The sequence below is a fragment of the Microbacterium sp. NPDC055455 genome (assembly GCF_053619935.1).
Window position 1 is genome coordinate 1,020,395 of sequence record NZ_JBSHLB010000001.1, and the last position, 230,686, is coordinate 1,251,080.

At 71.7% G+C, this 230,686-nt stretch carries 185 protein-coding genes (2 of these 185 cut by a window edge); 102 read left to right on the forward strand and 83 right to left on the reverse strand.

Going from position 1 to position 230,686, the window contains the following annotated elements; all coding sequences use genetic code 11:
• Together ACWGUG_RS04545 and ACWGUG_RS04550 are read left to right on the forward strand one after the other, a co-directional pair.
• Positions 1 to 849: the 3' portion of a 3-hydroxyacyl-CoA dehydrogenase family protein gene (locus ACWGUG_RS04545; protein WP_378879864.1), read on the forward strand. 120 nt of this gene lie to the left of the window's left edge; the window shows 849 of its 969 coding nt (coding positions 121–969); its start codon lies off the left edge, out of view; it ends in the stop codon at positions 847 to 849.
• Positions 846 to 2,117, forward strand: coding sequence for a D-arabinono-1,4-lactone oxidase (locus tag ACWGUG_RS04550; protein WP_452323957.1), 1,272 nt, complete (start codon positions 846 to 848; stop codon positions 2,115 to 2,117). Before ACWGUG_RS04545 ends, ACWGUG_RS04550 begins: the two co-directional genes overlap by 4 nt.
• 33 nt (positions 2,118 to 2,150) lie before the next feature.
• Here ACWGUG_RS04550 and ACWGUG_RS04555 read toward each other — a convergent pair whose 3' ends face one another.
• The 4 genes from ACWGUG_RS04555 to ACWGUG_RS04570 all read right to left on the reverse strand — a co-directional run bounded on the left by ACWGUG_RS04555 (position 2,151) and on the right by ACWGUG_RS04570 (position 7,323).
• Positions 2,151 to 3,665, reverse strand: coding sequence for an alanine/glycine:cation symporter family protein (locus tag ACWGUG_RS04555; protein ID WP_336393719.1), 1,515 nt, complete (start codon positions 3,663 to 3,665; stop codon positions 2,151 to 2,153).
• An 80-nt stretch (positions 3,666 to 3,745) separates the two neighbouring features.
• A complete protein-coding gene (locus ACWGUG_RS04560; RefSeq protein ID WP_452323958.1) occupies positions 3,746 to 4,447 on the reverse strand; it encodes a potassium channel family protein in 702 nt (233 codons plus the stop codon).
• Positions 4,440 to 5,807 carry a TrkH family potassium uptake protein gene (locus ACWGUG_RS04565; RefSeq protein WP_452324194.1) on the reverse strand — a complete coding sequence of 456 codons (1,368 nt, stop codon included), beginning with the start codon at positions 5,805 to 5,807 and terminating at the stop codon, positions 4,440 to 4,442. Before ACWGUG_RS04565 ends, ACWGUG_RS04560 begins: the two co-directional genes overlap by 8 nt.
• A gap of 133 nt (positions 5,808 to 5,940) precedes the next feature.
• The gene (locus ACWGUG_RS04570; RefSeq protein ID WP_378879875.1) at positions 5,941 to 7,323 is read right to left on the reverse strand and encodes a TrkH family potassium uptake protein; all 1,383 of its coding nucleotides are present in this window, start codon (positions 7,321 to 7,323) and stop codon (positions 5,941 to 5,943) included.
• A gap of 275 nt (positions 7,324 to 7,598) precedes the next feature.
• Between ACWGUG_RS04570 and ACWGUG_RS04575 the strand changes: the two genes are divergently transcribed.
• Genes ACWGUG_RS04575 through ACWGUG_RS04585 form a run of 3 tightly spaced genes read left to right on the forward strand, consistent with a single transcriptional unit; the run spans position 7,599 to position 10,383 of the window.
• Positions 7,599 to 8,741: a Gfo/Idh/MocA family protein gene (locus ACWGUG_RS04575; protein WP_452323959.1), complete on the forward strand. Its 1,143-nt coding sequence runs from the start codon at positions 7,599 to 7,601 to the stop codon at positions 8,739 to 8,741.
• Positions 8,738 to 9,634: a DUF6807 domain-containing protein gene (locus ACWGUG_RS04580; protein ID WP_452323960.1), complete on the forward strand. Its 897-nt coding sequence runs from the start codon at positions 8,738 to 8,740 to the stop codon at positions 9,632 to 9,634. Before ACWGUG_RS04575 ends, ACWGUG_RS04580 begins: the two co-directional genes overlap by 4 nt.
• Positions 9,634 to 10,383 carry a cupin domain-containing protein gene (locus ACWGUG_RS04585; RefSeq protein WP_452323961.1) on the forward strand — a complete coding sequence of 250 codons (750 nt, stop codon included), beginning with the start codon at positions 9,634 to 9,636 and terminating at the stop codon, positions 10,381 to 10,383. The genes ACWGUG_RS04580 and ACWGUG_RS04585 overlap by 1 nt, the downstream gene beginning before the upstream one ends.
• A gap of 37 nt (positions 10,384 to 10,420) precedes the next feature.
• Here the strand turns inward: ACWGUG_RS04585 and ACWGUG_RS04590 are convergent, their stop codons facing one another.
• Positions 10,421 to 11,461, reverse strand: a complete 1,041-nt coding sequence (locus ACWGUG_RS04590) for a TerC family protein (protein ID WP_452324195.1) — start codon at positions 11,459 to 11,461, stop codon at positions 10,421 to 10,423.
• 215 nt (positions 11,462 to 11,676) lie between these two features.
• On the reverse strand, positions 11,677 to 12,183 hold the full coding sequence (locus ACWGUG_RS04595) for a MarR family winged helix-turn-helix transcriptional regulator (RefSeq protein ID WP_452323962.1): 507 nt from the start codon (positions 12,181 to 12,183) through the stop codon (positions 11,677 to 11,679).
• 82 nt (positions 12,184 to 12,265) lie between these two features.
• Between ACWGUG_RS04595 and ACWGUG_RS04600 the strand changes: the two genes are divergently transcribed.
• The 5 genes from ACWGUG_RS04600 (at position 12,266) to ACWGUG_RS04620 (ending at position 17,658) form a co-directional block, all read left to right on the forward strand.
• A complete protein-coding gene (locus ACWGUG_RS04600; RefSeq protein ID WP_452323963.1) occupies positions 12,266 to 14,410 on the forward strand; it encodes an MMPL family transporter in 2,145 nt (714 codons plus the stop codon).
• 152 nt (positions 14,411 to 14,562) lie between these two features.
• Entirely contained in the window at positions 14,563 to 15,252 is a 690-nt protein-coding gene (locus ACWGUG_RS04605) for an ABC transporter ATP-binding protein (protein ID WP_452323964.1), read from the forward strand.
• Positions 15,249 to 16,547, forward strand: coding sequence for an ABC transporter permease (locus ACWGUG_RS04610; protein WP_452323965.1), 1,299 nt, complete (start codon positions 15,249 to 15,251; stop codon positions 16,545 to 16,547). Before ACWGUG_RS04605 ends, ACWGUG_RS04610 begins: the two co-directional genes overlap by 4 nt.
• A gap of 17 nt (positions 16,548 to 16,564) precedes the next feature.
• Entirely contained in the window at positions 16,565 to 17,185 is a 621-nt protein-coding gene (locus ACWGUG_RS04615; RefSeq protein WP_336393709.1) for a TetR/AcrR family transcriptional regulator, read from the forward strand.
• 86 nt (positions 17,186 to 17,271) lie between these two features.
• Positions 17,272 to 17,658 carry a PPOX class F420-dependent oxidoreductase gene (locus ACWGUG_RS04620; protein WP_336393708.1) on the forward strand — a complete coding sequence of 129 codons (387 nt, stop codon included), beginning with the start codon at positions 17,272 to 17,274 and terminating at the stop codon, positions 17,656 to 17,658.
• 9 nt (positions 17,659 to 17,667) lie between these two features.
• On the opposite strand, the gene ACWGUG_RS04625 is transcribed toward ACWGUG_RS04620, so the two are convergent.
• From ACWGUG_RS04625 to ACWGUG_RS04650, 6 genes are all read right to left on the reverse strand, one after another.
• On the reverse strand, positions 17,668 to 18,900 hold the full coding sequence (locus ACWGUG_RS04625) for a histidine kinase dimerization/phospho-acceptor domain-containing protein (protein ID WP_452323966.1): 1,233 nt from the start codon (positions 18,898 to 18,900) through the stop codon (positions 17,668 to 17,670).
• Positions 18,893 to 19,606 carry a response regulator transcription factor gene (locus tag ACWGUG_RS04630; RefSeq protein WP_452323967.1) on the reverse strand — a complete coding sequence of 238 codons (714 nt, stop codon included), beginning with the start codon at positions 19,604 to 19,606 and terminating at the stop codon, positions 18,893 to 18,895. Before ACWGUG_RS04630 ends, ACWGUG_RS04625 begins: the two co-directional genes overlap by 8 nt.
• Positions 19,607 to 19,681: 75 nt before the next feature.
• A complete protein-coding gene (locus tag ACWGUG_RS04635) occupies positions 19,682 to 21,508 on the reverse strand; it encodes an Ig-like domain-containing protein (RefSeq protein WP_378879906.1) in 1,827 nt (608 codons plus the stop codon).
• Positions 21,509 to 21,596: 88 nt separating this feature from the next.
• Entirely contained in the window at positions 21,597 to 21,989 is a 393-nt protein-coding gene (locus ACWGUG_RS04640; RefSeq protein WP_452323968.1) for a hypothetical protein, read from the reverse strand.
• A gap of 92 nt (positions 21,990 to 22,081) precedes the next feature.
• Entirely contained in the window at positions 22,082 to 22,645 is a 564-nt protein-coding gene (locus ACWGUG_RS04645) for a signal peptidase I (protein WP_336393703.1), read from the reverse strand.
• Between the two features lie 28 nt (positions 22,646 to 22,673).
• Positions 22,674 to 23,249 (reverse strand): TasA family protein, encoded by a 576-nt coding sequence (locus ACWGUG_RS04650; protein WP_336393702.1) that lies wholly within the window; start codon positions 23,247 to 23,249, stop codon positions 22,674 to 22,676.
• A gap of 246 nt (positions 23,250 to 23,495) precedes the next feature.
• Between ACWGUG_RS04650 and ACWGUG_RS04655 the strand changes: the two genes are divergently transcribed.
• Together ACWGUG_RS04655 and ACWGUG_RS04660 are read left to right on the forward strand one after the other, a co-directional pair.
• On the forward strand, positions 23,496 to 25,208 hold the full coding sequence (locus ACWGUG_RS04655) for an IlvD/Edd family dehydratase (RefSeq protein ID WP_452323969.1): 1,713 nt from the start codon (positions 23,496 to 23,498) through the stop codon (positions 25,206 to 25,208).
• 33 nt (positions 25,209 to 25,241) lie between these two features.
• Positions 25,242 to 26,249 (forward strand): zinc-dependent alcohol dehydrogenase, encoded by a 1,008-nt coding sequence (locus ACWGUG_RS04660; protein ID WP_336393700.1) that lies wholly within the window; start codon positions 25,242 to 25,244, stop codon positions 26,247 to 26,249.
• 43 nt (positions 26,250 to 26,292) lie between these two features.
• Here the strand turns inward: ACWGUG_RS04660 and ACWGUG_RS04665 are convergent, their stop codons facing one another.
• Positions 26,293 to 27,192: a helix-turn-helix transcriptional regulator gene (locus ACWGUG_RS04665; protein WP_452323970.1), complete on the reverse strand. Its 900-nt coding sequence runs from the start codon at positions 27,190 to 27,192 to the stop codon at positions 26,293 to 26,295.
• Between the two features lie 100 nt (positions 27,193 to 27,292).
• Between ACWGUG_RS04665 and ACWGUG_RS04670 the strand changes: the two genes are divergently transcribed.
• From ACWGUG_RS04670 to ACWGUG_RS04690, 5 genes are all read left to right on the forward strand, one after another.
• Positions 27,293 to 28,540 carry a multidrug effflux MFS transporter gene (locus tag ACWGUG_RS04670; protein ID WP_452323971.1) on the forward strand — a complete coding sequence of 416 codons (1,248 nt, stop codon included), beginning with the start codon at positions 27,293 to 27,295 and terminating at the stop codon, positions 28,538 to 28,540.
• A 56-nt stretch (positions 28,541 to 28,596) separates the two neighbouring features.
• Positions 28,597 to 29,616, forward strand: coding sequence for a zinc-dependent alcohol dehydrogenase family protein (locus tag ACWGUG_RS04675; protein ID WP_452323972.1), 1,020 nt, complete (start codon positions 28,597 to 28,599; stop codon positions 29,614 to 29,616).
• A gap of 189 nt (positions 29,617 to 29,805) precedes the next feature.
• Positions 29,806 to 30,825 (forward strand): carbohydrate ABC transporter permease, encoded by a 1,020-nt coding sequence (locus ACWGUG_RS04680; protein ID WP_378879925.1) that lies wholly within the window; start codon positions 29,806 to 29,808, stop codon positions 30,823 to 30,825.
• Positions 30,825 to 31,775 (forward strand): carbohydrate ABC transporter permease, encoded by a 951-nt coding sequence (locus tag ACWGUG_RS04685; protein ID WP_336393695.1) that lies wholly within the window; start codon positions 30,825 to 30,827, stop codon positions 31,773 to 31,775. The genes ACWGUG_RS04680 and ACWGUG_RS04685 overlap by 1 nt, the downstream gene beginning before the upstream one ends.
• 65 nt (positions 31,776 to 31,840) lie before the next feature.
• Positions 31,841 to 33,211, forward strand: a complete 1,371-nt coding sequence (locus tag ACWGUG_RS04690; RefSeq protein ID WP_452323973.1) for an ABC transporter substrate-binding protein — start codon at positions 31,841 to 31,843, stop codon at positions 33,209 to 33,211.
• An 82-nt stretch (positions 33,212 to 33,293) separates the two neighbouring features.
• On the opposite strand, the gene corA is transcribed toward ACWGUG_RS04690, so the two are convergent.
• The gene (gene corA / locus ACWGUG_RS04695) at positions 33,294 to 34,292 is read right to left on the reverse strand and encodes a magnesium/cobalt transporter CorA (RefSeq protein ID WP_452323974.1); all 999 of its coding nucleotides are present in this window, start codon (positions 34,290 to 34,292) and stop codon (positions 33,294 to 33,296) included.
• Positions 34,293 to 34,394: 102 nt separating this feature from the next.
• Here corA and ACWGUG_RS04700 point away from each other — a divergent pair, with 102 nt between their 5' ends.
• Positions 34,395 to 35,363: a squalene cyclase gene (locus ACWGUG_RS04700; RefSeq protein ID WP_336393692.1), complete on the forward strand. Its 969-nt coding sequence runs from the start codon at positions 34,395 to 34,397 to the stop codon at positions 35,361 to 35,363.
• A gap of 25 nt (positions 35,364 to 35,388) precedes the next feature.
• Here ACWGUG_RS04700 and helR read toward each other — a convergent pair whose 3' ends face one another.
• Positions 35,389 to 37,527, reverse strand: coding sequence for an RNA polymerase recycling motor ATPase HelR (gene helR, locus ACWGUG_RS04705; protein ID WP_452323975.1), 2,139 nt, complete (start codon positions 37,525 to 37,527; stop codon positions 35,389 to 35,391).
• Positions 37,528 to 37,763: 236 nt separating this feature from the next.
• Between helR and ACWGUG_RS04710 the strand changes: the two genes are divergently transcribed.
• A complete protein-coding gene (locus ACWGUG_RS04710; RefSeq protein ID WP_452323976.1) occupies positions 37,764 to 40,007 on the forward strand; it encodes an AAA family ATPase in 2,244 nt (747 codons plus the stop codon).
• Positions 40,008 to 40,028: 21 nt separating this feature from the next.
• On the opposite strand, the gene ACWGUG_RS04715 is transcribed toward ACWGUG_RS04710, so the two are convergent.
• Positions 40,029 to 40,358, reverse strand: a complete 330-nt coding sequence (locus ACWGUG_RS04715) for a carboxymuconolactone decarboxylase family protein (RefSeq protein WP_452323977.1) — start codon at positions 40,356 to 40,358, stop codon at positions 40,029 to 40,031.
• Positions 40,359 to 40,594: 236 nt separating this feature from the next.
• Between ACWGUG_RS04715 and ACWGUG_RS04720 the strand changes: the two genes are divergently transcribed.
• The 5 genes from ACWGUG_RS04720 to ACWGUG_RS04740 all read left to right on the forward strand — a co-directional run bounded on the left by ACWGUG_RS04720 (position 40,595) and on the right by ACWGUG_RS04740 (position 47,210).
• On the forward strand, positions 40,595 to 42,946 hold the full coding sequence (locus ACWGUG_RS04720; RefSeq protein WP_452323978.1) for an arylsulfatase: 2,352 nt from the start codon (positions 40,595 to 40,597) through the stop codon (positions 42,944 to 42,946).
• An 86-nt stretch (positions 42,947 to 43,032) separates the two neighbouring features.
• Complete coding sequence (locus ACWGUG_RS04725) at positions 43,033 to 43,788, forward strand: DUF2520 domain-containing protein (RefSeq protein WP_452323979.1); 756 nt, start codon at positions 43,033 to 43,035, stop codon at positions 43,786 to 43,788.
• Positions 43,785 to 44,654, forward strand: coding sequence for a pantoate--beta-alanine ligase (gene panC, locus ACWGUG_RS04730; RefSeq protein ID WP_336393686.1), 870 nt, complete (start codon positions 43,785 to 43,787; stop codon positions 44,652 to 44,654). Before ACWGUG_RS04725 ends, panC begins: the two co-directional genes overlap by 4 nt.
• Complete coding sequence (panB, locus tag ACWGUG_RS04735; RefSeq protein ID WP_336393685.1) at positions 44,651 to 45,538, forward strand: 3-methyl-2-oxobutanoate hydroxymethyltransferase; 888 nt, start codon at positions 44,651 to 44,653, stop codon at positions 45,536 to 45,538. The genes panC and panB overlap by 4 nt, the downstream gene beginning before the upstream one ends.
• Positions 45,539 to 45,665: 127 nt before the next feature.
• Complete coding sequence (locus ACWGUG_RS04740) at positions 45,666 to 47,210, forward strand: M20/M25/M40 family metallo-hydrolase (protein WP_452323980.1); 1,545 nt, start codon at positions 45,666 to 45,668, stop codon at positions 47,208 to 47,210.
• Positions 47,211 to 47,267: 57 nt separating this feature from the next.
• Here the strand turns inward: ACWGUG_RS04740 and ACWGUG_RS04745 are convergent, their stop codons facing one another.
• A complete protein-coding gene (locus ACWGUG_RS04745; protein WP_336393683.1) occupies positions 47,268 to 48,026 on the reverse strand; it encodes a GntR family transcriptional regulator in 759 nt (252 codons plus the stop codon).
• Positions 48,027 to 48,194: 168 nt separating this feature from the next.
• Here ACWGUG_RS04745 and iolC point away from each other — a divergent pair, with 168 nt between their 5' ends.
• The 5 genes from iolC to iolD are packed head-to-tail and all read left to right on the forward strand — an operon-like array spanning position 48,195 to position 54,470.
• On the forward strand, positions 48,195 to 49,154 hold the full coding sequence (iolC, locus tag ACWGUG_RS04750) for a 5-dehydro-2-deoxygluconokinase (protein WP_452323981.1): 960 nt from the start codon (positions 48,195 to 48,197) through the stop codon (positions 49,152 to 49,154).
• A complete protein-coding gene (locus ACWGUG_RS04755) occupies positions 49,151 to 50,071 on the forward strand; it encodes a class I fructose-bisphosphate aldolase (protein ID WP_452323982.1) in 921 nt (306 codons plus the stop codon). Before iolC ends, ACWGUG_RS04755 begins: the two co-directional genes overlap by 4 nt.
• A complete protein-coding gene (locus ACWGUG_RS04760) occupies positions 50,068 to 51,621 on the forward strand; it encodes a CoA-acylating methylmalonate-semialdehyde dehydrogenase (protein WP_452323983.1) in 1,554 nt (517 codons plus the stop codon). Before ACWGUG_RS04755 ends, ACWGUG_RS04760 begins: the two co-directional genes overlap by 4 nt.
• Before the next feature lie 18 nt (positions 51,622 to 51,639).
• Complete coding sequence (gene iolB, locus ACWGUG_RS04765) at positions 51,640 to 52,557, forward strand: 5-deoxy-glucuronate isomerase (protein WP_378879955.1); 918 nt, start codon at positions 51,640 to 51,642, stop codon at positions 52,555 to 52,557.
• Entirely contained in the window at positions 52,557 to 54,470 is a 1,914-nt protein-coding gene (gene iolD, locus ACWGUG_RS04770; protein WP_452323984.1) for a 3D-(3,5/4)-trihydroxycyclohexane-1,2-dione acylhydrolase (decyclizing), read from the forward strand. Before iolB ends, iolD begins: the two co-directional genes overlap by 1 nt.
• Positions 54,471 to 54,559: 89 nt before the next feature.
• On the opposite strand, the gene ACWGUG_RS04775 is transcribed toward iolD, so the two are convergent.
• On the reverse strand, positions 54,560 to 55,687 hold the full coding sequence (locus ACWGUG_RS04775; protein WP_336393677.1) for a Gfo/Idh/MocA family protein: 1,128 nt from the start codon (positions 55,685 to 55,687) through the stop codon (positions 54,560 to 54,562).
• Positions 55,687 to 56,493, reverse strand: coding sequence for a sugar phosphate isomerase/epimerase family protein (locus ACWGUG_RS04780; RefSeq protein WP_336393676.1), 807 nt, complete (start codon positions 56,491 to 56,493; stop codon positions 55,687 to 55,689). The genes ACWGUG_RS04775 and ACWGUG_RS04780 overlap by 1 nt, the downstream gene beginning before the upstream one ends.
• A 129-nt stretch (positions 56,494 to 56,622) precedes the next feature.
• Between ACWGUG_RS04780 and ACWGUG_RS04785 the strand changes: the two genes are divergently transcribed.
• The 16 genes from ACWGUG_RS04785 (at position 56,623) to ACWGUG_RS04860 (ending at position 76,560) form a co-directional block, all read left to right on the forward strand.
• Entirely contained in the window at positions 56,623 to 57,231 is a 609-nt protein-coding gene (locus tag ACWGUG_RS04785; RefSeq protein ID WP_452323985.1) for a TetR/AcrR family transcriptional regulator, read from the forward strand.
• A 168-nt stretch (positions 57,232 to 57,399) separates the two neighbouring features.
• On the forward strand, positions 57,400 to 59,532 hold the full coding sequence (locus ACWGUG_RS04790) for a DEAD/DEAH box helicase (RefSeq protein ID WP_452323986.1): 2,133 nt from the start codon (positions 57,400 to 57,402) through the stop codon (positions 59,530 to 59,532).
• A gap of 191 nt (positions 59,533 to 59,723) precedes the next feature.
• Complete coding sequence (locus ACWGUG_RS04795) at positions 59,724 to 60,584, forward strand: sulfurtransferase (protein WP_452323987.1); 861 nt, start codon at positions 59,724 to 59,726, stop codon at positions 60,582 to 60,584.
• Positions 60,581 to 61,987 (forward strand): NtaA/DmoA family FMN-dependent monooxygenase, encoded by a 1,407-nt coding sequence (locus ACWGUG_RS04800; RefSeq protein ID WP_336393672.1) that lies wholly within the window; start codon positions 60,581 to 60,583, stop codon positions 61,985 to 61,987. The genes ACWGUG_RS04795 and ACWGUG_RS04800 overlap by 4 nt, the downstream gene beginning before the upstream one ends.
• 145 nt (positions 61,988 to 62,132) lie before the next feature.
• Positions 62,133 to 63,776, forward strand: a complete 1,644-nt coding sequence (locus ACWGUG_RS04805; RefSeq protein ID WP_452323988.1) for a TIGR04028 family ABC transporter substrate-binding protein — start codon at positions 62,133 to 62,135, stop codon at positions 63,774 to 63,776.
• 18 nt (positions 63,777 to 63,794) lie between these two features.
• Positions 63,795 to 64,772, forward strand: coding sequence for an ABC transporter permease (locus ACWGUG_RS04810; protein WP_336393670.1), 978 nt, complete (start codon positions 63,795 to 63,797; stop codon positions 64,770 to 64,772).
• A complete protein-coding gene (locus tag ACWGUG_RS04815; protein WP_452323989.1) occupies positions 64,769 to 65,725 on the forward strand; it encodes an ABC transporter permease in 957 nt (318 codons plus the stop codon). Before ACWGUG_RS04810 ends, ACWGUG_RS04815 begins: the two co-directional genes overlap by 4 nt.
• Positions 65,722 to 67,359 (forward strand): dipeptide ABC transporter ATP-binding protein, encoded by a 1,638-nt coding sequence (locus tag ACWGUG_RS04820; RefSeq protein WP_452323990.1) that lies wholly within the window; start codon positions 65,722 to 65,724, stop codon positions 67,357 to 67,359. Before ACWGUG_RS04815 ends, ACWGUG_RS04820 begins: the two co-directional genes overlap by 4 nt.
• On the forward strand, positions 67,356 to 68,423 hold the full coding sequence (locus ACWGUG_RS04825; protein ID WP_336393667.1) for a putative FMN-dependent luciferase-like monooxygenase: 1,068 nt from the start codon (positions 67,356 to 67,358) through the stop codon (positions 68,421 to 68,423). The genes ACWGUG_RS04820 and ACWGUG_RS04825 overlap by 4 nt, the downstream gene beginning before the upstream one ends.
• Positions 68,420 to 69,028 (forward strand): CMD domain protein, encoded by a 609-nt coding sequence (locus ACWGUG_RS04830; RefSeq protein ID WP_452323991.1) that lies wholly within the window; start codon positions 68,420 to 68,422, stop codon positions 69,026 to 69,028. Before ACWGUG_RS04825 ends, ACWGUG_RS04830 begins: the two co-directional genes overlap by 4 nt.
• The gene (locus tag ACWGUG_RS04835; protein WP_378879988.1) at positions 69,025 to 69,651 is read left to right on the forward strand and encodes an alkylhydroperoxidase domain protein; all 627 of its coding nucleotides are present in this window, start codon (positions 69,025 to 69,027) and stop codon (positions 69,649 to 69,651) included. Before ACWGUG_RS04830 ends, ACWGUG_RS04835 begins: the two co-directional genes overlap by 4 nt.
• Positions 69,648 to 70,331 (forward strand): FMN reductase, encoded by a 684-nt coding sequence (gene msuE, locus ACWGUG_RS04840; RefSeq protein WP_452323992.1) that lies wholly within the window; start codon positions 69,648 to 69,650, stop codon positions 70,329 to 70,331. The genes ACWGUG_RS04835 and msuE overlap by 4 nt, the downstream gene beginning before the upstream one ends.
• A 205-nt stretch (positions 70,332 to 70,536) precedes the next feature.
• Entirely contained in the window at positions 70,537 to 71,562 is a 1,026-nt protein-coding gene (locus tag ACWGUG_RS04845) for a pyridoxal-phosphate dependent enzyme (RefSeq protein WP_442928081.1), read from the forward strand.
• A complete protein-coding gene (locus ACWGUG_RS04850; RefSeq protein ID WP_452323993.1) occupies positions 71,559 to 72,719 on the forward strand; it encodes a cystathionine gamma-synthase in 1,161 nt (386 codons plus the stop codon). Before ACWGUG_RS04845 ends, ACWGUG_RS04850 begins: the two co-directional genes overlap by 4 nt.
• Positions 72,720 to 72,884: 165 nt before the next feature.
• Positions 72,885 to 74,951, forward strand: coding sequence for an oxidoreductase (locus ACWGUG_RS04855; protein WP_452323994.1), 2,067 nt, complete (start codon positions 72,885 to 72,887; stop codon positions 74,949 to 74,951).
• A 49-nt stretch (positions 74,952 to 75,000) separates the two neighbouring features.
• Complete coding sequence (locus ACWGUG_RS04860; RefSeq protein ID WP_452323995.1) at positions 75,001 to 76,560, forward strand: SLC13 family permease; 1,560 nt, start codon at positions 75,001 to 75,003, stop codon at positions 76,558 to 76,560.
• 47 nt (positions 76,561 to 76,607) lie between these two features.
• On the opposite strand, the gene ACWGUG_RS04865 is transcribed toward ACWGUG_RS04860, so the two are convergent.
• Positions 76,608 to 77,642: an SDR family NAD(P)-dependent oxidoreductase gene (locus tag ACWGUG_RS04865; RefSeq protein ID WP_452323996.1), complete on the reverse strand. Its 1,035-nt coding sequence runs from the start codon at positions 77,640 to 77,642 to the stop codon at positions 76,608 to 76,610.
• A gap of 102 nt (positions 77,643 to 77,744) precedes the next feature.
• Here ACWGUG_RS04865 and ACWGUG_RS04870 point away from each other — a divergent pair, with 102 nt between their 5' ends.
• Together ACWGUG_RS04870 and ACWGUG_RS04875 are read left to right on the forward strand one after the other, a co-directional pair.
• Positions 77,745 to 78,320: a TetR/AcrR family transcriptional regulator gene (locus tag ACWGUG_RS04870; RefSeq protein ID WP_336393660.1), complete on the forward strand. Its 576-nt coding sequence runs from the start codon at positions 77,745 to 77,747 to the stop codon at positions 78,318 to 78,320.
• A 20-nt stretch (positions 78,321 to 78,340) separates the two neighbouring features.
• Complete coding sequence (locus ACWGUG_RS04875) at positions 78,341 to 78,658, forward strand: DUF7882 family protein (protein ID WP_336393659.1); 318 nt, start codon at positions 78,341 to 78,343, stop codon at positions 78,656 to 78,658.
• A gap of 12 nt (positions 78,659 to 78,670) precedes the next feature.
• Here ACWGUG_RS04875 and ACWGUG_RS04880 read toward each other — a convergent pair whose 3' ends face one another.
• Together ACWGUG_RS04880 and ACWGUG_RS04885 are read right to left on the reverse strand one after the other, a co-directional pair.
• Positions 78,671 to 80,086 (reverse strand): aspartate aminotransferase family protein, encoded by a 1,416-nt coding sequence (locus ACWGUG_RS04880; RefSeq protein ID WP_336393658.1) that lies wholly within the window; start codon positions 80,084 to 80,086, stop codon positions 78,671 to 78,673.
• Between the two features lie 274 nt (positions 80,087 to 80,360).
• Complete coding sequence (locus ACWGUG_RS04885) at positions 80,361 to 81,359, reverse strand: LacI family DNA-binding transcriptional regulator (protein WP_452323997.1); 999 nt, start codon at positions 81,357 to 81,359, stop codon at positions 80,361 to 80,363.
• Positions 81,360 to 81,556: 197 nt separating this feature from the next.
• On the opposite strand from ACWGUG_RS04885, the gene ACWGUG_RS04890 reads away from it, so the two are divergent.
• From ACWGUG_RS04890 to ACWGUG_RS04905, 4 genes are read left to right on the forward strand one after another with little or no spacing between them, the layout of a single operon-like run.
• On the forward strand, positions 81,557 to 82,774 hold the full coding sequence (locus tag ACWGUG_RS04890; protein ID WP_452323998.1) for a Gfo/Idh/MocA family protein: 1,218 nt from the start codon (positions 81,557 to 81,559) through the stop codon (positions 82,772 to 82,774).
• Positions 82,771 to 83,463, forward strand: coding sequence for a ThuA domain-containing protein (locus ACWGUG_RS04895; protein WP_336393655.1), 693 nt, complete (start codon positions 82,771 to 82,773; stop codon positions 83,461 to 83,463). The genes ACWGUG_RS04890 and ACWGUG_RS04895 overlap by 4 nt, the downstream gene beginning before the upstream one ends.
• Positions 83,460 to 84,539, forward strand: coding sequence for a Gfo/Idh/MocA family protein (locus ACWGUG_RS04900; protein WP_452323999.1), 1,080 nt, complete (start codon positions 83,460 to 83,462; stop codon positions 84,537 to 84,539). The genes ACWGUG_RS04895 and ACWGUG_RS04900 overlap by 4 nt, the downstream gene beginning before the upstream one ends.
• On the forward strand, positions 84,536 to 86,041 hold the full coding sequence (locus ACWGUG_RS04905; protein WP_452324000.1) for an alpha-N-arabinofuranosidase: 1,506 nt from the start codon (positions 84,536 to 84,538) through the stop codon (positions 86,039 to 86,041). The genes ACWGUG_RS04900 and ACWGUG_RS04905 overlap by 4 nt, the downstream gene beginning before the upstream one ends.
• Positions 86,042 to 86,422: 381 nt before the next feature.
• Here the strand turns inward: ACWGUG_RS04905 and ACWGUG_RS04910 are convergent, their stop codons facing one another.
• Genes ACWGUG_RS04910 through ACWGUG_RS04925 form a run of 4 tightly spaced genes read right to left on the reverse strand, consistent with a single transcriptional unit; the run spans position 86,423 to position 91,921 of the window.
• Entirely contained in the window at positions 86,423 to 88,726 is a 2,304-nt protein-coding gene (locus ACWGUG_RS04910) for a beta-xylosidase/alpha-l-arabinosidase (protein ID WP_452324001.1), read from the reverse strand.
• Positions 88,723 to 89,601, reverse strand: coding sequence for a carbohydrate ABC transporter permease (locus tag ACWGUG_RS04915; RefSeq protein WP_452324196.1), 879 nt, complete (start codon positions 89,599 to 89,601; stop codon positions 88,723 to 88,725). The genes ACWGUG_RS04910 and ACWGUG_RS04915 overlap by 4 nt, the downstream gene beginning before the upstream one ends.
• Positions 89,602 to 89,615: 14 nt before the next feature.
• Positions 89,616 to 90,614: a carbohydrate ABC transporter permease gene (locus tag ACWGUG_RS04920; protein ID WP_378880023.1), complete on the reverse strand. Its 999-nt coding sequence runs from the start codon at positions 90,612 to 90,614 to the stop codon at positions 89,616 to 89,618.
• Between the two features lie 17 nt (positions 90,615 to 90,631).
• Positions 90,632 to 91,921 (reverse strand): ABC transporter substrate-binding protein, encoded by a 1,290-nt coding sequence (locus ACWGUG_RS04925; RefSeq protein ID WP_336393651.1) that lies wholly within the window; start codon positions 91,919 to 91,921, stop codon positions 90,632 to 90,634.
• A gap of 173 nt (positions 91,922 to 92,094) precedes the next feature.
• Here ACWGUG_RS04925 and ACWGUG_RS04930 point away from each other — a divergent pair, with 173 nt between their 5' ends.
• A complete protein-coding gene (locus tag ACWGUG_RS04930) occupies positions 92,095 to 93,090 on the forward strand; it encodes a LacI family DNA-binding transcriptional regulator (protein ID WP_336393650.1) in 996 nt (331 codons plus the stop codon).
• Between the two features lie 9 nt (positions 93,091 to 93,099).
• On the opposite strand, the gene ACWGUG_RS04935 is transcribed toward ACWGUG_RS04930, so the two are convergent.
• The 6 genes from ACWGUG_RS04935 to ACWGUG_RS04960 all read right to left on the reverse strand — a co-directional run bounded on the left by ACWGUG_RS04935 (position 93,100) and on the right by ACWGUG_RS04960 (position 99,555).
• On the reverse strand, positions 93,100 to 94,263 hold the full coding sequence (locus ACWGUG_RS04935) for an ROK family protein (RefSeq protein ID WP_452324002.1): 1,164 nt from the start codon (positions 94,261 to 94,263) through the stop codon (positions 93,100 to 93,102).
• A gap of 33 nt (positions 94,264 to 94,296) precedes the next feature.
• Positions 94,297 to 94,590, reverse strand: coding sequence for a hypothetical protein (locus tag ACWGUG_RS04940; RefSeq protein ID WP_452324003.1), 294 nt, complete (start codon positions 94,588 to 94,590; stop codon positions 94,297 to 94,299).
• Between the two features lie 254 nt (positions 94,591 to 94,844).
• A complete protein-coding gene (locus tag ACWGUG_RS04945; RefSeq protein WP_336393647.1) occupies positions 94,845 to 95,852 on the reverse strand; it encodes a LacI family DNA-binding transcriptional regulator in 1,008 nt (335 codons plus the stop codon).
• Positions 95,853 to 95,959: 107 nt separating this feature from the next.
• A complete protein-coding gene (manD, locus tag ACWGUG_RS04950) occupies positions 95,960 to 97,198 on the reverse strand; it encodes a D-mannonate dehydratase ManD (RefSeq protein ID WP_452324004.1) in 1,239 nt (412 codons plus the stop codon).
• Between the two features lie 30 nt (positions 97,199 to 97,228).
• Entirely contained in the window at positions 97,229 to 98,551 is a 1,323-nt protein-coding gene (locus ACWGUG_RS04955) for a mannitol dehydrogenase family protein (protein WP_452324005.1), read from the reverse strand.
• The gene (locus ACWGUG_RS04960; RefSeq protein WP_378880039.1) at positions 98,548 to 99,555 is read right to left on the reverse strand and encodes an acetylxylan esterase; all 1,008 of its coding nucleotides are present in this window, start codon (positions 99,553 to 99,555) and stop codon (positions 98,548 to 98,550) included. Before ACWGUG_RS04960 ends, ACWGUG_RS04955 begins: the two co-directional genes overlap by 4 nt.
• A gap of 286 nt (positions 99,556 to 99,841) precedes the next feature.
• On the opposite strand from ACWGUG_RS04960, the gene ACWGUG_RS04965 reads away from it, so the two are divergent.
• The 5 genes from ACWGUG_RS04965 (at position 99,842) to ACWGUG_RS04985 (ending at position 106,293) form a co-directional block, all read left to right on the forward strand.
• Entirely contained in the window at positions 99,842 to 100,756 is a 915-nt protein-coding gene (locus ACWGUG_RS04965; protein ID WP_452324197.1) for an ABC transporter permease, read from the forward strand.
• A 20-nt stretch (positions 100,757 to 100,776) separates the two neighbouring features.
• On the forward strand, positions 100,777 to 101,700 hold the full coding sequence (locus tag ACWGUG_RS04970) for a carbohydrate ABC transporter permease (RefSeq protein ID WP_378880243.1): 924 nt from the start codon (positions 100,777 to 100,779) through the stop codon (positions 101,698 to 101,700).
• 39 nt (positions 101,701 to 101,739) lie between these two features.
• A complete protein-coding gene (locus ACWGUG_RS04975; RefSeq protein ID WP_336393643.1) occupies positions 101,740 to 103,419 on the forward strand; it encodes an ABC transporter substrate-binding protein in 1,680 nt (559 codons plus the stop codon).
• Between the two features lie 133 nt (positions 103,420 to 103,552).
• Positions 103,553 to 105,565 (forward strand): beta-galactosidase, encoded by a 2,013-nt coding sequence (locus ACWGUG_RS04980; RefSeq protein ID WP_452324006.1) that lies wholly within the window; start codon positions 103,553 to 103,555, stop codon positions 105,563 to 105,565.
• 35 nt (positions 105,566 to 105,600) lie between these two features.
• Positions 105,601 to 106,293, forward strand: a complete 693-nt coding sequence (locus ACWGUG_RS04985) for a DUF624 domain-containing protein (RefSeq protein ID WP_452324007.1) — start codon at positions 105,601 to 105,603, stop codon at positions 106,291 to 106,293.
• A 12-nt stretch (positions 106,294 to 106,305) separates the two neighbouring features.
• On the opposite strand, the gene ACWGUG_RS04990 is transcribed toward ACWGUG_RS04985, so the two are convergent.
• Genes ACWGUG_RS04990 through uxaC form a run of 3 tightly spaced genes read right to left on the reverse strand, consistent with a single transcriptional unit; the run spans position 106,306 to position 111,124 of the window.
• Positions 106,306 to 108,297 (reverse strand): alpha-glucuronidase, encoded by a 1,992-nt coding sequence (locus ACWGUG_RS04990; RefSeq protein WP_336393640.1) that lies wholly within the window; start codon positions 108,295 to 108,297, stop codon positions 106,306 to 106,308.
• Positions 108,298 to 108,344: 47 nt separating this feature from the next.
• A complete protein-coding gene (gene manD / locus ACWGUG_RS04995; RefSeq protein WP_452324008.1) occupies positions 108,345 to 109,583 on the reverse strand; it encodes a D-mannonate dehydratase ManD in 1,239 nt (412 codons plus the stop codon).
• Positions 109,580 to 111,124 (reverse strand): glucuronate isomerase, encoded by a 1,545-nt coding sequence (uxaC, locus tag ACWGUG_RS05000; protein ID WP_336393638.1) that lies wholly within the window; start codon positions 111,122 to 111,124, stop codon positions 109,580 to 109,582. The genes manD (ACWGUG_RS04995) and uxaC overlap by 4 nt, the downstream gene beginning before the upstream one ends.
• A gap of 111 nt (positions 111,125 to 111,235) precedes the next feature.
• Between uxaC and ACWGUG_RS05005 the strand changes: the two genes are divergently transcribed.
• The gene (locus ACWGUG_RS05005) at positions 111,236 to 112,240 is read left to right on the forward strand and encodes a LacI family DNA-binding transcriptional regulator (RefSeq protein WP_378880057.1); all 1,005 of its coding nucleotides are present in this window, start codon (positions 111,236 to 111,238) and stop codon (positions 112,238 to 112,240) included.
• Here ACWGUG_RS05005 and ACWGUG_RS05010 read toward each other — a convergent pair.
• Together ACWGUG_RS05010 and ACWGUG_RS05015 are read right to left on the reverse strand one after the other, a co-directional pair.
• The gene (locus ACWGUG_RS05010) at positions 112,192 to 113,394 is read right to left on the reverse strand and encodes a COG1470 family protein (RefSeq protein ID WP_452324009.1); all 1,203 of its coding nucleotides are present in this window, start codon (positions 113,392 to 113,394) and stop codon (positions 112,192 to 112,194) included. The two genes, ACWGUG_RS05005 and ACWGUG_RS05010, sit on opposite strands and share 49 nt — an antisense overlap.
• Before the next feature lie 98 nt (positions 113,395 to 113,492).
• Positions 113,493 to 115,385, reverse strand: coding sequence for a glycoside hydrolase family 30 protein (locus ACWGUG_RS05015; RefSeq protein WP_336393635.1), 1,893 nt, complete (start codon positions 115,383 to 115,385; stop codon positions 113,493 to 113,495).
• A gap of 240 nt (positions 115,386 to 115,625) precedes the next feature.
• On the opposite strand from ACWGUG_RS05015, the gene ACWGUG_RS05020 reads away from it, so the two are divergent.
• The 10 genes from ACWGUG_RS05020 to ACWGUG_RS05065 all read left to right on the forward strand — a co-directional run bounded on the left by ACWGUG_RS05020 (position 115,626) and on the right by ACWGUG_RS05065 (position 128,074).
• Positions 115,626 to 118,028 carry a beta-xylosidase/alpha-l-arabinosidase gene (locus ACWGUG_RS05020; protein ID WP_452324010.1) on the forward strand — a complete coding sequence of 801 codons (2,403 nt, stop codon included), beginning with the start codon at positions 115,626 to 115,628 and terminating at the stop codon, positions 118,026 to 118,028.
• 68 nt (positions 118,029 to 118,096) lie between these two features.
• The gene (xylA, locus tag ACWGUG_RS05025; RefSeq protein WP_336393633.1) at positions 118,097 to 119,287 is read left to right on the forward strand and encodes a xylose isomerase; all 1,191 of its coding nucleotides are present in this window, start codon (positions 118,097 to 118,099) and stop codon (positions 119,285 to 119,287) included.
• Positions 119,288 to 119,427: 140 nt separating this feature from the next.
• On the forward strand, positions 119,428 to 120,732 hold the full coding sequence (xylB, locus tag ACWGUG_RS05030) for a xylulokinase (protein WP_452324011.1): 1,305 nt from the start codon (positions 119,428 to 119,430) through the stop codon (positions 120,730 to 120,732).
• Between the two features lie 52 nt (positions 120,733 to 120,784).
• Positions 120,785 to 122,410, forward strand: a complete 1,626-nt coding sequence (locus ACWGUG_RS05035) for a LuxR C-terminal-related transcriptional regulator (protein ID WP_452324012.1) — start codon at positions 120,785 to 120,787, stop codon at positions 122,408 to 122,410.
• Positions 122,411 to 122,590: 180 nt separating this feature from the next.
• Positions 122,591 to 123,679, forward strand: coding sequence for a class I SAM-dependent methyltransferase (locus ACWGUG_RS05040; protein WP_452324013.1), 1,089 nt, complete (start codon positions 122,591 to 122,593; stop codon positions 123,677 to 123,679).
• 76 nt (positions 123,680 to 123,755) lie between these two features.
• Positions 123,756 to 124,595 (forward strand): transposase, encoded by an 840-nt coding sequence (locus ACWGUG_RS05045; protein ID WP_336393629.1) that lies wholly within the window; start codon positions 123,756 to 123,758, stop codon positions 124,593 to 124,595.
• A gap of 58 nt (positions 124,596 to 124,653) precedes the next feature.
• Positions 124,654 to 125,454 (forward strand): GTP pyrophosphokinase, encoded by an 801-nt coding sequence (locus ACWGUG_RS05050; protein WP_452324014.1) that lies wholly within the window; start codon positions 124,654 to 124,656, stop codon positions 125,452 to 125,454.
• Between the two features lie 62 nt (positions 125,455 to 125,516).
• Positions 125,517 to 126,710 (forward strand): cation:proton antiporter, encoded by a 1,194-nt coding sequence (locus ACWGUG_RS05055; protein WP_452324015.1) that lies wholly within the window; start codon positions 125,517 to 125,519, stop codon positions 126,708 to 126,710.
• A complete protein-coding gene (locus tag ACWGUG_RS05060; RefSeq protein WP_452324016.1) occupies positions 126,707 to 127,192 on the forward strand; it encodes a glutaminase in 486 nt (161 codons plus the stop codon). Before ACWGUG_RS05055 ends, ACWGUG_RS05060 begins: the two co-directional genes overlap by 4 nt.
• Positions 127,193 to 127,273: 81 nt before the next feature.
• Positions 127,274 to 128,074, forward strand: coding sequence for a tryptophan-rich sensory protein (locus ACWGUG_RS05065; RefSeq protein WP_452324017.1), 801 nt, complete (start codon positions 127,274 to 127,276; stop codon positions 128,072 to 128,074).
• A 1-nt stretch (position 128,075) separates the two neighbouring features.
• Here the strand turns inward: ACWGUG_RS05065 and ACWGUG_RS05070 are convergent, their stop codons facing one another.
• The gene (locus ACWGUG_RS05070; RefSeq protein WP_452324018.1) at positions 128,076 to 128,819 is read right to left on the reverse strand and encodes a glutamine amidotransferase-related protein; all 744 of its coding nucleotides are present in this window, start codon (positions 128,817 to 128,819) and stop codon (positions 128,076 to 128,078) included.
• A gap of 126 nt (positions 128,820 to 128,945) precedes the next feature.
• Here ACWGUG_RS05070 and ACWGUG_RS05075 point away from each other — a divergent pair, with 126 nt between their 5' ends.
• The 4 genes from ACWGUG_RS05075 (at position 128,946) to ACWGUG_RS05090 (ending at position 134,431) form a co-directional block, all read left to right on the forward strand.
• Entirely contained in the window at positions 128,946 to 129,563 is a 618-nt protein-coding gene (locus tag ACWGUG_RS05075) for an RNA polymerase sigma factor (protein WP_336393623.1), read from the forward strand.
• On the forward strand, positions 129,553 to 130,020 hold the full coding sequence (locus ACWGUG_RS05080) for a hypothetical protein (protein WP_336393622.1): 468 nt from the start codon (positions 129,553 to 129,555) through the stop codon (positions 130,018 to 130,020). Before ACWGUG_RS05075 ends, ACWGUG_RS05080 begins: the two co-directional genes overlap by 11 nt.
• A 69-nt stretch (positions 130,021 to 130,089) precedes the next feature.
• On the forward strand, positions 130,090 to 131,871 hold the full coding sequence (locus ACWGUG_RS05085; RefSeq protein WP_452324019.1) for a S8 family peptidase: 1,782 nt from the start codon (positions 130,090 to 130,092) through the stop codon (positions 131,869 to 131,871).
• 58 nt (positions 131,872 to 131,929) lie between these two features.
• The gene (locus ACWGUG_RS05090) at positions 131,930 to 134,431 is read left to right on the forward strand and encodes a CHAT domain-containing protein (protein ID WP_452324020.1); all 2,502 of its coding nucleotides are present in this window, start codon (positions 131,930 to 131,932) and stop codon (positions 134,429 to 134,431) included.
• 192 nt (positions 134,432 to 134,623) lie between these two features.
• On the opposite strand, the gene ACWGUG_RS05095 is transcribed toward ACWGUG_RS05090, so the two are convergent.
• Positions 134,624 to 135,373 carry a LysR substrate-binding domain-containing protein gene (locus tag ACWGUG_RS05095; protein WP_336393619.1) on the reverse strand — a complete coding sequence of 250 codons (750 nt, stop codon included), beginning with the start codon at positions 135,371 to 135,373 and terminating at the stop codon, positions 134,624 to 134,626.
• Between the two features lie 35 nt (positions 135,374 to 135,408).
• On the opposite strand from ACWGUG_RS05095, the gene ACWGUG_RS05100 reads away from it, so the two are divergent.
• Complete coding sequence (locus ACWGUG_RS05100; protein ID WP_336393618.1) at positions 135,409 to 135,807, forward strand: DUF1304 domain-containing protein; 399 nt, start codon at positions 135,409 to 135,411, stop codon at positions 135,805 to 135,807.
• 15 nt (positions 135,808 to 135,822) lie between these two features.
• Here ACWGUG_RS05100 and ACWGUG_RS05105 read toward each other — a convergent pair whose 3' ends face one another.
• A complete protein-coding gene (locus ACWGUG_RS05105) occupies positions 135,823 to 136,404 on the reverse strand; it encodes a thermonuclease family protein (RefSeq protein ID WP_452324021.1) in 582 nt (193 codons plus the stop codon).
• A 38-nt stretch (positions 136,405 to 136,442) separates the two neighbouring features.
• Entirely contained in the window at positions 136,443 to 136,850 is a 408-nt protein-coding gene (locus tag ACWGUG_RS05110; RefSeq protein ID WP_336393616.1) for a transferase, read from the reverse strand.
• A 258-nt stretch (positions 136,851 to 137,108) separates the two neighbouring features.
• Here ACWGUG_RS05110 and ACWGUG_RS05115 point away from each other — a divergent pair, with 258 nt between their 5' ends.
• The 3 genes from ACWGUG_RS05115 (at position 137,109) to ACWGUG_RS05125 (ending at position 140,182) form a co-directional block, all read left to right on the forward strand.
• Complete coding sequence (locus ACWGUG_RS05115) at positions 137,109 to 138,770, forward strand: PucR family transcriptional regulator (protein ID WP_452324022.1); 1,662 nt, start codon at positions 137,109 to 137,111, stop codon at positions 138,768 to 138,770.
• A 90-nt stretch (positions 138,771 to 138,860) separates the two neighbouring features.
• Entirely contained in the window at positions 138,861 to 139,367 is a 507-nt protein-coding gene (locus ACWGUG_RS05120; protein WP_452324023.1) for a hypothetical protein, read from the forward strand.
• The gene (locus ACWGUG_RS05125) at positions 139,367 to 140,182 is read left to right on the forward strand and encodes an HNH endonuclease signature motif containing protein (protein WP_452324198.1); all 816 of its coding nucleotides are present in this window, start codon (positions 139,367 to 139,369) and stop codon (positions 140,180 to 140,182) included. Before ACWGUG_RS05120 ends, ACWGUG_RS05125 begins: the two co-directional genes overlap by 1 nt.
• 135 nt (positions 140,183 to 140,317) lie before the next feature.
• Here ACWGUG_RS05125 and ACWGUG_RS05130 read toward each other — a convergent pair whose 3' ends face one another.
• From ACWGUG_RS05130 to ACWGUG_RS05180, 11 genes are all read right to left on the reverse strand, one after another.
• A complete protein-coding gene (locus ACWGUG_RS05130; RefSeq protein ID WP_452324024.1) occupies positions 140,318 to 141,358 on the reverse strand; it encodes a zinc-dependent alcohol dehydrogenase family protein in 1,041 nt (346 codons plus the stop codon).
• A 41-nt stretch (positions 141,359 to 141,399) separates the two neighbouring features.
• Positions 141,400 to 141,750: a cupin domain-containing protein gene (locus tag ACWGUG_RS05135; protein ID WP_336393612.1), complete on the reverse strand. Its 351-nt coding sequence runs from the start codon at positions 141,748 to 141,750 to the stop codon at positions 141,400 to 141,402.
• Positions 141,747 to 143,177: an NAD(P)/FAD-dependent oxidoreductase gene (locus ACWGUG_RS05140; RefSeq protein ID WP_452324025.1), complete on the reverse strand. Its 1,431-nt coding sequence runs from the start codon at positions 143,175 to 143,177 to the stop codon at positions 141,747 to 141,749. The genes ACWGUG_RS05135 and ACWGUG_RS05140 overlap by 4 nt, the downstream gene beginning before the upstream one ends.
• A gap of 158 nt (positions 143,178 to 143,335) precedes the next feature.
• Complete coding sequence (locus ACWGUG_RS05145; protein ID WP_378880119.1) at positions 143,336 to 143,893, reverse strand: isochorismatase family protein; 558 nt, start codon at positions 143,891 to 143,893, stop codon at positions 143,336 to 143,338.
• A gap of 45 nt (positions 143,894 to 143,938) precedes the next feature.
• A complete protein-coding gene (locus ACWGUG_RS05150; RefSeq protein ID WP_452324026.1) occupies positions 143,939 to 145,594 on the reverse strand; it encodes an amidohydrolase in 1,656 nt (551 codons plus the stop codon).
• Between the two features lie 20 nt (positions 145,595 to 145,614).
• Complete coding sequence (locus tag ACWGUG_RS05155) at positions 145,615 to 146,544, reverse strand: ABC transporter permease (RefSeq protein WP_452324027.1); 930 nt, start codon at positions 146,542 to 146,544, stop codon at positions 145,615 to 145,617.
• The gene (locus tag ACWGUG_RS05160; protein ID WP_452324028.1) at positions 146,541 to 147,485 is read right to left on the reverse strand and encodes an ABC transporter permease; all 945 of its coding nucleotides are present in this window, start codon (positions 147,483 to 147,485) and stop codon (positions 146,541 to 146,543) included. The genes ACWGUG_RS05155 and ACWGUG_RS05160 overlap by 4 nt, the downstream gene beginning before the upstream one ends.
• Positions 147,478 to 148,662, reverse strand: a complete 1,185-nt coding sequence (locus tag ACWGUG_RS05165) for an extracellular solute-binding protein (RefSeq protein WP_336393606.1) — start codon at positions 148,660 to 148,662, stop codon at positions 147,478 to 147,480. The genes ACWGUG_RS05160 and ACWGUG_RS05165 overlap by 8 nt, the downstream gene beginning before the upstream one ends.
• A gap of 87 nt (positions 148,663 to 148,749) precedes the next feature.
• On the reverse strand, positions 148,750 to 149,952 hold the full coding sequence (locus tag ACWGUG_RS05170; protein WP_452324199.1) for an ABC transporter ATP-binding protein: 1,203 nt from the start codon (positions 149,950 to 149,952) through the stop codon (positions 148,750 to 148,752).
• A gap of 285 nt (positions 149,953 to 150,237) precedes the next feature.
• Positions 150,238 to 151,026: a DNA-formamidopyrimidine glycosylase family protein gene (locus ACWGUG_RS05175; RefSeq protein WP_378880129.1), complete on the reverse strand. Its 789-nt coding sequence runs from the start codon at positions 151,024 to 151,026 to the stop codon at positions 150,238 to 150,240.
• A 38-nt stretch (positions 151,027 to 151,064) separates the two neighbouring features.
• Positions 151,065 to 155,882: an ATP-dependent helicase gene (locus ACWGUG_RS05180; protein ID WP_452324029.1), complete on the reverse strand. Its 4,818-nt coding sequence runs from the start codon at positions 155,880 to 155,882 to the stop codon at positions 151,065 to 151,067.
• Between the two features lie 118 nt (positions 155,883 to 156,000).
• Between ACWGUG_RS05180 and ACWGUG_RS05185 the strand changes: the two genes are divergently transcribed.
• Positions 156,001 to 156,474 (forward strand): hypothetical protein, encoded by a 474-nt coding sequence (locus ACWGUG_RS05185; RefSeq protein WP_452324030.1) that lies wholly within the window; start codon positions 156,001 to 156,003, stop codon positions 156,472 to 156,474.
• 2 nt (positions 156,475 to 156,476) lie between these two features.
• Here the strand turns inward: ACWGUG_RS05185 and ACWGUG_RS05190 are convergent, their stop codons facing one another.
• From ACWGUG_RS05190 to ACWGUG_RS05205, 4 genes are all read right to left on the reverse strand, one after another.
• A complete protein-coding gene (locus ACWGUG_RS05190) occupies positions 156,477 to 156,659 on the reverse strand; it encodes a PspC domain-containing protein (protein ID WP_452324031.1) in 183 nt (60 codons plus the stop codon).
• 49 nt (positions 156,660 to 156,708) lie between these two features.
• On the reverse strand, positions 156,709 to 156,891 hold the full coding sequence (locus ACWGUG_RS05195) for a PspC domain-containing protein (protein ID WP_336393600.1): 183 nt from the start codon (positions 156,889 to 156,891) through the stop codon (positions 156,709 to 156,711).
• A gap of 114 nt (positions 156,892 to 157,005) precedes the next feature.
• Entirely contained in the window at positions 157,006 to 158,661 is a 1,656-nt protein-coding gene (locus ACWGUG_RS05200) for an ABC-F family ATP-binding cassette domain-containing protein (protein WP_452324032.1), read from the reverse strand.
• Positions 158,662 to 158,932: 271 nt separating this feature from the next.
• Positions 158,933 to 159,598: an alpha/beta hydrolase gene (locus ACWGUG_RS05205; RefSeq protein ID WP_452324033.1), complete on the reverse strand. Its 666-nt coding sequence runs from the start codon at positions 159,596 to 159,598 to the stop codon at positions 158,933 to 158,935.
• 78 nt (positions 159,599 to 159,676) lie between these two features.
• Between ACWGUG_RS05205 and ACWGUG_RS05210 the strand changes: the two genes are divergently transcribed.
• From ACWGUG_RS05210 to ACWGUG_RS05220, 3 genes are all read left to right on the forward strand, one after another.
• Positions 159,677 to 160,264 carry an NUDIX hydrolase family protein gene (locus ACWGUG_RS05210; protein ID WP_336393597.1) on the forward strand — a complete coding sequence of 196 codons (588 nt, stop codon included), beginning with the start codon at positions 159,677 to 159,679 and terminating at the stop codon, positions 160,262 to 160,264.
• Between the two features lie 61 nt (positions 160,265 to 160,325).
• Entirely contained in the window at positions 160,326 to 162,239 is a 1,914-nt protein-coding gene (locus ACWGUG_RS05215; protein ID WP_452324034.1) for a M3 family metallopeptidase, read from the forward strand.
• A 223-nt stretch (positions 162,240 to 162,462) separates the two neighbouring features.
• Entirely contained in the window at positions 162,463 to 164,133 is a 1,671-nt protein-coding gene (locus tag ACWGUG_RS05220) for a hypothetical protein (protein ID WP_452324035.1), read from the forward strand.
• A 54-nt stretch (positions 164,134 to 164,187) separates the two neighbouring features.
• Here the strand turns inward: ACWGUG_RS05220 and ACWGUG_RS05225 are convergent, their stop codons facing one another.
• The 3 genes from ACWGUG_RS05225 to ACWGUG_RS05235 all read right to left on the reverse strand — a co-directional run bounded on the left by ACWGUG_RS05225 (position 164,188) and on the right by ACWGUG_RS05235 (position 167,621).
• Complete coding sequence (locus ACWGUG_RS05225) at positions 164,188 to 165,258, reverse strand: threonine aldolase family protein (RefSeq protein ID WP_378880153.1); 1,071 nt, start codon at positions 165,256 to 165,258, stop codon at positions 164,188 to 164,190.
• 40 nt (positions 165,259 to 165,298) lie between these two features.
• On the reverse strand, positions 165,299 to 166,012 hold the full coding sequence (locus tag ACWGUG_RS05230; protein ID WP_452324036.1) for an SDR family NAD(P)-dependent oxidoreductase: 714 nt from the start codon (positions 166,010 to 166,012) through the stop codon (positions 165,299 to 165,301).
• A 160-nt stretch (positions 166,013 to 166,172) separates the two neighbouring features.
• Complete coding sequence (locus tag ACWGUG_RS05235; protein ID WP_452324037.1) at positions 166,173 to 167,621, reverse strand: DUF6421 family protein; 1,449 nt, start codon at positions 167,619 to 167,621, stop codon at positions 166,173 to 166,175.
• Positions 167,622 to 167,735: 114 nt separating this feature from the next.
• On the opposite strand from ACWGUG_RS05235, the gene ACWGUG_RS05240 reads away from it, so the two are divergent.
• Both ACWGUG_RS05240 and ACWGUG_RS05245 read left to right on the forward strand, forming a co-directional pair.
• Positions 167,736 to 168,182: an Lrp/AsnC family transcriptional regulator gene (locus ACWGUG_RS05240; protein ID WP_452324200.1), complete on the forward strand. Its 447-nt coding sequence runs from the start codon at positions 167,736 to 167,738 to the stop codon at positions 168,180 to 168,182.
• A 34-nt stretch (positions 168,183 to 168,216) separates the two neighbouring features.
• Positions 168,217 to 169,188 (forward strand): diacylglycerol/lipid kinase family protein, encoded by a 972-nt coding sequence (locus ACWGUG_RS05245; protein ID WP_336393591.1) that lies wholly within the window; start codon positions 168,217 to 168,219, stop codon positions 169,186 to 169,188.
• A gap of 19 nt (positions 169,189 to 169,207) precedes the next feature.
• Here the strand turns inward: ACWGUG_RS05245 and ACWGUG_RS05250 are convergent, their stop codons facing one another.
• From ACWGUG_RS05250 to ACWGUG_RS05290, 9 genes are all read right to left on the reverse strand, one after another.
• Positions 169,208 to 170,740, reverse strand: coding sequence for a CoA-acylating methylmalonate-semialdehyde dehydrogenase (locus tag ACWGUG_RS05250; RefSeq protein WP_378880161.1), 1,533 nt, complete (start codon positions 170,738 to 170,740; stop codon positions 169,208 to 169,210).
• A gap of 67 nt (positions 170,741 to 170,807) precedes the next feature.
• The gene (locus ACWGUG_RS05255) at positions 170,808 to 172,124 is read right to left on the reverse strand and encodes an aminotransferase class III-fold pyridoxal phosphate-dependent enzyme (protein WP_452324038.1); all 1,317 of its coding nucleotides are present in this window, start codon (positions 172,122 to 172,124) and stop codon (positions 170,808 to 170,810) included.
• 104 nt (positions 172,125 to 172,228) lie between these two features.
• Positions 172,229 to 173,407: an ABC transporter substrate-binding protein gene (locus ACWGUG_RS05260; RefSeq protein ID WP_452324039.1), complete on the reverse strand. Its 1,179-nt coding sequence runs from the start codon at positions 173,405 to 173,407 to the stop codon at positions 172,229 to 172,231.
• Positions 173,408 to 173,449: 42 nt separating this feature from the next.
• Positions 173,450 to 174,283, reverse strand: coding sequence for an ABC transporter permease (locus ACWGUG_RS05265; protein ID WP_452324040.1), 834 nt, complete (start codon positions 174,281 to 174,283; stop codon positions 173,450 to 173,452).
• Positions 174,280 to 175,071 (reverse strand): ABC transporter ATP-binding protein, encoded by a 792-nt coding sequence (locus ACWGUG_RS05270; protein WP_336393586.1) that lies wholly within the window; start codon positions 175,069 to 175,071, stop codon positions 174,280 to 174,282. Before ACWGUG_RS05270 ends, ACWGUG_RS05265 begins: the two co-directional genes overlap by 4 nt.
• The gene (locus tag ACWGUG_RS05275) at positions 175,068 to 175,997 is read right to left on the reverse strand and encodes an ABC transporter permease (RefSeq protein ID WP_336393585.1); all 930 of its coding nucleotides are present in this window, start codon (positions 175,995 to 175,997) and stop codon (positions 175,068 to 175,070) included. The genes ACWGUG_RS05270 and ACWGUG_RS05275 overlap by 4 nt, the downstream gene beginning before the upstream one ends.
• A gap of 13 nt (positions 175,998 to 176,010) precedes the next feature.
• Positions 176,011 to 177,027 carry a TIGR03842 family LLM class F420-dependent oxidoreductase gene (locus tag ACWGUG_RS05280; protein WP_452324041.1) on the reverse strand — a complete coding sequence of 339 codons (1,017 nt, stop codon included), beginning with the start codon at positions 177,025 to 177,027 and terminating at the stop codon, positions 176,011 to 176,013.
• A 32-nt stretch (positions 177,028 to 177,059) separates the two neighbouring features.
• The gene (gene hydA, locus ACWGUG_RS05285; protein WP_336393583.1) at positions 177,060 to 178,502 is read right to left on the reverse strand and encodes a dihydropyrimidinase; all 1,443 of its coding nucleotides are present in this window, start codon (positions 178,500 to 178,502) and stop codon (positions 177,060 to 177,062) included.
• A gap of 33 nt (positions 178,503 to 178,535) precedes the next feature.
• Positions 178,536 to 179,384 (reverse strand): nitrilase-related carbon-nitrogen hydrolase, encoded by an 849-nt coding sequence (locus ACWGUG_RS05290; RefSeq protein WP_336393582.1) that lies wholly within the window; start codon positions 179,382 to 179,384, stop codon positions 178,536 to 178,538.
• 294 nt (positions 179,385 to 179,678) lie between these two features.
• On the opposite strand from ACWGUG_RS05290, the gene ACWGUG_RS05295 reads away from it, so the two are divergent.
• The 4 genes from ACWGUG_RS05295 (at position 179,679) to ACWGUG_RS05310 (ending at position 183,889) form a co-directional block, all read left to right on the forward strand.
• Positions 179,679 to 180,860 (forward strand): sensor histidine kinase, encoded by a 1,182-nt coding sequence (locus tag ACWGUG_RS05295; RefSeq protein ID WP_452324042.1) that lies wholly within the window; start codon positions 179,679 to 179,681, stop codon positions 180,858 to 180,860.
• The gene (locus tag ACWGUG_RS05300) at positions 180,857 to 181,495 is read left to right on the forward strand and encodes a response regulator transcription factor (protein ID WP_336393580.1); all 639 of its coding nucleotides are present in this window, start codon (positions 180,857 to 180,859) and stop codon (positions 181,493 to 181,495) included. The genes ACWGUG_RS05295 and ACWGUG_RS05300 overlap by 4 nt, the downstream gene beginning before the upstream one ends.
• Positions 181,496 to 181,592: 97 nt before the next feature.
• The gene (locus tag ACWGUG_RS05305; protein ID WP_336393579.1) at positions 181,593 to 182,411 is read left to right on the forward strand and encodes an ABC transporter ATP-binding protein; all 819 of its coding nucleotides are present in this window, start codon (positions 181,593 to 181,595) and stop codon (positions 182,409 to 182,411) included.
• Positions 182,412 to 182,506: 95 nt separating this feature from the next.
• Entirely contained in the window at positions 182,507 to 183,889 is a 1,383-nt protein-coding gene (locus ACWGUG_RS05310) for an FtsX-like permease family protein (RefSeq protein ID WP_452324201.1), read from the forward strand.
• A 42-nt stretch (positions 183,890 to 183,931) separates the two neighbouring features.
• Here ACWGUG_RS05310 and ACWGUG_RS05315 read toward each other — a convergent pair whose 3' ends face one another.
• Both ACWGUG_RS05315 and ACWGUG_RS05320 read right to left on the reverse strand, forming a co-directional pair.
• A complete protein-coding gene (locus ACWGUG_RS05315; RefSeq protein ID WP_452324043.1) occupies positions 183,932 to 185,239 on the reverse strand; it encodes a hypothetical protein in 1,308 nt (435 codons plus the stop codon).
• Positions 185,236 to 186,975: a gluzincin family metallopeptidase gene (locus ACWGUG_RS05320; RefSeq protein ID WP_336393577.1), complete on the reverse strand. Its 1,740-nt coding sequence runs from the start codon at positions 186,973 to 186,975 to the stop codon at positions 185,236 to 185,238. Before ACWGUG_RS05320 ends, ACWGUG_RS05315 begins: the two co-directional genes overlap by 4 nt.
• A 169-nt stretch (positions 186,976 to 187,144) precedes the next feature.
• On the opposite strand from ACWGUG_RS05320, the gene ACWGUG_RS05325 reads away from it, so the two are divergent.
• Entirely contained in the window at positions 187,145 to 187,738 is a 594-nt protein-coding gene (locus ACWGUG_RS05325; RefSeq protein ID WP_452324044.1) for an NADPH-dependent FMN reductase, read from the forward strand.
• Here the strand turns inward: ACWGUG_RS05325 and ACWGUG_RS05330 are convergent.
• Positions 187,722 to 188,270 (reverse strand): hypothetical protein, encoded by a 549-nt coding sequence (locus ACWGUG_RS05330; protein WP_378885347.1) that lies wholly within the window; start codon positions 188,268 to 188,270, stop codon positions 187,722 to 187,724. The genes ACWGUG_RS05325 and ACWGUG_RS05330 overlap by 17 nt on opposite strands.
• A gap of 122 nt (positions 188,271 to 188,392) precedes the next feature.
• Between ACWGUG_RS05330 and ACWGUG_RS05335 the strand changes: the two genes are divergently transcribed.
• A complete protein-coding gene (locus ACWGUG_RS05335; protein WP_452324045.1) occupies positions 188,393 to 189,052 on the forward strand; it encodes a 2-phosphosulfolactate phosphatase in 660 nt (219 codons plus the stop codon).
• Here the strand turns inward: ACWGUG_RS05335 and ACWGUG_RS05340 are convergent.
• The 3 genes from ACWGUG_RS05340 to ACWGUG_RS05350 form a co-directional block, all read right to left on the reverse strand.
• Positions 189,046 to 189,540 (reverse strand): SprT-like domain-containing protein, encoded by a 495-nt coding sequence (locus ACWGUG_RS05340; protein WP_452324046.1) that lies wholly within the window; start codon positions 189,538 to 189,540, stop codon positions 189,046 to 189,048. The genes ACWGUG_RS05335 and ACWGUG_RS05340 overlap by 7 nt on opposite strands.
• Positions 189,541 to 189,584: 44 nt before the next feature.
• Positions 189,585 to 190,112, reverse strand: a complete 528-nt coding sequence (locus ACWGUG_RS05345; protein ID WP_336393572.1) for a hypothetical protein — start codon at positions 190,110 to 190,112, stop codon at positions 189,585 to 189,587.
• Positions 190,113 to 190,386: 274 nt separating this feature from the next.
• A complete protein-coding gene (locus tag ACWGUG_RS05350) occupies positions 190,387 to 191,250 on the reverse strand; it encodes a spermidine synthase (protein WP_452324047.1) in 864 nt (287 codons plus the stop codon).
• Between the two features lie 257 nt (positions 191,251 to 191,507).
• Here ACWGUG_RS05350 and ACWGUG_RS05355 point away from each other — a divergent pair, with 257 nt between their 5' ends.
• From ACWGUG_RS05355 to ACWGUG_RS05365, 3 genes are all read left to right on the forward strand, one after another.
• A complete protein-coding gene (locus tag ACWGUG_RS05355) occupies positions 191,508 to 193,178 on the forward strand; it encodes an ABC transporter substrate-binding protein (RefSeq protein WP_336393570.1) in 1,671 nt (556 codons plus the stop codon).
• Positions 193,179 to 193,283: 105 nt separating this feature from the next.
• A complete protein-coding gene (locus tag ACWGUG_RS05360; protein WP_336393569.1) occupies positions 193,284 to 194,288 on the forward strand; it encodes an ABC transporter permease in 1,005 nt (334 codons plus the stop codon).
• Positions 194,285 to 195,247, forward strand: a complete 963-nt coding sequence (locus ACWGUG_RS05365) for an ABC transporter permease (RefSeq protein WP_336393568.1) — start codon at positions 194,285 to 194,287, stop codon at positions 195,245 to 195,247. The genes ACWGUG_RS05360 and ACWGUG_RS05365 overlap by 4 nt, the downstream gene beginning before the upstream one ends.
• 32 nt (positions 195,248 to 195,279) lie before the next feature.
• Here ACWGUG_RS05365 and ACWGUG_RS05370 read toward each other — a convergent pair whose 3' ends face one another.
• Positions 195,280 to 197,160, reverse strand: coding sequence for a dipeptide ABC transporter ATP-binding protein (locus tag ACWGUG_RS05370; protein ID WP_452324048.1), 1,881 nt, complete (start codon positions 197,158 to 197,160; stop codon positions 195,280 to 195,282).
• A gap of 226 nt (positions 197,161 to 197,386) precedes the next feature.
• Between ACWGUG_RS05370 and ACWGUG_RS05375 the strand changes: the two genes are divergently transcribed.
• Together ACWGUG_RS05375 and ACWGUG_RS05380 are read left to right on the forward strand one after the other, a co-directional pair.
• Entirely contained in the window at positions 197,387 to 198,142 is a 756-nt protein-coding gene (locus tag ACWGUG_RS05375; protein WP_336393566.1) for a 5-oxoprolinase subunit PxpA, read from the forward strand.
• 49 nt (positions 198,143 to 198,191) lie between these two features.
• The gene (locus ACWGUG_RS05380) at positions 198,192 to 199,844 is read left to right on the forward strand and encodes a 5-oxoprolinase subunit B/C family protein (RefSeq protein WP_452324049.1); all 1,653 of its coding nucleotides are present in this window, start codon (positions 198,192 to 198,194) and stop codon (positions 199,842 to 199,844) included.
• Positions 199,845 to 199,989: 145 nt separating this feature from the next.
• Here ACWGUG_RS05380 and ACWGUG_RS05385 read toward each other — a convergent pair whose 3' ends face one another.
• From ACWGUG_RS05385 to ACWGUG_RS05400, 4 genes are all read right to left on the reverse strand, one after another.
• On the reverse strand, positions 199,990 to 202,197 hold the full coding sequence (locus ACWGUG_RS05385; RefSeq protein ID WP_452324050.1) for a caspase family protein: 2,208 nt from the start codon (positions 202,195 to 202,197) through the stop codon (positions 199,990 to 199,992).
• Between the two features lie 62 nt (positions 202,198 to 202,259).
• The gene (locus ACWGUG_RS05390) at positions 202,260 to 204,482 is read right to left on the reverse strand and encodes a CHAT domain-containing protein (RefSeq protein ID WP_452324051.1); all 2,223 of its coding nucleotides are present in this window, start codon (positions 204,480 to 204,482) and stop codon (positions 202,260 to 202,262) included.
• A gap of 177 nt (positions 204,483 to 204,659) precedes the next feature.
• Positions 204,660 to 207,296, reverse strand: a complete 2,637-nt coding sequence (locus ACWGUG_RS05395; protein WP_452324052.1) for a DUF4062 domain-containing protein — start codon at positions 207,294 to 207,296, stop codon at positions 204,660 to 204,662.
• Positions 207,290 to 209,908: an ATP-binding protein gene (locus tag ACWGUG_RS05400; protein WP_452324053.1), complete on the reverse strand. Its 2,619-nt coding sequence runs from the start codon at positions 209,906 to 209,908 to the stop codon at positions 207,290 to 207,292. Before ACWGUG_RS05400 ends, ACWGUG_RS05395 begins: the two co-directional genes overlap by 7 nt.
• Positions 209,909 to 210,112: 204 nt before the next feature.
• Between ACWGUG_RS05400 and ACWGUG_RS05405 the strand changes: the two genes are divergently transcribed.
• From ACWGUG_RS05405 to rpoC, 3 genes are all read left to right on the forward strand, one after another.
• A complete protein-coding gene (locus ACWGUG_RS05405; RefSeq protein WP_378883894.1) occupies positions 210,113 to 210,478 on the forward strand; it encodes a hypothetical protein in 366 nt (121 codons plus the stop codon).
• 294 nt (positions 210,479 to 210,772) lie between these two features.
• Positions 210,773 to 214,273, forward strand: coding sequence for a DNA-directed RNA polymerase subunit beta (gene rpoB, locus ACWGUG_RS05410; protein WP_452324054.1), 3,501 nt, complete (start codon positions 210,773 to 210,775; stop codon positions 214,271 to 214,273).
• Positions 214,274 to 214,314: 41 nt separating this feature from the next.
• The gene (gene rpoC / locus ACWGUG_RS05415) at positions 214,315 to 218,187 is read left to right on the forward strand and encodes a DNA-directed RNA polymerase subunit beta' (RefSeq protein ID WP_336393558.1); all 3,873 of its coding nucleotides are present in this window, start codon (positions 214,315 to 214,317) and stop codon (positions 218,185 to 218,187) included.
• Between the two features lie 164 nt (positions 218,188 to 218,351).
• Here rpoC and ACWGUG_RS05420 read toward each other — a convergent pair whose 3' ends face one another.
• Genes ACWGUG_RS05420 through ACWGUG_RS05430 form a run of 3 tightly spaced genes read right to left on the reverse strand, consistent with a single transcriptional unit; the run spans position 218,352 to position 220,197 of the window.
• Positions 218,352 to 218,996 (reverse strand): DUF3618 domain-containing protein, encoded by a 645-nt coding sequence (locus tag ACWGUG_RS05420; protein ID WP_452324055.1) that lies wholly within the window; start codon positions 218,994 to 218,996, stop codon positions 218,352 to 218,354.
• Entirely contained in the window at positions 218,996 to 219,415 is a 420-nt protein-coding gene (locus ACWGUG_RS05425; RefSeq protein WP_452324056.1) for a phage holin family protein, read from the reverse strand. The genes ACWGUG_RS05420 and ACWGUG_RS05425 overlap by 1 nt, the downstream gene beginning before the upstream one ends.
• Positions 219,412 to 220,197 carry a hypothetical protein gene (locus ACWGUG_RS05430; RefSeq protein ID WP_452324057.1) on the reverse strand — a complete coding sequence of 262 codons (786 nt, stop codon included), beginning with the start codon at positions 220,195 to 220,197 and terminating at the stop codon, positions 219,412 to 219,414. The genes ACWGUG_RS05425 and ACWGUG_RS05430 overlap by 4 nt, the downstream gene beginning before the upstream one ends.
• Before the next feature lie 294 nt (positions 220,198 to 220,491).
• Here ACWGUG_RS05430 and ACWGUG_RS05435 point away from each other — a divergent pair, with 294 nt between their 5' ends.
• Complete coding sequence (locus ACWGUG_RS05435) at positions 220,492 to 221,103, forward strand: hypothetical protein (RefSeq protein WP_452324058.1); 612 nt, start codon at positions 220,492 to 220,494, stop codon at positions 221,101 to 221,103.
• Between the two features lie 6 nt (positions 221,104 to 221,109).
• Here the strand turns inward: ACWGUG_RS05435 and ACWGUG_RS05440 are convergent, their stop codons facing one another.
• Entirely contained in the window at positions 221,110 to 221,562 is a 453-nt protein-coding gene (locus ACWGUG_RS05440) for a hypothetical protein (protein WP_452324059.1), read from the reverse strand.
• Between the two features lie 147 nt (positions 221,563 to 221,709).
• On the opposite strand from ACWGUG_RS05440, the gene ACWGUG_RS05445 reads away from it, so the two are divergent.
• The 5 genes from ACWGUG_RS05445 to ACWGUG_RS05465 form a co-directional block, all read left to right on the forward strand.
• Complete coding sequence (locus ACWGUG_RS05445) at positions 221,710 to 222,711, forward strand: ABC transporter (RefSeq protein ID WP_452324060.1); 1,002 nt, start codon at positions 221,710 to 221,712, stop codon at positions 222,709 to 222,711.
• 71 nt (positions 222,712 to 222,782) lie between these two features.
• Positions 222,783 to 223,283 (forward strand): hypothetical protein, encoded by a 501-nt coding sequence (locus tag ACWGUG_RS05450; RefSeq protein ID WP_378883912.1) that lies wholly within the window; start codon positions 222,783 to 222,785, stop codon positions 223,281 to 223,283.
• Between the two features lie 69 nt (positions 223,284 to 223,352).
• On the forward strand, positions 223,353 to 224,021 hold the full coding sequence (locus tag ACWGUG_RS05455) for a spermidine/putrescine ABC transporter substrate-binding protein (RefSeq protein ID WP_336393550.1): 669 nt from the start codon (positions 223,353 to 223,355) through the stop codon (positions 224,019 to 224,021).
• A gap of 157 nt (positions 224,022 to 224,178) precedes the next feature.
• The gene (locus ACWGUG_RS05460) at positions 224,179 to 225,318 is read left to right on the forward strand and encodes a serine/threonine-protein kinase (protein WP_452324061.1); all 1,140 of its coding nucleotides are present in this window, start codon (positions 224,179 to 224,181) and stop codon (positions 225,316 to 225,318) included.
• Positions 225,318 to 230,686: the 5' portion of an Ig-like domain-containing protein gene (locus tag ACWGUG_RS05465; protein WP_452324062.1), read on the forward strand. Its footprint extends 592 nt past the window's final position; 5,369 of the gene's 5,961 nt are visible here — the first part of the coding sequence; its start codon is at positions 225,318 to 225,320; the stop codon falls past the right edge of the window. Before ACWGUG_RS05460 ends, ACWGUG_RS05465 begins: the two co-directional genes overlap by 1 nt.

The window sequence follows — 230,686 nt, forward strand, 5'->3', positions numbered from 1 at the left end:
CTCGATCGGGTCCGCACCGAGGCCGCGCAGTTCGAGCAGCAGGGTCTCTTCCCGGCAGGAGCCGCCGAGCTGGTCGCGCGCCACATCTCGGCCGCGCAGAGCATCGAGGAGGCCGTCGTCGACGCCGAGTTCATCGAAGAGGCGGTGCCCGAGCGGATCGAGGTCAAGCACGAGACGCTCCGGCGCATCTCGCAGGCCAACGCGCAGGCCGTCATCGGCAGCAACACCTCCACCATCTCGATCACGAAGCTCGCCGAGGCGGTGGCGAACCCGGAGCGGTTCCTCGGCGTGCACTTCTCCAACCCCGCGCCGTTCGTGCCGGGTGTCGAGCTCATCCCTCACCCGTCCACCGCCGAGAGCGCGATCGTCGTCGCCGAAGAGCTGCTGTCGCAGTGCGGCAAGGTCGGCGCGCGCGTCAAGGATGCGACCGGCTTCGTGCTGAACCGGCTGCAGTACGCCCTGTTCCACGAGGCGACGCAGCTCGTCGACGAGGGCATCGCGACGCCGGAGGACATCGATGCCATCGTCCGGTCGACCTTCGGGTTCCGGCTGCCTTTCTTCGGTCCGTTCGCCATCGCCGACATGGCGGGTCTGGACGTCTACGCGTTCTGCTACGCCTCGCTGCAGGGTGACTTCCCCGAGCGGTTCGCCACGCCCCCGATCCTCGCCGAGCGGATCGAGCGCGGCGAGCTGGGCACCAAGTCCGGTGCCGGGTTCCGCGAGATCGACCCCGCGCGCATCCCCGAGCTGGTGGCCTACCGCAACCGCGCCTACGCGAAGATGAAGGACCTCCTCGACGAGCTCGGGCCCTCGCCCTTCGAGGCGCCGGCCGATGGGGTGGCGCGATGACGACCGCTCGGCCGGACCTGACCCGCAACTGGGCATCGAACGTGGTCTACGGGCCGTCGCGGATCGTCGCACCGCGGTCCGTCGACGAGCTCGCCGAGGTGGTGCGCTCGGCCGACCGCGTGAAGGCCCTCGGCAGTCGCCACTGCTTCAACACGATCGCCGACACCGACGGTGTGCACGTCTTCCTCGGCGACCTCCCCGCCGAGGTGAGCATCGACGCCGAGCGCGGTGTCGTGCGCGCCGCGGCCGGCCTGCGGTACGGCGACATCGCGCCGGCGCTTCACCGCGAGGGATGGGCGCTGGCCAACCTCGCGTCCCTGCCGCACATCTCGCTCGCCGGAGCCGTCGCGACGGGAACGCACGGCTCGGGCGACGCCGTCGCCTCCCTTGCGGCGGCCGTCGCGGGCGTCGAGCTCATGACCGCCGACGGCGAGCTGCGCACGTTCCGGCGGGGCGACGCCGACTTCGACGGCGTCGTCGTCTCACTGGGTGCGCTCGGCATCGTGACGGCGCTCGAGCTCGATCTGGTGCCGACGTTCGAGGTCGCGCAGACCGTCTACGAGCGCCTGCCGCTGGATGCCGTGCTCGAGGACCTGGACGCGATCACCGGCCTGGGCTACAGCGTGTCGATGTTCCACACGTGGCGCGATCCCGGCACCGTCGACCAGCTGTGGGTGAAGCGTCGGGCCGATCAGGCCGGCGCACTCCCCGACGAGATCCTGGGCGCCCCGAAGGCGCCGGGCAAGCGGCATCCGCTCCCCGGCGTATCGGCCGAGAGCTGCACCGAGCAGCTCGGCGCCCCGGGGGAGTGGTACGCCCGGCTGCCGCACTTCAAGCTCGAGTTCACGCCGTCCAACGGCGAGGAGCTGCAGTCCGAGTTCCTCGTGCCCCGGCGCAACGCCATCGCGGCGATCGCGGCGATGCGCGACCTCGCCGGCCAGGTCGCGCCGCTGCTGCAGGTGTGCGAGCTGCGCACCGTCGCGAGCGACGACCTGTGGCTGTCTCCCGCGTACGAGACCGACGTCCTCGGCATCCACTTCACCTGGCAGCCCGACCAGCCCGGCGTCGAGCGGCTGCTGCCCGTCATCGAGCGTGCCCTGGAGCCCCTGGATGCGCGCCCGCACTGGGGCAAGCTCTTCACGCTCGACGGGGCGGCCGAGCGGATGCCGCGCCTCTATCGCCGCTGGGACGACTTCGCGGCGCTGCGCCGCCGCCTCGACCCGCGAGGCGTGTTCGCCAACGACTTCCTCTCGCGGCTCGGTCTCTGAGGAGCGGGTCGGACGGGGAGGCGGCCGGCACCTTCAGCGCTGGTCGCTCGACTGGTCGTGGTGCAGGTGGTCGCGGTGCTTCTCGGCCTGCCGCGTCTTGGTGACGGTGTCGATCGGACCGGTGACGGTGAGCTCGTCCTCCCAGCACTCGATGCCGGTGACGCCGGGGAGCCTGTCGCGCGTGAAGACCGGGTCGCGGCCCGCGCGCCGCTGACCGGTGTAGTCCTTGAGCAGCTTGAACGCGAGCCCGGACAGCAGGCCGATGGCGATGAGGTTCGTCAGCGCCATGAGGCCCATCACGCCGTCGGCGAAGTTCCACACGAGGTCGGCCCCCACCACGGAACCTGCCAGCACGGCGGCCACCACGAGCACCCGGTAGACGGTGAGCAGGATCGGGTTGGTCGAGATGAACTCGATGTTGGACTCGCCGTAGTAGTAGTTGCCCAGGATCGACGAGAACGCCAGCAGGAAGATGATCACGGTCAGCGCGATGTTCGACCATTCGCCCAGCGTGCCGACGAGCGCCCCCTGCGTGAGCCCGATGCCCTTGGTGGCTCCGGCGAGATCCGGCACCGACACCAGGATGATGAAGGCGGTGATGGAGCACACCAGGAACGTGTCGAAGTAGACCCCGAGGGTCTGGACGAGCCCCTGCTTGACCGGGTGCGTCACCGCGGCGCTCGCGCCGGCGTTGGGGGCGGAGCCGAGCCCGGCCTCGTTGGAGAACATGCCGCGCTTGACGCCGGTGAGGACGATGTACCCGAACGCGGCGCCGACGACCTCGTTGAATCCCCAGGCCGAGGTGAAGATCTCGGCGAAGACCGGGCCGATCCGGTCGACATGCAGCGCGACCACGACGATGCCCAGCAGCAGGTAGGCGATCGCCATGATGGGCACCAGGAACTGGGTGACCGAGGCGATCCGGCGGACGCCTCCGAACACGACCAGCCCGGTGAGCACCGCGATCCCGAGGCCCACGCCCCACGGCAGCCAGGGGTTGTCGCCCCCGATGCTCGACGTGACCGTCGCCGAGATCGTGTTGGCCTGCAGGGAGCTGAAGGCGAACGGGAAGCAGACGATGAGGATGACCGCGAACCAGACGCCGAGCCAGCGCGCCTTCAGGCCGCGCTGCATGTAGTACGCCGGCCCGCCGCGGAAGCTGTCCTTGTCGCGCACCTTGAACAGCTGCGCGAGCGAGGACTCGATGAAGCTCGACGCCCCGCCGATGAACGCCATCACCCACATCCAGAACACGGCGCCGGGTCCACCGACGGCGATCGCGGTGCCGACCCCGGCGATGTTGCCGACGCCGACCCGTGATGCCGCCGAGATGGTGAAGGCCTGGAACGCCGAGACGGACTGCGGATCGCCGTCGGCGTTGCGGGGCGTCTTGTCGGTGAGGGTGCGGAACATCTCGGGGATGAGCCGGAACTGCACGACGCCGGAGCGGATCGTGAAATAGAGACCCAGGAGAACGACGACCGGGAGGACGACCCACGTCCAGAGGTTGTCACCCCATGTCAGCAACCACGCGTTGACGGCATCCATGCCCGTCAGTATGGCGAACTCCGCGCCTGCCGGGGGAGGCGACGCGCCCGTGCCGCGACCCCGCCGCCATGGCTTCCACGTCAGATGAGCTGAGCGAACGCCTCGGCGTCGCGCGTCTTGCCCACCACGAGGATGGTGTCGCCCGCGCGCAGGACGGTGCGGTTGTCGGCGTTGTCCCAGGGGCTGTCGCCGTGCTGGAACGCGGCGATCGTGACGCCGTGGCTGCGACGGAGCCCCGTCTCACCGAGCGGGACACCCTGGACCGACGAGGGCGCGGGCGCCTTGACCATGGCGTATCCGGGCGCGATCTCGATGAAGTCCAGCGCAGCGCCGCGCACCAGGTGCGCCACGCGGCGGCCCATGTCCTTCTCCGGGTAGATCACCTTGCCCACGCCCAGCTGTTCGAGGATCAGCCCGTGCTGGTCGTCGACGGCCTTCGCCCAGACCGCCGGGATGTTCATGGTGAGCAGGATCGAGCACGTCAGGATCGACGCCGAGATGTCGCCGCCGATCGCGACGACCACGCGATCGAACTCGTCGACGGCCAGCTGCTCCAGCGCCTCGCGCTTGGTCGAGTCGGCGCGCACGACCTGGGTGAGCTGCCCGTTGAGCGACTGCACGAGATCCTCGGAGAGGTCGATGCCCAGGACGTCCGTCCCGCCGGCCATGAGCTCGAGGGCGAGCGCGCTGCCGAACCTCCCCAAGCCGATCACGGCGACGGAGTGGGCTTCGGCGGCCCGGCGCGAACGCGCGGATCCCGAGAACGCGGGGAATCTAGCCAATGGCGGGCCTCTCCTTCGGGTATTCGTACAGGACGCGCCGCTCGCGCAGCGCGATCGCCGACCCGAGCGTGAGGGGCCCCAGCCGGCCGAGGAACATCATCACGATCAGCACGACCTGGGCAGGTTCCGACAGGGTCGGCGTGATGCCCGTCGACAGGCCCACGGTGGCGAACGCGGAGACGGTCTCGAACAGCGCCCGATCGAGGTTCTCGCCCGTCAGCAGCATGAGCGATCCGGTGCCCGCGACGACCGCGGCCACCGCGATCAGGACGACCGTGATCGCCTGCCGGTGCACCGCCCGCGACAGCCGCTTGCCGAAGATGTTCACGGCTCCTTCGCCGCGCAGCTCGGTGAGCATGATGAAGAAGAGCACCGCGAACGTCGTCACCTTGATGCCGCCCGCGGTGCCTGCAGGCCCGCCGCCGATGAACATCAGGATGTCCATGCCGAGCCACGTCTCGTCATGCATCGCGGCGATGTCGACCGAGTTGAAGCCGGCCGTGCGCGTCTGGACCGACTGGAAGAAGCCGGCCAGCACCCGCGCCCACGGATCGAGGCCTCCGAGGGTGCCGGGGTTGTCCCACTCGATCACTGTGATGTACACGGACCCTGCGGCGAGCAGGACCACCGTCGCCCACAGCACGAGCTTGGTGTTCATGGTCCAGTGCAGCGGATGCCGGAACTCCTTGCGCAGCTGCATGATGACCGGGAAGCCGAGCCCGCCGAGGATGATCGCCGCCGCGATGGGGAGGCAGATGAACGGGTCGCCCACGAAGGCCATCAGGCTGTCGCTGTACAGGGCGAAGCCCGCGTTGTTGAACGACGAGACGGCGTGGAACACGCCGTGCCACGCGGCATCGCCGAGGGAGTAGCCGTAGCCCAGCAGGAACCGCAGGAACAGGACGACGAAGAGGGCGGCCTCGGTCGTCAGCGAGATGCCGACGATTCCCCGCACCACGCCGCGCACGTCGTCGAGACCGAGGACCTTCGCCTCGGCGGCCGCATACAGCCGCGATCGCACGGAGATGCGCCGGGCGAGGACGAGCCCGATCAGCGACGCGAAGATCATGATCCCGAGGCCGCCCAGCTGGATCAGCACCAGGATCACCGCCTGGCCGAACGGCGTCCAGAACGTCGGGGTGTCGACGACGACCAGGCCCGTCACGCACACCGCGCTCGTGGCGGTGAAGAGCGCCTCGACGGGGGTCGCCGCGCCGGGGCCGGCCTTGGCGACCGGTGTCAGCAGCAGCGCCGTTCCCGCGAGGATCGTCGCGGCGAATCCGCTCGCCACGGCCTGCGCCGGGTGCAGGCGGAGCCGAGAGGCCAGCTCTCGATTGCGCACCCGGCCCGGCCGTCTCATCGCCACCCGCACACGGTACTCGCGCCGCGACCGCCCGCCGGGCCGCCCTCACGGAATCCTCACGACGGCATCCGGAACGCGTACGAACGCCGGGACGGATGCCGCGCGCGAACGTCTCGGCGTCCCCGCGGCGTCAGCCGACGATCGGCCGTTCGGTGGGGAAGGAGAAGAGCATCTTGCGCTGCCTGACGGCCAGCGCTGCGGCCAGGCCGATCGGCCCGATGCGGCCGGCGAGCATCAGGATGGAGAGCACGAGCTTCCCGAACGCGTCGAGCTCCGCTGAGAGCCCGACCGACAGTCCGCACGTGGCGAACCCGGAGATGACCTCGAACAGGATCCGGTCCAGCGGCGCATCGTTCGTGAGCGTGATGAGGGCCGTCGCCCCGAGCACCAGCGTGGCGCCGAGGAAGGTCACGCTGATGGCGACTCGGAGCAGCCCGTTCGGGATGGTGCGGTCCGCGACGCTCAGATCCCGCGTTCCGCGGGCCTCGGCCGCGATGGCCAGGAACAGCACGGCGAGAGTCGTCACCTTGATGCCGCCGGCCGTGGATGCCGAACCGCCGCCGACGAACATCAGCGCGTCGCTGAGCAGCAGCGTGGTCGACGTGGACTGCGCCGTGTCGACGATCGCGAACCCGCCCGAGCGCATCATCGTCGAGGCGAACAGGCCGTTGAGTACCTTCTCGCCGACGGTGTAGTCGGCGATCGTCGCCGGGTTGCTCCATTCCGTCGCCGTCCAGGCGGCGGCGCCGACCAGCAGCAGCAGCGACGTGGTGACGAGGGTGAGCTTGGTGTGCAGGCTCCACCGCTTGCGGTTCCATCGCGTGTTGATGAGGTTGAGGAAGATCGGGAATCCGAAGCTGCCGACGAAGACGCCGATCGCGATCGGCGTCAGCACCCAGCCGTCGTTCCGGAACGGGATCAGACCGCCCTCGTGGACGGAGAAGCCGGCGTTGTTGAAGGCGGAGATCGAATAGAACAGGCCGTGCCACAGGCCCCTGCCCCAGCCCTCGGCGACGATGAAGGCGGGGGCGAGCGCGACGAAGAGGGCCCCTTCGATCGACAGGGTCGTCAGCACGACGATCTGCAACAGGCGCCGCACCTCTCCGAGTTCGGGGGATCCGATGTTCTGCTGGGCGAACACTCTGCCGCCGAGCCCCAGCTGCCGGGTGACAGCACGCGCCAGCAGGAGCGCGAGGGTCACGATCCCCAGGCCGCCGATCTGGATCGCGACGAGGATCACGATCCACCCGAAGGGCGACCAGTAGGTCGCGGTGTCGACCGTCGTCAGGCCGGTGACGGTGATCGCCGACGTCGCGGTGAAGATCGCGTCCTGCCAGGGTGCCGCCCTGCCGGTCGCCGTCGCGATGGGAAGCCGGAGCAGCAGCGAGAAGACCGCAGCCGCGCTGATGAACACGAGCACGGACGCGCGGGCGGGCGACCGCCTGATGAACCCGCTGAGGACCCGCTGGGCTCGCCGGAGGGGTCTCCGCTCGGAGGCTGTGGTTGAGGTCATCGAGGGTCTCTTCCAGGGACGGCGACGGACTGCCTCGCCGACCCGACTTCCCGGCACACCGGCCAGCACCATACCGCACCGGTCTTTCCTGCCACGATAAGCACCGCGCAGGCGGGCGGCCTCACCTCACCGCCGGCGCCCCTCGCGCGCGGTGACGTGCGCGCCGGCTGAGCCGACCGCGGGTCGCGTTCTCGACGCCGGGTTTGACGGCGCGCGCGAGGCCGCATACGCTCGGAAGCAACTTAGTGAACGTTCACTGTATTGAGGGAGCAACGATGCCATCCGCCACCATGCCCGAGCGAGGCGCCGCCCCGCTGCGATCGGCCATCATCGGGACGGGCGGCATCGCGCACGCGCACGCCGGCGCCATCGCGGGTCTGGCCCCGCGCATCGAGGTCGTCGCGGTCGCGGACGTCGACCGCGACCGCGCCGAGGCCTTCGCGCTGCGGCACAGCCCGCAGGCCTCGGTGTACGCATCGGCCGACGAGCTGCTCGCCGCGGAGACGCTCGACCTGGTCCATGTGTGCACTCCGCCGCAGACGCACGTGCCGCTCGCCATCGCGGCGATGCGGGCCGGGGTCCCGGTGCTCGTCGAGAAGCCGACGGCGCTGAGCCTGGCCGAAGCCGATGAGCTGGCCGCGGTGTCCGCGGAGACGGGCGTGCCCGTTCTCACGGTGTACCAGCACCGCTTCGGCCCGGCGGCGCAGCGTCTGCTCCGTCTGTTCGCGGAGGGTGCCCTCGGTCGCGCGATGGTCGCGACCTGCGAGACGCAGTGGTACCGCGGCCCGGAGTACTTCGACCTGCCCTGGCGTGGGCGGTGGCACGTCGAGGGCGGCGGGCCCACCATGGGTCACGGCATCCACCAGTTCGATCTGCTGCTCGCGGTGCTGGGTCCCTGGTCCCGCGTGTCGGCGTTCGCCGCTCGGCAGAAGCTGCCGACCGACACGGAGGACGTCTCGGTCGCCGTCGCGGAGTTCGACAACGGCGCCCTCGCGACGATCGTCAACTCCATCGTCTCGCCGCGCGAGAGCTCGCGCCTGCGCTTCGACTTCGACTGCGCGACCGTCGAGGTCGAGCACCTCTACGGCTACGCCGACGGCGACTGGACCTTCACGCCGGCACGCGGGCACGAAGAGCTCGCGTCGCTGTGGCACGCGTCGGACAGCCCGGAGACGACCAGCCATCGCAGCCAGATCGAGGCGATCGTAACGGCACTCGAAGAGGGGCGGGACCCGGGCGTGGGCATCGCCGACGCCCGGCGCACGCTCGAGTTCGCCGCCGCGACGTACGCGTCGGCGTTCCGCGGAGTTCCGATCCGTGCGGGTCAGATCACGCCGGACGACCCGTTCGCGACGGCGATGGACGGCGGCGCGGTGCCCTGGGCGCCCGTCAAGGAGCCGATCGGGGCGGGCGCGTGAGCATCCGCATCGACGATGACGGCGTCGGCGCGTTGAGCATCCGGGACGGCGATGTCGAGCTCGTCCGGTATACGTACGTCCCCGACACCGTCCAGTTCGAGTCGCCGAAGCCGTACCTTCACCCGATCCGCACGCGGGCCGGGCGACTGGTCAGCCTGTTCCGCCCCTGGGATCACGTCTGGCACAAGGGCATCGCATGGTCGCTGCCCGTCGTCGGCGACGAGAACTTCTGGGGCGGCGTCACGTACGTCAACGGCCAGGGGTACGTGCAGCTGCCCAACAACGGGGCGCAGGTACACCAGGGCGGCGGAGCGTCGACGGACGGAACGAGTGCCTCGTACGCCCACGACCTGCAATGGATCGCCGAGGACGGCAGGCGGCTGTTCGCCGAGCAGCGGCAGCTCGGCGCTCATATCCTCGACGACACCGCCTGGGCGCTCACCTTCGACACCGCGCTGACGAACGTCTCGGACGAGGGCATCCCCATCGGGTCCCCGACCACGCGGGGCCGGGAGAACGCCGGATACGGCGGCCTGTTCTGGCGCGGCCCCCGCTCCTTCACCGACGGGCTGGTCGTCACCGAGGGCGCGCGCGGCACCGGAGACGACCTCCGCGGACAGCGTCACGCGTGGATGGGCTACGTCGGCCGCCACGACGACATCGACGAGCAGTCCCTCGTCGTCATGGTCGACGACGCCCGGAATCCGCAGCATCCGCCGCAGTGGTTCGTGCGATCCGAGCCGTTCGCGTGTCTGAACCCCGCACCGTTCTTCAGCGAGGAGCTGGTCGTGGCGCCGGGCGAGACCGTCCGGTTCCGCTACGCGGTGGCCATCGCGGATTCCGGAGCCGACGCCGCCCCGGCGCTCGCCGCAGCCGCGGGGACGGTGCTCTGATGGCAGGCTTCCCCGGCGGGGTCGCGCTCAGCGAGCTCGCCGTGTACGACTGGGAAGCGGCCGACGGGTGCGTGGGCGGGACCCCCCACCTGCACACGGCATCGAGCGAGGGCTACGTGGTCGTCGCGGGCGCAGGGGCGGTCCAGACGCTGTCGTCCGTGGGCCGCGAGGAGCACCCGCTCGCTCCGGGCGACATCGTCTCGTTCACCCCCGGCACCGTGCACCGGCTGATCAACGGCGGAGACCTGCGTCTGCTCGTCGTCATGTCGAACGCCGGGCTCCCCGAGGCCGGCGACGCCGTCATGACGTTCCCCGACGACGTCCTCGCCGACCCCGAGGCGTACGCGCGCGCCGCCGCGCTCCCTGCGGGCGGCTCGGACGACGACCGGGCCGCAGCGGCCCGCGCGCGCCGGGATCTCGCGCTCGAGGGGTACGCGTCGCTCTGCGCCGCGATCGACGACGAGGGGCCATCGGCGCTCGAGCGCTTCCACCGCCGGGCTGCGGCGCTCGTGCAACCCCGCGTCGCGCGGTGGCGCACCATCTGGCAGCAGACCGTCGCGGCCGAGACGGATGCCACGCGCGCTCAGTTGGACGCACTCGAAGCGGGGCGGCGCGGAGCGCTCGGCGAGGCCGCGGTGACCAGGGCCACGCCACGCGACGCCCGCGGCTTCGGGATGTGCGGGCGCCTCACCACGTGGCAGTGGCCCACGCAGGCGATCGAGGACGGCGGGGTCGAGCGGCGAGCGTGATGCCGCCCGCCGCCGGGCGTCGCTCAGTGCCGGCGGGTCACGAGGTCTCCTTGCTGCTGCGGGCGGCGGACGCCTTGTCCGCGGCCGGCGTGGTCAGAGGGCGTGCCGGCGCGTCGCGGTCGCCGCGGGTCTTGATGAGGCTCGCCGCCGTCGCCACCGCGATGGTGCCGGCGATGAACAGCAGCGAGAACCAGATGGGGATCTCGGGGGCCCACAGCATCGGCTCGCCGCCGTTGATGAACGGGAGCTCGTTGACGTGCATCGCATGCAGCACCAGCTTGACGCCGATGAAGGCGAGGATCACGGCGAGCCCCTGCGCGAGGTAGACGAGGCGCTCCAGCAGGCCGCCGATCAGGAAGTAGAGCTGGCGGAGCCCCATCAGCGCGAACGCGTTCGCGGTGAAGACGATGTAGGCCTCCTCTGTCAGCCCGTAGATCGCGGGGATCGAGTCGACGGCGAAGACGAGGTCGACGAAGCCGATTGCGATGATCACGAGGAGCATCGGGGTGACGAAGCGCCGACCGTCCTTGACGACGGTGAGCCGATCCGCGTTGTACTCGTCGCTGACCGGCAGGTGGCGGCGCACGAACGACATGAAGCGGCCCTGAGAGGGGTCCGCCTCGCCGTGCGCGAAGGCCTGACGGTAGGCGAGGAACAGCAGCAGCGCGCCGAACAGGTAGAAGATCCACGAGAAGTTCTCGATGAGCGCGGCACCGACCGCGATGAACACGCCCCGCAGGACGAGAGCGATGACGATCCCGATCATCAGCACCTTCTGCTGATAGATCTTCGGCACCGCGAAGCCCGTCATCACGATGAGGAAGACGAAGAGGTTGTCGACCGAGAGCGCCTTCTCGGTGAGGTAGCCGGCGAAGTACTCGCCGCCGTACGTCCAGCCCGACATGACGCCGATGCCGACGCCGAAGAGCAGCGCGAGTCCGATGTAGAACGCCGACCAGCGGGCCGACTCGCCGATCGACGGCTCGTGGGGTCTGCGGACGTGGGCGAAGAACTCGTAGACGAAGAACGCGATCGTGACCGCGATCGTGATGAACCAGACGAGCGGGGTGATGTTCACAGGGATCTCCAGACCTGGCGTGATGGATGACGCCAAGGTCTTCTCCATCCCCTGATCGAGGACCGGTGACCCGGGATGCACCCTGCATCCGTAGTGACGAGTCGACCGCGCCGGAGTACTCCCCTTGCAGTCGGCAGATTACTGGGCCACGCCGATGTCTTCCTGAGAACCGGCCGAGAGGCGGCGCCATCGTCGGCCGCGCGCGAGCGGCGCGCTCACGAGCGGGCCGGCTCGACGTGGGAGCGGTAGACCTCGACGACCCGGGAGAGGTACGCCGTGATGATCGCCTGCTCCTGGGCGCTGAAGTCGTCGAGCACGGCGTCGACGTCGAGGATCATCGGCATGAGCACCGAAAGGGCGCTCTTGCGCGAGGTCTCCGTCGGCACCACCAGCACCCCGCGGCGATCGCTGGGATGGGGCTCGCGGGTGACATGGCCGAGTCCTACGAGCCGGTCCACGAGTGCCGTCGTCGACGCCGTCGTGATGCCGAGCCGGCGCGCGAGTTCACTCGGCCCGAGCGGCCCTGAGGCGATCAGGTGCTCCATGGCCTCGAGGTCGGTGGGGTTCACCGTCAGGTGCGTCCGCAGCCGCCGCTCGAACAGGTCGCTCACGGTGATGAGGTCGCGCAGCAGGCCGGTCGCCGGGCGCACGGGCGGGCCGCCCGCGTCAGCCTCGCGGGGCCGGCGAGAGGCGTCCGTGTTGCCAGCGACGACGGCATCCATGCGTCGATGATAACCCGAACTTGCGCAGTCTGACTTATATCTAGATAATCTAGACATTAGTTCTGCTAGGGAAAGGGCGGCCATGAACGGCTTCCTCCGTTTCGTCACCTCCGCGAAGACGTCGTGGATCGTGCTGGTGCTCGCCGGCCTCATCGCGGGCGGGTTCTTCGCCCTCGGGAGTGGGGCGGAATCGGAGACGGCGCCCACCGTGGGGCTGCCCGACTCGGCGGAGTCCGTGCAGGTGGACGAGCTGCTCGAGGAGTTCCCGAGTGCGGACACCACGTCGGCGCTTCTGGTGTTCGCCGCCGACGACGGAGACCTGTCGTCCGACGACGTCGCGCTGATCGGCGAGAAGACCGCGGGCGAGCTCGCCGACTTCACGCCGGACGGCTTCGTCCCGCCCGCCCAGATCTCGGAAGACGGCACGGTCGCCCTTCTCGTCGTCCCGCTCGACCCCGAGTCCGACGTCGAGCGCCAGGCCGAGCGGGCTGCGGAGATCCGCGAAGCGGCCGCGGCCGATCTCGAGGACGTGCGTGTCTACCTGACCGGCCCCGAGGGCTTCGAGGTCGATGTGGCCGCAGTCTTCGCGGGAGCCGACTTCACCCTTCTCCTCACCACCGTCATCGTCGTCGCGGTGCTCCTCATCGTGACGTACCGGAGCCCCTGGCTCTGGATCGTGCCGCTCGTCGTCATCGGTCTCGCTGACGCGGTGGCGGGGATCGTCGCCAACCGGGTGGCCGCCGCCGCCGGAATCGCGCTGGACGCGTCGATCACCGGCATCCTGTCGGTCCTCGTCTTCGGTGCGGGCACCAACTACGCGCTCCTCCTGATCGCCCGATACCGCGACGAGCTGCGGCTCAGCCCCGATCGCCGTGAGGCGATGCGCCGCGCCATGCGCGGCGCCGGCCCCGCGATCATCGCGAGCGGCTCGACCGTCGCCCTCGCGCTGGCGACACTGCTCCTGGCGGAGATCGCCGGCAACCGGGCGTTGGGGCTCGCCTGCGCGGTGGGCATCCTCGTGGCCATGGCCTTCGCGCTCATCGTGCTGCCGGCAGCCCTCGTGCTGTTCGGCCGCGGCCTGTTCTGGCCCTACGTCCCCCGGTTCGGCTCGCGCGACGCCATCGCCCGCAGCCCGTGGGGGAAGCTCGGCCGTGCGGTGTCGCGGCGCCCGGTCGTCGTCGCGATGTCCGGCTTCGGCGTGCTGGCAGCGCTCGCGAGCGGGCTCTTCTTCGTCGAAGTCGGCCTGTCGCAGAGCGACCGGTTCCTCCGCGAGCCGGAGGCCGTGCAGGGACAGGAGGTGCTCGGCGATGCGTTCTCGGCCGGCACGAGCTCGCCGGCGGTCGTCGTCCTTCCGAGCGAGGATGCCGAGCAGGCCGTGGCGACGCTGTCCGACCTCGACGGCGTCGACGGTGCGACGGTGACCGAGGAGAGCGGCGATCTCGCCCGGATCGATGTCGTGCTGTCGGATGCCGCCGAGACGCCGGAATCCTTCGCGACGATCGAACGGATGCGCACCGCACTCGCCGACGCCGGTTCGAGCGACGCGCTGGTCGGTGGCCTGGACGCGAGATCTCTCGATGTCGCGCAGGCGCAGGCGCGTGACCAGGCGCTGCTCATCCCGCTCATCCTCGTGGTCGTGCTCGTCGTGCTCATCATCCTGCTGCGTGCGCTCGTGGCCCCGATCCTGCTGCTGCTCGCGGTGGTGGCGAGCTACTTCTCCGCCGTGGGGGCCAGCTGGTGGCTCTTCCAGTCGCCGCTCTTCGGGTTCCCGGCCATCGACACCAATGTGCTGCTGTTCAGCTTCCTGTTCCTCGTCGCGCTCGGCGTCGACTACAGCATCTTCCTGGTGACGCGTGCCCAGGAGGAGTCGCGCGTGCTGGGCACGACGCAGGGCATGATCCGGGCGCTCGCCGCCACCGGCGCCGTCATCACGAGCGCGGGCATCCTTCTCGCGGCGGTGTTCGCGGTCTTGGGCGTGCTGCCCCTGATCACCCTCACCCAGATCGGCGTCATCGTGTGCATCGGCGTCCTCATCGACACACTGCTCGTGCGCACCGTGATCGTGCCGGCCATGGCGTTCATCACCCGCGATCGGTTCTGGTGGCCGCGGCGTCCGGCCGTGTCCGACGCGGACGCGCGCGCGGCGGGCCTGGACGCTCTCGCAGAGCGTGCCGGCGAGCACGCCGGTGACGAGAGCGTCGAGGCCCCGGTGGCGGCTGTGCGCTGACTCCGCGGGCCGATCGGCCTCTCTCGGCCTACATGCAGTTACTGCGGTATAAAGTGCAGTCACTGTAAGTTTCTGAGAGAGGGACCATGATGACACCCCAAGCGGACGATGGGAGAGCCGCAAGCGGCTCGCCCGTTCTGGAGGCACGCGCTGTGACGCGCACCTATGGACGCGGTGAGAGCGCGTTTCACGCGCTGCGCGGCGTCGACCTCGCCGTGAAACGCGGCGAATCGCTGGCGATCGTCGGCAAGTCCGGGTCGGGCAAGTCGACCCTGATGCACCTGCTCGCGCTCCTCGACAGGCCCACCTCCGGCCAGGTGATCGTCGAGGGGACGGATGCCGCCACCCTCCGCGCTCGCGACCTCAACGCCCTCCGCAACTCCACCTTCGGCTTCGTCTTCCAGCAGTTCTTCCTCGCCGCCGGGCAGTCGGTGTTCGAAAACGTCAGCCTCCCCCTAGTGATCGCCGGAACTCCGGCCAAGGAGCGGCGGCGGCGGACCATGGCCGCGCTCGACGCTCTGGGAATCGCCGACAAGGCCGCCAACCGTGCGACGGACCTCTCCGGGGGGCAGAAGCAGCGCGTGGTGATCGCCCGCGCCCTCGTGGGCGAGCCGTCGGTGATCTTCGCCGATGAGCCGACCGGAAACCTCGACTCCGCAACGGGCGCACAGGTCGAGGAGATCCTCTTCGGGCTGCAGCGCGAACGCGGGATCACCCTCGTCGTCGTCACCCACGACCGCGAACTCGCCGATCGCTGCGGGAGGGCGGTCGCCATCGCCGACGGGCTGATCTCGACGGATGCCGCGACCGCGGCCGCAGCGCTGACGGAGGTGTCGCGATGAGGACGAGCGATCTGGTGCGCACGGCGGCCCGCAACGCTTTCCGCAGCCGGCTGCGCACCACCCTCACGGTGCTGAGCCTGTTCGTCGGCGCCTTCACGCTGACCCTCACGACCGCCCTCGGTGCGGGCGTCAACGACTACGTGGAGCGGCAGGTCTCGACCCTGAGCACGGGAGACGTCCTGCTCGTCAGTCCCGCCGCGACGACCGAGACCTCCGACGGCCCTGACGAGTTCGATCCGGACGGGCGTCAGCAGGCCGCCGCGGCCAATCCGCTGGCCGGCGGTACGCTGCTGAACGAGGACGATGTCCAAGCGATCGCCGGGATGGACGGCGTCCGCTCGGTCGAGGCCGTCAGCCAGGTCCAGATCGATTGGGTCCAGGCCACTGCCGACGACGCGACCAGGTTCGAGATGGACATCAACCCGACGTCGTCGATCGGGCGGAGCGACCTCGTCGCCGGCGCCCAGCTCGACCAGGAATCGGCCGGGTACGAGCTGGTGATCCCCGAGGAGTACGTCGCCGCACTGGGATTCGCCGACGCCGACTCGGCCGTCGACGCGCGTGTGATGCTCGGCTTCAGCGACGCCGGACTGGCCGAGCGGCAGGTCGAGGCCTCGATCGTGGGGGTGGCGCGGACGAGCCTGTTCGCGTCGGGCGCCGGCGCCAACGCCGCGCTCGTGGAGGAGGTCGCCGCCGCTCAGGCGATACCCGGGCAGCCTCGCGCGTGGCCGCTCGCGGTCGCCTACCTCGAAGGCTCCGGCGACGACGGAGCGGTGACTGCCGATGACATCGGCGCGGTCAAGGCCGAGCTGGCCGACGCGGATCTCGCAGGCCAGACCGTCGAGGACCAGCTCGGGGTCGTCCAGACCATCATCAACGGCATCATCGGCGTCCTCAGCGCCTTCGCGGTGGTCGCCCTCATCGCGGCGTCTTTCGGGATCGTGAACACGCTCCTGATGAGCGTGCAGGAGCGCACGCGCGAGATCGGACTCATGAAGGCGATGGGGATGTCGAACGGCCGCGTGTTCGGGCTGTTCAGTCTCGAAGCGGTGGTGATCGGGTTCCTGGGCTCGGCGCTGGGCGCGCTCGCCGCAGTCGCCGTCGGATCCGCGCTCGCCGGCTCCCTGTCGCAGACGGTCCTGGCCGACCTCCCGGGCCTGCGGATCCTCCTGTTCGAACCGGCGGGCGTCGCCGTGGTGATCGTCGTGATCATGGCGATCGCCTTCGTCTCCGGCGTGCTGCCGGCACGCCGCGCGGCCCGCCAGGACCCGATCGAGTCGCTACGGTACGAGTGAGCCGAGGAGCGCAGATCATGTCCACGTCACCGAGTCCACGTCGTCGCGACGCCGTTGCGAAGGCCGCGGCCATCGAAGCCGCGGCGGTCGACCTCGTGCTCGAGCACGGGTACGAGGCGGTGACGGTGGACATGATCTGCGCTCGCGCGGGCGTGAGCCAGCGCACGTTCTTCAACCACTTCAAGACGAAGGACATGGCTCTGATCGGCCCCGGTGCGCCGACCGTGGACGAGCGCGCTGCGCGCGCCTTCATCGTGTCCACCGGCCCGCTGCTGCGCGAGGCGACGCAGCTCATCCGGATCGATGCGGGTGCGATGGCGAGCGACCCAGGGCTCCTCGCCCGCCGGATCCGCGCGGTGGGTACCAACCCCATCCTGATGGCCCGTCAGATGGAGCGTCTCGCGTCGATCGAGCACGAGCTGCGCGAGATCATCCAGCTGCGACTGCAGACCCAGTACCCCGATGAGGCTCCCGACGACTTGGCCGATCAGGCCGACATCATCACCCACCTCCTCGCCGGGGTCATGCGCTACATCGGCCAGTCGTGGGCGCGTGATGTGGAGCGCGGCGCGGCACCCGCGATCGACCCGACCGCCATCGGCCACGCGCTCGATCGCGCCGTGCGCAAGCTCGGCTGACCGACGCCTGGCCGCATCATGGCGTGACGGTCGTCCCAGTCGTTCTCCGCACCGACCGGGGCGTCCGCCCCCGGTAGGTTGGGACGGTGCGGGAACTGTCGTCGGCCGGATTCGAGTTCGTGCGCGAGCGCCACCTGGCCACGCTGTCGACGATGGCGCCGTGGGGCGGCATCCATTCGGTCCCCGTCGGGTTCACACTCCACGACGGGATCCTCCGCGTCATCACGTCGCGCGACTCCCAGAAGGTGCGCAACGTGCTTCGGGACGGGACGGCGACCATCAGCCAGGTCGACGGGGCGCGGTGGCTCAGCTTCCCCGGCACCGCGACCGTCCACGACGATCCCGAGGAAGTCGCGCTCGCGGTCTCGCTCTACGCCGAGAGGTATCGGCAGCCGCGCGTGAACCCGAAGCGGGTGGCGATCCAGCTGCGGCCCACGCGGATCCTCGGCAGCAGCGGGCTGCGCCGGGACTAGGGCCGGGCGTCACTCCGGCCGCTTCTGCGGCAGGATCAGCGAGAAGCGCGTCGTGGGCGACGAATCCAGCAGCAGATGCCCGCCCAGGGCCTCTGCCAGTTCGGCCGACAGGGCCAGCCCGATCCCTTCGCCGCCTCCGGTGCTCTTGCCGGGGGTGCGCTGGAAGATGGCGTTGCCGGCGGGACGCGGCCCTTCGTCGCCGACGCTCACCGTCACGTAGCCGTTCGCGCGGGCCGCCGACACGCTGACCCTGCCCCGGCCGTGCTGCAGCGCGTTGTGCACGAGGACGTCGAGGATCTGCGCCGTGGGCGCCGGCGCGTCCACGGTGGTCACGTGCGTCGCGTCGACGCGGATCTGACGGCTCTTCGCCGCCGCCTGCGATCGCCACCGATCGCCCGCCTGCGTGAGCATCGGGGCCAGCGGCGTCCACGCGTCCGCACCCGGCGTGCCGCCTCGGGCCATCTCGAGCAGCTCGGCGATCGCCTCTGAGAGACGGTCGATCTCCCGCAGCGCGTGCTCCAGCTGCTCGCGCACCGGTGGCGGAGTCTCGGGCCACAGCGACAGGTCCTCCAGCTCGAGCCGCAGCGCCGTGATGGGGGTGCGGAGCTGGTGCGAGGCGTTCGCGGCGAACTCGTGCTCGCGCCGGATGCGCTGCTCGAGCGTGGACGCGCTGGTGCGCAGCGCCTGGTCGATCGCCCGGGCTTCGGGGATGCGCAGGTCCTCGGGCGCGCGCTCGAGCGTCCCCTCGCCGAGGTCGCGCGCGACGGCGGCCAGCCGGGTGAACGGCTGCGAGAGGCGACGCGCGAGCAGCACGGCCGCGACGGCCGAGACCGCCATGAGCGCCACGCCCAGGATCACCACGGGCATCACCGCTTCCTGCACCCGCCCCGAGATGACGTCGTCGGACCGGCCGAACTCCACCGTTCCGCCCCCCTCGACCTCGGCGGTCGAGACGATGTCGTCCGGTCGGGGGTTCACGCCCGCCTGCACGCGCTCGCCGTCTGCGTCGACATAGACGATGTGCTCGCCCTCGATGAGCAGGGGCTCGAGGAACTCCGCGGTCACCTCGGCCTCCGCCTCGCGCTCGGCCATCAGCACCGCGAGGAAATCGGCGAGACGCACGACCCGCCGCTCCTCGCTGGTCTGGATCAGGTCGGCGACGATGTACGCGCGCGGGATGCCGTACAGCGCGATGATCCCCACCGCAAGGGCCACGAAGGCGAAGACGAGGCGTTCACGCATCCGCCGCCCCGTCGTCGAGGCGGAATCCCACGCCCCGGATCGTGGTGACGCGCACATCCGCGCCGGACTCCTCCAGCTTCTGGCGGAGCCGGGCGATCGTCACATCGAGCGTCTTGGTGGAGCCGAACCAGTTCTCGTCCCACACCTCGTCCATGAGGCGTTCCCGCGTCACGACGGCGCCGCGGTTGCGGTCGAGCTGCTCGAGCAGATCGAACTCCTTGGTGCTCAGCGAGATCTCGCGATCACCGGCGAAGACCCGGCGCGCGTCGGCGTCGACGGTGAGTCCGGCCCCGGATGCCCGGACCGCGGTGGTCTCCGCCGTCCCAGCGGCCAGCAGCCCTGCGCTGCGTCGCAGCAGCGCCCGCAGCCGCGCGAGGAGCTCCGCGAGCGCGAACGGTTTGGCGATGTAGTCGTCGGCGCCGACGTCGAGACCGACCACCCGGTCGAGCTCCCCGTCGCGCGCGGTGAGGATGATGATGCCGCCGGCGAAGCCCTCCTCGCGCAGTCGTCGGCAGACGTCGAGGCCGTCCATGTCGGGGAGGCCGAGATCGAGCACCACCAGGGAGAAGCCGTCGCCGATGACCCGGCTGACCGCCGTGCCGCCCTCGGCCACCCGCTCGACCTCGTAGCCCTCTCGGGTCAGCGTGCGCACGAGCGGCACCGCGATGCCGTCGTCGTCCTCCACGACCAGGATGCGCTGCCCCACGACGTCGATGCTATCCAGGCTGTCGCCTCGGGCTGCGTCAGCCCCGCCTGGGGTGTCGCCCTGCTGTCGGCTCACTCAGAACTCCCGGTCCAGGTTGCCCGTCTCGGTGACGGGGGTGTTCGAAGAGGCGGTGCCGCCGAGGTCGGTGGCAGAGCCGGACGGCGTCCACACCATGGCGGCCGCCGATGTCGTCGGAGCGGTGCGCAGGGCGCCGCCGCCGATGAGGGAGCCGAGGGTGACCTGCACGACGGTCACCGGCAGGCCGTTCACGGTCGCGGTGGTCGCCGTCATCGTGGCGTTGAACGTCGACGTCTTGTTGCTCTTCACGTAGTCGCCCTTGAGGTTGACGGAGCCGAGGTTCACGAGCGTGCTCGTGCCGGGGACCAGCACGTCGACCGTGTCGCCGGCGTTGCCGAGCGAGAGCAGGTTGCCGTCGCGCAGGCGCAGCGTCACGGGCGCGCCGACGCCGTTCCAGCCGGCCATGATGCTCGCCGGGTTCATCTGCGTGCTGTACGTGAAGGTCATCGTGTCGCCGGCATCCAGTCGGCCCGGTGTCGTGCCGCCGCTCGCGGTCTGCACATCCGTGCCGCGCACGGCGCGGTTGTCGACGCGGCGCTGGGCGACCGTCGCGGACGTCGTCGTCTTGCCGGCGGAGTCCGTGAGCACGGCGCGGAAGTCGTAGAGACCGTCGGCGACCGATCGGGTGTTCCAGGCGCAGCTGTACGGGGCGGCTGTCGGAGCGCATACGGTGGTCCAGGCGGTCGTGCCGCTCAGAGTCATCTGGATGGCGACGTTCGCGACTCCGGCCGTCGAGTTGGCCGTCGCGGTGAGGCTCGCCGCTCCGCTGAGGAAGGCGCCCGGGTCCTCCATCGCCACCGATGCCACGGTGTTGTCGACGACGCGCTGTGCGATGACGGCGGAGGTCGTGATGTTCCCGGCCCCGTCGGTCGCGACGGCACGGAAGGAGTAGCTCCCGCCGGGCAGCGCGGTCGTGGCGTACCGGCACGAGTACGGCGGAGCGGTGACGGTGCACGCGTCCTGCCAGCTCGTGCCGTTGGCCGAGAGCTGGATCACGACGCGGGCGATGCCCGACGCGGCGTCGGAGGCGGTCGCGGCGAGCGTCACGGTGCCTCGCAGCGGCGACCCCGGGTCGGTCATCGCCACGGCGGGCGCCCCGTTGTCGACGAGGACGTCGGCGACGACGTTGGACGCGGTGGTCACGCCGTTGGCGGTGACGGTCGCCCGCAGGTCGTAGAAGTCGTCCTTGAGCGAGCCCGTGGCCCAGGCGCAGGTGTACGGCGACGTCGTCGTCGTGCAGACCGACTTCCAGATCCCCGTGCCCGCGACGGCGTACTCGAAGTTCACCGTGTAGGTGCCCGTGCCGGGGTTCTGCAGCGCGGCGGCGAGCGAGACGGATCCGCGCACGATCTCACCCGGGTCGGCGAGGACGATGCCGACGGCGTTGCCGACGGTGGCGCGCACGCTCGTCGAGGTGGTGACGTAGCCGGAGTTGTCGGTGGCGACGGCGCGCAGGTCGTAGGCGCCGTCGGCGGTGGTGCGGGTGTCCCACGCGCAGCTGTAGGGGCTCGTGGTGTCGGCGCAGAGCGTCGTCCACGTCGCCGCTCCGACGGCCTGGACCGAGATGACGACGCTGCGGATGCCGGTCTCGGCGTCCGCCGCGAGGGCGGTGATCGTCGCGGTGTCGCGGAGGGTGCCGGCGGGCTGCTGGACCGACACCGTCGGCGGCGTCCAGTCGACGGCGGCGCCGACGCGGTTCGCGCCGTTGGTGGTCTGGGCGGTGAAGGACGCCGACGAGAGGGCCGGTCCGAGCGGACCCCCGGCGACGAGCAGGACGGCCGCGAGCACCACGAGCACCGCGTTGCGGAGCGCGGTGCGGGTCATCGGGTTCTCCTCGTCGGACGGGGCGATTCCGACGCTACGCGCGGCCGGGTTACAGCCGTGCCACGGCAGCGCCTCACCCGCTCCACAATCAGCGTGGGCAGCCGTCGGCGACGCGGCGCGCGGTGGCCGGCCATGACGCGGTCAGGCAGGCGGCGAGGCCCGCGAGCAGGAGATCCCGTCCGTCCCACGGCGCGGCAGCTGCGCCGGGGATGCCTATGGTGTGGGTCAGGCAGACGCCGACCAGCGTCGCTGCGCCGATGAGGACCATGGCCAGCCGCGACTCGAAGCAGCGCGCGGTGACGAGGCGCAGGGCGGCGAGCACTCCCGCCGTGCCGAGGACGGCGGACACCAGCGCCGACGGGTCCCGGCGGGGGTCGCCTGCGGAGGCTGCCAGCAGGTGAAGTGCCGACAGGCCCACGAGGGCGGCCGTCGCACCCCCGCCGATCAGGCGGTGACGTGTGGAGGCGCGAAGGGGTGCCATGGGGAGCTCCGGGAAGGGCAGGTCGCCGGTGAGCGGGGACCGGCGGCGGTGGGGAAGGTCGTGGCCCGCGTTTCGGGTACGCGGGCCACGGGTCAGGAGGCGACGGGAGCCGGGGCGGCGCCGCGGCGCGGGCTGCCGGCGCGGATGAGGTCGCGGAGGAAGAGCAGGGCGATGAAGGCGGCGGGTACGCCGATCGCCAGCATCCGGATCATCGCATCGGACAGGGCGATGAAGATCCAGCCGACGAGGGGCACCCAGCCGACCACGCGGGGCTGGACGGCGTCGGCGAGGGTGAAGGTCCAGGGGTCGACGCCGGCGTTGGCGTCCCCCTGGGTGCGGAACACCCGCGACGGGCTGCCGTCGGGGTTCGGTTCGATCGAGACGATGCGGTGTGTGACGAGCTCGGTGATGCCCGAGTCGGCAGGGGGCAGGTACGTGATGACGTCGCCGGTCCGAAGCTCCGACACCGGCACCTGGCGCTCGAAGACGAGCGCACCTCGTTCGAAGGTGCCGGACATGGAGCCGCCGGTGATGACGTAGCGATCCATCCCGAGGAGGCCGGGCACGAACATGAGCGCCGCGATGATGGTGGCGATGATCGCGGCGATGGTGATCGCGGCGCTGCCGACTCGCTGGAACGTCTTTGCGGCGCTCATGTCGTGTCCCCCCTACCCCCAAGTCGGATTACTGGTTGGTGACCGTCGCGGCGGTCTGCGTGGCATCCCACGTGTAGGTCGCAGTGGCGGTCTTGCCCTGCTCCTCGTTGCCCGCGGTCTGGGCGAGCGTCACGCTGAAGGTGTACTCGCGGGCCTCCCCGGCGGCGAACTGGCCGAGGGCGACGGGACCGGCCGTGGTGAGGGCGCCGAAGGTGCCGCTCCAGACGGTGGTCGAGCCGTTGGTGATGGTGAGCTTGAGGTTGTCCTTGTTCGCGAAGCCGTTCGTTGCGCTCTCGGTCAGCTTGAGGACCGCGGCCAGCGAGCCGGAGTTCGTGATCGTGACCTTGCCGTTGACGGTGTCGCCGGGCTTGAGGTTGTCGAGGTTGAAGATCGCGCTGTTCGCCTTCGAGTTCTGCTGCGTCAGCGTGCCGGTGCTGTAGGCGTTGCCGGTGTTGACCGAGTTGGCGACGAAGTCGGCGCCCGAGCCCACGGTGATGGCGGCGGCGACCAGAAGGCCGGCGAGCGGAAGGAGGATGCGCTTGCGCGAACGAGCGGGCGCGGCGACCGGAGCGGCGGGGGTGGCGGGGGTGGCGGTGATGTCCATCGTGGGCGGGTTCCTGTTCTGAGAAGGGGTTCGTCGTGCTGTGGAAGACGCTACGAAGGCGCGGGCAACAGAACCCCCACAGCCGGACTACGACAGCGCCAGGGCTCGGACACACGCGTCCGCGGATGGCAACGAGCGGGTGACGGATGCCGCGTCCCGGCCGCGCCGGATCGCGCGGAGCCCCCTCGCGGTCGGGCAGGATGGCAGGAGCGCCCGGTGCCGAGCGGGCGGGGATGAGGGTCGACGGTGACGCTTCGCAGTTCGCACTGGTATGCGGGCGACGACCGCAACGCGTACATCCACCGCGCCTGGATGCGGCGTGGACTGCCGGACTCGGCGTTCACCGGCCGTCCGCAGATCGCGATCGCCAACACCGCCTCCGACCTGACGCCGTGCAACGCGCACCTGACCGAGGTCGCGCAGTCCGTGAAGAACGGCGTCTACGAGGCCGGCGGCATCCCGCTGGAGCTCCCGGTGATCTCGCTCGGCGAGACGAACGTGCGGCCGACCGCGATGCTGTGGCGCAACATGGCGGCCATGGCGACGGAGGAGATGCTGCGCGCCAACCCCATCGACGGCGTCGTGCTCCTCGGCGGATGCGACAAGACGATCCCGGCGCTGCTCATGGCCGCGGCATCCGTCGATCTTCCCGCCGTGGTCGTGCCCGGCGGACCGATGCTGACCGGGCACTTCCGGGGCGAGGCGCTCGGCTGCGGCACCGATGTGTGGCGGCTCAGCGAGGAGGTGCGCGCGGGCACGCTCAGCGAGGCGATGTTCCTGAAGAGCGAGTCGTCGATGATCCGCTCCAAGGGGCACTGCAACACGATGGGCACGGCGTCGACCATGGCGCTGATCGCAGAGGCGCTCGGGGTGGTCGTGCCCGGGGTGACCGGAACCCCCGCGGCGGACGCGCGGCTGCTCGAGGCGGCGCACCTGACCGGCGCGCTGGCCGTGGGCCTCGTGGCGGAGGACCGCCGGCCGTCGACGTTCCTCACCGAGGGCAGCTTCCGCAACGCGATCGTCGCGCTGGCGGCGATCGGAGGATCCACCAACGCGGTGGTGCACCTGCTGGCGATCGCGGGGCGGCTGGGCATCGACCTCACGATCGACGACTTCGACCGCGTCGGGGCCGACGTGCCGCTGCTGGTGAACCTGCAGCCGGCCGGCCGGTACCTCATGGACGACCTGTTCCGCGCCGGCGGGTTCCTCGCGGTGATGCGCGAGGTGCGCGACCTGCTGGACCCGGAGGCCCTCACCATCACCGGGCGCCCGTTCGTCGAGTACGTCGACGACGCCCGCATCTGGGACCCCGACGTCATCGCCTCGCGGGACGCGCCGCTGCAGCCGCACGCGGGGATCTCGGTGCTGCGCGGGTCGCTCGCGCCGGGCGGCGCACTCATCAAGCCCGCCGCCGCCTCGCCGCACCTGCTGAGGCATCGCGGCCGGGCCGTCGTGTTCGACTCGATCGAGGACTTCCACCGACGCGTCGACGACCCGGAGCTCGACATCGACGAGGAGTCCGTGATGGTCCTGCGCGGCTGCGGCCCGAAGGGCTACCCCGGCATGCCGGAGGTGTCGAACATGCCGCTGCCGAAGAAGCTGCTCGAGCGGGGCGTCCGCGATGTCGTGCGCATCTGCGACGGCCGCATGTCGGGCACCGCCTACGGCACCGTCGTGCTGCACGTGACGCCCGAGGCCGCCGCCGGAGGCCCGCTCGCCCTCGTGCAGAGCGGCGACTGGATCAGCCTCGACGTGCGCGCCGGCCGACTCGACCTCGACGTCCCCGCGGAGGAGCTGGCCGAGCGGATGCCGAGCCAGGCCACCGTCGACGGCTACGCCCGGCCCCGGCGGGGGTGGGAGCGCCTCTACGTCGATCATGTCCTGCAGGCAGACAGGGGCGCCGACCTGGACTTCCTGGTCGGCGCATCCGGATCCGAGGTGCCGCGTGAGTCGCATTGATCCCCAGACCGCGCCGAACCTGTGGGCGGGGCGATGAGGGCGCTCGTCGTCACCGGACCCGGCCACGCCGAGATCCAGGAGGTCGCGGAACCGGAAGCAGGCCCCGGCGAGGTCGTCGTCGATGTCCGGCGCGCGGGCATCTGCGGGACCGACATCGAGTTCTTCACGGGCGAGATGGCGTACCTCGGCACCGGTGACGCCGCGTATCCGATGCGCATCGGGCACGAGTGGATGGGCGTCGTCTCGGCCGTCGGCCCGGGGGTCGACCCGCTCTGGGTCGGTCGCCGCGTCACCGGCGACACCATGCTGGGGTGCGGGGCGTGCCGGCGCTGCGAGCATGGACGGCAGCACGTGTGCGCGCGCCGGCTCGAGCTCGGCATCCGCGGGGGCAAGGCGGGCGCGCTCGCCGAGAAGGTCGGGACGACCGTCTCGTCGCTGCACGGACTCCCCGAGCCGGTGGACGATGCGATGGGGGCGATGGTCGAACCGGGGGGCAACGCCTTCCGGGCCGTGCAGGGTGCGGCGCTGCAGCCCGGCGACCGCTGCCTCATCCTCGGCCCGGGCACGATCGGGCTCCTCTGCGCCATGTTCGCCCGCGCCGCCGGCGCCGAGGTGCACCTGCTCGCGCGCCACGAGGGGGCGAGGGCGTTCGCCCGATCGCTCGGCTTCGACCACGTCTGGACCCAGGAGCGGCTGCCGGAGCTGCCGTGGGACGCCGTGATCGAGGCATCCAACGCGTCCCAGCTCCCGGCGAAGGCGCTCGAGCTGGTCGAACCCGGCGGGCGGGTGGTCTACATCGGCCTCGCCGGAACCCCGAGTCTCATCGACACGCGCGACCTGGCGCTGAAGGACGTGACGGCGGTCGGCGTGCTGAGCGCCTCACCCGGGCTCGCCGGAACCATCGACGCCTTCGCGGCAGGGGTGGTCGACCCGCGCCCGCTCGTCGCCGCCACCGTGGCACTCGAGGACCTGCCCGCGATCCTGGCGGGTGAGCGGCCGGAGGGTGCCGGATCCGGTCCGAAGTTCCACGTCGCGCTGTGAGCGGGCTCGGCGGATCACCGCCGGGGCTCCGATGCGGGGCGCGTCAGGCGCCTTCGGCCGCGTGCTCGTCCGCGGCGGGCTCCTCGGCGCGGTGCGTCGCCGCCCACGAGGCGAGGAGACGCAGTCGCTCCGCGGAGGGCGACCCCGGCTCGGCGGTGTAGATGAGCATGACATGCCCGGGCTCGGCGGTGATCGCGAGCTCCTCGTAGGCCAGGATCAGCTCGCCGACCACCGGATGGTGGAACCGCTTCGTGCCCGCGCCGTGCGTGCGCACGTCGTGGGCGGCCCACAGCCGCCGGAACGTCTCGCTGCGCGTGGACAGCTCGCCGACGAGCTCCTGCAGCGCCGGGTCGTGCGGATCGCGGCCTGCCTCGGCGCGCATGACACCCACGCACATCTCGGCGAACCGGTCCCAGTCGGGGTAGAACTCACGGGCGGCCGGGTCGAGGAACTGGAAGCGGGCGAGGTTCGGCACACGTCCGCCGTCGCCGATGACGGGGGAGTAGAAGGCCCGGCCGAGCTCGTTCACCGCGAGCAGGTTCTGGCGCTGGTCGCGCACGAACGCGACGCCGTCGGTGATCGCCGCCATGGCCCACTGCAGGCTGGGGCGCGCCGCCGACGCGCGGGAGCTCCGGCGGCGCGGGCGGCCGCTGGTGGGGATGCCGTCCGCCGTGCGCGCGAGGTCGAACAGGTGCGCCCGCTCGGCGTCGTCGAGCTGCAGGGCCCGCGCGACGGCCTCGAGCACCGACGCCGATGCGCCGGCGATGCTTCCTCGCTCGAGCTTGGCGTAGTACTCGACGCTGACGCCCGCGAGGATCGCGACCTCGCCGCGGCGCAGCCCCGGGACGCGGCGATTCGGCCCCGCCGCGATGCCGGCGGCATCGGGCGTCACCCGCGCCCGGCGCGTCATGAGGAACTCTCGCACCTCGGCTCGGTTGTCCATACGAGAAGGCTAGATCGGCTCGGCCGCGCGAAGGGTGCCCTGTCGGTACATGTCTCATCAGGAACTCCCCCGGCGAGCGGCGGCGCGCGACGCTCGATGCATGACCGACACCGCCACTCCGCCGCGAAGCACGCGCACCCGGCTGCTGCCGACGCTGCTGCTCCTGCTCACGGTCTTCGGGCCGATCTCCATGGACCTCTACCTTCCGGCGCTCCCCGCGCTCACGAGCGAGCTCGGCGCAGCGACCTCGGTCGCCCAGCTCACCGTGACCGCATGCCTCGTGGGCCTGGCCGTCGGGCAGCTGGTCGCGGGTCCGCTCTCCGACCGGTTCGGTCGGCGGGGGATCCTCCTCGTCGGCATCGCGGCGTACATCGCGACCTCGGCGCTGTGCGCCATGAGTCCCACGATCGAGCTGCTCATCGCCGCGCGCTTCGTGCAGGGCCTCGCGGGCGGCGTCGGCATCGTCATCGCGCAGGCCGCCGGTCGCGACGTGTACTCCGGCGGCGCGCTCATCCGCTTCTACGGCCGGCTGACGGTGGTGGGCGGACTCGCCGCCATCGTGGGCCCCCTTCTCGGCGGGGTGCTCATCGCCGTCACCGACTGGCGGGGACTGTTCGCCTTCCTCGCGCTGATCGGCGCGGGCATCCTCGTCATCACGCTGCAGACCTTCCCCGAGACACTGCCGGTCGCCCACCGCACGCAGGGCGGCTGGACCCGCACGATGCGCGACTACCGGACGCTGGTGACGGATGCCGCGTTCCTCGGCGCCGTCCTCAACCAGGGCTTCCTCTACGCGGCACTCTTCGCCTACCTGGCAGGGGCGACTTTCGTGCTGCAGGACATCTACGGACTGACGCCCCTCGGCTACGCGCTCGCCTTCGGGCTGAACTCCGCCGGCTTCATGGTCTTCGGCTGGCTCGCCGGCCGCCTGGCCGAGCGCTGGAGCCTTCGCGGGACGCTCGTGGCGGGCATCATGGTCGCGGGGCTGGGCGCCGCCGGGCTGCTCGCATCCGGCCTGGCGGCGATGCCGCTCTGGGTCGTGATCGTCTCGCTCTTCGCGCTCGCGGTCGGCGTCGCCATCACCTCGCCCCCCGCGACCACCCTGGCCCTGGCCGACCACCCCCGCATGGCCGGCACCGCATCGTCGCTGCTGGGCATGGTGCGCTTCGGCTTCGGCGGCATCGCCGCCCCGCTCGTGGGGGTCGCCGGTGCGACCAGCATCCTGCCTCTCGGCGTCGTCACCGTGACGGCTGTGGCGCTGGCGGCCGTCGCCGACGTCGTGCTGACCCGCCGGTCCGCTCCCGCTGCGACCGTGGAGCAGGCGGGGGTGGCGGCATCCGTCGGCTGACCGCCTCCGAACCCCGAGACCACCCTCATCCGAACCCCGACAACAAGGAGCACCTCATGCGCGCCGTCATCATGACCGCACCCCGCGACGTCCGCGTCGAAGACCGCGACGATCCTGTCATCGTGGAGCCCACCGACGCCGTCATCAAGCTCGCCGCGACCTGCATCTGCGGGTCGGACCTGTGGCCGTACCGCGGCGACGACGAGGCCGACCACCTGCCGATGGGACACGAGTACGTCGGCGTCGTCACCGAGATCGGCGAAGACGTGCGCACCCTGACGGTCGGCGACTTCGTCGTCGGCTCGTTCTTCGCCTCCGACAACACGTGCGAGATCTGCCAGGCCGGGTACCAGTCGCGGTGCATCCACGCGTACCCGGTGGGCGCCATCGGCACGCAGTCCGAGTACGCGCGCATCCCGATGGCCGACGGCACCCTCGTCGCCACTCCCGGTCAGCCCGACCCCGACCTGATCCCATCGCTGCTGGCGGCCTCCGACGTGCTGGGCACCGGCTGGTTCGCCGCGGTCGCCGCCGAGGCCGGCCCGGGCAAGACGGTCGCCGTCGTCGGCGACGGCGCCGTGGGCCTCCTCGGCATCCTCGCCGCCAAGCAGCTCGGTGCGCAGCGCATCATCGCGATGAGCCGGCACGCCGACCGGCAGGCCCTGGCCCGCGAGTTCGGCGCGACCGACATCGTCGAGGAGCGCGGCGACGAGGGCGTGGCGAAGATCAAGGAGCTCACCGGCGGCTACGGCGCGCACAGCGTCATCGAGGCGGTGGGCACGCAGGAGGCGATGATGCAGGCCATCCGCGCGACCCGCCCGGGCGGCCACGTCGGGTACGTCGGCGTCTCGCACGACGTCTCGCTCGACGGGCTCGAGCTGTTCTTCTCGGGGGTGCACCTCCACGGCGGACCGGCCCCCGTGCGCCGGTTCCTGCCCGAGCTGATCCAGCTGATCTGGGACCGACGGATCGACCCGGGCAAGGTCTTCGATCTGACCCTGCCGCTCGACGAGGCCGCCGAGGGCTACCGGGCGATGGACGAGCGTCGGGCCACCAAGGTGCTCCTCACCGTCTGATCTCGCGGACCGGAGGGGGCGCCGCCGGCGCCCCCTCCCCGGGGGATGCACAGAAGCAGCGCTTCGCGCAACCCCATGGAGAGCGGCCGGGGGTGGTGCCTAACGTCGCGTCATGGCCGCACCATGCCCACTTCTCACCGCGCGACGCGAGGTCGGGCGTCGCGCACGCCCAGCGAGCGAGGCGCCGCGATGAGCGTGACGTCGCAGAACGACGCCGTCGTCGAGGCTCTCAAGGAGGCCACCGACTCGAGCGCGGACGGCGGACGGGGCCGCGCGCGGCGCAAGGAGCGCCCGCGCAAGGTCAAGGTCAAGCAGCACTACGACAAGCGAGAGGTGCTCGCCGGCTATCTCTTCATCTCGCCGTGGATCGTCGGGTTCCTGATCTTCACCGCCGGCGCGATGGTCTACAGCCTCTACATCTCGTTCAGCAACTACAACCTCGCCACCAACACGGCCCGCCCGGTCGGTGTCACCAACTACGCCGGCCTGTTCGAAGACCCGCGGGTGGGTGTCTCCCTGGCGAACACGCTGTTCTACGTGGTGCTGGCGGTTCCGCTCGAGATCGTCTTCGCCCTGATCCTCGCGATGCTGCTCAACCGTGTCGGCCGCGGCGCCGGCGCGTTCCGGACGCTGTACTACCTGCCCAAGATGACCCCGGCCGTCGCCACCGCGGCGGTGTTCTTCCTGCTGCTGAACGGCAACACCGGCGCGATCAACCAGGGTCTGCGCATCTTCGGCATCGAGGGTCCGCAGTGGCTCGTCGATCCCGCGTGGGTGAAACCGAGCATCGTGATCATGACGCTGTGGACGGTCGCCGGCACGATGGTGATCTTCCTCGCGGCGTTGAAGAACGTGCCGGTCGAGCTGTACGAGGTCGCCTCGCTCGACGGTGCCGGCCCCGTGCGCAAGTTCTTCTCCATCACGCTGCCGATGATCTCGGGCGCGATGTTCTTCAACATCATCGTGCTGTCGATCGCCGCCTTCCAGGTCTTCGACCAGGCGTACCTGCTGTTCTGGCGCGATCAGAGCAACGCCTCGCCCGAGGCATCCCTCTTCTACGCCATCTATCTCTTCCAGCAGGCGTTCCGGCAGTTCAACTTCGGGTTCGCCGCGGCGATGGCGTGGCTGCTCTTCGTCATCATCATGATCATCACGGTGATCCAGGTGAAGTTCGGCAACCGCTTCGTGTACTACGAGGGAGACCGCTGATGTCGGCGTCGCTGCAGACCCCCGGAGTGTCCCGGCCCACCCCCGAAGCCGCGGTGGCCGCCGCTCCGCCGCCCAGGCGCTCCCGCTGGCGCCGCGGGCTCTCGCAGCCCAAGACCCTCGCCGGGCGCGTGGTGCTGACGATCCTCCTCCTCGGGTTCGCGCTGCTGTTCCTCTACCCGTTCGCCTGGCTGCTCGCGGCGAGCTTCAAGCCGCGCGGCGAGGTCTTCGACAACTCGCTCATCCCGAAGACCTTCGTGCCCGAGAACTACGTCGAGGTGTGGAACCAGCTGCCGCTGCTGAGCTGGATGTTCAACAGCGTGGCGATCGCGCTCCTGGCTGCCGGGACGGTGGCGATCTCGAGCTCGATCGTCGCGTTCGGCTTCGCGTACTTCCGCTTCCCGCTGCGGGGGCTGCTGTTCGGCCTGGTGCTGGCGACCATGATGCTCCCGGGCGCGGTGACGATGATCCCGATCTACCTGATCTGGAAGGAGACCGGGTTCCTCGGCACGTGGGTGCCGCTGTGGGGCATGAACCTCTTCGGCTCGGCCTTCTACATCTTCCTGCAGCGGCAGTTCTTCCTGAGCCTGCCCAAGGAGCTGTTCGAAGCGGCGCGCCTGGACGGCGCGAGCTACTGGGGACTGTTCTGGCGCATCGCGATGCCGCTGTCGATCCCGTCGTTCGTCATCGTGTTCCTGTTCGAGTTCCAGGCGAGCTGGAACAACCTCCAGGCCGCGCTGATCTACCTCAACGCCGGATCCGTCGACGAGTTCACCGCGCCCCTGGGCATCGCCTACGCGATGACGAAGTACAGCCCCACCGCCGGCGGCCAGGGCGACTACCAGTACGTGATGGTGGCGTCGCTGCTGGTCACGCTCCCGATGCTCATCCTGTTCGCCTTCGGCCAGCGGTACTTCATCGAGGGCGTGGCGACGCAGGGCAGGAAGGGATGACGGATGCCTCTCCGACGCTGACCTCGATTCCACAACCACACATCACGAACGCGAAAGGGAAACAGATGCGCAAGCGCATGATCGGAATGGCCGCCATCGCGGCATCCGCTGTCCTCCTCGCCGGCTGCGGCGGCGGCGGCAACGGCGGCGGAGTCACCGACGGCGACGTCGACTTCGAGGCCGAGCCGACCGGCGCCCTCTCGGCGTGGGGCTTCGAGAACGCCGACGACGTCGGGCAGTCCCGGCTGGACTACGCGGAGGAGCAGCTCCCGGACGTCGAGGTCGACCTCGACGCCACAGCGTTCGACGCGCAGAAGTTCACCACGCGCATCGCGGGCGGCGACGTCCCCGACGTCGTGCAGATGGACCGGCGGTACGTCACCCAGTACGCCGCGCAGGGTCTCATCGTCCCGCTCGACGCGTGCTTCGAGGCGCAGGGGGTCACCCCCGACGACTACTGGTACCCCTTCGTGGTCGACGACGTCCGCTACGACGACGCGATCTGGGCCGTGCCGCAGTTCTACCAGCCGCCGGCGATCATCCTGAACAAGCGCGTGATGGACGAGGCCGGTGTCACCAGCGAGGACATCGACACGTCGAACCCCGACGCCCTCCTCGGCGCGATCGAGAAGATGTACCAGGAGTCCGGCGGAGTGCCGACGCGCCTGGGCTTCGACCCGGTCTCGACGGGCCAGGCGCCGCTGTGGGTCCTCGGCATGGGCGGCCAGCTCACCGATGAGGAGGGTGCGCCGACGCTCGACGACCCGAGCAACATCGCGGGCATCGACATGCTCAAGCAGATCAACGACGCGCAGGGCGGTTACGCATCGGTGAAGAGCTTCACCGACTCGTTCGACACGTTCGGAGACAACAACCAGTTCGTCGCCGACCAGGTCGGCGCGCAGGTGAACGCGCAGTGGTACCCGAACGTGCTGTCGCCGTACGTCGACGAGATCCAGATCGAGGCGGTGCCGTTCAAGAACAGCGACGGCGAGCCCTTCTCGGTCACAGGCGGCCAGGCCTTCGTCATCCCCGCCGGTGCGGAGAACGCCGCCGCGGCCTGCGCGTGGATGATCAGCCTCACCAGCGAGGACGCCTGGGCGGCCGCCGGCGAGGCGCGCGCCGCGACGCGCGAGGAGGACGGCGGCATCAACACCGGGCTGTTCACCGGCGCGCCGGGCCCCGACCAGGCGATCCGCGACGAGTACGTCGTCGAGACGGGCAACGCCGGCTTCGACCAGACCATCGCCACCTACTACGAGGTGCTCGACTACGGTCGGTCGTTCGGCTCCTCGCCCGCCGGGCAGGACATCCAGAACGAGCTGAACAACGCCGTCACCGCGGCGCTGCTCGGCGACAAGACGCCCGAAGAGGCGCTCGCCGACGCGCAGTCCGCCGCGATGCGGGCGTACGAGAACGCGACGGCCGGCGGCTGAGCCGCCGGCCCACGCGGGGCAGTGGGGCGGGTCGACGTCAGGTCGGCCCGCCCCTGTTCGTTCGAGCGTCGTCCGCTCGGGCTCAGAGCCAGTGCCGCCGGCGGAACACCCAGTACAGCGTGATGCTCGTCGCGGCCATCAGACCGAGGGCCATCGGGTAGCCGAGCGGCCACGCCAGCTCGGGCATGTACTCGAAGTTCATGCCGTAGATGGTCCCCACGAGCGTGGGGCCGAAGAGGATCGCCGCCCACCCGGAGATCTTCTTCACCTGCTCGTTCTGCATGAGTGCGGTGTCCGTCTGGCGCTGCGTGACGATCGTCGCGTTGACGGTGAGCGCGTTGTCGAGGATCGAGCGGAAGGCCACCGTCTTGTCGACGATCCGCAGCGCGTGGTCGTGGACGTCGCGGAGGGCCCGCTGCAGCTCCACGTCGACCTCGTACTTCGGGGCGCCGCGCTGGAGCGCCTCGAGCATGTCGGCGAGCGGCGCGACGGCCCGCTGCAGGAGGATCACCTCGCGCGAGAGGTCGTAGATGCGCTTGGAGAGCGTGACGGCGCCGTTCTCGAACAGCGCGTCCTCGATCTCGTCGATGTCGTTCTCGACGCCGTCGATGACGGGCGTGTACTCGTCGACGACCTCGTCGAGGATCGCGTACAGCACGGCCTCCGGCCCCCGGGCCAGAAGCTCGGGCTCGCCTTCCATGCGATGGCGGACGCGGGCCAGGTCGGGGGACTCGGCGTGGCGGATCGTCACGATGAAGTCGGGCCCGACGAAGACGTGCAGCTCGCCGAACTCCACGCTCTCGGTCTCGTCGACGTACCGGGCGGGCCGGAGGACGATGAACAGGATGTCGCCGTAGCGTTCGAGCTTGGAGCGCTGATGCCCGGTGAGCGCGTCCTCGACGGCGAGACGGTGCAGCCCGAACTCGTCGGCGACCTGCGCGATCTCTTCGGGAGAGGGGCGGAACAGCCCGATCCACGCCATCCCGTGGTGTTCGCGCGTGTACTCGAAGGTCTCGCTGAGGCTCGACGGATTCCGGATCCGCTTCCCGGCGACGTACACGCCGTTGTCGACGATGGGCATCTGCCGATTCTTCTCGCCCCGCGACCGCGGGAGGTGCGACCCGCCGCAGCGGACCGATGCCGCAGCCCGGTGAACGTCGGACCGCGTGGGTACTCTGCCGTCATGACCACGGATCAGCGCGTGCTCGAGTGGCTCCTCGATTCCGACCCCGCCCTGCGCTGGCAGGTCGAGCGCGACCTCGCCGGCGCCCCGCCGGAGGTGTGGCAGGCGACGCGGTCGCGCGTGGCGACCGAGGGCTTCGGCGCGCGGCTGCTGGCGCTGCAGGGCGACGACGGCCAATGGGCGGGAGGGGCGTTCTTCCCGGCGGGCTTCTTCGGAAGCGCCGAGGCCGACGAGCCGGGCCAGCCCTGGACGGCCACCACGTGGGTGCTGAAGGACCTGCGCGAGTGGGGCCTGGACGCCCGGGCGCTCGCCGGAACCGCGGAGAAGCTGGCGGTCAACAGCCGCTGGGAGTACGAGGACCTGCCGTACTGGGGCGGCGAGGTCGACGTCTGCATCAACTCCTACACGCTGGCCGCCGGTGCGTGGCTCGGAGCGGACGTCTCCCGGCTCGTCGCCTGGTTCCCGGAGCATCGCCTGGCCGACGGCGGCTGGAACTGCGAGGCCGAAGAGGGCGACTCGGTGCGCTCCTCGTTCCACTCGACGCTGAACGCCGCCCGCGGCATCCTCGCTTACGAGCGGATCACCGGCGACGCCGGCATGCGCGACGCCCGCCACGGCGGCGAGGAGTATTTGCTGTCCCGGCGCCTCATGCTCCGTGCGTCGACCGGCGAGGTCGTCGGCGACTTCGTCAGCCGATTCGTGTACCCGAACCGCCACCGCTACAGCGCCCTGGCGGCGCTCGACCACTTCCGCGAGGTCGCGCTGCTCGAGGGCGGCCGGCCCGACCCGAGGCTGGCCGACGCGGTCGCCCTCGTGCGGGCGGCGCGTCAGCCCGATGGCACGTGGCTGCAGACGACACCGCTGCCTGGTCGCACCTGGTTCTCCGTTGACGTCGCCGAGGGCGAGCCGTCGCGCTGGCTCACCCTGATCGGCACCCGCGTGCTGCGGTGGTGGGACGAGGCGACCTGACGCTGCCCCGACGGCCGGCGCCCCGTCACTCCTCCAGCACCGCCAGGCGGCCGGTCGCGCGCGTCATGGCGACGTAGCGGTCGACGGCGCCCTCGACGCCGACCCCCCAGGTCGACGGCGCGACCATCACCACGAGGTCGAACTCGAGGCCCTTCGCCCCCTCGGCGGTGAGCGATCGCACGCGATCCTGCGGCGGGAATGCGGCGTCGCCGATCACCGCGGCCGTGCCGTCGGGGTGGGTGGCCAGCCACTCCCCGACGATCGCGTCGCGCCGCGACACCGGCGCGCGCAGCACCGGGATGCCGCTCGACCGGATCGACGTCGGCACGTTGGCGTCCGGGACGGCTGCGCGGATCACCGGCTCGGCCTCGGCCATCACCTCGCTCGGCGTGCGGTAGTTGATCGTGAGCGACGCGATCGACACCTCGGTCAGCCCGACGCGCCGCAGACGCTCCTGCCAGGACTCGTGGAAGCCGTGGCGTGCCTGCGCGCGGTCGCCGACGACGGTGAAGCTGCGCGACGGGCAGCGGGCCAGCAGCATCCGCCATTCCGCATCGGTGAGCTCCTGCGCTTCGTCGACGACGATGTGCGCGAACGGGCCTGCCAGCACGTCGGGATCGACCGCGTCGAGCACGGACTCGTCGACGAGGCTGTTGCGCAGGTCGTCCCCGTCCAGCCACTGCATCAGCTCGTCGCCGGCCTCCTTCAGCCGCTCGACGACCTGCGCCATGTACTCGCGCTCCTGCGCGAGCCTCGCCTCGCGCCGTCGCCGTCGGCGGGATGCGTCCGGGTCGCCGAGGCGCCGCCGCGCGGCATCCAGCAGTGGCAGGTCCGATGCCGTCCACGCGGCCGGCTCCGCGCGCTGCAGGAGGTGGACCTCCTCGGGGGTGAGCCACGGTGCGCACCGGCGCAGGTAGGCGGGCACCGTCCACAGGTCGGAGACGACGACGGATGCCTCCACGAGCGGCCACGCGCGCGCGAAGGCGCTGGTCAGGTCGTCGTGGCGTGCGAGTGCCCGTCGCAGCTGATGCAGCGGCACCTCCTCGCCGTCGACCTGGTCGGTGAGGATGTCGAGCACCGTCTCCCAGACCTGGTCGCGCGCCTCGTTGTGCGGCACGCCGGGCTCGGCGGATGCGAACGCCTCCGCCCAGTCGTCGGGAGCGAGCCGCAGCTCCGCCCACGGCGTCTCGACGAGCAGGCCCTTGGTGGGCGGCTCCTCGTAGAGGCGCACGGCGGGCTCGATCGCGTCGATCATGCGCGCGTCGGCCTTCAGGCGGGCGACGCGCGGGTCGGCCTCGGGCGGGGCCGCTGCCCCCTCGGCCACGAGGTCGCGCACCGTGCAGGTTCGCACGCTCTCCTCGCCGAGGCCGGGGAGGACGTCTTCGACATAGGAGAGGTACGCGGGGCTGGGGCCGACGAAGAGGACGCCGCCGCGCCCGCCGCCCAGGTGCGGGTCGGAGTACACGAGGTAGGCGGCCCGGTGCAGTGCGACGACGGTCTTGCCCGTACCGGGCCCGCCGTCGACGACGAGGCTGCCGCGCGAGCCGGCGCGGATGATCGCGTCCTGGTCGGCCTGGATCGTGCCGAGCACGTCCCGCATGCGCGGCGAACGGCTCGCGCCCAGGCTGGCGATGAACGCGGACTGATCATCGAGGGCCGCGCTGTGCGCGAATCCCTCCGCGGTGAAGACCTCATCCCAGTAGTCGGTCACCCGGCGGCCCGTCCACCGGTACCGGCGGCGGCTCGCAAGGCCCATCGGTCGCGCATGGGTCGCGGCGAAGAACGGCTCGGCCGCCGGCGTCCGCCAGTCGACCAGGAGGCGCCGGCCCGCGGGATCGGTGAGTCCGAACCGCCCGATGTACGCCGGCTCCGGCCCGTCAGCGGGAACCATGCGCCCCAGGCACGCGTCGATCGTGAAACGGCGCAGCGTGCGCAGTCGTGCGGACAGGCGATGGATCTCGAGGTCGCGTTCGAGCGCCGCCTGCCCATGTCCGCCGGGCAGACGACGGAGCGCGTCCAGGCGCTCCTCGATGGCGGCGACGGACTGGGCGATGCTCTCGGTGATCGCGGCGAAGTGGCGTTCGTCGTCGCCGATGAGCACAGGGTCGGTCTTGGCGGCGAGACGTTCGGGAAGGAGGAAAGGGCTGGTCCGGGTGGTGTTCACGGCATCGACTCCTGGCTGCTGCGCGACGCTGAGGTGCGGAGGGGTGGCGGAGGCAGCGCGTCGCGACCGACAGTATGCGCCGCCGTGGGGGCCTTGCCGCAAGCCCCGCACCCGCCGATATCCTGGGAGGGGCGGGGACGCGAGGGCGGGGACGGGGAGGTCTTTCGCAATCGGTGCATTCGCTCGTGTGACCGGCGTGTTTGTGGCATGGTTCGCGGGCCCGTAGGATCACCGACGTGACGGAGATTCTCCGTGAGTCCGGGCTGGGGGGCCCTGACCTGCAGGCTGTGCTTCTGCGCAGCAAGACCCAGCCGCCACCTGCTCGCCCGGGTGCGGTCAGCCGGCGCGGCCTGATCGAGCGTGCTCGCGCGAGCGGTGCCCGCGTCGTCTCGGTCACCGCCCCCGCCGGCTACGGCAAGTCCACGCTCCTGGCGGAGTGGGCGGCATCCGACGACCGCCACGTGGCCTGGGTCTCGCTGGACCGCACCGATGTCGACCCGGCGTCGCTGCTGTCGGTGATCGCGTCGGCATCGGCGTCGTTCTCACCGGGCGCGGCATCCGTCGTCTCCGAGATGCGCGGTGTCGGCACCGCGGCGCTGGGCCGCTCCGCACCGCTGCTGGCCGGCGCGCTCGCGGGCGCGCCGAGCGCCTTCGTCCTGTTCGTGGACGACCTGCACTGGGCGAACTCTCCCGACTGCCAGGATGCGATGGAGGTGCTCCTGGCGCGCGTGCCCGCGGGATCCCAGGTCGTGCTCGCCAGCAGGCGGGAGCCGTCGCTGATCGGACGCCTCCGCGCGGCCGGCGACGCCTGGGAGATCACCGCGGCGGACCTGTCGCTGGACCACGCCGCCGCGCGCGCCGTGTTCGAGCACGCCGGAGCGGCGGGCGTCGACGACGCCGACCTGCACACCATCGTCGAGCGCTGCGAGGGCTGGCCGACGGGCCTGTTCCTGTGCGCCCTGGTGGCGCGGTCGGGCGGCGACGCGGCATCCATCACCGGCGACGACCGCTTCGTCGCGGACTATCTCTATCGGGAGTGCGTCGCGCGCCTTCCCGAAGACACGCAGGTCTTCCTACGCCGGGCTGCCGTGCTCGAACAGCTCTCGACGGCCTCGTGCAACGCCGTGCTCGGCATCGAGGACGCACGCGCACGGCTGCGCGACCTCGAGGACGCCAACCTCTTCCTCGTCGGGATGGACCGGCACCGCGGGTGGTTCCGCTTCCACGCCCTGTTCCGCGAATTCCTCGAGACCGAGCTCGAGCGCGCCGAGGGCGCGGTGGCCGTCGCCGAGCTGCACCGCCGGGCCGCCGCCTGGCACGAGGAGCATCGCATGCCCGTCCAGGCCGTGGAGCACCTGCTGCTCGCCGGCGAGATCGAGAGCGCGGCCGGACGCATCGCCGAACTCGGCCTGCCGATGTACCAGATGGGGCAGGTCTCCACGGTCCGCCGGTGGCTGTCGGAGCTCGGCGACAGTCTGGTCCGCAGCTACCCGCCGCTCGTGGTGACGATGACGTGGACGGCGGTCCTCCTCGGCGAAGTGTCCGCCGGCGAACGCTGGGCGCGCATCCTCGACGCCTTCGATCTGGACTCCCTCCCCGAGGGCGACCGCGTGGCGTTCGAGTCCGCGCGTGCCATGGTGCGTGCCGCGATGTGCGAGCGCGGGCACGAGCGGGTCGTGGCGGATGCCGCCTACGCCGTGCAGCACGAGCCGACGACCAGTCCCTGGCGCGATCAGGCCCTTCACCTGTGGGGATCGGCCCGCCTGCTCGTCGGCGACCTCGCGGGGGCGGAGGACGCGTTCGACGAGGCCGTCGAGGTCGCCACGCTGGCCGGCAACCCCGACACCGTGATCCTCAGCGAGCCGGAGCTCGCACTGCTGGCGATCGACGCCGGGCGCTGGGGAGTCGCCCGGGATCACGCGCAACGCGGCGTCGGCGCCATCGACGCCAGTCACATGGACGGCTACCCGACCACCGCGCTGGCGCTGGCCGTCGCGGCCCGCGTGGCCATCCACGACGGCGAGCGCGACGAGGGGGCGCGGCTGCTCTCCCGCGGCATGCGGGCGCGCATCGGGTGCACGTACCTGCTTCCGTACCTCTCGATCCGCGCACGCGTCCAGCTCGCGAAAGCCCACGTCGCGATCGGGGACCGGTCAGCGGCGTGGCACCTCGTCAAGGAGATCGACGACCTGCTGCGCAGGCGACCGGACGTCGGCGTGGTCTCGGCGCAGGTGGCGGAGCTGCGCAGTGCGCTCGCGGCGGAGCCCGCCGCAGGCGGATCCGTTCCCCTGACGCCGGCCGAGCTGCGGCTCCTGCCGTATCTGCAGACGCACCTGACGATCGCCGAGATCGGGCAGCGCCTCTTCATCTCACGGAACACCGTCAGCTCGGAGGTCGGGTCGATCTACCGCAAGCTCGGGGTCACCACGCGCGGCGGTGCGGTCGACAGGGCGAGCGCGCTGGGACTCCTCGGCGGCTGACGCGCGCCGGACTCGGCAGGGTCAGAGCGCCGGCTCGGGAACGAGGTCGTCGCCGTAGCCGAGCGCCGCGGCGATCCGTGGTGCGGCGGCGACGACCCGGGGCAGGCCCACGACGCTCACCATCCCCTCGAGCACCGCCACGATCTCGTGCAGCGTGACCCCCGCCGCCACCGCGTCGTCGACTGCGGAGCGGATGGACGCGGCGGGTGCGTCGGTCGCGATGAGCGCCCCCATCCGCACGAGCGCCACGGTGCGGGTGCCGAGCGCTCCCGACCACCATGGAGCCCCGGATTCGCTCTCCAGCGCCGGGTCGTCGACGCAGAAGCGTCGCAGCCGTTCGACATCGTCCACCTGCCCGCCTCCGCTCCGAAACCCGGACAACTGGACCAAGTGCACAATGTGCGCCGATCGCGCGCACCATGCAGATCATGTGAACCAGGTGCCTGCGCCCCTTTCGCCATCGGCTTCACGCGATCCGAGTGATGTGGGGGCGGAATGCCGCTCGATACCGTGACGCGGGGGTCTCGGCCGGCTGCCCGTCAGCGCGCCGGTCGAGCGGGATGACTGCGCCGTGACAGGAGAAGACGATGACGCAAGAGAACCGGACGATCGTGGGCGCGCCCCTCCCGCCGGCCAGGACGCTGCCCTTCCCGCCCAAGACGTCGGGAAGCGTCGCGGGGCGCACGCTGGCGGAGTCCACGTACTCGCCGCTGCCGCCCTCGCGTCATCTCGGCGAGGACGCACCGAACATCCTGGTGATCCTCATCGACGACGCCGGACCTGCCCTGCCCGAGCCCCTCGGCGGGGCCGTGGCCACGCCGACCCTCGACCGGATCCGCCGCGAAGGGGTCGGCTTCAACAGGTTCCACACGACGGCGATGTGCTCGCCCACGCGCGCGTCGCTGCTCACGGGCCGCAACCACCACCGCGTGGGGTCGGGTCAGATCGCCGAGCTCGCGAACGACTGGGACGGCTACTCGGGGCACATCCCCAAGAGCAGCGCGACGATCGCCGAGGTGCTGCGCAACTACGGCTACTCGACGGGTGCGTGGGGCAAGTGGCACAACACCCCGGCCGAGGAGACCACCGTCGCCGGCCCGTACGACCGGTGGCCCACGGGATACGGCTTCGAGTACTTCTACGGCTTCCTCGCCGGAGAGGCCTCGCAGTACGAGCCCAACCTCGTGCGCAACACGACGTCGGTGCTGCCTCCCCGCACGCCGGAGGAGGGCTACCACCTCAGTGAGGACATCGCCGACGATGCGATCGGGTGGCTGCGCGACCACAAGGCGCTCACGCCCGACAAGCCGTTCTTCATGTATTGGGCGACGGGGGCGATCCACGGCCCGCACCACGTCATGAAGGAGTGGTCCGACAAGTACCGCGGCGCATTCGACGACGGGTGGGACGTCTACCGCGAACGGGCGCTGGAGGGCGCGAAGGCGGCCGGCTGGGTGCCGGACGACGCGGTGCTCACCCCTCGTCCGGAGAGCCTGCAGAGCTGGGATGACATCCCCGATCATCAGAAGCCCTTCCAGGCGCGCCTGATGGAGGTGTGCGCCGGCTTCGGCGAGCACGCCGACGTTCAGGCGGGCCGCGTTATCGACGCGCTGGAGGACCTCGGCTACGGCGACAACACGCTCGTCGTCTACATCTGGGGAGACAACGGCTCATCCGGCGAGGGGCAGAACGGCACGATCAGCGAGCTTCTCGCGCAGAACATGATCCCCACGACGATCGAGCAGCACCTCGCCGCACTCGATGAGCTCGGCGGGCTGGACGCCCTCGGCACGCCGGCGACCGACAACCAGTACCACGCCGCGTGGGCGTGGGCAGGCTCCAGTCCCTACCAGGGCATGAAGCTGCAGGCCTCGCACCTCGGCGGCACGCGCAACCCGATGTTCCTGAGGTGGCCCGGCCGTGTCGAGCACGACCCGGTGCCCCGCACGCAGTTCCACCACGTCATCGACCTGGCCCCGACCCTCTACGAGATCCTCGGCATCTCGCATCCCGAGTCGGTCAACGGCATCCACCAGGATCCGGTCGACGGGATCAGCTTCGCGTATGCCGTGGACGATGCGTCCGCCGAGGGCCGCCGCCGCACGCAGTATTTCGAGATCATGGGAAGCCGCTCGATCTACTCCGACGGATGGATCGCGTCGGCGACCGGCCCGCGGCTGCCGTGGGTGCCGGGCGTCCCTCCCGGTATCGCCGCCTGGACACCCGACCACGACGCGTGGGAGCTGTATCACCTCGACGAGGACTGGAGCCAGGCTCGCGACCTCGCGGCCGAGCATCCCGAGAAGCTCGCCGAGCTCAAGGAGCTCTTCGCCATGGAGGCGGCCAGGAACGAGGTCCTCCCGGTCGGTGCCGGGCTCTGGGTGCCGGTCTACCACCCGGAGTTCCGCATCACCGTGCCCTACACCTCGTGGGAGATGTCGGGTGACACCGTGCGCGTGCCCGAGTTCTGTGCGCCGGCGCTCGGCAACACACCCAACATCGTCACGATCCAGGCGTCGGTGCCCGATCGGGCGAACGGCGTGCTCTACAAGCTCGGCGGCGCGGGCGGCGGACTCACCTGCTTCTTCGCGGACGGCGTGCTGACGTTCGAGTACAACCTGTTCCTCGTGCAGCGCACCACCATCGCCACGTCGGCACCGGTATCGGCCGGCGACGTGACGATCGAGGTCGAGACGACGTACGTCGAGGCCAGGCCCGGAGGGCCTCTCTCGGTGACGCTGCGCGTCGACGGCGAAGCGGTGGCCTCGGGCGTGGTCCCGATCAGTGCCCCACTGCTCTTCTCCGCGAACGACTGCCTCGACATCGGGCGCGCGTACGGCGGCGCCGTGTCGAGGGCGTACGCCGACCGGATGCCGTTCGCGTTCGACGGGGAGATCGGCAAGGTCCGCATCGCGTACCAGACGTCGCCGCAGACGTAGGGTGCCGCTCGGCCGGGCGTGAGGGGTGTGCGCGCGGGGGTAGTTTGGAACGCGATCCAGACGCCGCACGACGGGAGACGACGACGATGCCCGACCTCGACCCCGATCGCGCGCGCCCCGGCGGCCTCGGCGCCGTCGCGGTCATCGGCGACGGACGCGTCGGCCGTGCGGTCGCGGCGGCGTTGCGCGGGGCGGACGTCGAGGTGACCGGCCCCCTCGGCCGTGGCGCGACGGCGGCGGAGGCCGACATCGTGCTCCTGGCGGTCCCGGACGCCGAGATCGCCGCCGCGGCCGCGCTGGTCGCACCCGGACGGCTCGTCGGGCACTTCTCCGGGGCCACGACCCTCGAGCCGCTGGCGCCGCACGAGGCTCTCGGCATCCACCCCCTCATGACCGTGGCGGGGGAGACCTCGTTCGCCGGCGTCCCCGCGGCGGTCGCAGGATCCACGCCCCATGCGCTCGAGCGGGCGCGGGCGATCGCCGAGGCGATCGGCATGACGGCGTTCGAGATCGCCGACGCCGACCGCGCCGCGTACCACGCGGCCGCCTCGATCGCGTCGAATTTCCTCGTCACCCTCGAGGTGTTCGCCGAGGAGGTGGCCGCGACAGCCGGCGTTCCGCGCGACGCCCTCGTGCCGCTGGCGCAGGCCGCGCTGGACAACTGGCGATCTCACGGCGCGGCCGCGCTCACCGGGCCCATCGCCCGCGGCGACGAGGGCACCGTGTCCCGCCAGCGGGAGGCCGTGCACGACAGGCTGCCCGCCCGCTCGGAGCTGTTCGATGCGCTCACCGCCGCGACGAGGGACCTTGCCGCGCGCGAGCTGCGAGGGGCGACGTCATGATCGTCGTGCGCACGGTGGCCGATCTCCGCGACGCGCTGCGCGGAAGGCGCGACGGGAGCATCGGGCTCGTCCCGACCATGGGAGCGCTGCACGAGGGCCACGCGACGCTGCTGCGCGCGGCGAGATCCGCCGATGACACCGTGGTGATGTCGATCTTCGTCAACCCGGCGCAGTTCGACGAGCAGACCGACCTGGCGGCTTACCCGCGCACCGAGGAGGCCGATCTCGCCCTCGCCGAAACCGAGGGTGTCGATGTGGTGTTCGCCCCCGACGCCGCGGAGGTGTATCCGCCCGGCTTCGCCACCACCGTCAGCGTCACCGGCCCGATCGCCGAGACGCTCGAAGGGGCGCAGCGCGGTCGCTCGCACTTCGACGGCGTCGCGACGGTCGTCACCAAGCTGCTGCTGGCAGCGCTGCCCGACCGCGCCTACTTCGGCGCGAAGGACGCCCAGCAGGTCGCCGTCATCCGCCGCCTCGTCGCCGACCTCGGCATCCCCGTGTCGCTGGTGGTGTGCCCGACGTCGCGCGATCACGACGGTCTTGCCCGATCGAGCCGCAACACCCGTCTCTCGCCCGAAGAGCGCGCGCGGGCGCTGGCGATCCCGCGCGCCCTGCAGGAGGTGACGGATGCCGCGGCCGCGGGCGTCACGGACGCCGAGGCTCTGCGGTCGCGGGCGCAGGCCGTGCTCGAGGCATCCGGAATCCGTCCCGACTACGTCGCGCTCGTCGACCCCGGCACCTTCGCGCCGATCGCGCACGTGGGCGGCCCCGTCCTCGTGGCCGTCGCGGGCCGCGTGGGGGCCACGCGACTCATCGACAACACCGTCGTCGCTCCCCGCGGCGTCCCGGCTCCTGGAGGTTCATGATGCGCGCCCCGGTGACGCTGCAGCGGCTCAACGAGATGAAGGCACGCCGCGAGCCGATCGTCATGGTCACGGCCTACGACTTCCCGACCGCGCGGACCGCCGAGCAGGCCGAGGTCGACATGGTGCTGGTGGGCGACTCCGGGGCGCAGGTCGTGCTCGGCCACGACTCCACGGTGTCGGTGACCGTCGACGAGATGCTGGTGCTCGCGGGCGCGGTGCGTCGCGGCGTGCGCTCCGCGTTCGTCGTGTGCGATCTGCCCTTCGGCTCGACGGAAGTGTCCGACGAGCAGGCCGTGACCACGGCGGTGCGCTTCGTCAAGGAGGCCGGCGCCGACGCGGTCAAGCTCGAGGGGGGCGGCGAGGCGCGGCTGAGCCGCATCCGGGCGATCGCCGACGCGGGCATCCCCGTGGTCGCCCATGTCGGGCTCACCCCGCAGACGGCCGTGGCGCTCGGCGGGCTGCGCGCGCAGGGACGCACCGCGGAGTCGGCGGCGCGCATCGTGCGGGAGGCGTTGGACGTCCAGGAGGCCGGAGCCGCGGTGCTCGTCATCGAGGCGGTGCCCGCCGACGTCGCCGCCGTCGTGCTGCCGGCCCTGCGGATCCCGGTGATCGGGATCGGCGCCGGGCCGGCCGACGGCCAGGTGCTCGTCATCCACGATCTGCTCGGCATCACCGAGGGGAAGACGGCCGCCTTCGTCAAGCGCTACGGCGCCATCGGGCCCGACATGGTCGCCGGCGTGGCGGCGTACGCGCGGGAGGTGCGCGGCGGCGTGTTCCCCGGACCTGAGCACGGCTACTCCGCGACCGATGCGGCGATCGCCGCGGCCCGCGAGGCGCTCGGCGCGGCGACGCGCGCGAGCGATCACTCCGAGACCTCCCTCTGAGCTCGCCGGCCGGGCGCCCCCGCTGCGCGCGGCACCGCTCTTCCCCCGGGGGTCGGCGGCGAGTAGGTTCCCGCTCAGGCGTCTCCCGACGTCGGAACATCACTCTCCCGAGACCCTAGGAGCAGCAGTGAACCATCGAACCAGGCGCGGCGCCACGATCGCCGTGTCCGCTCTCGTCGCCGGCGGCCTGACGGTCGCCGCGGTCGGCGCACCCGCGACGGCGGCCCCCGTGATCGACACGACGGCCCTGACCGACGCCATCACCATCGACGGGCTGAAGTCCCACCTGGCGGCGCTGCAGAGCATCGCGGATGCCAATGGCGGCAACCGCGCAGCCGGCACCAGCGGGTACGACGCGTCGCTCGCATACGTCAAGACGACCCTCGAGGCGGCCGGCTATCTCACGACGGTCCAGCCCTTCGAGTACACCGTGGTCGACTACGAGGGCTCGACGCTCACGCAGACCGCACCGGCGGACGTCTCGTACGACTTCATCGATGAGTTCTACCCGTTCGAGTACTCGGGCGACGGCACGGTGGAAGCCGCCGTCCAGGCGGTCGACGTGAACCTCGGCGGCGACCGGGCGTCGACCAGCGGCTGCGAGAGCGCCGACTTCGCGAACTTCGTCGCCGGCTCGATCGCCCTCCTGCAGCGCGGCTCGTGCGACTTCAGTGTCAAGGCGGTCAACGCCGTGGCCGCCGGCGCCGTGGGCGTCATCATGTTCAACCAGGGCAACGAGAACCCCAACGACGACCGGTTCGGCGTCTTCGGCGGCACCCTCAGCACGGCGGACTGGACCGCCGACCCCGTGCCGGTCGTGAGCACCTCGTTCGACCTCGGGGCAGCGCTGGTCGCCACGAGCGGGCTGGTCATGGAGATCAACGTCGTGACCACCGAGACCACGATCCAGACCTCGAACCTGCTGGCCGACACTCCGACCGGGCGCACCGATCGCACGGTCATCGTGGGCGCGCACCTCGACTCCGTGCCCGAGGGACCGGGCATCAACGACAACGGCTCGGGCATCGCGGCGCTGATGGAGATGGCCCTCCAGATCGATGCGCTCGGCATCGACACCGAGAACCGGATCCGCTTCGCGTTCTGGGGCGGCGAGGAGGACGGCCTCCAGGGCTCGAACCACTACGTGTCGCAGCTGAGCAAGGCCGAGATCAAGCAGCACGCCGTCAACCTCAATTTCGACATGCTCGGGTCGCCGAACGGCGGCCGGTTCATCTACGACGGCGACGGCGATGGGTTCGGCACGACAGGCCCCAACGGATCCGACATCGTCGAGAGCGTGTTCGAGGACTGGTTCGACGCGCGTGATCTCGACACGGAGCCGACGGCGTTCGACGGGCGCAGCGACTACTTCGCCTTCATCGGCGCCGGGATCCCGGCCGGTGGCCTGTTCTCGGGCGCCGAGGACCTCAAGTCGGCGGCGCAGGTGGAGTTGTACGGAGGCACCGCGGGGGTCGCGTTCGACCCGTGCTACCACCAGGCCTGCGACATCTACGCCAACATCAGCGACACGCTGCTCGAGCAGATGTCCGATGCTGCCGCCCACGCGACGCTCACGTTCGCCGAGACGCAGTCGGCGATCAACGGCACGGCCAAGGGCAAGGCGCTCGGCCAGTGGTCGCCCGAGTACAAGGGGCACCGCGCGCTGCGCTGAACGAGGTGACCGGACGGATGCCGCGGGCGCGGGCCTGCGGCATACGTCCCGCTCGTCCTACCTGGCCACGAGCGTCGTCTGGAAGCTGTACATGTCGGGCCGGTAGCAGTGGTGGCCGAACTCCACCGCGCGGCCCGAGGCGTCGAAGGCCACACGCTCCATCGTGAGCACCGGCCCGCCCTTGTCGATGTCGAGCAGTCCCGCCTCATCGCCGTGCGCCCGCCGGGCGCCGATCTTCTGGTTGGCCACGCGGATGGTCACGCCCCGCGCCCGCATGATCTCGTAGAGCCCCTTCTGCTGGAGCTGCTCGGTGGTGATGTCGGCGAAGTCCAGGGGCAGGTAGTTGGTGAGCACGGCGACGGGCACGCCGTCGGTGGAACGCTGCCGCCGGAGGTAGACGATGTCGGATCCGACCGGCACGCTCAGCGCGTCCGCCGTCGCGGGGTCGGCGGCGCGCGTGTCGTGTTCGAGCACCCGGGTGCCGGGCTCGTGCTGCGAGTTCTTGAGATCCTCGTACAGGCTCGTCAGCTCCACCTGCCGCGTGACCTGACCCTGCACCACCTGCGTGCCGATGCCGCGCCGGCGCACGAGGAGCCCCTTGTCGACCAGCTCCTCCATCGCGCGGCGGATCGTCGGGCGGGAGAGCCCGAGGCGCTGGCCGATCGCGATCTCGTTCTCGAGCCGCGCTCCCGGCGGGATCTCACCGGACCGGATCGCCTTCTCGATCGCGCTCGAGACCTGGAAGTACAGCGGCACGGGGCCGGTGCGGTCCATGCTCGAGAGGAAGTCGTCGAGCCTGACCACGTCGTCTGCCATCATCCACTCCAAGTCCCGACAGCATAATGTCCCGACAATGATACATCGCTACGCATTTGTCATACGCCCAGCGCGGGTGTGTCGCTTTCCGGAGGCGTTGTGCTATTGTCAGGACAAAGAGTCCGCCGAGGCGGCCCGAGGGCGCCGCAGAGAGTTGTACAGCGGGGTATGACCCAGAACACTCCTCCCTTCGACGTGCTGGCGTTCGGGCGCCTGGGCGTGGACATCTACCCCCTCCAGTCGGGCGTCGGGCTCGAAGAGGTCCAGACGTTCGGCAAGTTCCTCGGGGGCAGCGCCGCCAACGTGAGCGTCGCCGCGGCCCGCCACGGCCGGCACGTCGCGTTGATCTCGCGCGTCGGGGACGACCCGTTCGGACGCTATCTGCTCGCCGAGCTCGAGCGGCTGGGTGTCGACAACCGCTTCGTCGCGGTCGACGACACCCTCAAGACGCCGGTGACGTTCTGCGAGATCTTCCCGCCGGACGACTTCCCGCTGTACTTCTACCGCGAGCCGAAGGCGCCGGACCTCAACGTGCCGCCGGCGGACCTCGACCTCGACGCCGTCCGCGCCGCCCGCATCCTGTGGATCACCGCGACCGGGCTGAGCCAGGAGCCGAGTCGTGCCGCTCATCATGCCGCGCTGCAGGCGCGCACGGTCGGCCACACCGTCTTCGACCTGGACTACCGTCCGATGTTCTGGGCCGGCCCGGCCGACGCGCACGCTCAGATGACCCGTGCCCTGGAGCACGCCACCGTCGCCGTGGGCAACCGCGAGGAGTGCGAGGTCGCGGTCGGCGAGTCGGAGCCGGAGCGAGCCGCCGACGCCCTGCTCGAGCGCGGCGTTGAGCTCGCGATCGTCAAGCAGGGCCCGAAGGGGGTGCTGGCGAAGACCCGCGAGGAGTCCGTCGTGGTGCCCCCGCATCACGTGGACGTCGTCAACGGCCTCGGCGCGGGTGACGCGTTCGGCGGCGCCCTGTGCCACGGGCTGCTCGCGGGCTGGGACCTGGAGCGGCTCCTGAGGTTCGCGAACGTCGCCGGAGCCATCGTCGCCTCGCGCCTGGAATGCTCCACGGCGATGCCGACGGAGTCCGAGGTGGCAGCGATCGTCGGGGCGGGAGCATCCCGATGACCCGGTTCCTCACCGCGGACGACTTCGTCCGCCTGCGCGATCTGCGTGCCACGGCACCCGAGGTGATCCGCGCCTCCCTCACCGCCCGCCGCCGGCGCGACGTGCTGTCCGCCGACGGCCGCCTGTTCATCGTCGCGGCCGACCATCCCGCCCGCGGCGCGCTCGCGGTCGGCCCGAACCCCACCGCGATGGCCGACCGGTACGAGCTGCTCGACCGGCTCGCCATCGCGCTCAGCCGGCCCGGTGTGGACGGCGTGCTCGGCACGCCCGACATCATCGACGACCTCGCCGCGCTCGGGCTTCTGGACGACAAGATCATCGTCGGCTCCATGAACCGCGGTGGACTGCGCGGCGCGGCGTTCGAGCTGGACGACCGCATGACCGCGTACGACGTGCCGACGATGGTCGGCGCGGGTATCGACTTCGCCAAGACGCTGGTCCGCATCGACCTCGCCGATCCCGCAACGGTGTCCACGCTCACGGCGATGGCCGCCGCCGTCACGCAGGCCTCGGCCGCCGGGCTGCCGATCATGCTCGAGCCGTTCCTCAGCACGCGCGCGGACGGCCGCGTCGTCAACGACCTGTCGACGGATGCCGTCATCCTGTCGGTGGCGATCGCCTCGGGTCTGGGCGCATCCAGCTCGCACACGTGGATGAAGCTGCCCGTGGTGGACGACATGGAGCGGGTCATGGCGGCGACGACGATGCCGACGCTGCTGCTGGGCGGCGACTCCGGGGTCGATCCCGACGAGACCTTCGCCGCGTGGGAGGATGCCCTGTCGCTCCCCGGCGTGCGTGGGCTCACCGTCGGCCGCACGCTCCTGTATCCCCCCGACGACGACGTCGCCGCCGCCGTGGACATCGCGGCGGGGCTCGTCCACTCCGACCTCTCGACTCTCACGAAGGAACTCACATGACCGACACCCAGATCTCTCCCGCGACGTCCGACGTCGACTCGGACGTCCGCGTCATCTCGCACTGGATCGACGGCGCGGAGCGGCCGTCGGTCTCGGGGCGGACGGCGCCGGTGTTCAACCCGGCGACGGGTGCGGTGCAGGCTCAGGTGGCGCTGGCGGATGAGACGGAGGTCGATGCGGCGATCGCATCGGCGCAGGCCGGGTTCCAGGTGTGGAGCGGGTTCTCGGTCGCGAAGCGGCAGACGGTGCTGTTCGCGTTCAGGGAGCTGCTGAACGCACGCAAGCAGGAGCTGGCCGAGATCATCACCGCCGAGCACGGCAAGGTCGTCTCGGACGCGATGGGGGAGATCCTGCGCGGCCAGGAGGTGGTGGAGCTGGCATGCGGGTTCCCGCACCTGATCAAGGGCGCGTTCAGCGAGAACGCCTCGACCGGGATCGACGTGTACTCGCTCAAGCAGCCGCTCGGCGTGGTGGGGATCATCAGCCCGTTCAACTTCCCGGCGATGGTGCCGATGTGGTTCTTCCCGATCGCGATCGCCGCGGGCAACTCGGTGGTCCTCAAGCCCAGTGAGAAGGACCCGTCGGCGGCGCTGTGGCTGGCGCGACTGTGGCAGGAGGCGGGACTGCCGGACGGGGTGTTCACGGTGCTGCAGGGAGACAAGCTCGCCGTGGACGGCCTGCTCACCTCCCCGGACGTCGCCTCGATCAGCTTCGTGGGGTCGACCCCGATCGCGCAGTACATCTACGAGACGGCGTCACGGCACGGCAAGCGGGTGCAGGCGCTGGGCGGCGCGAAGAACCACATGCTGGTGCTGCCGGACGCCGACCTGGACCTCGTCGCCGACCAGGCCGTGAACGCCGGATACGGCGCCGCCGGGGAACGCTGCATGGCCATCAGCGTGGTTCTCGCGGTGGAGCCGGTCGCGGACGAACTGATCTCGAAGATCCAGGACCGCATCGGGCGGCTGCGGATCGGCAACGGCGCCGGCACCGACGGGGTGGAGCCGGACATGGGTCCGCTGATCACCGACGCGCACCGCGCCAAGGTCGCCGAGTACGTCGACATCGCCGAGGCCGACGGCGCGAGGATCGTGGTGGACGGCCGCGGCTGCACCGTCGACGGGCACGAGGACGGGTTCTTCTTCGGCCCCACCCTGCTGGACAACGTCCCCACCACCTCCCGGGCCTACACCGAGGAGATCTTCGGACCGGTGCTGTCCGTGGTCCGGGTGCAGTCCTACGACGAGGGGCTGGAGCTGATCAACTCCGGCCGGTTCGGCAACGGCACCGCGATCTTCACCAACGACGGCGGAGCCGCCCGCCGGTTCCAGAACGAGGTGCAGGTCGGCATGATCGGCATCAACGTGCCCATCCCCGTCCCCGTCGCCTACCACTCGTTCGGCGGCTGGAAGCAGTCTCTCTTCGGTGACGCGAAAGCCTACGGCGTCCACGGCTTCGACTTCTTCACCCGCGAGAAGGCCATCACCTCCCGCTGGCTCGACCCCGCCAGCCACGGCGGCATCAACCTCGGCTTCCCCCAGAACCACTGATCACCCCGATTGGGAGACATGAGCACCACCGACCAGCGCTGGTTCCACCGCCGCGGCGAGCTCGCCCGTGACGGGTGGGAGAGCGTCGTCGACGAGACCACTCCCGGCTGGGCGCACACCGGCATCCGGGTGGCCGAACTGGCCGAGACCGACTCGCTCGCGCTCGCGCCGACAGGGGTGGAGCGCATCGTCGTGCCGCTGGCCGGATCGTTCACCGTCTCGTACTTCGAGGGCGCCGAGACCACCACGGCGCGTCTGAAGGGCCGGGCGTCGGTGTTCGACGGGCCGACCGACGTGCTCTACCTCTCGTCCGCCGCGACCGCGGTGCTCACCGGCGCCGGCCGCGTCGCGATCGCGTCCTCGCCCACCGAGATCGTGAAGCCGAGCGTGCACGTCCCCGCCGCCGACACGCCCGTCGAGCTGCGCGGGGCGGGCCGCTCCAGCCGTCAGGTGCACAACTTCGGCACGCCGCAGGCCCTGGACGCCGCGCGGCTCATCGTGTGCGAGGTCATCACGCCCGCCGAGAACTGGTCGTCGTACCCGCCGCACAAGCACGACGAGCACGTCCCCGGCCACGAGTCGCGCCTCGAGGAGATCTACTACTTCGAGACCGCGCCGGTGGCCGGATCGGATGCTTCGCCCGAGGCATCCTTCGGCATGTTCAGCACCTACTCCTCACCCGCAGGCGAGATCGACATCAACGCGATGGTGCGCACCGGCGACATCGCGCTCGTGCCCTACGGCTACCACGGCCCGGCCGTGGCGGCGCCCGGGTACGACCTCTACTACCTCAACGTGATGGCCGGCCCCGACCCCGAGCGGGTGTGGCTGATCAGCGACGACCCCGCGCACGCGTGGGTGCGCGGCACCTGGACCGGGCAGGACGTCGACGACCGACTGCCGTTCACCGCCGACGACGAGGAAGGCAGCAGCTGATGGGCGCGACGAGACGGATGACGGTGAGCCAGGCCCTCGTGGAGTTCCTCGCGCACCAGTGGACCGTGGACGGCGACATCCGCGAGCGCACCGTCCCGGGGGTGCTCGGCATCTTCGGGCACGGCAACGTGGCCGGCATCGGCCAGGCGCTGAAGCAGGTCAACGTCGAGCAGCCGGAGCTCATGCCGTACTACCAGGCCCGCAACGAGCAGGCCATGGTGCACGAGGCGGTGGGGTACGCGCGCATGCATCGCCGGCGCGGGACGTTCGCCGCGGCGGCCTCGGTCGGTCCGGGCGCCGCCAACATGCTCACCGGCGCGGCGCTCGCGACGACGAACCGCCTCCCCGCGCTGCTGCTGCCCAGCGACACCTTCGCCACGCGCGTCGCCGACCCGGTGCTGCAGCAGCTCGAGCAGCCGTGGGACACCGGGCTGCAGGTGACGGATGCCTTCCGCCCGCTGTCGCGCTTCTTCGATCGCGTGCAGCGCCCCGAGCAGCTGTACTCGATCGCCCTCGCCGCCATGCGGGTGCTGACCGATCCCGCCGAGACCGGCGCCGTCACCATCGCCCTGCCCGAGGACGTCCAGGCCGAGGCCCTCGACGTGCCCGTCGAGTTCCTGCACGACCGCGAGTGGCACCTGCGCCGTCCGCTTCCCGAGCAAGGCCCGCTCGCGCGGGCGGTGGCGGCGATCCGCGGCGCGAAGAACCCGTTCATCGTCGCCGGCGGCGGCGTCCTCTACTCGGGGGCCGAGGACCAGCTCCGCGCGCTCGTCGAGGCGACCGGCATCCCCGTCGGCACCACGCAGGCAGGCGGCGGCTCCCTCGCGTGGGACCACCCGCAGTACGTCGGAGGCGTCGGCGCGACCGGCACCTCCGCCGCCAACCGCCTCGCGGCGGAGGCCGACGTCGTCATCGGCATCGGCACCCGGTACAGCGACTTCACGACCGCCTCGCGCACGGCGTTCCAGAATCCCGGTGTCGTGTTCGTCAACATCAACGTCGCGTCCTTCGACGCCTACAAGCACGGCACCGAGCTGCCGGTGATCGCCGACGCGCGCGAGGCTCTCCGCGAGCTCTCGATCGAGCTCGAGGGCTTCCAGGTCGGCCGCGACCACCGCGAGCGGATCGCCCGCGTGAAGGCGGAGTGGGATGCCGCGGTCGATGCGGCCTTCGCGCCGTCCGGGCTCGCCCTGCCGGGCCAGCCCGAGATCATCGGCGCCGTGCAGTCCACGAGCGCACCGGAGGACGTCATCGTCCAGGCGGCCGGCTCACTGCCGGGCGACCTCCACAAGCTGTGGCGCGTCCGCGACCCGCTCGGCTATCACGTGGAGTACGCGTTCTCGTGCATGGGGTACGAGATCGCCGGTGGACTGGGCGCGAAGCGCGGTCTCCTCGCCGACGGCGACGACCGCGACGTCATCGTCATGGTGGGGGACGGCTCCTACCTCATGCTCAACACCGAGCTCGTCACCGCGGTCGCGGAGGGGATCAAGCTCATCGTGATCCTCGTGCAGAACCACGGGTTCGCCTCCATCGGCCACCTGTCCGAGACGGTCGGCTCAGAGCGCTTCGGCACGCGCTACCGGGAGTACGACCCCGAGGCGCGTAACTTCCAGGGCGACGGCATCCTCCCGGTCGACCTCGCGATGAACGCCCGCAGCTACGGACTCGACGTCATCGAGGTCCAGCCCGGCGCCTCCGCCATCGACGACCTGAAGGCGGCGGTCGCGCAGGCGAAGGCATCCGACCGGTCCACCGTCATCCACATCAACAGCGATCCGCTCATCTATGCGCCCGTCGGCGCCGGCTGGTGGGACGTCCCGGTGGCCGAGGTCTCGACCCTCGAGTCCACGCAGCGGGCCCGTCGGGAGTACGAGGAGCAGCGGGTCACGCAGCGGCCGCTGCTGGGCTGAGCTCCGGTGCCGCGGCCTGCGGCATCCGTCATCCCCAAAACGAACGCCCCCCGCCTCGCGGCAGGGGGCGTTCGGCGCGGCGGCGCCCGTCAGAGCGTGGCGGCCAGCGGGTCGAAGTCCGCGGGCAGCGAGCCGACCTCGCCGAGGGTGCTCTTCACCTCGACGAACCCGCGGGACGCCGCGGCCTCCTCGATCGAGAGCAGGGTGTCGAGCACGTGGTAGCCGAACTCGCCGGTGGCGATGTGCGGGCGGTCCTCGCGGATCGAGCGCGCCATGTCGAGCAGTCCGAGGCCGCGGCCGGTGAGCACGCCCTCCTGCGGCACCTCGAGGATCTCCTGCTCGCTCACCGACGCGTCGGTCAGCGGACGGATGATCGAGATGTCGCCGCCGAACATGTTCGGGTCGGGGATCACGATCGTGCCCTCGGTGCCGTTGATCTCGACGATGCCGTGGCGCTTGAGCGGCGAGTCGGTGCTGTACAGGCTCTGCGCCTGACCGCCCTGCTCGAAGTCCATCAGCACCGACAGCGTCGACGGGATCTCGACCGGGAACTCCTGGCCGGCGAGCTCTCCCGACTTGACGGTGCGGGTCGGGACGCCCTGGAGCCCGAGGGCGGCGACCGACGCGACCGGGCCGAACACGTGCACGAGTGTCGAGACGTAGTACGGTCCCATGTCCAGCAGCGGCCCGGCGCCCTTGGCGTAGAGGAACGCGGGATTCGGATGCCACAGCTCCGGACCCTGCCACTGGAACGTGGTGGTCGCGAACAGCGGGCGGCCGATGTCGCCGCGCGCGATCGCGCGCTTCGCCGTCTGCACACCGGGGCCGAGCACGGTGTCGGGCGCGACGCCGACCCGCAGACCGGCCGCGCGGGCGGTGTCGAGCAGCCGCTGCGACTCCTCGCGGTCGATGCCGATCGGCTTCTCGGTCCACACGTGCTTGCCCGCGGCGATGATCGCCTCGGACACCTCCACGTGCACCGCCGGGATCGTGAGGTTCACGACGATGTCGATGTCGGGGTCGTTCAGCACCGACTCGACGCTGCCGCCGCGCGGCACGCCGTACTTGTCGGCCTGGGCCTTGGCGCGCTCCTCGAGAAGGTCGCCGACGGCGAGCACGCGCACGTCGGGGAAACTCGTGAGGTGCGTCAGGTACTGGTCGCTGATGTTGCCGGCGCCGATGAGGCCGACGCCGACGGGCTGGGTCGCGGCGGCCATCAGGCGGACACCTTCTCGTCGAGGAAGCGGCGGCTCTGCTCGACGGCGTCGAACAGGTCTCCGCCGAAGTGGTCGAACTCGACGATGGCGACCTCGAGGGCGGATGCCGCGGCCAGCGCCTCTTCGAGGGGCACGACGCCCTGGCCGGCGGGCACCTGGTCGGCCGGCGGGTAGGCCGCGACGGCCTCGGGGTCGAGCGTGCCGTCCTTGACGTGCACCGCGATCACGCGGTCTCCGAGCCGGCGCAGGAGCGCCGCCGAGTCGACGCCGGCGCGCGCCACCCAGTAGAGGTCGACCTCGAGCACGACGCGCTCGTCGAGCTGGTCGGCGAGCACCTCGAGACCGGTCTTGCCGTCGAAGGTCGCCTCGAGCTCGTGCGCGTGGTTGTGGTACCCGACGCGGATGCCGCGTGCGGCGCCGATCTCGGCGGCGGCGTTGAGCTGCCGGGCGATGTCGGCGATGTGCTCACGGCTCTGCCACAGGGCGGGGTCGGTGTAGGGCTCGATGACGGTGGTCATGCCGAGGGTGTCCGCGGCGTCGAAGACGGCCTCCGGTGCGGGGACCGGGCGGGTCGTCGTCGTGCCGTCGGGGTTCACGAACGAGGTCGACGCGAGGAAGGCGTGACCGGTGGGGGCGGCGATGCCGTTGGCCTTCAGCGCTGCCGCGAGCGGCTCGGCGCGGCGCACGAAGTCGTACGGCTCCGCGGCGGTGAAGCCGCGGGCGGCCAGTTCGGCGAGGGTGCCCTCGAGGTCGGCCTCGAGCGCGTCCTTCACGGTGAACAGCTGGATGGATGTCTGGACCGGCATCGGTCGCGCTCCTTCGTTGTCTGCTTCGACGGTTGTCGCTGTGGGCGGGAGCGGGTCGACCGATCCCGCCGACGATCACGGTACCACGAAAACCTCCACGTGGAGGTTTTCGTCGGATAGCATGGCCGCATGTCCGGCGACGAGCACCAGCCGGCCCCGCGCGGGTCGTATGCGAAGGGCGTCGCCCGACGTCAGGAGATCCTCGACCGCGCGATCGAGGTCTTCGCGCAGCGCGGCTCGGACCGCACGAGCCTGCGCGCGATCGCCGAGGAGGTCGGCGTCACCCATGCCGCGCTGAAGCACTACTTCGGGTCGCTGGAAGAGCTGCTCGTCGCCGTCTACCAGGAGTCCGAGCGACGCGGCGACGACGAGCCCTCCGCCGATCAGGACGAGACCCCCGTGGAGGCGCTCCGTCGCTGGACGGAGTCGAACCGCGAGGTGCAGGGACTCGTCCAGCTCTACTCGACTCTCGTCGCGACGGCGCTGGAGCAGGGGCATCCGGCCGCCCGCGAGTTCGCCACCTCGCGCTTCGCCCGCGTGCGCGCCGACATGGCCAGGCGGGTGCGTCACAGCCAGGAGGCCGGTCGCATCCGGGCGGATGTCGCCCCCGAGGCGGTCGCGGCCCTGGTGATCGCGGCATCCGACGGTCTGCAGACCCAGTGGCTCCTGGACGCCAGTGCTCCCCAGGACGCCGCGCTCGCCCTGCTCGACCAGCTGCTGGCGGCCCCCCGCGCCTGACCGGTCGCGCGCGCGGACGCCCGGGAGGCGTGCCCAATATATGACCTCCGGTTGCCGGCTCGTGCCGGCTCCTCCACAGGGGTGCGGCATCCGTCGACGTCGACCGATCCGTCGCTCGCGCGGGCGAGTCCGGTAGACGTGTCAGGAGCATGGGGCAGGGTGGAACCCGTGACACCGACGACGACCACCCGTGCCGAGGCCCTCGACGTGCTGAGGGCGCTGGTGGGGCGGGACGACGCCGACTTCCACGAGGGCCAGTTCGAGGCGATCGAGGCGCTCGTCGACGACCGGCGCCGCGCGCTCGTGGTCCAGCGCACCGGCTGGGGCAAGTCGGCGGTGTACTTCGTGGCGACGCTGCTGCTGCGCCGACGGGGTGCGGGGCCGACCGTGCTCGTGTCTCCGCTCCTGGCCCTCATGCGCGACCAGATCGCGGCGGCCGCCCGGGCAGGGGTCCGCGCGGTGAAGATCGACTCGACGAACGTGCACGAGTGGGGCGATGTGCTCGCGCAGCTCGACCACGACGAGGTGGACGTGCTGCTCGTCTCGCCGGAGCGGCTCAACAACCCTTCGTTCCGAGACGAGCAGCTTCCGCAGCTCGTCGACCGCATCGGCCTGCTGGTCGTCGACGAGGCCCACTGCATCAGCGACTGGGGCCACGACTTCCGCCCCGACTACCGCCGCCTGCGCGAGCTCATCGCGCGCATGCCCGACGGGGTCCCCGTGCTGGCGACGACCGCGACGGCCAACAGCCGCGTGGTCGCCGACGTCGCCGAGCAGCTCGACGCGGGTGCGCACCGCGACGGGCCGGCGGGGGATGCCGGACCAGGCGTGCTCACGATCCGCGGGCCGCTGGCCCGCGCGTCGCTGCGGCTGGGCGTGCTGCGCCTGCCCGACTCGCCGAGCCGCCTCGCCTGGCTCATCAGCCACCTCGGCGACCTGCCCGGCTCTGGCATCATCTACACCCTCACGGTCGCCGCCGCGAACGACACGGCGCGACTGCTGCGCGAGCGGGGCCACGACGTGCGCGCCTACACCGGACAGACCGACACCGACGAGCGGGAAGAGTCCGAGGCGCTCCTGAAAGACAACCGGGTGAAGGCCCTCGTGGCCACCAGCGCGCTGGGGATGGGGTTCGACAAGCCCGACCTCGGCTTCGTCGTGCATCTGGGCGCCCCGTCGTCGCCGGTGTCGTACTACCAGCAGGTCGGGCGCGCCGGCCGTGCGACCGAGTCGGCCGACGTGCTGCTGCTCCCGGGAACCGAGGACCGCGAGATCTGGCACTACTTCGCCACGGCGTCGATGCCCGACCGGGAGCGAGCCGAGCGGGTGCTGGCGGCTCTCGCCGACGCCGCGGGGCCGCTCTCGACGCCCGCGCTCGAGGCGGTCGTCGACATCCGCCGGACGCCGCTCGAGCTGCTGCTGAAGGTGCTCGACGTCGACGGAGCCGTCGCCCGGGTGCGGGGCGGCTGGATCGCCACCGGCGAGCCGTGGACCTACGACGAGGACCGCTACCGGCGCATCGCCGCCGAGCGGGTCGCCGAGCAGCAGCACATGATCGAGTACGAGGAGTCGCGCGGCTGCCGCATGGAGTTCCTGCAGCGCTCGCTCGACGACGACACCGCCGCCCCGTGCGGCCGCTGCGACAACTGCGCCGGCGCGTGGTTCCCGACCGAGATCGCGACGGGGGCGACGGATGCCGCCGCGGCCGCGCTCGATCGCGTCGGCGTGCCGATCGAGCCCCGGCGGCAGTGGCCGACGGGCGCCGACCGGCTCGGAGTCGCGGTGAAGGGCCGGATCCCTCCGGAGGAGCAGGCAGCCGAGGGACGCGCGCTCGCTCGCCTCACCGACCTCGGCTGGGGCGGCGCGCTGCGCGACCTCTTCGCCGCCGGCGTCGGGGACGCGCCGGTGCCCCCGAACGTGCTGCAGGCCTGCGTCCGCGTGCTCGCGGAGTGGGGCTGGGACCGCCGGCCCGTGGCCGTCGTGGCGATGCCGTCGCGGTCGAAGCCGCAGCTGGTGGACTCGCTCGCCCGCGGCATCGCCGAGATCGGGCGGCTGCCGTTCCTCGGCGCCCTCGACCTCGTGGACGGTGGCCCGACGGGCCGGCCGGGCGGCAACAGCGCATTCCGGGTGGCGGGCGTCTGGGGGCGCTTCTCCGCGGCGACTCTCGACCTTCCCGACGGGCCCGTGCTCCTCGTCGACGACCGCGTCGACAGCGGGTGGACCCTGACGATCGCCGCCCGCGAGCTGCGGCGGGCAGGCGCGGCCGAGGTGCTGCCCTTCGCCCTCGCGCTGCGCGGCTGACCCGCGCCCCCGTCGTCCACTCATGATGTCGCGTACGACTCGCGGTAGTCGGTGCGCACGGCGCACCGCGATTCGATCGCGACACCGCGATTCAGCGCGCGGATGACCCCTTATGTCGCCGCGTGTCGCCCTGTCGCGGCGTGTGTCGTCTCAGCGTTTCACCGAGTCGGGCGCCCGGCCAGCATGAGCGCATGCCTACCCCACTCATCTCGCCGACCGACCTCGCCGATCTGATCCGCGGCGGCACCCCGCCGCGGATCCTCGACGTGCGCTGGCGCCTCGACCGGCCGGAGGGCCGCCCGGACTACCTCGACGGGCACCTGCCGGGCGCAGTCTACGTCGACCTCGACAACGAGCTCGCCCGCCGCGGCGACCCGGGTGAGGGGCGGCATCCGCTCGCGTCCCGCGAGCAGCTGCAGGCCGCTGCCCGGCGCTGGGGGATCCGCACCGGTGACACCGTCGTCGCGTACGACGACGTGCACTCGGTCGCGGCGGCCCGCGCCTGGTGGCTGCTGACCCGCTCCGGACTCGCCGACGTGCGTGTGCTCGATGGCGGGCTTCGCGGGTGGCTGGCGGAGCGGCTGCCGCTGGAGACCGGCGACGTGCTGCCGCGCCCGCCGGGCGATGTCGTTCTCGATGACATCAGCGACGGCTTCGCCGACATCGACGGCGTGGAGGAGTGGCCCGACCACGGCCTGCTGCTGGACGTCCGCGCGCCCGAGCGATACCGCGGCGACAGCGAGCCGCTGGACCCCGTCGGCGGTCACATCCCGGGCGCGGTGAACCTGCCGACGACCGTGCACCTGTCAGCCGGGAAGTTCCGCTCGGCCGAAGAGATCCGCGCCGAGTTCGCCGCCGCCGGGGTGCGCGACGGAGTCGCCGTCGCCGCCTACTGCGGCTCGGGCATCGCGGCGACCCACACGGCGCTGGCCGGGGTGATCGCGGGCATCGACGTCGTGGTGTATCCGGGGTCGTGGAGCCAGTGGTCGCGCGCGCGCGGCCGCCTCGCCGCCGTCGGCCCGGCGCCCTCGCTGGACGTGGTGCCGGTATGAGCGAGCCTCTCATCGTCGGCGCCATGGTGCGCACACTCGGCGCGTACCCGTCAGGCTGGCGCTACCCCGGCGCGCACAACGACCCGCAGTCGGATGCCGCGGTCCTGCGTCGCATCGCACGCCTGGGCGAGGACGCCGACCTCGACTACCTCTTCTTCGGCGACTGGCTCGCGACCGGACCCGACCTGGAGTTCCGCGACCCCTACCTGCTCGCACGCATCGATCCGCTGAGCGCCGTGCTGTACCTCGCCGGGGTCACCGAGCGCATCGGGCTCATCGCGACCGTCAACTCGACGTACGCAGATCCGTACGCAGCCGCTCGCGCGACGGCATCCCTCGACGTCCTCACCGGCGGTCGCGCCGGCGTCAACCTCGTCACAGGCGCCGAGCCGCGCGCCGCGGCGAACCACGGGCGCGACGCGCACGCCGACAACGAGTCGCGCTACGACCGCGCCGACGAGTTCGTCCACGCGCTGCGGCTGCTCTGGGAATCGTGGGACGACGACGCGTGGCTCGCCGACACCGCTCGGGGCGTGCTCATCGACGCCGACCGGTTGCGCCCGGCCGCGTTCTCGGGCGCGCACGTGCGAGTCGAGGGGCCGCTGAACGTCGCGCGCCCACCGCAAGGGCATCCGCCGATCGTCCACGCCGGCACTTCGCCGCGTTCACGTGCGCTGGCCGCGACCGAGGCCGACCTCGCGCTCATCGCCGCGGGAGAGCCGGCCGTGGCCGCGGCGACGCGAGCCGGGCTGCGGACGCTGGCGGAGGCATCCGGCCGTGATCCCGACGAGCTCAAGGTCATCGTCCCGGTGCTGCCGGTGGTGGCGGAGACGGATGCCGCGGCCCGCGCGATCGTCGACCGGCTGCTCCTGCTCGTCCCGATCGACGACGGCTTCTCCGGCTCCGACGGGCGGCCGGCGTTCCCATCGAACCGCTCGCTGGCATCGTTCCTCGACATCGCCTGTATCGACGCCGACGACGCCGTGCGCGAGGCATCCGTCGACGACGCGGTGCCACGGCGGGCCGCGGCCCGCTTCGCGGAGCCGGCGGCGCGGACGCTCGACATCGTGCGCGGGCGCACCGGCCGGAGCCTCGACGGTCCGTACCCGGTCACGTGGCGTCACCTCATCGCCGCGCACGCCGTGCCGGCCAACTTCGTCGTCGGCGGTGCCGGAGCGATCGCCGATCACTTCGAGCTGTGGCGCGACTCCGGCGCCGCGGACGGCTTCAATGTGCTGTCTGCCTTCCAGCCGTCGCAGTTCGAGTCCTTCACGTCCCTCGCCGTGCCGGAACTGCGGCGCCGGGGCCTCATCGGCCGTTCCGGGGCGACGCTTCGGGATCGCCTGGGTCTCGGTGCGCCCCGGCTCGCGCGGGCCCCCGAACCCGCCGCCCTGCGTCGCTGAGCTCGCCGTATTACGTCCCGTGAACGTCGGTGACCCTCGTTTGCGCACGGTGAACAGCAGTGACAGCCCGATCGGCGGGCGACGGATGCCGCTCCCTAGCGTGGCCAGCACCCCTTCACCTCACCCGAATCACATAGGAGAACCCATGTCCCGTCCCGCATTGCGAATCGCCGCCGGGGCTGCCGCCCTGCTCGTCGCCGCGGCATCCCTGGTGGCGTGCGCGTCGCAGCAGCCCGCCTCGGAGGGCGCGGCGGCCGCAGCCGACGACCCCGTCCGCGGCGGCACGCTCACCTACCTCGAGCACCAGACGTACACGAACCTCTACCCGCCGCAGGCGGGCTTCTACCCCAACGGCGGCATCGTGAACAACATCACGGCGCGCCTGACGTGGCAGAATCCCGAAACGCTCGAGATCGAGCCGTGGGTCGCGACGGAGTGGACGGTGAACGCCGACGCCACGGAGTACACGTTCGAGTTGCGCGACGATGTCACCTTCTCGGACGGGACTCCGCTCGACGCCGCCGCCGTCGCGAAGAACTTCGACACGTACGGTCTCGGCAACCCGACGCTGGGACTGACGGTCTCGGAGGCGATCAACAACTACGCCTCGAGCGAGGTCGTCGACGCCGACACCGTGACGTTCCGCTTCTCGGCGCCGGCGCCCGGCTTCCTCCAGGCGACGTCGACCATCAACTCCGGCCTGCTCTCGCCGACGACGCTGGATCGTTCGCTGGAGGAGCTCGGCGCCGGAAACGCCGTCGACATCGTGGGCTCGGGTCCCTTCGTGGTCACCGATGAGAAGCTAGGCACCGACCTCACACTCGAGGCACGCGAGGATTACGACTGGGCGCCGCCGAGCTTCGAGCACCAGGGCCGCGCGTACCTCGACGAGATCCACCTCATCGTCACGCCCGAGGACAGCGTGCGCATCGGCTCGCTGCTGTCGGGCCAGGCCGACTACATCCGGTACGTGCAGGCGTTCGACGAGGCGCGCGTCGAGTCGTCGGGCTTCGACCTGTACGCTCCGCAGACCCGTGGTGTGAACAACGGGCTGAGCCTGCGGTTCACCAACCCCCTGCTGAGCGACATCCGTGTTCGTCAGGCCCTCGTCGCCGGTGTCGACAGCCAGGAGGTCGTCGACACGATCTTCACGGGCAACTACCCGCGAGCCACGTCTGCACTGAGCTCGTCCGCTCTCGGATACAAGGACGAGTCGGACTTCTATGAGTACGACCCCGAGAAGGCAGAGGAGCTGCTCGACGAGGCCGGGTGGGAGCCGGGAGCCGACGGCATCCGCGAGAAGGACGGCCAGCGCCTGTCTCTGGACGTCTACGAGGCGAAGCCGCAGCCGCTGTCGAAGCAGACGCTCGAACTCGTCTCGCAGCAGCTGAAGAAGATCGGCGTCGAGCTCAACGTGAAGTCGGCGGATGCCGGCACGTACGCCGAGGACATCAAGGACCCGCTGAAGACCCCGCTCTACCACTCGATGGTCGGACGCGCGGACCTCGACGTCATCAAGAGCCAGTACTACACGAAGAACCGCAACACGCTGCTGTCGGACGATGCCGAGCTCGACCGCCTGCTCGAGGCCGTGGCCTCGACGCCCGACGCGGAGGCGCGGATCGCGGCGTCGCAGGCGGTGCAGGACCATCTCGCCGAGCAGGCGTACGTCATCCCGCTGTTCGAGGAGCCGCAGGTGTACGGCGCAGCACCGTACGTCCACGGGATCGAGTTCGAGTCGGTCGCGCGTCCGCTGTTCTACGACGTGTGGCTTGAAGAGCAGCAGTAGGACTCGGGAGCCGAACCCATGAGCTACGCGCTCCGACGCGCCGGGCAGGCCGCGATCGTGCTGATCGCGGCCTTCACGGCCACCTTCGTCCTGCTGCAGCTGCTGCCCGGCGACGCCGTCCTCATCAAGTACGACAATCCCGAGCTGGGACTGACGCCTGATCAGATCGCGTCCATCCGCACCGCGTACGGCGTCGACTCGCCGTGGTGGGAGCAGTACTGGGCCACCCTCACCGGATACGCGCAGGGGGACTTGGGATTCTCCACGCAGTACGGCACCGGGGTCCTGCAGCTCATCGGGGAGGCGCTCCCGCCGACGGCGGCCCTGGCGACGCTCGGGTTCGCGCTGGCCGCGGTGCTCGCGTTCGCGGTCGCGTTCCTCTCGACGCTGTCACCGTTCGCGTGGCTCCGCCAAGGGCTTCAAGCCCTCCCGGGGGTGTTCGTGGCGGTGCCGGTGTTCTGGCTCGGCATCCTGCTCATCCAGGTGTTCTCGTTCGGCCTCGGCTGGGTGCCCATCGTCGGCGCCGATCCGGTGGCGGGCCTCATCCTCCCGGTGGTCACGCTCGCGGTGCCCATCTCGGCGCCCCTGGCCCAGATCCTCGTGCGCAGCATCGATGAGGTGCAGCTGCAGCCGTTCGTCACCGTCGTGCGGGCGAAGGGCGCGTCGCCGTCCTGGGTGCTGTGGCGTTCGGTCGCACGCAACGCCCTGCTGCCGACGCTCACGATCGCCGGCGTGCTGTTCGGCGAGCTGATCGGCGGCGCGGTGGTCACCGAGACGGTGTTCGGACGACCCGGCATCGGGCGCGTGACGGAGCAGGCGGTCGCGAACCAGGACATCCCGGTGCTGCAGGGGATCGTCGTGCTCGCCGCGCTGACCTTCGTCGTCGTGAACCTCCTCGTCGACCTGCTCTACCCCGTGCTCGATCCCCGGCTGCGCAGCGGCAGACGCGCTGCCCGCAACCGGTCCCCCATCGCGTTGCAGGAGGCGACCGCATGAACGCGCAGACCACGACAGAGGTCACGGATGCCTCCACCGCCGCGATCGCGCGGGACGAGGCCACCGGTGTGGTCCTCGATCCGGTCGCTCGCGATGCCGGGGCGCCCGACGGCCTGCCCGAGCGACGCGCGTCGGCCGCGCGGCTGTTCGCCCGCAGGCGGCGGCCGTCGTGGACGCTCGTCGCCGCGGTGGCGGTGATCCTCGTCGCGGTGCTGTGGGCGGTCGCGCCGTGGCTGTTCACGTCGCACGACCCGATCGTGGGAGTGCCTGCCGAGAAGCTGCTGCCGCCGAGCGCGGCGCACTGGTTCGGCACCGATGCGATCGGACGCGACGTCTACGCGCGCGTCGTCTACGGCGCGATCCATTCGCTGTCGGGGGCTCTCATCGCCGTCACGGTGGGGCTCGCGGCCGGCACGGTCATCGGCGTCGTCGCCGGGTCCGTCGGCGGCTGGGTGGATGACGTGCTGATGCGCCTTGTCGACGTGCTCCTGTCGATCCCCGGGCTGCTGCTCATGCTGTCGGTGATCATCCTGCTCGGATTCGGGACGGTCAACGCGGCCATCGCCGTCGGCGTCGTCAGCGTCGCGTCATTCGCACGAGTCTCCCGCTCCGAGGTCGTGCGCGTGCGCCGCACCGACTACGTCGAGGCCGCGTTCGGCAGCGGCGGGTCGTACGTCTCGGTGCTGCGCCGGCACGTGCTCCCGAATTCGACCACAGCCGTCGTCGGGCTCGGGGCCCTGCAGTTCGGCACCGCGATCCTCGCGATCTCGACGCTCGGCTTCCTCGGTTACGGCGCACCGCCGCCGACGCCGGAGTGGGGGCTGCTCATCGCGGAGGGACGCAACTACGTCGCCACCGCCTGGTGGCTCACCACCCTGCCGGGTCTTGTCGTGCTCGTTGTGGTGCTGAGCGCCAACCGCATCAGCCAGTCGATCGGAAGGGGAGCGCGATGAGCGTGCTCGACGTGCAGGATCTGCGCGTGTCGTATCAGACGCGGGCCGGACGCCGAGAGGTCGTCCACGGCGTGGACGTCTCGGTCGGCGAAGGGGAGGTGGTCGCACTCGTCGGCGAGTCCGGCTCGGGCAAGTCCACCACCGCTCACGCCCTCATCGGGCTGCTCCCAGAAGGTGGCCGCGTGGACGGCGGATCGATCTCGATCGGCGGTGTCGACATCACCGGATGGAGCCAGAAGCGGCTGCGCGCGGTGCGTGGCGCACAAGTGGGCCTGGTCCCGCAGGACCCGGTGTCGTCCCTCGACCCGGTGCGCCCGGTCGGCGTGCAGGTGGGCGAGATCCTCCGGCTTCACGGGGTGCGGGATGCCGCCACCCGCCGCGGCCGCGTGCTGGAGCTGCTCGACCGGGTCGGCCTCGACGACCCCGCGCTGCGGGCGCGTCAGCATCCTCACGAGCTGTCCGGCGGCATGCGGCAGCGGGTGCTCATCGCGACCGCGATCGCGCTGCGGCCGCGCCTGATCATCGCGGACGAGCCGACGAGCGCCCTCGACGCCACCGTGCAACGTCGCATCCTCGATCTCATCGACGATCTGCGGCGCGAGGAGGGCACGTCGGTGCTCCTCGTCACCCACGACCTCGGGGTTGCGGCGGACCGCGCGCAACGCATCGTGGTGCTCAATCACGGGCGCGTCGTCGAGCAGGGGCCGAGCGCCGGCATCCTGTCGTCTCCCGCTGTCCCCTATACGCGTCAGCTGCTCGCCGACGCGCCGTCCCTCGCGACCGGGGAGTTCCGGGGGCCGACGGCACCGCTGTTCCTGCGGGATGCTGCGGCCGCCGCAGCCGAGAACCCCTATGCCGTCGCAGCGGAGGGGCTGGTGAAGGAGTTCGCCGTGCACGGGCGTGGACGCGAGCCGTTCCGCGCCGTGGACGACGTGTCGTTCCAGGTGCGCCGGGGCACGACCCACGCGCTGGTGGGGGAGTCGGGCTCCGGCAAGACGACGACGGCACGGCTGGTGACGCGGTTCCTGCATCCTGACGCCGGGCGCATCCAGCTCGACGGCGCAGACATCGCCGGCCTGAAGGGCGAAGAGCTTCGGCGACTGCGCCGGCGCGTGCAGCTGGTGTACCAGAACCCGTTCTCGTCACTGGACCCGCGGCAGAGCGTGGCGCAGATCGTGGCCGAGCCGCTGCACAACTTCCGGGAGGGCACGCGGCCCCAGCGGAGGGCGCGCGCCGCCGAGCTCATCGACCGCGTTTCGCTCCCCGCCGACGTGCTCGAGCGCACGCCGCGGGAGCTCTCGGGTGGACAGCGTCAGCGCGTCGCGATCGCCAGAGCACTCGCGATCCGCCCCGAGGTCGTCGTGCTCGACGAAGCCGTCTCGGCCCTCGACGTCACCGTCCAGGCGCGCATCCTCGAGCTGCTCGAATCGCTGCAGCAGGAACTCGGTCTCAGCTACCTCTTCATCTCGCACGATCTCGCGGTGGTGCGTCGCATCAGCCACACGGTCTCGGTGATGCGCCGCGGGAGGGTGGTCGAGGCCGGCAGCACCGAGGACATATTCACCGCATCCGCCCATGACTACACGCGCGAGCTGCTGGCCGCCGTGCCCGGACGATCGGAGGTCGCGGCATGACCGTGTCGTCTCTCGCCTTCTTCACCCGCCTGCTCGACGACGCGCCCGCCTCCGAGCGATACCGCCTCGCCGCCGACCAGATCCGGCATGCCGAACGCTTCGGCATCGGGCGCGCATGGGTCGCGCAGCACCACTTCCGCGCGGCCGAGGGCGGCCTGCCGGCACCCCTCGTGTTCCTCGCCCACGTCGCCGCCGCGACGAGCGAGATCCGGCTCGGCACCGGCGTCATCACGCTGCCGCTCGAAGACCCGGTGCGCGTCGCCGAGGACGCCGTCGTGGCAGACCTGCTCTCCGGCGGGCGGATCGACCTCGGTCTCGGCAGCGGCGGCACCCCGTCGTCGTTCGCGCCCTTCGGTCAGGACGCGGCGGCCAAGGCCGCCGTCTACGACGCGAAGCTCGCGCTCCTGCTCGACGCACTCGCAGGGCGTGAGATCGGCGCGGGCAACAGGCTCTACCCCGATCCGAGCGCGGTGACACCGCCTACCGCCACACCCCTGTCTTCGCGCGTGTGGCAGGCGACGTTCTCCGCGGCGGGAGGCGCGCGCGCCGGCGTGCACGGCCACGGCCTGCTGCTGTCGCGCACGCAGCCTCGCGCGGCGGACGCCGTCGGCGCGACCCTCGCCGACCTGCAGCATCCGATCATCGACCGCTATCTCGACGCGCTCCCGACCGGCGCAGCGCCGCGGATCACGGCATCCCGCACCGTGTTCGTCGCCGACGACCGCGCCGACGCGGTGCGCTTTGCCGCGGTGGGGCTGCGCCGCGCGGCGGAGGGCTTCCGGCGCGCCGGACAGCACATCCCCGGCGACACGCTCGACGAGCTCATCGCCGCGACGGACACGCACCTCGGGACCCCCGAAGAGGTGGCCGCATCGCTTGCCACCGACACGACTCTCTCGCGGGCCACCGAGGTCGCCTTCCAGGTGCACTCGGTGGACGCCCCGCACGACTTCGTGCTGCGGTCGATCGAGCTGTTCGCCACCGAGGTCGCCCCCGCACTCGGCTGGAGAGCGCGCGAAGGAACCCTCGAACCACTCGGACGTCTCGGAAAGGAGACCCCATGACCACCGCGACCACCGACGTCGTCGACGAGCTCGTCGGCGTGCGCCGAGACGACGTGCTCGACGAGCTTCGCCGCCGGCGACCTGTCACGCGCGACCAGCTGCAGGCCAGCTACGACGCCCTCTTCGCACCGGTCGACGACAGAATGTTCGCCGTCGCCGACCGCGTGCTCGTCGCCGCGTTCGCGACGCGCTCCACGGCCGACGACGAGACGGCGCGCCACTACGCGGACGCCGCTCGCGACGCCGACTCCGAGCGTGCCGCGCTCGTCCTCGCCGAGGCATCCTTCGCCGCGACGGCAGGGCCGTTCGGTGCGTATCGCGAGGAGGGACTGCGGGGCGAGAGCAGCGAGGGCCGACGGTACGAGCCGTCCCCCGACACGCGCGACGTGCTCGGGGAGCGGCTCGCGGCCGCGCTCGCCCACACGCACCTGCTCACGTTCCGGCCACGTGAGGCGGATGCCGCCGATCACGCGCGTCTGCTCGAGGCGGGGTGGACCCCCGACGGGATCGTCACGCTGTCGCAGCTGGTGTCGTTCCTCGCGTTCCAGCAGCGCGTCGCCGCCGGGCTCCGCGCGATCGCCGCGACCCAGGAGGTCTCCGCATGACCGGCAGCACGACCGCATCAGCCGTCCTCGCCCACGATGCCGCGCACCCACACGCGTTCACGCGCGCGGAGGTGGGGTGGCTGCCGTGGCTCCAGCCGCTTCTCATCGAAGAGCTCACCCAGCGCCACTACGACGGTCTGGTCGACCGGCAGCGCGCCGGGAGCGACTACTTCCGGCTGCTGGCGCGCGACCCCGAGATCCTGCGTGCGCGCACGCTCGTCGACAAGGACATCTTCTACAACACGGCCGACGGGCTCCCGCGGGCCGAACGGGAACTCGCAGCCACCGCCGCTTCGCGGATCAACGGCTGCGTCTTCTGTGCCTCGGTGCACGCACGCTTCGCCGCCCACCACTCGAAAGCTCCCGAGCTGGTGGACCGCCTGCTCGCCGAGGGGATCGGCGCCGAGCTGGGCGAGCGCTGGGACGCCATCGTGGCGGCCGCCGCAGCGCTCACCGCGACGCCGCTCGCGTTCGACGTCGCTCACGTCGCGCGCCTGCGCGCCGCGGGCCTGGACGAGCTCGAGATCGCCGACGTCGTGCACGGCGCCGCGTTCTTCAACTGGGCGAACCGCCTGATGCTGTCGATCGGGCGTCCGGCCGCGCCGCCGGAGGAGAACTCGTGAGCACGTTCGACGCCCAGGCGACGCTCGCTGCTCCTCTCGGGGTCCGGGCGTGGCGCGATGCGGGGACACCGTCCGGGTCCACTGACCCCACGCCGGGTCCATCCGCGTCACGGCGGCTGCGTGTGGTCGGCGTCTCGGGCTCGCTGCAGGCACCGAGCCGGACGACGGCTCTGATCGGCGCGATCCTGGACGCCGTGGCGGAGCGGGTCCCTGCCGAGACCGAGCTGGTCGAGGTCGCAGCGCTGGGCCCCGGGTTCTCTGGCGCGCTGCGGCGCGCCGACGTCGCCACGGAGGTCGAGGCGGCGCTGCAGGCGATCGAGTCGGCCGATCTGCTGGTCGCGGCCAGCCCGGTGTACCGCGCCTCCTTCACCGGTCTCTTCAAGCATCTGTTCGACTTCGTCGGTCAGTACGGGCTCGTCGGCACGCCGGTGCTGCTCGGCGCCACCGGTGGGGGCGAGCGACACGCGCTCATGATCGAGCATCAGCTGCGCCCGCTGTTCGGCTTCTTCCAGGCGCTCACACTGCCGATGGGCGTGTACGCGTCGGATGCCGACTTCGCGGGCTACGAGCTCGTCGACCCCGCGGTGACCCGTCGCGTCGAACAGGCCGTCGACCGCTCCCTGCCGCTCATCGCGCAGGCCGCGCACGTCGGACGATCGGAGGACGTGAGGACCTGGTGACCCGGAACGGCCGACGGGTGCCGCGACCGGCGGGAGAGCGCCGGCTAGCGGCATCCGTCGCTTCCCGTCCGCCGTCGGACTAGACTGACGCGCGTGTTGACCTGTCGGTGTTGTCGCCCCTGCTGTTGAAGCCCGTGCTTCACGCAGACCTCCGCGACCCCGATCACTCCCCGTGCACCCGCGCGGCAACACCGAGGACCTACCCGTGCGTTACGCCGAAAGCGTGGCCGACCTCGTCGGCAACACCCCTCTCGTCCGCCTGACCCGTGTCACCGACGGCATCGCCGCCACCGTGCTGGCGAAGGTCGAGTACTTCAATCCCGGCGGCTCCGCCAAGGACCGCATCGCGCGCCGCATCATCGACGCCGCCGAGCGCGACGGGCAGCTGCGGCCCGGCGGAACGATCGTCGAGCCCACCAGCGGCAACACCGGCGTGGGTCTCGCGCTTGTCGCCCTGCAGCGCGGATATCGCATGATCTTCGTCGTGCCCGACAAGTTCGCCGGCGCGAAGGTCGACGTGCTGCGGGCCTACGGCGCCGAGGTCGTCGTCACCGACACCAGCGTGCCGCCGGAGGACCCGCGCTCGTATTACAGCGTGTCGGACCGCCTCGTGCGCGAGATCCCGGGCGCCTTCAAGCCGAACCAGTTCGCCAACCCCAACGGGCCGCTCAGCCACTACGAGACGACCGGGCCCGAGATCTGGCGCGACACGGACGGCCGCGTGACGCACTTCGTCGCCGGGATCGGCACGGGAGGCACCATCACCGGTACCGGACGGTACCTGCACGAGGTCTCGGGCGGGAGGGTCCGTGTCGTCGGCGCCGACCCCGAGGGCTCGATCTACTCCGGCGGCCCGATCCACGGCTACCTCGTCGAGGGCGTCGGAGAGGACTTCTGGCCCGACAGCTACGACCCCTCGGTCCCCGACGAGATCCACCGCATACCCGACGCCGAGACGTTCGCGATGACGCGCCGCCTCGCCCGCGAGGAGGGGCTGCTCGTCGGCGGGTCGAGCGGCATGGCCGTCGTGGCGGCGCTGCGCACGGCGCGCGGCCTCCCGGCCGACGCGGTCGTCGTCGTGCTGCTGCCCGACCATGGCCGCGGCTACCTCAAGCGCTTCTACGACGACGACTGGATGCGCGAGCACGGGTTCGACGTCGAGCCCGCGGCATCCGCTCTCGCCGACGACCGCACCACCGCCGAAGCCCCCCACGAAGGAGCGACCGAATGACCGATCACAACAGCGACGCCGGCTTCGAGACCCGCGCCGTGCACGCCGGCCAGGCGTTCGACCCGGCGACGGGCGCCGTCATCCCGCCCGTGCACTTCTCGACCACGTACGCCCAGGACGGCATCGGCGGGCTCCGCGGCGGCTACGAGTACGGCCGCAGCGGCAACCCGACGCGCACCGCCCTCGAGACGCAGCTCGCCGCACTCGAGGGGGGCGCGCACGCCCTGTCGTTCGCCTCGGGCCTCGCCGCCGAGGACGCGCTGCTGCGCGCCGCGCTCGAGCCCAGCGACGAGGTGCTGCTCGGCAGCGACGTCTACGGCGGCACGTATCGGCTCATCGCGCGCGTGCTGGGCGCGTGGGGCATCGGCGTGCGCGTCGTCGACATGAGCGACCTGGGCGCGGTGCGGGCGGCGCTCGAGGAGCGCCCCGCGCGCATCGTGTGGGTCGAGACCCCGAGCAACCCCCTGCTGCGCATCACCGACATCGCCGGGCTCGCGCGGCTGGGCCACGAGGCGGGTGCGCTCGTCGTGGTCGACAACACCTTCGCGTCGCCCGCGCTGCAGCAGCCGCTGTCGCTCGGCGCGGACGTGGTCGTGCACTCCACCACGAAGTACCTCGGCGGGCACTCCGACGTCGTCGGCGGCGCGCTCGTGCTGAACGACGACGCGCTGTACGAGCAGGCGAAGTTCCTGCAGTTCGCCGTGGGTGCCGTGTCGGGCCCGCTGGACGCGTGGCTCACGACCCGCGGCATCAAGACGCTGCCCCTTCGCATGTGGCGCCACAGCGAGAACGCGCACGCGATCGCCGAATTCCTCTCGGGCCACGGCGCGGTCGAGCGCGTGTACTACCCCGGCCTGCCCTCGCACCCCGGTCACGAGATCGCCGCGCGGCAGATGAGCGGGTTCGGCGGGATCGTCTCGGTGGCGCTGGCCGATGCCGCCTCCGCGCGCCGTCTCGCCGAGTCGACGCGCCTGTTCCAGCTGGCCGAGTCGCTCGGCGGGGTCGAGTCGCTGATGAACTACCCCGACGAGATGACGCACGCCTCGGTGCGCGGCACCGAGCTCGCCGTTCCTCCGGAGGTGGTGCGGCTCTCGGTCGGCATCGAGTCGATCGACGACCTCGTCGCCGACCTCGACCAGGCCCTCGACCGTCTCTGACGCCGCCCGCAGGCCGCCGCCGGCCGCGGCATCCGCGCGTATGCACCCCTGCCCAGTAACCACGATCTCGGCGAGTGACCACGTCACCGTCGCCGACAGCGTGGTCGTTCGACGACGTCGCGGTTACTCGGCGGGCGCCGCGGGGCGGCGACGTAGGCTCGGAGGATGACCGCGAGTCCCGGCATCCGCTCCTCCGTCCTCGCCGAGCCGCTGCGGATCGGGGCCGTGACGGTGCCCAACCGCATCATGCAGACGGCGCACTCGAAGCAGTACTCCGACCGCGTCGAGTCCGACCGCGAGACGGCGTACTACGTGCGGCGGGCGCAGGGCGGGTGCGGGCTCTTCGTCGCCGGCAACCACTTCGTGCACCCCACCGGGTCGATCCGCGGGTTCGAGGACGCCTACCGCCCCGAGAGCGTCGCGGCATCCAAGAAGATGACGGATGCCGTCCACGAGGCCGGCGCGAGGATCTTCGTGCAGCTCAACCACCACGGCGCGCAGGCGCAGCCCGACGGTCCGGACGGCCCCCGCGCGGTGTACGCCCCGTCGCGACTGCTCTCGCCGTCGACCGCGCACGCCACGCGCGAGATGGACCACGACGACATCGCGGCCTTCGTCGACGGCTGGGCGCTGTCGGCGGAGCACGCCCGCGACGGCGGGTTCGACGGCGTCGAGATCCACATGGCGCACGGCTATCTGCTGCACCAGTTCCTCTCGCCGCTCTACAACGCGCGCGCCGACGAGTACGGCGGCGACATCGAGGGGCGCACCCGCTTCCCGCGCGAGGTGCTGCGCGCGGTGCGCGCGCGGGTCGGCGACGACTTCACCGTCGGCATCCGGATCGTCGCGAACGAGTTCCACCCCGACGGCGTCGACGGCGCCGGAATGCGCGAGGTCATCGACCGGCTCCGCGCGGAGGCCCGCATCGACTTCCTCGACCTCGCCGGCGGCGGGTACCACAACGTCCACTACGTCTTCCCGTCCTCGCCGATGCCGTACTCCTGGCTGCGCGACGACGTCGCGGCCGTCAAGGCCGCCAACCCCGACGTGCCGGTCTTCGGGGTCGGCGCCGCGCGCACGGTCGAGGACGCCGAGGAAGTCGTCGCCTCGGGCATCGCCGACATGGTGGCGCTCACCCGCGCGCAGATCGCCGACCCCGACCTCGGCCGCAAGCTCATCGGACCCGGGACCGCGCCCGGACCGGGGCCCGCCGGCGTCGCGGAGCCCGGCATCCGTCACTGCATCCGGCTGAACCAGGGATGCCTCGGCCGCGGCAGCCGCGGTCTGGCCATGTCGTGCACCGTGAACCCGCTCGCGGGGCGGGAGCTCGAGCGGGGCGCGCGGCCCCGGGCGGCGACCGCGCAGCGGTGGGTCGTGGTCGGCGGGGGACCGGCGGGCATGCGCGCCGCCGTCGAGCTCGCGACCGACGGCCACGCCGTGACGCTCATCGAGCGCTCCGGCGAGCTCGGCGGCCAGCTGCGGCTCGCTCGCCGCGTGCCGGGGCGCGAGAGCGTCGGGCTGCTCGTCGACGATCTGGAGCGCGACCTCGCCGCCGCCGGCGTCGAGGTGCGGCTCGGCGTCGAGGCGACGACCGAGTCGCTGCGCGGACTCGGCGCCGACGGCATCGTCGTCGCGACCGGCGCCGTCGCCCCCGCGTCGACGTCGCTCGCGCTCGGGGGTGCCTACGCGGGCGGCTTCCCGGCGGCGGGCACGATCGACGCGTTCGCCGCGGTGTCCCGCACCGCCGGCGCCGAGACCGGTGCCCGGCCGCTCGGGCGGAGGATCGCCGTCGTCGACGCCGACGGGACCGCGTATGCCGCCGGCATCGTCCTGACGCTCCTGCCGCACGTCGACGAGCTCGAGCTCGTCACGCCGTTCGAGACCGTGTTCCCCCATGTCGGCGCCGGCTACGACCGTCCGCTGCTGCTCGAGCGTCTGGGCGCCCACCGCGGCTTCCGCCGGCGCACCGCCCACCGCGTCGAGGGGGTCGCGGCCGGTGCGGTCCGGGTGAGCGATGCGCTGACCGGCGTCGCCGACACGATCGGGGCGCTCGAGGCCGTCGTGGCGATCGAGCCGCGCGCGTCGGTCACGATCCCCGGCGGGATGACGGATGCCGCGCCCCGCGTCCTCACGATCGGCGACGCGTTCGCGCCCCGCACGATCGACGCCGCGGTGTTCGACGCCGTCGAGCTCGCGTACGACGTCGCCGGCCTGGCACGCCTCCGCGGCTGACGTCCGGACCCGTCGGGGCCCCAGGGGGCGCGATGGCTACGCTGGGCGCGTGGACCCCGTCGCCGCGACCCTCGTCATCCTGGCGCTGGCGGTCGTCGCCTTCGTGAGCAACCGCGTGCCGATCGGCGTCGTGGCGATCGGGGTGGCGCTCGCGCTGTTCTTCACCGGAGTCCTGACGCTCCCCGAGGCGCTGGCCGGATTCGGCGATCCGACGGTGCTGTTCATCGCGGCGCTGTTCGTCGTGAGCGAGGCGCTCGACGCGACCGGCGTGACGGCGTGGGCGGGCCAGGTTGTGATCGGCCGGGCCGGCAGCGGGCGCCGGTCGCTGGTCGTGGTGATCTCCCTCCTCGTGGCCGCGGTGACCGCGCTCATCAGCATCAACGGCGCGGTCGCGGCGCTGCTGCCGCTCGTCGTCGTGGTCGCCGCGCGGGCCGGGGTGCCGTCGTCGAAGCTGCTCATGCCGCTCGCGTTCGCGGCATCCGCCGGCTCCCTGCTCCTCCTCACCGGCACACCCGTGAACATCCTGGTGTCGGAGCTCGCCGCCGACGCGGGCGGGCGCGAGTTCGGGTTCTTCGAGTTCGCGCTCGTCGGCATCCCCGTGCTGCTCGGGACGGTCGTCATCCTGCTCCTCGGCGGCCGTCTGCTGCCCGAGCGTCCCGGCGCGCTCATGCCCGTCGACCTCGCCCGGCACGCGCGCGTGCTGCGCAAGCAGTACTCCCTCACCCTCGACACGGGCACGCTGCTCGGCCCCGACAGCGGGGTGACGGAGGTCGTCGTCGCGCCGCGCTCGCCGCTCATCGGGCAGCGCGTGTACGCGGGGATGACGACGCCCGACGGCGACCTGGTCGTCCTCGCCGGACGCCGCGGTGACGAGCACCTCACCGGCACCGGGTTCGTCCTGCAGGCGGGCGACGCCCTGCTGCTGCAGGGCACGTGGGCCGACCTCTCGCGGCGGGCGCGCCAGCCCGGCGTGCTGGCCGTCGACGACCCGGCCCTGCTGCGCCGGTCGGTGCCGCTCGGCGCGGGCGCCAAGCGCGCGCTCGGCATCCTGATCGCCATGATCGTGCTGCTCGCGACGGGTCTCGTTCCCGCCGCGGTCGCCGCGCTGCTCGCGGCGTGCGCCCTCGTGCTCACCCGCACCGTGAGCGTCCCGCAGGCCTACCACGCGATCTCGTGGACGACCGTCGTGCTCATCGCCGGGATGATCCCGCTGTCGACCGCCTTTATCAGCACCGGCACCGCCGAGCTCGTCGCCGGGTGGATGCTGGCGCTGCTGGGCGACGCCGGCCCTCACCTGGCGCTGCTCGCGCTCGGGCTGCTGACGGTCGTGCTGGGGCAGCTCATCAGCAACGTCGCGACGGTGCTGATCGTGGCCCCCATAGCGATCGCCGTCGCCCAGACGCTCGACGTGTCGGTGCAGCCGTTCATGATGGCGCTCGCCGTGGCCGGCGCGGCGTCGTTCCTGACCCCGATCGCGACACCGGCGAACCTCATGGTGATGGAGCCGGCCGGATACCGGTTCGGCGACTACTGGCGGCTCGGCCTGCCGCTCGTGCTGTTCTTCCTCGCGGTCGCGGTGCTCTACGTGCCGCTCATCTGGCCGTTCTGACGGCGCCCACCCACGACCGGGGGTGGGCGCCGTCCACCGGCCGGAGGTCAGGCCGCCGACCAGCCGCCGTCGCTGGCGAGGTTCTGGCCGTTGACGTTGACGCCGTCGTCGCTCAGCAGGAACGTGATCGACGCGGCGAGGCGGTCGGCGGTCACCGGCGGCGGCATGATCGCCATGCCGGCGCGCACGCGGTCGGCGCCGAGGGGCGAGTTGAAGGCGGCCTCGATGTTGGTGATCACCGGCCCCGGTGCGACGGCGTTGACGCGGATCCCGCTCGGGCCGTACATGAACGCGCTGGACTTCGTCAGGCCGACCACCGCGTGCTTGGACGCGGTGTAGGCGGCACCGGCCGAGGAGCCGCGAAGGGATGCCTCCGACGAGGTGTTCACGATCGAGCCGCTGCCCTGCGCGAGCATCGTGGGGAGCACCGCGCGCATGAGCTTCATCGTGCCCGTGACGTTGACCCGGAACACGCGGTCCCACACGGCGTCGGTGACCTCGCCGACCGGTGTCATGTCGTCCATGATCCCGGCGATGTTGGCGAGGGCGTCGATGCGGTCGCCGGCGGCCTCGACGATGCGGGCGACGCCCTGATCGTCGGTGATGTCGGCGGTGAGCGCCACGACGTCCGCGCCGGGATGCGCCGCGACGAACTCGTCCAGACGCTCCTGGCTCACGTCGACGGCGATCACGCGGCCGCCCTCGCGCGCGACGCGCGATGCGGTCGCGCGGCCGATGCCGGATCCGGCGCCGGTGACGATGACGGTCTGACCGGTGAACCGGCCCGACGTGATCTTCTCGGCCCACTCCGCGGCCGGCGCGTCGCCGGGGTCGGCGTCCGCCTCGGCCGCGATGCCGTCCGGGTTCACCTGGGCGACCAGGGCGTCCAGTGCGGCCTGGGGGAAGGCGCCGCCGCTCATCGCGACGAGGTTGCGGATCGGGAGGCCTGCCACGGGGGCGAGGGCGTCGGTGCTCTGGCCGCCCTGGGAGAGGAGGCCGCGCAGTGCGGGGCCGCCGGCCGGGTGGTCGAGCCACGCCTGGATGGTGGACGCTCCGGTGAGGAGCGCGGTGTCGGTGGTCATGAGTTCTTCCCTTTCTGCCGGCAGCGGGTCGTCCGGGATGCGGGTGCGGGACCTTCGGGGCGGCTCCTACCGGACATCTATGTCCGGTACTAGGCTACACCCGTGCCCCGCACAGCAGTCCCCGATTCGACTCCCCGCCGCAATCGCGGGCCGGCCGCGGCCGCCGACAACCGGCGCGCCCTCATCGCCGCAGCCCGCGAGGTCTACGCCGAGGGCGGTCTCGGCGCGCCGTTCAGCGCCGTTGCCAAGCGCGCCGGAGTCGGCCAGGGGAGCCTGTACCGTCATTTCCCCGACCGCACGGCGCTCGCGGTCGCCGTCTTCGAAGACAACGTGCGCGAGCTCGAGGAGTACTCGGCGGCGTCCGACCGAACGATCGAGGACCTGCTCGATCGCGTCGTCGATCAGGCCGTGGGCTCGACCGCGCTGATCCAGCTGGTCACGGCGGATCCCGCCGACGGGCGGGTCGCGGCGATGGGTGAGCGGTTCCGCGTGCTCGTCGACCGCCTGCTGACACGCGACCGGACGGCGGGGCGCGTCGGCTCGCACATCGAGGCGGAGGACGTCACGCTCGCGGCGGGGATGCTCGCCACCGAGCTGGCGCGGGCCGACCCGGCGCAGCGACCGGCGGTCGCGCGGCGTGCGCGGGCCCTTTTCGCCGCGGCGTTCGCCCCGCGATGAGGACCCAGTAGGCTCCTGCCATGGGTAGGTTCATCTACGACACGAACGCGAACGCGGTCGACATCGAGGACCGCACTCTCGCCCATCTCCGCATCGTCATGATGAACAAGCTGCGGCGCTCCGAGCCCTTCATGTTCGACGTCGAGATCGGGGACGGGAGCGGCCGTCGCAGCTTCTGGATCCATCCGTCGGTGCCGCTGCAGTTCCACTTCTTCGGCGGCCGCCAGCCCCGCATCAACCGGCGCTGGGTCGAGGAGCTCATGCGGACCGCGAGCGGCCCGAACGGGCTCACCGTCATCCCCGAGCCCGACGAATCCGAGTCCGACTCCGACGACTGAGCCCGCCAGGCGTCACAGGCGCGTCCACGCCTCCGTCAGCACGCTGCGCAGGATCTGCTCGATCTGATCGAACTCGGCCGGGCCGACCGTCAGCGGCGGCGCGAGCTGGATGACGGGGTCGCCGCGGTCGTCCGCGCGGCAGTACAGCCCGGCGTCGAACAGCGCCTTGGACAGGAACCCGCGCAGCAGCCGCTCGGACTCGTCGTCGTCGAAGGTCTCCTTCGTCGCCTTGTCCTTGACCAGCTCGATGCCGAAGAAGTAGCCGTCGCCGCGGACGTCTCCGACAATCGGCAGATCGGTGAGCTTCTCGAGGCTCGAGCGGAACAGCGGCGAGTTCTCGCGCACGTGCTCGTTGAGGCCCTCCTCCTCGAAGATGTCGAGGTTCTCCAGGGCCACCGCCGCCGAGACCGGATGGCCGCCGAAGGTGTAGCCGTGGTAGAACGCGCGGTCTCCGTGCGCGAACGGCTCGTAGATGCGGTCGCTCACGATGGTGGCGCCGATGGGCGAGTAGCCGCTGGTCATCGCCTTGGCGCACGTGATCATGTCGGGCACGTAGCCGTACGCGTCGCAGGCGAACATGTGGCCGATGCGTCCGAACGCGCAGATGACCTCGTCCGACACCAGGAGCACGTCGTACTTGTCGCAGATCTGGCGCACGCGCTGGAAGTATCCGGGAGGGGGCGGGAAGCAGCCGCCCGAGTTCTGGACGGGCTCGAGGAACACGGCGGCGACGGTGTCGGGGCCCTCGAACAGGATCATCTCCTCGATGCGGTCGGCCGCCCACACGCCGAACGCCTCGAGGTCGTCGGCAGGCGCGCCCATGTCGGCGGCGCGGTAGAAGTTGGTGTTCGGCACGCGGAAGCCGCCGGGCGTGACCGGCTCGAACATCTCCTTCATCGCCGGGATGCCGGTGATCGCGAGCGCGCCCTGCGGCGTGCCGTGGTAGGCCACCGAGCGGGAGATCACCTTGTGCTTGGTGGGCTTGCCCTGGATCTTCCAGTAGTACTTGGCGAGCTTGAACGCCGTCTCGACCGCCTCTCCGCCGCCGGTCGAGAAGAACACCTTGTTCAGATCGCCGGGCGCGTAGCCGGCGAGGCGGTCGGCGAGCTCGATCGCGGCGGGGTGGGCGTAGGACCAGATCGGGAAGAACGCCAGCTCCTCGGCCTGCTTGGCGGCCACCTCGGCGAGGCGGCGGCGGCCGTGGCCCGCGGCCACGACGAACAGGCCCGCCAGGCCGTCGATGTACTGCTTGCCCTGCGAGTCCCAGATGTGGTGGCCCTCGCCCTTGACGATGATGGGCACGCCGGGGCCGTCGGTCATGACGGACTGGCGGGCGAAGTGCATCCACAGGTGGTCTTTCGCCATCTGCTGCAGCTCCGCGTCGCTGCGGGCTGGGCGTCGGGTCACGGACTGCGCGGTGGTGGACATGGGAGAGCCCTTCCGTCGGAGGTTCTCCCACGCTACTCGCGTGCCCCACGGGCCCGGAGGGGACGTTTCGTCCGGTTCGGATGCCGCGGCCGTCGGTCCGTCCGGATGCCGTGCGCCGCGGCATCCGCTCTTCTCTGTGGTTCGGGTGTTCACCCCGTAGCGCCACAGGTCAACCGCGACTCCACAGGAGGTTGGAACGGTTCAACCTCCTGCGGAAGCGCGGTTGACCTGTCGGGATCGGGTCGGGCGCGGAGTCCGGTGACCCCGGGAGCGCTCAGGTCGAGCCGCGCTCGATGAGGCGGGTGGGAAGAAGGATCGGTCCAGGCGGCAGGGTCGCGCCCGCGGCGGCCTCGGTGAGCGCGGTGACGGCCGCCGCCGCCATCTCGCGGATGGGCTGGCGCACGGTGGTGAGCGGCGGCGTGAGCCAGCGGGCGCCGCGCAGGTCGTCGAACCCGACGACGAGCACGTCGTCGGGGATGCGCCGCCCGGTCGCCGCGGCTGCGGAGTACACGCCCGCCGCCATCTCGTCGGAGCATGCGAAGACCCCCAGCCGCTCTCCCGGCCGGAGGCCGCGCAGGACGGGCAGCGCGGCCTCGCGCGCCGCCGCTCCGCCCCAGTCGGCCTGCACCGCGACGAGGTCGGCGTCGGGGCGGACCAGGCGCAGCGCCTCGCGGAAGCCGGTGTTCCGTGCACGGCCGTAGCGGTACGGCGGCGACCCCAGCACCACCGCGAACCGGGTGGCGCCGCGTTCGGCCAGGTGCATCGCCGCTGCCGCACCGCCCTCCCTGTCGGTCGTGCGAACGCTCGTGAGACCGCGCGACGTCTCGGCCTGCGGATCCATCAGCACGACCGGGATCTCGGCGTCGTTCAGCGCCGCCAGCTGCGACGCCGTCGGCGAGATGAGTCCCAGCACCACGCCGGCCGAACCGCGCCGGCGGATGCGCATCGGCCAGTCGTCGTCGGGGGTGTCGCGCTCCTCGGTCAGCACGAGGTCGTAGCCGGCGGCGGCCGCGGCGCTGCGGGCGCCGGCGGTGACCTCGTCGGAGTAGGCGTTGTGGAACCAGCCGAGCACCAGGTCGACCAGGCGCGCGGATCCCGGCGGCCGCCCGCCGACGGCGGGGTCACGCGTGTAGCCGAGCGTGCGGGCCGTCGCCAGCACCCGACGTCGAGTGGCAGGGGCGAGGTCGCCGCGACCGGACAGTGCGCGGGATGCCGTCGCCACGCTGACCCCGGCCGCCGCCGCCACGGCCGCCAGGCTCACGCGCGCCGACACCGGATGCCTCCGCTCGACGCTTCCTCGTGAGACGTCACCGGACCGCCGCGACCGCGGGTGAACCCCACAGTCTCTTCGATCGGATGACGTCTCACGGCCATCGCACCACCTTGGCGCACGGTCGAGGTTTTGCGCAACATTGTCGCGACGCCGACCGGGCGATGGCATCGTCTGTGGCTGGAAAGGGCACACACCCGATGACGACGACGACATCACCGCTGCGGATCGCACTGATCGGCACCGGCTTCATGGGCCGCATGCACACCCACGCCTGGCGCACCGCTCCGCGCTTCTTCGACCTGCCGGTGACTCCGCAGCCGGCGCTGCTCGTCGGGCATCGCGCCGACGCCACGGCCGAGGCCGCGGCACGCTGGGAGTGGCCGGAGCACTCGGTCGACTGGCGCGAGGCCGTCGAACGCGACGACATCGACGTGATCGACATCTGCACCCCCGGCCAGACCCACGCCGAGATCGCGCTCGCCGCGCTCGCCGCCGGAAAGCATGTGCTGTGCGAGAAGCCGCTGGCGAACTCGGTCGCCGAGGCGGAGGAGATGACGGATGCCGCAGCCCGCGCCGGCGTCGTCGCCATGTGCGGCTTCAGCTACCGCCGCACCCCCGCGCTCACCCTCGCGCGCGAGCTCATCGCGGCAGGCCGTGTCGGCGAGATCCGCCACGTCCGGGCGCAGTACCTGCAGGACTGGCTGAGCGACTCCGACGCGCCCCACACCTGGCGGCTGGACCGTGACCGGGCGGGCTCGGGCGCGTTGGGCGACATCGGCGCGCACAGCATCGACACCGCGCAATGGCTCACCGGTCAGGACATCACGGCGGTGTCGGCGACCCTGCGCACCTTCGTGACCTCGCGGCCCCGACGCGGGGCTGTGGAAGGCCTGGGCGGCGTGGCCGCCGACACCACCGACCGGCTCCCGGTCACCGTCGACGACGCGGCGGCGTTCACCGCCCACTTCGACGGCGGGGCCCTGGGTGTCTTCGAGGCGACGCGCCTGGCGACCGGACGCCGCAACGCCAACCGCATCGAGATCAACGGCGACCGCGGCGCGATCGCGTTCGACTTCGAGCGGATGAACGAGCTCGAGGTGTACGACGCCGCCGCCGACGTCGCCCAGGGCTTCCGGCGCGTGCAGGTCACCGAGGCGCAGCATCCGTATGCCGGCGCGTGGTGGCCCGTGGGTCACGGACTCGGGTACGAGCACCTGTTCACGCACCAGGCGGTCGACTTCGTGCGCGCCGTCGCCGGTGAGATCCCCGCGTCGCCCACCTTCGCCGAAGCGACCCAGGTGCAGCGCGTGCTCGCCGCGGTCGAGCAGAGCGCCGCGCACGACAGCATCCTGACGACGGTCGCCGCCGGCGCCGTCGACGCCCCCGCAAACCCTGTGGAAGGAAACCCCTCATGACCCGCACCGCCCTCGTCGTCCGCGGCGGATGGGACGGCCATCACCCGGTCGAGGCGACCGAGCTGTTCCTGCCGTTCCTCCGTGACAGCGGCTTCGACGTCTCCGTGGAGGAGAGCCCCGAGGTGTACGCGGACGCCGACCGCATGGCGGGGGTCGACCTCGTGCTGCAGTGCGTCACCATGTCGCAGGCCTCTCAGGAGGCCGTCCGCGGGCTGCGCGACGCCGTCGCCGCCGGAACCGGCCTCGCCGGCTGGCACGGCGGGATCGCCGATTCGTTCCGGGCCAGCTCCGACTACCTCCAGCTCGTCGGCGGCCAGTTCGCCACCCACCCCTCGAAGCACCCCGACGAGGTGCACGGGGACCAGAGCGACAACTACCTCGAGTACACCGTCGAGCTCACCGACCTCGGCCGCACCCACGAGATCACCGCGGGCCTGGACGACTTCGTCCTGACGACGGAGCAGTACTGGGTGCTCCACGACGACCTCATCGACGTGCTGGCGACCACCACGCATCCGGTGCAGCCGTACCACCCCTGGCACCGCCCCATCACCTCGCCCGCGGTGTGGACGCGCGAGTGGGGACAGGGGCGCGTCTTCGTCGCGACGCCGGGTCACAGCGTCGACGTGCTGCAGGATGCCAACGTCCGCACGATCATCGAGCGGGGGCTGCTGTGGGCGGCGCGGTGACCGGGGTCGGCATCGTCGGGCTGGGCGTCATCTCGCGCCAGTACCTCGACACCCTCAAGGGCGTCTCGAGCGTGCGCATCGTCGCGGTGGCGGACCTCGACACGGCCAGGGCCGATGCGGTCGCCGAGACCATCCCCGGCGCGCGCGTGCTGACCACGGACCAGCTCGTCGCGGACCCCGAGGTCGACGCGGTCCTCAACCTCACGATCCCCGCCGCGCACGCCGAGGTCGCGCTCGCCGCCATCGCCCACGGCAAGGACGTCTTCGGCGAGAAGCCGCTCGCGGCGACGCTCCCCGATGCCGCGCGGGTGATGGATGCCGCGGCCGCCGCGGGCGTCCGCATCGGCGCCGCGCCCGACACGGTGCTCGGCACGGGCGTGCAGACCGCCCGTGCTGCGATCGATGAGGGTCTGATCGGCCGCCCGGTCTCGGCGTCGGCGATGTGGATCTCGGCCGGCCACGAGTCGTGGCATCCGCAGCCGGACTTCTACTATCGCGAAGGCGGCGGCCCGCTGCTGGACATGGGACCGTACTACGTCACGTCCCTCGTGCAGCTGCTCGGGCCGGTCGCCTCCGTCTCGGGAGCGGCGTCGCGGTCGCGCGACACGCGCGTCATCGGGTCCGGCCCGCGTGCCGGGGAGTCCATCGCCGTCGACGTCGACACGCATCTCACCGGCATCCTGCACCACGCCTCAGGTGCCCTGTCGACCGTGACGATGAGCTTCGACGGGGTGCGGTCGACGGCGGCGCCCATCGAGGTGCACGGCGTCGACGGCTCGCTCCTGGTGCCCGACCCGAACATGTTCACCGGCGACGTGCAGCTGCACCCCCGCGGCGGCGAGTGGCAGACGCTGCAGCCGTCGGCCGGATACGCCGACGCGGGTCGCGGCATCGGGCTCATCGACTTCGCCGCCGGCCACGCGCGCGCGAGCGGGGCGATGGCCCACCACGTGCTCGAGATCATGACGGCGCTCGCCGCCTCCGCCGCCTCGGGCGCGCGCGAACCGCTGCACACGACCGTCGAGCGCCCCTCCCTCGTTCCCCTCACCCCTGCAGACACCTGGAGAAGCCTGTGACCACGGCCCGCGCCGTCATCGACCTCGACGTCCCCGGCGACGTCATCAGCCGCCACCTCTACGGCCACTTCGCCGAGCACCTCGGCCGCTGCATCTACGGCGGCTTCTGGGTCCGCGAGGATTCCGAGATCCCGAACGTGCGCGGCATCCGCTCGGACGTCGTCGAGGCGCTCCGAGCGCTCGGCATCCCGAACCTCCGCTGGCCCGGAGGCTGCTTCGCCGACGAGTACCACTGGCGCGACGGCATCGGTCCCCGCGAGAGCCGCCCGCAGATGGTGAACACCCACTGGGGCGACATCGTCGAGAACAACCACTTCGGCACGCACGAGTTCATGGACCTCTGCGAGATGCTCGGCGCCGACGCCTATGTCAACGGCAACGTCGGCAGCGGCACGGTGCGCGAGATGAGCGAGTGGGTCGAGTACCTCACGCGCGACGGCGACAGCCCGATGGCGCGCCTGCGTCGCGAGAACGGCCGAGACGAGCCGTGGAAGGTGCCGTTCTGGGGCATCGGGAACGAGGCGTGGGGCTGCGGCGGCAACATGACCGCCGAGCAGTACGCGCTGGAGGCACGCCGCTACGGCACCTTCTGCCGCAACCACGGCGGCAACGAGCTCTACCGCATCGCGGCCGGCGCGTCGGACGACGACATCACCTGGACGCGGGCGCTCATGGAGTCGCTCGGATGCCTCACCTGCGGCTCCAACCCGTCCCCGGTGTTCCAGGGCGTGTCGTTCCACTACTACGCGCACGCCGGAGCGGGCATCAACACCGAGTCGGCGACGGAGTTCGACGCCGAGCAGTACTACGGCACCATGCGCAAGGCGATCGATGTCGAGCGCGTCATCCGCCGGCACGAGGCGGTGATGGACTCGTACGATCCCGACCGCAAGGTCGGCCTGATCCTCGACGAGTGGGGCACGTGGTGGAACGTCGAGCCGGGCACCAACCCCGGGTTCCTCTTCCAGCAGAACACCGTGCGCGACGCGCTCGTGGCCGCCGTGCACTTCGACGCCTTCCACCGGCACGCCGGGCGCCTGAAGATGGCGAACATCGCGCAGACGCTCAACGTGCTGCAGGCGATGATCCTCACCGACGACTCCGGTGCGATGGTGCTGACCCCGACCTACCACGTGTTCGAGATGAACCGTGGCCACCACGACGCCACGGCGCTGGGCGCCCACGTGCTGTCGTCGCCGTCGGCGTCCGAGGGCGTGCCGGGCCTGTCGGTCTCGGCCTCGACCACCGAGGGCGCGGCGCTGGTGTCGCTGTCGAACCTCTCGCTCGACGAGACGCTCGACGTGCGCGTCGACCTGCGCGGCCGGACCGCGTCGGTGCGCCGCGCGCGGGTGCTGACCGGGACGGATGCCGCCGCCCACAACACGCCCGAGACGCCCGACGCCGTCGCGCCGGCGCCGCTGGAGACGTCGCTCGACGGCGGCGTGCTCTCGGTGTCGCTGCCGCCGCACGCGTTCGCGACGGTGGAGCTCGACCTGGCGTAGCCGGCGCGGAGACGAAGAGGCCGCGGCGCATCGCCGCGGGCCTCCTCGCGTCCGAAGCAGCGGGCCGGCGGGTGGGCGGCATCCTCTCCTCCGCTTCCGTTCGACAGGTCAACCGCGCTTCCGCAGGAGGTTGGATCGGTTCACTCTCCTGTGGAGGGCCGGTTGACCTGTGGAACGGGCACGAAGGCGCCCCGCGGCGACCGGGGAGCAAGCTCGCGCCTGGGATGACGGCATCCCCTGGCTCCCTTCCGTTCGACAGGTCAACCGCGCTTCCGCAGGAGGTTGGATCGGTCCAACCTCCGGCGGAGGGCCGGTTGACCTGTGGAATGGGCACGAAGAGGGCCCCGCGGCGCGATGCCGTGGGCCCTCTTCGTGCGGTTCTCAGCGGGCGGCGAGGGCGTCTGCGCCGGTACGGACCGTCGCCATCGCCACCCTCGGGTCGGCCGCCGTGACGACGTGCACCTCGCCGGTCAGCTCGACCTGTACCTCGGCGTCGCGCCGGGCGCACGAGGGGCCGACCCAGAGCTCGATCTCGCCCGGCTCGACGATGCGGCGGCCGTCACGTCCGGTGAACGCGAGGCGCGTGGCCGGCACGGCGAAGCTCACCGACACCGACTCGCCCGGCTCCAGCGGCACCCGCTGGTACGCCAGCAGTTGCGCGACCGGACGCGTGACCGACGCGACCCGGTCCCGCGCATACAGCTGGACGACATCCGCTCCCGGCCGGTCGCCGGTGTTGGTGACGACGACCGACACCTCCAGGATGCCGTCGGTCGCGGCATCCGTCGCCGTCAGCGCTCCGCGCTCGAACGTCGTGTACGTCAGGCCGTGGCCGAAGGGCAGGGCCGGGGTGTTGTCGGCGCTCGTGATCTCGGTGGGGCCGCCCAGGACCGGGTGCAGGTACGTGTACGGCTGTGCGCCCGCCGACCGGGGGAGCGACACCGGCAGGCGCCCCGACGGCGCGGTGCGGCCGGAGAGGATCCCCGCGATCGCGGGGCCGCCCTCCTCGCCCGGGAAGAAGGCCTGCAGGACCGCGCTCGCGGCGCCCGGTCCTTCGAGCATCCAGCCGATGGCGTACGGGCGCCCCGAGACCACCACGACGGTCGTCGGCGTGCCCGTGGCGATCACGGCCTCGACGAGGCGGCGCTGTGCGCCGGGCAGCTCGAGGTCGTCGACGTCGTTGCCCTCGCCCACCGTGCCACGGCCGAACAGGCCGGCACGATCGCCGACGACGACGATCGCGACGTCGGCGGCGGCCGCCGCCTCCGCGGCCGCGGCGATCCGGCTCGTGTCGGGGTCCTCGACGTCGCAGCCGCGCTCGACCACGAGGTCCGCTCCCGCGAACTCGCCGCGCAGCGCCTCGGCGATGGTCGGCATCTCGAAGCCGAGCGGAGTGCCCGGGTGGTGCGCGAGCACGTGGTTCGCGAAGGAGTAGCACCCCATGAGCGATTCGGCCGAGTCGGCGTTGGGGCCGATCAGCGCCATCCGCCCGGGAGCCGAGAGCGGCAGCACGCCGTCGTTGGTCAGCAGGACGACGGATTCCTCGGCCGCCCGCCGCGCCAGGGCGCGCAGCGCGGGATCGTCAAGGTCGATCTCGGTGGGCGGCGTCTCGAAGTCGGCGTCGAGCAGGCCGAGCCGCTCCTTCTGGGCGAGCACGCGCAGCACGGCGCGGTCGACGAGCTCCACCTCTTCGGGATGAGCGGCGAGCCGGGCACGCAGCGGTGCTGCGAACGCGTCCGCGGTGGGCAGCTCGACGTCGATGCCGGCGCGGAGGGCCAGCACCGCCGCCTCGCCGAGATCGGCGGCGACGCCGTGCAGCGAGTGCAGGAACGCGACCGAGAAGTAGTCGGCGACCACGGTGCCCTCGAAGCCCCACTCCTCCCGCAGCAGCTCTGTGAGCAGCGTCGGGTCGGAGGCGACGGGGACACCGTCGATCTCGGCGTACGAGTTCATGACCGACTGCACGCCGCCGTCGCGGATGGCCATCTCGAAGGGCGGCAGCACGACGTCCTGCAGGCGGCGTCGGCCCATCTGGACGGGGGCGTGGTTGCGACCGGCCTGCGAGGCCGAGTACCCGGCGAAGTGCTTGAGGGTCGCATCGACACCGGCCGACTGAAGCCCGCGCACGTAAGCGGTGCCGATGGTGCCGACGACGTAGGGATCCTCGGCGATGCACTCGTCGACGCGGCCCCAGCGGGGGTCGGTGACGACGTCGAGCACCGGGGCGAGGCCCTGGTGGATCCCCAGCGCCGCCATGGACCGGCCGATCGCCGCCCCGAGCTCCTCGGTCAGCTCGGGATCGAAGGCCGCGCCCCACGCCAGCGGCGTCGGGAACGTCGCGGCCTTCCACGCCGCGAGCCCGGTCAGGCACTCCTCGTGCACGATGGCTGGAATGCCCAGGCGGGTCTGGGTACGCAGACGCCGCTGCTCCGCCCAGAGCCATTCGGCGCGCGCGACCGGGTCCACGGGCCGCGTGCCGTACACGCGGGTGAGGTGGCCCAGGCCGTGGGCCGTCGCCTCCTCGTACGGGCCGGTGTTGCCGCGCTCGCCGGCCATCGGGGCGACGACCTCGCCGCCCTTGTCGACCCAGTAGCCGACGAGCTGCGCGAGCTTCTCGTCCAGCGTCATCTGCGCATGGAGGGACTGCACCCGCGGCGAGACCGCGGGCATCACGACGTCGCTCATCCCTTGACCGCCCCCGTCAGGCCGCCGACGATCCGCCGCTCGAAGAGGCTGAAGAACACCAGCGCGGGCAGCATCGACAGCGACGTGAACGCGAGCACCTTCGCCGTGTCGACGGAGTACTGCGACGAGAAGGCCTGCACACCGAGCGGGAGGGTGAACTGCGCCTCGTCGTTCAGGATGAACAGCGGCAGCAGGTAGCCGTTCCAGCTTCCGATGAAGGCGAGGATGGCCACGGTGATGACACCGGGCACCGCCAGGGGGAGCACCATCCGCCAGAAGAACGACAGGCGACCGCAGCCGTCGATGTATGCGGCCTCCTGGATCTCGTCGGGGATCGCCCTCAGGAACGGGACCAGGATGATGATCGTCGTCGGCAGTGCGAACGCGATCTGAGGCAGGATCACCCCCGGCAGCGAGTTCATGAGCCCGAGGTTGCGCACCACGATGTACAGCGGCGTGATCGCCACCGTGATCGGGAACATCAGGCCCGCGGCGAACAGCGCGTACAGCGCTCCCCGCCCGGCGAAGGTGTACCGGGCGATGACGTAGCTGGCCATGAGCCCGAGCGCCACCGCACCCGCGGTCGTCGCGAGGGCGACGATCGTCGAGTTCAGCACCTCGGTCCAGAACAGCCCGCTGGTCAGGACCTCGACATAGTTCTGCGGGTTCCAGCTCACCGGCAGGCCCGACGGGTCGACGGTGATCTCGGAGTTGCTGCGGAAGCCGCCGATGATGATGTACAGCACCGGCCCGAGCATGAGCGCGATGATGACCAGGGCGATGAAGTACACCGCCGGGCTTCCCCAGGGGAGCTTGTTGACGTCGCGGCGGCGGGCGGGCACCGTGTCGCGGATCGTGATGGTCCGGGTGCTCATCGAGTCCGTGGAGCTCACTTGACGCCCCTCTCTGTGATGGCCCCCGCGGTGTCACGGCGCAGGATCGTGCGCTGGTAGATCAGGGCGACCACCAGCGAGATGACGAAGATGACGACGGCCACGGCGCTGCCGTACCCGAAATTGCCGGAGTTCCGTCCGGTCGCGACCATGTAGATCGCCATGGTGTTGGTTCCCGCCACGGACGACACGTATTGACCCCAGATGATGTACACCAGGTCGAAGAGCTGCAGCGCGCCGATGATCGAGAGGAACGCCCAGATGCGCAGCGTCGGGCCCAGGAGCGGCAGGGTGATGGTCCGCTGGATCTGCCAGTAGGACGCGCCGTCGATCGCAGCGGCCTCGTACAGCTCCTGGGGGATCCCCTGGAGCCCGGCGAGGAAGAGGATGACGGCGAACCCGATGTACTTCCAGGTGAGGATCGCCATGAGCGTCCAGATCGCGATGCTCGGGTCGGCGAGCCAGTCCTGCGCCAGCCCGTCGAGCCCGATCTTCTCGAGGAAGCCGTTCAGCGCTCCGTTCGTGGCCAGCATGAGGCTGAACCCGGTGCCGACGATGACCTCGGCGATCACGTAGGGGACGAAGATGAGGACGCGGATCACGGACTGACCGCGCATCCTGCGGTTGAGCAGCAGCGCCAGCAGGATCGCGACCGGGCCCTGGATCACCAGCGACGCGACGACGATGAAGAAGTTGTGCCCGAGCGCCTGCTGGAAGATCGGGTCGGTGAAGATCGTGACGTAGTTCTGCAGGCCGATGAACTCGGTCGCCGGGCCGAAGCCGGACCAGCGGAAGAAACCGTAGTACGCGGCCATGATGACCGGGAAGATCACGAAGCCGACGAAGAAGATCAGTGCCGGCCCCACCAGGATCATGACTTCGAGGCGGCCGGCCCAGCCCAGGCCTCGCGGGCGTCGGCGGCCTCGCGGCACCGACGGGGGCGGCGTGGTGCCGCCCCCGTCGTGCTCTGCAAGGCCGCGAGCGTCGGATGACATCTCGCGGGTGGACACGATCAGCCCTGCTTGCCTGCCGCGTTGACCGCGTCGACGAGCTGCTGCGGGTCGCTGTTGCCGGCGAGCATGTCGACGACCGCCACGTTGAGCGCGTTGCCGACATTCTGGCCGAGCACGGTGTCGAGCCACTGCGAGACGAACGGAGCGCTGTTGTACGCCTCGAGGATCTGCTGCAGGTACGGCTCGGTGACGGCTTCCTGCGCCACGGTGTTGACCGGCGGCGAGTTGAATGCCTTGTAGTAGGCGGTCTGCTGCTCGGCGCTGGCGACGAAGTTCAGGAAGTCCGCACACTCCTCCGGGGCGTCGACCGAGCACGAGTAGCCGTCGACGCCGCCCATCATCGAGCCCGGCTCACCCTCGCCGCCCGAGATCTCGGGGAACGGGAACCACGCGAGGTCGGGGAGCGGCTTCTCGTCGGGCGTCAGGGAGGCGATCACGCCCGGGTCCCACGCGCCCATGAGCTCCATCGCGGCCTTGCGGTTGGCGATGAGGCCGGCCGAGCTGCCCGCGCCCTGCTGGGGCTCGGTGGTGAGGAATCCGTCGTTGAAGGGGTCGATCGCCGCGAAGTCCTCGAGGTCCTCGCCGGCGCGCAGCCAGCACTCGTCGCTGAAGTCCTTCGTGTCGCCCGTCTCCTCGATGACCTCCGGGCTGCACTCCCGGATCGCGAAGAAGTAGTACCAGTGCGCGGCCGGCCACGCGGCCTTCGCGCCGAGGGCGATGGGCTCGATGCCCGTCTCCTTGAGGCTGGCCACCGCGTCCTTGAGGTCGTCGATGGTCTCGGGGGTCTCGGTGATGCCGGCGTTGTCGAAGGCGTCCTGGCTGTAGAAGAAGCCACCGGGCAGCACGGACAGGGGCATCGCCCACACCTTGTCCTGGTAGGTCTCGGCGGCGAAGGAGCCCTCCGGGATCTCGGCCTTGATGTCGTCCGAGATGAGGTCGGTGAGGTCCATCAGCTGGCCGGCGTTGACCATCGCGGTCATCTTGCCGCCGCCGCGCTGGAGGAAGATGTCCGGCGCGTCGCCGGCGTTCAGTGCCGTCTGCAGCTTTCCGTCCATGTCCTCGTTCTGGACCGACTGCATCTTGATCGTGACGCCGGGGTTCTCTTCCTCGAACGCGGCGATCGCGTCCTTCCAGAACTGCTGGCCGGGGCCCGTGGTGGAGTTCTGCCACAGCGTCATCTCGACGCTGCCGTCGCTGTTCTCGCCGGAGCCGCCCGCACTGCAGCCGGCGAGCGCGAGCGCGCCGGCGACGAGTGCAGCCGAACCCGCGAGGATCCTGTTGCGCTTCATGTGATTCCCGTTCTCTCCTTCGAGGAGCACCTCTGCTTCGCGGTGCCTTGGTCTGCGCGATTCGGGGTCGCGCGGTCCGGAGCTCGGCCCGGACCTGAAAAGTCTGAAATGGCAACAAAAGGTTTGTCAAACGTTTTCGAAAACGGTTTCGACCACGTTATGCTTTCGAGATCATGAAGCGCCGCCCCACCATCACCGACGTCGCCGCGGCGGCGGGCGTCTCGGTGGCGACGGTGTCGAAGGCGGTCAACGGCCGTTATGGAGTGGCCAGCGAGACGGTCGACCGGGTGCTCGCCGTCGTGGCGGAGCTCGGCTACGAGTCGAGCCTCATCGCCAGCAGCATGCGCTCGCGCACGACCGGCGTCATCGGGGTCCTCGTCGCCGACTTCGAGCCGTTCAGCGCCGAGATCCTCAAGGGCGTCGGCCAGGCGCTGCGCGAGTCGCGCTACGACCTCCTGGCGTACTCGGGGTCGCGCGGAGCGGCGGACGGCTGGGAGCGCCGCTCGCTGTCGCGGCTGAGCGGGACGCTCATCGACGGCGCGATCATGGTCACCCCGACCGTGGTGAACGTGGGGGCGGAGGTGCCGCTCGTCGCGATCGACCCCCACACCGGTCCCGCCGACCTGCCGACCGTCGAATGCGACAGCTTCGGCGGGGCGCTCCAGGCGACGCGGCATCTGATCGAGCTGGGCCACTTCCGCATCGGCTTCATCGCCGGCCGCCCCGACCTGCGCTCCTCCATCGCGCGCGACGCCGGCTATCGGCGTGCGCTGACGGATGCCGGACTGCCGATCGATCCGGCACTGGTGGGCTCGGGCAGCTACCGCCAGGACGCGGTGCGCATGGCGGCGCTGGAGATGCTGCGACGGCCTGACCGGCCGACGGCGATCTTCGCCGCGAACGACATCTCCGCGATGGAGATCGTCAAGGTGGCCGCCGAGCTCGGCCTCGACGTTCCCCGCGACCTCTCGATCATCGGATTCGACGATGTGCCGGAGGCCTCCAAGGTGACGCCGGCGCTGTCGACGGTGCGCCAGCCGATGCAGACGCTCGGCGCGGAGGCTGCGCGGCTGCTGCTCTCGCTCATGCAGGGCGACACCCCCGAGGTCACGCACGTGACGCTGCCGACCCGGCTCGTGCCGCGCGCCACGACAGCGCCGCCGCCCTGATCGCGGTGGTCAGCGCAGCGCGATGACGGACGGATCGCGCAGCAGTTCCGCGAACGCGGCCTCGGCCGCGCCGATCAGCAGCCGGTCCTCGGCCAGCGCGGCCGGCCGGATCTCCAGGTCCTCGCCGTTCGCCGGCATCGTCTGCGAGACGACGGCCTGCCGCAGCCCCGACGGGTCATGCTCCGCGAGCATCGCGAGGAAGCCCCCCAGCACCACGACCGCGGGGTTGAGCACGTTGACCGCGTTGGCCAGGGCGGTGGCGAGGATCCGGCGCTGACGGGCGATCTCGTCGAGCACGTCGGGTGCGTCCGAGGTGCGCAGCAGCTCGGCGAGCTCCGGCTCGTCGGCGTTGTGCCGCCCGAGCGCCGCGAGCAGGCGTGCGCGGCTCACCTCGTCCTCCAGCACGCCGTCTGCCGCCCGCCTGTCGGTGGGGGACGCGATGCCCGGACGGTTCTGGCCGAACTCGCCGGAGTACCCGGACGCGCCGCCGACCGGGATGCCCTGCACGATGAGCCCGCCGCCGATGCCGCTGGCGCCGCCGTTGAGATAGACGACGTCGTCGATGCCCCGGGCGGCCCCGAAGAGGTGCTCGGCGACCACGCCCATCGCCGCGTCGTTGCCCACGACCGCGGGGAGCCCGGTGGCGTCCTGGACCAGCTCGCGCAGCGCGACGTCCCTCCACTTCAGGTGAGGGGCGTCGCGGACGAGTCCGTCCGACCCGCGCACGAGGCCGGGCACGGCGATCCCGATGCTTGCGACGACCGATCCGGCGAGGTCGTCCCGCCGCCACGACGAGATGCGCTCGCCGATCAGCTCGGCCGTGCGCTCGGGGCTCAGCAGCTCCGTCATCTCGATGCGCTCGCGGCGGCGGACGCGGCGGTCGAGGCCGACCGCGGCGATCGACAGCGCGTCGACCTCGGGGTTGGCCGCAACGGCGATGACGCGCGGGTCGGCGGTCACCAGCGGAGACGGGCGCCCCACACGCCGGCTGGGATCGGGTGCGCGCTCTTCCGCGACGCCGGAGGTGACCAGGTCGCCGACGAGATCGGCGATGGTGGAGCGGTTGAGGCCGGTCGCAGCCGTCAACGTGGCGCGCGAGACCGGGCCCTCGAGGTGGATGAGGCGCAGCAGACGCGAGAGATTCGCCTGGCGGCTGCCGACCGGATCGTTCATCCCCTCACTGTAGAGGCGGACGTCGGCGGGCGATCAGCCGCGGGTCGGCGCTGCGGGCTTCTCCCGCGTCTGGTCCGCGACGGCTGAGGGGCAGATCGACTGCACCGCGGCGGCGAAGTCGAGTGTCTGGAGCACCTCGAAGGCGCGGTCGTAGCGCGCGCCCTGCAGCACGACGAACACGGCGCCGACGACGTCGATGAAGCCGACGGTGGCGCCGCGCACCTTCACCTCGTAGCGGTCGACGTCGATGCGCTCCCATCGCACGGCGGAATCCCGGGGAGCGGGCGGCTCCGGCATGCGGGGCGGCAGCTCGCGGAGCGAAGGCATGGCGCGCGAGCGGAGACCGCTGCGCCGTGCGGGTGAGGACGGCCTTTCGAGGACCATGGACCGCCTCCTCTCGTCGATGAAACGATCCTGGTCCCCGCACGATTCCGGCGCATCGGGGTTGACCTTGCGGGACAGTGCCGCTAAGCGATTCCGCGAGCCGGCGACCGTCACCCCGTGTTCTACCCGAGGCGGATGAATGCCGAGCCTCCCACCGGTGAACGCCCGGGTTCGCCGGTCAGGAGTGCAGCCGGAGGTCAGGACGGATACGGCGCCGTGCTGCCGCGCACCACGAGGTGCGTCGCCAGATCCATCCGCAGGGTCTCGGGCGTGGCGCCGTCGGCGAGTCGCAGCGCGAGACGGGTCGCCTCCTCGCCCATGCGTCGCAGCGGCTGGTGCACGGTGGTGAGCTGGGGGCTGACCCACCGCGCCAGCGCGATGTCGTCGTACCCGACGATCGACAGATCGTCGGGCACCCGCAGCCCCGCCGCCGAGCCCGCGGCGATCGCGCCGAGGGCCTGCAGGTCGCTGCCGGCGAAGATCGCCGTGGGCGGGTCGGGGAGCGCCAGCAGCTCTCGCGTGTGGGCCTCGCCGCCGGCCGTGTGGAAATCGCCGAACCGGATGAGCGCGGGGTCGATGCGAAGCCCCGCCGCGTTCATCGCCGACCGGTAGCCGTCCACGCGCGCGAGCGAGCACATCATGTCTTCGGGGCCGGTGATGGCTGCGATCCGGCGGTGCCCCAGCTCGATCAGGTGGCGCGTCGCCATCAGGCCGCCCGCCCAGTTGGCCGACCCGACCGACGGGACGTCGGGGGCCGGGTCGCCGGCAGGGTCGACGATCACGAAGGGGATGCCGCGCGAGCGGAGCTTGTCGCGGTAGCGCTCGGCGAGGTCGGAGAACACCAGCACCACAGCCACCGGCCTGCGGCGCAGGACCCCGTCGATCCAGTCCGCCGCGGGGGAGTGGCGGTCGCCGCTCACGGTGAGCACGACCGAGAGCCCGGCGGCGTGCGCGATGTCCTCGACCCCCTCGATGACCTCCATCGACCAGCTCGGCTCCAGCTCGTGGAACACCAGTTCGACGAACTCGCTGCGCGGGGTCTGGCTGCGCCGGGTGTAGCCGTGCCGGGCGAGGTGCTCTTCGAGCCGGGCGCGCGTGGCAGGCGAGACGTCGGGTCTGCCGTTGAGAACCTTCGACATCGTCGCGAGGGAGACGCCCGCCTCCGCGGCGATCTCTGCCAGCGTCACGCGCGGCGGTGTCGACATGGGCGGATCCTTGCGTCGTGGTGCGCCTGTCCTGGGCGTCGTCGCCGGGACCACGTTCAGGATGCCATACCGGGTCTCGCTGTCCGGTGCGAGGGGTTCCGGCTCGCTCACCAGTCGTGGATGGTGCCGTCGGCGAGGCGGTTGTACGGGAGGTAGGCGCGGATGTAGGGGTATTTGCCGCCTTCGTCGGTGTCGAGGTCGACACCGAGTCCGGGTTCGTCGCCGGGGTGGAGGAAGCCGTCTGTCCAGGTGAAGGACTGCTGGAACACCGCGTCGGTCTTGGTGCCGTGCCGCATGTACTCCTGGATGCCGAAGTTGTGGATCGCGAGTCCGAGGTGCATGGCGGCGGCCATGCCGACGGGGGAGATGTCGGTGGGACCGTGCATGCCGGATTTGATCTGGTACTGCGCGGCGTAGTCGAGCACCTTCTTCAGGTGGGTGATGCCGCCGGTGTGGGTGACGGCGGAGCGGACGTAGTCGATGAGCTGTTCACGGATGATCTGCTGGTAGTCCCAGACCGTGTTGAAGATCTCGCCGATCGCCAGCGGCGTGGTGGTGTGCCGGCGGACCAGGCGCAGCGCCTCCTGGTTCTCTGCGGGGGTGCAGTCTTCGAGCCAGAACAGGTCGTAGGGTTCGATGCTCTTGCCCAGCTGCGCGGCTTGGATGGGGGTGAGGCGGTGGTGGGCGTCGTGGAGCAGGGGCAGTTCCGGGCCGAACTCTTGGCGGACCGCTTCGAACACGGTGGGCACGTGCCGCAGGTAGGAGCGGGTGTCCCAGTCCTCCTCGTTGGGCAGGTCACCGCGCTGGGCGGGTTCGTGGTCGTAGCGGACACCGGTGTTGGCCTGGTAGGTCGCGTTGGAGGCGATGCCGTAGATCGACTTCAGGCCGGGCACGCCGGTCTGCACCCGGATGGCCTTGTAGCCCTGCGCCTGATGGGCGCGGATGGAGTCGAACAGCTCGGGCAGGTCCTTGCCGGACGCGTGCCCGTAGGCGAGCAGGCCGGTGCGGGACGCGCCGCCGAGCAGCTGGTACACCGGCATGCCGGCGGCCTTGCCCTTGATGTCCCACAGCGCCATGTCGACCGCGGCGATCGCGGCCATCGTGACCGGCCCGCGCCGCCAGTACGCCGACCGGTACAGGAACTGCCAGGTGTCCTCGATGCGGTGCGCGTCCCTGCCCAGCAGCAGCGGCACCACGTGCTCGCTGAGGTACGCGACCACCGCCAGCTCCCGCCCGTTCAACGTCGCATCGCCCAGCCCGGTCAGGCCGTCGTCGGTCGTGAGCTTCAACGTCACGAAATTGCGGTCCGGGCTGGTCACGATGACCTCGGCACGATCGATGATCATGTCGGTCTCCTCTTCTGTCGGTTCTACGGGTCAGTCCGCGGCGATCGCGGACGAGATGAGCTCGCGGTCGGCCGCGTTCGCTCCGGTCATCAGCCGGTCGAGCAGGCCGTCGGGGTCCCCGGCGGGAAAGGCCCCTCGCCGGGCACCCTCGGCCCAGTCGCGGATGACGGCGAGCGCACCGCCGGCGTCGTGGCCGGCGACGCGCTCGGCGGCGAGGACCGGCAGGATCCGCAGCCGCACCTTCGTCGCGGTGTCCACGGCGATCTGGCGGAGGCGGTGCGCGATCCGGCCGTTCTCGAAGCGCTCGACGAGGTCGCGCCGGTAACCGGCGGTGTCGGCGCCCCCGCCGACCGCGCGTTCGGCCTCGTCCCAGAACCGGTCGAGCACCTCGCGGCACGCGGGATCGGCCATGGCGTCCGCGACCGTCTCATGGCCGCGCAGCAGGCCGCGGAACGCCAGGGCCAGGTGCCCCCCGTTCAGCACGAGGAGCTTGCGGCGCTCGAAGGGTTCGATGTCGTCGACGAATCGGGCGCCGGCGTCCTCCCAACGCGGCCGTCCCGCCGGGAAGTCGCCGGCGAGCACCCAGTCCGAGAAGGGCTCCGCCACCACGGCGGCGTCGTCGCGGAAGCCAGTCGAGGCCTCGACCGCGCGCAGGTCCTCGTCGGTGGTGTGGGGGGTGATGCGGTCGACGCTCGTCGAGACGAATGAGACGGGCCAGGACGCGGCATCCCACCCGGCTGCGGCGGCGATGTCGCGGACGGCGCGGCGCATCGTGGCGCCGTTGCCGGGCAGGTTGTCGCAGGGGACGACGGCGATCGGTCCGCCGCCGCGAGCGGCCCGCTCGGCCAGGGCGTGGGTGAGCCGGCCGACCGGTGTGCGCAGGCGTGCCGGATCACCGTCGCGCAGCGCGGTGAGGTCCGAGGCGAGGTCGGGATCGGCGGGGTCGATGAGGCCGTCGGCGCCGAGGTGGTAGCCCGCCTCCGTGACGGTGAGGGTGACGATCGCCGTCGCGGGGTGCGACACCAGCTCGACCAACCGCGCCAGGTCGCTCGCGGGCCGGGCCTCGGCGATGCTGTCGACGAAGGCGAACCGGTCGCCGTCGCGGTCCCGCTCGATGAGGGTGTACACGCCACCCTGGGCCTCGAGCTGTTCGGCGACCCGCGGACCGCGGCCGGTGAATCCCGCGATCCCCCAGCCGGCGGCGTCGCCGGCGCGCGCGGTATACCACGCCTGGTGCGTGCGGTGGAAGGCGCCGATGCCGAGGTGGACGATCCGCACCGGCGCCGCGGGGCGGGCCAGCCCCGCGGTGACGAGCCGGTCGCGGTGCAGGCGGGTGAGGGGATCGGGCGTCATGACGCCGCCTTCGCGCCCACCGGCATCCGGTCCGGCTGTCCGACGCGGTCGCGGAGCCACTCCGCCTGACGCACCCAGTGCGCCCCCTCGCCGCCCTCGTGGCCGTTCCACGGGTACGCGACCACGTCGGCGCCGGCCGCCCAGTGGTTCGCGGCCGCGAAGACGCCCGAGGGCGGCGCGACGGTGTCCATCAGGCCCGCGCCGAAGAGCGCGGGAGCCGTCGCCCGCCGTGCGAAGGCCACGCCGTCGAAGTACGACAGCGTCTGGAACACCCGCTCGGCCGAGTCGCGATGCACCGAGAGATACCGCGTGAGCTCGGCGTGCGGGTCGGCGTCGGTGAGCCCGACCACGCGGGGGAGGTCGCACAGGATCGGCGCCGAGGGGAGCGCGCCGGCGAGCCCGTCGGACAGGCCGGCGGCCGCGATCGCGATCGCTCCGCCCTGGCTGTTGCCGGTGACCGCGATGCGCTCGGGATCGACCTCCGCGACCTCGCGCAGCGCGTCGACGGCCCGCACCGCGTCGGTGAAGACGCGCCGGTAGTAGTACTCGCGCGGGTCCTCGATGCCGCGCGTGAGGAATCCCGCCGTCGCGGGCCCGGCGCCGTGCGGATCGGGCGTCTGCCCGCCGGTCCCCCAGGTCGACCCCTGGCCTCGCGTGTCGACGATGAGCTGCGCGAAACCCGCCGTCGGCCAGTGCAGCCGCTCGTGCGGGAGGCCCCGGCCGCGACCGTAGCCGACGAACTCCGCGACGGCGGGCAGCGGCTCGCGGACGCCTGCGGGCAGGATCAGCCACGCGTGCACCGGTTCGCCCGCGAATCCGGGGAAGACGACGTCCTCGACGGTCACGAGGTCGAGCGGCGACGGCGCCGGAGAGCGACGGATGCCGCTTCCCGCGGCTCGCGACGTCGCGAGCGTCTCGCGCCAGAAATCGTCGAATCCGGAGGGCTCGGGGACCTCCGGGCGGTATGCCCGCAGCTGCGGCTCGGGCAAGTCGAAGTGCGCCATCGGCGGCGGTTCTCCCTTCATCTCGAGGGGCGCCCGACTCGGCGGTCCCTCGTCGGCGCTGCCAAATGAAAACGTTGACATTGCCTTCCCCAGAGGCTACCGTCATCGTGTATCGAACGGGAAGTCGAAACTTTCTGCACGAATCGAGGCCCTTCCGAGGCTGCCGACCACCCCGCAAAGGAGCGCAGTGTCCGTCAACAGCAACGTCGTCATCGCCGACGCGATCGAGCTGCGCGAAGAGGCCGAGGACGAGCGGCGCAACGCCGGTCGTGGCGGGCGCTCTCGCGTGCCGAAGCAGCGCACGACCTGGCGGCGAGCCCTCAAGAAGGACTGGCGGCTCTACTCGCTGCTGGTGCTGCCGATCGTCTTCCTGCTGATCTTCCGCTACGTGCCGATGGCGGGCAACATCATCGCCTTCCGCCGCTTCCGCCCGGGCGGCAGCATGTTCGGCGACGAGTGGGTGGGGTTGCGCTACGTCGAGCTCTTCATCAACGACCCGACCTTCTGGCGCGCGTTCTGGAACACCGCGATCCTCGGCGGACTCACCCTTGCGATCGTGTTCCCGCTCCCGATCATCCTCGCCCTGATGTTCAACGAGCTGCGGTCCCACCGGTTCAAGCGGGTCGCACAGTCGATCTCGTACCTCCCCCACTTCATGTCGATCGTCATCGTCGCCGGCATGGTGCTCCAGCTCACGGCGCTGCGCGGGTCGATCAACCAGGGGATCGAGTTCTTCGGCGGCGAGGCCATCCCCTTCATGCAGCTGCCCGAGTGGTTCCGCACCATCTATGTGAGCTCCGAGATCTGGCAGACGGTGGGCTGGGGGACGATCCTCTATCTCGCCGCGCTCACCACCATCGACCCGCAGCTCTACGAAGCAGCCCGTATCGACGGCGCGAGCCGCTGGCGGCAGATCTGGCACGTCACGCTGCCCGGCATCCGGCCCACCATGATCGTGCTGCTCATCCTCAACATCGGCACGTTCATGGCCGTCGGGTTCGAGAAGGTGCTGCTGCTGTACAACCCGCTGCTGTATCCGACAGCAGACGTCATATCCACGTACCTCTACCGGGTGGGCATCATCTCCAGCAACTTCTCCTACGCCACGGCGATCGGCCTGTTCGAGGCGCTGATCGGCCTGACGTTGATTCTGACCGCCAACGCCATCTCGCGTCGAACCGTGGGGACGAGCCTGTGGTGACCTCCAGCATCCGCACTCCGGTGCGCAGCCGCGCCGACCGCATCTTCCGGCCGTCGACCCACGGCGGGATCAAGGACTCCCGCAGCTACACGGCCTTCCGGGTGGTCAACGGCGTCCTCATCGTCGCCATCTGCTTCATCACGCTGTACCCGTTCCTCAACGTCGTCGCGCAGGCGTTCAGCTCGGAGGCGTACATCAACTCGGGCCAGGTGAACCTGATCCCGATGGGCTTCAACGTCACCACGTTCGGCTACGTGATGAGCGATCCGCTGTTCTGGCGCAACTACGGCAACACCGTCATCTACACGGTCGTCGCGACCGCGATCGCGATGGTGCTCACCACCTCGTTCGCCTACGCGCTGTCGAAGAGGCACCTGAAGGGGCGCGCCGTCTTCATCGGGATCGCCGTCTTCACGATGTTCTTCAACGGCGGACTGATCCCGAACTACATCCTCATCAACACCCTCGGGTTCAAGAACACGATCTGGGCGATCGTCATCCCCAACGCGATCAGCATCTTCAACCTGCTGGTGATGAAGGCCTTCTTCGAGAACTTCCCCGAGGACCTCGAGGAGGCCGCCGCGATCGACGGGCTCACCACCTACGGCATCCTGCTGCGGATCGTGCTGCCTCTCAGCAAGGCGGTGATCGCGACCATGGTGCTCTTCTACGCGGTCTCGTTCTGGAACTCGTGGTTCACGGCGTTCCTCTACATGGACCGGTCGGAGCTGTACCCCGTCACGGTCTACCTGCGGAATCTGCTTGCGGCTGCGACCGGCGGGGAGTCCCTCGGCGCGGGGATGGGCTCCGGCGAGACGGCGCAGGTCGCCTCCAACGTCAAGGCCGTGACGATGCTCCTCACCGTGCTGCCCATCGTGTGCCTCTACCCGTTCATCCAGAAGTACTTCGTCTCCGGGGTCATGCTCGGCTCCGTCAAGCAGTGACACCCTCCCACGGAACCACCCCCCAAGAAAGGAATCCCGATGACACAGCAGATACGACCGAAGGGACGCGCGCGACGCGGCGCGATGCTCGCCGGTGCGCTGCTCGCCGCCGGCGCCCTGGTCCTGAGCGGCTGCAGCGCGCCCGACGACGGCGGAGCCGCTGAAGGCGGCGACTTCGACTTCACCGGCAAGGACGTCGGAGCCATGGAGGACTACGGGGTCGGTGACACCTTCACTGCGACCGAGCCGCTCGAATTCGGGCTGTTCTATCGGGACCACCCCAACTACCCCATCGACGAGAACTGGCTGATCTTCGAAGAGCTCGAGGCGAACCAGAAAGTCACATTCGACGTCGTCAGCGCGCCGCTGTCGGAGTGGGATCAGCGCAAGTCGCTCGTGATCGGCGCCGGCGACGCGCCCGACATCATCTCCGTGACGTACCCGGGCCAAGAGGTCGCGTTCGTCTCGGGCGGTGCCATCCTCCCGGCGAGCGACTTCGTGCAGTACATGCCCAACTACATGGACAAGGTCGAGAAGTGGGACATGGAGGCCGACCTCGACCAGCTCCGTCAGGAGGACGGCAAGTACTACGTCTTCCCCGGTTTCCGTGAGGAGCCGCGTCCCGAGTACTCGTACGCGGTGCGTACCGACATCTGGGAGGAGCTCGGCCTCAGCCTCGAGCCGGCGACCTTCGAGGAGTTCGCCGAGCAGCTCCGCACCGTCAAGGAGGCCTACCCGGACCTTTACCCCATGACCGACCGGTGGTCGGCCAACGGGCCGATCGAGGGCACGCTCGGCTTCGTGTCGCCGAACTTCGGCACCTCGGCGGGCTGGGGCTTCGGCGAGGGTCTGTGGTGGAACGGCGAGGAGTTCGAGTACACCGGCGCGACCGACGGCTATCGCGACCTGGTCGAGTACTACGCCTCGCTCGTCGAGGAGGGTCTTCTCGACCCCGAAGCCATCACGCAGGATGATGACCAGGCCCTGCAGAAGTTCGCGTCGGGCCAAGCCCTCGCGATCGGGACCAACGACCAGGAGATCGTGCGCTATCGGTCGACGATCGAAGAGCTCGGAACGGATGCCGAGATCGGCATGATCCGCGTGCCCGCAGGACCCGCCGGCGACAACTTCCAGTCCGGCCAGCGGCTCGTGAGCGGATTCATGCTCTCGTCGGAGGTCGCGGAGTCGGAGAACTTCCTCGCGCTGCTGCAGTTCCTGGACTGGCTCTACTACTCCGACGAAGGACTCGAGTTCGCCAAGTGGGGCGTCGAGGGCGTCACCTACGAGAAGGAGGGCGACGACACCTGGGTGCTCAACGAGAACATCACCGCGATGGGCCTCAACCCGGGCGCGCCTGAGAACCTGCAGGCCGACTATGGCTTCTCCAACGGCGTGTTCACGCTCGTGCACGGATCGACGCTCGCCCTCGACCGGTCGATGCTGCGACCGGAGGCGCTCGAGTTCGTCGAGTCGATGTCGTCCAAGAAGGTCCTCGAGCTGCCCCCGCCCGCACCGCTCGACGAGATCGAGCGCGAGCAGGTGTCGCTGTACCAGTCGGCGCTCAAGGACCACGTCTGGCAGAACACGGCGTCGTTCATCCTGGGCCAGCGCTCGATGGATGAGTGGGACGATTACGTCTCCGAGCTCGAGGGCATGAACATGCCCGCGTACCTCGACATCGTCAACGCCGCGCAGGAGCGCTACGCCGCGAACAACTGATACGCCCGGTGCGGCCCCGCGTCCTTGTCTGGACGCGGGGCCGTTCCCGCGACCGGACGCCGGCTTACGGCATCCGCCCTCTGCCACCCTGCCGAACCGCCACCTGGAGCCGCGAACGATGACACTCCCCGCCATGGACAAGATCCCCTACGGGGGCGACTACAACCCGGAGCAGTGGGCCGAGGAGGTGTGGGACGCGGACCACCGCGCCTTCGACCTCGCCGGCATCGACCTGCTGACCGTCGGGGTGTTCTCGTGGTCGCTGACCCAGCCCGACGAGGAGACCTACGACTTCTCGGTGCTCGACCGCATCATCGAGCGCGCCCACGCGGAGGGGCGGAAGGTCTGCCTGGCCACCGGGACGGCCGCGGTGCCGCCGTGGCTGGCGACCGCGTACCCCGACGTGTGCCGCGTCGACTTCGAGGGGCGCCGACACGTCTACGGCGTGCGCCACAACGCCTGCACGAGCTCGCCGAACTACCGCCGGCTCGCCACGGCGATGGCCGGCCGGGTCGCCGAGAGGTACGCCGGTCATCCCGCGGTCGTCGCGTGGCACATCAACAACGAGTACGGCGGGCTGTGCTACTGCGGGCTGTGCGCGGCGGAGTTCCGCCTCTGGCTGCGGGACCGCTACGGATCGCTCGACCGCCTCAACGACGCGTGGAACGCCGCCTTCTGGTCGCACCGGTTCACGGACTGGGACCAGATCGTGCCGCCGAACATCCTCTCCGAGCACTGGAAGAGCCCGGACCACACGGCCTTCCAGGGGATCACGCTGGACTACCACCGGTTCAACACCGACAACATCCTGCGGTCGTACCGCGACGAGAAGGCGGCGATCCGCGAGCACTCGGACCTGCCTGCGACCACGAACATGATGGCGATCTACCGCCACCTGGACTACCACCGGTGGGCCGACGACCTGGACTTCGCCTCGTGGGACAACTACCCCACCGACGGGTCGCCGGTCTCGCGTCAGGCGCTCAGCCACGCGCTCATGCGCGGGATCAAGGGCGGCCAGCCGTTCTGGCTCATGGAGCAGACGCCGACCATGACGTCCACGCGCGACTACAACCCGGTCAAGCGACCGGGCCAGATGAGGCTCTGGTCGTGGCAGGCCGTCGCCCACGGCTCGGACTCGGTGCTGTTCTTCCAGATGCGCCACAGCAAGGGGGCGTCGGAGAAGTACCACGGCGCGGTCCTCAACCACGCGGGCCGCACCGACACCCGGGCGTTCCGCGAGGTCGCGGACCTCGGCGCGGAGCTCGCGGCGGTCGGGGACCGGCTGCTGGGCTCGCGGACGCCGGCGCGGGTCGCCGTGCTGTTCGACTGGGACTCTTGGTGGGCCCTCGAGATCTCGGACGGGCCCAGTCGGTTCGTCAAGTACGAGAAGCAGATGGTGCTCTATCACGAGGCGCTGTGGCAGGCAGGCGCCGTGCTCGACGTCGTGCCGGTCAGCGCCGACCTGTCGGGCTACGACGTCGTGGTCGCCCCGTTCCTCCACATGGTCAAGGGCGACACCGCCGCCCGGCTCGAAGCGGTCGCACGCCGCGGCGGCACCGTCGTGACCACCGTCCTCTCGGGACGCGTGGACGAGGACGACAACGCCTTCCTCCTCGACGTTCCCGGTCCCCTCGTCCCGATCGTCGGCGTGCGGGTCGACGAGACCGATTCGCTGCCGCCGGCGCAGACGAACACCGTCGTGCTCTCGCGTCCCGGTGAGCCCGAGGTGCGCAGCGAGGCCTCCCTCGTCTTCGATCTGGTGATCCCGCAGGGCGCCGAGCCGGTCGGCTCCTACACGCAGGACTTCTACGCCGGCACGCCCGCCGTCACCCGGAACGACATCGGCGACGGCTCGGCCTGGTACGTCGGCGCCTGCCTCGACCAGCGCGGCGTCGACTGGGTGATCCGCCACGCGCTGGGGGAGCAAGGGCTGCTGGGAGTCTTCGCCGACGTGCCGGACCTCGAGCACACGACGCGCGAGATCGACGGGCGCCGGTACGAGTTCGTGCTCAACCACAGCGGAGCCGAGGTGGAGGTGGACTCCCCGTTCACCGGGACGGACATCCTGTCGGGGCGCGTCGTGACCGCCGGCGAGCCCCTGCGGCTCGGCGTGAACGGTGTGGCCGTGATCGAGGCGGGCTGATGCCGGGTGCGCCGACGCCCGGCAGGATGGATCGCGTGACCACTCCCGCGTCGTTTCCGGACCCTCGCCAGGGCGCGTTCTGGCGCGCGACGACGGTGGTGTACTGGTACGTCGTCGTCGAGTGCTGCTTCCTGCTGGCGGCCGCACCGGGGCTCGCCGGCATCCTGCTGCTCGAGCGTCATCCGAGCAACATCCCGCTGTACGCCCTTTGCCTCGTGCCGCTCGGCCCCGCGTTCTCGGCGGCCGTCTCGACGATGGCGGCGCGGGCGTCGGCCGACGAGGCGAACGTCTGGCCGCGATACTGGCGCGCGTATGTCCGCAACCTCCGCGACGTGCTCTGGGTCTGGATCCCCGCCCTCGCACTCGCGACGGTGCTCGGCACCACGATCGCCTTCGGCACGGCGGCGGGCGTGGACCTGTTCTTCGGAGGGGCCGCGATCGTGCTGCTGGTCGCCCTCGCGCTGTGGTCGTCGCACGCCCTGGTGATCGCGTCGTTCTTCCGCTTCCGAGCGCGCGACATCGCCCGCCTCGCGCTGTACTACCTCGCCGCGAAGCCGCTCGTGACCCTCGGCGCCGCCTCGTACCTCGTGCTGGCGACCGCGCTCGTGACGTTCGGGTCGGACTGGATGCTGGCGCTCGCCGCCGTCGTCTTCGCGGTGTTCGCGGGCGCCAACGCGCGTCCGATGATCGCCGACGTCACGGCCCGGTTCACCGCCGACGCCGAGTGACGCCGGTCGCGCTCAGAAGATCGTGCGCCCGGCCTCGTCGGCGATCCCGGACTTGCGCCAGAAGTACGTGTTGATCTGATCGCGCCACTCGGTCGCCGAACGCAGCTGCTCCGCGAAGCGCTCCCGCCCGCGGGCGTGCACGTCCTCCGGCAGGCGGCCTTGCAGCGCGTCCCACGCCGCCACCATCTCGCGCACGCGCTCGACGCCGGCGAAGTGGGTGTCGTAGATGTGCTGGATGACCGTCCGGCCGCTGTGGAGCCGGTGGGTGTAGGGCACGTGATGGAAGAAGAGGATCAGCTCGTCGGGCACCGTGTCGAGGGACTCGTACCGGCTCGCCCACGGCTCGGCGTACTGGCCCGCGTATCCGGTGCCGGTCGCCACCGTGCGGTCGACGCCGATGCCGTCGCGATCGGCGAAGTGGTACGTGCCCCACGCGGAGTACTCGTAACCGTCGACGTCGGGGCCGTAGTGGCGGTTCAGCGGGCTCACCATGAAGCACACGCCGAGGGGTGCGGTGTACGACTCGTACGTCCGCCACGAGTCGTCCAGGATCGAGCGGATGCCGCGGCGCGTCGTCTCGTCCTCACCGAAGGTGAGTGCGATCCACTCGTCCAGGATCGTCCCGGGCTCGAGTGCCGGATCCCACGCCAGTCGCCCGTAGGCGTACAGGTTGGCCTGCGCGAGCGGGTGGCCCGTCCAGAACGCGTCCGCGCCCACGTTCGCCACCGCCGCGATCCCACCGCGGACGATCTGGGCGAGCTCCGGCCCGTCGTCGCCGGTCGGCCGGAACGCGAGGATCTCGCTCCACTGCGGGCCGAGGTACACCGCGTGCTGCTGCTGGCCGGTGTACTCCTGCGTCACCTGCAGCTCAAGGGCGACCCGCGTGCGGGTCATCGCCGGGATGACCGGCGAGACCGGCTCCCGCACCTGGAAGTCGAGCGGGCCGAACTTCACCTGCAGCACGACGTTGTCGTCGAAGCGTCCGTCGAGGGGCGCGAAGGTGTCGTAGGCGGCGCGCGCCCGGTCGGTCGTGCGGTCGCGCCAGTCCTGCCGGTGGTTGTAGACGAACGCCCGCCAGTGCACGAGGCCGTCGTGCGGCGCCAGCGCGCGGGCGAGCATGTTCGCGCCGTCGGCGTGGTCGCGGCCATACGCGTAGGGCCCGGGCTGCCCCTCCGAATCGGCCTTCACCAGGAACCCGCCGAAGTCGGGGATCCGCGCGTAGACGCGGGCCGCGGCATCCGTCCACCAGCGCTGCACTGCGGGATCGAGCGGATCCGAGGTGTCCAGATCGCCCAGCGTCAGCGGTGACGCGAAGTTGATCGACAGGTGCGTCCGGATGCCCCAGGGGCGGAAGATCGCGGCCAGGCGCTCGACGCTGCCGAGGTCGTCGGTGAGCAGGCGTGCCTCGCGCCGCCCGACGTTGACGTTGTTGATCGTGACGCGGTTGATGCCGATCGACGCGAGCAGCCGCGCGTAGCGCTCGACGCGCGAGAGGTCGTCACGCAGCATCCCGTCCTCGTAGAAGACCGACCCGTCGGCATAGCCGCGCTCGACCTGCCCCATATAGGGATGGACCGCGACGTTGTCCCAGTGGTCCAGCATCCGCAGCTCGTGCAGCGGCTCGTGCCGCGTGGTCCCGTCGCCGCCGCCGAGTGCGAGGTGCCGCACGTGGTGGAACCAGCCGTAGAGCGCTCCGTTCGGCCCGCCGTACGCGACCACGACCCGGCCATCCCGCACCTCGTGGACGAAGCCCTCGGCGCCCAGTCCGGCGGTCGGCAGATCCGCGAGACCGTGAGCGGCGGCGTCGTCGGCCGACAGGATCAGCACGTCCGCAGCGGTTGTGGCATCCGTCATCCCCGCCCTCGCCGCCTCGGCGCGGACGGTGTCGACCACGTCCCCTTCCCCGAGGACGGAGACGGTGCGGCCGCGCAGGGCCGCCAGGCGGTCGTCGGGCAGCCACATCGGGTGCTCGCGCACGGGATGGCCGGATGCGTCGGAAGTCATGCGTACCTCATCGTCGGTGGTGGGGGATGGATGCCGGCGCCCGGGGCTCACCAGTCGTGGACGGTGCCGTCGACCAGCCTCGCCGCGGGCAGGAAGGCGGGTTCGTAGGGGAAGCGCTCGGCGGCCGCGTCGTCGTAGTCGACGCCGAGCCCCGGGGAATCGCCCGGGTGCAGGAAGCCGTCGGCGAAGCGGTACGACGTGCGGAAGACCTCGTGGGTCAGCTCGTGGTGCGCCATGTGCTCCTGGATTCCGAAGTTGTGGATCGCCAGGCCCAGGTGCAGGGCGGCCGACATCCCCACCGGCGAGATGTCGGTGGGGCCGTGGCTTCCCGACTTGACCTGGTACTGCGCGGCGAAGTCGAACAGGCGCTTCAGGTGCGTGATGCCGCCGGTGTGGGTGACCGACGCGCGGACGTAGTCGATGAGCTGCTCCTGGATGAGGGTCCGGAAGTCCCACACCGAGTTCAGCACCTCGCCGATCGCCAGCGGCGTCGTCGTGTGCCGGCGCACGAGCCGGAGCGACTCCTGGTTCTCCACCGGGGTGCAGTCCTCCAGCCAGAACAGGTCGTAGGGCTCGAGCGCGCGCCCGAGCCGCCCCGCCTCGATCGGAGTCAGGCGATGGTGCACATCGTGCAGGAGCATCACCTCGGGCCCGAACTCGGCCCGTGCCCACTCGAAGAGCTCGGGGGCGTACCGCAGGTAGCGACGCGAGTCCCACCCCTCCTCGATGTGGAGGCCTGCGCGCTTGGCGGGCTCGTAGGTGTAACGACCGCCGCTCGCACGCGCGGAGGCGATGCCGTACCCGCCGCCCATCCCGGGCACCGCGACCTGCAGCCGGATCGCGCGATACCCCTCGTCGAGGCGCGCGCGGACGGAATCGCCGAGGTCCTCCAGGTCGGCGCCCGACGCGTGCGCGTAGACGAGGCATCCGTCGCGGGACGCTCCGCCAAGCAGCTGGTGGACCGGCATGCCCGCGAGCCTGCCCTTGATGTCCCACAGTGCCATGTCCACCGCGGCGACGGCGCTCATCGTGACCGGTCCGCGGCGCCAGTATGCCGAGCGGTACAGGAACTGCCAGGTGTCTTCGATGCGGTGCGCGTCTCGACCGATGAGCAGCGGCACGACGTGGTCGCGCAGGTAGGACGTGACGGCGAGCTCGCGGCCGTTCAGCGTGGCGTCGCCGAGGCCCACCACGCCGTCGTCGGTCGTGATGCGCAGGGTGACGAAGTTGCGGGACGGACTGCTGACCAGCACCTCCGCCGATCGGATGCGCGCGACCGTCGTCATGCGAGCGCCTCGGACGCCGGGTGGGACACCGCGCCGGCTGCCGCCTGGGCCGCGCCGGCGCGTCTCGGCGCGGGGTAGCTCTCGCGCGGCAGGGTGTAGGCGAGCTCGACCGCCGACTCGATGGCCTCGTCGAGGTCGAGCCGGTGCTCGGCGACCAGCCGGGCGAGATGCCCGGCGTCGATGCGGCGCGAGAGGTCGTGGCGGGCGGGGATGGAGCAGAAGGCGCGGGTGTCGTCGACGAACCCGCTCGTGTTGCGCAGGCCCGCGGTGTCTCCGATCGCCTCACGGAATCGGCGCATGGCGTCGGGCGTGTCGAGGAACCACCACGGCGCGCCGAGGCGCATCGCGGGGTACACGCCGGCGAGCGGGGCGAGCTCGCGCGAGTAGACCGTCTCATCCACGGTGAAGACGATGAGACGGAAGTCCTCGTGGTGACCGAACGCCTCGAGCACGGGACGCAGCGCGCGCGTGAACTCGGCGGCGACCGGGACGTCGTAGCCGATGTCGTGCCCGAAGCGCTCCGCGACGCCGCGGTCATGGTCGCGCATGACGCCGGGGTGCAGCTGCATCACCAGGCCGTCGTCGGTGGCCATCTCGGCCATCGCGAACAGCATGTGGCCGGTGAACGCAGACGCGGATGCCGGATCGATGCCGCCGTCACGTGCCGCGGCGAACAGCCTGCGGGCCTCGTCGGTCTCGAGCGGCGCCATGACGGCGGAGCGGTGACCGTGATCGGAGGCGCGGGCGCCCGCGTCCGCGAATGCCCGCCGTCGCGCGCGGAGGGCGTCGACGTAGCCGTCGTAGTCGTGCGCGTCGATCCCCGCGCTCTCGCTGAGGGCATCGAGCTGCCGGGTCCAGTCCCCGCGCACAGGCTCCAGGAGCGGGTCGGGTCGGAACGTCGGGATGACCCGGTCTCCCCACCCGTCCGCCGCCAGCCGGCCGTGGCCTGCGAGGTCGGAGGTGGCCGGGTCCGTCGTCGCGAGCAGCTCGATGCCGAAGCGCTCGAACAGCGCCCGCGGTCGGTACTCCGGGCGGCCGAGACGGTCCGCGATGTGGTCGTAGAGGGCATCCGCCGTCTCGGGGGAGGGGCGCTGCGGCGCCTCGAAGACCTCGGCGAGGACGTGCTCGAGCCAGAAGCGGGTGGGCGTGCCGCGCAGCGCCGGCCAGCCGGCGCAGAAGCGCCGCCAGATCGCGCGCGGGTCGGTCTCGACCGCCGCGCCGCGTGAGGCCCCCGCGCCGAGGTCGGCCACCGTGCGCACCCCCGAATCCCGCACCGCTCCGGGTGCGGTGGATTGCGAGACCAGCATGCGCACCAGGTAGTGGTCGGGGCTCACGAGCAGCGACGACGGGTCGGAGAAGGCCTCGTCGTCGGCGAGCATGTCGACGTCGACGTGACCGTGCATCGAGACGATGGGAAGCGCCGCCGTCCGATCGAGGATGCGACGGGCCAGAGCCCGCACGCCGGGGTCCGCCGGCAGGGCGCGATCGGGGTGCAAACGCTGCTGGGCGGTGGGCGCGTCGTCGCGGCCGTGGACCGACATGGGGGAGCTCCTCACGAATGTAAACGTTATTATCCTAGTGTCCATCTCGCATTCCGTCACCGGCGGTTGGGATGATGGAGCTCTGAACCGCTAGCGAGGTGTCCGTTCGACATGGTGACCGTCCACGACGTCGCGGCCCGATCGGGTGTCTCGATCGCCACCGTGTCGCGCACGCTGCGCGAGCCGCATCGGGTCTCGGGCGACACCCGCGACCGGGTCCTCGCCGCGATCGACGAGCTGGGGTACCGGCCCAATCGCGCCGCGGCGAGCCTGCGCCGCGGCCGCACCGGCGTCATCGCGCTCGTCGTCCCCGACATCGAGAACCCCTACTTCTCGTCGATGACCAAGGGCGCCCAGGCCACGTCGCGCGAGCGCGGGTACGGTCTGGTCGTGGTCGACACCACCGAACGCGCCGACGTCGAGGATGAGGAGATCCGCGCGCTGCGCTCGCAGATCGACGGGCTGATCCTCGTCTCGTCGCGGCTGTCGGACGAACGGCTGGCCGAGGTGGTCGCCGGGAACACGTGCGTCCTCATCAACCGCGATCTCGGCGACGACGGTCCGGCGACGCCGTCGGTGACGATCGACGAGTCGGCGGCGGGCCGGGCGGCCGTCGAGCACCTGTACGGGCTCGGCCATCGGCGCATCACATACGTCGGCGGCCCGGTGACCTCGTGGTCGCAGGCCCGCCGCTCGCGCAGCATCGCCGAGGCTTCGGCCGTTCACCCCGATCTCGCCCTGCACCAGCTGGACGACTGCACGCCGACGTCTGCCGGCGGGCGGGCGGTCGCCGACCGCGCGCTGCAGACCGGAGCGACGGCCGTCATCGCCTACAACGACCTGGTCGCGCTCGGGATGCTGGCGCAGTGGTCCGAGTCGGGGATCCGCGTGCCCGGCCAGGTGAGCCTCGTCGGCTTCGACAACACGTTCGTGACGGGGCTCGCCTCGCCGCCGCTCACGAGCGTCGGGGCCGACCTGCGCGAGCTGGGCGACGCCGCGGTCGAGCTGCTGCTGGAGCGGATCGACGCGCGCGGCGCGAATCCCGAGGGCGACATCCACCGGTCGCTTCACCCGCGGCTCGCCGTCCGCGCCTCCACGGCGCCGCCACCGGGCTGAGCCGCCGCGCCTGCGGGAGCAGGGGCCGACGCCGTCGAGTGGTCACCCTCGCGGGGAGGGGCGTCGACGGCATTCGACTGCGCCCCCGCCGTGACGGGGTGATCGGAGCCGACCGCCCTGGCCACCGCCTCGTCGATCCGACGCTGCACGCGCGCGGACGACCTTCGGCGCGCTCGCACGGTCAGGACGATCGCCCCCGACACTGCGGCGAGCAGGAGGATCTGCGACCACGGCACCGTCCAGACGGTGAACGACGTCGTCGACGCGGCGACCGTCCCCGGGAGCACGTCCTCGCCGACCGCCTCAGGTGTCACCTGCACTCCGCCGAAGCCGAGGAGAAGGGGCCAGACGTCGAACGTCGAGGAGGCCCGCACGACCTCGCCGGGGAGGACTTCGCTGATCGTCGTCGCTTCCGACACGGGTGCGATGCCGAACGGTCCCACGATCGTGGTGGTGGAGGTCGCACCGAGACGGACGTTGCCGGCATTGCCGAGGGTGTACTCGACGCGAGCCGTGCCGGGCGAGAACGGGTTCCACGACGGCTCGTAGGTGACCGAGACGGCATCGGCGGCGAGCGCGGTCACGACCGGCCCGTCGACCCGCAGATGCACGCGCACGCCCACGCGGCTCGCCATCTCGACGCCGGAACCCTCGGCGGGCACGAACTGCGCCACGAGTCCGGCGGGGTGATCGCCCGGTGAGGCGTCGGCGGGCACGGCGATCCGCAGAGGGATGACCACCGTCTCCTCGGCGGGTACCTCGATCGTCAGGGTCTCGCCCGGAGAGGGATCGTCGTCGCCGACGGCGCCGATGTCGATCCACGCACCGCCGTCGACCGGACGCTCGCCGGGAGGCAGCAGGTCGAAGCTGCCGTCGGGGGTGACGATCCCGTCGCTCGCGTAGACCGCGAACGTCGCGGGGTGCGGGCTGAAGTTGGTGAGGGCCACCTGATCGTCAGCGTTCCCGCCCGGCTCGATGACGTGGCGCAGGGAGATGCGGTCGTCGGCTCCGCTGTCGCCGTCTGTGCCGGCTGGGGAGAGCGACCAGGTCGTGCCGGGAGCGGTGTCATCGGCCACGGCACCGGACGGTGCCGCGATGATCAGGCCGACGAGGATCGCCGCTCCGGCACGGGGGAGCAGATGGGGGATATTCATCGCGGACTCCGATGTGAGCGGGGGGATACGTCGATGGGTGATGCGGGAAGGGGGCGCGGCCGACCTGGGGCGGCCGGCCGCGCCGGGTGGGGTGCGGGTCAGTCCTCGGGGAAGAGGGTGACGGTCAGCACGCCCGCATATGTGCCGGGTGCGGTGTCCACCGGCATCTCGAGGGCGAGGTCCGCGCTGAGCTCCGTCGAGCCGAACCGGCCTTCAGTCGACGCCCCCGCGAGCTGACTCGGGCCTGCCAGACCCGTGCCGCCGTCGAGGATCGTCGGCACCGCGTCACCCGCGGTCACCCCCGCACGCGGGGTGAGGACCTCGGGCGACCACCCGAGATGCCCGGCGCCCAGCACTTCTCCGCCCGCGTCGAAGTCGCTCGCCTGGCCCGAGACCGACCAGCCGCCGTCTCCCGCCTGCTCTGCGTTGCGCGAGTCGGTGACCGTCACGACGGGAAGCTCCCCCTCGAACCGGATCCGGTCGCCCGCGTTCGCGCCCTCTTCCAGCACGACCCCCTCGCCGAAATCGGCCACCGTCATCGACAGCGAGCCGGGCTCGCCGGGCTCGGCCACGGTCGCTTCGAGCGGGATCCCCTCGCCCGCCGGCTCCTGCGGCTCGACGACGAGCGTCACGAGCGACCGCGCGGGCAGCTCGAGGTCGGTCTTGCCGTCGGCGGTCGTGGCGATGCCCTCGCTCTGGACCAGCTGGTGGGTCTGGTCGTTCAAGTAAACCGTGGGCTGGCTGTCGATGTCGATGTCGGTCGAGATGGGCACGGTGCCGTTGTTCAGCAGCTGCACCACCCGCGTGCCGTCGGCGTTGTCGAACGCCGCGACCTTGAGGTCCGCAATGCCGTGCACCGCGTCGAAACGCACCGCCTCGGGGCGGATGAACCGGCTGAACGCGGCCATCCCGTAAAGCCGCGCACCCACCGTGTAGGTGTCGTTCTCGACGTCCACCACCATGAGGGATCCGGATCCGCCCTGGCTCACACCGAGCCACCACAGGTAGCCGGTCGCGTTCGCACGGGTCAGGGTGTCCATCATGTGATCCACCATGCGGATGCCGTCCGAGCCGGCGCCGGGGCTGCCGTCCCAGTTCGCGTTGAACTGCGTGAGGCCGGCCACGGAGGCGGCCCACTCCGACATCCAGAGCGGCTTGTCGGTCTCGAAGGTGGTGTCCGAGCGGCTGGCGTAGGAGTGAGCGGTGAGGACGTCGACCCACTGCGCCGCCTCGGCATCCTCCTGGATCGCACTGTGGTAGTTCTTGCCCTGACTCCAGCCGAACGACTCGCAGCACAGCAGGTCGTAGCCCGCAGCGTCGAAGACCGGTCCCGCCGTCTTGGTGAACTCGACCGCCTGCGCCGGAGTCAGCCGCATGGCCTCGTAGGTCGCGGTGTAGTCCGGCTCGTTCGCGAACGCGAGCCCGTCGATCTCGACGCCCTCCTGCTTGTAGAAGTCCGCCCAGGCGACGAGATAGTCGGCGTAGGCGTCCGTCCAATCCCCGCTCTCGCAGGTCGCACCGCTCAGACCGCACAGCGTTCCGCCGCTGGTGGGCGAGTTGTTCGTCTTCATGTAGCCGGGCGCGGTCCAGGCGTTGCCGTAGATGTACTCGACGCCGGCGGCCTCGGCCTCCTGGGCGAACCAGACCTGGCCGTTGTCGTAGCCGTCCCACTGATAGTTCGGCTCGGCATCCGGGCCGCCCGGGTCGGTGGGCTGGATCGACTGCATGACGTCGTACGTGTTGATCGACTGCCCGCCGATGCCGAGCCGGAGGATGGACGGGTCGACGCCCGTATCGCCGAGCAAGAGCTCGACGGCTTCCGCCTTCTTCTCGTCCGAGAGCAGGTTCAGGCGGTGCGTGCGCTGGAAGGCGGCGGAGTAGCCGAAGCCGTCGATGGTCTGCTGCACACTTTCGGGCTGCAGGTCGATCTCCGTCGCGTCATTGGCTGTGGCGATGGTGGGAACGGCCAGGGCCGATCCTGTCAGTGCCACAGCGGCGACTAACGACAATGTCTTCTTCACAGTTCTCCTTCGAAACTGTCGGCGTGTAATGTAAACGTTAACCTAGCCATGCGATGGAGCGAGGGTCAACGACTTTTATCCCTTTGATCAGGCACTGAACGCGCGGACCGTGGCCCGACCCCGCGGAGGCTCTTCCGCTCGCTCCTGCGCCCGGTTCTGGGAACGAATCGACGGTCTCGTCTCGATCGAGCGAACTGTGAAGGCGCAGAAATGAAACTTTCGGAACCCGCCGAGCTCGAGGCGACCACGGCCGGCGTCGCCGAGCAGTCCCCGCTGCGGAACGCCATCGCCACCGACTCCGACATCGTCGAGACGCTCGTCGCGCGCATGTCGCTCGACGAGAAGCTCGCCCAGCTCTACGGGGTGTGGGTGGGGGCCTCCGATGAAGGGAACGACGTCGCGCCCCACCAGCACGACGTGGAGGATCCCGTCGACCTCGACGCCCTGCTTCCGGCGGGCCTCGGTCAGCTCACAAGGCCGTTCGGCACCAAGCCGGTCGACGCCGGCGTCGGCGCGCTGTCCCTCATGCGCACGCAGCAGCGGTTGCGCGCGGCATCCCGCTTCGGCATCCCCGCCGTGGCCCACGAGGAGTGCCTCGCCGGGTTCGCCGCCTGGGGGGCGACGGCGTACCCCGTGCCGCTGAGCTGGGGGGCTACCTTCGACCCCGAGCTCGTGCAGCAGATGGCGCGGCACATCGGCGACGACATGCGCTCGGTGGGCGTGCATCAGGGTCTCGCGCCCGTGCTCGACGTGGTCCGCGACGCGCGGTGGGGCCGGGTCGAAGAGACGATCGGCGAGGACCCGCACCTGGTGGCGACGATCGCGACCGCGTACGTGACCGGTCTCGAGTCCGCCGGCATCGTCGCGACCCTCAAGCACTTCGTCGGCTACTCGGCATCCAAAGGCGGCCGCAACCTGGCGCCCGTGTCGGTCGGCGCGCGTGAGCTGCAGGACGTCCTGCTTCCCCCGTTCGAGATGGCGGTGCGCGAGAGCGGCGTCCGCAGCGTCATGAACTCGTACGCCGACATCGATGGCGTCCCGACCGCCGCCGACAGGTCCCTGCTCACCGACCTGCTGCGCGACGAGTGGGGCTTCGAGGGCACGGTGGTCGCCGACTACTTCTCCATCGCGTTCCTCAAGCTCCTCCACGGGGTGGCCGATTCGTGGGCGGATGCCGCGGGCGCGGCGCTGGCGGCGGGCATCGATGTCGAGCTGCCGACCGTGAAGACCTTCGGTGAGCCGCTGCGGCGCGCCGTGGAGGAGGGAGTCGTCGATGCGGACCTCGTCGATCGCGCCCTGCGTCGCGTGCTGCGCCAGAAGGAGCAGCTCGGGCTCCTCGACGAGGCCTGGTCGGCCGTTCCGGACGCGCTCGCGGGCGCGGACCTGTCGTCGCCCGAAGCGGTGCGCGGCACCGTCGACCTCGATCCGCCCCGCAACCGCGCGCTGGCGGCGCGGCTCGCGGAGGAGGCGATCGTGCTCCTCCGCAACGACGGCACCCTCCCGCTCGCCCGGCCCGCGACGATCGCGGTCATCGGCCCCAATGCCGACGACCCCTACGCGATGCTCGGGTGCTACTCGTTCCCGACGCACGTCGTGACGCAGCATCCGGGAACCGAGATGGGCATCCGCATCCCGACCCTCCTCGACGCGCTGCGCGAAGAGTTCCCGGGAGCGCGGATCATCCACGCGCGCGGCACCTCCGTCGACGGGGGAGAGCGCGACGGCTTCGAGGCCGCCCTCGTCGCCGCCCGCGACGCCGACGTCGCCGTGCTGGCGCTCGGGGACCGCGCCGGCCTCTTCGGACGGGGGACGAGCGGCGAGGGATGCGACGCGCCCTCGCTGGATCTGCCCGGTGCGCAGCAGCAGCTGCTCGATGCCGTCCTCGACACCGGCACCCCCGCCGTCGCCGTGCTGCTGGCCGGTCGTCCCTACGCGCTCGGACGCGCGGCGAGCGAAGCGGCGGGAGTGATCGAGGCGTTCTTCGCGGGCGAAGAGGGCGCGGCGGCGATCGCCGGGGTGCTGAGCGGACGGGTCAACCCGAGCGGGCGCCTGCCCGTCAGCGTGCCGTCGTCGCCCGGCAGCCAGCCGACGACGTACCTCGCTGCCAAGCTGGCGCGCCGCACCGACGTCTCGAACATCGACCCGACGGCGGCATTCCCGTTCGGCCACGGGCTGTCGTACACGTCGTTCGCGTGGTCGCCGCTCACCGCGGACACCGCCGAGATCGCGACGGACGGCGAGCTGACGGTCGGCCTGCGCGTGACCAACGAAGGGAAGCGCGCCGGCAGCGACGTGGTGCAGCTGTACCTCCACGACCCTGTCGCCTCGGTGGCGCGGCCGCTGCAGAAGCTGATCGCCTACGCCCGGGTGTCCCTCGAGCCGGGTGAGGCTGCCGACGTCCGCTTCCGCGTGCACGCCGACCTCTCCGCGTATACCGGCTCGGCGGGCGAGCGCGTCGTCGACGCCGGCGAGATCGTGCTCTCGGCCGGCAGGTCCAGCGGCGACCTCGTCTCGGCGCACCCGGTGGTGCTCGCGGGGCCGGAGCGGCGGGTGGATCACCGTCGGCGACTGCGCGCCGGGATCGACGTCTCGCCGGCCGTCGACGAGGAGTGATGCCGCTGGACGGGGCATCCGTTCTGGTATAGGTTGTCGTCAGCAACATTTACCCGCAAAGGAGCGTCATGCCCACCCCCACCCGCGACGACAAGTTCTCGTTCGGCCTCTGGACGATCGGCTACAACGGCACCGACCCCTTCGGCGGGCCGACCCGTCCCGCCCTCGATGTCGTGCACGCGGTCGAGAAGCTCGCCGAGCTCGGCGCCTACGGACTCACGTTCCACGACGACGACCTGTTCGCCTTCGGCTCGACCGACGCCGAGCGTCAGACCCAGATCGACCGCCTCAAGGGCGCCCTCGCCGACACCGGCCTCATCGTGCCCATGGTGACGACCAACCTCTTCTCCGCTCCGGTGTTCAAGGACGGCGGCTTCACCTCGAACGACCGCGGCGTGCGTCGCTACGCCCTGCGCAAGGTGTTCCGCCAGCTCGACCTCGGCGCCGAGCTCGGTGCCAAGACCTTCGTGATGTGGGGCGGACGCGAGGGCGCCGAGTACGACTCGGCCAAGGACATCCGCGCCGCCCTCGAGCGCTACCGCGAGGCCGTCAACCTCCTCGGCGACTACGTCACCGACAAGGGCTACGACATCCGCTTCGCCATCGAGCCCAAGCCCAACGAGCCCCGCGGCGACATCCTGCTGCCGACGCTCGGCCACGCGATCGCGTTCATCGACTCGCTCGAGCGTCCCGAGCTGGTCGGCCTCAACCCCGAGGTCGGCCACGAGCAGATGGCCGGCCTCAACTTCGCCGCCGGCATCGCGCAGGCGCTGTTCCACGGCAAGCTCTTCCACATCGACCTCAACGGTCAGCGCGGCATCAAGTACGACCAGGACCTCGTGTTCGGCCACGGCGACCTGCACAACGCGTTCGCGCTGGTCGACCTGCTCGAGAACGGCGGCCCCGGCGGCGTCCCCGCCTACGACGGCCCGCGTCACTTCGACTACAAGCCGTCGCGCACCGAGGACGAGACCGGTGTCTGGGACTCGGCGGCGGCCAACATGCGCACCTACCTGCTGCTCAAGGAGCGCGCCGCGGCCTTCCGTGCCGACCCCGAGGTGCAGGAGGCGCTCGAAGCCGCCCGCGTGCCGGAGCTGTCGGTCCCGACCCTCAACGAGGGCGAGAGCTACGACGACTTCCTCGCCGACCGTTCGGCGTACGAGGACTTCGACGCCGATGCCTACCTCGGTGGCAAGGGCTTCGGCTTCGTCCGCCTGCAGCAGCTGGCCACCGAGCACCTGCTCGGCGCCCGCGGCTGAGGCATCCGTCCGTCGTCATACGCCCCGGCGCGCCCCCTCCCGTCGTTCACGTGCGCTGAATGCACGCTCTGCACCCGGTGCGGCGTACGTTCAGCGCACGTGAGCCGGGTCGGGGGCGCGCGAAGCGAGAAGGAGGAGCGATGGCTCTGGTGATGGGCGTCGATTCGTCGACGCAGTCGTGCAAGGTCGTGATCACGGATGCCTCGACCGGCGCTGTCGTGCGCCAGGGGCGTGCGGGGCACCCCGACGGCACCTCGGTCGACCCCGAGGCCTGGTGGACGGCGCTGCAGCGGGCGATCGAGGACGCCGGCGGGCTCGACGACGTCGAGGCGTGGGCGATCGGCGGCCAGCAGCACGGCATGGTGGCGCTGGATGCCGACGGCCGGGTGGTCCGCGACGCGCTGCTGTGGAACGACACCCGCTCCGCGCAGGCCGCCGCCGACCTCGTCGCCGAGTTCGGCGCCGACCTGCTCGCGCACCGCACGGGCCTCGTGCCCGTGGCATCGTTCACCATCACGAAGCTGCGGTGGCTGCGCGACCACGAGCCCGACAACGCCGCTCGCGTGGCGGCCGTCGCCCTTCCCCACGACTGGCTGACGTGGCGCCTGCGCGGCTTCGGACCCGCCGGCGAGTCGTCCCGCGGCGCGGTGCTCGACGAGCTCGTCACCGATCGCTCCGACGCCTCGGGCACCGGCTACTGGGACCCCGCGACCGGCGGGTACGACCGCGAACTGCTGATCGCGGCGCTCGGCCACGACGCGGTCCTGCCGCGCGTGCTCGGACCCGCGGAATGGGTGACGGATGCCGACGGCCGGCGCGTCGGCGGCGGTGCGGGCGACAACGCCGGCGCGGCGCTGGGCCTGGGCGCCGGACCGGGCGACGTCGTCGTGTCGATCGGCACCAGCGGCACGGTCTTCGCCGTCAGCGAGGAGCGCACGATCGACCCCAGCGGCACGGTCGCGGGGTTCGCGGACTGCACCGGGCGGTTCCTCCCGCTCGTGGCCACCCTCAACGCCGCCCGCGTCCTCGACGCGATCGGCCGCGTGCTGGGCGTCGACCACGCCGAGCTGTCGCGTCTCGCCCTCGCCGCCGAACCGGGCGCCGCGGGGCTCACCCTCGTGCCGTACTTCGAAGGCGAGCGCACGCCGAACCTGCCCGACGCGACCGCGTCGCTCACGGGCATGACGCTGGCCGCGACGACGCGCGAGAACCTGGCGCGCGCCGCGGTCGAGGGGATGCTCTCCGGGCTCGCTGCCGGGCTGGAGGCGCTCCGCGGCCTGGGCGTGCCGCTCGAGCGCGCCCTGCTCGTCGGCGGCGGCGCCCAGTCCGACGCGGTCCGCCGGATCGCCCCGCTCGTGCTCGGGCTGCCCGTCGACGTGCCCGAGCCGGGCGAGTACGTGGCGCTGGGGGCGGCGCGGCAGGCGGCATCCGTCCTCTCCCCTTAGGCGCGCACGCCGACACCGGGTGCCGGAGCCTCCGCGGCGGTACCATTCCGCCATGGCGGACACCTCCGCCGTGCTCGAGCGAGCGCGGACGGCATATCGGTCCGGTGACTGGGAGACGGCGCGGGACGGCTTCGCCACCGCGCGCGACGGGGCGGCGGCCACCGGCCCCGATCTGCGCGCGCTCGCGGCGTGCGAGTGGTGGCTCGGGCGGCAGGAGTCGTGCCTCGACATCCTCGACGAGGCCTACCGCATCCTCTCGGCGGACGGCGAGGCGATGGCCGCCGCGGAAGCCGCGCTCGTCATCGCCCTCGTACGGCTGACGCGTGCCGAGATGACGGTCGGCACGGCGTGGGCGCGCCGCGCGCACCGGATCCTCGCGGACCTCCCCGACGCCCGGGCGCACGCGTACGACGTCTACCTGACGGCGAGCATGGACCTCGACGCCACCGGTGCGCTGTGGCCCGCCGCGAGCGTGTCGCGGATGCGGCAGCTGGCGTCGTCGCTGCGCATCCCCGCGGTGTCGGCGCTCAGCGCCGTCGTGTCGGGGATGCACGCCATCCGCGCCGGCCGCACCGCGGAGGGCTTCGCCGAGCTCGACGAGGCGATGCTCAGCGTGGTGTCGGGCGAGCTCGAGGCGGAGTGGGCGGGCGATGTGCTGTGCACGACCATCCACGTCTGCCACGAGCTGGCCGACTTCCGGCGGATGGCCGACTGGACGCGCGCCGCCGAAGCATGGTGCGCGTCGCACGGCACCGATGTCGTCTACGCCGGGGTGTGCCGCGTGCACCGCCTCGAGCTGCAGTCGGCGAGCGGGGAGTGGGATGCCGCGGAGGCGGCGCTGCAGCGGGCATGCGCAGACCTCGCATCCGACCATCCCTGGGTCGCCGGCGAGGGGTGGTACCAGGTCGGCGAGGTCCGCCGGCTGCGCGGCGATGCCGCGGGTGCTCGGCAGGCGTACGACCGGGCGCGCGCGGCCGGTGTCGACCCGGTTCCGGGCGAGGCGCTGCTCGTGCTCGCGGAGGGCGACCTCGAGCGGGCGGCGGCGATGATCTCGACCTCGCTGGCTCAGCGCGATCGCCTGGGACGTGCGCGGCTGCTGCGCCCCGGCGTCGAGATCGCGCTCGCGGGCGGCACGCCGGAGCAGGCGCATCGGCTGCTCGACGAGCTCGAGGACGACGCGCGCGAATTCGGCAGCGACGGCTTCCGGGCCTGGGCCGCGCACGCCCGTGGGATGGCGCTGATCCACGCCGGCGACGCCGACGGTGCCATCAGCCGCCTGCACTCCGCGCTGGAGATCTTCCGGCGCCTGCGGCAGCCCTGGGAGCAGGCCAACGTGCTGTGCTGGCTCGCGTCCGCGCACGAGCGGCGCGGCGACGACGCCCTGGCCGCGCAGCTGCGCGACCAGGCCGGCGCGATCTTCGAGCGGCTCGGCGCTCCGCCGGTCGTGGTGCGGTCGGGGACGGCGCCCGCGTCCGACGGCCCGCTGACCGCCCGGGAGCGGCAGATCGTGGAGCTCGTGGCACAGGGCAAGTCCAACCGGCAGATCGCCGCGGAGCTCTTCATCAGCGAGAAGACCGTGAGCCGGCACCTGGCGAACATGTACGTGAAGCTCGACGTCGGCTCGCGCACCGCCGCGGTGGCCTGGTGGCACGAGCAGGGCGGGCCGCGCGGGCGGTAGGCCGATGCTCCCGGCGCGGGCCGGGCGGCGGGCGCCCGCGGCACGGCCGGCGCGGCGGTCTGCATGGAATGGTGCAGGCGCGTGGGCGAAGTTGCGCCGTTCGCCCGAGGCGGCCGCCCGGGTGGCGTCCGTAGCGTCGTCCCCAGACACACCCGATGGACCTCGACGAAGGAGACCACGATGTCCACGACGACGATCACCCGGACCGATCCGGAGGCGACGGCCGCGTTCGCGGACCGGCTCATGGGCGCCACGCTCGGCTGGTTCGACCTCATGGCGGTGCACCTGGGCTCGCAGCTCGGCTGGTATGTCGCCCTGTCGCAGCCGGGCGGACTCACGGCGGCGCAGCTCGCCGCACGCACGCGCACCGACGCCCGGTACGCCCGCGAGTGGCTCGAGCAGCAGGCCGCGAGCGGCATCCTGCACGCGGAGGACGCCGCGGAGCACGCCGGCCGCCGCTTCCTGCTCGCGCCCGGCGTGGAGGAGGTCCTGCTCGACCGCGGCAGCCTGTCGTACCTCGAGCCGCTCGCCCGCATGGCGGCGGCCGTGTCGGGGCAGGTGGACGCCCTGCTCGATGCCTATCGCACGGGCGGGGGCGTCAGCTGGGAGCAGCTCGGCCGGCACGCGCGTGAGGCGCAGGCCGATATGAACCGCCCGTGGTTCGAGCAGCTCCCTTCGCTCTTCGCGGGCATCGAGCGCATCGACGACGTGCTGCGGCGCCCCGGGGCCCGGATCGCCGACTTCGGGTCGGGCGGCGGATGGTCCTCGATCGCGCTGGCGCAGGCCTACCCGCAGCTTCGCGTCGTCGGCTTCGACATCGACGAGGCGTCGGTCGAGGCCGCGCGGCGCAACGCCGCGGAGGCCGGCGTCGGCGACCGGGTCGAGTTCCTGCTCTCCGACGCGGCGCTGGCCGCTTCGCAGGGGCCGTTCGACGCCGTCTTCGCCTTCGAGTGCCTGCACGACATGCCGCATCCGGTTGCCGTCCTCGCCGCGGCGCGCGAGGCGGTCCGCGACGACGGCATCGTCGTCATCATGGACGAGGCCGCCGAGGAGCGCTTCGCGCCGCAGGCGAGCGAGCTCGAGCGTCTGCTGTACGGCTTCAGCATCTTCGTGTGCCTCCCCGACGGCCTCTCTCACCAGCCGAGCGCCGGCACCGGGACCGTCATGCGCCCGGACACCCTCCGCGGCTACGCGCGATCCGCCGGCTGGAGCGACATCCGCGTGCTCGTGCCCGAGTTCGGGCTGTGGCGGTTCTACGAGATCGTCTGACCCGACGCCGCAGAACTTTCCGACCCGCGCCCGGCAGGGCGCGGGTCGGATCGCGGGGAGCGGCCACAATGAGGGGATGGCGAAGGATGCCGACGACCTCGATGCGATCGCGGCCGAGCTGTACGCGCTGCCACCCGCGCAGTTCACGGCCGCCCGCAACGCCCGTGCGGGACGTGCCGCGCCGGGCCTCGCCAAGCAGCTGAAAGCGCTGCGCAAGCCCACCGTGCCGGCGTGGAGCGTGAATCTGCTCGCGCGCGAAGGGCAGCTCTCGGAGGCACTCGAGCTCTCGGCCGCGCTCCGCGAGGCACAGGACGACCTCGACGCGGCCGAGCTGTCGCGGCTGGGCAAGCAGCGGCGCCAGCTGGTCGCCGCCCTGGCGAAGCAGGCAGCCGGCCTCGCCGCCGACGCCGGCGTCGCGCTCAGTCCCGCGGCCCGCGAGGAGGCCGAGAAGACGATCAACGCGGCGGTGATGGATGCCGCCGCCGCCGCCGCCGTGCTCACCGGGCGCCTCGTCAAGGCGCTGGAGGCGGGCGACATCGACCCGAGCGCGCTGGCCGACGCGGTCGGCGGTTCGGTGCCGGGAGTCGTCGCGCCGCCGCCGCGTGACGACCTGGCCGAGCGGCGCGCGCGCCGCGCGGCGGAGAAGGCCGCGCGGGAGGCCGAGCGCTTGGCCGGCGAGGCGGAGCGCGAGCTCGCCCGGGTCGAGACGCGCCAGGCCAAGGCCCAGGAGCGGGTCGATCACGTGCGGGAGCGCATCGACGATCTCCGCAGGGATCTGGCCGCGCTCGAGGCCGATGAGGATGCCGCCGTCGGCAAGCTCGACGCGATCGAGCGCGAGCGGGCCGATGCCGTCGCGAAGGCGCGCGCCGCCGCGAAGGAGTCCGAGCGCGCGCAGCAGGCGCTCGACGACCTCTGAAGGTCGTCCCGCCGCCACTCACAGCACACTCGTAGGCCGCCGTCCTACCGTGAGACCCATGGCGACTCCCGCACCCGTGGTGTCCGTGACGGCGACCGACGAGGGTGAGATCACGGTCTCGCCGAGCGAGCTGCGTGAGCTCCGCGACGAGCTGCAGCGGTTCATGATGGAGTACCGCTTCGGGCTGCAGGAGGTCGAGACCAAGATCGGGATCCTCCGCGAGGAGTTCCTGCTGACGCACGACTACAACCCGATCGAGCACGTCTCGAGCCGGGTGAAGTCCCCCGACAGCCTCGTCGAGAAGGTGCAGCGCAAGGGCATCGACGGGGACTTCGCCTCCATCCGCCGCAGCATCACCGACATCGCCGGCATCCGCATCACGTGCAGCTTCGTCGCCGACGTCTACCGGCTGTTCGACCTGCTCACCGCGCAGGACGACGTGCGCGTCATCCAGGTGAAGGACTACATCGCCGCACCGAAGCCCAACGGCTACAAGAGCCTGCACGTGATCCTCGAGGTGCCGGTGTTCCTTTCGACCGGACGCATCGAGGTGCCCGTCGAGGTGCAGTTCCGCACCATCGCGATGGACTTCTGGGCCAGCCTCGAGCACAAGATCTACTACAAGTACGCCACGCGCGTGCCCGATGAGCTGCTCGCGAGCCTCAAGGACGCCGCCGACAGCGCGGCCGAGCTCGACGAGCGCATGGAGCGCCTGCACCGTGAGATCAAGGGCGGCGGCGCAGGCGCTGCCGCACCCGTCGCGGTGCGCGAGATCGCCGCCGTCGCCGCGCCGGGTCCGTCGACGGATGCCGCGCCCGCGCGGCCCCGCGACGCCCGGGACCGGCCCGTCTCGCTGTAGCCGCTCGGTCGCCCCGCGCGAAGGCCGGGTGCGCGCCGGAGGCCTGCCGCTACCCTGAACCCGTGCATCTGGAACCCACGCTCATCCTCATCCCGGCGGTGGCGGTGCTGGCTCCGGTTCTCGCGCGGCTGGTCGGCCGGTGGCTGCGGGTGTCGATCGTGGTGTTCGAGCTCGTGCTCGGGATCGTCATCGGCCCCTCGGTGCTGGGCTGGGCGAGCGAGAACCCGTTCGTGGAGACGCTCGCCGACTTCGGCCTGGCGATGCTGTTCTTCGTCGCCGGCACCGAGATCGCGTTCGGGTCGTTCCGCGGCCGGCTGGGGCGCCGGGCCGGCCTCGGGTGGATCGTGAGCCTGGTGCTCGGCATCGGCCTGGGGTGGCTCATCGCACCGGGCGAAGCGGCGATCGTGATCGGCATCGCGCTCTGCTCGACGGCGCTCGGGACGCTGCTGCCGATCCTGCGCGACGCCGGCGAGCTGCACACCCCGTTCGGCCGGACCGTCGGAGCGCTCGGCGCCGTAGGGGAGTTCGGGCCGCTGATCGCGATCTCGATCTTCCTGGGAAGCCGCAACCCCGGCCTGTCCACCTTCGTCCTGATCGCCTTCGCGCTCATCGCCGCCGGCGCGATCTGGCTGGCGTTCCGCATCCCGCACGGGGCGATGCACGCCTTCGTCGCGTCGACCCTGCACACGTCGGGCCAGTTCGCCATCCGGGTCGTGCTGCTGATCCTCGCGGCGCTCGTGTCGCTGAGCATCGTGTTCGACCTGGACTTCCTCCTCGGCGCCTTCACCGCCGGGATCATCTGGCGCCTCCTCATGCGCGACGCCGGAGAGGAGGACGCCGCGGCCGTGGAGAGCAAGATCGAGGGCGTCGCGTTCGGGTTCATGGTGCCGATCTTCTTCGTCTACACGGGAGTGACGTTCGACCTCCAGGCGCTGCTCGACGAGCCCTCGCTGTTCCTGCTGCTTCCGGTCGGTCTTGCAGCTCTGCTGGTGATCCGCGGTCTTCCGTCGACGCTCGCCGCGCCCGAGGGCTCGACGCCGCGCGATCGGCTCTCGATCGCGCTCCTGGGGGCGACAGGCCTCCCGATCATCGTCGCCGTCACCGCGATCGGCGTCGAAGAGGGCGTCCTGTCGACGGGGCACCAGGCGGCCCTCATCGCCACCGGCATGCTGTCGGTGCTGCTCTTCCCCGTCGTGGCGATGGCGCTGCGGGGGGACCGCGTCGCCGGCGACGTGCTCCAGGACGACATGGCATGACCACTGCCGAGTTGTTGGACCGGGCCCGCGCGCAGCTGGCCGGAGCCCCGCGCGAGGCCCTCGGCGAGCTCGTCGTGCCCCGGCGGATCCTCGGCGTCTCGCGACCGCCGCGAATCGAGCCGCGGGGAACCGCGTGGCACCTGGGGGTGCTGCTGCTCGCCGACGACGCCGTGTGCGCGACGGGCGACGTCGTCCGCGCCCGTGCGGAGGCTCGGCGCGGGTACACCGCCGAGTCCCAGCGTCACCGCGCCGAGCTCGCGGCGGCGGCACGCCGCGGCGGTTTCGCGGAGGGCGAGACCGTCCACATCGGATGGCGGATGCTGCGGCCCGACGCCGTCGACAGGGGAGAGGCATCCGGTCCGCTCATCTCCGACGACGGCGTTCCCAGCATCCGCTGGAGCATCTCAGGCGGACTCATGCCGCTCGAGGCATACCTGTCCGAGCGGGTCGCACTGCTGCTCGATCCGCCCACCGGCGCGTAGAGCGCCCGCCAAGCGCTTACCAACGGGCCTGGGTCGGGTCAAGAGGTGGCCGGGCCTCTCGCGCGCGCCTACGGTGAGACCATGGCGCGACGCGACCTCCTCCGGCAGATCGTCGTCATCAGCGCGTTCTGCTTCATGATCGTCGCCGCGATGGTCGGCTCCGGCGTCTTCGGTGGGACATCCGTGGAGAACCTGCAGGACGGCGCGCTGGACGAGGACGGCTCGTATCTCGCCCCCGCGGGGCCGGCGTTCGCGATCTGGTCCGTGATCTACCTCGGGCTCTTCGCCTACACGATCTGGCAGGCGCTGCCGGCCCAGCGCCGCAGCGACCGGCAGCGCACGCTCGGGTGGCTCATCGCCGGCACGATGATGGTGAACGGGCTGTGGCTCGTCGCGGCCCAGTTCGGCTCGCTGGCGCTCACCGTGCTCGTCATCATCGTGCTGCTGGCCCTCCTCGGGGTGACCTTCCACCGGACGGTCATCGACCCGGCCGACGGCTGGCTCGACCGGCTGCTCGTCGACGGTGTCACGGGTCTCCACCTCGGCTGGGTGACCCTCGCGACGGTGGCCAACATCACGGCGTGGCTCACGGTCATCGGCCCACCCGAGTGGGAGGCATCCGCCGATCTCTGGGGCGTCGTCGTGCTGATCGCCGTCGCCGTGATCGGCCTCGGCATCGAGGCCGCCGGCGGCTGGCGGCTCGGCCCGGCGCTGGCGATCGCCTGGGGACTGTCATGGCTCGCCGTCGGACGACTGTCCGGCGAACCGCCGAGCACGGCCATCGGCATCACCGCGCTCATCGTCGCCTTCGCGGTCCTCGCGGCGGCCGTGATCGGCACGATCCTGCGCGAAGCGGCGTCCGTCCGCAACGCGTCGGCGTGAGTCAGGCGCTCGCGAACCGGGCGGCGAAGGCCTGCAGCAGCCGTGCCGGCTCGGTCACGGACGCCGCGAGCACGCGCGCGGCGATCGTGTCGAAGTGCGCCGACTCGAAGTAGCCGTCGTCCCGGTAGACCGCCATGCGCTCGGTGAAGGCCTTCGTCGTGGGCTCCGGGTGGAACTGGGTGGCGTAGAGCCGGTCGCCGACGCGGTACGCCTGGACGGGGCATTCCTCGTTCGACGCGAGCAGCACCGCTCCGTGCGGCAGCTCCTCGGTGCCCTCCTTGTGCGCGGTGAGCGCGGTGAAGCGGTCCGCGAGGCCGCCGAACACCGGGTCGGCCAAGGCGGCGTCGGTGAGCTCGATCGCGACGGGGCCGGTGTCCTCGGGGAAGGCGCGGCTCACCCGTCCGCCCAGCGTGCGGGTCGCGACGCCGATCCCGTAGCAGGTGAACAGCGCCGCCGGACCCATGCCCGAGGCCGCGTGCTCGGCGATGCGCTCGAGTTCGGCCTCGAGCCGCCGCTGGGCGTCGGTCTTGGTCGACTCGGGGTCGGCGACGTTGAAGGGGCTCCCGCCGATCAGGAAGCCGGCGTACTGGTCGAACACGTCGGCGGGCAGCGGATCGCGCACCAGATCGTGGCGGGCCAGGGCGTCCGCGTCCACGCGCATCGCGGCGCGGAAGGACTCGTATTCGGCTGCCGCCGCGTTCAGCTGCGGGCGCACGCAGACATAGAGCAGCGGCCGGGTGGTCATGCACGCAGTCTAGGTCTCCGCCCGCACGGCGGGCGAGGCGGCCGAAATCTGCGGAATCGGTCAGGTCGTCGCGTGTATCAGACCGACACTTCCGTGCTCGGGCATGGTGTGGACAGAATGGGCGCTATGACGCATACGGGCGCCGAGCCATCCGTCGACTCCGTGGAGCCGGCGCGATGGGAGCGAGCCGCCGCGCTGTTCGTGCGGTGGCGCGAGGGCGACAGCCGTGCGATGGATGAGCTCGTCCGCCTGATGACGCCGCCGCTGTGGCACGTCGTCCGGGCGTACGGTCTCGACCACGCGCTCGCTCAGGACGTCGTGCAGACGACGTGGCTGACGCTCGTTCGCCGTCACGAGACCATCCTCGACCCGCTCGCGGTGTCGGGGTGGCTCACGATGTGCGCACGCCGTGAGGCGTGGCGGGTCGGCAAGCAGCATCGGCGCGCCGATGCGACCGAGGCCGAGTCGCTCGAACCGCACCTTCCTGTCCACGAATCCGCCGAGCAGACGGCAGCGCAGGACGACGAGACGCGTCGCCTCTGGACCGCTGTCGGCACGCTCAACGACCGATGCCAGCGCCTGCTGCGGATCGTCGCGTTCGAGGACCGCCCCGACTACGCCCGCATCGCCGAAGACCTGGCGATGCCCATCGGATCGATCGGACCGACCCGTCAGCGCTGTCTCGCGAAGCTGCGCGCCGTTCTCGAGGGCGACGGATGGAGAGGGGACGACGATGGAAACTGAGGACTTCGCGGCCGATGCCGCACTGTTCGCACGCATGCGCCGGATGTGGGAGGACGTCGATCCGGTTCCCGCCGACCTGGTCGACCGCATGGTCGCCGCAGTGGCCGTCGAGGACCTCTCGCGCGAGTACGCGCTGCTGACCCTCGTGGAGGGGACGCTCGCGGCGGTGCGCGGAGAGACCGATACCGCGACGCTGCAGTTCAGCGACGGCACGACGAGCGTGCTGCTGCACGTGACGGCCACCGAGGGCGGCGGCCGGCGCGTGGACGGATGGGTGGATGCCACGGCGCTGGCCATCCGGCTCGTCCAGGACGACCGCGAATGGTCGGCCGAACCCGGCGAGCACGGTCGGTTCGCCTTCGAGGAGGTCACGCCAGGGGTGGCGCGGCTTCGCCTGGTGGTCCGCGACGCCGATGGGGCGATGCACGACTTCCAGACCCCGCAGTTCGAAGTCTGACACGCAGTTCCGAGAGACGGATGCCGCGGCCTGGGGGCCGCGGATTCCGCATGTGATGAGGGAGAAGACATGGCGAAGGGCGAGAGCGCGCAGCGGCGCACCTGGCGGGAGCGAGAGGTCGCGGGGGAACCGAAGGGCGTCGTCCTCGACCCCCGCCGCGAGCCGGTCCCCGGCCTTCAGGCGTACGACACGGTGTACGTGCCGGGGCACCTGGTGATCTCGGGAGACCCCGCCGCCGCCGAGGAGGCCCTGAAGGGGGCCGCGGCCAAGCTCGGCTGGGACGTCGAGGTGCAGCCGCTCCCGAGCGGGAAGGACACCGCGGCGCTCTCGCGTGCGCGGATCGTCCAGGCGCCGCGGGAGAACCGCGACGACGAGCCCGTGCCGCCCGTGGACGCCTGGCGTCTGCTGCAGCAGGCGCGCCGCGACGTGCTCATCGCCGAGCGCCTCGGCGTCTCCCCCCGCACCCTCGCGCGGCGGGAGGCGGCCGCGGAGGAGGTTGACTCCGCGGCGCGTGCGGCCGCGACGCGCAGCGTGTCGCTCGAGGCGGCGATCGCCAACGACCCGCCCCACCGCGCCGAGGCCGCGGCCGAGCCGGAGGTGAAGACCCGGCGTGCCCGCGCCGTCGACGATCCCGTGCTCGCACAGGTCAGCCTCGACCACGTGCTCGGCGTCGACCCGATCGACATGAATCCCCACGGCCGCACCAACCCCCACGGCCGCACGAATCCGCACGGGCGGACGAATCCGCACGGGCGCACCAACCCGAGCGGCACCGACGGCTACGCCTACCCCGGATCGGGCGGACTGGAACTCGTCACCTTCATCGGCGCTCCGCCGACCGACCGGCACACGCTCGCGGACGGCGGCCGGCGACCCGTCATCGCCTTCGCCGACACCGGCTGCGGCGAGCACCCCTGGTTCACCGCGCCCGACGGCCGGTCCGTCGTGCGCACGATCGACGCCGCGGACGGCTCCGGCGTCATCGGCGTGAACGACCCGGCGACCGACCCCGAGCGCTTCGGCGACCTCGCCGGCCCGCTCGACGGGTTCCTCGACGATGCCGCCGGGCACGGGACGTTCGTCGCGGGCGTGCTGCGCCAGGTCTGTCCCGACGCCGACCTCATCGCTATCCGGGTCGCCGACAGCAACGGCAGCGTCCTCGAGAGCGAGCTGATCACGGCGCTCGAGCAGCTGGCGGACTGGATCGACGCGGGGACGGAGGCGGAGCCGCACGTTGTGGACGTGCTGAACCTCTCGCTCGGCTACTACCACGAGACCCCCGAGGACGGACGGTTCAGCCTGCGCATGTACGAGGCGCTGCGCAGCCTCCGAGCCCGCGGCTGCGTGATCGTCTGCTCGGCCGGGAACGACGCGACCGAGCGTCCCACCTTCCCGGCGGCGCTGTACAACTGGGGAGACCCGCTCCTCAGCTTCGACGATCCGGACGGCGACGCCGCGCGGCACTTCGCCGTCGGTGCGCTCAACCCGCAGCGCACCTCGGTCGCGCTGTTCAGCAACATCGGGGACTGGGTGAACCTCTACGCCCCGGGGACGTCGGTGCTGAGCGTCTTCCCGTCCTTCGAGGGCGGCCTCCAGGCAGGCTCGCGCAACGACCGCGGGCAGCGCCGTCGCCAGAGCCTCGATCCGGACGACTTCGACAACGGCGACGAGGGAGGGTTCGCCGTGTGGAGCGGCACCTCGTTCGCCGCGCCGTACGTCGCGGGAACGGTGGCGGCGAAGCTCGCCCCGCAGCTGATGGGCGCCGCCGTCGCCGGACGCAGGAAGCACCCCGTGGACGAGGCGGTCGAGGCGATCACGGCGGTGGACCGATCGCGGCTCCCCTCCGGGTAGCGGCGGAGCGCGGCATCCGTCGTCGCTCCGCGGGCCCTCTTCGCGCCATGATTGCTCCATGGGGACTGGTCTCGACGCGGGGGCGTCGTATGCCCGCGGGGTCGAGCTGGCCAATCGGGGTCGCTACACCGACGCGAAGCGCGTGCTCGCCGAGGCGAGCGCCGCCGCCGAGCGCGACGGCGACCGGAATCTGACGGCCCGCATCGCGGGCACCACCGCGTATGTGCTCGCGCGCACCGGCGACGTCGACGCAGGCGAGCGGCTCTGCCTGGACGTGCTCGGTCAGGACGGCCTGGACGCCGTGACGATCGCGCAGCTCCACGGGCAGCTCGGCGCCCTCGCCCTCGAGCGCGGTCTGCTCGACGACGCGGCGGCGTGGCTCGACAAGAGCATCCGGGGGCTTCGGGACGAGCCGGTGCGCCAGGCCAACATGAGGATCAACCGGAGCCTCGTCGACATGCAGCGCGGTCAGCTCGACACGGCGCTGGCCGACCTCGCCGCGGCCGAGCAGGCGTACCGCGAGGCGGGGATGACCACCGAGGCGAACCTCGCGGTGCACAACCGCGGCTACACCCTGATGCTCGCGGGTGATCTCGTGGCGGCGCTGCAGACGATGCAGTCCGTTCGCGAGCCGCTGGACGACGCCTCCACGATGTGGGCGGCGGTGAATGAGCTCGACCGTGCCGAGGTGCTCCGCGAGGCGGGGCTCGTGACGGAGGCTGAGCGGAGCCTCTCGGCCGTGTCGGCGGCGTTCGGCCGGCACCGCGCACCGCGCGACAGGGCGACCGCCGACTACCATCTCGCGCGGTCGCTGCTGAGCCACGACCCGGCGCGCGCGGGCGCCGTCGCCGCTGCGTCCGCCCGCCGTTTCGCCGCCATCGGAAGTCCGGGCTGGGCGGTGCGGGCCGACGCGATCGGGCTCCGCGCGCGCCTGGCCGTCGGCCGCCTGGACCGCAGCGGGATGCCGGTGCGGGTGGCCCGCCGGCTGCCCTCGCGCGCGAAGGTCGCCGCCGTCGCCGAGAAGCTCGAGGCGCAGGGATTCCGCTCCGAGGCGGAGGCGCTCCGGCTGACCGATGCGCTGGCCCGCCTGCGCGCGAACCGCCGGGGGGCGGCGTCGGATCCGGGCACCCGCGTCGGCCCGCGCACGCCCCTGGAGGTGGGCCTGCTGGCGCACGAGCTGCGCGCGGCGCGCGCCGCCGACCGCGGCCGGGAGGGCGACACCCGCCGGCACGCCGCGGCGGGGCTCGACCTCCTCGACCGCAACCGGCAGTCCTTCGGCAGCCTCGACCTGCAGGTGTCGGCCGCCATGCGCGGCATCGGGCTGGCGACCACAGGCCTCTCGTCGGCGCTGCGGTCGGGCAGCCATGCCGCCGTCTTCGAGTGGTCGGAGCGCGCACGGGCACTGACGGGCTTCGTGCTGCCGCTGCGGCCCCCGCCCGACCCGCAGCTGGCCGCCGACCTCGCCGAGCTGCGGGTGCTGCGCACCGCCCACCCCGACGGCGACTGGCTGTCGGACCCTCGTGCCTCGCTGCTGAGCGACCGCGCCCGCCAGCGCCAGTGGTCTCAGACCGCCGCCGGCGAGCAGACCGGACGCGCGTCGCTCGACGACGCCGTCGGCGAGCTCGGCGACGGCGAGGTGCTCGTCTCATATGTGTTCGACGGCAACCAGCTGGCGGCGCTCGTGGTGTCGAAGCAGGGCAGCGAGCTCGTCGGATTGGACTGGGCGGCGGCGCGCTCGGCGCTGGGCGGCCTGCGCGCAGACCTCGACATGTCGGCGACCGTCGTCGGGCCGATGGCCGCGGTGGTCCGCCGCGGCCTGGACGCGCGTCTCGAGACGCTGTCGCAGGTGCTCTGCACACCGGTCGACGGGCTGCTCAGGCGCGCAGAGCGCGTCCTCATCACTGCGCCCGGCGTGCTCTCGGGAGTGCCCTGGATGATGCTGCCGGCGCTGCGGCGGCAGCCGATCTCGATCGCCTCCTCGGTCTCGGCCTGGCTCCGCGAGCGCTCACGCGAGTGGACGCCTCCTGGGTCGGCCGGCTTCGCGGCGGGACCGCGGGTCGCCCGCGGCGAGGAGGAGGTGACGGCCGGTTCGGCGGCCTGGCGGCAGGCCGAGGTGCGGACGGGCGTCGGCGCCACGGTCGCGGACGTCACTGCCCTGGCCTCGCGCGTGGACGTCCTGCACGTCGCCGCGCACGGCAGGCACGCCGCCGATAACCCGATGTTCTCGGGTCTCGAGCTGGCCGACGGCGCGCTCTTCGGATACGACATCGATCTCATCCCGCGTGTGCCCGACACCGTCGTCCTCTCGGCTTGCGAGGTCGGACGCTCGTCGGTCCGGTGGGGTGAGGAGGCGCTCGGGATGACCCGCATCTGGCTGCACGCCGGGACGCGCAGCGTGATCGCCGCTCCGGTGGTCGTCGCGGACGACAACGCGTGCGAGCTGCTGGGCGCCGTCCACGAGGGGCTCGCAGCGGGCACCGCGCCCTCGGTCGCGCTCGCCGAGGCGTCAGAGCGCACCGGCATCGTCGCCCCGTTCCAGGTTCACGGCGCCGGCTTCTGACCCGATCCACCGCGCTTGTATCAGGACGGATGCCGCGCACTCCTCATCATCGGACAGGCTCGGCATGCCGACGGGGGGTCGGGTGCGACGCGAGGCATTGGGGAACGCAGATCGGGCTGCGCGTCTCGGCGCCGGTCCGCGAGGGGTGCCGCGTGGGAACTGGGGCGGCACCCCTCTCCTCGCCCTGCGGAGTCAGTCGCGCGACGAGTTGGCGGTGCGACCTCGCACGATCCCGACGAAGGTCTCCACGGCGGCCGTGCTCCGCTCGGCCACCCACGCCAGCGCGACCGTCGACGAGGGGCCGTCGATGAGCGGCCGGTAGTCCGCGTCCTTGCGCCGGTGCAGGCGAGCCAGCGACATCGGGACGACCACGATCCCCACCCCGGCCGCGACGGTGGCGATCGCATCGGCGGTCTCGGCGGGAGGGTCGAAGGCCGGCGAGAGCGTGCCGGGGATCCGGATGCCGAGCACGTCGTCCCCGGGCACGATGAGCACCTCGCCCACGAGGTCGGCGGTGTCCAGCTCGTCCGCCGCGGTGAGGTGCGAGTCCGCGGCGCAGACGACGACCGGCACCTCGTCGTACAGCGGGATGACGTGCAGCCCGTCCTTGTCGATCGGGAGCCTCACCAGCGCCGCGTCGACATCGCCGTCCAGCAGGGCCCGCCGCTCGTCGTCGGTGGCCAGCGGCACCAGCTCCAGCGCGGTGCGCGGCATCCGCTCGTTCCACGTGTCGATCCACCTGCCGGGCGTCGCCCCGGCGATCGCGCCGAGCGTGAACACCGGCGGCGCCGGATCGCCGGGCGGAACGGGGGAAGGAGCCGGCGACGGCTGCGGCCGCCGGGACCGGGTGGGCCCGGGCTTCTGCGCACGGCCGGCGGTGTTGCCGCGCTTCGGCGGCGTGCCCCGTCCCCGCCCACCCGCGCGTGCCCCGCCCTTCGCCATACCGTTCAGCGTAGCCGGGGCGCTATCGTTCGCTCATGGTGGCGATCCTGGCGACGGTCTTCGCAGCGCTGGCCGCGCTGCTGCACGTGTACATCTTCGTGATGGAGAGCGTGCAGTGGACGCAGCCGCGGATCTGGCGGCGGTTCGGGGTGGCCGACCAGGCGGCCGCGGACATTACGAAGCCGATGGCGTACAACCAGGGCTTCTACAACCTGTTCCTCGCCGTCGGCGTCGTCATCGGTCTGGTGCTGGTCTACGCCGGTGCGGATTCCGCCCCGCTGCGGGCGGCCGGCCTCGCGCTCGTGCTCTTCAGCCTGGGCTCGATGGTGGCGGCCGCCCTCGTGCTGCTGACGACCGGCATGAAGTACCTGCGCGCGGCGCTCATCCAGGGGACGCTGCCGCTCATCGGCTTCGTGCTGTTCCTCTTCGCCTGACGCGCCGCCGATGGCTCAGTCGCACGCGCCCCAGCGGCCGGCCGACGCGGCGACCGCGGTGGACTCCAGCGATCGCAGCGTCGCCTCGTGCTCGCGGTTGGGCGAGTACACCTCGACGCGCGCGTCGCCGCGGGCCACGAGCTCGCCGTTGACGAAGCGGCCGTCAGGGGTCCAGACATAGAGCAGGGTCCTGCCGTACTGATCCTGCGGCTCGACGTCGGTGGTGACCCAGATGGTGGATCCCACTGGAACGAGCGACGTCAGGCTCGCTGTCGCCTCCGCGCCCCAGCACTCGACCTCGGGTGAGACCTCCGGCGTGTCCACACCGAGCAGACGCACGCGCGTCGTCTCCTGATCGGTGACGACCCGGTTGGGAGTGGCCACGTGGGCGCGCAGCGTGTCGCCGTCGTGGACGCTCTCGACGGTCATCTCGAACGCGTCGGCCGGGATCGCCGGCATGGCGCCCATCGGTGCGCCGACCGGGGTCTCCGCGGCGGGCGAGGGCGGAGGGGTCGCGTCCTGACGGCTGGAGACCCACCACAGTGCCGCGCCCGCGATGACGAGCAGCAGGGTACCGACGAGGACGCGCTTGATCACCCCGCGAGCCTAGGCGGTGGCGGCGACGCGATGACCCGTCACGCGGCGAGGCGGAGCCCCCGCTTGTCGGTGGCCACGCGCTCGCCGTCGCCGATCGTCTCGTCGTCGCCGATGAGCGAACCGCCGGCCACGCGGGCGTCGTGCCCGACGTGCGTGCGGACGCCGATCTTGGCGCGCGGTCCGATGGCCGCTCGGGGACCGATGTGAGCGTGCGGTGCGATCTCCGCGTCGGGGCCGATCACCGCATCCGATTCCACCCACACGCCGCGGCCGACGTGCGCGCCCGCGGCGATCTGCACCCCCGGTTCGACATATGCCCCCGCTTCGACGATGGCGCTCGGGTGCACCTTCGCTCCATGCGCGATAAGGCCACGGCCATTGGCGTGCTTCCGATAGCGGAGCGTCTCGCCCTGGTCGTTCTCGATGTCGACGTAGTTCTTGCCCACTGTCCCCTCCTGCAGCACCGGAAGGCGCTGAGTACAGGAATAACCTCAACCCTTGATGATTCATTCCCGCGCATCGGATGCTTTGGATGCACGGGGTTGCCAAATATTCGGAACGGGGCTATGAAGCGGATTGCGCCCGCGTCCGCGAGGGGTCGAGCGCGCACCGGGATGCTGCCGCGGGGTCTTCCCGGACAGATCGACCGGTTCTGCTCTAGGCTGTGGAATCACCCATCCCTCGAGCAGAAGTGTGGTGCAACGGTGCCCGACCGTCGCGAGGATCGCTCCATCCATACGGACCGTCTGGTCGCGGGATCGGCGCTCGAGACCCTTCCGACGATCCGCGAGGTCATCGCGCTCGACGCCGTCGTCCAGGGGGTGCCGGAGGTGCTCGTGGGCGACCAGGCGCTCGAGCGCCGCGTGCGGTGGCTCCACGTGTCCGACAACGCCGGTGTGGCACGGCTCCTCGACGGCGGCGAGCTGCTGCTCTCCACCGGTGCGTCGTGGCCCGAGGACGCGGCCGATCTGCGGCGATTCATCGGCGAGCTGGACGACGCCGGGCTCTCCGGCCTGATCCTCGAGCTCGGCACCCACTACCGCGACGTGCCGCCGGCGGTGGTCGAGGCGGCGCGGGAGCGGGGGCTGCCGCTGATCATCCTCCACCGCGAGCTGAAGTTCATCACGATCACCGAGGCCGTGCATGCCCGCATCATCACGGGGCAGACGGATGCGCTCCGCGCCCGCGACGAGGTGCGCGAGCGGTTCACGGCGCTCGTGCTGCGAGGCTCCCCCGCGGACTTCATCGTCCACCAGCTGGCGCAGACGCTCGGCGCTCCCATCGTCCTGGAGAACCTCGGGTACGAGGTCGTGGCCGCCGAGGTCCCCCTCGCGATGGAGGAGGAGCTCTTCACCGAATGGGAGCTGCGCTCGAGGTCCGCCCACCGGCGCTCGGAGCAGCGTCGCGAGCGTGGCGTGCCTGCCGGCCCCGACGACTGGCTCATCGTGCCGGTCGAGGCCCGCGGCATCCGCTGGGGGAATCTCATCGCGCTGCCCGGGCCCGAGCATCCCGCCGGGCGCACTGCCGTGCTCGAGCAGGGCGCGATCGCCCTCGCGGTCGGTCGGCTCGCCGACGGCGACGCGGACGAATGGGCCCGTATCGGGCGCCGCCGCCTCGTGGACGGTCTCCTCGCCGGTCGGTTCGCGGGAGTCGGAGGGGCCGCGGCGCGACTCGAGGCCGCCGGCCTGCCGCTGCGCGGGGCGAAGCTGTACGGCCTCGTTATCTCGGGGGCCCCCGTCGCGGCGGAGCGGGCGGATGCCGCGGCTCGCGCCCTGCGCGGCCGAGCCCTCGCCGGCTCGGCTCCGTCGGGGGTCGTCGCGCCCGCCGCGACCGTCCTCCTGTCCCTGCCGGTGGACGCAGTGTTCGACGACGACGCCGTCCTCGCCTTCGCGCGGTCGCTTGTCGAACCCGCGGACGCCGAGCGCGTGACGGTGTCGGTCGGGCGCGCGTCCGAGGGCATCGACGCGGCGCTCGCGTCGGTGCATGAGGCCGTCGACCTCGCCGGGGGCCGTCGGCGCCGCCCAGGTCGCGGGCCGCAGCTGCGTCGCGCGGAGAACCGCCCGCTCGTCCAGCTCGTGACGGCGCTGCGCGACGACCATCGCGTGCTCGAGCACGGGGAGCGCATGCTGGCGCCGCTCATCGCGCACGATCTCTCCCGTTCCGGCGACCTGCTCGACGTGCTCGAGGCCATGCTCGCCCACCCCGGCAACCGCACGGCGGCGGCGGCGGCATCCCATCTCTCCCGATCGGTGTTCTACCAGCGGATCGCGCTCATCGAGGAGCTGCTGGGCGTCGACCTCGACGACGGCGAGACCCAGACGGCGCTGCACCTCGCTCTGCTTGTGCGCAGGTCGGCGGGGCGGTGAGTTCTCCGTTGCTGAGCGCCACCACGGCGCCATCTGCAGACCCCACGGAGTGCCGTGCGCGATGTCGGACGTGGTCGCCATACTGAAGTCATGACATTCATCGAACATATGTGCGAAGCTGTCGACCGGCTTCGCGTGTTCGGGGAATTGGATGTCGAGGCGGGCGAGCTTCCCGCGTCTGCGTCGCGGCTGAGCGATGGATCTGTGCGCGAGCTGCTCGCCGAGACGAGCGGACTCGCGAAGCAGATCGCCGCATTGCAGGCAGTGCTCGCAGGGGTTGCCTCGGCGCGCTCTGCTCGCGACCGCGGCCACACCGGCTTCACGCAGCAGACCGGGCACCGCAATGCCGTCGAACTCCTGCGCAACCTGACCGGTGCGACGCGCAGCGAGGCGACGCGGGCGGTGAAGGTCGGCGAAGCGCTACTCGACGGCCTCGGGAGTGACGATGGCGTCGACTCTGCGCTGGACACGGATGCGACCGGGGGCAAGGAAACGCCCGTGATTTCGCCCCTCTGGCATGAGAGAGGTTCGCCGCGCGATTCAGCCAGCGTGGGCCTCGATGGACCACCGGCGCAGACGGGCTGCCGCGGGCGATAATCACCTTCGACGACGAGATGGGTGCCTGGGTTCGCGGCCTGCTCGATGCGGGACTCGCCCCTCGACGTGGCGGCCCACGGTTCGTCGCCGAGGATGAGAGAGCGGCGGCGGAAGACCTCGTGCGCGATCCACGCACCAACGAGCAGCTCGCCTATGACCTGCTCGTGGACGTCCTTCGCGCGGGCGCGCTCGCCGACGCCGTCGACGTGTACGGCACGAAAGAGGCGGGTGTGCGGCTGGTCACGATGACGGATGCCGTAACCGGCGAGCTCGTGCGGCGAGATGTGTTCGGCCGCCTCGTGACGACGGCGCACTCCGACGACGGCACCGTCACGCTTCCGGGGTCGGCTCTGGAGCGCGCGATCTGTGCGACGGGCACTGTCGAGGTCACGATCGACACGTCAGGCAATCCGCTTGATGCCGGCCGTGAGAGTCGCCTCTTCACGGCGAAGCAACGACTGGCGCTGGGGATCAGAGATGGTGGATGTCTCTGGCCAGGCTGCGATCGCCCACCCGCATACTGCGAGGCGCATCATTGCGAACGGTGGTCGGACGGTGGCCGTACGGATTGCAGTGTCGGCGTCCTGCTCTGTCGATTCCACCATCTTCACCTCCACAACCGCGGGTGGCGGATCAGCGGCGATGGCGGCAGCGCCTTCATGCTTCATCCGCCGCCGAACGTCGATGACAAGCCGATCCGGCTGCGCTCCAAGTCTCCGTTGCGGTGGCTCTGGGATCCACCGCCCGGTCGAACAGGTTGGCGTACCCCTCCCGCCTCGCCTGCGCAGGAACCGATCTTCCGGCGCAGCGCCTGAGCCGGGTTCGGCATCGACCCTCACGTGCTGGAGACCTGCGTGCGCACGCCCGTTCCACCGGTGGGCGATCACGCCGGCCTTGCGGCGCACCTCACCCGAGCTTGCCGCGCACCCCACCCGAGCGTGCGGCGTGCCTCACACGCGGTGCGGGTCGATCATCGTCATGCCGGCGGGCGTGGCGTGGTCGAAGCCGGGCAGCATCCGGGCCGCCTCGTCGAGGTCGATGACGCGCTCGATGAGGCGCTCGGGGTCGAGGGCACCGCTCTCGATCAGCGCGAGCATGCCGGGGTAGTCGGCGGCGGCCATGCCGTGGCTGCCGAGGACGTCGAGCTCCCACGCGATCACGCGCGCCATCGGCACGCGCGGATGCCCTTCGACCGGAGGCAACAGCCCGATCTGCACGTGCCGGCCGCGGCGGCGGAGGCTGTGGATGCCGTCGGCACAGGTCTGCTCGCTGCCGACCGCGTCGACCGACACATGCACGCCGCCTCCCGTGAGCTCGTGGACGGCGGCGGGGACGTCCCGGCCATCGGCTACGAGCACACGATCGGCGCCGAGCGACCGAGCCACGTCGAGCGCAGCCGGGTTCCGGTCGACCGCGACCACGCGCGCCCCGAGCGCCTTCGCGATCATCACCGCGCTCAGTCCGACGCCGCCGGCCCCGACGACCGCGACCCACTCGCCGCGCGCGAGACGCGCACGACCGACGAGTCCGCGGTATGCCGTGGCGAAGCGGCAGCCGAGGCTCGCGGCCGCCTCGAAGCTGACGGACTCGGGGATCGCGACGAGGTTCATGTCGGCCGCGTGCAGGGCGACGTACTCGGCGAACGAACCCCGGTGTGTGAAACCGGGCTGCTGCTGATCCGGGCACACCTGTGCCTCGCCGTTCAGACACCACTCGCAGCGCCCGCACCCGCACACGAACGGCACGGTCACGCGGTCGCCGACCGCCCACTTCTCGACGCCTGCGCCGACCTCGGCGACCACTCCGGCGAGCTCATGCCCGGGCACGTGCGGCAGGGCGACCTCGTCGTGCCCCGCCCAGGCGTGCCAGTCGCTGCGGCAGAGGCCGGTCGCGTAGACGCGCACCACGACCCCGCCGTCCGGCGCGCTCGGAACCGGGATGTCCCGGACCTCGGGCATCACACCGATGGCGTCGTACACGACAGCTCGCACCGCGACATCCTCTCATCCGGTTCGCGCCACGACCGACGGGATCAGCCCGCGAGGTACACCTTCCGCAGCGTCTCGCGCACCGTCCACACCGTGCGCATCCCCGCGGTGAGCCGCACGACCGATCCAGGCCGCAGCTCGATCGGCTCGAGAGCCGGGTCGTCGAACGACACCGTGGCGGCGCCCGCCAGCACGACGAACACCTCGTCCGCCTCGACATCCGTGGACGTGCCCGGCGTGTGCTCCCACACCCCGATCGTGTCGGTCAGCTCGACGAGGCCGGCGGCCGGCGCGCCCGCCACGACCAGCTCGGCAGGCAGCGGTTCGAGGGGGAGCGTCAGGGCGACGGCATCCGTCACCGTCCCGGGCTCGAGGCCGTCGAACGGCGACGTCACGAGTCGAACCCCAGTCCCAGCGCGTCCAGCGTCTTCAGCAGCAGGTTGCGCCTGCCCCCGTTGTGGTCGGCGCGGTCGAGGGACCAGCGGGTGGCGTTGATGCCGATCGACGCGGCGGGCTCCGGCGGAAACGGGAGCGGGCGCTTGCGCACCATCTCGAGCTCGGTGCGCTCGTTCGACACCCCGTCGAGCAGGTCGAGCATCACCTCTCCGGCGAACCGGGTGGAGCCGACGCCGAGTCCGGTGAAGCCCGCGGCGTAGGCGACGCGGCGGTCGCGCGCGGTGCCGAAGAACGCCGTGAACTGCGTCGACGTGTCGATCGCGCCGGCCCACTGATGGGTGAAGCGCAGGCCCTCGAGCTGCGGGAAGGTCGTGAAGAAGTGGCTCGCGAGCTTCTGCCAGGTCTCGGGCCGGTGCTCGTAGGCGGGGTCGACCCGGCGGCCGTAGCGGTAGATCGCGTCGTAGCCGCCGAACAGGATGCGGTTGTCCTTGCTGAGCCGGTAGTAGTGGAACTGATTGGCCAGGTCGCCGATCCCCTGGCGGTCCTGCCAGCCGACCGAGGCGAGCTGCGCGTCGGTGAGCGGCTCCGTCATCAGCACATAGTCGTAGACGGGCACGGTCATCAGGCGGTTGCGCTTGATGAGCGAGGGGAAGACGTTCGTGCCGAGTGCCGCGCGGGATGCCTCCACCCGGCCGTCCTCCGTCACCGCGACGACGCCGGGTCCGCTCGTGTCCAGCCCGGTGACGCGCGTCCGCTCGAAGATCTCGACGCCGCGCTCCTCGCACACGCGCGCGAGCTCCGCGGCCATCCGGGCGGGGTGGACCATGCCGCAGGTGTTCCGCTCCCACACCGCTGCGAGGTACGTGGGGGAGTGGACGGCGGCCTGCGCCTCGTCGCGGTCGAGGTAGACCACGCCCTCCTCGCCCTCGGCGGCCCACTCCTCGAGCCACTCGACCTGGTGCGGCTCGACGGCCGGTGCGAGCTGGCCCGTGCGCTCGAACTGGAAGTCCATCCCGTAGCGCGACTCGGACGCCTCGATGGCGTCGAGGTTCTCCCGCCCCAGGCGCTCCAGCGTCGGCATCTCGCCGGGCCAGCGGGACATGCCGTTCTCGTGGCCGTGCGTGAGGCTCGCCTCGCAGAACCCGCCGTTGCGCCCCGAGGCGGCCCACCCCACCCGCTGCGCCTCGAGGACGACCACTCTCGCATCGGGTTCGCGCTCGGTGGCCAGCAGCGCCGTCCACAGGCCGGTGTATCCGCCGCCGACCACCACGAGGTCGGCCCCCGTCGTCCCGGCCAGCGACGGTCGGTCGGGAGTGAGGCTCTGCGGGAGGTCGTCGCGCCAGAACACCGCGTGCTTCGCCTGGGCGAGGGAGTGCTGGACGACGGATGCCGCCGGCCGCTGTCGTTCGAAGACGGTGGTGCCCACGGGGATCAACTCCGATGCATGAGAGGTGCTCCCATCCTGGCCGCTCGCCGTCACGCGAGGCGGCGGGCGGTGTCGGGAGTTGCCGCCGCGGTCGGACAGGTTGTGTCGGACCGCCCGCTGATCGGTGCGGGGCGCCCGGTCGTCCCGGACCCGCGAGGTCAGCGAGCGGCGAGCTCGCCGACGAGCGCGTCCACCGTGCGGACGCGGGCGTACGTCCCGTCCAGCGCGGCCATGAACGCCACGTGCACCTGCTCGCCCGGCACGGTGCGACCGTCGTATGCGAGGTCGGGCGCCGCGCACGCGTCCTCCGCCACCGCGACGGAGAAGCCCAGATCGGATGCCGCGCGCACGGTGGCATCCACGCACATGCTCGACATCATCCCGGCCACCACGACCTCGTCCGCGGCAGCCGCGCGCAGCAGCGCCTCCAGGCCGGTGCGGAGGAAGGCGTTCGGCTCGTGCTTGACGACCACGTGCTCCTCGCCGTCCGGCGCCACCCGCCGGTCGAACTCCACGCCCGGTGTGCCCGGTGCGAAGAAGGAGGCATCCGCGTCGTCCGACACGTGCTGCACGTGCACCACCCGCTCACCCGTGGTGCGGAAGACGGCGAGGAGCCGGGCGGCGGCGTCGGCGGCAGCATCCGCGCCCACGAGAGGGTGCCGGCCACTGGGGAAGTAGTCGCGCTGGATGTCGATGAGGAGCAGGAGTCGGGTCACCGCAACAGCATAGAAGTCGGCGACCGCCGAACCGGCGACCGGGGATCAGGCGTCGGGAGCGGCGAAGACGCGCTCGCCCTCGACGAAGGTCTGCAGCGCATGCGTCGCGCCGATCTCCTCCGCGGGCCCGGCGAACGGATCGCGGTCGAGCACGACGAGGTCGGCGAGCTTGCCGACCTCGATGGTGCCCGTGACGTCGTCGAGGTGGTTCACCCACGCCGAGCCGGCGGTGTAGGCGGTCAGCGACGTCGCCAGGTCGATCGCCTGCTCGGGGAGGAACGCGTCGTACTCGCCCTCCTCATGGCCGGGGGCGGCCGTGCGGTTCACCGCGGTGTGGATGGCCGCCATGGGGTCGGGTGTCGAGACCGACCAGTCGCTGCCGGCGGCGAGCACCGCTCCCGCTCGCAGCAGATCGCCGAACGGGTACTGCCACGCGCTTCGCGGCTCGCCCAGGAACGGCAGGGTCAGCTCGACCATCTGCGGCTCGTACGTCGCCCACAGCGACTGCATATTGGCGGCCACGCCCAGCTCGCGGAAGCGGGGGACGTCCTCGGGGTGCACCACCTGGATGTGGGCGATGTGATGACGGTTGTCGCTCCGGCCGTTGAGCGCGATCGCGCGCTCGACCGCGTCGAGGCACTCGCGCACCGCGCGGTCGCCGATCGCGTGGAAGTGCACCTGGAAGCCCTCGGCGTCGAGGATCGGCACCGCCTCGGCGAGCACGGCCGGGTCGACGAACGAGATGCCGGAGTCGTCGGTGAAGTGACCATGGCCGTCGCAGTAGGGCTCGAGCATCGCCGCGGTGAAGTTCTCTGCGACGCCGTCCTGCATCACCTTGACCGAGGTCGCGGCGAACCGGCCGGCGCGGTAGCGGTCGCGGCGCTCGAGGATCGACGGGATCTGCTCGAGGCCCTGCGTGCGGTCCCACCAGATGGCGCCGACGACCCGCGCGGTCAGGGTGCCGTCTGCGGCGGCCCGGAGGTAGGCGGGGCCCGGGTCGCCGGCGTCGCCGTACGACCCGACGATGGCGTCCTGCCATGCGGTGATGCCGAACGAGTGCAGGTACCGCTGGCCGAGGAGGAGGGCGTCGGTGAGCCGCTCGAGGGGCTCCTCGGGCAGCAGGCGGTTGACCAGGGCCATGGCCCCCTCGTGCAGCGTTCCGGACGGCGTGCCGTCCGCGTCCCGCTCGATGCGGCCGTCGGCCGGGTCGGGGGTCTCGCGGTCGATGCCGGCCAGGCGCAGCGCGGCCGAGTTCACCCACGCGCCGTGCCCGTCGCGGTTGGGGAAGAACGCGGGGCGCTCGCCGGTCACCGCATCGAGGGCGGCGGCCGTGGGGGTGCCGCCGGGGAAGGCCGACATCTGCCAGCCGCCCCCGAGGATCCACTCGTCGGACGCATGGTCGGCGACGTAGCCGGCGATGGCCTCCAGGTACTCGGCGGCGGTGCCGAGCTCCGACAGATCGCAGCGCAGCATGTCGAGGCCGCCCCACACGGGGTGGACGTGCGCGTCCTGGAACCCGGGGATCAGCATCCGCCCCCGCAGGTCCACGAGCTCCGTCGACGGCCCGACGAGCTCGCGCACGTCGTCGCCGCCGACCGCCACGATGCGGCCGGCCCTCACCGCGACCGCGCTCGCGCGGGAGCGCACGGTGTTCGCGGTGAAAACGGGGCCGCCGGTGAAGACGAGGTCGGCGTGGGTCACGGAAGGTCTCCTTCTGAAGGTCAGCCGCCCGTCATGGTGCGGGCGATCTGCGTGGCCGAGTCGCCCGCCCGCCTGAGAACCAGCGCGACGAGCGCGAGGGCCACGAGCGTCAGCAGCAGCATGATCGTGGAGACGGCGGCGATCTCGGGGCGCAGGCCCGACCTCACCGCGCTCAGCACGTACACCGGCCACGGGGTGGTGCCCGAGACCTGCACGAAGGCGGCGACGATCGTGTTGTCCAGACTCAGCGTGAAGGCCAGCAGGAAGCCGGCGAGCACCGCCGGCATGGCCAGCGCCAGCGTCACCCTGCGGAACGTCGTGAACGGCTTCGCGTACAGATCGGCGGATGCCTCCTCGAGGTGGGAGTCCTGGCCCACCAGGCGCGCCCGCACGATGTACGAGACCACGGCCGTGGCGAACAGCGACGAGCCCACCGAGAGGCGCACGATGCCGTCGTTGAACATCGAGAGGCCGAGGTCCTGGCCGAGGAACACCAGCCAGGGCAGCAGCGCCACGGCGTCGACGATCTCGGGGGTCACCGATACCAGCAGGAGCAGGCCCAGGAACCACCACACCCACTTGCCGGGGTGGCGGGCCATGGCGATGCCGGCGAGGGTGCCGAGCACCGTCGCGATGACGGCGGCGATGAAGGCGGTGATGAGCGAGACCCGCACCGCGCTCTGGATCGCGGGCTTGGCCAGGATCGTGCCGAAGGCGTCGAACCCGAAGCCGTCCCACGACACGAGCAGGCGGCCGGTGTTGAAGGAGTAGACGACGATCACGATGATCGGCAGGAACAGGAAGAGCATCACCAGGACGCCCCACACGGTGAAGGCGATGTCCGACCACGATCGGCGTGCGCGGCGCCGCGGCGCCGCCGCCGTGCGGGTGTCGCGCTGCTGCGCCTGCAGGATCGTCTCGGTCGCGGTCATCGTCTCGGGGGGAGTCATGTCGTCACCTCCACGGTCGCCGCGGGCGCGGCATCCGTCGTCGCCGTCTCGGACACGGGACTCAGCACCAGCCGGTCGCGGCTGCGGAAGGGCAGCGCGATGAGCCCGATGAGCACGGCGGCGACGCCGATGGTCAGCATGATCACGAGCATCAGCAGCACGGCCATCGCCGAGCCGAGCGCCCAGTTCTGTGCGGTCTGGAACTGGCTCGCGACGAGCTGCCCGACCATGTTGCCCTTGGCGCCGCCGAGCACGGTCGCGGTGATGTAGTCGCCCATCAGGGGGATGAACACCAGCAGCACGCCGGCGACGATGCCGGGCTGCGAGAGCGGCAGCGTCACACGGAAGAAGGTGGTCACCTTGCCGGCGCCGAGGTCCTTGGAGGCCTCGCGCAGCGCCGGGCCGACGCGGTCGAACGCGACGAACAGCGGCAGGATCATCAGCGGCAGGTAGTTGTAGACGACGCCGATGACGACGGCCGTGCGGGTGTAGAGCAGCTCCAGCGGGCCGTCGAGCACGCCGATGCCCTGCAGCAGCGACGAGAGCCAGCCTTCCGGCGCGAGGATCACCTGCCACCCGATCGTGCGCACGAGGAAGTTCGTCCAGAACGGCACGAGCACGAGCGCGATGAGGATGCCGCGGCGCTGCGGCTTGACCTTGAACGCCATCCAGTACGCCACCGGCGCTCCGATGAGGAAGCAGAGCACGGTGCCGATGACGCCGACCCACAGCGTGTTCGCGAACGTCGCGAAGAAGGTCGGCGACACCGCCTCGACGTACCGGTCGAACGACAGGATGTCGTTGGCGTGGGTGCCGAAGACGCCCGGCTTGTACCCGAAGCTGAACCACACCACCATCGCGACCGGCGCGACGAAGAAGAGCAGGAGCCACGCCCACGCCGGAACGGCGAGCGCGGCCCCTGCGGAGCGGTTCTCACGCACCTGCTGCGGCCTTCATCTCGTTGTAGATCTCGACCCGCGTCGTCTGCGAGTCGTTGAGCTCCTGCTCGTGCATCGTCTCGAGCTGCTCGGGGGTGAAGAAGATCATGTCGGCCAGCTCCAGGCCGCCCTCCGTGGCCGCGGCCTCCATGTCCTTGCCGCCGACGTTGTAGCCGATGTAGTCCAGGTTCAGCGCGAGGTTCTCGGGTGTCATGGAGAAGTCGATGAACGCGTGGGCGGCCTCGGGGTGCGGGGCGCCGGCGGCGATGGCCCAGTTGTCCATCCACAGCTCCGTCTGCGGGCCGGGGAGCACCCACTGCCAGCGCTCGGGCTCGCTGGACTCGAGCAGGCCGAGACGGGCGTCGCCGTTCCACGCCTGCATGAGGACCTGCGTGCCCTGGGGGATCGCGTTGGTGCCCGGGTAGGAGTCGAACGCCGAGATGTGCGGCGCGATCTGCTCGACGAGGAACTGGCGGCAGGCCTCGAGCTCCTCGGGGTCGTCGGTGTTCCAGTCCATGTCGTTGGCCCAGAAGTAGGCGCCGATGATGCCGGCGGGGTCGTCCGACATCGCGGTCTTGCCGCTCGCCTCGTTCTGCGCGGCGTCGAAGAAGTCCCCCCAGGTGCTGAGCTCGCGGGTGATGACCGTCTTGTCGTACACGAATCCGGTGGTGCCCCACGCCTTGCAGACCGAGTAGTCGTTCTCCGGGTCCCATGCACGACCGAGGAACGCGGGGTCCATGTTCGACATGTTGGGCAGCAGGTCCTTGTTGAACTTGGTCAGCAGCTCGTTCTCGATCATCTGCGGGATGAAGACGCCGGTGGGCACGACGATGTCGTAGCCGGAGGTCCCCTTGGCGGCGACGAGCTTGGCGATGAGCTCCTCGTTCGAGGAGTAGGAGTCGAGCGTGACCTTGGGTCCCAGCTGGTCCGTGAAGGCGGCGATGACGTCGGGCGAGTCGTAGTCGCCCCACGTGTAGATGGAAAGGCTGTCCTCGAGGTCGCCGCCGGTCGCCTGCGGGGCGGGGGAGCCGCCGCCGCCGGGCGAGCAGGCGGCGAGCACGGTGGCGCCGCCGGCGAGGGCGGCCAGGCTCAGGAAGCGCCGGCGCGACAGCTCGCGGACGATCGAGGGCGCGGATCCTTCGGGAGCGAGGATGCGCAGCGGGTTCCGGGGCTGGGTCACGAGTACTCCTGGTTCGGGTCGGATGCCGGAAGGGCGGATGCCGCGGGGCGGCCCGCTCGTCGAGCACGGGGTTCGGACGGATTCGGGTCAGGCTGTCGGCGGCGCGATGTAGCCACCTTGCTCGGCGGCGCCCTCGTCGGCGGCCGGGAAGAGCAGCACATGGTGGGCGGCCCACGTGCAGACCACGGCGTCGCCGACCGTGAGCGGGGGCGCGTCGGGCGTGGGGCGGCGCACGATCAGGCTCTGGTCAGGGCCGAGTCGCACGAGGTACTGCATGGTGTCGCCGAGGTGCGAGACGCCGATCAGCTCGCCCCGCGCGGTGTTCGCCTCGGTCACGCCGGCCGCTCCCTCGCCTGCGCCGGCCGGGGCATCCCGCTCGATGCGGATGTATTCGGGGCGGACGGCCGCCTCACCCAGATTGGTCGTCGTGAGCACGGGGGAGGCCGCCCGCACGAGCGCGTGCGGGGAGGAGATCGCGGCGCCGGCCTCGGCGGTGGGACCCCGGAAGAAGTTCTGCTGCCCCACGAACGCGGCGACATAGGCGGACGCGGGACGGGCGTACACCGTGTCGGCGTCGGCCAGCTGCTCGATGCGACCCGACCGCATGATGGCGATGCGGTCGCTCATCGAGAGCGCCTCGCCCTGGTCGTGCGTCACGAAGATGAAGGTGATGCCCAGCCGCGACTGCAGGAGCTTGAGCTCGAGCTGCATCTCCTCGCGCAGCTGCCGGTCCAGCGCGCCGAGGGGCTCGTCGAGGAGCAGCACCGCGGGCCGGTTCACGAGGGCGCGCGCCAGGGCGATGCGCTGCTGCTGGCCGCCGGAGAGCTGCGCCGGCTTGCGGTCGCCGAAGCGCCGCATCTGCACCAGGTCGAGGGCCTGCGTGACCCGCTCGCGCACCTCGGACTTCGGCGTGCGCCGCTGCTGGAGTCCGTAGGCGACGTTCTCGGCGACCGACAGGTGCGGGAACAGCGCGTAGGCCTGGAACACCGTGTTGACGTCGCGACGGTACGGCGGGACGCCGCGCACGGGGCGTCCGGAGATGCGGATGTCGCCGGCATCCGGCTGCTCGAATCCTGCGATCATGCGCAGGGTCGTCGTCTTGCCGCAGCCCGACGGGCCCAGCAGCGAGATGAACTCGCCCGGCTGCACCGTGAGCGAGAGGTCGTCGACGGCGATCTGGTCGCCGTAGTACTTCGTCACTCCCGAGAGGACGACGGCGCCGCGGGCGGCCTCGCTGTCGGTGGGAACCTGCTCCGCCGGATTCGCCGCGGTCGCCGTGCCTGTGGACATCGTCACCTCGTGAGGTCCTTCTGATCATCGGGTCGCGCGACGTTGCGCGACCCCTATCGGGTGTGTCACGTATTCAATATCGCGCGGTGCCCCCCTGCAATGCGCCCGAGAGCGAACCAGACGATCCGAGGCGTCCCATGGTCCGCGCCTGACAGATCGTCCGGAGTTGTGTAACGGGCAGGCGACCGCGGCGTTTCAACGGCTCGACGTCGAGTGCGTCCGCGTCGGTGGCCGTCGGGCGACAGTTCGTCCGTCGCGCATCGTGATGAAAGCGTGGCCGTGCGGTCAGCGCTGACAGGTCGGGCACCAGAACACGATGCGCTCGCGGGTCGGGTCGGCGCCGAGGCTGCCGCCGCGGATCAGCGTCCCGCAGCGCCGGCACGGGCGGCCTTCGCGACGGTACACCCACGTGGAGCGGCCGGGTCGCGCGTCGCCGGTGAAGGTGCGCCCCGAGCGGTCGCGGTTCGCGCGGATCATGCGTGCCCCGAGGTCCACCGCGGCGGCGGTGTCGGTCTGGTTCGCGGGGGTGGTGGGCAGGATGCCGCGCACGAAGAGGATCTCGTTGGCGTACTCGTTCCCGAAGCCGGCCACATTGCGCTGGTCCTGGATGGCGACGTGGATGGGGCGTGTGTCGGCCGCGAGCCGTCTCGCCGCCTCTGCGGGGTCCCATGCGTCCGAGAGGGGGTCGGGCCCGAGGTAGCCGACGAGCGCGTCCTCCTCGGCGGTCGGAACGAGCGTGATGTCGGCGAGGTCGAACCCTACCGTCTCCCACTCCGCCCCGTCGGGCGCGGTCGCGCCGATGACGGCCCGGGCCCGGAACCCCGCGGCGTGCCAGCGCTCGCCGCGCCGGTAGACGTGCCATTCGCCCTCCATCTTGAGATGCGTGTGGAGGGTCCACGTTCCGATGCGGTGCAGCAGGTGCTTGCCGCGCGCGACGACGTCGTGCACGACCTCGCCGCGCAGGTCCGCCGTCGCCGCCTGCGGCACGCGAAGCTCGAAGCGCGTCACGGTCGCGCCCGCGAGCGCCGCGTTCAGCCGGCGCGCCGCACGGAACACGGTGTCGCCCTCAGGCACGGCACCTCCTGCCCGGCACCGGGCGCCGGCGCGGCGCGTCAGGCACGCGCGCCCTCGCGGAGCACGTCCCCGGCAGTCAGGCGGCGCAGCGTGAGACCACGCGGGGACTCGACGAATCCCGCCTCCCGCAGCGCCCGTCCGACGCCGGTGCCGTAGACGAACGCCCCGTTGACCTGCTCGACGGTGAGGGTGTCGAGCCGGCGCGCGCGCGACGTCGCGGCCAGGTCCCGGGCAGCGGCTGTGAGCACGGACTCGTCCGCGGTGAACGCCAGCGCCGATTTGCCGCCCCGCTCGAGGTACAGCGCGAGCTCTCCGTCGACCAGCACCACGAGCGCGCCGGCCTTGCGGCCCGGACGGTGTCCGACCCCCTCCAGCGCCGGCCACGCCAGCGCGGCGCCGTAGGGGTTGGCGGGGTCGGTGGCGGCGAGGGTCACGGCGCGCAGCGGCGGCGGATCGGGCAGGCCGGCGAACTCGCGCAGCCGGTCGACGGTGGCGGAGGCTGCGAACTGCGCCGCACCGAGCTTCTCGATCACGTACCCGCGGCGACAGTGTCCGGCCTCCTCGAAGCCGGCCAGGACGCGGTAGACCTGCGCGAAGCCGCCGGGGACGCCTTCGGACTGGACGGCGCCGCGCGTCACCACGCCGTACCGGTCGAGGAGCAGGCTCGCCGTCGCCGTCGCCCGCAGCGCCGCATCGGGCTCCGCCTCGGGCAGCAGCGACCACCGGCCGCCGATGGCGGGCGGGCGCGCGGGCACGGAGGACGCCACGGTGCGCACCGCTGCGCCACGGTACAGGCGGGCGCGCGGAGCCCGCCGGCTCACGCGGTGCGCCTGCGAGCCGCCCGACACGAGCGAGCGCACCGGCGCGAAGGTGTCGTTCGTGACGCGCCCGGACCAGGTCAGCCGCCACAGCGCCTCGACGACGGACTGCTCGTTCTCCGCGCCCGTGGTCTGCTTCAGCTGCGACGCGAAGTAGGCGCCCCCGCTCGAGAGCGCCGCGAGGAGCTGGGCATCGAGCGAGCCCGGAGCGGGCTCGTCCGCCCCGTCGGGAAGCGTCAGCGTCAGCGGCACGGCATCCGCTGGATGCAGCGCGATCCAGCCGTCCCTGCCCGGCAGGCTGCCGTGACCCGACCACACCACCTCACCGGTCGCCGTCAGCTCGTCGAGCATCCCCGGCGTGTAGTCCGCCACGCGTGCGGGGAGCACCAGCGACTCCCACGCACTGGCCGGGATGGGCATACCGGCCAGCTGCTCGACGACGGCGGCGACCCCGTCGACGCCGTCGAGAGGCCGCGTCACGTGCTGCCACACCGGAAGGAACCGGGCGTACGCCTGCTGCGGCACCGGTTCGACGCTGCCGCGGATCGCCGCGAGGGACCGCATGCGCAGCCGCCGGAGCACCTCCGCATCGCACCACTCCGCCTCGTCGCCCCGCGTCGCCGAGCCGTCCCCCGAGCCGGGCGGCGGATCGGGCAGGAAGAAGCCGCTCGTCACCCGGCCCTGCGACTCGAGCCGCTGCAGGGTGTGGCGGGCTACCGCCACGCCGATGCCGAGGCGGTCGGCCGCGGCATCCGCCGTGAAGGGGCCGTGCGTGCGTGCGTACCGGGCGATGAGGTCGCCGAGCGGGTCGGCGACGGGTTCCAGGAACGCGGTGGGGATGCCTACCGGCAGGGCGGCCCCGAGCGCGTCGCGCAGCCGGCCGGCGTCCTCGATCGCGGCCACCCGGGTGATGCCGGCGATCGTCACCGGTATGGCCCGGCGCGCCGTCACGAGGGCGTCCAGGAGAGCGGATGCCTCATCCGCCGTGGCGTGCCCGTCGGAGGAGCCGTCGGCGGCGGGCTCGAGCCGCGCCGCCACCTCGGGCGCGTCGAGCGGGCCGAGGATGCGCAGCAGGTCGGCGACCCCCTCGAGCCCGCGCGCCCGTCGCTCGGGATCGAGGCGCTGCGCCTCGCGCTCGAACTGCGCGATGACGTCGGGGTCGAGGAGCTCGCGCATCTCGACCTTGCCGAGCAGTTCCGACAGCAGCGCCGGATCGACCGACAGCGCCGCCGCCCGCCGCTCGGCGAGCGGAGAGTCGCCCTCGTACATGAAGGCGCCGACGTAGCCGAACAGCAGGTCGCGCGCGAACGGCGAGGGCTGGGCGGGCTCGGTCTCGATGAGCCGGATGCGCCGCTCGCCGATCCCGCGCATGAGCCGCAGCAGCGCGGGCACGTCGTAGACGTCCTGGAGCACCTCGCGCAGCGTCTCGAGGATGATCGGGAACGTCGGGTAGCGGCGGGCCACCTCGAGCAGCTGCGCGGACCGCTGCCGCTGCTGCCACAGCGGTGTGCGCTTGCCGGGGTTGCGCCGCGGCATGAGCAGCGCCCGCGCCGCGCACTCGCGGAATCGCGAGGCGAACAGCGCGGAGCCGCCGACCTCCTCGGTCACGATCTGGTCGAGCTCATCGGGGTCGAAGACGAAGAGGTCGGCGCCCGGCGGCTCGGCCGTGGCATCCGGGATCCGGGCGATGATGCCGTCGTCGCTGGCGACGGCGGAGCCGTCGACTCCGAGGCGTTCGCGGATGCGGGCGTTGACGGCCAGCGCCCACGGCGCATGGACCTGCATGCCGTACGGGGAATGAAGGATGACGCGCCAGTCGCCGACCTCGTCGCGCCCGCGTTCCACGGTGAGCTGACGGTCGGTCGGCAGAGTGCCCGTGGCCTCGCGCTGCTCGGCGAGGTAGGCCAGCAGGTTGTCCTGTGCGTACTCGTCGAGGCCGGCGTCGCGCAGACGCGCCTCGGCCTTGTCGGGCTTGGCCGTGGAGACCTCGCGCGAGAACTTGCCGAGCGCCTCACCGAGCTCGGCGGGACGTCCGATGCCGTCGCCGTGCCAGAACGGAACCTTGCCCGGCTGGCCGAACGCGGGCACGACGTTGACGCGGTCATGGGTGATCTCGACGATGCGCCAGCTCGTCGTGCCGAGGGTGAAGACGTCGTTGACGCGCGACTCGTAGACCATCTCCTCGTCGAGCTCGCCGACGCGCGCGTTCTGGGACTCGCCCGCGATGAAGACGCCGAACAACCCGCGATCGGGGATCGTGCCGCCGCTCGTCACCGCGATGTGCTGTGCGCCCGGGCGCCCCGTCAGCACGCCCAGGTCGCGGTCCCAGACCACGCGCGGACGCAGCTCGGCGAACTCGTCGGACGGGAAGCGCCCGGCGATGAGGTCGAGCGTCGCCTCGTAAGCGGAGCGCGGGAGCGAGCGGAAGGGGGCGCTTCGCTTGAGTGTCTCGTACCAGCCCTCGACGTCGACGGGCCCGATCGCGGCGGCCGCCACGGTCTGCTGGGCGAGGATGTCGAGGGGGTTCTGCGGGATCGCGATCGCCTCGATCTGCCCCGCGAGCATGCGCTCGGTCACGATCGCGGTGTGGAGCACGTCGCCGCGGTGCTTGGGGAACAGCGCCGCGCGGCTGACCTCGCCCACCTGGTGGCCCGCGCGCCCGATGCGCTGCAGACCCGATGCGGCGCTCGGCGGCGCCTCCACCTGGATCACGAGGTCGACGGCGCCCATGTCGATGCCGAGCTCGAGGCTCGACGTGGCGACGACGCACCGCAGGATGCCGGACTTCAGCTCCTCTTCGACCTGCGCGCGCTGCTCCTTGGACACCGACCCGTGGTGGGCCTTGGCCAGCACGGGGTCGGCGCCGGCCGTCGTGCCCGCCTGCGCCATCATGGCCGCGGGAACCGACGGGTCTGGGAGGTCGAGCCCGAGACGCTCGGAGTAGATCTCATTGAGCCGGCCCGTGAGCCGTTCGGCGAGGCGCCGGGAGTTGCAGAACACGATCGTGGAGCGGTGCAGCAGGATGCGATCGACGATGGCCTCTTCGACGTGCGGCCACACCGAGCCGGTGATCTCGGTCTCACCGCCGTCCGCCGCGCGCGGGCGCCCGGACGAGCCGTCGTTGAACCAGTCCTCGTCGATCGGCTCGGCGCCGGGATCGGCGGATGCCTCGGCCGAGGCATCCGTGCCGGTCCACGCGACGGGCCCGGACTGGTAGGCGCTCGGCGGAGGCGGCGGGTTGAGCATGTCGTCGATCGGCACGACGACCCGCATGTCGAACGCCTTCGACGCGCGGGGGGCGACGATCTCCACCGGTTCGGCACCGCCGAGGAAGCGCGCCACCTCGTCGATCGGACGCACCGTCGCCGAAAGCCCGATGCGCTGCGCGGGCGGGGCATCGGGCGCGAACGAGCGACGGAGCGCGTCGAGGCGCTCGAGGCTCACCGCGAGGTGCGCGCCGCGCTTGGTGGCCGCGACCGCGTGCACCTCGTCGACGATGACGGTGTGGACGTCGCGCAGCGTCTCGCCCGCGCGGCTCGTCAGCATGAGATACAGCGACTCGGGCGTCGTGATGAGGATGTCGGGCGGCGCCTGCACGAGCTTGCGCCTGTCACCCGCCGGGGTGTCACCGGAGCGCACTCCCACGGTGACGTCGGGCACCGTGAGGCCGAGCCGGCGCGCGGACTGGCCGATGCCCACGAGCGGGGAGCGGAGATTGCGCTCGACGTCCACGCCCAGCGCCTTGAGCGGCGAGATGTACAGGATCCGGGTCGCGGGGGCCGCGGCATCCGTCATATTCTTCTTCCGACCGGAGGCGGGCAACGCCACCGGGGCCGCGGCCTTGTCGTGGAACACCCTGTCGATCGCCCAGAGGAAGGCCGACAGCGTCTTTCCGGAGCCCGTCGGGGCGACGACCAGGGCGTGCTTGCCGGCCGAGATCGCCTGCCACGCGCCTGTCTGCGCGTCGGTCGGAGCCGCGAACGCGCCGCGGAACCAGTCCCGCGTGGCAGGACCGAATCGCTCCAGGACATCGCCCATCCCTCCATCTTCGTCGCGATCTCCGACATCGGGCCAGGCGGGGACGGATGACCGGGCCTCGCGTAAGCTCGGGTGGGTACGTGTCCCCCCGCACGCCCGCACCGCCCGAGGATCCTCCATGGAGTCGACGCCGTCGAGCAGGTCGGAATCGCCGACGCCGCTCACCCGCCGCACGAACCCCGCCCTCGCCGTCCGCTCATGGCCGGCCTCGCGCCGGGTGCGCACCTTCGGGCTCGGCGCCCTCTGCGGGGCCCTCGCCCTGTCGCTCGTGGTCGTGGTGACCTCGATCTTCGCCGCCTCCGGCGACCGGCCGCCCCTGCTGCCGGAGCCCGCCCCTGCATCCGACGTGCAGATCACGCCCCGACCCACGCCGACCGTGACGCCGGCCGCGCCCTCGCCGCGTGCCACCGTCGTCGCGCCGCCGCAGCCGGAGGAGACCGCGCCCGTGGAGGAGTCCACCGAGCCCGTCGTCGCTCCCGCGCCCGAGCCGTCACCGGAGGTCAGCGAGCCGCCGGTCGAGGACACCGCCGACGAGGGCCCGGGCAACAGCGGCAGCGCGCCGGGGCGCACGAAGCCGCCCAAGACCCCCTGAGCTCAGCTCTCGTCCGGCAGGAGGATCCACAGCAGCAGGTACATCAGGATCGAGACGCCGAAGAACACGGTCGAGGCGACCCACAGCACGCGCACGGGCACGACGCTGCAGCCGAAGCGGTCCGCGATGCCCTGGCAGACCCCGGCGATCATGCGTCCCCGTCGGGGACGAACCAGGCGATGCATGCGGCCATCATCGCGTGACCGGCGCCTCCCCGCCAGGGGGGGCCGTGCGTCAGCGCTCGGAGGGCACGAGGATCCACAGCAGGATGTAGATCCACAGCGGGAGGCCGAAGAAGATCATCGCGACCACGGTGAGGATCCGGATCAGCGTGACATTCCAGCCGAAGCGGTTCGCGACGGCGAGGCAGACGCCGGCGATCCAGCGGCCGTTCTGAGGTCTGACGAATGAGTTCATGACCCCATCCTGCGCGCAGGGACGCCCGCGCGCACTGGGGGTGGCCCCCGAACCGAGAGGGGGCCGGCCGCGGCATCCGTCGCCTTCCTTGAGGACGGATGCCGCGACCCTGCGTCAGCGCTCGGTGAGCGTGCCGTCGCGGTCGAGCTCCAGCACGAGGTCGACGCCGATGCGCTCGAGGAACGCGTCGTCGTGGCTGACGACGAGCACCGCGCCGCGGTAGGCGGCGAGGGCGGCGACGAGCTGGTCGACCGTGTCGAGGTCGAGGTTGTTCGTCGGCTCGTCGAAGACAAGCAGCTGCGGCGGCGGGTCGGCGAGCATCAGCCGCGCGAGCGCCACCCGGAACCGCTCACCTCCCGACAGGGTCCCCACCGGCCGCTCCACCGCCGCACCCCGGATGAGGAACCGCGCGAGCCGGTTGCGCAGCTCGACCATCGTCACCTTCGGCGCGGAGGGCGCGACGTTCTCGAGCACCGAGGCGCCGTCGTCGAGACCGTCGACCCGCTGCGGCAGGTAGCCGACGCGGTCGGTGTGCAGCTCGGCCCGTGCAAGCAGCGGGATCGACGGACCTTCAGCCGGACCAGGAAACACGCGCGGTGCAGATCCGCCCGCCGGTTCGACACCGGAGCCGACCAGCCGCTCCAGCAGGGTGGTCTTGCCGGCGCCGTTCGGGCCGATGAGGGCGACACGCTCCGGTCCCTGGACGATCCACGAGCGCTCGCCGTCACCGAGGGTCGCGATCCGACGGCCCGCGGGCACGCCGGGATCGGGAAGGTCGATCCTCACGATGTCGTCGTCGCGCACGCGGCGCTCCGCGGCATCGAGCGTCTCGCGGGCGGACGCCTCGCGGTCGGCCTTCTCGCCCCGGAGCTTGCCGGCCGAGACCTGAGCGGCCCGCTTGAGGTTGCCGGCGACGATCGGCGGCACCCGCTTCTCGAGCTGCGCCTTGCGGCCCATCGCCGCACGGCGGGCGATGGTCGTCTCGGCCTCGATCCGCTGGCGCTTCTCGCGCTTGACGGCCTGCCGCGCGGCGCGCTCGGCGTCGCGGGCGGAGCCCTGCTCGGCATCCAGCCATGCCCGCCACTGCGAGTACGGGCCGCCGAACACCGAGAGCTCGTTGTCGTACAGCTCAGCGGTGTCGTCGACCAGCTCCAGCAGCGCGATGTCGTGGCTGACGACGACGAGCGCGCCCCGCCACGAGCGCACCATGTCGTACAGGCGTGCCCGGGCGTCGCGGTCGAGGTTGTTCGTCGGCTCGTCCAGCAGCGCGATGGCGGCCCCGCGCAGACGGATGCCGGCGATCGCGGTGAGCACCGCCTCGCCGCCCGACAGCTGCCCGACGCTGCGGTCGAGCATGCCGGGGGCGAGCCCGGCCTCGGCCAGGGCGGCGTGCGCGCGGGCCTCGATGTCCCAGTCGGAGCCGACCGCGTCGAAGTGGCGCGAGTCGGCGTCGCCGGACTCGATCGCGCGCAGCGCGCGCAGGGGCGCACCGACGCCGAGCAGGTCGGCGACGGGACGGTCGACGTCGAGCGTGAGGCGCTGCGGCAGGTAGGCGGCATCCGCCGTCCGGGTGATATGGCCGGCGGTCGGCGCCAGCTCTCCGGCCACCAGGCGCAGGAGCGTGGACTTGCCGGAGCCGTTCCGGCCGACGAGCCCGGTGCGGCCGGCACCGAACGACCCCGAGACGTCGGAGAGCGCGGTGGTGCCGTCGGGCCACGAGAGCGAGACCCGGTCGAGGATGATGGCAGGGGTGAGGGTGTGAGCGGGCATGAGGCCTCCAGGTCGGTCAGGCGCTGACACCGACACCGCGGAGGTCGCCCAGGCGGGCCGGCCCATCGAAGGGCGCAGCACCGCAGGAGAGAAGCGGCGGATCGACGGCCAGCGCGAAGGATTCAAGCGCTGACGCGTCGAAGGTCGACGGAGCAGCGCGATTACAGCGCGGTAGCGTCGATCAGCTTCAAGGGAGTTCCTCACCGAGGGGACAAAGGCTGTGAGACACCATAGCGGACCATGCCGGGCATGACCAGTGACCGCCGTGCGCTCAGTCCGCGGCGTCGAGGGCCTCGAGCTGCTTGTCGAGGAAGACGCGCACGTCGGCGAGCTCCTGCTCCGACACGCTGTGGGTGAGGCCGGGGTAGACGCGTCCGCTCAGCTCCGCGCGTTCGGGAAGCCACTGCGTCGTGTGCTCGATGAGGAAGCCGGGGATGACGTCGTCGTTCGTGCCGCGGCCCCAGAAGACCGGCGGTCGGCGCTCGGCGAGCTCGGCGTCGCCGGGCAGCTCGCCGGGGGTGACGTAGCCCGACAGGTTCACCGCGAAGGCGAAGCGATGCGCGTCGAGGCGCATGGCCTGCAGGGACACCGCGGCGCCCTGCGAGAAGCCGAGAAGACCCACGGATGCCGCGCCCGGCACGTGCGCGTCGACCCAGGCGAGGACGGCCTCGGCGGCGCGGGTGACGTGCGAGGGATCCCGACCGTCCAGGCCGTCGATCGGATACCAGGAGCGGCCGGGAGCCGGCCACGGCGGTGACAGCGGCGCGGCGAGGCTCGCCACGGCGAACGGCTCGGGCAGGTACGCGCGCAGGGGATAGAGATCGTGCTCGTCGGCGCCGTATCCGTGGAGGAGCAGCAGCAGATGGCGCCCGGCGAGGTCGTTGCGATCGGCCGACCACAGCACGGCGTCGGCGTCGAGGACCAGCGCTTCCGGCATGCCCCCATCCTCCCACCTGACGTCGACACGTCCGGTGGACCTCGGGCGCCGGCGGCGCACCCGGGGTATACAGGAGTCATGTCCGTACGCACCCCCGACCCCGAACCTGCGGGCGACGAACCGTTCGGCCCGCCCGCGGGGAACGTCTCGAACCCCGCCTGGCTGAGCGACATCGAGCTCGAGGAGGCCCGCCGCCGCCTGCCGATGCTCTACGTCGAGGGCGTGCCGGTGCGCACCGACGGCATGGGGCAGGTGACCGCCGTCGGAATCCTGCTGCGGGCGACCCCGGTGGGGGAGATCACCCGCACGATCGTGTCGGGCCGCGTGCGGTACGGCGAGACGGTGCGCGACGCGCTCTTCCGCCACCTCGAGAACGACCTCGGGCCGATGGCGTTCCCCCTCCTGCCGCCGCAGCCGGTACCGTTCACGGTCGCGGAGTACTTCCCGCTCCCGGGGGTCAGCGCGTTCCACGACGACCGTCAGCACGCCGTCTCGCTCGCGTTCGTCGTTCCCGTCACCGGGACGTGCGAGCCCCGGCAGGACGCCCTCGAGGTGACGTGGCTGACGCCGGAGGAGGCGTCCTCCGACGCGCTGTCGGCCGAGATGGAGGGCGGCAGGGGCACGCTCGTGCGGCTCGCGCTGGCCAGCGTGGGCGCGCTGCGCTGAGGCATCCGCGTCATCCAGCTGGCTCTCGCGGAGCGTCCGCCCCGCCCCCTAGGCTCGCAGGATGACCCTCCAACCGCTGCCGTTCCCCGCCGACGCCGCCGGATGGGCCGACTTCGTCTCGGAGCGCCCGGCTCAGCGCATCGCCCGCGTACGGGAGCTCGACGAGCGGCTCAAGGGCGAGCCGGCCCTGTCTACGGCCGACCGGCTCGAGCTGTGGAACGACACCGAGCTCGCGCTCGCCGAGGCGCTCAGCGAGGCGTACCTCCTGAGCGAGGCGCACCCCGACGCGGAGGTGCGCGAGCTGGCCGAGGGGCAGGTGCAGGCCGTCGAGTCGCTGTCGGCCGCGCGCCTGCTCGACCGCGAGCTGTGGAGCGTGTTCGCGGATGCCCCGACGGACGGCCTCGACGCCGACCAGGCGCGGCTGCTCTCGCACCTGCTCCGCGACTTCCGTCGCGGGGGCGTGGAGCTCGCCGACAACGAGCGGGAGCGGGCGCGCGAGCTGGCGGACCGCGACACCGAGCTGTCGCTGACGTTCTCGCGCAACATCCGCGACGGCCGGCGCGAGGTCCAGGTGCCCGTCGCGGGCCTGGCAGGACTGCCGCAGGACTTCGTCGACGCGCACCCCGCCGACGAGCGCGGCTTCGTCACGCTGAGCACCGACTACCCCGACCTCATGCCGGTGCGCGACTACGCCTCCGACCGTGCGACGCGCCTGGCGCTGGTGGGCGCCTACAACGACCTCGCCTGGCCAGAGAACGACCCCGTCCTGGCGGAGCTGCTCGCGGTGCGCGCGCAGCGCGCGAGCCTGCTGGGCTACCCCGACTGGGCGGACTACGAGACCGAGACGCGGATGATCGGGGCGGGTGCCGAGATCCCGGTCTTCCTCTCGCGCCTGGACGACGCGTCGAAGCCGGCCGCCGACGCCGAGTACCCGCTGCTCCTCGAGCGGCTGCGCCGCGATGTGCCCGACGTGGACGCCGTCACGATCGCCGACTACTGGTACCTGGTGGGAGCGATCAAGCGCGAGCAGTACGACGTCGACGCCCAGCTCGTCCGGTCGTACTTCCCGTTCGAGCGAGTCGTGTCGGGCGTCCTCGACGTCACCGGCCGCCTCCTCGACGTCGAGTACCTGCGGGTCGACGCTCCGGCGTGGCACGACGACGTGCAGTCCTTCGACGTGGTGCGCGGAGGAGTCCGCCTTGGCCGCATCCACCTCGACCTGCACCCCCGCGAGGGCAAGTTCAGCCATGCGGCCTGCTTCCCGCTCGCTCCGGGCGTGGCGGGTCGGGTGCTCCCCGAGGCCGCGCTCCTGTGCAACTTCTCGCGCGGACTGCTCGAGCACGACGAGGTCGTGACGTTCTTCCACGAGTTCGGGCACCTCGTGCACGACATCCTCGGCGGCCACCAGCGGTTCGCCCGTTTCAGCGGCGTGGCCACCGAGTGGGACTTCGTCGAGGCGCCCAGCCAACTGCTGGAGGAATGGGCGTGGGACGCCGACGTGCTGGCCTCCTTCAGCGGCGACGCGGACGGCCGCCCGATCCCGGCCGATCTCGTGGCCCGCATGCGCACGGCCGACGGGTTCGGTCGCGCACTCGAAGTGCGGCGCCAGCTGGGGCACGCGAACGTGTCGTACCGCCTGCACGTCGACCGTCCCTCCGACCTGCAGGCCGAGACCGAGCGGATCTACGCCGCGACGAGCCCGGTCCAGCCGCTGCCCGGCCAGCACTCCTATGCCGGCTTCGGCCACCTCACCGGCTACGGCGCCTGCTACTACACGTACCAGTGGAGCCTCGTGATCGCCCGCGACCTGCTCAGCGGCTTCGGCGAGGGACTGATGGATCCCGAGGCGGCGCGCCGCTACCGCACCGAGGTGCTCGAGCGCGGAGGATCCCGCGACGCACGCGAGCTCGTCGAGGCGTTCCTCGGGCGCGCGTCGTCGTTCGACGCGTACCAGGAGTGGCTCGCGGGGCGGTGAGCGCCGCGCGTTTCGCGCACACGGCGAGGCGCGGTAGGGTTCAGTCACCCTGAGCGCAGTCACCCCTGCGACACTCACCCCCCGGTGTCGTCGAGGGCGATGCGGCCTCCGTCGGCCGCGCCCGGCGACCCGTTCGCCGTGCGACCGGCGGAACGCACCGCCGCCGCTGTATGCGGTCGCCGACACAGTGATTCCCCTCGCCCCTAGAAAGCAGAGTCACTCGATGTCCGAGCACGCCGTCAACCCCGGCACCACTGGTCCGGAAGACCCCAGCCCCTTCGACACGATCATCGGCGAGACGTCGACGACGTTCGGATCGGGCTTCACCACGACCTTCCGCGGCTACGACAAGGAAGAGGTGGATGCCGCGATCGCCGGCCTCGACGCGCGCGTGCGCGCCGCGGCCGACGAAGTCGCGCAGCTGAAGCAGCACCAGCGGCGGGCCGGCGCCGCCGTCGCGCAGAGCCGGGCGAAGGCCGAGCGTCTCGAGGCGGAGCTGCAGGTCGCGAACGAGCGGCGTCAGGCCGACATCGACGCCGCCATCGCCGCCCACCGTGCCGAGGTCGACACCGAGCTCGCCGCGCGACAGGAGCAGATCGACCGGCTGCAGGCCGAGCTCGCCGCAGCGGACGAGAACCGCCGCACCGAGCGCGAGCGCGCCGAGGCCGAGGCATCCGCCGCCCGGGAGGAGGAGGGCGACGCCCTGCAGCGCCTGCAGGCCGAGCTCGAACTCGCCAATGCCCGGCTGGCCGACGCCGAACAGCGGGTCCAGGCGCTCAGCGACGAGCTGGTCGGCGCCACGGGCGAGTCGCCCAACCGCCAGCAATTCGAGGAGGTGCTGCGCGTCGCGGAGGACCAGGCGAGTCTCCTCATCCGCAACGCCTCCATCCAGGGCGACCGCCTGCTCGAGGCGGCGCGCGAAGAGATCGCCAACCGGCGCGCGGCCGCGCAGGCCGAGGCCGACGGCATCATGTCGCAGGCCCAGCACGAGGCGCAGCAGATCCGGCTGAAGATCGACACCGAGCTGACCGCGCACGAGGCCCGCATCGAGCGCGAGTCCGCGCACGCCGCCGAGAAGATCTCGCAGGCCGAGCGCGAGGCCGCCGCCATCCGCTCGGAGGCCGAGAAGGGCGCGGCCGTGCTGCGCTCCACGGTCGCCCGCGAGACTGCGCGCGACCGGTCCGAGGCCGAGGAGGCGGTGCGCGAGCTGCGCCTGCGGGCGCTGGAGTTCGAGGCATCCCTCACCCGTCGCCAGGACGATGCGCACCAGGAGTTCCTCGTGCTCCACAACCAGGCGGTCGCCCATGCCGAGCGCATCACGCAGGATGCCAACGAGCAGGTCACGGCGTCGCTGGAGCACGCGCAGCGGGTCTCGGCGAAGGCGGAGGACTTCGAGCGTCTGATGCGCGCGCAGTCGCAGCAGATCGAGGCCGACGCGCAGCTGCGCGCCCGGGAGCACCTCGAGCAGGCGCACGTGAAGGCCGAGCGCATCATCGCTCTGGTCACGTCGCACTCCCAGTCCGTGCTCCGCGACGCCGAGGACCGCACGCGCACCCTGCGCTGGCAGCAGCACCAGCTCATGAGCTTCATGGCCGAGGTGAAGGAGCTCATCCGGCCCGAGACCGCCCTCGCGCCGGCATCCGTCACCTCTGCAGATCAGCCGGACGAGGAGACGACGGATGCCGCCCCCGGCCACTCCGCCGAGAACGAGGCGGTCGTGCCGGAGCCGAGCGAGGACGCGGCGGTCGTGCCGGAGCCGGGCGAGGACGCGGCCGTGGACGGTGAGTCGCAGGAGGACACGGCTGAGGGCGGCGAGGCGCACGAAGCCGAAGCAGAGTCGCACGAGGCCGGCGGCGAGGCGCACGAGGCCGAGGCCGAGCAGCACGAGGGCTGAGCCCCCCCGGGCCCCGGACCGCGCGCCCCGCGGTCCGGGAGCCGCGCGGTCCGGCTACGAGGCCGAAGTCTCCCGCGCGATCGCGGCGAGGAACGCGTCGATGTCGTTCTCGGACGTGTCGAAGCTGCACATCCAGCGCACCTCGTTCTTCGCGGCATCCCAGTCGTAGAACCGGAACGACGCGCGCAGACGGTCGGCGACGCCGGCCGGCAGGGTCGCGAAGACGCCGTTGGCCTGCGTCGGCTGGGTGAACGCGACCCCGCGGATCGACCCGTCGGCGAGGCCGCGCTCGATGCCGGCGCGCAGGCGCTGCGCCATCGCGTTCGAGTGGGAGGCGTTGCGCAGCCACAGGTCCCCCTCGAGCAGGGCGAGCAGCTGCGCCGAGACGAACCGCATCTTCGAGGCGAGCTGCATGTCGAGCTTGCGGAGGAACTTCAGGCCCTGCGAGGCCTCGGGGTTGAGCACGACGACGGCCTCCCCGAGCATGGCGCCGTTCTTGGTGCCGCCGAAGCTCAGCACGTCGACGCCCGCGTCGCGCGTGAACTCCCGGAACGGCACGCCGAGCGACGCGGCGGCGTTCGAGATCCGCGAGCCGTCCATGTGCACGTGCATCCCGAGGCCGTGCGCGTGCGCGGCGATCGTGGCGATCTCGTCGACGGAGTAGAGGGTGCCGAGCTCGGTCGACTGCGTGATCGAGACGACGAGTGGCTGCGCGCGGTGCTCGTCGCCCCAGCCCCACGCCTCGCGGTCGATGAGCTCGGGCGTGAGCTTGCCGTCGTCGGTCGGGACGGTGAGCAGCTTGATGCCGGCCACGCGCTCGGGCGCACCTCCCTCGTCCACGTTGATGTGCGCGGTCCCGGCCGTGATCACGGCGCCCCAGCGGGGCAGCATCGACTGCAGCCCGACGACGTTGGCGCCGGTCCCGTTGAAGACCGGGTACGCCTCGACGCCGTCGCCGAAGTGCCGGGCCATGACCTCCTGCAGACGCTCGGTGTAGACGTCCTCGCCGTACGAGACCTGGTGTCCGTCGTTGGCGGCGGCGATGGCCGCGAGCACCTCCGGGTGGATGCCGGAGTAGTTGTCGGACGCGAATCCGCGCAGGTTGGGGTCGTGGATGGTGGTCACGGGTATCCATTCTCCCGCGGCGACGGCGGGCGCGGCGGTGTCACAGCGAGGGGTCGGTGAGGTCGACGATCGTGTCGTTGGTCTCGGAGGCGTCGGTCATCCACAGGTCGGCGAAGCGCTGCGCCAGGGCATCCTCGAGTCCCGAGAGGCTCTTGGTGCGGAAGATGACGGATGCCGCGGCCAGCGGCCGCCCGGAGTCCTTCGCGGCCTTCGCGAAGCCCTGCGCGACGGCGCGCGCCCACGCCTCGCTCGCCGCCTTGACCGCGGCGTAGTTGGCGCCGCCGGCGAGCGGGCGCTCCACGGCGGTGGAGGAGACGATCGCGGTGCGCGCAGACGACGACCTCCGCAGGTCGGCGTCGAATGCCCGGCTGACGTGGCGCAGCGCGGTCAGCGAGCGCTCGAGGAAGCGGTAGTCGTCCTCCGTCTGCCCCGCCAGACCGCCGCCGCCGCGCCAGCCACCCACGAGGTGCAGCACCCCGTCCACGGCTCCGTCGGCCGCGTGGATCCGCTCGGCGAGTGCGGCGACGTCGGCCTCATCGGTCAGGTCGCACACCTCGGTGCGGACGCTGCCGGCCGGGTCGACGTCGGCGACGCCCGGCCCGGCGCCGAGGGAGGAGGTGAGCTCCTCCAGCTTCTCGGAGCTCCGCCCCACCGCGATGACGCGCGCGCCCGCCGCGACGAGTTCGCGGGTGGCGGCGAGACCGGACGCGCTGGTGGCCCCCGAGACGACCACGAGTCTGCCTGAGACGCTCATACCCCTACCCTTCCACGCCCGCTCTCCACCCCGCTCTGCGCTCCGCCGTCCATCGCCGAGATCGTGCGATCTCGTCGAATGACCACGTCGTCGGCGCCCACGACGTGCGTTCTCGGCGAGAACGTGCGATCTCGGCGAGAACGGTGGACCGAACGACGCTTCAGGAGTCGCGGCCGGTGATGCCGGCGGTGGACTCGATGACGGGCTTCATCTTCCGCTCGAGCGCCTCGAAGAACATCGACAGCGGGAACTCGTCGTCCATGACCGCGTCGGTGTAGCCCTTCGGCGGGCCGGCGAGGATCTCGTCGGGCAGTCCGCGTGCCCACTGCGACGCCGGGTTCGGCGTCAGGGTGCCGCGGACGAGGTCGTAGGCGGCGAGCCAGTGCGCGGCCTTCGGGCGGTCGATCGAGCGCCAGTAGAGCTCGTCGATCGCGTCGCCGAGCGCGACGACCGCGGCGGGCACGTCCTCCCAGTCGAAGGCGAGGGCCGTGTCGGTCCAGTGCAGTACGTCGCGCTGGTGCAGCCACGCGAACAGCAGCTGGCCGCCGAGCCCGTCGTAGTTGCGCACCCGCGTGCCGGTGATGGAGAACCGGAAGATCCGGTCGAAGATCACCGCGTACTGCACCAGCTTGGCGTGCTCGAGCAACTCGGCCTCGGCCTCGCTGAGCTCCGCCCCCTGAGCCTGTCGATCGGCCAGCCGCCGCTGGATCGCGACGCACTCGCGGAACGCGGTGAGGTCGCACCGCAGCTCCTCCAGCGAGTACAGGAAGTACGGCATCCGCTGCTTGATCATGAACGGATCGAACGGGAGGTCGCCGCGCATGTGGGTGCGGTCGTGGATGATGTCCCACATCACGAACGTCTTCTCGGTGAGCGCCTGGTCGTCGAGCATGCGGGCGGCGTCGGCGGGCAGGTGCAGCTTCGTGATCTCGGCGGCCGCGCGCACCACCCGGCGGTAGCGGGCGGCCTCGCGGTCCTGGAAGATCGCGCCCCACGTGAACGCCGGGATCTCGCGCATCGCGACGGTCTCGGGGAAGAGCACGGCGCTGTTCGTGTCGTAGCCCGGGGTGAAGTCCAGGAACCGCAGCGACACGAAGAGCTTGTTGCCGTAGTCGCCGGCCTCCAGCTGGGCGATGAACTCGGGCCAGATCACCTCGACGAGCACGGCCTCGACGTGACGATCGGACGATCCGTTCTGCGTGTACATGGGGAAGACGACCAGGTGACGGATGCCGTCGACCCGGTGCCGCTGCGGCTGGAACGCCATGAGCGAGTCGAGGAAGTCCGGGATGCCGAAGCCCTCGTCGGCCCACCGCTGGAAGTCGCGCACCGAGGCCGCGAGGTACTCCCCGTCGTGCGGGAACGCCGGGGCGAGCGCCTGGATGCCGGCGATGATCTCGGCGACCAGAGCGCGCGCCCGGTCGTGGGCCGCGGCATCCGGAATCGAGCCGTCCTTGATCTGCAGGTCCTGGATCGCGGTCGCCGCCGCCTTCAGGCGCAACCAGGCGGGCGACGCCTCCACGGGCTCGGCGGCCGATGACCGGGTCGCATCCTCGACGACCTCGGGTTCGCCGACGATGACCTGCGTGGTGCGGGTGGGAGCGGGCATGGTGAACCTCCGATCTTCGAGCGCGGTTTCTCTCTCGAGTCTAGAGAACTTCCCCCAGCGACATGATTCCGCAGGAAAATTTCCTGTCTGGGATAGAGTCGAGGCATGCCGAGCCTGGATGACGCGACCGACGCCGCCATCGTGCGGGAGGTCTCCCGCGACGCGCGCGCGACGCTCGCCGATCTGTCCGCCTCGGTCGGGCTGTCGGTGTCGGCCGTCCAGGCGCGACTGCGGCGGCTCGAGAGCCGCGGCGTCATCACCGGCTACCGGGCCCTCGTCGACGCCGAAGCGGTCGGCAAGCCCCTCGCCGCCTTCGTCGAGATCACGCCGCTCGATCCCGGCCAGCCCGACAACGCGCCCGAGCTGCTCGAGCACCTCACCGAGATCGAGGCGTGCCACTCGATCGCCGGCGACGCGAGCTACATCCTCCTCGTGCGCGTGGCCACCCCGCGTCACCTCGAATCGCTGATCCGCGACATCCGCGCGGCCGCGTCGGTGAACACGCGCACGACCGTCGTGCTGCAGACGTTCTACGAGAACCGCCCGATCCTCCCCGCCTGACCCTTTCCCGGCGAGCGGTGGGTAGTCTCGGCGCATGGACCCCGCTCTGCCGCCCCCCGCCGACGATCGCGGCCGGGGAGTGCTGATCGTGCGGAACGCGGCCTCCGGCTCGGCGGTCATCCGGTCCGACCCCGCCTCGATCTTCGCCGCGCGCCTGCCCGGGGCGCAGATCCGAGAGCTCGGCGACGACGAGGACCTCGAAGACGTCGTCGCGAAGGCGATGGCCGCCGACCCCGCCCCCGCGGTGCTCGGCGTCTACGGCGGCGACGGGTCGGTCTCGCGCATGGCGCACCTCGCCCGCCGGTACGACCGGCCCCTCCTCGCCATGCCGGGCGGCACGTTCAACCACTTCGTGCGCGCGCTGGGCCTCGACAGCGTCGACGCCGCGATCGACGCGTACGAGGCGGGCTCGACGGCCGAGGTCGGCGTCGCGGATGCGACGGCGGATGACGACGAGCCGCTCACCGTGCTCAACGTCGTCTCGGTCGGGGCCTACCCGGAGCTCATCGGGGAGCGCGAGCGGCGAACGAGCCTCGGCAAGTGGATCGGCGGCGTCGTCGCGACCGCGGTCGCGCTGCGCCGAGCCGAGCCGCTCACCATCGTGCGGGGCGGACGCCGCGCGCGCGTGTGGTCGGTGTTCGTCAGCGTCGGGCGGAACGACCCCGATCGCGTCGCCACGATGCAGCGGCAGGAGACCGAAGCCGGCGTGCTCGATGTCCGCATCCACCACGCGCGCGGGTCGAAGGTGCGCGCGCTCGCCTCGCTCGCCTTCGGCAAGCGCACGGCGGCCGTGCTGCGCGCCGTGCGCCTGTTCCCCCGCGACGAGGACGTCGAGCGCCTCGTCGTGCGCGAGCTCGACGTCCGCGTCCGCCCCGAGGCGGGGCATCCGTCCGTCTTCGTGCACGACGGCGAACTCGAGGAGCGGGAGGCGGGCGGCTTCACCCTGCGGTGCGTCGCGGTGCCTCGCGCGGTGACCGTGTTCGCACCGGCTCCTCCGGGCCCCTGAGCGAGCGAGGCGAGGCGGGTCAGTCGTGCTGCGGGAAGCCCAGGTTGATCCCTCCGTGCGACGGGTCGAGCCAGCGTGACGTGATCGCCTTCTCGGCCGTAAAGAACTCGAAGCCGTGCGGGCCGTACGCCTTCGCGTCGCCGAAGAGCGACGCCTTCCAGCCTCCGAAGGAGTGATACGCCACCGGCACCGGGATCGGCACGTTGATGCCGATCATGCCGACCGTCGCCTCGCGCTGGAAGCGTCGTGCGGCGCCGCCGTCGTTGGTGAAGATGGCGGTGCCGTTGCCGTACCGGCTCGCGTTGATGATGTCGAGGCCCTCTTCGTAGCCCTCGACGCGCACCACCGACAGCACCGGGCCGAAGATCTCGTCGGTGTACACCGTCGACGACGTCGGCACGTTGTCGATCAGCGTCGGGCCGAGCCAGAAGCCGTTCGCGTCTCCGTCGACCTCCACGCCGCGACCGTCGACCACGACCGAGGCGCCGTCGGCGCCGGCGACATCGATGTACGACGTCACCTTGTCGCGGTGCTGTCCGGTGATGAGCGGTCCCATGTCGCAGCCGCGGGTGCCGTCTCCGGTGCGCAGGGAGGACATGCGCTCGGCGACCTTGGCGACGAACTCGTCGGCGACCGTGTCGACGGCGAGCACCACCGAGATCGCCATGCACCGCTCACCCGCCGAGCCGAAGCCGGCGTTCACGGCGGCGTCCGCGGCCAGGTCGAGATCGGCGTCGGGCAGCACCAGCATGTGGTTCTTCGCGCCGCCGAGGGCCTGCACGCGCTTGCCGTGCGAGGTCGCCGTCTCGTAGACGTACTTCGCGATCGGCGTCGAGCCGACGAACGAGATCGCCCGCACGTCCGGGTGCTCCAGCAGCGCGTCCACCGCCTCCTTGTCGCCGTGGACGACGTTGAAGACGCCGTCGGGGAGCCCCGCCTCCGTCAGCAGGCCCGCGAGCCAGTTCGCGGCGCTCGGGTCTTTCTCGGACGGCTTCAGCACGACGGCGTTGCCGGCCGCGAGGGCGATCGAGAAGAACCACAGCGGCACCATCGCCGGGAAGTTGAAGGGGCTGATGATGCCGACGACGCCCAGCGGCTGACGCAGCGTGTAGACGTCGATGCCGGTCGAGACGTTCTCGGAGTACGCGCCCTTGGTGAGGTGCCCCACGCCGCACGCGAACTCGACCACCTCCATGCCGCGGGCGATCTCGCCGCGCGCGTCGGCGAGCACCTTGCCGTGCTCGGAGGTGAGGATCTCGGCGAGCTCCTCCTTGCGCGCGTTCAGCAGCTCGCGGAACGCGAACATCACCGCCTGGCGCTTGGCGATCGAGGCGTCGCGCCACTGCGCCCACGCCGCGGACGCGGCATCCACCGCTGATCCGACGTCGTCGCGGGTGGCGAACCGCACCCGCTTCTGGACCGTGCCGAGCGCGGGGTTGTACACCGAGCCGGTGCGGTCGGATGCCCCCGCCCACGGCCCGCCGTTCACCCAGTGCTCGAGGACCGCCGTGTCGGCGCCCACCGGGTCGGTGCGCTCCATCATGTCCGTCATTGTCGTGTTCCTCCTTCGGAAGCGCCGCAGGCCGACCCGGTCGGTCGGCCGCGACGCGATGCACGCGTCAGAAGAGGTCGCCTTCGACGCTCGTCAGGGCTTCATCGTAGATCGACATCGCCTTCTGCACCTCCTCGTCGGTGACCACGCAGGGCGGCACGACGTGGATGCGGTTCTCCGCCGCGAAGGGCAGCAGCCCTCGCGACGTCAGCTCCTTCTTGAGCTTCCCCACGACCTCGGCGCCGACCGGCTCACGGGTGTCGCGGTCGGTCACGAGGTCGAGCGCCCAGAACACGCCCTCGCCGCGCACTTCGCCGATGAGCGGATGCCGCGACGCCAGGTCGCGCAGACCGGGGCCGATCGCCTCCTCGCCGACGCGCCGGGCGTTCTCGACGATCCGCTCCGACTCCATCGCGTCGATCGCTGCGACGATCGAGGCCGCGGCCAGAGGGTGCCCCGAGTAGGTGAGGCCGCCGGGGAAGACGCGGTCGTCGAACGTGGCCGCGATCTCGGGCGAGATGATCACGCCGCCCACCGGCACGTAGCCCGAGTTCACGCCCTTGGCGAAGGTGATCAGATCGGGCACGACGTCGTGCCCCTCGAAGGCGAACCAGCGGCCGGTGCGCCCGAACCCCGCCATCACCTCGTCGAGGATGAGCACGATGCCGTAGGCGTCGGCCAGCGCGCGGACCCCCGCCAGATAGCCGGGCGGCGGCACCATGATGCCGGCGGTGCCAGGCACCGACTCCAGCAGCAGGGCGGCGATCGTGGAAGGCCCCTCCGACTGGATCACGCGTTCGAGGTGGTGCAGGGCTCGCTCGCACTCCTCCTCCGGCGTGGTCGCCCAGAACTCGGTGCGGTACAGGAACGGGCCGAAGAAGTGCACGTGTCCGCGGGCGTACTGGTTCGGCATCCGTCGCCAGTCGCCCGTCGCGACGATGGCCGCACCGGTGTTGCCGTGGTACGAGCGGTAGGTCGAGAGCACGGTGTCGCGACCGGTGTGCAGGCGTGCCATGCGGATCGCGTTCTCGATCGCGTCCGCACCGCCGTTGGTGAAGAAGACCTTCGCGAAGCCGGCGGGGGCCTTGTCGAGGATGCGCTGCGCGGCCTGACCGCGGTGGAGGTTGGCCGTGGCGGGCCCGATGGTCGCCAGGCGCTCGGCCTGCTCGCGGATCGCCGCGACGACGGCGGGATGCTGATGCCCGATGTTGACGTTGACCAGCTGGCTCGAGAAGTCCAGCATGCGATTGCCGGCGTGGTCCCACACCACCGTGCCCCTGCCGCCCGCGATGACGGGCAGGTCCAGGCCCGCCTGCGCGGACCAGGAGTGGAACACGTGCTCGCGGTCGAGCTCCTTCGCGAGGGCGTCGAGGTCTTCGGTCATGTGTCCACGTTCCCTGTTCGCGGAAGGCGGGTCAACGGCGTTTCGTCTTGCCTTGCCCCGCGCGGCGACCGGAGTGTCCGGTCGCCGCGCGGGTGCGGCATCCGCTACTGGCCGCCCTCGGTGAGCGTCACCTCGATCGGCGTGTACTCGCCCCCGACCTCGACGCCTTCCTCCTCGAGCTCGGCGAGCGCCTGCTCGATGTACTCGTTCGAGTACGCCGAGTCGGCGGGCTCGGTCGTGATGAGCTCGAGGTCGTCCTGGTTCTTGGCCGACAGCGCACCGGCCACCGTCTTGTCCCAGGCCGCCTCGTCCACGAGCCCGAAGTCGGCGCCCGTCCAGATGAGCTTGTTGACCTCGTTCATCTGCCACAGCTGGTGCACCGGCCCGACGGGGAACGCGGCCTCGGCGTTCGACGCGATGTCGTAGACGATCTCGGCCGCCTCCTCGGGGTCGTCGCGGGCGAAGATCCAGCCCTTCGTCACGGCCTTGAGGAACCGCACCGCCGCATCGGCGTAGGCCGGGTCGTCCTCGAGCCGCTGCGTGTCGGCCCAGATGGCGTCCTGCAGCATGGCGCCCTCGGTGTCCTCGTACGAGATGACGTCGAAGTCGTCGGGCTGGTAGAGCTCGCCGGTCTCCGGGTTCACGACCTCGAGGATCTGCGCCCACTCGTTGTACGTCATCGCCTGGGCGGCGTCGACGTCACGGTCGAGCAAGGCGTTCATCGAGAAGTCCTGGGTCGTGATCGACACGGAGGTGGAGTCGAGGTCCTCGGCGGCCATCGCGGCGAAGATCTCCCACTCGTTGCCGAAGCCCCACGAGCCGATGCGCTTGCCCTCGAAGTCGGCGACGGACTCGATCCCGTCGCCCTTCCACGACACCTGCAGCGTCCCGGACTTCTGGAAGACCTGCGCGATGTCGGTGAGCTCGACGCCCGTCGACTCGAGCGTGCCGAGCACCTTGGGCACCCATGCGATGGCGAAGTCGACGTCGCCGGCCACGAGCGCGTCCTGCGGCACGATGTCGCCGCCGGACGGCACGATCTCGACCTCGTCGAAGCCCTCCTCCTCGAAGTAGCCCTGCTCCTGGGCCACGTAGTAGCCGGCGAACTGGGCCTGCGGCAGCCACTGCAGCTGCAGCTTGATCGAGGTGAGCGGCTCGAAGTCCTCGTCTCCGCCTCCTCCGCCGTCGTCGGTGCCGCCCGACCCGGAACAGGCTGCAAGCGCGAGTGCCGCGACGGTGGCGACGGAGGCCGCGGTCAGGCCGCGTCTGATGCTGTGTCTCATGGCGTTCCTTTCGTGTGGTGCGTCGGGTACTGCAAACGCCGGTCAGGCCGGCGACCGCCTCGTCGCCAGGCGCTCCAGGAGCGAGGTCACGAGGAAGAACACGAGCCCGATGATGATGCCGCCGAGCACGTAGGCCCACGCCAGCGCGGCCCGGCCGGACTTGGCGTAGGTGGCGATGGCCGTGCCGATGCCGTCGGCGGGCCCGCCGAAGTACTCGGCGACGAGGGCGGCGATCACCGCCAGCGAGCTGGCGATGCGCAGGCCCGTCATGAGGTACGGGAGGGCGGTCGGGAGCGTCAGGACGCGGAACGTCTGCCAGCCGGATGCCGCGGACGAGCGCAGCAGGTCGCGGTGAACGGGCCGGGTCTGGCGGAGGCCCCGCAGCACGTTGACGAACACCGGGATGAAGGCCGCGATCGTCGCGACCGCCTGACGTCCGAACTGGCTCGAGGCGCCGAACATCGTGTTGAGGATCGGCGTGATCGCGACGATCGGGATGACGGCGAGGGCGGACACCAGCGGCGCGAGCATGCCGTCGACGGGCTTGGCCGCGGCCGCCAGCCCGGCGAACAGCAGCGCGAGGAGGGAGCCGACCACGAGGCCGATCAGAGCGTTCGTGGCCGTGATCATCATGTCGTCGAGGATGATCGGGAACCGGCGGACGAACTCCTCGGCGATCGCGATCGGGCTCGGCAGCATCCGCGGCGCGGTGCCGAGCACATCGACCCAGAAGATCCAGATCGCGAGGATCAGGACGCCGACGACGACGGGCGCCACCCACTTCAGCCACCCCGGAAGCTCGCGCTCGCCGGGCCCCGCCCCCGCGCCCGCCGGACCCGGCGGGGCGGGCAGCATCGTGGTCGCGGCATCCGTCATGATTCACTCGCCCTCGTGACGGGCGAGCCGTGCAAGGCCTCGCGGACGGCCGTCACGCGGTCGAAGAACTGCGGCGATTCGCGCAGCGCCTCGTCGCGCACCTCGCCGAGAGAGGTCTGGACCACGTCGGTGATGCGCCCGGGACGCGGGCTCATCACCACCACGCGGTCCGAGAGGAAGACCGCCTCCGGGATCGAGTGGGTCACGAACACGACGGCCGCCGAGGTCTCGGCGGCGATGCGCGTCAGCTCGGATTGCAGGCGCTCGCGCGTCATCTCGTCGAGCGCGCCGAACGGCTCGTCCATGAGGAGCAGCTTCGGGCGGGCGGCCAGCGCGCGGGCGATCGCGACGCGCTGCTGCATACCGCCGGAGAGCTGGTCGGGGTAGCGATCGACGAAGTCCGAGAGACCGACCAGCTCCGCCAGCTCGGCCACGCGGCTCGCGCGAGCAGCCTTGCCCGTGCCGTGCAGTTCGAGCGGCAGCCCGATGTTGGCGGCGACCGAGCGCCACGGCAGGAGGCCGGCCTGCTGGAACGCGATGCCGTAGTCCTGATCGATGCGGGCGCGCTTGGCGGGCTTTCCGAAGATCTGGAGGGTGCCGGACGTCGCCTGGTCGAGGTCCGCGATCAGGCGCAGCAGCGTCGACTTGCCGCAGCCCGACGGGCCGATGAGCGACACGAACTCACCGCCGGCGACCTCGAGATCGACGTCGGTCAGCGCGACGACCTCCCCGGTCTTCGTCGGGAACACCTTCCCGACGCCGGATGCGTGAACGGCAAGGTCGGTCATGCGGCGGCCTCTCCTCTGCGGTAGTTGGCAAGTCCGAGGCCGATGAGGGCCACCGAGCCGGCGGCGATCAGGCCGAGGGCGATCGAGCCGAACGTCGGCCCCCATGGAGCGGCGGGGTCGCTCGAGGCCTGACCCGCCAGCTGGATGAGCATGCGGCCGATGCCGCCGCGCATGCCGATGGAGACCTCCGCCACGACCGCGCCGAGCACCGCGTTCGCGGCGGCGAGCCGCAGCGCCGGAAGCAGGTGCGGGACGGCCGCGGGCAGGCGCAGCCGGAACAGCGTCGGCCAGTACCCCGCGGCGTAGCTGCTCATGAGGTCGAGGTGGATGCGGTCCGGCGACGCCAAGCCACGGAGCACCCCGACGGCCACCGGGAAGAACGCCAGATACGACGCGATCACCGCCACCGACAGCCACTGCGGCCACGTGCCGCCGCCGCGGTCGATCTGGTTGCCGATCGCATTGACGACGGGGGCGAACGCGATGAGCGGCACGATCTGGCTCACCACGATCCAGGGGAGCAGGCCCCACTCCAGCAGGCGCCACCGCTGCATCACCAGGCCCAGGAGTGCGCCCACGACCACGCCGATCAGCCATCCGACGGCGGCGATCCCCAGGGTGATGAGGGCGGCGCCGGCGACCGAGACCCAGAGCGCGGGGGTGTCGCCGCCGCTCGTGGGGGCGAACAGGCGCGCGACCATGTCCCACACGTGCGGCATCGCCCGGTCATGGGTGCGCGGGAGGATCATGAGCCCCGACCCGGACTCGCCGGGGACGGCGCCCACGACCACGCCGTCGGCGGGTCCGAGGAACTTGTACAGCTCCCACAGCACGATGACCGCCACCACCCCCACCGCGCCCCAGCCCGCGGCGATCCAGCCGCGGAGCTCGCCCTGACGGCGCGCCGACCAGCCGATGGGCCTCATGCCGGTGCCGACTTCACGACTTGGCCGTCACGTGGGTCTGCAGCGCCGGGATCACGGTCTCGCCGTAGACGCGGAGCGTCTCCTCCTTGTTGTCGTGCTGCAGGTAGCCGGCGAACTGGGTGACCCCCAGCTCGCGCAGCTGTTCGAGCTTGGCGATGTGGTCGGATGCCGAGCCCAGGATGCAGAAGCGCTCGACGATCTCGTCGGGGACGAAGTCGACGTGGTCGTTGTCGGCCTTGCCGTGGGTGTTGTAGTCGTACCCCTTGCGTCCCTCGATGTAGTCGGCGAGCGCGTCGGGGATGGCGCCGTGATGGCCGTACTTCGCGACGATGTCGGCGACGTGGTTGCCCACCATGCCGCCGAACCACCGGCACTGGTCGCGCATGTGCGCTTCGTCGTCGCCGATGTACATCGGGGCGGCCACGCAGAAGGCGAGCGAGTCGGGGTCGCGGCCGGCGGCGGCCGCGGCATCCTTCACCGTCTTGATCATCCACGCGGCGATGTCGACGTCCGCCAGCTGCAGGATGAACCCGTCGCCCACCTCGCCGGTGAGCGTGAGCGCCATCGGCCCGTACGCCGCCACCCACACGTCCAGCTGCGAGCCCCGGCTCCACGGGAACCGGATCGTCGAGCCGTGGTACTCGACGGGCCGCGAGTTCGCGAGCTCGCGGATCACGTGGATGGACTCGCGCAGCTCGGCCATCGTCACCGGCTTGCCGTTGGTCACCCGCACCGCCGAGTCCCCGCGGCCGATGCCGCAGATCGTGCGGTTGCCGTACATCTCGTTGAGCGTGGCGAACACGGAGGCCGTCACCGTCCAGTCCCGCGTCGCGGGGTTCGTCACGAACGGCCCCACCGTGACGCGCTTGGTCTCGGCGAGGATCGCCGAGTGGATGACGTAGGGCTCCTGCCACAGCAGGTGCGAGTCGAACGTCCACACGTGGCTGAAGCCGTGCGCCTCGGCGAGCTTGGCGAGCTGCACGGTGCGCGCGGCGGGCGGGTTGGTCTGCAGGACGACGCCGAAGTCCATGATCTCGATACGCTCCGCTCGATCGCCGGGAATCAGATGAGGTACTGCGAGAGGCCGCGCTTGAGGAAGCGCCCGTCGCCCTTGGAGCCGTGGTACCGGCCGCCGTCGACCACGACCTTGCCGCGGGAGATCACGGTGTCGACATGCCCGTCGATCTCGTAGCCCTCCCATGCGGAGTGGTCCATGTTCATGTGGTGCGTGCGGCCCTCGCCGAGGCCGATCGACGTGTGGCCGTTCGGGTCGTAGACGACGATGTCGCCGTCGGCGCCCGGCTGGATGACGCCCTTCCTGCCGTACAGGCCGAACATGCGCGCGGGTGTGGTGGAGGTCAGCTCCACCCACCGCTCGAGCGTGATCTTGCCCGTGACGACGCCCTGGTACATCAGGTCCATGCGGTGCTCGACCGAGCCGATGCCGTTCGGGATCGCGCGGAAGTCGTCGAGACCCAGCTCCTTCTGGCCCTTCATGCAGAACGGGCAGTGGTCGGTCGAGACCATCTGGATGTCGTTGGTGCGCAGCGCCTGCCACATGTGGTGCTGGTGGCCCTCCTTGCTGCTGCGCAGCGGCGTCGAGCACACCCACTTGGCACCCTCGAACTGCCCCCACTCCTCGCTGAACGCGCCCAGCTGCTCCTCCAGCGAGAGGTACAGGTACTGCGGGCAGGTCTCGCCGAACACGTTCCAGCCCTGGTCGCGCGCCCAGGCGATCTGGTCGACGGCCTGCTTGGCGCTCACGTGCACCGTGTACAGCGGCGCGCCGGTGAGGTTCGCCAGCATGATCGCGCGGTGCGTGGCCTCCTCCTCCATCTGCCAGGCGCGCGCGATGCCGTGGTAGTACGGCGCCTTCTTGCCGGCTTCGGCCAGCTGCGCCGCGAGCACGTCGATCGCCGGGCCGTTCTCGGCGTGCATCATCGTGAGCAGGCCGGTCTCCGCCGATACCTGCATGGCCTTGAGCACCTGCGCGTCGTCGGAGTAGAACACGCCGGGGTAGGCCATGAAGAGCTTGAAGCTCGAGACGCCCTCGTCGAGCAGGCCCCGCATCGCCGCGAGGGAGTCGTCGTCGACGCCGCCGACGATCTGGTGGAAGCCGTAGTCGATCGCGCAGTTGCCGGCGGCCTTCTCGTGCCACGCCGCGAGCCCGTCCTGCACGCGCTCGCCGTAGCGCTGCACGGCGAAGTCGATGATCGACGTCGTGCCGCCCCACGCGGCCGCCCGCGTCCCGGTCTCGAACGTGTCCGACGCGTTGGTGCCGCCGAACGGCAGCTCCATGTGGGTGTGCGCGTCGATGCCGCCCGGGATCACGTACTTCCCGGTCGCGTCGATGACCGTGTCGACGGATGCCGCGACATCCGTGCCCAGCAGCTGCGAGCCGGGCGCGAGCACGGCCGCGATGGTCTCGCCGTCGATGAGCACGTCGGCCTCGCCGCGTCCCGTCGCCGAGACGACGGTGCCGCCCTTGATGAGTGTCGTTGCCATGTCAGTCCTCCGGTGGCCGAGCCTGTCAGGCCCTCAGGGCTTCGCGATCTTCGTGTAGGAGTCGGGCCGGCGGTCGCGGTAGAACTGCCAGTCGTCCCGCATCTCACGCACCATGTCCATGTTCAGGTCGCGCACCAGCAGCTCCTCGTGGTCGCCGGATCCGCGCTCGCCGACGAAGTTCCCGCGCGGGTCGATCACCTGGCTGGTGCCGTAGAAGTCGACAGCGAGGTCGCCGTACTCGTTGTCCTCGCGCCCCACGCGGTTGGGCTGCAGCACGAAGTACCCGTTCGCGACGGCCGCGGCGGGACCCTCGACCTCCCACAGCCGGTTCGACAGCCCGGGCTTGGTCGCGTTCGGGTTGAAGACCATGTGCGCGTCGTTCAGTCCCAGCTCGCGCCACCCCTCCGGGAAGTGGCGGTCGTAGCAGATGTACATCCCGACGCGTCCGACGGCGGTCTCGAACACCGGGTACCCGAGGTTGCCCGGGCGGAAGTAGAACTTCTCCCAGAACCGGTCGAGGTGCGGGAGGTGGTGCTTGCGGTACTTGCCGAGGATGCTGCCGTCGGCGTCGACGAGCACCGCGGTGTTGTAGTAGACCCCGGTCTCGGCCTCCTCGTAGATCGGCAGCACCGTGACCAGGCCCAGCTCCTTGGCCAGCGCGGCGAACCGCTGCACGATCGGCCCGTCGGCGGGCTCGGCGAAGCCGTAGTACTTCTTGTCCTGCGTGATGCCGAAGTAGGGGCCGTAGAACAGCTCCTGGAAGCACACCACCTGCGCGCCCTGCGCCGCGGCATCCCGGGCGAAGCCCTCGTGCTTGTCGAGCATCGACTCCTTGTCGCCCGTCCAGGTGGTCTGCGAGATCGCCGCGCGTACCGTCGTCATCGTGTCTCCGTTCGTGAGCCGGCGCTCGCCGGCTCGTCGTCCGCGCCCCCGCGGGGGCATCCCTCGGGCTGGGACCGACGGGTCCGATCGATGGGGCGGCCCCGCACCACGATCCTGTCGACTGCACGTTTCCCGTCGGTTTCGGCCTGTGACGCGACAGTAAAGCCTCACCCGGTGCCGCGCAATGGTGGGTCCAGCAGACCTTATGGATACATCCGGCGGAGGATGCCATCGGGGCCGCAGGTACAGCGCGGGACGGATGCCGCGCCCGCTGGTCTCCCGTAACGTGAAACGGTGTTCCGCCGCCTGAAGACGTACCAGCTCGTCGTCGACGTCTCGCTGGGCGTGCTCTTCTTCCTCGCGGCGTGGCCGATCGAGCACGTCGTCACCGGCGCGACGGGCTACGGCGCACCGCTGCAGGGGACGTTCCCGGCGCTCGAGGCGTTCGTCATCGCCCTGTTCTTCGGTGCGGCGCTCGCCGTGCGCCGCCTCTCACCGGCGCTCGCGCTGGGGCTTGCGTGGGCGGGCGCACTGCTGCAGATGGGATTCGGGCGCCCGCCGGGCTTCGCCGACGTCGCGATCTTCGCCGTCCTGTACGCCACGGCGGCCTATGGCGGCTCCCGCGTCTATTGGGCGGGCCTTGTCTCGGCGCTCGTGGGCGCGCTGGTGATCACCGTCTACCTCGCGGCGGGGCCGCTGTACTCCGGCGGCCTCACCTGGCAGACGCTGCCGCTCGCGCTGGTGATGCTCGTGGCGGCCGCCTTCGCGCTGGGCCTGGCGTGGACGATCGGCGCGCTCGTGCGGACGGCGGTGCGCGCGCGGGAGAACCGCGAGGCGCAGCAGCGGGCCGAGGCCGAGGCCATCGCCGAGCAGGAGCGCGTGCGCATCGCGCGCGACATGCACGACGTCGTCGCGCACTCGCTCGCGGTCGTGGTCGCCCAGGCGGACGGCGCACGCTACGCGGCCGGATCCGATCCCGCGGTCGCGACCGAGGCGCTCGCCACGATCGCGAGCACGGCGCGCTCCGCCCTCGCCGATGTGCGGCTGCTCCTCGGGCAGCTGCGCCACCGTCAGGGCGACGGCCCGCAGCCGACGCTCGCCGACCTCGAGGAGCTCTACGCGCAGGTGCGGGCCGCCGGCGTGCGGCTGCGGGTCGACGTCGATCCGGCACCGCCCGGGGAGCCGCCGGGCGCGGTCCAGCTGGCCGTGTACCGCATCCTCCAGGAGGCGCTCACCAACGCCCTGCGACACGGCGCGCCCGGAGGTCCGGTCGACGTGCGGCTGGCGTGGCTCGCCGACCGTGTGGAGCTGGGGGTGCGCAACCCGCTGCCGCCCGGCCCGCGCACGCCGAAGGCGGGGCACGGCCTGATCGGCATGCGCGAACGCGCCCAGCTCGCCGGCGGCCGGCTCGACGCGGCGGACGAGGACGGCGCGTTCGCGGTGACCGCACTGATCCCGATCGGAGGACTCGCATGATCCGCGTCGCGCTGGTCGACGACCAGGCGCTCTTCCGCGCCGGCATCCGCATGCTCGTCGATTCGCAGCCCGACCTCGAGGTGGTCGCCGAGGCGTCGGACGGCCGCGAGGCCGTCGACGCCGTGCGCCAGACCCGGCCCGACGTCGTGCTCATGGACATCCGGATGCCCGTCATGGACGGACTGGCCGCCACCGCCGAGCTCCTCACCGACCCCGAGCCCCCGCGCATCGTCATGCTCACGACGTTCGACCTCGACGAGGCGGCGGCGCGGGCGATCCGCCAGGGTGCGAGCGGCTTCCTGCTGAAGGACGCCGACCCCGAGTTCCTCCTCGCGGCGATCCGCACGGTGCACGCGGGATCGGCCGTGATCGCGGCATCCGCCACCCGGGAGCTCTTCGCAAGATTCACGGATGCCGCCGCCCGCCCGGTCCCCGCCGCCTACGGCGAGCTCACCGAGCGCGAGCGGGAGATCTTCGCCCTCGCCGCGCGCGGCCTGTCCAACGCCGAGATCGCGGCGCGGGAGTTCCTCTCCGAGGCGACGGTGAAGACGCACATCAGTCGCATCCTGACCAAGCTCGCCCTCCGCGACCGGGTGCAGCTGGTCGTCTTCGCCTTCGAGCACGACCTCGTCTGACCGGCGGGATGCGGCGGGGAGGATCATCCCGGGGATGTAGACGGATGCCTCGCCAGGCGGACGCGCGCGACAGCAGGCGCTTCCTACCGTCGAGGACATGGAAATCTCTTCGACCGATCTGGGCCTCGCCGCCCGGGTCCACCAGCTCACCAAGACCTACGGCACCGGCGAGAGCACGGTCCGCGCACTGGACGGCGTGACCGTCGGCATCCGTCGCGGCGAGTTCACCGCCATCATGGGCCCGTCGGGCTCGGGCAAGTCCACGCTCATGCACATCATGGCCGGGCTCGACGCCCCGACCTCGGGCCGGGCATGGATCGGCGACACCGACATCACCGGCCTCAGCGATCTGGAGCTCACGATCCTGCGCCGGCGGCGCGTCGGCTTCGTCTTCCAGGCGTTCAACCTCGTGCCGACCCTCGACGCGCTGGGCAACATCCTGCTGCCGTTCGACCTCGACGGACGCCGCCCGACGACGCTCGAGCGGTCCCGCATCGACGGGCTCGTCGAGCGCCTGGGGCTGACGAGCAGGCTTCGCCATCGGCCGCACCAGCTCTCGGGCGGCCAGCAGCAACGCGTCGCGATCGCGCGCGCCCTCGCAACGGCGCCCGACCTGGTGTTCGCCGACGAGCCCACCGGCAACCTCGACTCCCGCTCGGGCCGCGAGGTGCTGGCGCTCCTCGCCGCCGCGAGCCGCGACCAGGGCCAGTCCATCGCCATGGTGACCCACGACCCGGTCGCCGCCTCGCACGCGGACCGCGTCCTGTTCCTCGGTGACGGCCGCATCGTCGCCGACAAGCCCCGCCAGAGCGCGGAGGAGATCTCGGCGTACATGCTGGCCTCCGAGCTCGGCGCGGCGGCGCCGGTGGCGGCGGCGCCGGTCGCCGCGGCTCCGGTCGCGGAGGCCGCCTCGTGAGCGCCGTCGCAGCGCCGACGGCGGAGCGCACGCCGGCGACCCGCGGGGCCGGGGCCGCGGTCGCGGCGCCTCTCGGATGGCTCCGCGAGCGGGGTATGGGCGCGAGCATCCTCGTCGCGGCGATCTCGAGCGCGTTCGGGGCGATCCTGCTCAGCGCGACCGGGTTCATCGCGGCCGTCCTCCGCGCCGACCCGTTCATCGGCGACAGCGGCACGCTCGCCGCGGTGCTGGGCATCATGAGCGTCCTGCTCATCGGCGTCGCCGTCTACGTCGCTGCCATCGTCACTGCCAACACGTTCGCCACGGTGATCGCCGGCCGCACCCGCCGGATCGCCCTGCTGCGGCTCATCGGCGCATCGGCGCGGTCGCAGCGCGCCGAGGTGGCTCGGCAGGGTCTCGCGGTGGGCATCGTGGGCGCGCTGCTCGGACTCGTCGGCGGCACGCTGGTGTCGTGGGCCGGGGTCGCCCTCGCCGTCGCATACCTCGGCATCGACGGCGTCCAGTACGCCGTCGTCCAGCCGGTGCTGGTGGTCCCGGCGACCGTCGTCGCCCTGACCACGTGGGCCGCGGCGTGGGCGGGTTCCCGCCGCGTGCTCACCGTGACGCCGCTGCAGGCGCTCGGCGGGTCGGTGGAGGCATCCCACGACGCGTTCGCGCGCCGCGGCCCCCGCAACGGCGCCGCCGTGGCGCTGTTCGCGATCGGCGGCGCGCTGCTGGTCGCGGGCATCGCGCTGGGCCTGCTCAGCCCCCTCGGCGTGGTGATCGCCTTCTTCGGCGGGATCTTCTCCTTCACGGGGCTCGCACTGGGGGCGACCCTGGTCATGCCGCCGGTGCTGCGGCTCGTCGGCAGGTGGTTCGGATCGTCCGCGACCGCCCGGCTCGCGGCCGAGAACGCGCTGCGCTACCCGGAGCGCTCCAGCCGCATGGCCATCGGCGTCGTGATGGGGGTCACCCTCGTGACGATGTTCGCCGTCGCCCTCGAGACCGTGAAGGCGGTGCTCACGACGTCGGCGGGCGGCGACGCGCCCGACGAGCTCACGACGCTGCTGGACACCTTCGCGGGGATCATGATGGGCCTGGTCGCCGTGTCGGCCGTCATCGCGGCCGTCGGGCTGGTCAACCTCCTGACGATCGGCGTCGTGCAGCGCCGCCGTGAGCTCGGGCTCCTCCGGGCGCTGGGCGTGTCGACGGGTCAGGTGCGTCGGATGGTGCTGCTCGAAGCGGCGCACATCACGATCGCCGCCACGGTGACCGGTCTCGTGCTGGGGATCGCGTATGGCTGGGCGGGCGCGCAGTCGCTCCTCGGCTCCGTGCCGATGCCGCCGTCGTTCTCGGCGCCCACGATGGTCGCGCCCGCGGTGCCGTGGCTGCCCGTGGCGATCATCGTGGCCGCCACCGCGGTGCTCACCCTCGTCGCGGCGGTGGTGCCGACCCGGCTCGCGACGCGGGTGGCGGCGGTCGAGGCGCTCGCCGAGTGAGGACGGATGCCGCGGCCCGCGCGCGCGGGCCGCGGCATCCGGTCATCCGTTCCCCGCCGCCGGGACCGGCCGGAACGGTCCCCCGGAGACCTCCGACACCAGTTCGACGTACTCCTCGCCGCCGACGAGGTCGTCGGTGGAGTAGAGGTCGGCGACCTCCTGCAGTGCTGTGACCAGGTGCGTCTGCGGGACCGCGTTGTCGCCCTTGCCGTGCACGCCCTGCCGCGTCGACATCACCGCGGCGAGCCGGGGCAGGCTGTCGGCGCGGTCCTTCCAGAGCGCGTGCAGCGAGCGCGGCGTGGCGTTGCGGCTGCCGTGATGGCCGACCTTGTACAGGTCGATCCGTGCAAGCCGCTCGCGCAGCCGCGGCTCGCCGGGGAGCTGGTCCAGCGTGTGCCGCCAGTTCTCGATCTGGGCGTCGCCGGGGAAGAGCAGCGACAGGCCGCCGATCTCGAGCAGCAGGATCAGGCTGGTGTTGTTCAGGGCGTCGTCGAGGTCGCGGACCAGCCGCGCGGCCGACGCGGTCCGCTGGTCGGCCAGGCGGTCGATCAGCCAGCGGACCGGACCCGGGCCGTGGGTCATGGGCGCCGGGGTGCCGGCGTCGGCGGCGGCGCCCACCATGCGCAAAGAGGCGTCCAGTGCGGTGAGCCAGTACTCCGGATCGTCCTCGCGCTGCTTCGCGACCCGCGGATCCTGGTCGACCGTCGGCGGGCCCAGCACCGTCGCCCGGAGCCCGGGGATCAGCGCCTCCATCCCGGACTCCATGCCCGCGTGGAGATAGCGCCCGCGGCCGTCGCGCGACAGCTCGTCGAGCAGGGCCACGGCCTCGGCGTTCTTGAGCTGGTCCTCCGCGGCCGTCCGCACCTCGTCGTCGAGGCCGGCGAGCCCCGCGAGCCGGGCGACGTGCTCCTGCGCCTGCGCGAGGAGCGCGGCGTAGCGCACCGACGCGCGGCTGAGGCCGGCCGGCGCGGCGCCGGCGTCCGGGCCGTCCGCCGTGGCCGACAGCTCAGGGTCCTCCGTCCACGACCGCAGCACGAGCGTCGGAGCGAGCCGCTTCATGATCGCCGCTCCGGCGTCGACCTCGAATCCCCTGAGGTGATCGCGATGACGGTGGCTCACCACGAGGACGTCGAGGTGGCCGCCGGTGTGCTCCTCGACGAGCGCGGCGACGTCCGCCATGCGGCCGCGGGCCATGCCCTCCCGCGGCGAATGGCTGGTGCCGTAGTCGATGAGGATGTGCCGGGCGGCGCGCCCGTCCTCGAGCGGCCCGTCGTACTCGATCGACACCAGGAAGCAGTCGCCGAAGCCGACCTGGTACATGCGCACGCGCGTGCGGACGGCGGCGCTCACCATGTCTCCCCCGAGCTGCGCTCGGTGCGGTGCAGCTGCGCGAACGTCTGCCCGCGCGCGGCGCTGTCCGAGAACCCGAGGCGCCGCGAGGCGTCGTGCCGGCCCGTCCGGGCGAGGTGGTCGAGCCGCTTCTGCTGGCGGCGCCAGTCGTCGAGACGCTTGTGGACGTGCAGCTTCAGGCGGCCGAACTGGTCGAAGATGAGCGTTCCGCCGCCGAACAGCTGGACGGGCGTTCGCGGGTCTATGGCCGGCGACAGCTGCAGCCCCGACTCGTCGGTGAACTCGCGAGCGGTCATCTCGGCCATCTGGACGTACGTCGCCACCGACTCGGGGACGATCAGCCCGTCGGGGCCGATCCGCTGCGTGGGCAGCACGGACTCGATCACGGTGTAGTAGTCCGTCGACACGTCCAGGCGGCGGGCGTTCTGCCACAGGAACCGGAACACCTCGTCGCGGTCGCTGCGCAGGCCGGCGAAGTTGATGCCCAGGTAGTAGGGCGGCAGCTCGGACTCCAGCACGTCGGTCACGCGGTTGGCGGAGCGCTGGATGCCGGCGCGCGCGAATCCCTCCACCAGGAGCTGCCGGTAGCCCAGGTCGTCGTCGGGCGCGACCTCGTTGTCGGCCAGCAGCACGGCGTTCAGCAGGTCGCCGAAGTCGAATTCGACCGGCGGCAGGTAGTCCAGACCCCGGATCAGCATCGTGAGCAGCTGGAACGCCGCCTTGGCGCCCTCCTCGGCGGCGCGCGCCCGGTCGAGGGTGATCCGGCCGGTCGCCCCCTCGCCGCGGGGCCTGGAGAACAGCGCCTGCAGGCGCTTGACCCAGATCTCGATGAGGACGTCGAAGGCGATCGCCACGAGCACCTCGCCGCGCCGATGCGGCTCGAGGAACTCGGGAAGCTTCGCCCAGTCCTGCGGCGGCGGGTTCAGCGCCGACTGGCGCAGCGCGCCGCGACCCTGGGTCAGCACGCTGCCGATCTGCTCGGCGACCCGGGCGAGCATGCTCCGCCGCAGCGCCTCGCGCTCGACGCGGCTGCGGGGGATCCGGCCGCTGCGGTCGGGCCGCCCGAGCGCCTGCTCGAGGACCGGACGCATCGAGAACACCGACAGCAGCGCCACGATGTCGGCGAACCCCTCGTGGAAGGCCGCCTGGTCGGGCAGGCTCGGCTCGAGGAACCGCCGGCGGAGGCCGTCGAGCACCGCGTGCGTCGTCTCGTGCACCACGACGTCGTGGCTCAGGCACGTGTACACCGCCTCGCCGCGGGGGTCCACCGGAGGCACGTAGCCGAACAGCAGCGCCCTGTCGTCGTAGGAGTAGAACGCGTTGGCCTCCGGGAACGCGTGCGGCACGAGGAAGAGCTGGTGGCTGCGGAAGCCCCACGGCAGCCGGCGCCCGAGCGCCGTCTCGAACGTGGCGAGCGTGCGCGCGGCGGTGGCGTAGACGTGCTGCGCGTGGAAGGCCAGATCGGTGCGCAGCACGTCGTCCGCGGCATCCGCGAACAGATCCTCCCTGCCCAGCGGCGCGTGCTTGACGTAGCGGCCGGTCGCCGTGTCGTAGTCGACGACGTGCAGCCGGGATCCGCGGGGACCGTCCTCCATCCGCGACCACGGCACCTTCACGTTCGCGGTGAGGATGCGCCCGTCGTCGCCGCTCACCGCGGGGTCCTGCGCGATGAGCCGCAGCGTCACGTGCGTGCGCGGCTCGTCGGCGGGCTCGGCGTACTGGACTTCGTCGGCCATGTCGCACCTCCCCAGGGTCTTGGGACCACATTGCAGTGGACCGCCCCGATGCGGAAGAGGGGTGGCGCGCGCACGCTGATACCCGCGGGGCCGGTCGCGCCGGGTGCCAGGTTCCGCGGCGTCCGTCAAGGCGGGTGCGGCCATCCGGCGGCGGGTGCAGGCTGGCCCCATGAAGATCGACATCGTTGAGCACGAACCGCCCTACCGCGTCGGCATCGTCATCGGCAGCCTGTCGCGCGAATCCGTCAACCGCCGCCTTGCCGAGGCGCTCCAGCGCCTGGCCCCGCGGGAGCTCGAGTTCTTCGAGATCGGATACGCCGACCTCCCGCTGTACAACCGCGATCTCGACGGCGACTACCCGCAGGTCGCGATCGACTTCAAGGAGGCGGTGGACTCCGCCGACGCCGTGCTCTTCGTGACGCCGGAGTACAACCGGTCCATCCCCGGCCCGCTGAAGAACGCGATCGACTGGGGCAGCCGGCCGTACGGGCAGAACGCCTGGGAGGACAAGCCCACCGGGGTCATCGGGGCGTCACCGGGCAAGATCGGCACGGCCGTGGGCCAGCAGACGCTGCGCAGCACGCTGAGCTACCTGAACGCACGGCAGATGACGTCGCCCGAGGCCTACATCCAGGTCACGCCCGGCCTCATCGACGACGACGCGCGGGTGACCGACGCCGAGACCGAGGAGTTCCTCCGCACGTTCATGCGGAAGTTCCTCGAATACGTCGCGCGCGTGCTGACCGTCATCCCGCAGGAGTGACGTCCGAGCCGGATGCCGCGGCCTCGGCCGCATCCGCCGGCTCGGGGTCGTGCGCCCACGTGGGCGCGAGGGCGCGGATGCGCGCGGCGCGCCACTGCCAGGTCGCCCACAGCATCGGCCACAGGAGCGCGGCGGTGGGTCCGCCGATCACGAGCCGGTCGCGCCAGAGGGTCTTGCCCGGCTGTCCCGGTGCCGGCGCCACGGCCATCTGGTGGTCCCAGACGTCGAGGCTCGCGAGGGGCCCCGTGAGCGGGATGCCGCTGTCGCGGAAGATGCGCACCTCGCCGCCCGGCCCGTCGACGCGCCGTTCGCTCGCGTGGATCAGCTGGCGGCCGACCGGCACCGACCCGAACGCCGACAGCTGCACCGGCACGTCATCGCCGGGCGACCACGAGGTCGGCAGCCCACTGGGGACGAGGGGCTCGAGGCCGAGCACCGGACCGTACAGCTCGGCCACCGCCCGTGGCGAGTGCAGCGCCCGCCACGCCGCGTCGGGGTCGCAGTCGATCACGAACTTCAGCAGGATCCGCATGCTCCAGTGTCGCACCCTGTGTGTCGGATGGTCGCGGCTCTCGCGCGCTTCGGCTGAGCACGGGCGGTCCGTGCCGGGGGGCCGGCCGAGGACCCGCGATCGCGTCGGCTTAGGCTGGACGGATGCCCGAGAGCCCCTTCGACCAGCAGCGTTACCAGGTCCGTCACGACTGGGGTGTCGAGGGGCTTCGCCGGCTCGCCCCGGCCGACGTCGTCGTGGTGGTCGACGTGCTGCGGTTCTCCACGACGGTGACGGATGCCGTGGCCCGCGGCGAGACCCCGCCGCTCGACGCCTCCGCGCACGCGGTGTCGCTGAACGGTGCGGCCGTCGCGGCGGCGGCGGCCGAGACCGGCGCCACCGTGCTGCTCGGATGTCTGCGTGATGCCCGCGCGGTCGCCGACGCGGTGCTCGATATCCAGCGCCGTCGCGCCGAACGCACGAGCATCGCCGTGATCGCCGCGGGCGAGCTCGCCGGCCGGTGGAGCGGAGCGCCGCTGCGGTTCGCCGTCGAGGATCAGCTCGGCGCCGGCGCCGTCATCGATGCGCTGGGCACGGTCGGCATCGACCACACGTCGCCGGAGGCGGCGGCGGCCTGCGAGGCGTTCCGCGGGCTGCGCGGCGCGGTGCGGCACCTCCTGACCGCCAGCGCCTCCGGACAGGAGCTCCTGGGACGCCCGGACCACCCGCAGGCGGCGTCGCGCGACGAGGTGCTGAACGCGGCCGCGGTGGATGCGGCATCCGTCGTCCCGGTGCTGCGCGAGGGCCGCTTCGTCGCCTACTGATCCCGCGGCGTCATCGCGGCGAGCCGCGTCGCACGCGTGATGTCGCGGCGGGTCCAGGCGAAGGCGTGGCGCTCGTCGAAACGCGGCGCGCACTTCGCGCAGGAGGTCGGGCGCGTGGCCTTGCGATGGCGGTAGGCGACGTGCCCGGCGGGGCAGACGCCGATCCACGGCGCGAGCTCCACCGCGGTCTCACCGTCGTGCGTGGTGCCACCGACGTAGCCGAGGTCGCGCGCGACCGCCTTCCAGCGGGGGCCGTGCCCGGCCCGGGGGCCCGCCAGCGCATGCGCGACCTCGTGCAGCAGCGTCTGGTGGTTGGTGTCGTCGTCGTACCGCGCGGCGAGGTAGCGCGAGACGCTGATGCGCTTGCGCGAGTAGTCGCAGAGCCCGGCGCGGCGCTTGGCGTTGTCGAACGCGAAGGTCCACGACCCGTCGAGGTGGGCGGCGATCAGGGCCTCGGCCCAGTGCCGCACGCGATGCAGTTCCGACATGACGCGAGACTAGAACGTATCTCCGACACTCGGGCCGGGGCGGGTCAGCTGGCCACCGAGGCCGCCGCGCGGCGCCGGTCGGCCGCGTCGATCGCGAGCAGCGTCGATTCGAGCTGGTCCTCGGTCGCCCCCGACTCCTGCCGGAGGAACAGCGCCCGCTTGAAGTCCTTGCGCGCCGCCTCGAAGTCGCCGGCGTCGTAGTTCACCTTGCCGCGATGCTGCAGCGCGAACGCGGCGATGCCGGCCCAACCCTGCCCCTCGGCCTCCTCGGCGCACGTCGTCAGCTCCTGATCCGCCGCGGCGTAGGCCTCGCGCGCCTGCAGCACGGTGGCGTGCAGGATGCGCGCCCGCAGCAGGTCCTTGCGGGTGCCGGCCATGCGGGCCACGCGCACCGACTGCTCCGAGACGACCAGCGCGTCGTCGAGGCGGTCGAGCACCTTCAGCAGCCACACCCGCTCGAGCAGGGCGGGGAGGCTGCGCTGCTCGCCGATCTCCTCCAGCCGCTCCTTGCACTGGCGCGGATCCACCTGCTCGCGGAGGGTGTCGGGATCGTACCCGCGGATGTAGCTCACGTCTGACTCCCTTCGCCGCGCCGATGGCTGCATCCAGTGTGCCTGGCGCCGCGTGGGTCTCCGTCGTGCCACGCCGAGTCGCGGCATCCGCCCCCTCGTCCGTCCCCGCCCCTCCCTCCCTCCCTCCCTCCCTCCCTTCTCCTCTCCTCTCACCCAGTAACCGCGATCTCGCCGAACGACCATGCCGTCGGCGCCCATGTCGTGGTACCTCGCCGAGTTCGCGGTATCTCGGCGGAGGGAGGAAGGGAGGGCAAAGGCGGGCGGGTGGGGGGGGTCAGCGGGTGAAGACGGATGCCGAGGGCTTGGGCGAGGGCGTCGCATCGGCGTCGGTGGCCACCCGCGCACCGCGCACGAAGTCGTCGAGCTCGCGGCCCTCGGCCACCTTGGCCGGGTGGGGGCCGGCGGCCATGAGCCGCGGCAGCCACTCGGTCGGGAGCGGGGCGCGCGAGGCCGCGATCACGAGGTTGCCGAAGCGGCGTCCCTTCAGGGTCTGCACCTCGGCGAGCACCACGACGTGCTCGAGCACGGCGCGCACCGTGGCGACCTCGCGGCGCGCGAACGCCAGGCCCGCGCCGTCGGCGACGTTGACCAGCAGCACGCCGTCCGGGGCGAGGAAGCGCGCCGCCTCGGTGAAGAACTCCACCGTCGTCAGATGCGCGGGCGTCTGGGCGCCCGAGTACACGTCCGACACGACGAGGTCCGCCGCGCCGACGAGACCGGCGGGCAGGCGGCCGAGCGCCTGCCGGGCGTCGCCGATCCGAACCCGCACCGACGCTCCGCGCGGCAGGGGGAGGTTCTCGCGCACGAGATCCCACAGCGCCGGCTCGAGCTCGACCACCTGCTGCCGGGACCCCGGCCGCGTCGCCTCGACGTACCGCGGGATGGTCAGCGCGCCCGCGCCCAGGTGGATCGCCGTCAGCGGCTGCCCCGGCATCCGCAGCTGGTCGATCACCGCCCCCATGCGCGCGATGTACTCGAAGTGCAGGTGCGTCGGATCGTCGAGGTCCACGTGCGACTGCGGCGTACCGTCGACGTCGAGCTCCCAGCCGCCGCCGAAGGGCGAGCGCACGATCCGCGCCAGGGTGCCGTCCGACAGTCGGGCAGTCGGTGCGGCCGGCTCGTCCCTCGCGCGTGCCATGGCCACCACGTTAGCCGCACCCCGTGCCTGCGTCGCGCCGGTTTGACACTTCTGCGCGCGAGCGTGCGGATGGGGTTGGCAGAACGCTGAGGAAGCGGCATCCGTCTTCACCGAAACCGAATCGAGACACAGGCGTAACCGACGGAGGGGTTCCGCGCGGGTAGCGTCGGAGGATCACTCCCCGATGAGGGCTGCGCGCACCTCTGCTCCACATCGATGTGCAGCGGAGCCCACACGACATGGAAGGTGCACAGCACATGCTCCACACCGCCAGAAGGCGCTGGCTCACCGGCGCCGCAGCGATCGCCGTCGGCGCGGTCGTCCTCACCGCCTGCGCGAGCCAGCGGGACGAGGGCGGCGCGACCGACGAGGCCGCCGACGTCGACTCGACGTTCATCTTCGGCTCCTCCGGCGACATCGCAGGCCTCGACCCGGCGATGGCGAACGACGGCGAGACGTTCCGCGTCTCGCGGCAGATCTTCGAAGGCCTCGTCGGCGTCGAGCCGGGCTCGGCCGACCCCGCCCCCGGGCTCGCCGAGAGCTGGGAGCAGTCCGAGGACGGCCTCGAGTACACCTTCCAGCTGAAGGAGGGCGTCACCTTCCACGACGGCACGGACTTCAACGCCGAGGCCGTGTGCTTCAACTTCGACCGGATGAACAACTTCACCGGCCTGGCCGCCACCGAGAGCCTCTCGTACTACTGGGGCAAGCTCATGCGCGGCTACGCCGAGACCGGCACGTCGATCTACGGCGGCTGCGAGGCGACGAGCGACACCGAGGCGGTCATCACGCTGACCCAGCCGTTCGCGGGCTTCATCCCCGCACTGTCGCTGCCGTCGTTCGCGATCCAGAGCCCCGCGGCCCTGGAGGAGTTCAGCGCCGATGAGGTCGGCGGCACGGCGGAGGCGCCCGTGCTCAGCGAGTACGCGCAGGGCCACCCCGTCGGCACCGGTCCCTTCAAGTTCGACGAGTGGGCACCGGGCGAATCGGTCACCCTCAGCGCCTACGAGGACTACTGGGGTGAGCAGGGCCAGGTGCAGGAGATCATCTTCCAGGTGATCGGCGACACCACCGCCCGCCGCCAGGCGCTCGAGTCCGGCTCGATCGACGGCTACGACCTCGTCGCGCCCGCCGACCTCGCCTCCCTCGAGGAGGCCGGCTTCAAGCTCGTCAACCGCGAGCCGTTCAACATCCTGTACCTGGCGATGAACCAGGCCGTGCCGGAGCTCGCCGACATCCGCGTGCGTCAGGCGATCGCCCAGGCGATCGACAAGGAGCAGCTCGTCACCCAGGTGCTCCCGGAGGGCACCGAGGTCGCCCGCGAGTTCATGCCGCCCGTCGTCATCGGGTGGAACGAGGACGTCACCACGTACGACTACGACCCGGAGGCGGCCAAGGCGCTGCTCGCCGAGGCGGGCTACGACGAGGCCAACCCGCTGACGCTGCAGTTCAACTACCCCGTCAACGTGTCGCGCCCGTACATGCCCAACCCGGAGCAGATCTTCACGAACCTGGCATCGCAGCTCGAGGCCGTCGGCATCGTGGTCACCCCCGTGGGCGAGGACTGGAACCCCACCTACCTCGACCGCATCCAGGGCGGCGCCGACCACGGTCTGCACCTGCTCGGCTGGACCGGCGACTACAACGACCCCGACAACTTCGTCGGGACGTTCTTCGCCACCCCCGGCAACGAGTGGGGCTTCACGAACGAGGAGCTCACCGCAGCGCTGACCGAGGCCCGCGGCCTCGCGAACGCCGACGAGCAGGAGGCGGCGTACCTCGCCGTCAACGAGCAGATCATGGAGTTCCTGCCGGGCGTCCCGCTGGCGCACCCGGTCCCGACGCTGGCCTTCGCCGAGCGCGTGACCTCGTACCCCGCCAGCCCCGTGCAGGACGAGGTGTACAACATGGTGGAGCTGAGCGAGTAAGGAAGGCAGAGCGGATGCCGCGGCCCCGGGCCGCGGCATCCGCTCCGGCTTCCCCGCCCGACCCGACGGCGCACCCGCGCCGCCCGTCCCCCGGAGAGAGCATCCGTGCTACGCACCATCGGGAGCAGACTGCTCCTGCTGATCCCCACCCTGTTCGGCCTGTCGATCCTGCTGTTCCTGTGGGTTCGTGCCCTTCCCGGCGGGCCCGCCGTCGCCCTGCTGGGCGAGCGGGCGACGCCTGAGGCCGTCGAGCAGATCAACGAGCAGTACGGCTTCAACGAGCCGATCCTCGTGCAGTACTTCACCTGGCTCGGCCAGCTCCTGTCGGGTGACTTCGGCGTCTCGCTGCAGACGCGCCAGCCGGTCATCGAGGAGTTCCTGCGCCGCCTCCCCGCGACGATCGAGCTGAGCGTCTTCGCGATCATCCTCGCCGTCGGCATCGGCATCCCCCTCGGCTATCTCGCCGCCCGCCGCCACGGCAGGGCGTCCGACCACGTCCTGGTCGGCGCGAGCCTCCTGGGCATCACCATCCCGGTCTTCTTCCTGGCGTTCATGCTGAAGTGGGTCTTCGCCGTCCAGCTCGGCTGGCTGCCGTCCGAGGGACGGCAGGATCCGCGGCTCGACGCGACGCACTACACCGGCTTCTACGTGCTCGACGGCATCCTGACGGGTGAGTGGGATGCCGCGTGGGACGCCTTCCTGCACCTGATCCTGCCCGGGATCGCGCTGGCCTCCATCCCGCTCGCGATCATCGTGCGCATCACCCGCGCGTCGGTGCTCGAGGTGCAGAACTCCGACTACGTGCGCACCGGCATGGCCAAGGGCATCTCGCGGTCGACGATCCGCAGCCGCTTCATCCTGCGCAACGCCATGCTGCCGGTCATCACCACGATCGGACTCCAGGTGGGCCTGCTGATCTCGGGCGCGGTCCTCACCGAGACCGTCTTCGCCTATCCGGGCATCGGCTCGTTCCTGGCGCGTGCGATCTTCACGCGGGACTACCCCGTGCTGCAGGGGTTCATCATCTTCATCGCGATCGGCTACGCCCTGATCAACCTGGCGGTCGACGTGTCGTACAGCTTCATCGACCCGAGAGTGAGGGTCTCATGACATCCGCGATGCTTCCCCCCGCCCCCAGCGGCGGGCCCGTCGACGACACCGCCGTCGACGACAAGGAGCTGCTGGCCGCCAAGACCGGCGGCGGCGGGTTCTGGCGCGACGTCTTCCGGCGCCTGCGCCGCAACCCCAGCGCGTGGGTGGGCGGCGCGATCATCGCCCTCCTCGTGCTGGTCGCGATCCTCGCGCCCTGGCTGGCGCCGTACGGTCCGACCGAGCTTCCCGGCCAGCGGTACATCACGCCGACGCACATCCCCGGGCCGGGCGAGATCCCCGAGTTCCCGCTGGGCCTGGACCGCTTCGGCGGCGACGTGCTGTCCAAGCTCATCTGGGGCGCGCGCGCCACGCTGATCATCGGCGTCGTCTCGACGGCGATCGGCCTCATCGGCGGCATGATCCTCGGGTTCCTGTGCGGCATGTTCGGCGGGTGGGTCGACACGCTCGTCATGCGCATCGTCGACATCCTCCTGTCGGTGCCGTCGCTGCTGCTCGCGGTGTCGGTGGCGGCGGTCCTCGGCCAGACGCAGGCCTCGCTGATGATCGCCATCGGCGTGGCCCAGGTACCGGTGTTCGCGCGCCTGCTCCGGGCCTCGATGCTCCAGCAGCGCAACGCCGACTACGTGCTGTCGGCGCAGACGCTCGGCCTCGGGCGCGGCAAGATCACGATGAGCCACGTGCTGCCGAACTCGGTCGGACCGGTCATCGTGCAGGGCACGCTGTCGCTGGCGACGGCCGTCATCGAGGCGGCCGCGCTGTCGTACCTCGGCCTCGGCGGCGACGTGCCACAGACCGCCGAGTGGGGGCGCATGCTCACCTATGCGCAGCTCGAGCTGGCCGTCGCGCCGTGGCTGGCGTTCCTGCCCGGCATCTGCATCACCATCACCGCACTCGGCTTCACGCTCTTCGGCGAGGCGCTGCGCGAGGCGATGGACCCGCGCACCCGGGCGCGCTGACCCGGGCGGCGGGGCCGAGGCGGCAGGCGTCGTCAGACGGCGATGTCGAGCTCGTTGCCGGGGATCGAGGCCAGCAGGCGCCGCGTGTACGGGTCGCGGGGGTTGGTGAAGATCTCCTCGGAGGATGCCGCCTCCACCAGCTGCCCATCCTTCATGACGCAGACGTAGTCGCTGATGAGACGCACCACCGCGAGGTCGTGCGAGATGAAGAGGTAGCTCAGGCCGTACTCGCGCTGCAGGTCTCGCAGCAGCGTCAGCACCTGGTCCTGCACCAGGACGTCGAGCGCCGACACCGGCTCATCGCAGACGATGAGGTCGGGGGAGAGGGCGAGGGCCCGCGCGATCGCGACGCGCTGCCGCTGGCCGCCGGACAGCTCGGACGGGTAGCGGCGCAGCATCGTCTGCGGCAGCGCGACATCGTCCAGCAGCTGCCGCACGCGCGCGGCGCGCTCTTTGGACGAGCCGCGCCGGTAGAACTCCAGGGGCTCGGAGATGATGCGCTCGATGGAGAACATCGGGTTCAGCGACGAGTACGGATCCTGGAAGATCGGCTGCACGCGCTGGCGGAAGTCGCGCAGCTGCCGGCCCTTGAGCGTCGCGACGTCCACGCCGTCGAAGCGCATGGCGCCGGACGTCGGCTCGATCACCTTCAGCAGCATGCGCGCGGTGGTGGTCTTGCCCGACCCCGACTCGCCGACGATCGCGACCGTCTCGCCGCGGGGTATCGCGAACGAGACGTCCTTCACGGCGGCGAAGTCCTCTTTGCTGCCCCGCACGCGGTAGATCTTGGTGAGGTCCTCGACCTCGACGATGTAGTCGGGCGCCGCGGTCGCGCCGCCGTCCCCAGCCGAGTGCGCGCCCGCGGGCGCCACGGGGTGCTCGGCGGGCGTCGGCCCGGTGAGGGCCGGTCCCGAGCCGGGCCCTGGGGCCGGCTCGTCGGCCGCCGCGTGCGCCTCGGCGGGGTGCGCGGCGGGGTGCTCGGCGGGGGTCGGGCCGGTGACGGCGGTCGCGGCATCCGTCGCTCCTGCCGGTGCGATGTCGGGCTCGGGAGCCTCCGGTGCGGCGGTGCGGAACACCTCGGGCCGCAGCCGGACGGCCGCCACCGACGGCGCCGCCTTGACGAGCGCCTGCGTGTACGGATGCTGCGGATCTTCGAGGATCTGGCGCGCGGGGCCCTGCTCGACGATGCGCCCGCGGTTCATCACGACGACGCGCGATGCGCGCTCGGCGGCCAGTCCGAGGTCGTGCGTGATGAGCATGACGGCGGTGCCCCGCTCGGCGGTCATGCGCTCCAGCTGGTCGAGGATCGTCTTCTGCACCGTGACGTCGAGGGCGCTCGTGGGCTCGTCGGCGATGAGGAGCTTCGGGTCGCAGGCCAGGCCGATCGCGATGAGCGCGCGCTGGCGCATGCCGCCGGAGAACTCGTGCGGATACTGCTTGGCGCGGTCGGCGGCGTCGGGCAGTCCCGCTGCGGCGAGCGTCTCGACCACCCTGCGGTCGACGTCCCGGCGCGTGGCGAGGCCGTGCGCGAGGAGCGTCTCGGCGATCTGGGTGCCGATCTTCGCCACCGGGTTGAGGTTCGACATCGGGTCCTGCGGCACGAGCCCGATCGACCGCCCGCGGATGGTGCGCATCACCGACTCGGGGGCGCCGACCAGGTCCTCGCCCTCGAACAGGATGCTGCCCTTGGTCACCCGGCCGTTGCCCGGCAGCAGGCCGATGACCGCCATGGCGGACGTGGACTTGCCCGATCCGGACTCGCCGACGATCGCCAGCGTCTCGCCGGCGGAGAGGTCGAGGTCGACGCCCTCGACGGCGTGCACCGGGCCGTCGATGGTCTGGAATTCGACGGCGACGTCGCGCACCTGGAGCAGCGGTGCTCCCGCGACGGCGCGTTCGGAGGATCGGGCCATGGGCTCCATCCTGCCTCGCGTCGCCGCGTTGCGCACGGACAGCGCGACAGCCTTTACCCATCCGTAACGCGTGCCCTCGGAGGGGCGAGCGGACGGTCTTGCGCACATCTCCACACCCTCGCGCCGGCGGCTCCGGCACAGCGGGCATTTGTCGCCCGCAACCGCCGGATCCGTGGAGTTGTGCTCACTGATCCGGCAGGCGACCGGCGGCAGTACCGTGGAGCACATGGCGGCGATCGACCTCAACGCGGACCTCGGCGAGACCGTCGGCGGCGTGCCGACGGCCGACGACGAAGCGATGTTCGCCGTCATCTCGAGCGCCAGCGTCGCGTGCGGCGGTCATGCGGGCGACGCCGCGTCGATGCGCGACGCGGTCGCCCGCGCCGGGCGGCACGGCGTCGCCGTCGGCGCCCACCCCTCCTATCCCGACACGGCGAACTTCGGCCGCGTGTCGGTGGTGCTCGACCCCGCCGACCTCGCGCTCATCGTCGCCCGCCAGCTCGCCGATCTCGTCGCATCGGGCGCCGACCTGCGCTACGTCAAGCCGCACGGCGCGCTCTATCACGCGGTGACGAGGGACCGGGAGCAGGCGGATGCCGTCGCCCGCGCCGTCGCCGATCGCGCGGCGCTCCTCGGCCGGCCCCTCCCCGTGCTCGGGATGCCCGGCGAGATCGCGCGCGCCGCGGCATCCGTCGGCCTCCCCTTCGTGCACGAGGCCTTCCTCGACCGGAGCTACCTGCCCGACGGATCGCTCGTGCCCAGGGCGCGGCCCGGCGCCCTGCTCGAGGATCCGGAGGCCGTGGCCGCACGGGCGGTGCGTCTCGCCCGCGAGGCGGTCGTCGAGGCGATCGACGGCTCGGTGATCGCCGCGGAGGCGGCCTCTCTGTGCGTCCACGGCGACTCTCCCGCCGCCGTCGACATGGCCCGCGCCGTGCGCGCCGCGCTCGACGCGGCAGGCGTCGAGGTGAGGGCGCCGTGGTGACCACTCGCCGCGCGCGTCGCCGCCGGCGTCGGGCGGGGGAGGCGGCGCGGTGACTCCCCGGGTCCGGCCCATGGGCGAGCGCGCCTTCCTGCTGGAGGTGGACGCGCTCGAGGAGGTCCTCGCGCTCCACGCGGCGCTGGCCGAGCGCCGGCCGGACGGCGTGGTCGACCTCGTCCCGGCCGCGCGCACCGTGCTCGTCCGTATCGACCCGCGCGTGCTCGCGCTGCCGGCCGCGCGGACGTGGGCGCTCGCTGCCGCGGCGGAGGCCGCGCCGCGAGGCCCGTCGGCGACGCGCGAGGTGGAGCTGGACGTCGTCTACGACGGCCCCGACCTCGCCGACACGGCACGACTGCTGGGAGTGAGCGCCGACGAGCTCATGCGCGCGCACGCCGCGGCGCGGTGGCAGGTCGCGTTCACGGGATTCGCTCCCGGCTTCGGCTACCTGGTCAGCGACGACTGGCCGTTCGACGTGCCGCGGCTCGACACGCCGCGCACGCGGGTCCCCACCGGGGCGGTCGGGCTCGCGGGGGCCTTCACGGGGGCCTACCCCCGCGACACTCCGGGCGGCTGGCGCCTCATCGGCACCACCCCGGCGCCGCTGTTCGACCCGGATGCCGCCTCCCCGGCCCTGCTCGCGCCGGGGACCCGCGTCCGCTTCCGTCCGCCGGCGCGTCGGGGGTCGGCGGCCCCGGGCGAGGCGTCGGCGCGGGGACTCGGGGCGTCGCGGCCGGGTGATGGCCCCCCGCGCGAAGCGGCGGACGGCGGATCGGGTGAGGCTGCGGGCGGGCGACCCGGTGAGGCGGCCGCGGGCGGATCCGGAGCGGTGGCGGCGGGCGGCATCCGGATCCTGGAGCCGGGGCTGCTGACGACCGTGCAGGATCTCGGGCGACCCGGGGTCGCATCGGTCGGCGTGGCGGTGTCGGGGGCGCTCGACCGCGCCGCACTGCGCACGGCGAACCGGCTGGTGGGCAATCCCGAGGGCGCCGCCGGTCTCGAGGTGACGATGGGCGGGCTGCGCGCCGTCGCCGAGCGCGACCTGTGGGTGTCGGTGACCGGTGCGTGGGGCGTCGTGCGGCTGGACGGCCGCGAGATCGACCCGTACCAGGCCCACGCGTGGCCGGCGGGTGCCGAGCTGCACCTCGACTGGTTCGTCCACGGCGCCCGGGGCTACATCGCGGCCCGAGGGGGCGTCGACGCGCCCCACGCGCTCGGCTCGCGCGCGACGGATCTGCTGGCGGGGCTCGGCCCGGCTGCGCTGCGCGCCGGCGACGTCGTCGGGGTGCGGGACGAGGTCTCCGCGCCGATCCCCGTCGCGCCGCCGGCCGCGTGGGGTGCGCCGCACGACGACGAGCTCGAGCTCGAGCTCGCACCGGGACCGCGCGCCGACTGGTTCGCCCCCGCGGCGCTGGAGGCCCTGTTCGACACCGTGTGGACCGTCTCGAACCACGCCGACCGGGTCGGCGCCCGCCTCGACGGCCCCGCGCTCGTGCGGGTGCGCGGGGGCGAGCTCGCCAGCGAGGGCATGGTGCCCGGAGCGCTCCAGGTGCCCCCGAGCGGGCGGCCGACGATCCTCCTCGCCGACGGTCCTGTGACCGGCGGCTATCCGGTCATCGCCGTGGTGACGGATGCCTCGCTCGACCTCGTCGCGCAGGCCAGGCCCGGAACGCGCATCCGGTTCCGCCACGCCCGTGTCGTCGTCTGAGCCGGGTTGATCCGGAATTCGGAGTTGCTGCGGGTTTCCGGAGCGCGGCGGGGTGTGGCATCCGGAATCCGTGGGATTGTCCGAAATTCGGATGCCGCGACCCGCCGCCTCTGCCCCGCCCGCCGCCTCTGCCGCCCCCGCCGCCTCAGTCGGACCCGGCCTCCAGCAGGTCGGCCGTGGCCCGCAGGATCGCCACGATCGCGGCCGTGCGGGCGTCGGCGGCGTTGCGCCGGCCGTCGGTCTCGACGCCGGCGGGCGCGGCGATCGACGCCGTGTCGCGCAGCGACGACAGCAGCGGGCGCGCGCCGAGCTCCTCGGCCGCGGACAGCAGCGGACGCTGCTCGTAGTCGTCGTCGATGATGTCGGAGACGGCCTTCACGAACTCGCGGTAGCTCAGGGTCGGGCTCTTGCCGAGGACCGTGAGCGCGGCGGTGCTGAACACGCCGCGGCCGTTCGTCTCGAGCGCGACCTGGTTGGGCTGGCAGGCGCTCACGAGCACCTCGCGGTTCGCCTCGTGCGGCCTGGGCGGCTCCGCGGCGCGGTCGGTCTCGATCTCGACGACCCGCGCCCACGCTGCGCGCCGGAAGGGGTCCGACAGGGCGGCGGCGCGCTGGGCGCGGTAGGCGTCCTCCTCCTCGGAGTCCAGCACCGTCATGCGCGCCTTCGTTCCGGCCGGGATCCTCTTCTCGTTGAACTCCGACCGCGTCAGCCCCCGGTTCACGGTCCCCGAATGGCAGGAGTCGAAGAACAGCGACACCGCGACGCCGTCGGGGATCGCGTCCCAGATCGCGCCGAGGTCGTCGTCGATGATGAGGTTGCCGTCGCGGAAGTCCACGGGGCACAGCGCCTCGTCGCTGGGTCCGAAGGAGTCGGTCTCGTCGCCGTCGAGGTCCGGGACGAAGGTGCCGTGGCCGGCGAACTGGATGGCGACGATGTCGCCGTCGCGCGCCGCCGAGACCTTGTCGAGCATGGCGCGCAGGATCTCGTCGCGCTTCGCGTCGGCGTTGCGGATCGACTCGACCTCGAAGCCCGCGTTCCGGAACGCCTCGCCCCACGCCTCGGCGTCGGCGACGCACCCGCTCAGCGGGTCCTTCGGGTATGCGTCGATGCCGACGCACAGCGCCAGCTTGCGCGGCACGGCCCCGCGCACGCCGGTCGGCTCCGGCCGCGGCGGGCGCATGGGCTCCAGCTCGACGCCGCGGCCCCGCGTCGGGAACACCGTGAGCCGCTCGGGCTCGTCGCTGTCGGGCACACCGAGGACGCGGCGCGCGAGGCTCATCATGGTCTCGACGTCGTTGTCGAACGCCCCGTGCGACGTCGCCTGGGTGCGGCTGCGGCGCCCGCGCGCCACCGGTCCGAGCACGAGGCGGGTGGGGTCGTCGCCGAGGTATCCCATCGTGCGGCCCGCCCGGCGCAGATGCTCCTCGAGTCCGAGGATCTTGGCGTCCCGCTCCGCCTCGAACGCGCGCGAGACGAGGTAGAGAAGGGACTTGCGGTAGACGCCGCCGGTGTTGTCCCGCTTCTCGTGCGTCTCGTCCATCGTGAAGATCGCGAGGTCCTTGATCTTCCCGGTCTCCGCCAGCGGCAGCAGCGTCGCCTCGAACGTGTCGACGCGCACCGCGGGAGCGAGGAAGGTGACGCTCGCGACGTGGTCCACGGCGTCGTCGCCGTCGAAGAGCCGCGGCACGAAGTGCGAGTGGTAGATCGAGCCGGCGCTGTGCCCGGCGATGTGCAGCTCGATCGCGCCCTGGTTGGCGGCCATGTACTCGCGCAGCGCCGCGGCGAGGATGTCCGCGCCGCCTCGCGTCCCGTCGGCGAGGGCGGGCAGGCACGAGGCCGCCGAGTCGAGCTTCATGTCGTCCCAGAACTTGCGTCCGCCCAGCACGCGCGCCGCGGCCTCCACCGCGCGGTCGGTGAGATCGGTGAAACCGCGGGAGCCTGTCGCCCGCCCCGACAGCACGTCGGCGAGGGTCGTCATGAGCCCGCTCTCCCACACCAGGTGGATGGGGTAGACGCCGTTCTTCTTCCACCACGCCGACTGGTGGTGCGCGGTCCGCAAACCCGCCGCCTTGTCGGTCAGCCCGCCGTGCGCCCAGATCAGCACCGGCACCGGGGGCGGCACGTCGCGGGCGGAGGCCTTCTTCGCCTGCTGCTCGACGAACGCCGCGAGGTCGACCTCGACCATGCGTCGCACGTCGTCGGCGGTCGTCGCGAACGCGTCGACGTCGGCCGGCTTGGCGCTGGACCTCTCGTCGAGCTTGCCGTCGGCGGTGTGCACGACGTGCTTGCGGAGCGCCGCGAGGTCGGCGGGGCGGAGATCCGCGGCGCGGGCGGCGGTGGTCGTGTCGGCCATGGTGTCACGTCCTGTCTGTTCGAGTGGCGGTGGTGCGGTGAGCCGACTTCGGTCGGCGGCGGTCAGCGGGGCTCGAGCCTCGCGCGAGGATCGGCGAACACGGTGAAGGCGAGCGACGTCAGGTCTCCCGCCTCGCGGGCGGCACGGCGGGCGGCCAGGACCGCCTCGCCGAGCGTGGCGTGCTCGCGCAGCGTCTGCTCGTAGAAGGTGCGCACGAAGGCGGCGGTGACGTCGTCGCGGACGGCCCACGAGCACCCGATGAAGACGCCGACGCCGCCGCGCAGGAACGCTTCGGCGAAGCCGCCCAGCCCGGTCGCCCCCGACCGCAGCCGGCCGACGTCGCACGCGCTCAGGAAGACGAACGGGGCGGATGCCGTGGCCTGCACGCCGTCGGGTTCGGGGAGGTCCCGCCGCGCATCCGAGTCGGTGTATGCGCCGGAGCCGTCGTCGTCCTCCGACCAGGTGGCGAAGGCGATCTCCTGGCCGAGCGGGGCCGCGTCGCGCCAGCGGCCGTGGCCGGCGAAGTGGAGCAGATCGAAGCCGCCGGTGATGGCATCCCGCAGCTGGGCGGGATCCGAGGCGGAGCGGGGCGCGGTGGCGAGGAGAGTGCCGAGCGCCGACACCTCCTCGCCCGCACGCGGCAGGCGATAGTCCGGATTGACGTACTCCGGCGCTATCGCCAGGACCCGGCCGGCATCCACGGGGACCACGGTCGGCCGCGGCGTCCCGTACATCCAGCGCATGAGCCCGAGGTCGCCGAGGAAGTACCGGTCGGGGTCGGGGCGCTGCGTCCCCACCGGCACCAGATGGACGATCTCCCACGGGATGTCGAGCTCCCCCGAGGTCTGCAGCACCACCTGCGAGAGGCGGCGGCGCTTGCGCCACAGCAGTTCGTTGATCTCGTCGCCGAGGAGCTCCTCGGCGATCCGGGCGCCGAGCGAGCGCACTTCGCGCCGGACGGTCTCGGCGGCCTCGTCCGGGTCGTCCTCGGCCTCGGCCACGAACTCGCGGCGGATCCGCGCGAGCTCCGCGTACACGCCCTCCACGTAGGCCGGCTTGTCGTCCAGGCGGACGACGTGCCGCTTCACCGTCCGCCCGATCTTCGCCGTGATGGCCAGCTCCGACCTGCCGCGCGAGATGGTCTCGTCCACGGCGATGGTGGGAAGGTCGGCGATCTCGCGGGGCGGGACGGCGACGGATGCCTCGACCAGCCGAGGATCCGGCGCCGGGTCGTCGGGCGCCTCGTCGGCCGGCAGGATCGCGGCGCTCACCGCGAGCACCGCCAGCGGGGTGACGCCCGGCGGCTGCGTGAAGGTGACGGTGATGTGGCCGCGCCCGGGCTCCTCCGGGACGAGCCGGAACACCAGCCGGCGCGGCTCGTCGGCGCTCGAGGGCAGCGTCGTCGTGACGACGGCCGGGGTGCCGTCCGCGAACGCGAAGCCCCGCAGCTGCACGCCCACCTCGATGTCCCGCGAGGGGTCGAAGCGGGCCGTGGCCTTCTTGCGCGAGGTGCCTCTCGTCGGTGCGAGCTCGGTGAGCGACAGCCGCACGACGGCGTCGAACGCGACACCCTCGACGACCTGCGCGGGAACCTCGGCGTCGACGAACGCCGGCACCGGCTCTGCGCCGTCGAGCGAGCCGGCGGGAGCGGTGCCGCCGCCCGACACGGTCCGGCCGGGAGGCGGCGCCATCGCGGGCGGTGCCGGCGCGGGCGGCGCCGACGGCGCGGGCAGCAGGTCGGGCGGGGGAGCGAGTCCGGGGGAGCGGCTGCCGACCCCGCGGCCGCCGATGCCGCCGCCTTCGAACTCCCCGTCGGGGGCGAACTCCTCGTCGGGCGCGAACTCCGGCACCTCGTGCATCGCCGGCGGCGGCGGGGGCTCGGCGGCGGACTCCGGGCCACCGCCCATCCCCATCCCGCCGCTGTCGACGTCCGCTTCGAGCCTGCTCATCGCGCCCTCGGATGCGCCGGCGACGACGGTCAGGTGGATCACCTCGCCGGCCTCCACCGCGAGCTCGACGGCGAAGCCGTCCTCGCGCGGCGCCAGGGGGAGGAACCGCGCTCTCCCGCCCTGCACCACGATGGCGGCGTAGCGGAAGTGGTCCGACCCGCGCACGCGGACCGTCACCGTGCCGCCGGTGAGCCCGCGCACCGTGGCGTCGGCCAGCGTCGTGATCCCGCGATGGTCGGGTGCGGCATCCGGGTGCGGCTGGACGTGCGCCGCCACGGCGTCGGCATCGCCTGCGACGTCGACGACGGCGCGCGGCGCATCCGGAATCAGAGCCATCTCGACCCCCTCGCTCCGGCACCCGATTCCCCACGAGCGCCGTCACCCCTGCGATCCGAGGAGCGCAGTCGGTGCACAGCATACGAGCACGCTCCCTGCCGCACCAGAGTCCCCGGAACGCGCGGCTGATACACCGGGAGAGCGGATGCCGCCACCGCGAGGGATGCGGCATCCGGCCTACCAGGCCTGCAGCCTGTCGGCGACGGCCTGGAACTCCTCCTCCGACAGCGCGAGCTGCACCGCCTCGGCCACCGTCAGCTCGGCGCCGGCGGCCTCGCCCGCAGCCACGCTCTGCGGGTCGCGCCCGCGGAGGATCTCGAGATACGGCGTGTGGACGGTGAACGCCTCGACGTCGAAGATGCCGATGCGCCGCCGGATCTCGCCGGCGGCGACCGCAAGCGCCGCGGCGCGCCACGCCTCGCCGTGGGCGGCGGCGACGGCGCAGACGCCCTCGAGCCCGTAGGCGACGCCCTCCTCGTAGTGGAGCCCGACGGAGACCAGCAGCGTGTGCACGAACTCGCGCTCGGCCTCCTCGATGCGGCCGAGCTGGAAGTTGAGCCGGGCGCGGAGATTGCCCGCCACGGACGTCGTGAACAGGTCGCTGCCTGCCTCGGCCACCGCGGTCGCGCGGTCGAAGTGCGCGCGGGCGTCGTCCGCGGCGCCCCGCACCCACGAGATGCGGCCGAGCGAGACCTCCGTGATCGCCTCCGCCCACGTGTTGCCGCGCTCGCGAAGCGTCACGACCGCCTGCTGGAGCTCGGACTCGGCCTTGTCGGCGTCGAGCGGGGAGAACTGCACACGCGCTGTCGCCCGGGCCGCGAGCGCCATCGCGGCGGCATCCTCGTCCCCGGACTCGGTGAACAGCCGCACGCACTCGCCCAGTCCCGCGACCACCTGCTCGCTGGGTCGCTGCCACATCTCGCCCCACAGGGCGAAGAACCACGCGATCGCCCGCGTGTGCGGTGTGATCGGCCGCTCGTGCTGCTTCTCGAGCAGCTCCAGCATCCACACCCTCACCTCGGCGAAGAATCCCGAGATCCACCAGTAGATCAGCAGGCTCCACGCGAAGTCGCCGGCGTCGTCGAGGCGGTCCGTGTACACGAGGTGCCGGACGGCCGCGCGGAGGTTCGGCAGCTCGAGCCCCAGCCGCGCGACCGCTTCGGCCTGCCCGGGGCCGCCGAGGTCGGGCGCGATGCGCGCGACGAGGGCGCGGTAGTGGTCGGCGTGGGCGCGTCGCACCTCGTCGGCGTCGCCGCGCTCCTTCAGGCGGCCGACGGCGTACTCGCGGACGATCGCCAGCAGCGAGAACACGCGGCGTCCGCCCAGCTCCGCCTGCTGGACGAGGGAGGCGTCGACCAGCGAGGCCAGCGCATCGAGCGCCTCGCCGTCCCAGGAGCGGCCGGCGCCCAGCGCCTCGACCGCCTCCAGCGTGAACCGGGTCGCGAACACGCCGAGATCCTCCAGGAGCGCGCGCTGCGCGTCGGGGAGCAGGCTCACGCTCCAGTCGATCGTCGCTCGCATCGTGCGGTGCCGTTCGGGCAGGTCGCGCACGGCCGCGGTGAGCAGCGGCAGGCTCTGCTCCAGGCGTGAGGCGATGCCGGCGGGGCTGAGGATGCGCACCTTCGCCGCCGCGAGCTCGATCGCCAGCGGCAGTCCCTCCAGCCGGCGGCAGATGTCGGCGAGGTCGTTCGCGTTGGCGGGGGTGACGTCGAAGTGGGGGTCGATCGCGCGGGCCCGGTCGACGAACAGCGAGACCGCCGCCGTGCGCGTGGTCCGGTCCAGGCTCGCGGGGCGGTCGCCGGCCGGCGTCGTCAGCGGGGGCACCTCGTAGACGCGCTCGCCGCGGATCCGCAGCACGATGCGACTGGTGACGAGGAAGGTCGCCGTCGGGGCGACGGTGTACAGCCGCACCAGGACGGGTGCGGCATCCACGATCTGCTCGAAGTTGTCGAGCACGATCAGCACCCGCCGGTCCTCGAGCGCGAGTGCGATGCGCTCCTCGAGCGCGGTCTCGCCGTTGTCGCGGATGCCGAGGTAGTAGGCGATCGTCGGGAGCAGCAGTCCGGGCTCGAGCACGCCCTCCAGCAGGGCGAAGTACACCCCGTCGGGGAACAGGTCCGCGCACGCGAGCGCGGACTCGATCGCCAGCCTGCTCTTGCCGATGCCGCCGGGCCCGATGAGGCTCACGACGCGATCGCTCCCCCGCGAGAGCAGCGTGCGCACCGCGTCGATGTCGTCCTCGCGCCCGATGGTCGTCGTGTACGGCACGGGCACCCGCCCGACGAGGTTCGGCCGGGAATCCGGCTCGGAGGTCACCGGCGCCTTCGACTCGTCGAAGCGTTCGGCCAGGAGCATGGCGAGGTCGCCGGCGACCTGGTCTTCGAGGTCCTGGGCATTGCGGAAGTGGAGGTAGGCGGCGGTGTCGTCGGCCTGGATGCGGGAGATGAGCTCTTTCAGGCGGTCGTCGCGAGTGTCGGTGTCTTTGACGTAGATGAGCTTGGGCATGCCGCGGGGGGCGAGGTTGTATTCGTCTTCGAGTCCGGACACGTTCTCGTCGGGGGCGACCCAGCCGTAGCTGTCGCCGTAGATCCCGACGAACACGTCGCTCTGGGCGAGGTAGGAGCGGTACAGGTCGCGGGGCGGGTGGGGTCTGGCGCCGAGTTCGAACATCACCGGTGCCAGGCGCAGCCGTTCGATCGCGGACCGCACTGCGTCGCGCTCCTCCGCGAGCTCGCGCAGCGTCGAGCTCACGAACACCCGGATCCGCTGATCGGGCGTGCGGATCACCGGATGCTGCTGCCCGCTCGTCACCACGAGGGCACCCTCTGCGCGACGCGCGCGTCGGCATCGGGGATCGCGATCGCGATGGCGTCGGCCAGGCTCATCTCCCTGCCCGCGCGCTCGCCGGCCTCGACGCTCGCAGGGTCGGCCTCGCGGAGCGCCGCGAGCGGCTCGAGGTGTATGGCGAACCCGGCGATGTCGTAGATGCCGGTCGACTCGCGGATCGTCTCGGCCACCGCCGCGAGGGCGCCGGCACGCCAGCCGTCGCCGTGGACCGCCGCCACGGCGCACATCCCCTCGATCCCGTACGTGGCGCCGTCGACGAAGTGCAGCCGGATCGACAGCGACAGCGTGAGGATGAACTCCTCCTCGGCGGCATCCCGCTCGCCGAGGAGGAACCGCAGGCGCGCGCGGTTGTTGCCGGACACGACGCGCGTGAAGGCGTCGTCGGCGGCATCTGCGATCTCCACGGCCCGATCGAAGTGCCTCATGCCCTCCGGTATGTCGCCGACCACGATGCCGAGCTGGCCGAGAACCGTCTCCGCCAGGGACTCCGCCCAGCTGTCCCCCACGGCGTGCAGCGTGGTGATCGCGTCGTGCAGTTCGCCACGTGCGACCTCGGGATCCAGGTCGGGGAACTGCATCCGCGTGGACGCCCGCGCGGCGAGGGCCATGGCGGCGGACTGCTCGTCGCCGGACTCCAGGAACAGCCGCACCGACTCGCCGAGCCCGTCGACCACCTGGTCGCTCGGGCGCTGCCACATTCCCGCCCACAGCGGGAAGAACATGGCGATAGCGCGGGTGCGGGGCGTGATGGGAAGCTGTGCGGCCATCAGCTCCTGCATCCACAGCCCGACGTCGGCGAAGAAGCCGCAGATCCACCAGTACGCCAGGAGCGTCCACGCGAAGTCGCCGGCGTCGTCCAGCCGTCCCGCCTGGACGAGGTGGCGGGCCGCCGCACGGAGGTTCGAGACCTCGAGCCCGAGGTCGGCGACGGCGGCGATCTGCTCGGAGCCGCGCAGCCGCGGCGCGATCCGCTTCACGAGGTCGAGGTAGTAGTCCGCGTGGGCGTTGCGCATCTCGTCGGCGGCCCCGCGGGACTCGAGGAGGTCGACGGCGTACTCGCGGACGATCACCAGCAGCGAGAACACCGTCCGGCCTCCGGACTCGACCCGCTGGACGAGCGAGGCGTCGATGAGAGCGGCCAGCGTCTCGATAGCCTGCTCTCCCCACGAGCGCCCCGCGCCCAGTGCCTCGACCGCCTCGAGGGTGAAGCGCGCGGCGAAGACCCCGAGGTCCTCGAGCATCGCGCGCTGCTCGGCGTCGAGCAGCCCGACGCTCCAGTCGATGGTGGCCCGCATCGTGCGATGCCGGTCGGGCAGGTCGCGCACCGACGTCGACAGCAGCGGCAGGCTCCGCCCGAGACGCTCGGCGATGTCGTGCGGCGAGAGCAGCCGGATCTTGGCCGCCGTCAGCTCGATCGCCAGCGGCAGGCCCTCCAGCCGCCGGCAGATCTCGATGACGTCGGCCGCGTTGTCCGTGGTCAGCGTGAAGCCGGGGAGCGCCACTGCGGCCCGCTCCGCGAAGAGCTGACAGGCGGCGGATGCCTCCGCCTGGGCGAGGCTCGACGGGACGTCCTCGCGGGGCGTCTCCAGCGCCTCCACCTCGAACACCCGCTCGCCCCGGATGCGCAGGACCGTCCGGCTGGTGACCAGGAAGCAGGCGCGAGGCGCGAGCGTGTAGAGGCGCACGAGCACCGGGGCCTCCTCGACGATCTGCTCGAAGTTGTCGAGCACGATCAGCACGTGCCGGTCGGCGACCGCCTGGGCGATGCGCTCCTCGAGCGCAGCGGCGCCGGTGTCGCGGACGCCGAGCACGTATGCGATCGTCGGAAGCAGCAGCCCCGGCTCGATGACGCTCTCCAGCGGCACGAAGTACACCCCGTCGGGGAAGAGGTCGGCGTTGGCGTGCGCCGCCTCGATCGCGAGCCGGCTCTTGCCGATGCCTCCCGGGCCGATGAGGCTCACCACCCGATGCAGGCCGCCCGCCAGGAGGGCCCGGATCTCGGCGAGCTCGCCCCCTCGTCCGATCGTCTCGGTGTACGGCGCGGGCACGCGGGCGGCGAGCGGGGCGGTGGACACGCTGATCGGCTCCGGCCTGCGGGACTGATCGAAGCGTTCGGCCAGGAGCATGGCGAGGTCGCCGGCGACCTGGTCTTCGAGGTCCTGGGCGGAGTGGAAGTGGAGGTAGGCGGCGGTGTCGTCGGCCTGGATGCGGGAGATGAGCTCTTTGAGGCGGTCGTCGCGGGTGTCGGTGTCTTTGACGTAGATGAGCTTGGGCATCTCGCGGGGGGCGAGGTTGTATTCGTCTTCGAGTCCGGAGACGTGCTCGTCGGGGGCGACCCAGCCGTAGCTGTCGCCGTAGATGCCGACGAACACGTCGCTCTGGGCGAGGTAGGAGCGGTACAGGTCGCGGGGCGGGTGGGGTCTGGCGCCCAGCTCGAACATCACGGGCGCGAGTCGAAGGCGCTCGATGGCCGACCGCACTGCTTCGCGCTCCTCCGCGAGCTCGCGCAGCGTCGAGCTCACGAACACCCGGATCCGCTGGTCGGGCGTGCGGATCACGGGGTGTCCCACCCCAGTCATGTGCATATATTGGCCCCATCCTGGGAAATCCGCCATCATTGCGGGCTCAGGCTTCGCCAAGCAGTGCCGCGGTGTTCGTGTTCAGGCGCTTCTCTTCCCCTCGGGCCGGGGCAGGAGTATGGTCCGGCGAATACGGCGTCGGAGTGGACGCCGGCCGCTCGGACCTGGGGTTCGTCGGGCGAGATCAACTGGGAGGGGAAACCTATGAGGAAGTCTTTGGCGTGCGCGGTCGTCGCGATCGGGCTGGTGCTGGGAAGCGGCGGAGCCGCGATGGCCGGTGAGGTGAACGGGAACGGCGATCCCATTCCGGGGGCGGGCAACGCCTCGTCGGAGTGCGCCTTCTCGGGGCAGGACACGATCGACTCGATCGAGAACCCCATGGACTCGCCGTTCTACAACCCCGCCTTCGACGACGACATGCTCGCAGAGCGGGGCAACCAGAAGAACGGCTACAAGGGCGTGCAGAGCTTCGGCATCTTCATGAAGGGCCCGGGCGTGAACGCCCACGTCGCCGGCTTCAACCCGGGCATGGCCTGCCGCGGCAACATGGAGGCGCCGCCGGAGGGGTGAGCAGTCCGCGCCGACGGCCGTCCTTCCCTGCGGGGAAGGGCGGCCGTCCCGCGTCCTCCCGGGCTTATACCGCAGCATCCGGAAGTTTTCAAGAATCCGAGTGGACACGGCGCGTCATGCGACGTATAGTTGGTCTTTGCGCTCTTGGATTCCCCCTGCCCTCATATGGTGGTCGGCTGTGCCTGCGCCCCCTCTCGTTCACGTGAGGAGTGCCGCGCGGGCTTCGGGGACGACTGAGCACTCCACCTGACGACAAGGAAACGAGCCCGACACGGGCCCACGGAGGTAATCCCCTTGGCTGCTGCGCGCAACGCATCCAACCCCACCACCACCCCTAAGAACGGACGCGGAGCATCCCGCCTCTCGTTCGCCAAGATCTCCGACACGCTGACGGTCCCCGACCTTCTCGCGCTGCAGACCGAGTCGTTCGACTGGCTCGTCGGCAACGAGGCCTGGAAGGCGCGCGTCGCCGAGGCCCAGGCCGCCGGCCGCACCGACGTGCCCGAGGTCTCGGGGCTCGAGGAGATCTTCGAGGAGATCTCCCCGATCGAGGACCTGAGCGAGACGATGCAGCTCTCGTTCACGAACCCCTACCTCGAGCCCGAGAAGTACTCCATCGAGGAGTGCAAGGAGCGCGGCAAGACGTACGCCGCCCCGCTCTACGTCGAGGCCGAGTTCATGAACCACCAGACCGGTGAGATCAAGACCCAGACGGTCTTCATGGGCGACTTCCCGCTCCAGACCGACAAGGGCACGTTCATCATCAACGGCACCGAGCGCGTCGTCGTGTCGCAGCTCGTCCGCTCGCCCGGCGTCTACTTCGACAAGACCCCCGACAAGACGTCCGACAAGGACATCGTGTCGGCGCGCGTCATCCCGTCCCGCGGTGCCTGGCTCGAGTTCGAGATCGACAAGCGCGACCAGGTCGGCGTCCGCATCGACCGCAAGCGCAAGCAGTCCGTCACCGTCTTCCTCAAGGCGCTCGGCCTCACCAGCGAGGACATCCTCGCCGAGTTCGCCGGCTTCGACTCCATCGAGGAGACCCTCTCGAAGGACACGATCCTCACCAAGGAGGACGCGCTCCGCGACATCTACCGCAAGCTCCGTCCGGGCGAGCAGGTCGCCGCCGAGGCCGCCCGCGCGCTCCTGGACAACTTCTACTTCAACCCGAAGCGCTACGACCTCGCCAAGGTCGGCCGGTACAAGATCAACCACAAGCTCGGTCTCGACAAGCCGCTCACCGATTCGGTGCTGACGGTCGACGACATCGTCGCGACGATCAAGTACCTCGTCCGCCTGCACCGCGGCGACGTGACCTTCGACGGCGTGCGCGGCGGCAAGCAGGTGGAGATCCGCCTCGACGTCGACGACATCGACAACTTCGGCAACCGCCGCATCCGCGCGGTCGGCGAGCTGATCCAGAACCAGGTCCGCACCGGTCTGTCGCGCATGGAGCGCGTCGTCCGCGAGCGCATGACCACGCAGGACATCGAGGCGATCACGCCGCAGACCCTGATCAACGTGCGCCCCGTCGTCGCCGCGATCAAGGAGTTCTTCGGAACGTCGCAGCTGTCGCAGTTCATGGATCAGAACAACCCGCTCGCGGGCCTGACCCACAAGCGCCGCCTCTCGGCTCTCGGCCCCGGCGGTCTGTCGCGTGAGCGCGCCGGCGTCGAGGTCCGCGACGTCCACCCGTCGCACTACGGCCGCATGTGCCCCATCGAGACCCCGGAAGGCCCGAACATCGGCCTCATCGGCTCGCTCGCTTCGTTCGCGCGCATCAACGCGTTCGGCTTCATCGAGACGCCGTACCGCCGCGTCGTCGAGGGCAAGGTCACCGACCAGATCGACTACCTGACCGCCTCGGAGGAGAGCGACTACATCGTCGCGCAGGCCGGTGTCGAGCTGAAGGCCGACGGCAGCTTCGCCCAGGACCGCGTCCTGGCCCGTCGCGGCCAGGGTGGCGAGGTCGACCTCTTCCACGCGGAGGAGATCGGCTACATGGACGTCTCGCCGCGCCAGATGGTGTCGGTGGCGACCTCGCTCATCCCGTTCCTCGAGCACGACGACGCGAACCGCGCCCTCATGGGTGCGAACATGCAGCGTCAGGCCGTGCCGCTGCTCCGCTCGGAGTCGCCGGTGGTCGGCACAGGCATGGAGGGCTTCGCGGCCATCGACGCCGGTGACGTCGTCACCGCCGACAAGGCCGGCGTGGTCGTCGAGGTCTCGGCCGACGTCGTCACCGTCCAGCTCGACGAGGGCGGGACGCAGGACTACTTCCTCCGCAAGTTCGACCGCTCCAACCAGGGCACGTCGTACAACCAGCGCGTCGTGGTCTCCGCCGGCGAGCGCGTCGAGGCCGGCGAGGTCATCGCCGACGGTCCCGCGACCGAGGACGGCGAGCTCGCCCTCGGCAAGAACCTCCTCGTGGCGTTCATGACGTGGGAGGGCCACAACTTCGAGGACGCGATCATCCTCAGCCAGGACCTGGTGAAGGACGACACCCTCTCCTCGATCCACATCGAGGAGTACGAGGTCGACGCCCGCGACACGAAGCTCGGCAAGGAGGAGATCACCCGTGACCTCCCCAACGTCAGCCCCGACCTGCTGAAGGATCTCGACGAGCGCGGCATCATCCGCATCGGCGCCGAGGTCCGTCCGGGCGACATCCTGGTCGGAAAGGTCACGCCGAAGGGCGAGACCGAGCTTTCGGCCGAGGAGCGCCTGCTCCGCGCGATCTTCAACGAGAAGAGCCGCGAGGTCCGCGACACGTCGCTCAAGGTCCCCCACGGCGAGCAGGGCACGATCATCGCGGTCAAGGAGTTCAACGCCGAGGACGGCGACGACGAGCTCGGCTCGGGCGTCAACCGCCGGGTCGTGGTCTACATCGCCCAGAAGCGCAAGATCACCGAGGGCGACAAGCTCGCCGGCCGCCACGGAAACAAGGGCGTCATCGCGAAGATCCTCCCGGTCGAGGACATGCCGTTCCTTGCGGACGGCACGCCGGTCCAGGTCATCCTGAACCCCCTCGGCATCCCGGGCCGCATGAACTTCGGCCAGGTCCTCGAGACCCACCTCGGCTGGGTCGCGAAGCAGGGCTGGAAGGTCGAGGGCAACCCCGAGTGGGCCGCACGCCTGCCCGAGGGCGCCCGCGAGGCCGCTCCCGGCACGAAGGTCGCCACTCCCGTGTTCGACGGCGCCTTCGAGGAGGAGATCGCGGGTCTGCTGGACTCGACGAACCTCACCCGCGACGGTGAGCGCCTGATCGACTCGTCGGGCAAGACGCAGCTGTTCGACGGCCGCTCCGGCGAGCCGTTCCCGGCTCCGATCTCGGTCGGCTACATGTACATCCTGAAGCTGCACCACCTGGTGGACGACAAGATCCACGCGCGCTCGACGGGCCCGTACTCGATGATCACCCAGCAGCCGCTCGGTGGTAAGGCGCAGTTCGGCGGTCAGCGCTTCGGTGAGATGGAGGTGTGGGCCCTCGAGGCCTACGGCGCCGCGTACGCGCTCCAGGAGCTCCTCACGATCAAGTCCGACGACATCCTCGGCCGCGTCAAGGTCTACGAGGCGATCGTCAAGGGCGAGAACATCCAGGAGCCCGGCATCCCCGAGTCGTTCAAGGTGCTCATGAAGGAGATGCAGTCGCTCTGCCTGAACGTCGAGGTCCTCTCGGCCGACGGCACGTCGGTCAACCTCCGCGACACCGACGACGAGGCGTTCCGCGCCGCCGAAGAGCTCGGCATCAACATCTCCAGCCGCTTCGAGTCGTCGTCGATCGACGAGATCTAAGCGCGCCAGGTAACGAACGAATTTCCGACACAGGAGAACCAGTGCTCGAATCAACCACTTTCGATCAGCTTCGCATCGGCCTGGCCACAGCCGACGACATCCGTCGTTGGTCCTACGGTGAGGTCAAGAAGCCCGAGACCATCAACTACCGCACCCTGAAGCCCGAGAAGGACGGCCTCTTCGGAGAGCAGATCTTCGGCCCCTCCCGTGACTGGGAGTGCGCGTGCGGCAAGTACAAGCGCGTCCGCTTCAAGGGCATCGTGTGCGAGCGCTGCGGCGTCGAGGTCACCAAGTCCTCGGTGCGCCGCGAGCGCATGGGTCACATCGAGCTGGCCGCGCCCGTCACGCACATCTGGTACTTCAAGGGCGTGCCCTCGCGCCTCGGGTACCTGCTCGACATGGCGCCGAAGGACCTCGAGAAGGTCATCTACTTCGCCGCGTACATGGTGATCTCGGTCGACGAGGAGGCGCGCCACCGCGACCTCGCGACGCAGGAGAGCAACATCCGCCTCGAGCTGAAGACGCTCGCCGACCGCCGCGACGCGCGTGTGGCCGCCCGCCTCCAGAAGCTGGAGGAGGAGCTCGCCGCGCTCGAGGAGGAAGGCGCCAAGGCCGACCAGAAGAAGAAGGTCAAGGACGCCGCCGAGAAGGAGATGGCCGCCATCCGCAAGAACGCGGATGACCAGGTCACGCGTCTCGAGAAGGTGTGGGACGACTTCCGCAACCTCGAGGTCGGCCAGCTCAAGGGCGAGGACGAGATCTTCCACGAGCTGCAGGACCGCTTCGGTCAGTACTTCGAGGCCCACATGGGCGCGGAGTCGATCAAGCGCCGCCTCGAGAGCTTCGACCTGCAGGCAGAGGCCGACAGCCTCCACCTGCAGATCTCGGAGGGCAAGGGCCAGCGCAAGATCCGTGCGATCAAGCGCCTGAAGGTCGTCAACTCGTTCCTGGCGACGGGCATGAGCCCCGCCTCGATGGTGCTCGACGTCGTCCCGGTGATCCCGCCGGAGCTGCGCCCGATGGTGCAGCTGGACGGTGGTCGCTTCGCGACCTCCGACCTCAACGACCTCTACCGTCGCGTGATCAACCGCAACAACCGCCTCCGTCGCCTGATCGACCTCGGTGCCCCCGAGATCATCGTCAACAACGAGAAGCGCATGCTGCAGGAGGCCGTCGACGCGCTGTTCGACAACGGCCGCCGCGGCCGCCCGGTCACGGGCACGGGCAACCGTGCGCTGAAGTCGCTGTCCGACATGCTCAAGGGCAAGCAGGGCCGATTCCGTCAGAACCTGCTCGGCAAGCGCGTGGACTACTCGGGCCGTTCGGTCATCATCGTCGGCCCGCAGCTCAAGCTCCACCAGTGCGGTCTGCCCAAGCAGATGGCGCTCGAGCTGTTCAAGCCGTTCGTGATCAAGCGCCTGATCGACCTCGGTCACTCGCAGAACATCAAGGCGGCCAAGCGCGCCGTCGAGCGCACGCGTCCCGAGGTGTGGGACGTGCTCGAGGAGATCATCCGCGAGCGCCCCGTGCTCCTCAACCGCGCACCGACGCTCCACCGCCTCGGCATCCAGGCCTTCGAGCCGCAGCTCGTCGAGGGCAAGGCCATCCAGCTGCACCCGCTCGTCTGCGCCGCGTTCAACGCGGACTTCGACGGCGACCAGATGGCCGTGCACCTGCCGCTGTCGGTCGAGGCCCAGGCCGAGGCCCGCATCCTGATGCTCGCCTCGAACAACATCCTCAAGCCGTCGGACGGCCGCCCGGTCACCCTGCCTTCGCAGGACATGATCATCGGCCTGCACCACCTGACCACGGTCAAGGAGGGCGCCGCCGGTGAGGGCCGCGTGTTCGGGTCGGTCGGCGAGGCCATCCTGGCCAAGGACGAGGGCACCCTCGACCTGCAGGCGAAGGTCCGCATCCGCATCCCGGGTCTGGCCTTCCTCGAGGGCGAGGCTCCCGAGGGCTACGAGCGCCACGGTCTCGTGGACGCCTCGCTCGGCCAGGCGATCTTCAACGACACGCTCCCCAAGGGCTACCCGTTCGTGCGCGAGCAGGCGGACAAGGGCAAGCTGTCGCAGATCGTGAACAAGCTGGCCGAGGAGTACCCGAAGGTGGAGGTCGCGGCATCCCTCGACCGCATCAAGGACGCCGGCTTCTACTGGGCCACGCGCTCGGGTGTGACCGTCGCGCTGAGCGACATCCTCACGCCGCCGAACAAGGCCGAGATCGTCGCGGGCTACGAGAAGCAGGCCGCGAAGGTCCAGGGTCAGTTCGAGAAGGGTCTCACCACCGACGCCGAGCGTCGTCAGGAGCTCATCAAGATCTGGACCGAGGCGACCGACGAGGTCCAGAAGGCCATGCGCGACAACTTCCCCGAGGACAACACCATCAACCGCATGGTGTCGTCGGGCGCCCGTGGTAACTGGCTGCAGATCCGCAACATCGCGGGTATGCGAGGCCTGGTGAACAACCCGAAGGGTGAGATCATCCCTCGTCCGATCATCTCCTCGTACCGCGAGGGTCTGTCGGTGGCGGAGTACTTCATCGCGACGCACGGTGCCCGCAAGGGTCTGGCCGACACGGCCCTCCGTACGGCCGACTCGGGCTACCTGACCCGTCGCCTGGTCGACGTCTCGCAGGATGTCATCATCCGCGAGGAGGACTGCGGCACGACCAAGGGCCTCGAGTTCACGATCGCGGCCTTCGACTCGACCGGCACCCTAGTGCGCGACGCGAACGTCGAGAACTCGGTGTTCGCCCGCACGCTGGCGGCGGACGCCACGAGCCCGTCGGGCGACGTCGTCGCCTCGGCCGGTGAGGACGTCGGCGACGTGCTCATCGACAAGCTCGTCGAGGCGGGCGTCGAGTCGATCAAGGTCCGCTCGGTGCTCACGTGCGACTCGGCCGTCGGTGTCTGCGCGAAGTGCTACGGCCGTTCGCTCGCGACCGGCAAGATCGTCGACATCGGCGAGGCGGTCGGCATCATCGCCGCCCAGTCGATCGGCGAGCCCGGCACGCAGCTGACGATGCGTACGTTCCACACCGGTGGTTCGGCGTCGGCAGACGACATCACGCAGGGTCTTCCCCGCGTGCAGGAGCTGTTCGAGGCCCGCACCCCGAAGGGCGCGTCGCCGATCGCCGAGGCCGACGGCCGCATCACGATCGACGAGACCGAGAAGTCGAAGAAGGTCATCCTCACGCCCGACAACGGCGACGAGCCGCACGTCTACCCGGTCCTCAAGCGCGCGACGCTTCTGGTCGAGGACGGTCAGCACGTCACCGTGGGTCAGCCGCTGCAGGTCGGCACGCTGGACCCCAAGGAGGTCATGCGCGTGCAGGGCGCCCGTGAGGTGCAGAAGTACCTCGTCAACGGCGTCCAGGGCGTGTACCGCTCGCAGGGTGTGCCGATCCACGACAAGCACATCGAGGTCATCGTCCGTCAGATGCTGCGCAAGGTCACCGTGGTCGACCACGGTGAGACGACGCTGCTCCCGGGCGAGCTGGTGGACTTCAAGCGCTACCAGAACATGAACCGCGAGGCCGTGGCCGAGGGCAAGCGCCCCGCGTCGGGTCGTCCCGAGCTGATGGGTATCACGAAGGCGTCGCTCGCGACGGAGTCGTGGCTGTCGGCCGCGTCGTTCCAGGAGACCACCCGCGTCCTCACGCAGGCGGCCATGGAGGGCAAGAGCGACCCGCTCGTCGGCCTCAAGGAGAACGTCATCATCGGAAAGCTCATCCCCGCCGGAACCGGGCTTGCGAAGTACCGCAACGTCTCGGTCGAGGCGACGGAGGAGGCGAAGTCCGAGCGGTACCCCAACCGCATCTTCGCCTCGGACGGCGCGTACACCGACGCCGACCTGAGCTACGTCGACTTCGACAGCTTCTCCACCGACGGTTTCACCACCGATTACAACTAGACGCGACTCGGGTCAATGCGAGCGCCAGCGAGCGTTGACGCGAGGCGGGTCTAGATCGAGTAGGCGCTCCAGCGCCGTATCGAGATCTGCGTCACCGAGGTGACAGACGAAGGGCCCCGGCATCAGCCGGGGCCCTTCGTCTGTCTCGGATCAGGACGGATGCCTCAGCCGAGGCCCTGTCCGGTCGGATACTGGGCCGTGGGCGTAGAGGACGAGCCGCTCGAGGCGGTCTCCTTCACGTTCGACTTGACGCGCTCGGCGGTGTGCTGCGCCTCGTCCTTGACGGTTTCGGCCGATGCGGCGGCGGAGTCCTTGACCTCGTTGACGGCGTCCTTCGCCGGCTCCTTGAGGTTCTGGCCGACCTCCTGGGCCACGCCCTTGGCCTTATCCATGGCCTTGTCGACGAGCGGCTGCGCCTGGTCGCGCAGCTGCGTGCTCCACCGGCGCTCGGCGTTCGTCGCGGGGATGAGGCTCGCAAGGAGGAACCCGACGCCGGCGGTGACGAGGCCGACCACGAGCGGGGTGCCCTGGGTCTGCTGCCTGGCCCTGTCGGGAAGGTCCTTCACGGCGTCCCCTGCGGCGCCCAGCTTGTCTCCGACGGTGTGGCCGGCCGACGACGCGGAACTTCCCACGTCATCCGCTGCGCCCATCACACGGGTCCTCACGTCGCCGAGCCGCTGGCGGAAGCGCGTCTTCTGACGTTCCATGATCTTCGGGGGCGACACCTTGTCGGCGAGCGCATCGACGTCGCGGCCGAGCTCGTCACGGGTCACCTCGATCTCGGCACGGATCTGGTCTGGGTTGCTCATTATCGGTTCTCCTGATTTCTCTTGAGCGCCTCGGGGATCTCCTTGACGGTCTCCACCGTCTTCGGTGCCCCTTGCACGGTCTTCAGTCGCTTGCGCCCGACGGCGTAGAGGATCGCGGCGGCGATGCCCCACAGGACGGCCACGATGACGGCCGACCAGCCGAGGCTGTCGATGAGGTCTCCGAGCCCCCACCAGAGGGCGACAGAGAGGAAGAACACGGCCATGAGGCCGGCATATCCCGCTCCGCCCAGGAGGCCCGCGCCCTTGCCCGCGCGCTTGGCCGACTCGGAGAGCTCGGCCTTGGCGAGCTCGAGCTCTTTGTGCATGAGGGCCGACAGGTCACGCGAGACCTCGCCGACCAGGTCGCCCAGCGATGTCTCGGCCGCCTTCTGCTGAGACGGCGTGGGCATGTCCGTCATCGTCGTTCCTCTCCCGTCGCGGACCACTCGTCGGCGCCGCCGGTGAGACCGGGGTCGGCGCCCGCCGCCAGCGGGTCACCGGTGAGCGGGTCGGATGCGAGCGAGTCGCCGATGGGCGTGTCGCCCTCGTAGGCGCCCGCGCCGGTGCCGAGGCCCGCCGCGGTCGCGCCCGCCACCGAGCCGGTCGCGCCGACCGTCGTCCCGCTGCCGTAGGCCGGTCGCGCGGCGGCCAGCGTGCCCTGCGTCCCGTTCCCGCTGCGCGCGTCGGACACGAGGGCGCGCGTCAGGCGACCAGCCAGGACGCCGACGCCGGCCGCGATGGCGAGGAAGGCGCCCGTGTTGCGGCGGGCGAACGAGCGGACCTCGTAGACCACGTCGGCGGGTTCGCGCTGCTCCAGCCAGTCGGCCACGCGCCGGGTCTGCTCACCGACCGCGCGAACGGCGCTGGTCGCCATCCCGCCGGAGCCGGTGGCGGTGCCCGAAGCGAGCCCCTGGAGCTCGTCGCTCGTGCTGCGGAGAGCTCCTGCGGCCCGGTGCTGCTGGGTCGATGCCTGGTCGGACAGCTGCGAGCGGGTCTCGTCGAAGAACCCCCGTGCGGCGCGCTTGGCGTCGTGGGCCACGCCCTTCACCTCTTCGCCGGCGACACCGGCGACGTGCTTCGCCCCCGCGTCCACTTCGGCGACGGTCTCGACGGCGCGCTCCTTCATGTCTCCCGAGCCCGTGGTGCCCTGGCCCGAGCTCGTGCTCCGGTTCGCGTACGGGTCGGTGTCGTAAGTCGACATGCTCCTCCTCCATCTCACGTGCGGCGTCGGGCCGGCTGCCTGCCGGTCCTGGGGGATCCGCCGTGGCGTCTACCGTCCGTCGGATCGGGCCTCGCGACGAGGGGGTGGTGACCTGGGGGGTTGACGGGTATGCTGTGCCGCCCGCGCGCCCCCGCTCCGACCCGCGCTCGAGGCGGGCGAGGTCGACGGCGCGCTCGCCGATCCCGCCGCTGGTCAGGGCATCCTCGGGCTCCGCGCGCGCCGCGCCGCGCCATCCGCGTCCCCGGCTTACCGTGGAGTCGAAAGGTGGGGTCCATGGCGCGCGTCGGTGGTCGCAACTCGTGGATCGCGGTGCCCGCGGGACTGCTGTGCGCTGCGGTGCTGGGCGTGCTGGTGTGGCTGTCGCTCCCGATGATCCCCGTGGCGGTCGCCTGGGTGGGCGACACGCTGCGCGCCGCGACGTCCCCGCAGCCGCAGGCCACCCCCGCGCTCAGCCCTGCTCAGGAGGCCGCGGGCGGGGCCGCGATCGACTGCCGCACGCTGTACGCCGACGACCTGTGGAACGAGCTCATGTGGCGACCCGGGTCGCTCCTGGACCAGTCGGCTGCGCCGGCGGCCACGTCCGCGACGGCATTCGCCGATGCGGCGTCGCCCGAGGTGCTCGTGACCTGCACGTGGCGGTTCGACGACGGCGAGATCGTCACGACGCTGGCGAAGATCGACCCGGAGGCCTCGTCGATCGCCGAGGCCGCGCTCTCGGGCGACGGCTACGCGTGCCGCGCGGGAGAGCAGCTGACCTGCACCCTCGAGGACGGTGCCGTCCTCGAGGAGCACACCCTCCGAGACGGGCTGTGGCTGGTCAGCGTCGCGTCCCGCTGGCACCCCGAGGACTACGGCCCGCGCCTGGACCGCACCGTGTGGGGATGACCCGGCTCAGCGGAAGATGCTCGCCACGACGGCGTCCGTGTACCCGCTCGGCGCGAGATTCGAGTACACGGTGTCGATGAGGATGTCATCGCGCCAGAACAGCGTGCGCCCGTCGGTGACCGGGTACGTCTCGTTCTGCCAGGTCTTCTCGCATCGGGTGCCGCCGACCGGGGTGTAGCAGGCGTAGCCCTCTTCGGCCCCGAGCTGGTTGAGCATGTCCAGCGCCGGGCCGCGCGACATGTAGGTGATCGTCGTGATGAGGCCGGTCGTGTCGGCGGCGGGGTCGCGCCATACGCAGATCAGGCCGCCGCCGGGCTGCGGGCCGGACGACCCGAACGCGGGGTCGTTGAGGGTCCCGGATCCGGTGCGCAGGCGACGAGTGCAGCGAGACAGACGACGGATGCCGCCGCTGCGGCGGCGCGTGTCGCCCGGGGTGCCATGGTGCCAGGGTAGGGGCATCCGTCCCGCGGTCCCCCCGCACCGCGCCGGGCCTCGGCCGTGCCGCGACCCAATCGCCGCACACGCACGGCACGCCTCCCCGGGATGCGCGCCGCCCCGGGCTACTCTGCCTCTGCGGGGATCAGCCCTGCGTGAGGAGTGCCTGCGATGAGTGACCCCAAGTCGACCTACGGCGAGCCCGTGGATGAGCCTCGCGGCGTCGACGACGTCGTCGGTCGCGCCAACGAGGGCCTCGCCGAAGCCGAGGCCGCCGGCCGCGGCGCCGTCGTCGAGGACGACGCCGTGCACGCCTCGGCCACCGACTCCTCCGCCGACGCCCGTGGCGCCGAGGGCGGCGACGACCTCGCCTCCTCGTCCGAGCGGACCACGGACGCCGGCCTCGCGCCGGCCGCCTCCGCCTCGACCGCCGCCGCGCCGAAGGACGCCGAGCCCGACCCGTGGGACACGCCGGAGGCGGCGTCCCTGGACTACCGCTCCCACACCGCCGCGCCGGCCGCCGATTCGGCGCCGACCGCTGTGGCCGCGCCCGTCGTGACGCCCAGCGAGCCCGTCGTCGACGAGCGGGCGACCGCGCCGGCCCCGCAGCCGATCTTCGTGCAGGCGCCCGAGGCGCCGCGGCCGCGCGGAAACCGCGCGGCGGCCGCCGCCATCGGGCTGCTCGCCGCGCTCGCCTTCGCCGTCCTGTACCTCGCCGCCTGGCTCGGCTTCGGTGCCGTGACCGGCGACGTCACGATCCAGAACGTGGGGATCGCCGCCCTGGAGGCGCTCGCCACATGGTCGCTGTGGATTCCGACCGTGGTGTTCTTCATCGCTTTCTGGCTGCTCGGCGCGATCATCAACCGCGGCCGCTGGGGCGCGTGGGTCATCTTCGGCATCTTCGTGGGCATCGCCGCGTACGGCGGGCACATTCTGGGGGCTCTGTTCCAGGCGCCGTTCTGGGAGCTCACCGCCCGCGGGGGCGCCGAGCTGGTCGGCGCGGAGCTGCTCGCGCCGCTCGCCATCGCCGCGTTCGTCATCGGCCGCGAGCTCACCATCTGGTTCGGCGCCTGGGTGGCGTCGCGGGGCAAGCGCGTCACCGAGCTCAACATCGAGGCGCAGCGGGAGTACGAGCGCACGCTCGAGGCCGGTCCGCAGCTCGTCCGCGTGTAGCACCCGGCCTGCCGGTGGCCGGCACGCCGGCCGCGCACCCGTCGGTCCGTGCGGCGACGTAGGCTGGCCGCATGACCGCCGACCGCGGGAGCGGGGAGTCGCACGGGTCCGTGCGGCCGCCGGTCGCGCTCGCCTTCGCGAGCATGGCGTTCGCCGCGCTGGTCATCTTCGGGCTCGGCATGACGAGCCTCGCCACCGGGGAGGCCGTCATCGCGACACCGGGCCTCGGGCAGGTGCCGGGGATCGCGGGGGTCGTGTGCGCGCTCCTCGCCTTCGCCGGCGGGCTGTGGGCGGCCATCGGCAGGGCCGAGGAGCGGCATCCGTCCTTCTGGGGCGCCGCCTGGACGACGGCCGCGAGCTTCCTGGCCTACATCGGCGGGGTGTGGCTCGGCTCCCTCTTCACCGGCGCCGACCTCGGCGTCGCGACCGGGGTGGCGGGCCGCCTCGCGACCTCCTGGTTCGGCCTGGCGGTCGCCGCGTCGGCCTTCGTGTGCGCGTGGTCGGGCATCGCCCTCGTCCGCACCCGGGCACGGCGGCCGCGATGGCCGTGGGAGGACGAGTACGACGAATGACGCCGCCCGAACCGCGACGTCAGCGCGGGATCCGGGCGCGCGCGAGGGCCTCGTACTAGCGTTGTGCAGGTGGAGCGGTCCCTCGAGACCCAGGTCAGCCAGGCGGTGGACGCCTGGCTGGCGTGGCTGCCGCGCTGGGAGCCGGCCACCCACCGCGGCCGGACGGCCCCGTGCCGCCGGTGCTTCGGGTCCCCCGTGCTGTCGGCGGCGGGGATCGGGGCCGACGTCCCGCACGGCGTGCAGCACGGGCTCTCGACCCGGATCAAGACGATCGTCGATCGTGCCGTCGCCGAGTACACCGCGCTGAACCTCCCGATGCTGCAGGCCGAGCTCGACCAGCAGGCGGCGCGCAACCGCGCGCGCAGCTACCGGCCCGCCGAAGGCCTCGACCCCGAGTTCGAGGGTCTCCCGCTCGATCCCGACCCCCTCCCGGGCGCCCCGTTCCTCTTCACCGTCGCCGGGCTCGCCGAGGAGGCCGACGCCGACGTGCCCGCGCTGCCGCCGCTGAGCGAGGAGGCCAAGGCGGCGCTCCGTCAGGAGGTGGGGCTGGCCGACGACTACGCCAACATGGTCGGCCGCGAGGTGTGCACGATCCTGCTGCATCACCGGCTGCGGATCCAGGGGGCCATCGCCGAATTCGTCGAGCCGCAGATCGAGGCCATGCTGGCCGATCTGACGAAGTCGCTCGACGCGCCGTTCGACCCGCACGAACCGGGCGACGGCCACCGGCCGGACTGACGGCGCCCCCTTCCGCGAAGGGCGGCGCAGGCGGCGGGGATGCCCTCCACACGGCGGGGCGCGGAGCGCGGGTACGCGCAGGTGGTTTTGTTAGCATGGCCAGGTTTGTTGCCGCCTCTGCGGCGCGGGTCGTGCACAGGAGCGGACGGGGGATGCGGTGGCCACACGGCTCCCCTCGGCGCCTCCGATCCTCCCGGGCCTCGCCTACATCCGGCCGCTCGGCTCGGGCGGCTTCGCCGACGTCTTCCTGTACGAGCAGGACATGCCCCGCCGCAACGTCGCGGTGAAGGTGCTGCCCAGCGACGTGCGCGACCCCGAGCTGCGGCGCATGTTCAACGCCGAGGCCGACGTCCTGGCGCATCTGTCGGCGCATCCGTCGATCGTCACCGTGTATCAGGCGAGCATCTCCGCCGACGGTCGGCCGTACATCGTCATGGAGTTCTGCCCGGGGTCGCTGGCGCAGCGGTACCGCGTCGAGCGGATCCCCGTCGCGGAGGTGCTGACGATCGGGGTGCGCATGGCCAGCGCCCTCGAATCCGCCCACCGCGCGGGCCTCATCCACCGCGACGTGAAGCCCAGCAACATCCTCATCACGACGTTCGGCACTCCCGTGCTGGCCGACTTCGGCATCTCGGCCTCGCTGCAGCGCAGGAGCGGCGGCGAGGTGCTCGCGATGTCCATCCCGTGGAGCGCGCCGGAGGTCGTCGCCGAGCAGACCAGCGGCACCGTCGCCAGCGAGGTGTGGAGCCTGGGAGCGACGGTGTACTCGCTGCTGGCCGGGCACAGCCCGTTCGAGCGCCGCGAGCGCGGCCAGAACACCAAGGAGCTCCTCCGCCGCCGCATCGCGCGCGCCACGTACGTCGAGATCCCCCGCGCCGACGTGCCCCCCGCCCTGCAGAGCGTCCTCGCCCGTGCGATGAGTCGCGATCCGGGTCGCCGCTACGAGTCGGCCCGCGCCTTCGGCGAGGCGCTGCGCGACGTGCAGGCGGGGCTCGGCCTCTCGCCGACGCCGCTGGAGGTGCCCGGCACCGAGTGGGCGCCGGCATCCGTCCCCGTCGACTTCGCGGACTCGGGCCTGCGGGGTCCCGCCCGTTCGCGCGTCGACCGCGAGGTCACCCGCAAGGTCCGCGGCGGGGTCGAGCTCACGTCGCTCGCCCGCGACGAGGACACCGACATCTCGGCGCCCGCCGGCGGCCGCACCGCTGCCGTGCTGCCGTGGGTCGTGGGCATCGGCGCCGGTCTCGCCGTGGGCGCCGGCGCCGTCGTGGTGGCGCTCCTGGCCGCAGGGGTGCTGTGATGCGACGCGGGACGATCGCCGGGCTGGTGGCGACCGGCGCGGTCGTGGCGACGGTGATCGGGGTCAGCGTGGCATGGCCCGGGCTGGACGCGCAGGAGACGCCGGACGTCGACACCGCGGTGTGGGCGCTGCAGACCGGCGACGGCCGCCGCTACGCCCGCGTGAACACCTCGGTCGGCGAGCTGGACACGGTCCGCAGCATCAGCAACCCCGACCAGGTCGTGCAGACGGGGGAGGCCGCGTACCTGTTCAGCGACAGCTACAGCACGCTGACCCGCATCGACGCGGCCATGCCGGCCGATCTCGACGCGGAGGCGCTGCGGTCGTCGCAGAAGACGCCGCCGGGAACGACCGAGGCGGTGACCGCCGGCGACTACGTCGCCTATCTGACCGACTCGGGCGCCGTGTACGCGGGGCGGCTCTCGAGCGGGACCGCGGTGCAGGTCGATCCGTTCCGCTCGGGCGACGAGGACGCACCGCAGTACACCGCGGATGCCATCGCCGTCGATGCGCGGGGAATGCTCTTCGCCTACTCATCCGACGACGACTCGGTGATGCGCTACGACGTGCGCGCCGGCGACGTCCGCGAGCGGGAGCGCCTCGACGCCGACGGGCTGGGGGATCCTGCCATCACCGCGGCCGGCGACACGTGGGCCGTGATCGACACGGAGGACGGCGATGTGTGGCTGCGCGGCCAGGACGGACCCGCTCCCGCCCCCACCACCGGCGCCGTCGTGGTCGGCGCCCCGGATCCCGACGGCTCGGCGGTGCATCTGGCCGACGAGACCGCCCTGGTGCGGGTGCCGGCCGACGGTTCCGCGATGACCCGGGAGGTCGGCGGCTCCGACGGCGTCGTGCTGGGGACGCCCGCGCAGCCGGTCACCCACGACGGCGTGACCTACGCCGCATGGCTCGGACAGGGGGATGCCGGCGGACGGCTGTGGCGATCGGACGGCGCGGACATCCTGCTGGACTACGGGCAGCGTGAGCTCGGCGACGAGATCCGGCCGGTCTTCGTGGCGAGCGGCTCCGCGGTCATCCTTAACGACACCCGGTCGGGGTGGGCGTGGTCGGTGCCCGACGGCGAGCTGATCGCCTCCAGCCAGGACTGGAGCCTGGATGACCGGACCGATCCGGAGGCGGTGCCGAGCGAGGAGCAGCTGCAGGTCGTGCTGGATCCGAAGCCGCCGATCGCGGAGCCCGACGCCTTTGGCGTCCGCGCCGGCACCCTCGCGTCGCTGCCGGTCCTGCTGAACGACCACGACCCGAATGAGGACGTGCTCACGATCGATCCGGAGTCGGTGAGCGGGCTCGACCCGGCGTTCGGCGCGGTGACGGTCACCGACGATCGCCAGCGCTTCGCGGTGCGCGTGCAGCCCGGTGCGACCGGGTCGGCGACCTTCACCTACGCCGTCACGGACGGCACGACCGAGGGGGGACTGACGTCGGAGCCCACCACCGTCACGGTCACGGCAGCGGGCCCGGACGCCGACTCCGCCCCCGAGTGGTGCGGCGTCGAGCGCTGCCTCGTCGAATGGCCCCGGCCGGAGGTCGCCCGCGGCGGGACCGTGACCGTCCCCGTCCTGCCCGGCTGGGTCGACCCGGAGGGCGACCCGCTGCTCCTGCTGTCGGTCCAGAACACGACGGGACCCGGCAGCGTGGCGGCGACGCCGGGCGGCGAGGTGGTCTATCAGCACAGCGACAGCGGGGACGGCGGCGAGCAGCTGATCGAGCTGGCCGTGACCGTGGCCGACACCCGCGGCCGCACCACGGTGAAGGCCCTGACGATCACCGTGTCGCCGCAGCCGGAGCTGGCCGCCCAGTCGTTCGCCGTCACCGACACGGTCGCCTCGGCGATCACCGTCGATGTCGCCGACCACGTCACCGGCACGGCGGGGATGCTGTCGCTGGACTCCGTCCGCGTGCTCGACGACGCCGCCGCGACGGCGACCGTCATCGGCGGCTCGACGTCCTTCGACTTCAGCGCGCGCACACCTGGCACCTTCCGCGTCGACTTCACGGTCACCGACGGCACCAGCGAGGCGACCGGCACCGTGCGCATCACGCTGCTGCCCGCGGACGCCCCGGCGGAGCTCGCGACCTCGCCGGTGGTGGCGTTCGTGCACCCCCAGCAGGACGCGACCCTCGAGGTGTTCGATGCGGTCTCCAACCCGACGCGGCGCGTGCTGCTGCTGAGCGACGTGGTCGCCAGAGCGGATGCCGGAGCCACGCTGTCCGTCGACGCCGTGGGGCAGAACCACCTCCGGGTGGCGGGCACCACCGCGGACGGCGCGGCGGGCCGGCTCGGCACCGTCTCGTACGTGGTGAGCGACGGCACGGAGGACGCCGGGTCGAGCGTGACGGGCGAGGCGACGGTGTATCTGCTCCCACCCGCGCCCGAGCTCGCACCGATCGCCGTCGACGACACCGTGGTGGTGCGCGCGGGCGCGCAGATCGACATCCCCGTGCTCGACAACGACATCTCCCCGGCCGGGGGACGGCCGACCCTCAACGCCGCGTCGGTCCGGTCCTCCACCGACGTCGCGCTGGCCTTCGGCTCGGGCGACCTGCTGCGCTACCTCGCCCCCGGCGAGCCGGGGGAGTACGCCGTCGAGTACTCGGTGTTCACGACGGGCGCGCCCGCGCTCGCCGACACCGCCGTCGTGCGGGTGCGGGTGATCGACGACGACGCGAACCGCGCACCGGCGGCCGACACGCTGGAGGGGCGCGTGCTGAGCGGCCAGTCCGCGCTCATCGAGTTCGACGGCTTCGGCGCCGACCCCGACGGCGACGTCGTCACCCTCGACCGCATCGTGTCGCAGCCCGAGCGGGGCGCGGCCACCATCACGGCGGACGGGACGTCGATCCTGTACACCAGCGTGGCCGGCGACAGCGGTCAGGTCTCCTTCCGCTACCGCGTGGTCGACGCGTTCGGGGACACCGCCGAGGGCACCGCGCGCGTCGGCGTCCTCGACGGCGAGGCCAACCCGAGTCCGGTGACCTTCACGGACTACGTGCAGGTGCAGGCGGGCGAGGGCAGCACGATCCGGGTCAGCCCGCTGTCGAACGACGTCGACCCGACGATGGGCGAGCTGCGGGTGACGGGCATCCGTCCCGATGTCCCCGCGACGTTGATCGACGGCAGCGAGAATCCCGAGTTCGCCCGCCTGGAGCAGCGGATCGCAGAGGCCGACGACACCACGGTCGTGATCGAGGCCGGGGACGATCCGGGGACGATGTCGTTCCTCTACGACGTCGAGTCGTCGTCGGGCAACACCGGGCGAGGACTCATCGTGGTCCGCGTCGTGCGCGAGAGCGTGCCGGACTATCCGATCGTGGCCGACACCGTCCTCACCGTCGAGACCCGCGACGACTTCCGCCGCGGTGTCGACGTGCTCGAGGGCAAGGTGACGTGGTCGGGCGGCGACGTCGGCGATCTCGAGGTCTCGCTGTGGGGCGCGCAGAGCGGCGTCTCGGTGACCGGCTCCCGGCTGCGGGGCGAGCTGCCCGCGACCACGCGGCTGATCCCCTTCGCGGTGACCGGCCAGGGCACCTCCGGCGAGGTCGTGACCTACGGCTTCCTCCGCGTCCCGGGCGATGACGACGTGGCGCTCACGCTGCGCGCCGGTGCCGCGTCGGCCCAGGTCGCGGAGCTGGAGTCGACCACGTTCGACATGGGCGACCTGGTGGCCCGCCCGCGGGGCACGGCCGTGGAGGTCGGCGGCGACGTGCGGGCCTCCGGGGCACGCCCCGAGGCCCGGTGCGCCGTCGAATCGGGCACGGCCGTGCGCTACGACGCCGGGGCGGGCGCGCCGTGGGTCGACGCCTGCCAGGTGCCGGTGCGCCTCGTGGGCGACGAGGACTGGACGCTCATCTCGGTGCCCCTCACCGTCGTTCCGCGCGATCCGCAGCCCGAGCTGCGCCCGGGTTCCATCGCGGTGGGGCCGGGCGAGACGGCTTCGTTCGACCTGCGCAACATGACCACGTGGCAGCTGCGCGAGGACTGGGCCGGCATCGAGTACGCCGTCCAGTACGACGGCACCGCGTTCGACGTCGTGCAGGAGGGGTCGGTCCTCACCGTGACGGGGGCCGATCGCGCCCTGCCGGGCTCGGAGGAGGCGGTCCTCGTCTCCATCACCAGCCACACCTCGGTGACGCCCGCGCGCCTCATCCTGAGGGTGGGTGCCGCGCCGTCCACCCTCCCGCAGGGTGGGTCGGTCGTGCAGCAGTGCTCGCAGGCCGCGGGCGGCTCGTGCACCATCGGGGTGATCGGCGCGAGCGGCGAGGTCAACCCGCTGCCGCGGACGCCGCTCGAGGTCGTCGCGGTGCGGCCGACCGGCGCGTGCGCGGGCGTGGGCTTCCAGGTGGCGTCGGCGACGTCCATCACGGCGACGTGGACGGCGGATGCCCCGGGGGCGACGTGCACCGCGACCTTCTCGGTGCGCGACGCGCAGGGTCGTGTGACGAACTCGGAGCGGGACGGCCGCGTGATGCTGGACCTGCTCGGGTACCCCAAGCCGCCGGCGAGCCTGGTGCAGACCGCCTATGCCGACGAGACGGTGACCCTCCGCGTGGATCCCGGTGAGGCGCGGCTGGCGTACCCCGGACTGTCGGGCTTCGTGGTCCGTGCCGCCGGGCAGGACGCCGTGCGATGCTCGGCGGACGGCGTGTGCCCGCCGATCTCCGCTCCGAACGGCGAACCGCGCACCTACGAGGTCAGGGCCGTCAACGCCGTCGGCGAGTCGCGCGGGAGCGTGCGCACCGTCGCGTGGGCCTACGACGCCCCGCTGCGGCCGGAGAGCGTCACCGCCGCCCCGGTCGTCACGGGCGACGGCACCGGCGGCGTCGTCTCGCTCGCCATCGAGGGGATCGACACGGCCGAGACCGGAAGCCTCGAGATCTCCAGCCCCGCCGGCGAGGTCATCCGCGTGCCGGTCGGCCCCAACCAGACGCGGGTCGACGTTCGTTCCTACCGGGTGGGAAGCAACACCTCGTCGCCGGTGACGGTGACGCCGTACTCCCGCTTCGACCTGCCTCCCGGCCTCGGAGGCAGTGCGTCCGGCGCGGCCGCGACGGTGCAGGCGAACGGGATCGGCAGCCCGCTCTCGCCGCAGCTGACACTCAGCTCGGCGTCCGACGGGGACGGCACGTCGACCGTGACCGCCCGCGCCGCCGCGACGGCGAACGGCGACGGATCGCGCCTGCGCTACGGGATCGTGCAGGACGGCCGGCGCTGCACCGTGCTCGAGGACGGCGAGACGGCGACGTTCCCCGGCCTCGCCGACGGCGAGGAGTACGCCTTCCGCATGTGCGTCGAATCGTGGTGGGACGGCACGTCGTTCGGGCACGCAGAGGCGACCGCGACCGT

Coding starts and splice junctions, on each gene's coding strand:
- ACWGUG_RS04925 (WP_336393651.1), bottom strand. CDS start 91,921: ATGAAGCGCAACAGGATCCTCGCGGGTTCGGCTGCACTCGTCGCCGGC.
- ACWGUG_RS04830 (WP_452323991.1), top strand. CDS start 68,420: ATGACCACCGCGACCACCGACGTCGTCGACGAGCTCGTCGGCGTGCGC.
- ACWGUG_RS05265 (WP_452324040.1), bottom strand. CDS start 174,283: ATGACGGATGCCGCGACCACGATGCTGCCCGCCCCGCCGGGTCCGGCG.
- ACWGUG_RS04875 (WP_336393659.1), top strand. CDS start 78,341: ATGGGTAGGTTCATCTACGACACGAACGCGAACGCGGTCGACATCGAG.
- ACWGUG_RS05375 (WP_336393566.1), top strand. CDS start 197,387: ATGGCGGCGATCGACCTCAACGCGGACCTCGGCGAGACCGTCGGCGGC.
- ACWGUG_RS04805 (WP_452323988.1), top strand. CDS start 62,133: ATGTCCCGTCCCGCATTGCGAATCGCCGCCGGGGCTGCCGCCCTGCTC.
- ACWGUG_RS05450 (WP_378883912.1), top strand. CDS start 222,783: ATGACCGCCGACCGCGGGAGCGGGGAGTCGCACGGGTCCGTGCGGCCG.
- ACWGUG_RS04865 (WP_452323996.1), bottom strand. CDS start 77,642: ATGACCACCGACACCGCGCTCCTCACCGGAGCGTCCACCATCCAGGCG.
- ACWGUG_RS04700 (WP_336393692.1), top strand. CDS start 34,395: ATGACCACGGATCAGCGCGTGCTCGAGTGGCTCCTCGATTCCGACCCC.
- ACWGUG_RS04825 (WP_336393667.1), top strand. CDS start 67,356: ATGACCGTGTCGTCTCTCGCCTTCTTCACCCGCCTGCTCGACGACGCG.
- iolD (WP_452323984.1), top strand. CDS start 52,557: ATGGGCGCGACGAGACGGATGACGGTGAGCCAGGCCCTCGTGGAGTTC.
- ACWGUG_RS05405 (WP_378883894.1), top strand. CDS start 210,113: ATGAGGAAGTCTTTGGCGTGCGCGGTCGTCGCGATCGGGCTGGTGCTG.
- ACWGUG_RS05385 (WP_452324050.1), bottom strand. CDS start 202,197: ATGGCCGACACGACCACCGCCGCCCGCGCCGCGGATCTCCGCCCCGCC.
- ACWGUG_RS05020 (WP_452324010.1), top strand. CDS start 115,626: ATGAAACTTTCGGAACCCGCCGAGCTCGAGGCGACCACGGCCGGCGTC.
- ACWGUG_RS04760 (WP_452323983.1), top strand. CDS start 50,068: ATGACCGACACCCAGATCTCTCCCGCGACGTCCGACGTCGACTCGGAC.
- ACWGUG_RS04675 (WP_452323972.1), top strand. CDS start 28,597: ATGCGCGCCGTCATCATGACCGCACCCCGCGACGTCCGCGTCGAAGAC.
- ACWGUG_RS05425 (WP_452324056.1), bottom strand. CDS start 219,415: ATGACGGACATGCCCACGCCGTCTCAGCAGAAGGCGGCCGAGACATCG.
- ACWGUG_RS04625 (WP_452323966.1), bottom strand. CDS start 18,900: ATGCGTGAACGCCTCGTCTTCGCCTTCGTGGCCCTTGCGGTGGGGATC.
- ACWGUG_RS05100 (WP_336393618.1), top strand. CDS start 135,409: ATGGTGGCGATCCTGGCGACGGTCTTCGCAGCGCTGGCCGCGCTGCTG.
- ACWGUG_RS05185 (WP_452324030.1), top strand. CDS start 156,001: ATGGAGTCGACGCCGTCGAGCAGGTCGGAATCGCCGACGCCGCTCACC.
- hydA (WP_336393583.1), bottom strand. CDS start 178,502: ATGGCAACGACACTCATCAAGGGCGGCACCGTCGTCTCGGCGACGGGA.
- ACWGUG_RS04890 (WP_452323998.1), top strand. CDS start 81,557: ATGACGACGACGACATCACCGCTGCGGATCGCACTGATCGGCACCGGC.
- ACWGUG_RS05220 (WP_452324035.1), top strand. CDS start 162,463: ATGTCCGAGCACGCCGTCAACCCCGGCACCACTGGTCCGGAAGACCCC.
- ACWGUG_RS05155 (WP_452324027.1), bottom strand. CDS start 146,544: ATGACTCCCCCCGAGACGATGACCGCGACCGAGACGATCCTGCAGGCG.
- ACWGUG_RS05440 (WP_452324059.1), bottom strand. CDS start 221,562: ATGCCCCTACCCTGGCACCATGGCACCCCGGGCGACACGCGCCGCCGC.
- ACWGUG_RS04685 (WP_336393695.1), top strand. CDS start 30,825: ATGTCGGCGTCGCTGCAGACCCCCGGAGTGTCCCGGCCCACCCCCGAA.
- ACWGUG_RS05390 (WP_452324051.1), bottom strand. CDS start 204,482: ATGGCTCTGATTCCGGATGCGCCGCGCGCCGTCGTCGACGTCGCAGGC.
- ACWGUG_RS05235 (WP_452324037.1), bottom strand. CDS start 167,621: ATGCCCGCTCCCACCCGCACCACGCAGGTCATCGTCGGCGAACCCGAG.
- ACWGUG_RS05290 (WP_336393582.1), bottom strand. CDS start 179,384: ATGACGACGGTACGCGCGGCGATCTCGCAGACCACCTGGACGGGCGAC.
- ACWGUG_RS05080 (WP_336393622.1), top strand. CDS start 129,553: ATGGAAACTGAGGACTTCGCGGCCGATGCCGCACTGTTCGCACGCATG.
- ACWGUG_RS04960 (WP_378880039.1), bottom strand. CDS start 99,555: ATGGCGCACTTCGACTTGCCCGAGCCGCAGCTGCGGGCATACCGCCCG.
- ACWGUG_RS05250 (WP_378880161.1), bottom strand. CDS start 170,740: ATGACGGACATGATGGAGCGCACCGACCCGGTGGGCGCCGACACGGCG.
- ACWGUG_RS04595 (WP_452323962.1), bottom strand. CDS start 12,183: ATGGATGCCGTCGTCGCTGGCAACACGGACGCCTCTCGCCGGCCCCGC.
- ACWGUG_RS05005 (WP_378880057.1), top strand. CDS start 111,236: ATGGTGACCGTCCACGACGTCGCGGCCCGATCGGGTGTCTCGATCGCC.
- ACWGUG_RS04610 (WP_452323965.1), top strand. CDS start 15,249: ATGAGGACGAGCGATCTGGTGCGCACGGCGGCCCGCAACGCTTTCCGC.
- ACWGUG_RS05035 (WP_452324012.1), top strand. CDS start 120,785: ATGGCGGACACCTCCGCCGTGCTCGAGCGAGCGCGGACGGCATATCGG.
- ACWGUG_RS05230 (WP_452324036.1), bottom strand. CDS start 166,012: ATGAGCGTCTCAGGCAGACTCGTGGTCGTCTCGGGGGCCACCAGCGCG.
- ACWGUG_RS05050 (WP_452324014.1), top strand. CDS start 124,654: ATGGCGACTCCCGCACCCGTGGTGTCCGTGACGGCGACCGACGAGGGT.
- ACWGUG_RS05260 (WP_452324039.1), bottom strand. CDS start 173,407: ATGAGACACAGCATCAGACGCGGCCTGACCGCGGCCTCCGTCGCCACC.
- ACWGUG_RS05420 (WP_452324055.1), bottom strand. CDS start 218,996: ATGAGCAACCCAGACCAGATCCGTGCCGAGATCGAGGTGACCCGTGAC.
- ACWGUG_RS04565 (WP_452324194.1), bottom strand. CDS start 5,807: ATGAGACGGCCGGGCCGGGTGCGCAATCGAGAGCTGGCCTCTCGGCTC.
- ACWGUG_RS05280 (WP_452324041.1), bottom strand. CDS start 177,027: ATGGACTTCGGCGTCGTCCTGCAGACCAACCCGCCCGCCGCGCGCACC.
- ACWGUG_RS05330 (WP_378885347.1), bottom strand. CDS start 188,270: ATGCGGATCCTGCTGAAGTTCGTGATCGACTGCGACCCCGACGCGGCG.
- ACWGUG_RS05075 (WP_336393623.1), top strand. CDS start 128,946: ATGACGCATACGGGCGCCGAGCCATCCGTCGACTCCGTGGAGCCGGCG.
- ACWGUG_RS04600 (WP_452323963.1), top strand. CDS start 12,266: ATGAACGGCTTCCTCCGTTTCGTCACCTCCGCGAAGACGTCGTGGATC.
- ACWGUG_RS05045 (WP_336393629.1), top strand. CDS start 123,756: ATGGCGAAGGATGCCGACGACCTCGATGCGATCGCGGCCGAGCTGTAC.
- ACWGUG_RS04795 (WP_452323987.1), top strand. CDS start 59,724: ATGCCTACCCCACTCATCTCGCCGACCGACCTCGCCGATCTGATCCGC.
- ACWGUG_RS04585 (WP_452323961.1), top strand. CDS start 9,634: ATGGCAGGCTTCCCCGGCGGGGTCGCGCTCAGCGAGCTCGCCGTGTAC.
- ACWGUG_RS04665 (WP_452323970.1), bottom strand. CDS start 27,192: ATGGACAACCGAGCCGAGGTGCGAGAGTTCCTCATGACGCGCCGGGCG.
- ACWGUG_RS05305 (WP_336393579.1), top strand. CDS start 181,593: ATGGAAATCTCTTCGACCGATCTGGGCCTCGCCGCCCGGGTCCACCAG.
- ACWGUG_RS04690 (WP_452323973.1), top strand. CDS start 31,841: ATGCGCAAGCGCATGATCGGAATGGCCGCCATCGCGGCATCCGCTGTC.
- ACWGUG_RS05120 (WP_452324023.1), top strand. CDS start 138,861: ATGACATTCATCGAACATATGTGCGAAGCTGTCGACCGGCTTCGCGTG.
- ACWGUG_RS05245 (WP_336393591.1), top strand. CDS start 168,217: ATGGACCCCGCTCTGCCGCCCCCCGCCGACGATCGCGGCCGGGGAGTG.
- ACWGUG_RS05210 (WP_336393597.1), top strand. CDS start 159,677: ATGTCCGTACGCACCCCCGACCCCGAACCTGCGGGCGACGAACCGTTC.
- ACWGUG_RS04800 (WP_336393672.1), top strand. CDS start 60,581: ATGAGCGAGCCTCTCATCGTCGGCGCCATGGTGCGCACACTCGGCGCG.
- ACWGUG_RS04615 (WP_336393709.1), top strand. CDS start 16,565: ATGTCCACGTCACCGAGTCCACGTCGTCGCGACGCCGTTGCGAAGGCC.
- ACWGUG_RS04880 (WP_336393658.1), bottom strand. CDS start 80,086: ATGTCCACCACCGCGCAGTCCGTGACCCGACGCCCAGCCCGCAGCGAC.
- ACWGUG_RS05435 (WP_452324058.1), top strand. CDS start 220,492: ATGGCGCGCGTCGGTGGTCGCAACTCGTGGATCGCGGTGCCCGCGGGA.
- ACWGUG_RS04810 (WP_336393670.1), top strand. CDS start 63,795: ATGAGCTACGCGCTCCGACGCGCCGGGCAGGCCGCGATCGTGCTGATC.
- ACWGUG_RS05310 (WP_452324201.1), top strand. CDS start 182,507: ATGGGCGCGAGCATCCTCGTCGCGGCGATCTCGAGCGCGTTCGGGGCG.
- ACWGUG_RS04955 (WP_452324005.1), bottom strand. CDS start 98,551: ATGACGCCCGATCCCCTCACCCGCCTGCACCGCGACCGGCTCGTCACC.
- ACWGUG_RS04775 (WP_336393677.1), bottom strand. CDS start 55,687: ATGGCCGCCGCGACCCAGCCCGTCGGCGTCGGCCTCATCGGCGCCGGC.
- xylB (WP_452324011.1), top strand. CDS start 119,428: ATGGCTCTGGTGATGGGCGTCGATTCGTCGACGCAGTCGTGCAAGGTC.
- ACWGUG_RS04645 (WP_336393703.1), bottom strand. CDS start 22,645: ATGAGCGCCGCAAAGACGTTCCAGCGAGTCGGCAGCGCCGCGATCACC.
- ACWGUG_RS05010 (WP_452324009.1), bottom strand. CDS start 113,394: ATGAATATCCCCCATCTGCTCCCCCGTGCCGGAGCGGCGATCCTCGTC.
- ACWGUG_RS04780 (WP_336393676.1), bottom strand. CDS start 56,493: ATGCCGGTCCAGACATCCATCCAGCTGTTCACCGTGAAGGACGCGCTC.
- ACWGUG_RS04660 (WP_336393700.1), top strand. CDS start 25,242: ATGAGGGCGCTCGTCGTCACCGGACCCGGCCACGCCGAGATCCAGGAG.
- ACWGUG_RS04910 (WP_452324001.1), bottom strand. CDS start 88,726: ATGAGCGACGTCGTGATGCCCGCGGTCTCGCCGCGGGTGCAGTCCCTC.
- ACWGUG_RS04650 (WP_336393702.1), bottom strand. CDS start 23,249: ATGGACATCACCGCCACCCCCGCCACCCCCGCCGCTCCGGTCGCCGCG.
- ACWGUG_RS05370 (WP_452324048.1), bottom strand. CDS start 197,160: ATGGCCCGATCCTCCGAACGCGCCGTCGCGGGAGCACCGCTGCTCCAG.
- ACWGUG_RS05085 (WP_452324019.1), top strand. CDS start 130,090: ATGGCGAAGGGCGAGAGCGCGCAGCGGCGCACCTGGCGGGAGCGAGAG.
- ACWGUG_RS04755 (WP_452323982.1), top strand. CDS start 49,151: ATGACCCGGTTCCTCACCGCGGACGACTTCGTCCGCCTGCGCGATCTG.
- ACWGUG_RS05090 (WP_452324020.1), top strand. CDS start 131,930: ATGGGGACTGGTCTCGACGCGGGGGCGTCGTATGCCCGCGGGGTCGAG.
- ACWGUG_RS05215 (WP_452324034.1), top strand. CDS start 160,326: ATGACCCTCCAACCGCTGCCGTTCCCCGCCGACGCCGCCGGATGGGCC.
- ACWGUG_RS05040 (WP_452324013.1), top strand. CDS start 122,591: ATGTCCACGACGACGATCACCCGGACCGATCCGGAGGCGACGGCCGCG.
- ACWGUG_RS05320 (WP_336393577.1), bottom strand. CDS start 186,975: ATGGCCGACGAAGTCCAGTACGCCGAGCCCGCCGACGAGCCGCGCACG.
- ACWGUG_RS05355 (WP_336393570.1), top strand. CDS start 191,508: ATGCTCCACACCGCCAGAAGGCGCTGGCTCACCGGCGCCGCAGCGATC.
- ACWGUG_RS05275 (WP_336393585.1), bottom strand. CDS start 175,997: ATGAGGCCCATCGGCTGGTCGGCGCGCCGTCAGGGCGAGCTCCGCGGC.
- iolC (WP_452323981.1), top strand. CDS start 48,195: ATGACCCAGAACACTCCTCCCTTCGACGTGCTGGCGTTCGGGCGCCTG.
- ACWGUG_RS05190 (WP_452324031.1), bottom strand. CDS start 156,659: ATGCATCGCCTGGTTCGTCCCCGACGGGGACGCATGATCGCCGGGGTC.
- ACWGUG_RS04745 (WP_336393683.1), bottom strand. CDS start 48,026: ATGGCAGACGACGTGGTCAGGCTCGACGACTTCCTCTCGAGCATGGAC.
- panC (WP_336393686.1), top strand. CDS start 43,785: ATGATCGTCGTGCGCACGGTGGCCGATCTCCGCGACGCGCTGCGCGGA.
- ACWGUG_RS04635 (WP_378879906.1), bottom strand. CDS start 21,508: ATGACCCGCACCGCGCTCCGCAACGCGGTGCTCGTGGTGCTCGCGGCC.
- ACWGUG_RS04975 (WP_336393643.1), top strand. CDS start 101,740: ATGACACAGCAGATACGACCGAAGGGACGCGCGCGACGCGGCGCGATG.
- ACWGUG_RS05205 (WP_452324033.1), bottom strand. CDS start 159,598: ATGCCGGAAGCGCTGGTCCTCGACGCCGACGCCGTGCTGTGGTCGGCC.
- ACWGUG_RS04915 (WP_452324196.1), bottom strand. CDS start 89,601: ATGAGCACCCGGACCATCACGATCCGCGACACGGTGCCCGCCCGCCGC.
- ACWGUG_RS04895 (WP_336393655.1), top strand. CDS start 82,771: ATGACCCGCACCGCCCTCGTCGTCCGCGGCGGATGGGACGGCCATCAC.
- ACWGUG_RS04920 (WP_378880023.1), bottom strand. CDS start 90,614: ATGTCATCCGACGCTCGCGGCCTTGCAGAGCACGACGGGGGCGGCACC.
- ACWGUG_RS05340 (WP_452324046.1), bottom strand. CDS start 189,540: ATGTCGGAACTGCATCGCGTGCGGCACTGGGCCGAGGCCCTGATCGCC.
- ACWGUG_RS05095 (WP_336393619.1), bottom strand. CDS start 135,373: ATGGCGAAGGGCGGGGCACGCGCGGGTGGGCGGGGACGGGGCACGCCG.
- manD (WP_452324004.1), bottom strand. CDS start 97,198: ATGATCATCGATCGTGCCGAGGTCATCGTGACCAGCCCGGACCGCAAT.
- ACWGUG_RS05335 (WP_452324045.1), top strand. CDS start 188,393: ATGCCCGAGAGCCCCTTCGACCAGCAGCGTTACCAGGTCCGTCACGAC.
- ACWGUG_RS05195 (WP_336393600.1), bottom strand. CDS start 156,891: ATGAACTCATTCGTCAGACCTCAGAACGGCCGCTGGATCGCCGGCGTC.
- ACWGUG_RS04850 (WP_452323993.1), top strand. CDS start 71,559: ATGACCGATCACAACAGCGACGCCGGCTTCGAGACCCGCGCCGTGCAC.
- ACWGUG_RS05060 (WP_452324016.1), top strand. CDS start 126,707: ATGACCACTGCCGAGTTGTTGGACCGGGCCCGCGCGCAGCTGGCCGGA.
- corA (WP_452323974.1), bottom strand. CDS start 34,292: ATGCCCATCGTCGACAACGGCGTGTACGTCGCCGGGAAGCGGATCCGG.
- iolB (WP_378879955.1), top strand. CDS start 51,640: ATGAGCACCACCGACCAGCGCTGGTTCCACCGCCGCGGCGAGCTCGCC.
- ACWGUG_RS04835 (WP_378879988.1), top strand. CDS start 69,025: ATGACCGGCAGCACGACCGCATCAGCCGTCCTCGCCCACGATGCCGCG.
- panB (WP_336393685.1), top strand. CDS start 44,651: ATGATGCGCGCCCCGGTGACGCTGCAGCGGCTCAACGAGATGAAGGCA.
- ACWGUG_RS04940 (WP_452324003.1), bottom strand. CDS start 94,590: ATGCCTTCGCTCCGCGAGCTGCCGCCCCGCATGCCGGAGCCGCCCGCT.
- ACWGUG_RS04945 (WP_336393647.1), bottom strand. CDS start 95,852: ATGTCGACACCGCCGCGCGTGACGCTGGCAGAGATCGCCGCGGAGGCG.
- ACWGUG_RS04930 (WP_336393650.1), top strand. CDS start 92,095: ATGAAGCGCCGCCCCACCATCACCGACGTCGCCGCGGCGGCGGGCGTC.
- ACWGUG_RS05300 (WP_336393580.1), top strand. CDS start 180,857: ATGATCCGCGTCGCGCTGGTCGACGACCAGGCGCTCTTCCGCGCCGGC.
- ACWGUG_RS05255 (WP_452324038.1), bottom strand. CDS start 172,124: ATGACCGAAGACCTCGACGCCCTCGCGAAGGAGCTCGACCGCGAGCAC.
- ACWGUG_RS04725 (WP_452323979.1), top strand. CDS start 43,033: ATGCCCGACCTCGACCCCGATCGCGCGCGCCCCGGCGGCCTCGGCGCC.
- ACWGUG_RS04815 (WP_452323989.1), top strand. CDS start 64,769: ATGAACGCGCAGACCACGACAGAGGTCACGGATGCCTCCACCGCCGCG.
- ACWGUG_RS04935 (WP_452324002.1), bottom strand. CDS start 94,263: ATGAACGATCCGGTCGGCAGCCGCCAGGCGAATCTCTCGCGTCTGCTG.
- ACWGUG_RS05180 (WP_452324029.1), bottom strand. CDS start 155,882: ATGGGCGATGTCCTGGAGCGATTCGGTCCTGCCACGCGGGACTGGTTC.
- ACWGUG_RS05445 (WP_452324060.1), top strand. CDS start 221,710: ATGAGTGACCCCAAGTCGACCTACGGCGAGCCCGTGGATGAGCCTCGC.
- ACWGUG_RS05065 (WP_452324017.1), top strand. CDS start 127,274: ATGGCGCGACGCGACCTCCTCCGGCAGATCGTCGTCATCAGCGCGTTC.
- ACWGUG_RS04680 (WP_378879925.1), top strand. CDS start 29,806: ATGAGCGTGACGTCGCAGAACGACGCCGTCGTCGAGGCTCTCAAGGAG.
- uxaC (WP_336393638.1), bottom strand. CDS start 111,124: ATGTCGGTCCACGGCCGCGACGACGCGCCCACCGCCCAGCAGCGTTTG.
- ACWGUG_RS04820 (WP_452323990.1), top strand. CDS start 65,722: ATGAGCGTGCTCGACGTGCAGGATCTGCGCGTGTCGTATCAGACGCGG.
- ACWGUG_RS05200 (WP_452324032.1), bottom strand. CDS start 158,661: ATGCCCGCTCACACCCTCACCCCTGCCATCATCCTCGACCGGGTCTCG.
- ACWGUG_RS05270 (WP_336393586.1), bottom strand. CDS start 175,071: ATGACCGACCTTGCCGTTCACGCATCCGGCGTCGGGAAGGTGTTCCCG.
- ACWGUG_RS04640 (WP_452323968.1), bottom strand. CDS start 21,989: ATGGCACCCCTTCGCGCCTCCACACGTCACCGCCTGATCGGCGGGGGT.
- ACWGUG_RS04570 (WP_378879875.1), bottom strand. CDS start 7,323: ATGACCTCAACCACAGCCTCCGAGCGGAGACCCCTCCGGCGAGCCCAG.
- ACWGUG_RS04855 (WP_452323994.1), top strand. CDS start 72,885: ATGACCGCGAGTCCCGGCATCCGCTCCTCCGTCCTCGCCGAGCCGCTG.
- ACWGUG_RS04720 (WP_452323978.1), top strand. CDS start 40,595: ATGACGCAAGAGAACCGGACGATCGTGGGCGCGCCCCTCCCGCCGGCC.
- ACWGUG_RS05430 (WP_452324057.1), bottom strand. CDS start 220,197: ATGTCGACTTACGACACCGACCCGTACGCGAACCGGAGCACGAGCTCG.
- ACWGUG_RS05350 (WP_452324047.1), bottom strand. CDS start 191,250: ATGGCACGCGCGAGGGACGAGCCGGCCGCACCGACTGCCCGACTGTCG.
- ACWGUG_RS04785 (WP_452323985.1), top strand. CDS start 56,623: ATGTCCGGCGACGAGCACCAGCCGGCCCCGCGCGGGTCGTATGCGAAG.
- ACWGUG_RS05325 (WP_452324044.1), top strand. CDS start 187,145: ATGAAGATCGACATCGTTGAGCACGAACCGCCCTACCGCGTCGGCATC.
- ACWGUG_RS04550 (WP_452323957.1), top strand. CDS start 846: ATGACGACCGCTCGGCCGGACCTGACCCGCAACTGGGCATCGAACGTG.
- ACWGUG_RS04555 (WP_336393719.1), bottom strand. CDS start 3,665: ATGGATGCCGTCAACGCGTGGTTGCTGACATGGGGTGACAACCTCTGG.
- manD (WP_452324008.1), bottom strand. CDS start 109,583: ATGACGACGGTCGCGCGCATCCGATCGGCGGAGGTGCTGGTCAGCAGT.
- ACWGUG_RS05170 (WP_452324199.1), bottom strand. CDS start 149,952: ATGTCCACAGGCACGGCGACCGCGGCGAATCCGGCGGAGCAGGTTCCC.
- ACWGUG_RS04990 (WP_336393640.1), bottom strand. CDS start 108,297: ATGACTTCCGACGCATCCGGCCATCCCGTGCGCGAGCACCCGATGTGG.
- ACWGUG_RS05070 (WP_452324018.1), bottom strand. CDS start 128,819: ATGACCACCCGGCCGCTGCTCTATGTCTGCGTGCGCCCGCAGCTGAAC.
- ACWGUG_RS04670 (WP_452323971.1), top strand. CDS start 27,293: ATGACCGACACCGCCACTCCGCCGCGAAGCACGCGCACCCGGCTGCTG.
- ACWGUG_RS04575 (WP_452323959.1), top strand. CDS start 7,599: ATGCCATCCGCCACCATGCCCGAGCGAGGCGCCGCCCCGCTGCGATCG.
- xylA (WP_336393633.1), top strand. CDS start 118,097: ATGCCCACCCCCACCCGCGACGACAAGTTCTCGTTCGGCCTCTGGACG.
- ACWGUG_RS05365 (WP_336393568.1), top strand. CDS start 194,285: ATGACATCCGCGATGCTTCCCCCCGCCCCCAGCGGCGGGCCCGTCGAC.
- ACWGUG_RS05400 (WP_452324053.1), bottom strand. CDS start 209,908: ATGACTGGGGTGGGACACCCCGTGATCCGCACGCCCGACCAGCGGATC.
- ACWGUG_RS04980 (WP_452324006.1), top strand. CDS start 103,553: ATGGACAAGATCCCCTACGGGGGCGACTACAACCCGGAGCAGTGGGCC.